Below are 228,166 nucleotides of genomic sequence, written 5' to 3'. Positions count from 1 at the left end.
AGCGGCGACCAGACCCCGCCGCAGGTCCGCCGCGGTGACCGCCGGGCCGGCCGGCAGCGACGGCCGGGCGCCGTTGACGATCACCTTCCCGATGCCGAAGCCGAGGGAGGTCAGGTCGGCGATGGCGTCGACCGTCTCCTGCACCGGCATCTCCTCCAGGAGGGTGACCACGTGCACGGCGGTCATCGGGGAGCGCAGCAGCGCGGAGACCCCCTCGCTCTGGGTCTTGATCGGGCCGACCTTGGCGAGCCGGGCCGTCTCGGCCGTCACGTTGAGGAAACGACCGATCCGGCCGGTGGGCGGCGCGTCCAGCACCACGGCGTCGTACGCGCGCCGCTGCCCCGAGGTGCGGGTGGTGGCCTCCTTCACCTTGCCGGTGAGCAGCACGTCCCGCAGGCCCGGGGCGATGGTGGTGGCGAAGTCGATGGCCCCCAGCTTGCGCAGCGCCCGCCCCGCCGCGCCCAGCTTGTAGAACATGTCGAGGTATTCGAGCAGGGCCTCCTCGGCGTCCACCGCGAGCGCGCGCACCTCGCCGCCGTCCGGCGCGTCGGCGAGGTGTCGCTCCTCGTACGGCAGCGGGTCGAGGCCGAAGAGTTGGGCGATGCCCTGTCGGCCCTCGACCTCCACCAGCAGGGTGCGCCGGCCACCGGCGGCCAGCGCCAGGGCCAGCGCCGCCGCCACGCTGGTCTTGCCGGTGCCGCCCTTGCCGGTCACGACGTGGAGGCGGGCCGACCATCCGCTACCGGCCGGGTCGGACGGCCGCTCAGGTGCACGCACCTGTCGAGCCTATCCAGGGTGACGGGTCACGCGACCTCGCAGACCCACCAACCCGTCTTCTGCACCACGGTGAAGCGCAGGTCCTGGTCGGCCACCTTCTCGTCGGCCGTGGTCATGGTGATCCGGGTGGAGACGGTGGCCCGGTCGCCGGTCTGGTTGTCGACCTTCGGGGTGGTCCACTTGAACCGGGGGTTCTGGTACGTGGCGGCGTACTTCTCCACCTCGGCCACCTTGGCGGCGATCTTCTTGTCGTCGCGCGAGGCTGCGCAGACGTGCTCGGCGGCCTTGCCGGCGTCCCGATCCTTGTAGACGGCGGTGAGGAACTCGTCGACGGCGACCGCCGGCTCCTTCGCGCCCTCGCCGGACTCGGCGTTACGCAGGGTCAGGAACGTCACGACGCCACCGCCCACGCAGAGCACCATGATCACGGCCAGCGCGATGGCCGCGATCAGCAGCCCGCGCTTCTTCTTCGGCTCGGCGGCGCCGGCGTACGGCGGGTAGCCGGGTGGCGGCGGCGGAATCGCGCCCGGGGAGACGGGCAACGCCGACGTGTCAGCCGGGCCCCCGCTCTGCGGGACGCCACCGGGCGGAGCGGGCGTTGCCGCCGCTCCGGGCTGCGCGGGAAACGTCCCTGCCCCGAGCTGAGCAGGAGAGACGGGCTGCCCGGAGACGGGCTGGGCGGGGAGGGCGAGCTGCCCACCGGGGGCGGTTTGGCCGGACCCGGTGCTCTGCGCGGGGAGCGTCGGCTGGCTGGCCCCGGTGGGCTGGCCGGGCTGCGGCGACGGACCGGGCTGGGCCGGGATGACCGGCTGGCCCGGTGTGGTCGGCGAGCCGGACTCCGCAGCGGCGGTCGTCGGGTCGGACTGCCCGGGGCTGGCCGCTACCTCGGGCGGGCCGGCGGGGTCCGGGTGGGCCGGCGGAAGAGCGCGCGGTCCGGCCTGGTCGCCGCTGGGCGGTTGGGTCATCTCGTTCCCCCGGGGGTGCGGCGCCCGGCCGCCATCCCGGGCGCCGAGCGAGATCGAGCGGGCGGCCGGGCGCTGCGCGACCGTCCGACCGAGAGGGTAGCGGCCGACCGCCGGTTCGGTGTCGCCCCTACCGCGCCGTACGTCACTTCTCGACCCGGAGAAGCGGATGGTGACATCCGACGCAGTCGGGATTCCTGCCCCCGGTCTGTCACATATGTGACTCAGGGTGACTGATCGTGCGCGTCCTGTTGGCGGGACCGCCCCCGTGGACCTACCTTCGTCCCGGTGCGGGGGACCGGAACGGTTGGTTGAACCCGACCGTAAGCGTGATCCGAGAGGTACGACCGGAGGCAGTTCATGCGCGACGCGGACAACATCCCTCGCATCCAGTTCCCGACGAACGACCGGCAACGGCGGCTCGGGTCCGCGGCTGAGGTGGCCGGCGGGCTGGTCGGCAACCTGCCCATCAACGAGCGGTCGTACCGTCGGGTTTCGGAGCCGCCGGAGAACGCCCGGGCGTCGAACCGGCCGGTCGAGCGGTTGCGGGACGACGAGGAGCCGGGTTTCGTCATCCACCTGCCGATCCGGGTACCCGACCTGGCGTCGGCGACCGCGCTGGCCGGGCGGGTCGCGGTGTCGTTGGGCTTCCTGCCGGAGCTGGACGCGGGCGAGACGACCGTCTCGAACGCCGATGACCAGAACAACCGGCACCGGGTCTTCTGCGACCTGTTGCTGCCGGACCGCTCGCGCTGCCCGCAGGGGTACGGCCACGAGGGGCCCTGCGGCGAGGTGCCGGCCACGCCGGAGCAACGTCCCGCGCCTCGCCCGGCCAGCGGACCGTAGGCTGTGCCTCGACGAAGTCCGCACCACGAGGGAGCCCTCCAGCGATGCAGAAGTGGGAATACTCCACGGTCCCTCTGCTGGTCCACGCGACCAAGCAGATCCTCGACAACTGGGGTGAGGACGGGTGGGAACTCGTCGCCGTGGTCCCCGGCCCGAACCCGGATCAGCTGGTGGCGTACCTGAAGCGGCCCAAGGCGTGAGCGCCGGGACTTCGGCACGGCGACGTCCCGCGGTCGCGGACGACGAGGTGACCCGATGAGCAACGGTCCCCACGCGAAGCTCGCCGAGCTGGGCTTCGAACTGCCCGACGTGGTGCCGCCGGTGGCCAGCTACGTGCCGGCGGTGCAGTCCGGGCAGCACGTGTACGTCTCCGGCCAGCTGCCCGTCGCCGAGGGCAAGCTCCTGGCGACCGGCAAGGTCGGCGCCGGGATCTCGGCCGAGCAGGCCAAGGATCTCGCCCAGCGGTGCGCGCTCAACGCGCTCGCGGCGGTCGACTCGCTGGTCGGCCTGGAGAACGTGGTCAAGGTGGTCAAGGTGACCGGTTTCGTGGCTTCGGCCCCCGGTTTCGTCGGCCAGCCCGCCGTGGTCAACGGCGCCTCCGACCTGTTCGGCACCGTCTTCGGCGAGGCCGGCCGCCACGCACGAAGCGCGGTAGGCGTGGCGGAACTCCCCCTGGACGCCCCGGTGGAGATCGAACTGATCGTCGAGGTCGCCTGACCCCACCGCGATCTTGCACTTTCTGCTCCGGCGAATGCCGTGAACAGGTACGAAGCAACAGCAGGAAGTGCAAGATCGCGGGGAGTGGCGGGCGGGGTCGTACGATCGCAGCCATGAGCGGGCACGTGACGGGGGCCGTGGCGGCACTTGCCGGCGAACTGCCGGCGTGGGTTTCGCTGCTGCGTGCGCCCAACCCGGGGCCGATGACCCTCGACGGCACCAACACCTGGGTGCTGCGCGCGCCCGACGCCGAGCACGCCGTCGTGGTCGACCCGGGGCCGGCCGACGAGGGGCACCTGAAGCGGATCGCGGAGCACGGCCCGATCGGCCTGATCCTCATCACCCACGGCCACGCCGACCACACCGAGGGCGCCGCCCGGCTGCGTGAGCTGGTCGGTGCGCCGGTCCTCGCCGCCGACCCGGCGCACACCATCGGCGGTACGCCACTGAGCGTCGAGACGACGCTCGACGAGACCCTCGACATCCGCCTGCTGAACACCCCGGGCCACACCGCCGACTCCGTCTGCTTCCTCGTCGAGTGCGGCGACGAGCGGGTGGTGCTCACCGGTGACACCATCCTGGGTCGGGGCACCACCGTGGTCGCCCACCCGGACGGGCACCTCGGCGACTACCTGAACAGCCTTGAGCTGCTGTCCGCGTACACCGGGATCGCGGCGCTGCCGGGCCACGGCCCGGCGCTGGCCGACTGCGCCGCCGCCGCCGAGTTCTACCTCGCCCACCGGCGGGCCCGGCTCGACCAGGTCCGGTCGGCGGTCGACGCGGGCGCCCGGACGCCCGCCGACGTGGTCGCGGCGGTCTACGCGGACGTGGACCGCTCGCTCTGGTGGGCGGCGGAATGGTCGGTCCGTGCCCAGTTGGAGTATCTGGGCGTCGACACCGGGGAATCTGCGCCGGGGGTCAGTGGGTTGGAGCACATGTGACCTGCCCGGTGTGCGGAACCGTCGCCGTCCCCGGCGCACGGTTCTGCCACAACTGCGGTGCCGCGCTCCCGGCGGCCGCCACGTTGCCGGCGGCCGAGCGCCGGGTCGTCACCGTTCTCTTCGGTGACCTTTCGGAATTCACCTCCTGGTCGGAGGACCTCGACCCGGAGCGCGTCGGCGCGGTCACCGACCGCGTGCTCGCCGCCCTGGCCGGTGCGGTCAAGACCTTCGGCGGGCACGTCGACAAGCTGACCGGCGACGGGATCATGGCGGTCTTCGGTGCCCCGGTGGCGCACGAGGACGACGCCGAACGGGCCGTGCGGGCCGCCCTGTCGATGCAGCGGGCGGTGCGCCGGGTGCTCGACGACGAGCGGGGCGGTGGCGCGCCGCTCGGTCTGCGGGTCGGCCTGAACACCGGCGACGTCATCGCGGGCATCCAGGCCGCCATCGAGTACACGGTCATCGGCGACACGGTGAACACCGCCGCCCGGCTGGCCGACGCCGCCGCCGTCGGTGCGGTCTACGCCGGCGCGCGCACCGCCGCCGCCACCCGGCACGTCGCCTCCTGGCGGGCGCTGCGCCCGCTGCGACTCAAGGGCAAGCGGGAGCCGGTCGAGGCGTACGAGCTGCTGGGCCTGCTGGACGCGCCGGGCACCCGCTCGGGTCTCGGTGACGAGGCGCCCTACGTGGGCCGGGAGACCGAGATCGGGCGGGTCGCCGGCCGGCTCGCCGAGGTGATCGACCAGGGTGACCCGCGGGTGCTGCTGATGACCGCCGAGGCGGGCATCGGCAAGTCCCGGTTCGCCGCCGAGGTCGAACGCCTCGCGGCCGGGTACGACGTGGGCGCCGGCCGGTACGCGGCGCACACCGGCGCGCGGGTGCTGTCGGTGCGCTGCGCCGCCTTCGGTGAGCGGCGTCGGCTCGCGCCCCTGGCCGACCTGGTCCGTGCCGCCGTCGGTCTCCCCACCGACGCGGCCACCGCGCTGACTCGGCCGGCAGTCGAGGAGCGGCTACGTCGACTCGCCCAGCGGCTCGCCCGCTCGGGTGAGACGGCCCCGATCGCCAACGACCAGCTGCTCGCCCTGCTCGGGTACGCCGAACTGCCCGCGCACGCCGGCACCGACAACGGCGAGTGGGGTGCTGCGGGCACGGCCGCCGCCGACGCCGAGGCGGTGCCGAACGCCGTGGCCGACCTGCTGAGTGGGCTGGCCTCGGAAGCGCCGCTGGTGATCGTGGTGGACGACCTGCACGACGCGACCGCCGAGACGATCAGCGCGCTCGGGTCGACCCTCTCCCGACTCACCGGACCGGTGCTCGTCCTGCTGCTCGGCCGCCCCGAACTGGTCCGTACCGCCGGTGCGTTGACCCGTGTCGCGGACGCCGAGGTGCACTCCCTGCCGCCGCTGCGGGGCGCCGACGCGGCCCGCCTGCTCACCAGCTATCTCGGCGGCGGGAAGCTGCCGCCGGCCGACGCCGACCGGCTGCTCGCCACCGCCCAGGGCAACCCGTTCTACCTGGCCGAGTTGGTCACCCTGCTGATCGAGCGCGGCGCGCTGACCACCGCCGCCGGCACCCGGGACCAGGACTCGTCCGGCTGGCGGTTGGTGCCCGGCTCGCTGGGCAGCCGGCTGCTCTCCCGGGACCTCGCGGCCGTCCTCGCCGCCCGGATCGACGCGCTGCCCCCGGACGCCCGTTCCGTGCTGCGCGACGCCGCCGTCGTCGGCGACACCGTGCCGACGGGTGCGCTGGAAGCGCTCCGCGAGCAGCGGGCCGGCCGGGACGGGAGACCGTCGGCGGTGGTCGCCGTCGAGTTCGACCGGGCCGTCGAGGAGCTGCTGCAACGTCGCATGCTGCACCGCACCCGCTCCGGGTACGCGTTCGCCACCCCGCTCATGCGGGAGGCCGCGTACGCCGGGGTCAGCAAGGCGGAGTTGGCCGAGCGGCATGCCGCGCTGGCCCGCTGGGCCGCGCCGGCCGAGAGTGTCACGGCGGGCGGCTTCTCCGAGGAGGCCCGGGACGACTTCGTCGCCGCACACGTGCAGCGGGCGGCCACGCTCGCCGACGCGGTGAAACTGCGACCGGACGCGCCGGCCCGCGCCGTGGTCCCGCTCGGGATCGCCGCACTCGGCCGGGCCGCCCGCCGGTCGCTCTCCGCCGGGGAGCCCGCACTCGCCGTCGAGTACGCCGAACGCGCCAGCGAACTGGCCCGCGACGGGGTGCCGGCGACCGACCGGGTGGTGCACGCCCGCGCGCTGTTGCAGATCGGTCGGGTCGTGGACGCGCTCGCCTTCGCCGAGAAGATCGCCGCGAACGCGGGGGACGACGCCACCCGGGCCAGCGCCCTGCTGCTCGCCGGGCAGGCCCAGCAGACCCTCGGTGACCAGGGCCGGGCGGAGGCCGCCTGGCAGGAGGCGTTGCAGGTGGCCACCGCCGAAGGGCTGCCCACGCTGCGCGCGTCCGCCATGCGCCGGCTCGGCATGGGTGACTTCGTGGCCGGTCGGCTGAGCCAGGCGAGCAGCCGGTTGGCCGCCGCGTACCAGGTCAGCCTCGCCGCGCAGGATCGGCGCGGGCAGGCCTGGTCGCTACAGAACCTGGCGTGGGTGACCACCACCCGGGGTGACTTCGCCGGCACCGACGCGGTGCTCGGTCGGGCCGCACGGCTCTTCGCCGAACTCAAGGACCCGTACGGTCGGGCGTGGCTGCGGGGTACCACCGCGTTCGCCCGGCTGCTCGCTGGTCGGCTGCGGGAGGCGTGCCGCCTGGCGCAGGTCTTCCTGCCCTTCGGCGAGCGGGTGGGCGAGGCGTGGGCGGTGGGCACGCTGCGTGCGGTCGTGGCGTTCGCCACCGCGGAGCTGGGTGACCTGGCCGAGGCGGACCGGGAGGCCCGCCGGGCGTACCGCGAGTTCGCCGCCGCCTCCGACGACTGGGGGCGCGGGTTCGCGCTGGTGGTCCGGGCCGTCGTGGCGCGCGGGCTGGGCGAGCCGGAACACGCTGCCGACCTGCTCACCGACGCCCTGGTGTACGCCGAACAGACCTCGCACCCGCTGCTCACCGGGATGGCCGGCACGTTGCGTGGCTTCGTGGCGCTGGACATGGGCGACCACGAGACCGCCGAGCGGGCTGCCCGGGCGGTGTTGACGGCCGTCGAGCCGCACAATCCGCAGGCGCCGGCGCAGGTCGCGCCCCGGGTGCTGCTGGCCACCGCCCGACTGGCGGCCGGCGATCCGGCGACCGCGGTGGGGCTGCTCGCCCCCGTGGCGACGGCCGCCGCCACCACGCCCTCCCTGCTGCTGTCCCGCCGTCAGACCATGGCCCGGTACGCGTCGGCGCTGCTCGCCCACGGCCAGCGGGAACAGGCGCTGGACTGGGCCCGGCGGGCGGTCGCCGCACCCGCCGAGGACGTACGCAGTCAGGTGATCGCGGCGAGCGTGCTGGCCGAGGCGTTGGCGGCCTGCGGCCATCCGGCCGAGGCCCGGTCCTGCGCCGACGAGGCGGTCCGCCTGGCGTACGCGACGGAACAACGCAGCGAACGAGCGGCCGCCAAAGCCCTCCAGAAACGCCTGGCCCCCGCGGGGTCCCACCCCGCTCCTGCCCGTTGATCATGAAGTTATTGCGCCGACACGCCGATATCGGTGGCAATAACTTCATGATCGACGCAGTGGGGGGATGTGGTTGTCCCGGGGGGCGGCGTAGCGTGTCACCACCGCGCGGTGGTCCACAGTGGTGACCGTCGCCGTGCCTGGGGGAGGCCCATCATGAAGCTGCCGCGTTCCGTCGCCGGCTGGACCATCGCGGTCTTCGGCGTCCTGGCGCTCGTGATGGGCGCCGTCGGTCTGCTCTGGCCGGAGGCGCAGTTGCGCATGCTCGGGTTCGAGGTGCCGGCGACGCGTTCTCCCGGCGACTACACCGGCACCTTCCTGTTGGCGTCCTCGATGGCGGCGTTCAACATGGGCGTCTACTACCTGCTCGCGACGGTCACCGAGTGGCGGTCGTTCTACCGCTTCACGGTGGTGTTCCGGTTGGTCACCTTCACCGTGTTCACCATCGCCGTGCTGGCCGACATCGCTCCCGACAGGTTCTTCGGCGTGGCCGCGTGGGAGGGGCTCGGTGCGGTGGCCACCGCGGTCGGCCTGCGGGTGGACGCCCGCCGGGGCACGCCGTCCGTCGCCGCCGTCCCAGCGCCGGCCGCTTCGGCGGACGCGGCGCGCTGAGCCGCCGACAGGGTTGGGTATTTTCGAGCGGTGACCGACACTCGGAACGGCGGCCTACCGGTGCCGATCGTGCCCGGTCTGACTGATTTGCGGGTCTTTGCCCGAGGTGGTTACGCCACCGTCTACCAAGCCACCCAGATCTCCGTCGACCGCGAGGTCGCCGTCAAGGTCGAGAACCGCACGCTGGACAGCGAACGCGACCAGGCCCGCTTCCTGCGCGAAGCGCGGGCGGCCGGACGGATGTCGTCGCACCCGCACGTCGTGGACCTCTTCGACGTCGGCGTCACCGTCGACCAGCACCCTTACCTGATCATGGAACTCTGCGACGGGTCGTACGCCGAGCGGATGCGCACCTCGCCGCTCGGTCCGGTGGAGGCCCGCGACCTCGGCATCAAGATCGCAGACGCGTTGGCCCACTCGCACGGCGCCGGGGTGCTGCACCGGGACGTCAAGCCCGCGAACATCCTCTACTCGCACTTCAACTCGGCGGTGCTGGCCGACTTCGGGCTGGCCGTACTGGCCGAGGCCCGGGACGCCTCGGTCACCCTGGAGGTGCTCACCCCGGCGTACGCGCCACCGGAGATGTTCAGCCACAGCCCGCCATCGCCGGCCGTCGACGTGTACGCGCTCTGCGCCACCCTCTACGCGGTGATGCACGGCCGACCGCCGCGCTGGCAGTCTGAGCGCAACCCCAGTCTGGTGACCGTGCTGGAGATGTTCAACCAGCCGATTCCCGCCCTGCCCGGCGTACCGGACGAGTTGATCGACGTGCTGCGGCTCGGCATGGCCAACGATCCGGGCGAGCGGCCGTCCGCCCTGGAACTGCACGACCTGCTCACCACCCTGCCGTTCGGTGGGCCGGCCGCCCCGGTGAGCGGTGCCCCCACCGGCGGCGGCGCCTCGATCGGCGGTGGGTCGCCAAGGTCCGGCCTGTACGGCACGGGCCAGCCCGGCCCCCGTCCACCGGTCGAGGACACCCGCTCCGGCGTGCCCGGTGGTCGGCGCTGGCGGCGGCGCTGGTTCCTCGGGGGTGCCGGCGTGCTGGCGCTCGCCGCCTCGGCCACCACCGGCGCCTGGGTGGCCAGCAGCGGCGGGCCGCCCAGCCCGTCCCCCTCGGTGACCCGGGTCGCGGCCCCGGCAACGGGACCACTGCCCGGTTGTGCCGGCGCGCCGACCGTACTGCCCAGCGGTGCCCGCTGTCTGGCCGAGTTGGAGTGCTTCGGCCCGGTACGCATCCGCGGCGAACGTGCGGAGGCGGCCCGGGTCCCCTGCGACGGCCGGCACACCTGGGAGGCGTACGCCGAGGGCATCCTGCCGGTGCCGCTGATCGGCGCGGATCACGACGCGGTGGTCGCCGCCGAGCAGGTACGACAGGTGTGCAGCGCCACGACGTTCCAGCTGACCACCGAGATCGCCGAACCGGCCGGCTGGCACCTGGAGGTGTTGCCGCCCGTCGACGGCAACATCGACCGGGTCTACCGCTGTCTGGCCGGCCGGGGCGTCGACGCGCTGACCGCCCCCACTCTCACCGGTCGCTGAACCCGCCGCGCGTACGTCCCCGGTCACGCACCGCACGCAACGCGTCCCGACTGTCGAGCGCGTCGAGGGTGTCCGCGTCGATGCCATACGGCATCAGGTCCGGTGGGCCGGTGGGGTGCGGCTGCTCGGCCGGCTCCGGTTCGTCACGCTGGCGGGCGGCCGACACGGCGACCGTGGCAACCGTCGCCAGCAGCACGCACAACAGCGCGAGAGCGACCCCGACAAGGTCCTGCCGACGGAGGACGACCAGCAGGACCAGCAGCGCGAGGGCGCCCGGTGCCGCGACTGCCGCCACCATCCGCGCATCGATCCTGGAGAGTCGCTTCACCCTTCCAGCATGTCGTGACCCGGCGCGCTGTCAACCGCTGGGGCGATCCGCCACGCCGATCGGCGTCGATCGAACGGTTGGGGCAACCCGACCGAACGGCACGCGTACGCAGTGGACTCGTCTCGCTACTCTCGGTGTTCCGCAGGCTGGTCCGTCAGCGAGGTCGCCCATGAACGTCCCCAGTACCCGGTCCCGGCTCCGCTCGGTCGCGACGACCCTGGCGGTCGCCCTGACCCTCACCCTGGCCGCAGCCGCCGGCTGCGACAGCCGCAAGGAGCCCGACCTGCAGTCCGTGCAGGAGAAGATGCGCGAGTCGCACATCTACGGCCAGTCCAAGCTGCGTATCGGCGTCGCCACCAACGAGCCGCTGATGGGCGACCTTCGTAACGGCCAGCACATCGGCTTCGACGTCGAGATCGGCCGGTACATCGCCGCCTCCCTCGGCTACCAGGGCGAGCAGCAGTTGGAGTTCGTGTCGGTGGCCACCGAGGATCGGATTCCGTACCTGCAGGGCGGCACAGTCGACCTGGTGGTGTCCAGCTTCTCGATGACGGAGGAACGCAAGAAGCTGGTCAGCTTCGCGGGGCCGTACTTCGTCACCACCCAGGAGGTGCTGGTGCCGGTCCGGCTCAAGGACGAGATCCGCACCATCGAGGACCTGCGGAACCCGAAGTACAAGATCTGCACCAGCGGCGGCTCCACCACCGAGGCCGAGCTGGAGAAGCGGCAGGTCAAGGCGTTGGTGGTGAAGGACGTCTGGGACTGCGTGGACGGCATTCGGGCCGGCCGGTACGACGCGGTCAGCTCGGACGAGACGATCCTCGCGGGCTTCCTCGCCACGTACCCGAAGGAGTTCGAGATCGTCGACCTGCCCTTCGGTACGAGCGAGCTGTTGGGCATCGGCGTGCCGATCGGCGACCCGGCGCTGCGTGACCTGGTCGCGTTCTTCCTTCAGAAGAGCTATGAGCAGGGCCGCGACGGGGAGGCGAGCCCCTGGCAGACCGCGTACAACCGGACCCTGGGTCCGTGGCTGAAGGCCGAGAAGCGTCAGCCGCAACCGCTGGAGGTACCGAAGCTCGTCGACTTCGACGACAAGGCGCCCCGGCGGTGAGCGCGGCGCGGACGGCGACGGGTGACGCGGGCGCCGACGGCCCGGTGCCGACGCCACGCGCGTCCGTACCGACGGATCACCTCGATCGGGGCGTCGACGATGTTCCGCGCGCCGCATCCGCCGTCGAGACGGAGCAGGCCGCCGACGCCGTGCCGGTGCGGTGGGACCCGGCGGAGCGGCGGGCGCGGGCCAGCCAGTCGTTCTGGACCGCCGTCGTGGGCGTACCGGCGATCTTCTCGGTGCTCCGGCTCGGCGTGGAGGCGGGCGGCGAGCTACAGACCACGCTGTTGCTGGTCGCCAACGTCGGGACGGTCAACCTGCTCGCGGGTTTCCTGACCACCGCGGCCCGACTGCTCTCCACCGGACTGGTCGCCGTCTTCGCGCTCGGCGCGGTGCTGGCGGTGAGCGTGGAGCGCCTGCCGCCCGGCACCCGACGTCGCCCACTCTTCGCCCGCTGGGCGGACCTCACCCCGGCCTGGTTCGTGCTGGCCAGCTTCCTGCTCGCCCTGCTCACCTGGCCGCTGCTCTACCTGCCGCTGCTGCTGCCGGCGTTCGCGGCCGCATTCCAGCTCCGGCCGGAACGGTTGCACGAATGGGTCGTACCCCGGGTGCTGGCGATCGTGGCGCTGTTCGCCGGGTACGGATGGCTGATGGTGCCCACGCTGCGCGCCGCCGCTGCGGAGGGCGAGCTGCTGGTGCTCGCGCTGCTGGTGGTCCCGCCGGTGCTGGCGCTGTTCATCGCCGGGCCGCTGCCCGGCCTGGTCATCCGTCCGCTCGCGTCGGTGACCGAGGTGGCGGTGCTGGTCATGCTGGTCTGGGCCGCGCTGCCGGTGATCAGCACACCGGTGCTGCCGCTCACCGTCACCACGGTGGGCGCCGAGAACGGCCCGACCGAGGACGTACGCGGGCACGTGGTGACCACCGACGACGTCAACATGGTGATCCTGCAGGAACGGGGTGGGGTCCGGTACGTGCCCGTCGGCCTCGTCCGGGCGCAGGTGCTCTGCCCGAGCGAGGAGGAGCTCCCCCGGCACCGGCTGCGCATCCACGACTTCCACGTCGAGGACTCGCTGCTGGAAGGGCTGGGCCGCCGCGTCCGCCCGGTACACCGCATCGACGCCGCCTGCCGCGCGCCCGGCGGACCCCGCGACACCACTCAGTAGGACTTCTCCTGGCCCAGGACGTGCTGGGCGACGAAGTTGAGGATCATCTCCCGGCTCACCGGGGCGATCCGGCCGGCCCGTACCGCGCCCAACAGCGTCGCCACCCCGTACTCGGTGGTCATGCCGGCCCCGCCGAGGGCCTGCACGGCGGTGTCCACGGCGAGCGCGGCGGCCTCGCCGGCCGCGTACTTGGCCATGTTGCCGGCCACCCCGGCCTCCAGGTCGCGACCGGCGTCGTAGAGCGTGGCCGCCTTCTGGATCATCAGCCGGGCCAGCTCGACCTGGACGGCCGCGTGCGCCAGCGGATGCGACACCCCCTGGTGCGAGCCGATGCTCCGGCCACCCCAGACCTTGCGGGTGGCGGTGTACTCGCTGGCGCGCTCGATGGCGTACCGGCCGGTGCCGGCGCCCATCGCCGCCACCGTGATCCGCTCCGGGTTGAGCCCGCTGAACAGCGCCGGTAGCCCGGCGTCGAGGGACTCGCCGACCAGCGCGTCGGCGGGCACCCGCACGTCGTCCAGGTAGAGCAGGAACTGGTTCTCCGGGGAGACGATCTCCATGTCCAGCTTGGACCGGGTGAGCCCGGTCGCGTCGGTCGGCACGATGAAGAGCGCGGGCTTCAGCTTTCCGGTGGAGGAGTCCTCGGTCCGCGCTACGACGAGCACGTGACCGGCCTCGTCGACCCCGGAGATGTAGCACTTGCGGCCGTTGAGCACCCAGTCCTCGCCGTCGCAGCGGGCCACCGTGCCGAGTCGGTGGAAGTTGGAACCCGCCTCCGGCTCGGTGATCGCGAAGACGATCTTCGCCGACCCGTCGGCGAGACCGGGCAGGTGCCGTTTGCGCTGCTCCTCGGTGCCGTGCCGGGCGATCACGGTGGCCGCGATGGCGGGAGACACCACCAACAGCAGCAGCGGGCAGCCGGCCGCCGCCAACTCCTCACAGACGATGGCCAACTCGGTGATGCCGCCGCCCCCGCCGCCGTACTCGGTGGGGATGTTGACCCCCAGGTAGCCGAGCCGGCCCGCCTCGGCCCACAGCTCGGTGGTGTGTTCCCCGGCCTTCGCCTTCTCGACGAAGTAGCCGTGCCCGTACCGGCGGCCGAGCGCCCGTACCGCGTCGCGCAACTGGTCCTGTTCGGAGGTGAGGTCGAAGGTCATCAGTGGTCCTTTCCGATAACGGCCAGCACGACGCCCGTGCGCACCTGACCACCGGCGGGCACCGGTAGCTCGGCGACCACGCCGTCGGTCGGGGCGAGCACGGGATGTTCCAGCTTCATCGCTTCGAGGGTGAGCAGGAGGTCGCCGGCCGCGACGCGCTGGCCGACCTCGACGTGCACCCGGGTCACCGCGCCGGGCAGTGGCGCGAGCAGCGACCCGGCGGCCAGCTCCGCGGTCGGCAGGGGCAGACGCGGCAACTCCACCAGGCTCGCCGCCCCGTCCGGGCCGTCCACGAAGACCTCCGACCCCACCCGGTGTACGCGGTACGACCGCCGTACCCCGTCGACGTCGAGCACCACCCGGTCGGGTGTTGCCTCGACCAGCTCGACGGTGGACGGATCCGCGACGCCCTCGTCGGTGTCGCGTTCGACGGACCACTCGGCGAGCCCGCCGGTGCGGTCGAACCGGTAGCGGACCTCGACCTCGCCGTCCGGACCGGTGAAGCGGCTGACCTGTCCGACGGCCGGCACGTTGCGCCAGCCGGAGGGGAGAACGGCGAGGACCGGCGCGGTCGATCGGCGGCGTGCGGCGCCGGCCAACGCGGCGGCGAGCGCAGTGACCGGGAGCTGGTCGGCGGGGAGCAGCGGCGCGAAGACCTCCGGGTGCCGGTCGAGGAAGCCGGTGTCGATCTCGCCGGCCGCGAACTCCGGGCTGCGCAGCACCCGCACCAGCAGGTCCCGGTTGGTGGCGACGCCGTGCAGCTCGGCCCGCGCCAGCCCGCCCGCGAGCGCGCGGATGGCCTCGGACCGGGTCGGCGCCAGGGCGATCACCTTGGCGAGCAGCGAGTCGTAGTGCACGCCCACCACCGAGCCCGCCGCCACGCCGGAGTCGAGTCGCAGGCCCGCCGGCTGGATCGGACCGAACTCACGGTCGACACCCGGCAGGTGGAAGCGGTGCAGGGTACCGGTGGCGGGCCGCCAACCCTGCGCCGGCTCCTCGGCGCAGAGTCGCACCTCGATGGCGTGGCCACGGGTGGGGGCGTGGTGCTGCGCGGGCAGCGGCTCGCCCTCGGCCACCCGCATCTGCATCCGGACCAGGTCCAACCCGTCCGGGGTGGTCAGTTCGGTGACCGGGTGCTCCACCTGGAGTCGGGTGTTCATCTCCAGGAAGTGGACCGCCCCGTCGGGGGTCAGCAGGAACTCGACGGTGCCCGCGCCCACGTAGTCGACAGCCCGCCCGGCGGCCTCGGCCGCCTCGTGCAGCCGCTCCCGCACGTCGGTCGGCACGAGACCGGGCGCCTCTTCGATGATCTTCTGGTGCCGGCGCTGGATCGAGCACTCCCGCACGCCGAGCACCTGCACGGTGCCGTGGGTGTCGCCGAGGATCTGCACCTCGACGTGCCGACCGCGCTCGACGTACCGCTCGATGAAGACCGTGCCGTCACCGAACGCCGAAGCCGCCTCGCGGCGCGCGGAGGCGACGGCCTCGGCCAGCTCGGCGGCGTCCCGGACGATCCGCATGCCCCGGCCACCGCCACCGGCGGACGCCTTCACCAGCACCGGGAAGTCGGTGACCTGGTCGGGGTCGGTCCAACTCGGCAGCATCGGCACGCCCGCCTCGGCGAGCAACGCCTTCGCCGCCAGCTTGTCACCCATCGCGGCGATCACCTTGGCCGGCGGGCCGACCCAGGTCAGGCCCGCGTCGGTCACCGCCGCCGCGAAATCGGCGCTCTCGGCGAGGAACCCGTAACCCGGGTGGACGGCGTCCGCGCCGCTGCGCCGGGCCGCGTCCAGGATGAGATCCACCCGCAGGTACGTCTCGGCCGGCGTGTTTCCGGGCAGCCGCACCGCCTGGTCGGCCTCGGCGACGAAGGGCGCGTCGGCGTCCGCGTCCGAGTGCACGGCGACGGTCTGCACGCCCATCGCCCGGCAACTGGCGAAGACCCGGCGGGCGATCTCGCCCCGGTTGGCCACGAGCAGTCTGGTGATCATTTGGCGACCCTCTCTACATCCGGAAGACGCCGAAGCCGTCGGCGCCCTGCACCGGTCCGTTGTGGATCGCCGACAGGCAGAGGCCGAGGACGGTACGGGTGTCCCGAGGGTCGATCACCCCGTCGTCGTAGAGCCGGCCGGAGAGGAACAGCGCGCCCGACTGCGACTCGATCTGCTGCTCGACCATCATCCGCATCGCCGCGTCGGACTCCTCGTCGTAGTCCCGTCCACGGGCGGCGGCAGCCTGCCGGGCCACGATCGACAGCACGCCGGCAAGCTGTGCCGGGCCCATCACCGCCGACTTGGCGTTCGGCCAGGTGAACAGGAACCTCGGCTCGTACGCCCGACCGCACATGCCGTAGTTGCCGGCCCCGTACGAGGCACCGAGGTTCACCGTGAGGTGCGGCACCGTCGAGTTGGACACGGCATTGATCATCAGGGCGCCGTGCTTGATGATCCCGCGCTGCTCGTACTCGGTGCCGACCATGTAGCCGGTGGTGTTCTGTAGGAAGATCAACGGGGTGTCGGAGGCGTTGGCGAGCTGGATGAACTGGGCCGCCTTCTGCGCCTCCGCGCTGAACAGCACCCCTCGCGCGTTGGCCAGCACACCCACCGGATAACCGTGCAGCTCGCCCCAGCCGGTGACCAGTGAGTCCCCGTACGCCGGCTTGAACTCGTCGAAGTCACTGCCGTCCAGGATCCGGGCCAGCACCTCACGCGGGTCGAACGGCACCTTCAGATCGGAGCTGACGACGCCCAGCAGCTCCTCCGGGTCGTACTTCGGTGGCTGCGGCACCGCCGTCCGTGGCGCGGGACCCCGCTTGCGCCAGTTCAGCCGGCGTACGCACTGGCGGGCCAGGCGGATGCCGTCGCGCTCGTCCTCGGCCAGGTAGTCGGCCAACCCGGACGTCCCGGCGTGCATCGCCGCGCCACCCAGCGACTCGTCGTCGGTGACCTCGCCGGTCGCCATCTTCACCAGCGGCGGCCCGGCCAGGTAGACCTGCGACCGGTCCCGAATCATGATCACGTGATCGGACATCCCCGGCACGTACGCGCCGCCGGCCGTCGCGTTGCCGAAGACCACGCTGACCGTGGGGATGCCCGCGGCCGAGAGGCGGGTCAGGTCCCGGAACACCCGGCCGCCGGGGATGAAGATCTCCGCCTGGGTGGGCAGGTCCGCCCCGGCCGACTCGACCAGATTGACCATGGGCAGCCGATTGGCGAGAGCGATCTCGCCGGCCCGCCGGGTCTTGGCCAGGGACCACGGGTTGACCGCGCCGCCGCGTACCGTCGGGTCGTTGGCGACGATCAGGCACTCCACGCCCTCGACGACCCCGATGCCGGTGACCACGCTGGCCCCCACCGGGAAGTCCGTGCCGTAGGCGGCGACCGGCGACAGTTCGAGGAACGGGCTGTCGGCGTCGACCAGCAACTCGATCCGCTCCCGGGGCAGCAGCTTGCCGCGCGCGTGGTGCCGCGAGACGTACTTCTCGCCGCCGCCCGCCCGCGCCTGGTCGAGCGCGGCGTCCAACTCGGCCAGCCGCTCCAGCAGGGCCGACCGGTTCGCCGCGTACCCGGGCGCGGTCGGGTCGATCGCGCTGTCCAAGACGGTCATAGGCCCATGCCCTTCGCGATGATCTCGTTCATGATCTCGGTGGTGCCGCCGCCGATGCCGAGGATCCGCGCGTCGCGGTAGTGCCGCTCCACCTCGGCGTCACGCAGGTAACCGAAGCCACCGTGCAGTTGCAGCGCCTGGTCGACGACGTGGTCGCAGGCGGCCACCGCCACGTTCTTCGCCATCGCCACCTCGGTCACCACCGGCTCGCCCGCCGCTACCCGGGCGGCCACCTCGTGCACGTACGACCGGGCCGCCTCGGCCCGAGTGTGCATCTCGGCCAACCGGTGCCGGACGACCTGCCGGCCGACCAGCGGACGCCCGAAGGTCTGCCGGTCCCGGCACCAGCGCACGGCCAGTTCCACACAGCGTTGCGCGGTCGCGTACGCCTGGGTCGCCAGCGAGAGTCGCTCCGCCGCGAAGTGCTGCATGATCGCCAGGAAGCCGGTGTTCTCGGCGCCGATCCGGTTGGTCACCGGCACCCGCACGTCCACGAAGGACAGCTCGGCGGTGTCCGAGCAGTGCCAGCCCAACTTCTCCAACCGGCGTCCCACGGTGAACCCGGGCGAATCCTTGTCGATCACGAGCAGGGTCAGCGCGCCGCTGCCGGGGAAGTCGGTGCACACCGCGGTGGTCACGAAGTCGGCCCGGTGACCGCTGGTGATGTAGGTCTTCGAACCGTTTACCACGTAGTGGTCGCCGTCCCGGATGGCGGTCGTGCGGATGCCGGCGACGTCCGAACCACCGTCCGGCTCGGTGATGGCCAGGGCGCCGATCATCGTGCCGGCCAGGGTGGGTCGGACGTACCGCTCGATCAGGCCGTCGTCACCCGGGGACGGGACGCCGGTGAGTCGACCGCCCAGCGATCCACCGGTACGGGCACCGGCGGCGGCGACCATGTGCGGCAGCGCAATGCCGTGCGTGAACAGGGCCGCGACCAGCCCGGACGACCCGCCCGCACGGATCAGCTCCTCGGTCACGATGATCGAGTCGAGCAGGTCGCCGCCGCTGCCGCCGACCGACTCGGGAAAGCCGATACCGAGCAGGCCCAGCTTCGCGGCCGTGGCGTGCAGGGCCCGGGGGACCTCGCCGGCCCGCTCCCAGTCGTCCAGGTGCGGCAGCACCTCCCGGGTGACGAACGCCCGGGTCAACTCGCGGAGCTGTCGACGCTCCGGGGTGTCCACGATGCTCATCGGGCAACCACCGCCGGCAGGTCGACGATCCGTGCGCGGAGCAGCTCGCCCAGCGCCTTGGCCTGCGGATCGAACCGGGTGGACGCGGCGACCCCGGCCCCGAGCAGGCCCTCGATAACGAAGTTCACCGCGCGCAGGTTCGGCAGCTCGTAGCGCCGGACGGTCAGCGCCGCCGTCTCCGGCAGCAGCTCGGCCAGCCGCTCGACGGTCAGCCAGCCGCGCAGCCACGCGTACCCGGCATCGGAGCGCGCCCAGACGCCGAGGTTGGCGTCGCCGCCCTTGTCGCCCGAGCGCGCGCCGACCAGCTCACCGAGCGCTCCGCGCCGAGTCGTGCCGGTGACCGCCGCGTCGCCACCCGACGCCGTTTCGTCCGGGCGGATCGGGGCCGTGCGGACCGGTGGGGCGATCGGCACCCGCTCGCCACCGGGCAGGACCGCCACCTGCGCGACCTCGTCCTGCGGCAGGGTGTCGGCGGTGAAGACGCCGTACGGGGTGGCGTCGCCCGGCAGGGTGGTCAGCGTGCAGCCCGGGTACGAGGCCAGCGCCAGCTCCACGGCGGCGGCCGAGAAGGCCCGCCCGGCCCGCGTCCGGTCGCTGTCCCGCAGGTGTACGTGCAGAAGGGCGCTGGCCGCCTCGGTGTCGACGGCGTCCGGGTGATCGGTACGGGCGAGGGTGAACTCCAGCCCGTCCGTGCCCACCGCCTCCTCGATCTGCCCGCGCACCAGGGCCGCCTTCGCCTCGATGTCGAGGCCGCACAGGACGAACGTCATCGAGTTCCGGAAGCCGCCGAGGTTGTTGACGCCCACCTTGAGCGTGGGCGGCGGCAGGGTGCCCCGCACGCCGGTGACGCGCACCCGGTCCGGTCCGTCGGGGTGCAGGGTCACCGTGTCCAGCCGGGTGACCACGTCCGGCCCCAGGTACGCCGGGCCGCCGACCTCGTACAACAGTTGGGCGGTAACGGTCTCCACGGTGACCGCGCCACCGGTGCCCGGATGTTTGGTGAGTACGGCGGAGCCGTCGGGGTGCACCTCGGCGATCGGGAAGCCGGGCCGGTGCCCGCCGTCGGGCAGTTCGGTGAAGAAGCTGAAGTTGCCGCCGGTGACCTGTGCGCCGCACTCGACGAGGTGCCCCGCGACGGTCGCTCCGGCCAGCTCGTCGAGGTCGTCGTGGCGCCACCCGTACCGGGCGATGGCCGGGCCCACCACCAGCGACGCGTCGGTGACCCGACCGGTCACGACCACGTCGGCCCCGGCGTCGAGGCACGCGGCGATCCCGAACGCGCCCAGGTACGCGTTCGCGGTGAGCGCGTCGGCCCGTGGGAGCACGTCGCCCTCGACGTACCCGACCTTCGCCGGCAGGCCCAGTCGGCCGGCGAGCGCCTCGATGGCGGCGGCCAGGCCGGCCGGGTTCAGCCCGCCGGCGTTCGTCACGAGCCGTACCCCCCGGTCGAGGGCCGTGCCGAGGCACGTCTCCGCCTGGCGCAGGAACGTCTTCGCGTAGCCGAGGTCGGGGTCGCGCAGTCGGTCCCGACCGAGGATCAGCATGGTCAACTCGGCCAGGTAGTCACCGGTCAGCACGTCCAACTCGCCGCCGTCGAGCATCTCCCGCCAGGCGGTGAACCGGTCACCGTAGAAGCCGGAGGCGTTCCCGATACGGATCATGGGCGTACCCCGTCTCCGCTGGCCGGCGTCCGGCCGTCGCCCGGCGGTCCGGCGAATGCCTGGGCCACGTCGAGCCATTCGTCGGCGACCGGGCCGGTGGGCCGCAGGGCGAGATCCGCCCGATGCCGGCGCTGGGTGACCAGGAGACAGAAGTCCAGGGCCGGGCCGCTCACCCGGTCGACGGCGTCCGCCGGCCCCCAGACCCAGGTGTCGCCGCCGGGCGCGGCCAGCTCGACCCGGACCGGCGACGCCGGTGCGGCACGGCCGTGGGCGATGAACCCGTGCCCGAGGGTACGCACACCGAGGTGCGCCACGTGGCGGAGGCGGTCGGTGGCCGGCCGGACGACATCGAGGGCGTCGGCCACGTCCGCACCGTGCGCCCACGTCTCCATCATCCGGGCGGTCGCCATCGAGCTGGCCGACATCCGGGTGCCGTACCAGGGCAGTTTCTCGCCGGCCGGAACGGCGGCCAGTGCGTCGACGAGCGCGGCCCGGCCGGCCCGCCAGCGGGCCAGCAGGTCGGCGGGGGGTGCCAGGAACTCGTCGACCCCGGCGTCCACCAGCCGGGTCACGTCCGGCGCTCCGGTCACCGTCGCGTAGAACGCCTCGGCGTCGGTGGCGGCCAGCAGCGCCACGTGGTCGGTCCAGGCCAGGTGGGCGATCTGGTGCGCGATGGTCCAGCCTGCGGCCGGGGTCGGGCGGGCCCAGTCGGCCACGGAGAGCGGCGCGACCAGCGCGTCCAGGTCGGCGCACTCGTCGGTCAGATCCGCGAGCAGGTTACTGAGGTCGACCATGGTGCCTCCGATCGGTGCGCGCCCCGGCGGCCGGGTCAGGGCGTGAGCAGGGTGGCGAGCTGACGTTTCCAGGTGACGAGCAGGGCGGTACGACGGGCCGAGTCGTCGCTGAGCAGGTTGGCCACCCCGAGCCCGCGCATCAGGTCGAGGGTGGCCTGCACCGCCTCGCGGACGCCGGGTCGGCGCTCGTCGACCCCGAGCAGCGAGACGGTGAGCCGGTGCATCTCCCGGCCGACCGTCGCCTCCAACGGCACCAGGGCGTCGCGAAGCTCGCGGTCGGTGCGGGCGGCCACCCACAGTTCGAGCGCGGCGACGAAGAGCGGCCCGGTGAAGGCCACCCCGAGCAGGTCGATCACCCGGTCCAGCCGCTGCGGGCCGGCCGGCAGCGCCTCGGCCTCGGTGCGCAGCTCCTCGGCCCGGCGTTCGGCCAGGTGGGCCACGGCGGCCGTGACCAGTGCGGCCTTCGTGGGGTAGTGGTGCAGCTGGGCACCCCGCGAGACGCCGGCCCGGGCGGCCACCACGGTGGTCGTGGTGCCGGACCAGCCGTGCTCGATGAGGCAGTCGACGGTGGCCTCCAGCAGGCGGGCCCGGGTGGCGCGACTGCGCTCCTGTTGGGGGACGCGCGTCGATGCGGGAGGCATGCGAACAGCCTGTGGCCTGAGAAACAAACAGTCAAGACTGACTTTTTATGGCTCCAAGACGGCGCGCACTGGACCGGGGTCGTCCCACCCGGTGTTCGCGGGGATCTGTCGGGCCGCTCCCACCCGGTGTTCGCGGGCTTTGCCGGGTCGCCCCACCCGCTCTACTCAGGCCCTGTCGAGCTGCCCCAGGAATGGGGCGGCGAGTCGTCTCTCGAATCGCCTGCCCCAGATCCGGGGCAGCTCGACAGGAACCGACCACCTACTCCGCCGTCCTGCTCGCCACCATCGCTCGGCCGTGCCCGGGGCGCGGGCTGGCGGGTCGAACGTGTTCGCGTCGGGCGTATCTGTGCGGTTCAGCGGCCGTCGCCGGGGCCGAACACGGCGAGCGCGTCGGTGTCGCTGTGCCGGGAGCGTAGGTACTCGTCGGCCCAGGCCGCGGCGTCGGGGAAGGTCGACTCCGCCGCCACCCGGGCGCAGGCCGCGTCCACGTCGAAGGCGGTACGACGTAGCTGGACGCCCGGCCCGAGCAGGGCCCACCACGCGCCCGTGCCCCCGTACGGCATGCCGACGCTGCCCGGGTTGACGACCAGCCGTCGGTCGACCAGCCGGGTGAAGGGCATGTGGGTGTGGCCGCAGACGACCGTGGAGACCTCGGCCGGCAGGCCGGCGAACACCTCCGCCCAGCGTGCCAGCCGCGAATCGACGAGCACCATCTCCTCGTCGTCGCGGGGCGTCGCGTGGCAGAACAGTGTCTGGCCCAGGCCGTCGATCTCCAGTGTCACGGTCGCGGGCAGCGCGGCCAGCCGGGCGACCTGATCGTCCCGGAGCTGGCCGGCGGCCCAGTTCGACACCTCGATCGAGGCGGGTCGGCCCGCGCGGGCCTCGACCAGCTCACGTTCGCAGTTGCCGCCCACCCAGCAGGCCCGGTCACCGAGGTCGGCGAGCACGTCCAGCACCTCGACCGGCTGTGGACCGGCCGCGATGTCGCCGGTAAGCACGATGAGGTCGGCGGCGGCGACGTCCGGCTCGGCCAGCACCGCCTCCAGCGCGGGCAGTACGCCATGGATGTCGGAGAGCACGGCGACCCGGTTCGGCATGGCCCCACACTTCACCCGGCCAGCCGTCCCGAACCAGCGATTCTGCGCTGGGCAGACAAACGGGCAGACGAAGACGTCCCCGCCTTGCCGGCGATGCCGGAAGGCGGGGACGTACCGATGTCTCAGACGCGGGCGCGGCGGGCCAGACGCTCCGGGTCCAGGATGATGATGCTCTTGCCGTCCAGCCGCAGCCAGCCGCGCGAGGCGAAGTCGGCCAGCGCCTTGTTGACCGTCTCCCGGGAGGCGCCGACGAGCTGGGCGATCTCCTCCTGGGTGAGGTCGTGGGTCACCCGCAGGACGCCGCCGTCGCGGGTGCCGAAGCGGCCGGCCATCTGGAGCAGGTTCTTCGCCACCCGGCCCGGCACGTCCGTGAAGATCAGGTCGGCGAGCGAGTCGTTGGTCCGGCGCAGCCGCCGGGCGAGCACCCGGAGCAGCTGCTCGGCGATCTCCGGGCGGTTGTTGAGCCACGGACGCAGCGCCTGCTTGCGCAGCCGTACGAGTCGGGTGTCGGTCACCGCGGTGGCGGTCGCCGTACGCGGACCCGGGTCGAAGAGCGACAGCTCGCCGACCATGTCCGACGGGCCCATCACCGCGATCAGGTTCTGCCGGCCGTCCGCCGCCCGGCGGCCGACCTTGATCTTCCCGGACAGCAGGATGTAGAGGCTGTCACCGGGCTCGCCCTCATTGAAGACGACCTCGCCCTTGCGGACCTCGATCGTCTCCATCTCCTTGGCGAGCGCCTCGGCAGCTTCCGGGTCGACACCCTGGAAGATCCCGCTGCGGGCCAGTACCTCGTCCATTGCGCACCTCCGGTTGCGCGTGCCGTCCGTCGGCCGGGGCCGCCGTCCGCTGATCCCCTCGCGCGCCGCCAAGTCTAGGCGCACGTGAGCACGAATCAGAGGTCGCCCCTGGAATCTTGATCGGTGGGCGTAACCTGCCCGACGTGCTGAGGGACCCGATTCTGACCAGCCGCGTCGAGGGCGGGCGAAACGTACCGCTGCTCGTCTGGCGGACCGACGGGCCCCTGCGGGCGGCCAGCAGCGGCCCTCTCGGTGGTGGCGTGGGCGTACGCCGGTGGGTGCTGAACGCGACCGTGCCCATGTCGTACGACCGGGACGACCCCGCCGCCCACCTGGCCGCGCTCGCCGCGGACCTGGCCCTGGACGGGCCCGGGGTGGGTCTGCTGACCGGCGTGGACGTGACCGAGGTGGTGGCCCGGACGGACACCGGGGTGCGGGCGTGGGCGACCGTCGGGCTCGGCACGCCGGTGCCCGCCGCCGCGCCGGCCGCGGGAGGGCTCACCCAGCGGGTGGGCACGGTCAACATCGTGGTGTACGTGCCGGCCCGGCTCGCCGATTCGGCGCTCGTCAACGCCGTCGCCACCGCCACCGAGGCGAAGACCCAGGCGATCGGGGAGCTGGGACTGCCGGGGACGGGCACCCCCACCGACGCGGTCACCGTGCTCTGCCCGGTCGACGGGCCGGAGGCCGCGTACGGCGGGCCACGCTCGACGTGGGGTGCCCCGTTGGCCCGAGCCGTCCATTCCGCCGTGCGCGCGGGTGGCGAACGACCGGTCGTGCCCTGGTCAGACCGCCTGACCGGCTGAACTTCCGACCGATCGGCCCTCGTCGGCGCGTTGCGGCGTCGGTAGGGTCGCGGGCAATGTACGCTGCCGCCCCTTCCGCGTCCCGCCCGTTCCGCCGCGTCGCCGTCGGTCTCGCGGCGCTGCTGGCCGCCCTGCTCGTCGCCGGCTGCGCCGACAGCGGCAAGGCCCCGGTGTGGCAGCCCGGCGCCGGTGGTGGTGGCACGGGCGCGCCACTGAACACGGCCGGCCCGAAGGCCAGCGGCGACGCGACGGCCTCCGGCGGGGGCGACACCATCTCGCTCTCCGCGACCGGCGACATCATCATGGGCAACGCGCCGAGCCGCCTGCCGGCCGCCGGTGGGAAGGGCTTCTTCGACTCGGTCGCCGGGGCACTCAAGGCCGACCTGGTCATGGGCAACCTGGAGGAGCCGCTGACGGTGGACACCGGCACCGGCAAGTGCGGGGCCAACTCCACCCGCTGCTTCCAGTTCCGCGCCCCGCCCGAGTACGCGGCGCACCTGCGCGACGCCGGCTTCCGGGTGCTCAACCAGGCCAACAACCACGGCTACGACTACGGGCCGAAGGGCTACCAGAACACGCAGAAGGCGCTCAAGAAGTACGACCTGGAGCACACCGGCGCGCCGGGCGAGATCACCGTGGTCGACGTCAAGGGCGTCAAGGTCGCGATCGCCGGCTTCTCCTCGTACGTCTGGTCCAACAGCCTGGTCGACATCGCCAAGGCCAAGACGGTGATCGCGAAGGCGGCCACCCTGGCCGATCTGGTCGTGGTGCAGGTGCACATGGGTGGCGAGGGAGCGGACAAGACCCGGGTGAAGCCGGGCACCGAGTTGTTCCTGGGCGAGAACCGGGGCGATCCGGTCAAGTTCTCCCACGCCATGATCGACGCGGGCGCGGACCTGATCGTCGGGCACGGGCCGCACGTGCTGCGGGGCATGGAGTTCTACAAGGGGCGGCTGATCGCGTACAGCCTGGGCAACTTCGCGGGCGGCGGCAACTCGTTGAGCAACGCCGGCCGGTTGGGCTGGGGCGGTGTGCTGAAGGTGTCGCTCAAGCCCGACGGGAGCTGGGGCGGCGGCTCGTTCACCTCGACGTACATGAACTCGACCGGCAAGCCGACGATGGATCCGGACGACCGGGGCCTGGGTCTCGTCACCGAGCTGAGCCGCACCGACTTCCCCAAGGCCGGGGCCCGGTTCGACGGTCAGGGCAGGATCACCGCGCCGACCGGCGGTTGACCCACGAGGAAGGTCCGGGGTGCGACGTAGGCTGACCGTCGTGACCAGTAGCCCTCCCGGCGCCAGCGAGACCGACCTCGGGCGCACCCGCCGCGCTCGCAAGATCGGCCGGGTGCTGACCGAGACGCACCCCGACGCGCACTGCGAGCTGGACCACTCCAACGCGCTGGAGCTGTCCGTCGCCACCATCCTGTCCGCCCAGTGCACCGACAAGAAGGTCAACGAGGTCACCCCGAAGCTCTTCGCCCGCTACCCGGACGCCGCCGCGTACGCGGGTGCCGACCGGGGCGAGATGGAGGAGCTGATCCGGCCCACCGGCTTCTACCGCAACAAGACGGACTCGCTGCTCAAACTCGGGCAGGCCCTCGTCGACAGGTACGACGGCCAGGTTCCCGGCCGGCTCGCCGACCTGGTGACGCTCCCCGGGATCGGCCGTAAGACCGCGAACGTCATCCTCGGCAACGCCTTCGACGTGCCCGGTATCACCGTCGACACGCACTTCCAGCGGCTGGTGCACCGGTGGCGGCTGACCACCGAGACCGACCCGGTCAAGATCGAGCACGCGATCGGCGCGCTGTATCCCAAGCGCGACTGGACGATGCTGTCGCACCGGATCATCTTCCACGGCCGACGGGTCTGCCATGCCCGCAAACCGGCCTGTGGAGCGTGCACGCTCGCGAAGCTCTGCCCCTCGTACGGCACCGGACCGACCGAGCCGGCCGCAGCCGCCAAGCTGCTCAAGGGCCCCCGGGCGCGTGACCTGGCCGTGGCGGCCGGGGTCGACCCGGAGCTGGTGCCGCCGCAGGCGGTCGCCGCGGAGGTGCCGTGAACCGCCTGAGTGCCGTCACCCGGCGGCTCGCCCTGTTCGCCGTGCCGCTGACGCTGTTCGTCGGCGGTTGCACCGACAGCCCGGCCGACGACCCCGCACCGAAGCCGGCCGCCGCCGAGCGACCGTCGCCCTTCAGGGACTGCGCCGCCTTGGGCACGGCACCGACGCCCAGCCCCGGGGCTGTCTCCGCCACGCCCGACGCGGGCGCGACCGCTGCCGCTGCCGGTGGGCAGGAGCTGCCCGCGTTGACCCTGCCCTGCTTCACCGGCGGCGCGCCGGTCGCGCTGCGGGACGTGGCCGGGCCAGCCGTGATCAACGTGTGGGCCTCCTGGTGCGGGCCGTGCCGCAAGGAACTACCGGCCTTCCAACGGCTCAGCGAGCGGACCTCCGGTCGGCTCCAGGTGGTCGGGGTCAACACCCGCGACAGCCGCGGCGGTGCCCAGGCCATCGGCGAGGACTTCGGCGTACGGTTTCCGGTCCTCGTCGACCAGGGGGACGCGCTGCAACGGGAGCTGCGGCGCAACGCCTTCCCGCTGACCCTCTTCGTCGACGCGGCGGGCCGGATCCGGCACATCGACGCCACCGGGGCCCTCGACGACGCCCAGCTCGGCACGCTGGTCCGCGAGCACCTGGGCGTGGCGGTGCCGGCGTGACCCGTCGACCTCCCGGCTGGATCGACCCGCTGCTGAGCCGGCTGGGCACGGCCCGCGTCGAGGACTTCACCCGGCTCAGCACCCCCGCCGAGGGTGGCCGGGAGAGCGCCGTGCTGGTACTGCTCGGCGAGCAGCCCGACACCGGGCCGGACGTGCTGATCCTGCAACGGGCCGCCACCCTGCGTAACCACGCCGGTCAGCCGGCCTTTCCCGGTGGGGCGGCCGATCCGGAGGACGCCGACGCCCGCGCTACCGCGCTCCGCGAGGCCAACGAGGAGGTCGGCCTCGACCCGGCCAGCGTGACCGTCCTGGCCGAGCTGCCGAAGCTGTGGATCCCGGTCAGCGACTTCGTGGTCACCCCGGTGCTGGCCTGGTGGCACGACCCGCATCCGGTGCACCCCCGGGAGCCCGCCGAGGTGGCCCACGTGGCACGCCTGCCGATCCGCGAACTTGTCGACCCGGCCAACCGGCTGCGGGTCCGCCACCCCAGCGGCTGGGTCGGTCCGGCGTTCTCGTCGCGCGGCATGCTCGTCTGGGGCTTCACCGCCGGGGTGCTGGCGGCCCTGCTGGAGATGGGCGGCTGGTCCCGCCCGTGGTCGCCCGGCCGGCTCGTCGACCTGCCGCCCACGGGCGCCACCCCCGCTCCCTCGGCCGGCACCGACGAGGTCGACGAGACCGCCCTGCGCTGACGGCGCGGTCACCTTCCGCAAGCGATGGTCATCCGCTGGGCGCGGTGCCCGTACGCTGGAGGCGTGTCCGTCGTGGATCTCGTCCTGCTGCTGCTCATGCTCGTGTTCGCGATCAGCGGATACCGCCAGGGTTTTGTCATCGGCGTCACCTCGCTGTCCGGCTTCTTCCTGGGTCTCCTGCTCGGCCTGCAACTCGGGCCGCTGTTCGCCCGACAGTTCGTCGACGCCGGCACCCGGGTGCTGATCTCCCTGGTGGCGATCTTCGGTTTGGCGGTGATCGGGCAGGCGCTCGCCGGCTGGCTCGGGTCGCACCTGCGCAAGACGATCACCAGCGACGTGGGCCGGCGGGTCGACGACATCGGTGGTGCCTTCGTCTCCCTGTTCGCGGTGCTCCTGCTGGCCTGGCTGGTCGCCGTACCGCTCGGGTCGTCGTCGGTGCCCTGGCTCGCCGCCTCGGTACGCAACAGCGCGTTGATCAGCGTGGTGAACGGGATCCTGCCGGAGGAGGCGCACCGGCTCTCGACCGCCTTGGAGGACACCGTCGACACCGACGGTTTCCCGGACGTCTTCGGTGGCCTCGCGCCCACCCGGGCCCGGCAGGTCGAGCCGCCCGACCCGGCGCTGGCCGGCTCGCAGGTGGTGGTCAACGGTCAGCGTTCGGTGGTCAAGGTGCTCGGTTCCGCGCCGAGCTGCTCGCGCCGCATCGAGGGCTCCGGCTTCGTGTACGCCGACGACCGGGTCATGACCAACGCCCACGTGGTGGCCGGTACCCGTACGGTGGCCGTGGAGCTGGGCGGCGAGCGGTACGACGGCCAGGTGGTGGTCTATGACCCCAACCGGGACCTGGCCGTGCTGCTGGTGCCGGGGCTCCCCGGCCCGTCGCTGCGGTTCGCCGCCGGCAACGCGGGCAGTGGCTCGGACGCCATCGTGCTCGGCTTCCCGCTCGACGGCCCGTACAACGCGCAGTCGGCCCGGGTCCGGGACGTCGACCGGATCAAGGGGCCGGACATCTACTCGTCCGGTGACGTCACTCGGGAGATCTACACGATCCGGGCGCTGGTGCGCAGCGGTAACTCCGGGGGTCCGCTACTGTCGGCCAACGGCCTGGTGCTCGGCGTCATCTTCGCGGCGGCGGCCGACGACCCCAACACCGGCTTCGCGGTGACCGCCGCCGAGGCCCGGCCGGTGGCGTTGGCCGGTGCCGAACGCAACCGGGCCGTCGCCACCGGCGAGTGCACCTGAGCCCCGTACCGGATCAGGTCCGGGCCGTGGCCGCGACCGGCAGCTTCGTGCGTCCCCAGCGCAGTCCCCGGTCCAGGACCGCCCGCGCCATGATCGCGACGCAGGTGCCGCCGTTGAGGAAGGACGCCGCCACGTCGCTCGGGTGGTGCATCCCCCGGTACATCCGGGTCAACGCCACGCCCACCGGCACCAGCAGCAGCGTCCACCAGGCGACCTTCGCGCCGGTGCTGCGCGCCCGCAGTGCCATCAGCACCGCGATGCGACGTAGAGGGCCACCGCGGCCGAGGTGTGCCCGGACGGAAAACTCGACGTGGGCGGCGACGTGTCCATGTGCTCCACCGCCGGCCGCTGCCGGTCGATCACCATCGTGGTGAACAGGAACACCAGCGCCTGGGCGGTCACCGCCGCGCACAGGAACAGAGGCTCCCGCCAGCGCTTCAACCAGAGTCGCAGCGCCAACGCCACCAGCACGGTGACCACGACGATCATCTGGGTGCTGGCCAACGTGCTGAACACCAGCGAGACGTCGTTCCAGCCGGCGGTGCGGTCACCGGCGAACTCCCGGTTGACCGCGTCCTCGACGGTGAACGGCCAGGTATGGGCGAACACCCGGGTGACCAGTACCCCGAGCAGCACCATGACGCCGAACAGGAGGGACACCGGCAACAGCACCCGCCGGAGAATCTGGACCACGGTGTCGGACATGAGCCGGCCAGTACCCCGTCGACGTCGTCGTCACGCCTCAGGTCGCGTCGGGCCGCCGCTCGACCTCGGGCGCGACACCTTCGCGGACCGGTCGGACCGGTCGCAGACCGGTGTGCGCCCGCCAACTGGTGAACGCGGCGGTGGTCGCCGCCACCACCGCCACGCCCAGCAGCCAACCGCCCACCACGTCGCTGGTGAAGTGCACGCCGAGCACCACCCTGCTCAGCCCGGTGACCAGCGTGATCAGCACCGCGGCGACCCAGAGCGCGACCCGCGAGGGTCCGCGCCGGACGTACGGCAGGAACACCAGCAGCAGCACGCCGGCGGCCAGGGTGGCGTTCAGCGCGTGCCCGGACGGGAACGAGTAGCCGGCGGCCCGCGCCACCGGGTCGAGCAGTTCCGGCCGGTCCCGGCCCACGAGCAGCTTGAGCAGCGGTCCCAGCAATCCGCCGACGACCATGGTGGTGGTCGCCCAGAGGGCCAGCCGGCGGGCCTGGCGACGCACCAGCCAGATCACCACCAGCAGCACGACGACCCGCAGCGGCATCGGCGCGAACACCTCGCTCCACACCCGCATCAGCACGACCCAGGCCGGGTGGTCCACCGCGTGCTCGTGCAGCGCGTCGGTGATCGTCGTGTCCAGCCGGTGCAGCGGCGCCCACGCTCCGAGCACCAGCAGCGCGAGCAGGGCGAACGGCACCAGCACCAGGAACGCCGCTGTCGAGGCCAGGGTCAGTCGCAGCCCCAACGAGTGGTCCGGGTCGAGGCGACGTCGCCGCCAGGACGGTGGTCGGCCGGTGTCGAGGGTACGGGTGGCGGACGTACTCATGCGGTCGGTTCTACCCCACCCGCCGGGCAATCAGGCCTGTCCCGTGCGTCGTTCAGCGCGCGCGCTGGCGGAACCGGCGCACCATCAGCGCCGCGCCCGTGACCAGAGCGGCGAAGAGCACCGCGCCTGTCCACAGTCGCTCCGGCGCGGATTCGGCCGGCACGCCCGCCGGTCGTGCCGTCCACCCCGTCTGCTGCCGGGGAGCGGTGAAACCGAGCGGGTCGCTACCGGCGCCGCTCACCGTCTCGTCGTCGCCCGAACCGGGGGCCGGACCGAAGCCGACCACGCCGGGCGAGGTCTGATCGTCCAGCGGGTTGGCGGCGACGGGCGGAACATCCGCCGTGAGCGCGGCCACCGGGTCGACCACCCCGTACCCGAATCGGTCGTCCCGGCCGGTCGGGCCGATGTCCCGGGCGGTGACCAGGAGCCGGTTGACCACCTGGCCGGCGGGCATGTCCGGGTAGCGTGACCGGACCAGCGCGGCGGTGGCGGCCACCAGCGGCGCGGCGAAGCTGGTGCCCTGCACCCGCCAGTACCCGTCGGTCGGACGTGCGCCGACCAGGCCGCTGGCCGGAGCGGTGAGCACGGTCGCCCGACCGGTGATCGACCCGGACCACAGGTTGTCGCTGTTGCGCTCCAACCCGGCTACCGCGACGACGCCCGGCTCGCGAGCCGGGTACCAGGGCTTGGAGTCGGTCGACGTGGCCAGGTTGCCGGTGCAGGCCACCACCACCACGTCGCGGGCGAACGCGTAGTCCAGAGCCGCGGCCAGAGCCGGGCTGTCGCCGCTGCCGCCCAGCGACAGGTTGATCACCCGGGCGCCGTGGTCGACCGCCCACCGGACGCCCTTGGCGACGATCAGGGCGTCGTCGTACTTGTTGCGTTCGTCCAGCACGCGTACCGGAAGGATCCGGGCATCCGGTGCCAGGCCGACCACGCCCCGCTTGTCGTCGTTGCGCCCGGCGATCAGGCCGGCGACCGTGGTGCCGTGGCCCACCGGATCCGGGCCGGCGCCGCCGGCCGGTCCGACCAGGTCGAGCCCGGGCAGCACCTGACCGGACAGGTCGGGATGGTTGGGGTCCACACCGGAGTCGACCACGGCGACGGTCACGCCCCGGCCGGTCGAGGTGCGCCAGGCCGTGTCGGCCCGCAGTTCGTCGAGCTGCCACTGCTCGTCACGCACCTGGTCGGTGCGGGAGACGCTGTCGCCGGGGGCGAACGCGGCCGGCGCGCCGGCGAGTTGTCCACCGCCGCTCGGCGCGGCGACGGGAGCGGCGCTCGGCACCGCGACAGCAGCCAGCGCCGCCACGCCGAGCAGCGCCCGACCGGCCCGCCGGGCCACTGCCGGAGCGCTGTGCCGAACCCCAGTCACATCCACTGCCATTCATCCCGACGGAACCATGACGATCGGAGATTACCGGTTTCCCCACGCGTCACGGGGGGAACCGCGAAGACAGGTCACGGTGGCGGCAAATGTGCCAGCTGGACGAGGCGTACGCCCTCCCGCCGGGTGACCAACCGACCACGGCCCGGCGGCAGCGGCCCGGGGCGTACCGACCCGACGAGCGCGCCCTCCTCCGGGCTGCCCGCCATCACCAGTCCGGCGGTGGACAGCTCCCGCAGCCGCTGCACGATCGGCTCGTACTGGGCGCGGCCCGCGCCGCCGGAACGGCGGGCCAGCACCAGGTGCAGGCCGACGTCGCGGGCGTGCGGCAGATGCTCCTCCAGGGCCCGCAACGGGTTCGCCGGCCCGGTCGCCACCAGGTCGTAGTCGTCGACCAGCACGAACAGTTCCGGCCCCGACCACCACGAGCGGTCACGTAACTGCTGCGGGGTGACCTCCGGCCCGGGCGCCCGCCGCTGAAGGTAGCCGGCGGCCGACTCGACCAGGTCCGCAGTGTGCGCGGCCGCGGTGCCGTAGCCGATCAGGTGCGGCGTCTCGATGGCACCGAGCAGGCTGCGCCGGTAGTCCACCAGGATGACCCGGGCCTCCTCCGGCGTGAACCGCGCGGTGATCGACGCGGCCAGCGCCCGCAGGAACGACGACTTGCCGCACTCGGCGTCCCCGAAGACCACGAAGTGCGGCTCGGCCGCGAAGTCGAGCTGCGCCGGCCGCAGGTCGGCCTCGGCGACACCGATCGGCAGCCGCAGTCCGGTGGTGGCGGTGAGATCCAGATCGGCGTACGGCAGCACCGGCGGGAGAAGTCGGACCGGAGGCGCCACCGGCCCGGACCAGCTGTCGGTGATCCGCTCGACCAGCTCGGCGGTGCCACCGCTCGGGCCCGCCAGTCGCGGGAGCGCGGTCAGGAAGTGGAGGCTCTGGGCCGTCACCCCCCGGCCGGGACGCTCCGGCACGTTCGCCGCGGCCCGCCGGGCGACCAGCGAGTCGGCCGGGTCGCCGAGGCGCAGCTCCAGCCGGGAGCCGAACAGGTCCCGGATCGCCGGGCGGAAGTCCAGCCAGCGCAGGGCCGTGGCCACCACGTGGAGCCCGTACGACAGACCACGGGTCGCCAGGTCGGTGACCAGCGGTTCGAGGTCGTCGTACTCGCTGCGCAGCGTGCTCCATCCGTCCACCACCAGGAAGACGTCGCCGAACGGGTCGGCATCCGGCTGACCGGTCGTCGCCGTGGCGGCCCGACGTTGCCGGTACGCGGCCGTCGACTCCACGCCCAACTCGGCGAAGCGGCGCTCCCGGTCGGCCAGGAGGGTGGTCAGTTCGCCGACGGTGCGTCGTACGGCGGTCGGGTCGGCCCGACCGGTCACCCCGCCCACGTGCGGCAGGTCACGCAGCGCGGTGAGGCCCCCACCGCCGAAGTCGAGACAGTAGACCTGCGCCTCGGCCGGGGTGTGGGTGAGCGCCAACGCGCAGATCAGCGTTCGCAGCGCCGTGGACTTGCCGCTCTGTGGAGCGCCGACCACCGCCACGTGCCCGGCCGCACCGTCCAGGGCCAGCCAGAGCAGGTCCCGGCGCTGCTCCAACGGCCGGTCCACCACGGCCACCGGCACGCTCAGCGCCCCGTGCAGCTCGGGGTTGGCCACGGTGAGCCCGCGCGCCGGGTCCACCTCGACCGTGCCGACCAGCTCGTCCAGGGCCGGCGGGTCACCGAGCGGCGCGAGCCACACCTGGTGCGCGGGCGGGCCCTGCCCGACGAGCCGGTCGACAAGCAGGTCGAGCAGGGTCTCCCGGCCGGGCTCGTCCTCGGCCACCATGGGCAGGGCCGGTGTCGCCGGCTCGGGCAGCGGCACGGCGTGGGTGGTGAACGTGAGCAGGCGGGCCTCGCCGTCGCCCGTGCCGCCGGCCGTGGCGGTCCGGCGACGTACGGTGCCGGAGACGTACGCCGCCTTGAACCGGGCCAGCGGATCGGTGCCGGCGCGCAGGTAGCCGTGGCCCGGCGAGCGGGGCAGCTCGTGGGCGTCCGGCACGCCGAGCACCGTGCGGGACTCCAGCGCGGAGAAGGTGCGCAAGCCGATGCGGTACGACAGGTGCGTGTCCAGCCCGCGCAGCCGACCCTCCTCCAGGCGCTGGCTGGCGAGCAGCAGGTGCACTCCGAGCGACCGACCCAGCCGACCGATCTGCACGAACAGATCGATGAAGTCGGGCTTGGCGGAGAGCAGCTCAGAGAACTCGTCGCAGATCAGCAGCAACGACGGCAGTGGGGCGAGCGGGCTGCCGGCCGCGCGGGCCCGCTCGTAGTCGCGCACGCTGGCGAAGTTGCCGGCGCGGCGCAGCAACTCCTGCCGGCGGACCAGCTCCCCGTTGATCGCGTCGACCATCCGGTCCACCAGCGGCAACGCGTCGGCCAGGTTGGTGATCACCGCGGCGGTGTGCGGCAGCCGGTCGAACGGCGCGAAGGTGGCGCCGCCCTTGAAGTCGACCAGGACGAAGTTGAGCTGCTCGGAACTGTGCGTCGCGGCCAGCCCCAGCACGAGCGTGCGGAGCAGCTCGGACTTGCCCGACCCGGTGGCCCCGATGAGCAGACCGTGCGGGCCCATCCCGTCCTGGGCGGACTCCTTGAGGTCCAGTTCGATGGCGCCACCGTCGACGCCCACCCCGATCGGCACCCGCAGTCGGTCCCGGGGCGAACGCGGCGTCCAACCCTGCTCGGCGGTGAAGCTCTCCGGGTCGCCGAGGCCGAGCAGCTCCGGTAGGCCCAGCTCGACCTCCAGCGGGGCGTCCGGGCCGCGGGCCGTGCCGGCCAGCCGCAGTGGCGCCAGTCGCCGGGCGACGGCCTCGGCGTCGGCGAGGTCGAGGTGGTCGGCGCTGCCCACCTCGGCGTGCCCGTCCACCGACCACGAGTGCAGCCGCCGGCCGCGCAGCTCGAGCAGCAGCGCGTACCGGTCGAGCAGGCGCGGCGGTGGCGTGTCCAGGTCCAGCACGGTGACCGCGTCGATGCCGCCGTCGCCGGTCAGGTCGGTGGCCTCGGTCAGGTCGCCGCCGTCGAGGATCACCACCACGTGCGGGCCGTCGGTGGCCGGACCGGCCGGGCTGAACCGGGAGCGGCTGGCCACCACGTCGGCGAGCAGCCGTTCCAGCTCCGCGCCCGACGAGGTCACCAGCCGGGCGGGTCCGAGCGCGTCTGTCTGCCCGGGGTGGTGCGCGTGCGGGAGCCACTTCACCCACTCCCAGGCGGCGCGGCGTTCGGGGCCGGCGCAGACCGCGATCAGCAGCTCGTCGGGCGCGTGGAACACGGCCAGCTGGATCAGCACGGCTCGGGCCAGGGCCCGCGCCGCCGGGTCACCGGTCGGCGTGCGCGGTCCGCCGGTGGTCGGGCCGCTGCCGGCGGCGCTGCGCACGTGCACCCGGGCGAAGCTGCGCAGGGACAGGGCCACCGGCAGCTCCGGCACCACCGAGTACGCGTCGAGGAACCGGCGCAGCGCGCCGGCTGTCATCGGCTCCAGCTCCTCGAGCGGCCGGGTGACCGGCGGCACCAGCGGGGTGGCCAGCGTCTGCGGACCGACGGCGACGCGTACCACCGCGAAGTCCGGGTCGCCGGGGCGGCGTTCCCAGAGCCGGCGACTGTCCACGGTCGACCACAGCCGGGCCGGGTCGGGGTGTCGGTAGTAGAGGCCCGCGCGCTGTTGTCCGGCGGTCTGCCGGACCCGACGGCGCAGTGTCGCCAGGTGGCGCAGGTACTCGCGGCGGGCCGCCATCATCTCGGACTTCTTCGGGGTGCCGGAGGCGCTGCCCCACGTGGTGACGAGCATCGCGAGCGACGAGAGCCCGAACATGCCGCCCACGACGTACGAGTACGCGCCGCCACCCCGCCCGAACATCATCGCCATCGCCACCGTGCCGCCCAGCATCGGCAGGATCATCAGCGCCTGCTGCCACCGGCCGCCGGCCACCGCCGGGATCTCCGGTGGCGCCTCGACGGGCAGCTCGCCGACGGGGATCTCCGGTGCCGGCCGACGCGGTGGGCGCTTGATGACGACGGTGGACACTCGGCCTCCTGACTGCGCTGGGTAACCCGAGCCTGGCTCATGGTAGGTAAAGTCCTGTCGTCCCCGCAGCCTCCGATGCCGTTCGATATGGAGACCGGTCGATGACAACCGGACTGGCACGCGTCACCATCAGCGCCCCCCAGCGGCGGGTGGACGTCGCACTGCCGGAGCAGGTCCCCCTGGCCGAGCTGCTGCCCGACGTGCTCCGGCACGCCGGGGAGGGACTGGCCGACGACGGGGAACGGCACGGCGGCTGGGTGCTGCGCCGCACCGACGGCGCGCTGCTGGCGACCGCGCAGGCGCTGCTGCCGCAGGGTGTCCGCGACGGCGAGGTGCTGCACCTGGTGCCGGCCCGCGCCCACTGGCCCGAGCTGGAGTACGACGACGTCGTGGAGGCGATCGCCGACGGCGCCCGTCGACGTGGCGGAGCCTGGTCGCCCACCGCCACCCGGGTCGCCGGTCTGGCCGGTGCCGCCGTACCGCTCGCCGTGGGGTTGCTCGCCCTGCTCGCCAGCGGCCCGACGTCGAGCAGCGGCTGGGTCGCGGCGGCCGTGGTGGCACTGCTGCTCACCGTGGCCGGCACGATCGCCAGCCGCGCCAACGGCGACGGTGCGGCCGGCGCGACGCTCGGCGGGTACGCGCTCCCGTACGCCTTCGTGGCCGGCGCCCTCGCCGTCGGCTCGGGTGACCCGGTCGGCCCGCTCGTGCCGGTGCGCTGGGTCGGCGCGGCCGAACTGCTGGCCGGCTCGGTGGCGCTACTGCTCGTGGCGCTGCTCGGGCTGCTCGGGGTGGCGAGCCGACAGCGGATCTTCGTGGCCGGCGTCACGATCGGCCTGCTCGGTGCCGGCGCGGCCCTCGGCGCGCTGCCGCTGACCCCCGCCGGCACGGCGGCGGTGCTCCTCAGCGCACTGGTCTTCGCCGTCGGGGCGATCCCGCTGCTGGCCATCCGGCTCGGCAAGCTGCCGCTGCCGCCGATCACCCTGCCGGCCACCCCACCCACCGCCGAGCCGGAACGGCCCAGGGACCTACCGGACTCCGGCCGGGTGCAGGCGGCGGTCACCCGCACCGAGGAGATGCTCACCGGGATGCTGCTCGGGCACGCGGTGCTGGCCGTCGGGGCCGCCGTCGTACTCGGGGCGGCCGGTGGTACGGCCGGACCGGCGCTGGTGGCGGTGGTCTCGGCCGTGCTGCTGCTGCGGTCCCGGCTGTTCGTGGCGCTACGGCACCGGGTCCCGACGGTGCTCGCCGGGCTCGCCGGCTACGCGGTACTGGGCGCGGTGCTGGTCGACCGGGCCGACGACACCGGCCGCCTGGCGCTGGTCCTCGGCGGGACGGCGGTGGGTCTGGTGACCGTGGCCGCGGGTGCCGGGTACGCGCGACGGCCGGTCTCGCCGTACCTCGCAAGGGTGGCGGATCTCACCGACACGGCCCTGGTGGTCGCCGTGGTGCCGGTCGCCTGCGCGGTGCTCGACCTGTACGACAAGGCCCGGGGGCTGCTCGGGTGAGCAACCCCCGGGCCCGGCCGGAGGTCGTACGTCAGTGCGAGGACTCGCCACGCGCCTCGGCGTCGCGCGCCCGCTGGTAGGAGGCGCGGATCTCGGCCTCGGCCTCGGTGCGGCCGACCCAGGTCGCGCCCTCGACCGACTTGCCGGGCTCCAGGTCCTTGTACACCTCGAAGAAGTGCTGGATCTCCAGGCGGTCGAACTCGCCTAGGTGGTGGATGTCGCGCAGGTGCTCCTGGCGCGGATCCTCGTAGGGCACGCAGAGGACCTTGTCGTCGCCGCCCTTCTCGTCCGTCATCCGGAACATGCCGATGGTCCGGCAGCGGATGAGGCAGCCCGGGAAGGTCGGCTCGGGGACCAGCACGAGCGCGTCCAGCGGGTCGCCGTCCTCGCCCAGCGTGTCCTCGATGAAGCCGTAGTCGGCCGGGTACTGGGTGGACGTGAACAGGGTGCGGTCCAGCCGGATCCGGCCGGTCTTGTGGTCCACCTCGTACTTGTTGCGGTGACCTTTGGGGATCTCAACCGTCACGTCGAAATCCATCTGCACGCTCCCTCGTCTGCCCACGCTGGCTAACGGAACCACTGGCGGCCCTCCGGACAGGTGAATGCCCACCCGCCGACTCCGGCCGCCGCATAGTCTTCGGACCGAAGTAGTGTCACCCAAGCCGATTTTCGTTGGGGGAGGAGGGGGTCGTGGGGAGGGAAGATTCACACTACCGTCCGGACAGGGGCGTCGTAGGCGGTACCGGGCGATCCGGCCCCGGTGGGGCGACCGGAAGGGTCCCGGTCCCGGACGCACACTTCCCCCGGCCGGACGAATCGGTTCCCGAGCGGCCACCACCCCTGCCGTGGCGTCCGTCCGGCGCGGCCCCGGCAGGACCGAACAACGGTCGCTTCCCGGTCGTCGGCCCGGACCGCCCGGCGGGCGGCGCGCACCCCCCGGGCCGCGCGTCGGTCCGACCCGCCCCCAGCGGCCCGACCTGGGGTGGCCCGATGCCCGGCGAGCGGCCGGCTGTCGGCACTCCGTACGGCGAACCGCCGCTGGGCCCGCCGATCTCCGCGCTGCCCTCGACGGCCGACGTCGAACCGCCGGCCACGCCACGCCGTCGCGGGCGACTGGTGACCGTGCTCGCCGTCGTGGTGCTGCTGGTGCTGGCCGGAGTGGGTGTCGTGGTGACCCGTCCCGGCCCGGTCGCCGGCTGGCTGGGCGACGACGGGGCGTCCGCGCCGACCGCCGCCGGCGCCAGCGCTGAACCCGACCCGTCGGACGTGCTGAACGGACCCGATCCGAACGCTCCGCTGCCCAGCGCCGACGCGGTACGGGCCGCGCTCGACCCGTTGGTCGACGTACCCGCCCTGGGCGACCGGGTGAACGTCTCGGTGGCCGACGTGACCACCGGAAAGACGCTGTACGGCAAGGGTGCGGACGACGGAACGGTGCCCGCCTCGGTGACCAAACTGGCGACCGCGGTGACCGTGCTGGCCGCCCGTGGCCCCGGATTCCGCATCCCGACCCGGGCGGTGGCCGGCACCAAGCCGGGCGAGGTGGTGATCATCGGTGGCGGTGACCCCACGCTCGCGGTGAACAAGAAGGGCTACTACCCCGGCGCGGCACGCCTGGACGACCTGGCCGCGCAGGTGCGTACCGCCCTCGGCGGCACCGCCCCGACCAGCGTCACCGTCGACGGCACGGTCTACTCCGGCCCGCTGTACGGCCCCGGCTGGGACGACGACATCCCGACCGGCGGGTACGGCGGCGCGGTGACCGCGCTGATGACCGACGGGGCGCGCAAGGACCCGGGCGCCGAGCCCGGAGGAGCCGAGCGGGTCTCCGAGCCCGACCTGGCCGCCGGTCGGTCGTTCGCCCGGCTGCTGGGCGTTGCGACCAGCGCCGTCAAGCGGGGTAAGGCCCCGGCACTGGCGACCGCCGCCGGTGGCACCCCGCCAGCCGGTACGGAGTTGGGCGTGGTGCAGTCGCCACCGCTGATCCGGCTGGTCGACATCATGATCAGCGAGAGCGACAACCTGCTGGCCGAGGCGCTGGCCCGCCAGGTGGCCCTGGCGCGCAACCAGAAGGCGTCGTTCGACGGCGGCGCCGCCGCGATGGACGCCGAGGTGGCGGAGCTGGGCCTGCCCGCCGAGGAGATCACCCTCTCCGACGGCAGTGGGCTGTCGCGCAACAACCGGATCAGCCCGTCCCTGCTCACCGACCTGATCCGGCTGGCCGCGAGTCCGGACCATCCGGAACTGGCCGGCGTCTTCGGGGGCCTGCCGGTGGGCGGCTGGTCCGGCACGCTGGGCGAGCGCTACCGGGGGGCCCCGGGTACCGCTGCCGGTGCCGGCGCCGTCCGCGCGAAGACCGGCACCCTGACCGGGGTGCACGCCATCGCGGGCCTGGTCACCACGGCCGACGGCCGACTGCTCACGTTCGCGGTGCTCACCGACCGGGTGCCCGGCGGGACGGACACCGCCCAACCGGCGCTGGACCGCATCGCTTCCGCACTGGCCGGGTGCGGCTGCCGCTGACCAGTTTCTCGGCCCGGTCCGGGTCGGCGCGCGGGGCCGCGATCGGCGTCGATCGCCGACGCGAGGCCGGGCCGGGGTGTCGCGACGCGGGTACGGTGGGTTCATGGCGCAGTTCGTGGACTGGGATCTGGCCGCCGCCACCGCGGGGGCGTTGAGCAAGTCGGGCCCCCGGGTGTCGTACGCCGAGGCCACCGACGTGGTCGGCGACCTGCGTCGGCTGACCGACGAGGCGGCCGGGCACGTGGCCGACTACACCGGCCTGCGGGCGCAGGTGGCGCACCCGCCGGTGCGGGTGGTCGACCGACGGGACTGGGCGGCCACCAACATCGCCGGGCTGCGCGAGGTGATCACCCCACTGGTCAGCCGGCTGTCCGGCGACAAACAGCCCGGCGCGCTCACCGAGGCGATCGGGTCGCGGTTGACCGGGGTGCAGGCCGGCACCGTCCTGGCCTACCTGTCCGGCCGGGTCCTCGGCCAGTACGAGGTCTTCTCGGCCGACCCGGGGCAGCTGCTCCTGGTGGCGCCGAACATCGTCGAGGTGGAGCGCAAGCTCGAAGCCGACTCCCGGGACTTCCGGCTGTGGGTCTGCCTGCACGAGGTCACCCACCGCACCCAGTTCACCGCCGTGCCCTGGATGCGGGCCTACTTCCTCGGCGAGGTCCAGGCGTTCGTCGACGCGTCCTCCAGCGGCGGCGAACATCTCGTCGAGCGGCTGCGGCGCGGTGTCGCGACGCTGTCCGAGGCGGTCCGCGACCCGGAGAGCCGGACGAGCGTGCTGGACATCGTGCAGACCCCGGCGCAGCGGGCCGTCCTCGACCGCCTCACCGCGCTGATGACCCTGTTGGAGGGGCACGCCGAGTTCGTGATGGACGGCGTCGGCCCGCAGGTGATCCCGAGCGTGGAGCGGATCCGGGCCTCGTTCAACCGTCGTCGCGAGGCGGGCAACCCGTTGGAGAAGGCGATCCGCCGGCTGCTCGGGGTGGAGGTCAAGATGCGCCAGTACGCCGAGGGGCGCAAGTTCGTGCACGGCGTGGTCGAGCGCGTCGGCATGGACGGCTTCAACCAGATCTTCAACTCACCGCTCACCCTGCCCCGGCTGTCGGAGCTGGGCGACCCGGACGCCTGGGTGGCACGCGTGCACGGCCCGGCCGGCACCGTCCCGTCCGCCGGCTGACCGGCCGCCGGTGGCCGCGCTCGCCCCACCGGTGGCCGCGATCCGGGTGGCCGTCCGTCGCGCGCTGACCCACCTGCCGACCGACGGGCCGGTGCTGGTCGCCTGCTCCGGTGGGGCCGACTCGCTGGCCCTGGCCGCGGCGACCGTGTTCGTGGCACCCCGGCTGGGTCTTCCCGCCGGCCTGGTGACCGTCGACCACGGCCTGCAGGACGGTTCGGCGCGGCGCGCGGAGGCGGTGGCCGCCTGGGCCCGGGAGGCCGGGTTGACGCCGGTCGTGGCGGTGCGGGTGGCCGTGGGCGGGCGTCCGGGCGGGCCGGAGGCGGCGGCCCGCGAGGCCCGCTACGAGGCGTTGGCCGAGGCTGCTCGGCAGCACGAGGCGGTCGCGGTGCTCACCGGCCATACGCGCGACGACCAGGCGGAGACGGTGCTGCTCGCGCTCGCCCGGGGTGCCGGCCCACGCGGGCTGGCCGGGATGCCCGATCGGCGGGAGTTGGCCGGGGTGCCGCTGCTGCGTCCGCTGCTCGGGATCGGCCGGGAGCAGACCCGTGCCGCCTGCGCCGTCCTCGGGCTCAGCCCCTGGCAGGACCCGCACAACACCGATCCTTCGTACGCCCGCTCGCGGGTGCGGGCCGACGTGCTGCCGGCGTTGGTGCGGGCGCTCGGGCCGGGGGTGGTGGACAACCTGGCGCGTACCGCCCGGCTGGTGGCGGCGGACAACGACGCCCTGGACGGGATCGCGGCGGCGGCGCTGGTGGCGGCCCGGCATCCCGCCGGTGGGCTCGCGGTGGCGGAGCTGGCCGGCCTGACCGCCGCCGTACGCTCTCGGGTGCTGCACGCCTGGGCCCGGGAGCTGGGCGCGGTCGGGGGCGCGCTGTCGCACCGGCACGTGGACGCGCTGGACGCCCTGGTCAGCGGCTGGCACGGGCAGGGTCCGACCGACCTGCCCGGAGGCATTCGCGTACTCCGTCGCGGCGACCGACTGACGGTCCTCAGCTCGGGCTGAGGGCCGCCGCGCCGTCGGTCCGGTCCCGGAAGGTGGTCCGGTAGCTGTGCGGGGTGGCCCCGACCCGGCGGCTGAAGTGGTGGCGCAGCGCCGCGGCGTCACCGAAACCGGCCTGGTCGGCGACCGCCTCCACGCTCAGCGGCGTCTCCTCGAGCAGGCGTCGGGCGAGGAGCACCCGCTGGTTGGTGAGCCAGTCGTGCGGGGTGGTGCCGGTCTCGGCACGGAACCGCCGGGCGAACGTCCGCGCGGCCATGCCGGCGCGGGCGGCCAACTCCTCCACCGTGATCGTCCGGTCCAGGTGCCCCATCAGCCACTCCAGCACCGGTTCGAGGGTGGGCGCCTCGGGGGCCTTCGGGATCGGCGCCTCGACGTACTGCGACTGGCCGCCGTCGCGGTGCGGCGGAACCACCATCCGCCGGGCCAGTCGGGTCGCGGTGGCCGAGCCGTGCACCTGGCGGACCAGGTGCAGGCAGGCGTCGATGCCGGCCGCGGTTCCGGCGCTGGTGAGCAGCCGACCGTCCTGGACGTACAGGGAGTTGCAGCGCACCCGGGCGCGGGGATGCCGGCGTTGCAGCTCGTCCACGTACCGCCAGTGGGTGGTGCACTCCCGGTCGTCGAGGAGTCCGGCCTCGCCGAGCAGGAACGCGCCGGAGCAGACGCTGATGAGGTGGGCTCCGCGCGCGTCGGCACGGCGCAGGGCGTCGAGCACACAGTCGGGTACGACGGTGCCCTGGCCGTGTGCCGGAACGGCCACCAGGTCGGCCTCCTCGAGCGGGGCCAGGTCGGCGTTCGGTGTGAGGTGGAAGCCGGCGGAGGTGCGTACGGCAGCGCCGTCGGGACTGCACACGTCGAAGCGGTACGCGGGGAAGCCGTCGGCCGTCCGGTCGGTGCCGAAGACCTCCGCGAGCACCCCGAGCTCGAAGGGAGCGACCTGGTCCAGGGCGAGGACGGCGATGGATCGGAGCATGTGACGAGGGTAACCCGCCAGGTGGCAGTAAATCGATGCCCAGTGGCATCTCTGCCACTGGGCGGGCGGTGCGCGGCGGCGCAGACTGGTCTCAGTCCGGTGCGCACCGGCGGCGAAACCGACAGCAATCATGCGAAAGTGAGCGCCGCCATGGAGTTCCTGTTCTTCCTCCTGTTCCTCGTCCTCCTCGTCGCCGCCTCCGCGGCGAACCTCACCGTGGACAGCCACGACTCGGCCGACTGGAAGCCCAGCGAGGAGGGCCGCCGCTGGCGGTCCCGTACCAGCTGATGCCTTTAGCGCCGTTTGCGGCAAAAATCCTGGGCGGGACCGTGCCGAAAGGTGCGGCCCCGCCGACGGAGGCCATCCGACGTACGGCAGGCTAGGAGTCATGGCTGACGGCTCCTGGTACGACGCCGACATCGACCACGTGATCATCTCCGAGGCGCAGATCCGCGAGAAGACAGCGGAACTGGCCAAGCAGGTCTCCGCCGACTACGCCCACGTGGGCGACGGACTGCTGCTGGTCTGCGTGCTCAAGGGCGCGGTGATGTTCATGGCGGACTTCGCCCGGGCTCTGGGTCGTAACGGCCCCCCGGCCGAACTCGACTTCATGGCCATCTCCTCGTACGGCCAGGGCACGACCTCCTCCGGCGTGGTCCGCATCCTCAAGGACCTCGACCGCGACATCGCCGGTCGGCACGTCGTGGTCGTCGAGGACATCGTCGACTCCGGGCTGACGCTCTCCTGGCTGCTGCGCTACCTGGAGTCGCGCTCGGCGGCGAGCGTCGAGGTGGTCGCCCTCTTCCGTAAGCCGGAGGCGGTCAAGGTGCCGGTGCCGGTGAAGTACGTCGGCTTCGACATCCCCACCGAGTTCGTGGTCGGCTACGGCCTCGACTTCGGCGAGCGCTACCGGGAGCTGCCCTACGTCGGGGTGCTCAAGCCCGAGGTCTACGCCCGCTCCTGAGCCCGGCCGCCGGCCCGCCGCCGGCCCGGATGAGGACGATTCGTATCGGCGTTCGTCAAGCCGACGTTCAGCGGGCTCTCAGCTCTTGCGGTTACGGTGGACCCCGGTGGCGTGGAGGTACCTCCGCGTCCGACCCCTCGACCGCGTGACCGGGCGTTCGGGTGGCCGGGCCGGACTCCCCGCCACGCCGGTTCCTTCCCGGACCCGATTCGATGGTGCACGACTGCGGGGCTCGCACGCTCACTCCTCGCGTACACGGCTGTGATTGTGTACGACTGCGGGGCTCGCAAGCTCACTCCTCGCGTACACGGTGTACCGTCGAATGACCGCGGCGCGGCAGTTTCGGCGCCGCGGGGTCGAGGCCGGCCCGCACGGCGGCTCCGGCCGCCGCTCACCGCGGCGACACCATCAGACGGTCAGGACGTCGATCAGGAGGATGCGGGCGCTCCGGCGCTCGACAACAGTATGGAACGTACGCGTTTCTTCCGCCGACCGGTGGTCTGGATCATCCTGGTCATCCTCGGCGCCGTTGTGCTCAGTCAGCTGTTCACCGCTGGTCCCAGCTACCACCGCGTGGACACTTCCGTTGCGCTCGACCAGCTCCACACCGCACAGATCAACAAGGTCATCTTCCAGGACAAGGAGCAGACGCTCCAGCTCGACCTGAAGAACAAGACCAAGTTCGGTGAGACCACCACCGACCGGATCGAAGCCCAGTTCCCGTACCAGGTGGGCGACGAGATCTGGAACGAGGTGCTGGCCGCCAAGGCGGCCAACCGGGTCACCGGCCCGGCCGACGCCAAGGTCTCCTCGGACAGCATCTGGGTGAGCCTGCTGGTCAACCTGCTGCCGATCGCGCTGCTCGTGCTCCTGCTGCTGTTCTTCATGTCGCAGATGCAGGGCGGCGGCTCCCGGGTGCTCAACTTCGGCAAGTCCAAGGCGAAGATGATCACCAAGGACACCCCGAAGACGACCTTCGCGGACGTCGCGGGTGCCGAGGAGGCCGTCGAGGAACTGCACGAGATCAAGGACTTCCTGCAGAACCCCGCCAAGTACCAGGCTCTCGGTGCCAAGATCCCGAAGGGCGTGCTGCTCTTCGGCCCGCCCGGAACCGGTAAGACGCTGCTGGCCCGCGCGGTCGCCGGTGAGGCTGGAGTGCCCTTCTACTCCATCTCCGGCTCGGACTTCGTGGAGATGTTCGTCGGTGTCGGCGCGAGCCGGGTCCGCGACCTGTTCGAGCAGGCCAAGACCAACGCTCCGGCGATCGTCTTCGTCGACGAGATCGACGCCGTCGGGCGGCACCGTGGCGCCGGCATGGGCGGCGGCCACGACGAGCGCGAGCAGACGCTCAACCAGCTGCTCGTCGAGATGGACGGCTTCGACACCAAGGGCGGCGTCATCCTGATCGCCGCCACCAACCGGCCGGACATCCTCGACCCGGCGCTGCTGCGCCCGGGCCGGTTCGACCGCCAGATCCCGGTGGACGCCCCCGACATGGAGGGCCGCAAGGCCATCCTGCGGGTGCACGCCAAGGGCAAGCCGTTCACGCCGGACGTCGACCTCGACTCGGTGGCCCGGCGTACCCCCGGCTTCAGTGGCGCCGACCTGGCCAACGTCATCAACGAGTCGGCACTGCTCACCGCCCGCAAGGACCAGCGGGCGATCACCAACGACTCCCTGGAGGAGTCGATCGACCGCGTGATCGCCGGTCCGCAGCGCCGGACCCGGGTGATGAGCGACCAGGAGAAGAAGATCACCGCGTATCACGAGGGTGGGCACGCGCTGGTCGCCTGGGCGCTGCCGCACGCCGCGCCGGTGCACAAGGTGACGATCCTGTCCCGTGGCCGCTCGCTGGGCCACACCCTGGTGCTGCCGACCGAGGACAAGTACACCCAGACCCGCGCCGAGATGATCGACACCCTGGCGTACGCGCTGGGCGGCCGGGCCGCCGAGGAACTGGTCTTCCACGAGCCGACCACCGGTGCCGGCAACGACATCGAGAAGGCCACCCAGCTGGCCCGCGCGATGATCACCCAGTACGGCATGAGCTCCAAGCTCGGCGCGATCAAGTACGGCACCAGCGGGGACGAGCCGTTCCTCGGCCGCAACATGGGCCACGAGCGGGACTACTCGGACTCGGTGGCCGCCGAGATCGACGGCGAGATGCGCGCCCTGATCGAGCTCGCGCACGACGAGGCATGGGAGATCCTGGTCGAGTACCGGGACGTCCTGGACAACATCGTGCTCGAGCTGATGGAGAAGGAGACCCTCTCCACGGCCGACATGGCGCGGATCTGCTCCCGGGTGGTCAAGCGCCCGCCGCTCGCCCCGTACAACGGGTTCGGCAAGCGTCAGCCGTCCACCGAGCCGCCCGTGCTCACCCCTGCGGAGAAGGACAAGCTCAAGGCGCAGGCCCAGGCCGACGGCGCGCAGGCGTCCGTCGGCGGCGGGTCGTCGCCGTCCAGCAACAACTCGGACGGTACGCACTGAGCAACGACCCGACGGCCAGCTCCCCCCACCGGGAGCTGGCCGTTTCCGCGACCGAACCCGACGGGGACGACGAGTTGGACTACGTCGCCGCCCGGTTGATCAGCGGCAAGCTGACCGGCCGTCCCGTCGAGGACGCCGTCGACCTCGGCCGGATCGAGAGAGCCGTCCGCGAGATCCTGATCGCGGTCGGCGAGGACCCGGACCGGGACGGCCTCCAACAGACCCCGGCCCGGGTCGCCCGCGCGTACGCCGAACTCTTCGCCGGTCTGCGCGTCGACCCCGCGCAGGTGCTCAGCACCACCTTCGAGGCCAACCACGAAGAGCTGGTGATCGTCCGCGACATCGACGTGATGAGCCTCTGCGAGCACCACCTGCTGCCGTTCCGGGGCAGCGCGCACATCGGCTACATCCCCGGCCCGGACGGGCGGATCACCGGCCTGTCCAAGCTGGCCCGCCTCGTCGAGGTGTTCGCCCGCCGACCTCAGGTGCAGGAGCGGCTCACCTCGCAGGTGGCCGACCTGCTGATGGACAAGCTGGCCCCGCGCGGCGTCGTGGTCGTGCTGGAATGCGAGCACATGTGCATGGCGATGCGCGGGATCCAGAAGTCCGGCGCGAAGACCATCACCTCGGCGGTGCGCGGCATCCTGCAGACGGACTCGAAGTCGCGGGCCGAGGCGATGGCCCTGATCATTCCCCGCTGACCCACCGCTCGACCTGGCCGTGCCCGCCCTCGGCGGGTCAGCCGGCCAGCAGAGCCAGCAGCAGGCCGGTCGTGACCAGCACCGCCGGCACCAGGCAGACCAGCACGCCGAAGCGCACCGTGCGGTCGACCTGGTCGTCCGGGGCGGCACGGAACACCCGGCCGACACACACCCAGCCGACCACGAAGGCGGCCGCCGGCATCGGCAGCCCGCAGACCAGGGCCGTCACGCTGGCCGGGCCCGACCCGGTCGTCGCGTACACGATGATCTGGATCAGCGGCGCCAGCAGCGCCAGCGGCCCGTACACCAGGAGGTTGCGGGCCCGCGCGGGCCAGGAGGTCGGTCGGAGGCCGTGGCGTGCGGCCAACGCCGCGTCCGCCGCCTCGGCCCGACCCCGCGCGGTCCGCAGCGCCGCCAGGACGGCGGCCGGGCCGCCGGCCATCGACCGGGCGGCCTCCGTCAGCTCCGGGGGCGACGGCACCAGCGAGATCGGCGGTACGCCCCGCTCCCGCAACCGATCCTGCTGGCTCGCCAGCCCGGCGCGCACCACCGTCAGCTCCTCCCGGGCGGCCTCCGCCGAGCGGGCCTGTTCACCCGCGGCGGTCGCCGCGCTGCGACGAACCGCGTCGAGCTGACGGGCCGCCGCCAGGTACTCGGCCCAGGCGTCGACAGGGGCCGTGTCGGCGTCCCGACCGGCGATCCGCTGCGGGCCCGGACCGGTCGCCGTCGCCGTCACCTCGGCACCTCGGGTACGCATCGCCGCCTCACCCCGCATCGCCGGTTCGGTCCGTCTCGTCGGCTCGGTTGATCTCGTCCACTCGGCCCGTCTTGTCCGCTCGGCCCGTCTCGTCCGCTCGGTCCGTCTCGTCGGCTCGTTCCGTCTCGTCCGCTCGGTCCGTCTCGTCCGCGAACGGCACCAGGATCGTCGCCCGCTCGTCGGGACCGTCCCACAGCGCCGCCCGGTCCGGGTGCGCCCGCCACTGGACCGGCCTGCCGAACACCGCAGCGAGCTGCGCGGCCGGCACGTCCAGCGCCACGACGGCAGCCAGTTTGTCGACCTCGCCGTCCGGCTCCAGCAGCGCTGCGAACGGCGGTACCGCCCGCCACCAACCCAGCAGGTGCCGGCCCGCCGGTGGCCCGTCCCGCAGCAGCGCCCGCAGCCGATCCGCCGGCAGATCCCGGGGCCCGGGGCGATCCAACCCGAAGACCACCAGGTACGTCGGCAGCCCGTCGTCGGCGTCCTGCAACAGCGTCGGCAGGTCCACCAGTCGGGCCGGATGGCGGGCGGCCAACTCGGCGGTCAACGCCTCCGCCAGCGGGCGAGCCCCCTGGTCGGGCACGGCCACCACGAACCGGGCAGTGCCCGGCGCATGATGGGCCGCCGTGCTCCGGGCCGCCGTCGCCAGCAGACCGCCCGCCGCCGCGCCCGAGCCCAGCACCGCGAGGTTACGTCCGGGTGCCGGGCCCAACGGAACGGCGACCGTCGTCCGGGCCACGTCCACGGCACGGCCCAGCAGGGCAGCCGGGCCGCCTGCCTGCCCCGCCAGGGCCGCCCGGTGACGCGGATCGTTGCCCAGCAGCGGACGCGCGTACCCGGCGAACACCACGGGCGGCACCGCATCCGACGGCCGGGCCGCCCACAGCTCGTGCCGCAGCCGTTCGACCACCGCCGGATCGTCGAGCGGATCGGGGTGGCGGATCAACCGCTCGTGACCACGGATCGCACCACGTGGGCCGCCCAACCCTCCGGCGGTGTTCACCACCGCACTGCCCACCGGCAGGCCGGCGGCCGAATCGTTCGTCGGCTCCAACACCGGGCCGCCGCCCGGCAACGCCACCCGCACCGGGAACTGCCCAAGCACCGAATCCCGGTGCCCGGCGTCCGTGCGGGCACTCAACCCCAGCTCACCCGCGCCGGCCAGCACCAGGTGCACGCCGTACGCCCGACCGGACCGGGCCAGCCCGTCCACCCGCGCGGCCAGCTCGACGGCCAGCCGATCCCGTTCGGCGAAGAGCAGCGGCACATTGTCCACCACACAGACGATGCGCGGCAGCGGACGGTGCTGGCGCAGCTCCGCGAAGCGCTGTCCGCCGGCCCGCTCCGCCGCCTCCGCGCGGCGCTGCACCTCGGCCGTCAACTGGTCGAACAGGTCCCGGACGTACTCCCGGTCGGCCGCCATGGCCGCCGCCCGCACCTGCGGAACCCAGGAGCGGTCCCGCTCGGTCTGCAGAAACTCCACGAACGACTCGCCGTCGCCCAGGTCCGCCAGGTAGAGCGCCAGGTCGTCCGGACCGTACCGGGCGACCAGTCCCAGCAGGGCGGTGGTCAGGAACGCGGCACGACCCGCGCCGGACCGGCCACTCACCAGCCAGTGCGGCGTCAGCTCGGTGAAACCCAGCGGCACCGGCCGACCGCCCGCGTCACCCACCATCGTGGTGAGGCTGTCCGAGGAATCCGCCGTCCACAGGCTGTCGCCCGTCTCCGGCAACAGATCCGCCAACGCCAACCGGGAGCCCGCCTCCACCTGCGCGGCGAGCCGCCGACAGACCGCCTCGACGAGATCCGCCGGTGGGTCCGTCTCCACGAAGACCGGCGAGTTCATCCCACCCGGCGCCTCCGCCCCGGGGCTCGCGAACGATGCGCCGGGCGGATCGCCGAGCAGCGCGTACGCGTTGCGCAACACCAGCGAGGTGGCCCGTGGCAACGGCGCCCGGGACGCGTACGGGCCGGGTGGCGGCCACCCCGCCACCACCAGGTGCAGCCCCGCCGCCGGCCCCTGCTCGGCCAGCGCCTCGATCCGCGCCAGGTCGGTCGGGCCGGTCAACTCCGGCAGCGCGGCGACCACCAGCAGCAGCGTACGGTCGTGACGACGCCGACCGCTCGCCCCCGGCGAAACCCACTGCTCCGCCTCCGTCAACACCGCGCGCAGGCCCGCCACGTCGACCGCCGGCGGGGGCAACAGCCCGGCATCGGCCAGCGCAGCGAACGGCGTCAGCACGGCACCCGTGGCGTCCACCGCGCGTACCAGCAGCGCACCCGCGGGCGCGGCGCCCAGCAGCCGCAGCACCATGGCCCGGAGCAGCCCCGCCACCCGAGGCTCCCGGCCGTCGACATCCACACTCAGATGGCCCGTACCGACCAGTGGCACCAGAGCGGGAAACCGGGCGTCGTCCAACGGCGCCGCCGTGCCGACCCGCACGAACGGTGGTGGGCCGTCACCCGCCGGAGAACCCGCGTCGAGTGAATCCAGAGCGGCCCCCGACCAGCCCGGGGCCAGCCGCGCGGCAACCACCTGAAGCCGCTCGGCCAACTCGTACTGGCGGCGCTGGTCCGCAGGGGCCGGCCGCACCTCGTCGAGGATCCCGGCGGCGGCGGTGACGACAGCGGCAGCCCGGCGGTGCAGCGCCGCAGCGCGGTTCGTGCGTGCCTTCGGACCGGCCACCGTGTCCACCCCCTCACCCGAGGTCGGCAACCCCTCCCCGAGCAGTGACGGTATCCCAGCCAGCGCCCCACCTACGGGAGGTACTGCGGCGGTGCGCCGGTGTTGTCGCGGATGTCACCGGTGGGGAGGGGTCCGTCACGATCCGCTGGATCTGAGGCATTGGCTCCGGGCCGTCCAGCCGTTAACGTCAGGAGGTGGAATCAGTGCAGCCCCCCGCCGGTTCCCAGGTCTCCCGCGTACCGGCCCAGCGGACACCGTCCGAACAGCTGCCGCCGGCCCCGCCAACGCCGGCACCACAGCCACGGCGCCGCCGGCTGCGCACCGTGCTCATCGTTGTCGGTGGGGTGCTCGCGCTGCTCATGCTCGGTGGGGTGGTGACAGGTTTCGTGTTGTACAACCGCGCCGCTGCCCCGGACCGCAGCGCCCCCGACGTGGTCGTCGACAACTACCTGCGCGCCTTCCTCGTGGACCGCAACGATGCTCGGGCCGATTTATATACCTGCGAAGGTTCAACGCAACTGGATTCAGTTCGCTCGCTACGAACAGATCTCGTCGCTCGTGAGCAGCGATTTGGAGTCACCATTTCGGTCAGTTGGGGCAGCCTTGGTCTTCAGAAGCAGGGTGACAATGCGGCAGATGTGCAAGTCACCTTAATCATCTCCGCATTGGTAGATGGCATCAGGCAGAGTGATCGACAGGCCTGGCAGTTCAACACTCAGTTGGCGGACGGGTGGCGCGTGTGCGGCGGTAGATCTGTTGCTTGATTACTCGATCCACAGCAGATGGACCGGTACCTCCAGAGTGGTCGGTGACTGGCCGCGCCAGGCCCAGCGGTACCACTCCACCTCGGGTGTGATGCGCACGCAGATGTCACCCTCTGCTCCCGAGTAGGTCTCGGTCACCGCCCGCATGTCCCGGTGCTCGCGTCCGTCCTCGACGTGCACCACCCGGCGTCCGGTGACCGCATCCGCTTCGAACACCGGGGTGGGGGCGCGATGGGAGGGGCCGTCCAACGAGACCAACCGGATGCCGGTGTCCCGTACGCCCTCCGATGTGGGTCGTTCTCCGACCGTCTCCACCCACACCCGCTCCACCGGCACCAGCGGCGCGAACACCTCGACCTGGTCGGTCTCGGCCCGGTACCACTCGTGTTCCGGGATGACCGGCACGTAGGTCCGGGCACCCTGTACGACCCGGTCGTCCGCGCGCAGGTCTCCGCGCCAGCCCAGTCCGGGCAGTCCCACGAGCACCCGCTGCCCGCGCAACTCCACACGCCCGGTGGCGGGCACGATGGTCAGGGGGCGGGGTGGTCGGGGCGCCCAGTCGGGTTGGTCGGCGAACGGGTCCGGCAGTGGTCCGGTCATGCCAGAGAAGGCCTCACTCCGCAGCGCGCAGCGGAGCGCCCCGCTCGCGCATGAAGGGGATCGGGTCGATCGCGCCCCGGCTGGACCGGTCGCTGCGCAGGTGCACCTCGAAGTGCAGGTGCGGCCCGGAGGAATTGCCGCTGCTGCCGACCTGCCCGATCACCTGGCCGGCCGGGACGATCTGGTCCGGCGAGACCCGGGGCTGGACCACCATGTGGCAGTAACGGGTGATGTAGCCGCCCGCGTGCAGGATGTCGACGAACCAGCCGCAACCACCCTTGCCCGGATACCCGTCCACGTCGCAGCTCCGGCGTCCTTTGTTGTCCGGGTCGCAGCGGGCGACAAGCACGCGGCCGGCGGCTGCGGCGCGGATCTCGGTGCCCTTCGCCGCTCCGATGTCGACACCGTTGTGGCTGGGCCGATCGGCGGTGCGGAAGCCGGAGCCGACGTCGCCGGAGATCGGTGCCGTCCAGCCGGAGGCGGCGATCTCGCCGCGCTCGGCCGCGTCGCACACCGCCTTGCCGTTGATCTGAACGGTGCGGGCCGCACCACCGGCGAGTGCGTCCACGATCTTGCTGGCCAACTCCTCGTGCTTGGCATACGCGTCCGGATAGGCGCTCACCTGGACCTGCTGCGCCACGACGGTCAGCGGCCGGCGCTGCCAGCTGCGCACCTTGACGAGTTTCTCGTAGAACTTCCGGGCCGTGTACGAGGGTGTCATCCGCTCGGCGATCGAGCCCCAACCCGGACGCTGCTGAAAGAGGCCCAACGAGTCGTGGTCGGCACCGACACCCTCGTGCGGCAGCGACAGCGACTCGGGCACGCCACTGTTGGCCAGGTTACGTAGGGCGGACTCCTGCATCGCCGTGGCGAGGGCGATCACCCAACCACGCGAGGGAACTCCCATGTCCTGACCGACCTTGATGACGATCGCCGCGTTGCGGACCTGCGCGTCGCCGTACTCGCTGAACCGGGGCAGCTCTCCGGTGATGTCGACGGGACGCACCGGTCCGCAGCCCCAGCCGGCCAGGGCGTCCCCGTTCTCCGCGTCGCCCCCGAGCCCACTGAGGAAGAATGCGGCCGTCCCTCCGGTGCAGCAGAGCAGGAGCAGTACGCCGGTGAGCACGGAGGCGATCACGCCGGCTCGGATCGGCCGACGAAGAGCGCGGCCTGCTCGGCCGGCGGTCACTGTCGCTCCCAGTCGACCACGTCGACCAGCCAACTCTTGTCCGCCATCACCAACTCCAGCCGGAGACGGCCGCTGTCGAGCGGTAGCAGCACCTCGCAGAACGTCTCGGTGCGCGACCGCACCGTCGGCGGGCCGGTCACCTCCTCGGCCGGCACCCCGCCGGGCTCGGCGCCGGCCATCTTCTCGGTCAGCGCCGACGTCGACATCGGCCGCAGCCCGGCCTGCCACTGGTCGGCTGTCATGCCGGGCCGGCCGACCCAGGCCGAGGCGAACCGGTCCGCGATCTGCTCGGGTGAACGGGCACCGGGTGGAGTGACCGGCGAGGGGGGTGCCTCGCTGGCGATCAGACCATCGTCACCAGCCGTCGGGTCGACCGTGGTGATCGGCCGGTCCGGTCGGTTGCTCAGCCCGTCCGTCGGGTCGGCCGGACCGGACACCAGGCGTGCCGTTCCGATGACTCCGAAGATGAGGACCGCGATCAGCGCGGCCACCCCCAGCCGGGATCGCAGTGCCCGGGTGACGAGGAACTCCAGGGCCCGTCGCATCGCTGTCACCGAGCCTCGGAACGCACCCGCGGTCCGGTGCGATCCGGCGCACGTTCGGTGGAACCCGGCCGGTAGACCACGAATGACGGATTCTCTGCCGGGACGTCCGGCTCGGTCCACGTCGCCGGCTGGCGGCGACGAGGCTGCGGCGGCACGGGACGCTTTCGGCCGCCCGTCTCCTCGGACGGCGCCTCGTCGGCGCGCTCGTGCCCATCCGGTCGAACGTCGTCGGCGCGTCGGCTCCCTGTCGGGGCGGGCGTCGGCGTCGGGGCCGCGTCTTCCCGGCGTGCCTCCGGGCGCAACCGGGTCTGCTCGGCGTCCGGTGACCGGCGGCGCCCGCCCACCGGCTCCACCGTGCCCCCCGGCTCCACGACGTCGAGTCGCGCCGCGACTCGCATGTCACGGAAGAAGCGGCGGTGCCAGGAACCGGCCGAGCTGACCGCCTCGCTGCTGTCCTTCCCGCCGAGCTGGGTGATCCGCCGATACGGCCGCAGCAGTAGCCAACCGACCACTCCGCACAACCACACCAGTACCACCTGGAGCCATCCGGGGAGTGTGGGCGTGCTCATGATCAGATCGACCGCGAACAGGTAGATGGCGGCACCGGTGCCGAAGATCGCGATGTTGAAGATCGCGGCGACGACGGCGTTCGCCAGCCGTCGCAGACCGGCGCTGGCCGGTCGGAGCAGCCCGACGGTACCCAGGATGGGCGCCGCGATCACCGCCCATCTGAAGATGAGGAAGCCCAGCAGGACCAGAAGCGACGCCGTCAGGTCGAACATGGCGAACAGCACCGAGGCCAGCACCGCGATGAACCCCGCCCCGACCCGGTCCATGTCCCGGACGCCCTGGAGGTACTCGTACGCCTCCGGGTCCTCGGTCTGGATCTGCTGGGCCACCCGCGCCCACTGCTGCTGCTTCGCCTTGATCGTCGCCTCCCGGGTGGCCGGGTTGGCGCGCAGCTTCTCCACCTCGTCCCACGACAGCGCCTTGGCGTCGTACAGCGCCGGCCCGTACTTGCGAGCCGTCTCGCTGTCGGCCGACCCGAGGACGCCCCGTAGCCAGTTCCGATACAGCATCGCCTCAGTGGCGGTATCGCTGGCCCTCACCGCTGGTGGGCGCTTATCGACACAAGCATCGGGGTTGGGAAGCGCACATCGCTCGGGCGGAGTGTCTCTGGCGGCTGGGCCCACGGCGTCATGCACCACTCCCAGGGAGGTGACCAGCGTGCCGTCGGCGATGTTTGCCGACTTGACCGGCCAGGCGGCCAGCGCGGTGACCGCGACCATCACGAGGAGGGCCCAGCCCGCCGTGGTCATCGCGTTGCTCATGTCCGACTGGCGGGAGCGCCAGAGCAGGTAGAGCCCCACCACGCACAGCGTGACGATCCCGAAGACGCTGAACACCTTCTCGTAGACGGCCTTCGTGGCCTTCTCTACCAGCGGGTCCGCCCAGCCCCACATGGACCGGGGATCCCAGGCGCGCTCGCGCAACGCGTTGGAAGCGCCGACGATCGCGGTGGCAGCCATAAACTCGCCGTTGGCCACCGTAGTGGTGAACTTGTAGTCGGGGTGCAGTACTGATGACGCGCAGCCGCCCGGAATGTCGTACGTCGGATAGCTGTATCCGGCATAGCCGTAGTCGCTGTAGAGGCCTTTTGGCCCAGGTTCCTTGGCGGAGTCCGGACGGCCCGCGAACCAGCCGGCGAGGCCGGAGTCGGGTGTGCCCGGGGTCGGGGCGTTGCGGCACTTGACCTCGTCCTCGCTGACCTCCTGGAGCTTTCCCACGCAGGCCCGGAAGTCGGCCTGCCACTCGGCGGTGGTGCAGAGGTCGGCCCGGGCCTGGGTGACGGGTGGGGCGGCTGCGGCCGCTTCCGCGCCGAGCAGCGGCCAACTGAGGGTGGCCCCCGCCAGGACGCCGAGCGCGAGCAGGAACGACGCGATCCGAACCCGGGCCCCAGCCATGTCACGCCTCCAGATCGGGCAGGGAGATGCTCGGTAGGACTCCGGCCGCCGCGGCGATCGCGGCGGGCGTCGTGTCGAGGTGGTCCAGCAGGCCGTCGACGTACGAGACGTCGACCCGGACCTTCTGCACCCGGCCGTCGACGTCGCGCATCACGAACTCCCGGAAGCCGAGGCGGGAGGCCGAGTTGCTGTCGGCGGCGGAGAGCGAGGCCAGGGTGGCCTCGTACCCGTCGTTGACCGGCACCCGCAGCAGGCGTAGCGCCTCGGAGGCGATCTCGGCGTCTTCGGCGATCCGGCCGACGAAGACGGTGGAGACCAGGTTCTGCACGTCGAGGCCGAGGATGTCGCGGGGGTTCTGCGAGGCGACCAGCGCGGCGAGGTTCCACTTCCGGGAGTCGCGGGCGAGCCGGACCAGGAACGACCGCCCGGACCGCCAGCCCTCCATGAAGTGCGCCTCGTCGAGGCCGACGAGTTTGCGGGACGACATCGACCCGCCGTAGCAGCGGCGGACGGCGAGCCGGTGCGCGGTGTGCAGCATCGGCAGGGCAAGGGCCTCCTCGGCCGACCAGTACTCGCGTTCGATCTTGAGGTCGGGCAACCGGAGCCCCGCCATGGTGATCACGGTGAGCGCCGCGTCGGCCCCGAGCAGCCCTTCGGGTGGCCGGCCGAAGAACAGCATGGCGAGCGGCATCTCGGCGGTGTCCAGGAGAAGGTTCGCCAGCTCCTTGCCGGCGTCGTCGTCGAGCCGCCCGAGGCAGCTCACCACGTCGTCCAGGGTGGACGTCTCCTCGGCGGGGACCTGCCGGACGGCGTGCCGGAACAGGGTGGCGGTCGACGCCTCCCGGGCCACCTGTGGCGGCACGAGCATCATGCAGATGTCCTGGACCAGCATGCGGCGTTCGGCCCGCGCGTTGGAGACGGCGATCTCGAACTCACGGTCGCCGGCGGCTCCGCTGGCGAACTCGCTGCGCAGGGGCGTGGGGATGAGCGAGTAGGGCGCCAGGGTGCCGTGCTCGGAGCCGGTCAGGTTCAACACCCGGGAGTACGGGCGCAGTTCGGGCATGGCGCAGAGCCGGGCCAGCGGCCCGGACGGGTCGAGGAGCGTCACCTGTACGCCCCGTCGGGCGGCGAGGTAGCCCAGCGCGCCGAGCAGGGTGGACTTGCCACCGCCCGGCTCGGCCACGAACACCGCGAGCCCGGAGCGTTCGCGTACCTCCATGGGGAAGTGCAGGTCGAGGAAGACGGGGCGGCGGCAGGTGCCGGCGGTACGCCCGATCAGGTCGCCTCGGCGGTCGCCGACGGTGGAGGCGGCCTGGGGGAGCGCGGCGGCGAGCAGCGGCACGGGCATGCGGCGGACGTAGCCGGTGTTGGCGATCGGTTCGCCGGGGATGAACTCGCGGGCGAGCCAGTCCTGGTTCTTCGGGTGCTGCAGCGAGATGCGCAGCTCCCGGGAGTAGAGCTGGATGAGCCGGCGGGCCCGCTCCAGGCACTCCTCCCTGGTCCGGCCGCCGACCGCGATGCGGTGCCAGCCGTGTGCGCGCGCCGAGTCGACGGGCAGGCCGGTGGTCATCTCGTCGCCGATCACCAGCGCCCGCTTGGCGAGGCGTTCCAGCTCCGGGGGAGCGTCGATGCCGTGCTCGGCGTAGTCGAGCTGCTGGGAGCGGATCATGCGCAGTCGGTGCTCGAGGTTACGGAACGAGTCGCCGGAGCCGAGGATGTCGACCCGGGTGGAGATCTCCATGGGCCAGGGCAGTCGTTCGTGGAAGTGCAGCCACGGCTCGTGTCGTTCCGGGATCTCCAGCGGTTCCATCCGGCCGACGGCGAGTACGGCCACGTGTCGTTCCTCGCCGGTCATCCGGTTGACCAGTTTGACCGTCGATCCGTACGGGGTGCGGTAGCGCTCGACCTGTTCGGTCAGAGCGAGCAGGTCACCGCGTTCCCAGTGCCCGTCGGTCACCGGCGAGAGCCGACCCGGGGGCGCCATGCACAGCGCGACCGAGCGGTAGAGCAGCCATTCCAGCTCCTGCGCGGTGACCCGTCGGCCGCGCATGCCGAACGCGCCGAGCACCTCGTCGAACTGCTCGACGGTGCGACCCAGCTTGCGGCGTTCACCCTCCGCGGTGCCCCGGCCGAAGGTGCGCAGCAACCGTTCGGTCATGGAGTCGCCGAGGGAACGCCGGGCGAAGGTGACGCCCAGGTAGGTCTGCCCCTCGGCGTGGTTGACCGCCATCAGGTGCCGTTGCGCGGCGACCAGATGGTCCGCCCAGCCGGTCGTGCCAGGGACGTCGGGCAGCGGCGCGGCGGTGTGGGTGTCGATGGTCCGGGCCCACTCGTCGGCCGGGAACGGCCGGGTGGTCCGGCGCAGGTGCAGTCGGAAGCCGGCGAGGCCCGCGTACTGCTCGGAGATCGCCGCCAACAGCGCCTCGCGTTCGGCGTCGGGGCGGAAGGCCCAGCGCACCTCGGGCAGCCAGTACCAGGCGGTCACCGTGTTCGGCGTGAAGGTCAGGTGACCGGCGATCTCGGTGATGGCCAGCTCGACCGACGGGTCTCGGTCACCGAACTTGATTTTCGGGGCGCGGACCCGTACCGGCTTGATGGGCCGGTCCTGACGGTTCGCGCCTCGCTGGCGGGGGGTGCTGACCTCTTTGCCGGCGCCGGTGGGTCGCTCCGCCCGGGTGGGCCGGTGCGGCCCGCGTTCCAGGGCCGGCCGGTCGACCGGTGCGGTCGGCTGCTCGGCCGGGGCGCTCGGACGCTGCACCGGCGCCGCCGTCTGCCCGGCCGACGTGGCGCTGGACGCCCGGCTTGCCGGGCCGGTGGACGTCGGCGCGGGTGCTGGCGCGGCCGTGGCAGTCTGCTCGACCTCGACCTCGGCCGCGGGCTGCGGCATCGGCCGTCGGTCGCCCGTCTGGTGCGGCAACCGGGGCTCGGCGGTCGGACGGGTGTCGGCCCGGTGGCCGACGCTGGAGGGGTCGTCCGGTGTCCACGGTGGCTCGAGTTCGGGAGCCGGCCGGGCTGGTGTCGGTGGTTGCTGCGGGATCGCCGGCTGGCGCCGGCTGGCGGGCGCCGCGGTCACCGCCCGGGGGCCGGCGGGCCGCGTGCCACCGAACAGGTCGAGGAAGGGCGAGTCGATGTCGGCGTTGTCGCCGGCCGAGACCGTGCTCGGCTCGGCGGGAGGCGTTCGGCGGGTGACCGGCCGGGGCGCCTGGAACACGCCGACCGCGCCGTGGCCGGGCGAGGTCACCAGCGCGGGATCGAGCGCGACCTCATCCTCGGTCTCGGGGTAGTCGAACGACTGCGCACGGTGACTGGCCGGCGCGGCCGGGCGGCCGGCCGGGGAACCCGGCGTGGAAGAGCGACTCATGCGACCGCCTCACCCGCGTGAAACAGACCGATCGACGTACCCCCGGTCATGCCAGCTCCTCCCGGATCCTGATCCGGCTGCCGACCAGGCGCGGATCGCGCTGCTCGACCGCCGGCTCCCGGGTGCGTCGCCAGTCGGTCAGCGCGGTGCGGATGACCACCCGCGCCGGCCGGTCCGGATCGACGTGCCGGAAGATGAACGACGTGGTCACGATGGCGAGCGCGATCTCCCAGGCCGGGAAGAGGTCGACCGTCAACGTGAACAGCCAGTGGATGAACATGTAGAGGGGGACGAGCAGGATGAAGAGCCCGTACTGGGCGTAGGGCAGGTGGACCGGAAGGGTGTAGCCGGGCGGCCCGAGGTAGACCAGGCGGGCCCGGTAGATGTCGTCGTCGGTGCGCAGCCGCATCTGGTGACCGCGCCTATTCGAAGATCAGGTCGATCAGGTAATCGCCGACGAAGAAGAGTGTTGCCGCGCCGGCGATGAAGGCCAGCCCGACGATGGCGATCGCCGAACTCGTCAGGACCTTGGAAATCTCACCCCGGCTGGCGCGACCGATGAAGATGACGCCCAGGACCGCGAGCAGGATCGGCGCGATCTTGCTGGCGAAGAAGGTGACCACACCGTTGGTGTCGATCCCCTTCGGTGCCGGCTCGGCGAGCGGAGCCGACGCCAGGGTGGAGAGCGCGTGGGCGACGCCGGAAGACGCCGTCTCCATGAGCTCGAAGGCGATCACTGGAACCTCCCCATATCGCGGCCGGCGGAGCCGCGGCGGTGCAGTAGGCAAGCCTGGCGGGAAATCTGCTGACAGGGCGCAGCGATTTCGACCCTGTGTTCGTTACTCACCACGGAGGGTGGCGAGCTTTGGGCGGTTTTTCCCCGCTTCGGCCCTCCCTCCAGGCTTCGCCATCTCCATGCTGGCCAATTCCAAAGCGTACGGGCCGCCCCGGATTGCGACAAGCCGCGAAGGGGCTGCCCGTTACTGCCCGGACGACCGATCGTACACCTGTTCCAATGCGCACGTCAGCGATGGTAGACCCGGGTCGCCCAGCCCTGTCGTCACGACCGGTACCGTCTAGTCGTGACCGATCTGGTACGGGCTCCGGGCCCGGTGGTGATGGGCGTCCTCAACGTCACGCCGGACTCCTTCTCCGACGGCGGACGGTACGCCGACCTCGACGCGGCCGTCGGACACGGCGTCCGTCTGCGCGAGGACGGGGCGGACCTGGTCGACATCGGCGGCGAGTCGACCCGCCCCGGCGCCGACCGGGTCGACGCGGCCACCGAGGCCGAACGCGTACTGCCGGTCATCCGCGAGCTGAGCGCCGCCGGGGTGCCGGTCAGCATCGACACCAGCCGCGCACGGGTGGCCGAGGCGGCGCTGGACGCCGGTGCCGTGGTGGTCAACGACGTCTCCGGCGGACTGGCCGACCCGGACATGGCCCGCGTCGTGCGGGACGCCGGCTGCCCCTGGGTCCTCATGCACTGGCGTGGCCACTCCCGGCAGATGCGTGACCTGGCCAGCTACACGGACGTGGTGACCGACGTACGCGCGGAACTCGGCCAACGCGTCGACGCGGCGCTGGCCGCCGGGGTGGCCGCCGACCGCATCGTCGTCGACCCCGGCCTCGGGTTCGCCAAGACGGCCGCCCACAACTGGGAACTCAGCGCGCGCCTACCGGAGCTGCTGCACCTCGGATACCCGCTGCTCTTCGGCGCCAGCCGTAAGTCCTACCTCGGTCGCCTGCTCGCCGCCGCCGACGGCACACCGCGACCAACCGCCCAACGTGAGGCCGCCACCGTGGCCACGAGCGTGCTGGCCGTCGCGGCCGGTGCCTGGGGCGTACGCGTGCACGACGTGCGGGCCACCGCGGACGCGCTCGCCGTCTGGACCGCCACCGGTAGGCCGCGCCTCACGCCCGTCCGCCCCGATGGCACGCCCGTCGACCGGGAAGAGGCGATCCGATGAGTGACCGCATCCAGCTGACCGGCCTGCGCGCCCACGGCCGGCACGGGGTGTACGACTTCGAGCGGGAGCAGGGGCAGGATTTCGTGGTCGACGCGGTCCTCGAACTGGACCTCGGCCCGGCCGCCGCCAGCGACGACGTCACCGCCACGGTCCACTACGGCGAACTGGCCGAGCGGCTGGTGGCGGTGGTGACCGGAGAACCGGTCAACCTGATCGAGACCCTGGCCGACCGGCTGCTCGCGGTCTGCCTGGCCGACGAGCGGGTCGTCACCGCGACGGTCACCGTGCACAAGCCGGAGGCGCCGGTGCCGCACACGTTCACCGACGTGGCCGTGACGATGACGCGGACGCGTACCCGATGACCCGGGCCGTGCTGTCGCTCGGCAGCAACCTCGGTGATCGCCTGGACCACCTCCGGACGGCCATCGCGACGCTTGGTGACTCCGTGCTGGTGGTCTCCGGGGTGTACGAGGCTCCACCGTGGGGGGACGCCGACCAGCCCGCGTACCTCAATGCCGTGGTGCTCGCCCAGGACGGGAGCGCGACCCCGCGCGACTGGCTGGCGCGGGCCCACGACGCGGAGCGCGCGGCCGGTCGGGTCCGTGACCCGCAGCGGCGGTTCGGGCCGCGCACCCTCGACGTGGACGTGATCGCGGTGTGGGGCGACGACGACGAGCCGCTGCTCAGCGACGACGAGGAGCTGACCCTGCCGCACCCCCGCGCGCACCTGCGCGCCTTCGTGCTGCGGCCGTGGATCGACATCCAACCGTACGGGCGACTGCCCGGCCATGGCTGGCTGACCGACCTGCTCACCTCCGGTCCGGCCGCCGACGACGCGCTGGAACTGCGTCCCCGGCCGGAACTGACGTTAGAGTCGACGACATGACCCAGTGGAGCCGGCCGGCATGAGCCAGGCGAAGTCCCCACCGCCGGGCCCCGACGGGTCGCGGATGGGCCCGACCCGGATCTCGACGCTGGTCGTGGCGGCCCTGGCTGCGGCGGCGTTGGCCTGGCTGCTGATCAGCGCGTTCTACTACAGCGGCATCCCTCGCCTGCCGTGGCTGCCGGTGGTGACGCTGGCCGCGCTCGCGGTGCTGGAGGCGTACGCGGCCGTCAACACGCGCGGCCGCATCGACCGCAAGCCCGGTCGGGATCCGGTCAACCCGCTGCTGGTCGCCCGGTTCGTGGTGCTGGCCAAGGCGTCGGCGCTGGCCGGGTCCATCTTCGCCGGCTTCTACGCGGGGCTCAGTGGGTGGCTCTTCGTGGAAACCACCCGCGCCGCCACCGAGGACCGGCCGGCCGCCGGGGGCGGGTTGCTGGCGTCGCTGGCGCTGGTGGGCGCCGCGCTGTGGTTGGAACGTTCCTGCCGCGTCCCGGAGCGTCCGGACGACGAGCACGAGCAGGACCAGCGCGAGAGCCGCCCCGGCCAGCGCTGAGCAGGGGGTTACGTCCGGCTCCCACCGCGGGTACGGTGCCTCCGATCGGAGAGCAACGGCCGCCCCGGTCCGTCCGGTGCCGGGACGGAAGCGGCCGGCCACTGGGGAGGCGGTGCCATGGGGTACGAAGACACGGGCCGGGAGCGGTCGGTCGACCCCACGCCTGCGGTTCCCGCCGCCGTCCTGGAGAACGTCTTCGACGATCCCACCCACGGCGAGCCGGGCCGCGACCGCGTCGGCGTGCACGTGTTCTGGGAGTTCCTGCTGTTGGCCGGCCTGGCTGCCCTGGGCTGGCTGCTCTGGCGGGCCGATCCGGACGCGCTGCGCGGCACCGATCTGCGCACGTTGCTGGTCGACGCGGTCGGCCTGGGGCTGCTCGCTCTCGCCGCCGGGCTGAGTCTGCGCACCGCCGCCCCCAACCTGGCCATCGGGCCGGTGGCGGTCGCCGCCGCGCTGCACTACGCGGAGCAGGGCGACCGGGGCCTGGCCACGTCCGTGGGGTCGGCCGTCGTGGTCGCCGCGGTGGGTGGCCTGGTGCTGGCGCTCGCCGTGGTGGCGTTGCAGGTGCCCGCGTGGGCGGCGAGCCTGGCCGGCGCCGCCGGCGTGGTGGTGTACATCGAACGCCGGTCTGCGCCGGTGCTGGTGCAGGGGGACTACGACCCGAGGCGTGCGGCCGGCTACCTCTTCGCCGGGTTCGCGGCCGTCGCGGTCCTCGGTGGTCTGTTCGGCGCGATCCGCGCGATCCGCCGTCTGGTGGGCCGGTACCGGCCGGTCGCCGATCCGGCCCGGCGCCGGGGCGCGCTGGCCGCCGTGGTCACCGCGCTGGCGCTCGTCGGCTCCACCGTGCTGGCCGCGCTCGCCGGGATCCTGCTCGCCGCCAACCCTCCCGGCGTTGTCACACCCACCTCGGGGTTGGACTGGACCGTGCTCGCCATCGGCGTGTCCCTGCTCGGCGGCACCAGCGCGTACGGCCGGCGCGGCGGCGTGTTCGGCACGGTGCTGGCGGTCGGCCTGGTCACCGTCTTCGAGGCGTACGCACCGGAGCGTGACTGGTCGGTGAGCCGCTGGGCGGTGGGCGGGGTGGCGCTCGGTGTCGGGCTGTTGGCAACCCGACTGGTCGAGACGTTCGGGCGGCCCCGACCGGGTGTGGTGGAGAAGCCCGAGCCGCTCGGCGACGGCACGATCAGCTCGGGCTGGAGCGTGCCCCGGCCCCAGTCGGCCGGCAACTGGCCGCCGACGCTGCCGACGCCGCCCGCGCCGGAACCGGCCGACCCGTGGCGGGATCCCCGCTGGGAGGACGGCCCGCGGCGCTGGGATGCCGGCGACCGGTGAGCCGTCCGGCGTCCGCCGAGCCGGCGGTGATTCCGACCGTTAGGCTCGCCGCATGACCGACACACCAGCCGCCGCCCCCGGCGGAACCTCGTTCGAGGAACTCGACGCGCTGTCCACGGAGGAGCTGCGGGAGCGGGCGTTCGCCCTGGCCCGGGAGCGCCGCGACGTGGGCTTCTACTGGTCGGTGCTGCGACACCTGCCGAACGCGGACGAGGCAACGGTGCTGGACGGCGCGCCCAACTCGATCGGGCCGACCATCGACGAGGCGAACGCGTTGTGGCGGGAGTTGACCGGGCACGGCTACGAGGAGTCGGCCCCGCTGCTGCGGGCCGCCTTCATCGACTACCTGATGAAGCACTGAGCCGCCCGACGCAGCCCAGGTCCGCCCGGTCCGCTGGCAGGGGCCCTGGGCGGATCATGGGATTCGTCCGTACGGGCCCGGTCAGCGGCTACGGGACGGCCGCCGGCACCGGCGCGCTCGCCGTACTGCTGCTGGTCGGCATCTGTGGCAGCCCGGCGTACACCGGTTGGGCCGCCGCGACGCTCACCGACCCGGACTCGGCGGGCGGCTTCTACCTGCGCCTGCTCGCCTGGCCGGCCTGGCGACTGGACGCGGACGGGCAGGCCGGTGGTCTGTTCGCCGCCGACTTGCGGGCCGTCGCGCTGGTGCTCCTCGCCGTGGCGCTGCTCTACCTGCTGCCCGCCGCGCAGGTGGCCCGGGTACCCGGGCCGGTCAGCCAGTTCTTCTCCGGCTGGGCCGCGTACGTGCTGGCCGGCGGGCTCGCCGCCGTGCTGGCGGCGCTGCTCGGCCCGGACCCGTCGCTGCTGAAGGCGTTGCAGGACGCGAGCACCGGCGCCGGCTACGGCTTCCTCACCGGCTGGATCATCGGCACCGCGAGCCTCGGCGGCCGAGCCTAGCGATCCCCGGCTGCTAGCGACCCAGGCCGAGCAGGCGCTGGCGGCTGAGCGCGCCCACCGGCCGGCCGTCGTCGGTCACCAGGAGCCGGTCCTGTCCCGAGGTCAGGAGTGCCGCCAGGGCGTCGTACGCCGTGCCGTCGAGCCCCACGGTGGGCAGGTCGGCGGGGGCGTCGCCGGGGACGGGCTCCAGGGACTCCCGGTCGAGCGGGGTGACCGCCAACCGGCGGATGCCCCGGTCGGCGCCGACGAACTCACGGACGAACGCGGTGGCGGGGGTGCCGAGCAGCGCGGCCGGCGTGTCGTACTGCTCGAGGTGCCCGCCCTCGGAGAGCACCGCGATCCGGTCGCCGAGTCGGACGGCCTCGTCGAGGTCGTGGGTGACCAGCACGATCGTCTTGCGCACCTCGGCCTGGAGGCGGAGGAACTCCTCCTGTAGGCGCGCCCGGACGATCGGGTCCACGGCCGAGAACGGCTCGTCCATCAGCAGCACCACCGGGTCGGCGGCGAGCGCGCGGGCCACGCCGACCCGTTGCCGCTGACCGCCCGACAGTTCGTGCGGATAGCGGCTGCCGAACTGGCTCGGGTCCAGGCCCACCAGGTCGAGCAGTTCGTCGACCCGGGCGCGGGTCCGCTGGCGGGACCAGCGGAGCAGGCTCGGGACGGTGGCCACGTTCGCCCGGATCGTCTGGTGCGGGAAGAGACCGACGTTCTGGATCACGTACCCGATCCGGCGGCGTAGCCGCACCGGGTCGGCGTCCGTGACGTCCTCGTCGCCGAGCATGATCCGGCCGGCCGTCGGCTCGATCAGCCGGTTGATCATGCGCAGCACGGTCGACTTGCCGCAGCCGGACGGGCCGATCAGCACCACCAACTCACCGGCCCTGACGTCCAGGCTCAGCCCTCGGACGGCCTCGGTGCCGTTCGGGTAGCGCTTCTGGATGCCCTGTAGGGAGATCGACGCCGCACGAGGGGATTCGGTCGCGCCGGAGGCCTCCGGGGTAACGTCCACGTATGTCCTTCCGCCTGAGCTACCGGGCCGACCCGGGTAACCCCTGGTTTTCCTGGCAGTACGTGCGGGACAACTCTGACACGATCCTCGCCGCCGTGCGCGAACACGCCTCCCTCACCGGACGCGCGGTGCTGATCGCGGCGCTCATCGCCCTGCCGTTGTCCGTGCTCGCGTACTGGGTCCGCCCGTTGGCCGGCCCGATCCTCGGCGTCACCGGAGTGATCTACACCATCCCGTCGTTGGCGTTGTTCGCCTTCATCGCGCCGTACCTGGGGACGGGCGCCACCACCGTACTGGTCGGGCTGGTCCTGTACGCGTTGCTGCTGATCGTCCGCAACGTGGTGGCGGGGCTCAACCAGGTGCCGCCGGAGGTCGGCGAGGCCGCCGAGGGCATGGGCTACGGCCGGTGGCGGCGGTTGTTCCGGATCGACCTTCCGCTGGCCATCCCCGGCATCCTGACCGGGCTGCGACTGGCCACCGTGTCGACCGTCGCGCTGGTCACGGTCGGGGTGCTGGTCGGGCACGGCGGCCTCGGGCAACTGATCTTCGCGGGCTTCCAGAACAACCTCTACAAGGCCGAGATCATGACCGGAACGCTGCTCTGCGTGGCGCTGGCGGTGCTGCTGGACCTGCTGCTGGTCCTCGTGGGCCGGCTGGTCACCCCCTGGGCCGCCCGGGGCGTCCGATGAGTGGCGCCGCGAACCCCCTGCAGCAGGGGGTGCTCTGGCTCAACGACCCGCTGAACTGGACCAACCCCGGCGGCATCCTGGATCGCCTCGGCGAGCACCTGACGATCTCCGCCCTGGCGGTGGCGCTCGGCTGCCTGGTGGCCTGGCCGGTCGGGCTCTGGCTCGGGCACGCCGGTCGGGGCGGCGGCCTGGTGGTGCTGGTGTCCAACGCCACGCTGGCCATCCCCACCCTGGCGCTGCTGACCATCCTGCCGCTGACGTTCCTCGGTTTCGGGCGTACGCCGGTGGTGGTGGCGCTCGCCGTCTTCGCCGTACCGCCGCTGCTGGCCAACGCCTACACCGGCGTACGGCAGGTCGACCCGGAGACGCGCGACGCGGCCCGGGGGATGGGCCTGTCCGGCGGGCAGTTGCTGCGGCGGGTGGAGCTGCCGTTGGCGGTGCCGTACCTGGCCGCCGGTTTCCGGACCGCGGCCGTGCAGGTCATCGCCACCGCCGCGCTGGCCTCGTTCGTCAACGGCGGCGGGCTCGGCGAGATCATCCGCACCGGGTTCGGTCTGAGCATCGCCGTCGGCGGTGGGCAGATCGTGGCCGGCGGTGTGCTGGTGGCCGGGCTGGCGTTGCTGGCCGAGCTGCTGCTCGGGATCGTCGAACGCGTGGTCACCCCGCGTCCGTTGCGCCGGGGCCGGCAGCGTGCGGGCCGTCCGCGACCCGCCGACGCCACCGGCCGGGCCTGACCCGTCACCGGGCGTGGTCCGTCCGGGTGAGTGGACGCCGAACCGGCGACCAGCGGCGGGCCGGTCGGTGACGATGCGGTGACGAAGCCCATCCCGAGTTGTCGGTCGGCCGTGGACCATGTTGGGTGGGAATTGCGGGCGACCGACATCCAGGATCGCCCGTCGGACACGCGGCCGGCCCGGGACGGGTCGCGCCGGGACACGGAAGGCGGGCGGCACATGCGCGCACGTACACGTCTCGCGATCGGCGCCGTCGGCGTCGTGGCCGGGGCAGCACTTCTCACCGGGTGTGGCGACGCCGGCTCGTCCGGCACCGACGCTCCCCAGACCAGCGCCTCCGGCGCCGGGTGCGCACCGGTCGCCGGCAAGCAGCTCATCGCGCTGACCGACGACAAGAAGCTCCAGAACTCCGACAACGTCATTCCGGCGGTCAACAGCAAGGTGGCGAACCCACAGCTGATCGCCGCGCTGGACAAGGTCTCCGCGGCGCTCGACACGCCGAAGCTGATCCAGCTCAACAAGGCCGTCGACGTCGACCGCAAGACCACCAAGGTCGCGGCCGAGGAGTTCGCCAGCGCCAACAACCTCACCGCGGGCATCGCCAAGGGCCCGGGCGGCGAGATCGTGGTGGGCGCCGCCAACTTCACCGAGAGCCAGATCCTGGGCGAGCTGTACCGCATCGCGCTCACCGCCGCCGGCTACCAGGTCAAGGTGCAGCAGATCGGCAACCGGGAGCTGTACGAGCCGGCGCTGGAGAAGGGCGAGGTCCAGGTCGTCCCGGAGTACGCGTCGACGATGGCCGAGTTCCTGAACACCAAGGCCAACGGCCAGAACCCCCCGCCCGTCTCCTCGCCGGACATCAACACCACGGTGACGGCGCTCAAGGCCGAGGGCGACAAGGTGGGCATCACCTTCGGCGCCCCGGCCGCCGCGCAGGACCAGAACGCCTTCGCGGTGACCCAGGAGTTCGCCGACAAGTACGGCGTACGGACCCTTTCCGAGCTGGCCGCGAAGTGCTCCGGCAGCGCCACCGTGCTGGGTGGCCCGCCGGAGTGCCAGCAGCGGCCGTTCTGCAAGCCGGGCCTGGAGAAGACCTACGGTCTGTCGGTGGGCTCGTTCTCCTCGCTGGACCAGGGCGGACCGCTGACCAAGAACGGTCTGCGTGAGGGCAAGATCAGTGTGGGTCTGGTCTTCTCCTCGGACAGCGCGTTCGCCATGAGCTGACGCTCCACTACGGCGTGTCACGGACGCCCTCGCCCCTGCGGGCGGGGGCGTCCGTGCGTCCGCCGGACCCGTTCCCTCCGGTGCGGATCGTCGGTAGGCTGCACTTCCATGCCAGCCCCGGTCACCTCCGACGCCCGGCGTCAACCGCTCCTGCTGACCGTGCTCTTCTGGGGCGGCGTGGCGCTGGCGCCCGTCGCGGCGTTGATCCTCCTGGTGGCCGACGGTAACGGTCCACTGCGTCTCGCGGCGGTGCTCGCCATCGTGGCGGTGGTGCTGATCGGTCTCTCCATCGCGCTGCGCCCGGACGGGGACGGCGGTTCGGCGCGGGCCGACGAGCTGCTGGACGAGATCGAGGAGTTGCGTCGGGAGTTGCGCGCTGAGATCGTGGCCGCCGCGCAGCGCGGCAACCAGGCGCTCGACCAGGCGCAGCGCGCCCAGGAGGGGATCGCCGCCATCCGTCGCCGCCTCGACGCCACCGGTGCGGCCCTCGCTGGCGGCGCCCCGGCGGCCGAGCCGGCGGCAGCCAGCCGGGCCCGCGTGCCGGCCGGCGAGCCGGTGGACGACAGCCCACCCGCCCGCAGCCGGGTGCCGGTCCCCGGAGACATCCCGGCCGCCCGGGTGCGGGTACCGGCTCCGGGCGAGGCCGCCGGTCGGGTTCCGGGGCCGGCCACGGACGAGGACGCCCCTCGGGTGCGGATGCCGGCACCGGACGAGGCGGCCGGTCGGTGGGGGCGCGACGACCGTGCCGACGACGAATCGGCGTACCGCCACCGCGCCGCGGACGCTCCCGCGTCCACCGCCGGCAGCGTGTACGGCGCCGCTGGGCGCCCACCGGAGCACGACCGGGCGCGGGAGTACAACCCGCCGCGCGAGTACGACCGCCCGCGTGAGCGCGACCGTCCGGAGTCGCCGCACCGGCCGGTCGGCGTGGTCCGGCACACCGAGACCGTGCACGTCACGACCCGGCACACCGTCGTCGACGGCGGTCCCGCCGAGTCGGGTGGGCGCTACGGCGCGGGGTACGCCGGCCAGTGGACCCCGCCGGCCCAGGAGTGGACCCGGGGCGGCGACGCCCAGGGGCGTGCCCGTTCCTGGGACGACGCGCAGGAGCCCCGGTCCGCGTACGCCGACGACGATCGCGAGCGGTCCTGGGGTCCGCAGCACACCCCGCGGGGGGAGGCGGGCTCCCGCGACGGTTCGGGATGGGGCGGGGCCGAGCGTGGCGACGAGGGGCCCCGCTGGACGGCTCGCGGCGACGAGCCGGAGTGGACCGACCAGCGCGACGCGTACGCACCGGCCGACGAGTGGGACGGTCGGGCGCAGCGCCGTGGCTCGTCGGAGCAGGTCGAGCCGGAGCGGGCCGGTGCCCCGCAGCCCGGTCCCGCCCTGCGCGCGGACGACACCGGCGAGTACTGGTCCCAGCTGCGGGCCGGCGACCGGTGGGCGGCTGTCCGCGACGACGACAACGGCCGTGAGCTGCACGTCGGGGAACGCCGGGCCGAGGTGCACGCCGACGCCACCGGCACCGAGTACCGGATGGCGGACCGCTGGGCGTCCGTCCGCCACGAGGAACCGCGCCGCCACGAGGACCCACGCCGCCACGAGGAGCCGCGCCGCCACGAGGACCCACGCCGCCACGAGGAGCCGCGCCGCCACGAGGACCCACGCTGGCAGGAGGATCCGCGCCGGCAGGACGAGCGGCGGCCGGCGTTGCCGGTCGGTGGCGTGCCGGTACCGGACGAGTGGCGTCCGCCGCGGCAACGCGGCCACGAGCCGGAACCCGCCCCCGAGCGGGGTGGCCGCCGCCGGGTCGAGGAACGGTACGGCTACCCGCCGCAGGACGACGCGCCCCGCGCCGGCGGCGCCCCGGTCACCGACCGCTGGCGCTGAGCCCACTCACTTGTCGATGTCGCCGACCACGAAGAACATCGAGCCGAGGATGGCGATCAGGTCCGGTACGAGGCAGCCGGGCAGCAGGGTCGCCAGCGCCTGCACGTTCGCGTACGACGCGGTGCGCAACTTCAACCGCCAGGGCGTCTTCTCACCCCGCGACACCAGGTAGTAGCCGTTGATGCCGAGCGGGTTCTCCGTCCAGGCGTAGGTGTGCCCCTCCGGCGCCTTGAGCACCTTCGGCAGCCGGGTGTTGATGGGCCCGGTGAGCCGGTCCACCCGGTCGAGGCACTGCTCGGCGAGGTCCAGCGAGGCGTACACCTGGTCGAGCAGCACCTCGAAGCGGGCGTGGCAGTCCCCGGCGGTCCGGGTGACCACCGGGACGTCCAGCTCCTCGTACGCCAGGTAGGGGTCGTCGCGGCGCAGGTCCAGGTCGAGACCGGAGGCGCGGGCCACCGGACCGGACGCGCCGAACGCGGCCGCGTCGGCGGCGGACAGCACGCCCACCCCGACGGTACGGGCCAGGAAGATCTCGTTGCGCCGGATCAGGTGGTCCAGGTCGGGCAGCCGCCGACGGACCTCGCCGATAGCCGCGCGGGCCCGTCCCGTCCAGCCGTACGGCACCTCCTCCTTGAGGCCGCCCACCCGGTTGAACATGTAGTGGATCCGGCCCCCGGAGACCTCCTCCATCACCGCCTGGATGGTCTCCCGTTCCCGGAACGCGTAGAAGACCGGTGTGATCGCGCCGATCTCCAACGGGTACGAGCCGAGGAACATCAGGTGGTTGAGCACCCGGTTCAGCTCCGCGAGGGCCATCCGCAGCCAGGTCGCCCGCTCGGGCACCTCCATGCCCATCAGGCGTTCCACGGCGAGCACCACGCCCAGCTCGTTGGAGAACGCCGACAGCCAGTCGTGCCGGTTGGCCAGCACGATGATCTGCCGGTAGTCGCGTACCTCGAAGAGCTTCTCCGCGCCGCGGTGCATGTAGCCGACGATCGGTTCGCAGGCGACCACCCGTTCGCCGTCGAGCACGAGCTTGAGCCGCAGCACGCCGTGCGTCGACGGATGCTGCGGGCCGATGTTGAGCACCATGTCGGTGCCGAGTTGCTGACCGCCGCTGCCGGCGACCAGCCCGGCCCCGGTGCCGACGGTCAGTTCGCGGAGGTCCCCGGCATCGGTGCTCATGCCCGTCATCGTGCCACGGCCGGCGGTAGCCCGATGCCGACCGGTTGGCGCAGCCACCAGTGCCCGCCGAGCCCGGCCGGATCGGTCAGCTCGGCCACCGCCGACGCCGCAGCCAGCGCCCGCACGTAGCCGGCCGGGTCGGTACCGGCCAGGCTGAGCGGCGGGCGGCGGCCGTCGGCCCCGAGCGCCCGCAGCGCCTCGGCCTGCAAGCTCAGGGAGTACGGGCACCGGGCGACCGCTGCGCCGGCGGAGGCGACCGAGTCCATGGCGACGTGCGCGGTGACATCGCTCGACCCGTCCGGCACCGGAGGCACCTGCCGCCCACCCCGGTAACCGGTCAACGTCCCGTCCACCGGCCGCCCCTCGCGCAGGTGCCCGTAGTCGACCGCCACCGCCAACCCTCGGCTGATCTTCCGCACGGCGTTGGCCCAGGCGTCGTCCCTCGGCCTTCCGATCTCTGCGCGCTGATCGCTGTAGGGGGTCGGTTGGTCGCGGTGGGGGGTCTCCGGGCAGCCCGGCCGGCTCCGGGCGGTCAGGCTTGATCCCTGCGCCGGCCGGGCTGCCCGGAGACCCGACCCGCTTGCGCTCGTCGCATCCGGCGAGGTCGGACCACCGGGACCGGCACGGTCCGCACTCCGAGGGCTCGCGGGACCGGGCCACCAGGTGGTCAGCCATTCGAGGTCGGCAGCGTCGACCGGCTCACCAACCGTCTCCACACCGGTCGAGGGTTCGACCAGTAGATAGCGCCAACCGTCGCTGGTGTGCACCGCCACGTCCAACGGCACGTTGTCCAACCACTCGGTCGCCAGCAGCACACCCGTGATCCCGTCGGGAATCTCCGACGTCCAGTGGATGTCCTGGGGCAGGTTCTCCGGCCGTTCGGCGTACTCCACTGCGGTGAAGCGGACTCGATCCGCGAGTGACGGACGTCGGGCGACCGACGACGGCTCGTCGGGTGACCGACGGACGGCGGCCGCAGGAGTCAGGGTTTCCGGGGAGCCCGACCACGCAGGGATCAAGCCTGACCGCCCGGAGTGGGCGGGCTCCTCGGAAACCCCGAGCGCAAGCCCGACGGAGTCGGCAGGCTCCCCGGAAACCCGGACCGCAACTGCCAAGGACGTCAGCAGCTCCCCCCGCCCAGCCCCGATGTCGACCACGTCGAGCCGTGGTGGATGGCCGAGGGCGGCGTCCACCTCGGCGACAAGGCGCAGCAGCGCGGCGGCGAAGGCGGGGGAGGCGTGCACGCTGGTCCGGAAGTGGTCGGCCGGGCCGGTGCCGGCCACGAAGAAGCCGTCCGGACCGTAGAGGGCCTGACTCATCGCGTCCCGCCACGGGATCGGCATCAGCTCGTGCGGAGTGCGGAGGGCGTCACCGTGCCGACCCTACGGCCACCGGTCCGGTGCCGGCTTCCGATCCCCGGTCGCGCGCCTCGGGGATTCAGTTCCGGAAGTAGTGCCCCTCGTCGAGGTCGGCGATCAGGCCGGGGTGGGTCGGGGTCCAGCCCAGCAGGTCGCGGGTGACGGCGGACGAGGTCGGGTTGTCCATCTGCGCGAATCGTTCGAGGAAGCCGAAGTACTCGCCCGCCTCGTCGGTGCCGATGCTCCGGACCGGGATGTCGAGGTTGCGGCCGATCGTCTCGGCGAGTTGCCGGAAGGAGACTCCTTCGTCGGCGGCGCCGTGCAGGCGTGCGCCGGCCGGCGCCTTCTCCAGGGCGAGTCGGTACAGCACGGCCGCGTCCAGCGTGTGTACGGCCGGCCACCGGTTGGCCCCGTCGCCGACGTACGCGGCGTACCCGTGCCGTCGGGCGCTCGCGATGATGGCGGCGATGAAGCCGTACCGGTCGAGTGAGCTGTGCACCGTCGGCGCGAGTCGGACGACGCAGGAGCGCACTCCACGGGAGGCGAGGCCGACCACGAAGTTCTCCGCGTCGATCCGGTAGCCGCCGCCCGGGAAGGTGTCCCGTTCGGTGCCGGGGCGACCGACGATGCCGCCCATGACCAGCATGGCGGTGCCACCCGTGCCGACCAGGGGCTTGCCGGAGTCCGCCAGGCCGTCGGCGAGTGCGGTGAGGGCGTCCAGGTCGACCGAGGCCGCGCCGGCGAGGTCGCCGTTGAGCATGAGGTCGTGGCGGAACGCCAGGTGGATCACTCCGTCGGATGCGGCCGCCTCGTCGCGGAGCAGGTCGAGGTCGGACAGGTCGCCCCGGCGGGCCTCGCCACCGAGCTTCTCGATGGCGGCGGCGGAGGCGTCCGAGCGGGCCAGGCCGACGACGTCGTGCCCGGCGGAGAGCAGTTCCGGCACGACTGCCGAGCCGAGGTGGCCGGAGGCGCCGGTGACGAATACGCGCATGGGGGTGTCCTTCGTGAGTGCCGATGTCACCTTGCGACATCACCGTACCGCGCCCGATGTCACTGCGCGACATCGCTGAGCGTGGCAATGTCGCAATGTGACATCGGATACCATCGGTGGCATGGCTCGCTGGCAACCCGACGCGCGTGGCCGCCTGGAGGCGGCCGCCTTCGAGCTGTTCGGGGAGCGTGGCTTCGACCAGACCACCGTCGCCGACATCGCCGAGCGGGCCGGTCTCGACAAGCGCACCTTCTACCGACTCTTCGGCGACAAACGCGAAGCCCTGTTCAGCGGCAGCGGGCACCTGGAAGAGGTGCTGGTCAAGGCGGTGGCAGAGCTGGACGCCGGCCCGTTCGACGCGGTGGTGGCGGCCTTCGGCCGGGTGGCCGAGGAGGTCTTCGCCGACCGCCTGGACCTCGTCCGGGCCCGACAGGCCATCATCGAGAGCAGTCCGGAGCTGCGGGAGCGCGAACTGCGCAAGACGGATTCGCTGGTGGCCGCGCTCACCGCTGCCCTTCGCGCCAAGGGTTTCACCGAGACCACGGCCACCATGGCCACCGAGTCGGGTGCCATGGTCTTCCGGGTCGCGTACGCCCGCTGGATCGCGCCCGGCAGCGACGCCCCGCTCAGCGACCTGATCGCCGAGGTGGCCGCCGAACTGCGCGCGATTACGTCATCCGCGGGCCCGGATCAGTAGATCTCCGGGGCCGGTGCTCGGTCGGTGGTGAAGGTTTTCACACATGCTTGTCCCGGTTCGGCGAGCCGGGCGCATACTTGCGATCGACCGGTACCCCTTCTCGAGGACTGGATCGTCGTCATGAGCGCACCGCTGCGCCCGCGTCCGGCCGCCCCCCACGGGCCTGCCGGATCGTGGGATCGCGCCACCACCGACGCCCGCGCCACCTCCCGTCCGCTCACCATCGGTGTCGTCGGCGCGGGCCGAGTAGGGGCCGTGCTGGGCGCGGCGCTCGCCGCCGCTGGGCACCAGGTGGCCGCCGTCGCCGGTGACTCCGGGGCCAGTCGCGCCCGTCTCGCCCTGTTGCTGCCCGACGTACCCCGCCGCCCGGTCACCTCCGTCGCCCGCGCCGCCGCCGACCTGCTGCTGATCGCCGTGCCGGACGACGCGCTGGCCGAGGTGGTCACCGATCTCGCCCAGCGGGGCGCCCTGCACCCGGGTCAGGTGGTCGCGCACACCTCCGGCGCGCACGGTCTGGCCGTGCTGGCGCCGGTCGCCGCGCTCGGGGCCCGACCGTTGGCCCTGCACCCCGCCATGACCTTCACCGGTACGCCGGACGACCTGGCCCGCCTCGACGGCATCTCGTACGGCGTCACGGCCCCAGCCGACCTGCGTCCGCTGGCCGCCCGGCTCGTCACCGACCTGGGCGGCGTACCCGAGTGGGTGGCCGAGGCGGACCGCCCGCTGTACCACGCCGCGCTCGCGCACGGCGCGAACCATCTGGTGACCCTGGTGAACGAGGCGACCGACCGGCTGCGGGACGCCGGGGTGGCCCGTCCGGAGAAGGTGCTCGCCCCGCTGCTGCGGGCCGCCCTGGAGAACGCGCTACGCCTCGGCGACGACGCGCTGACCGGGCCGGTGTCCCGGGGCGACGCGGGCACGGTCGAGCGGCACCTGGCCCGGTTGGCCGCCACCGCGCCCGAGTCGGTCCCCGCCTACCTGGCGCTGGCCCGGCGTACGGCCGACCGGGCGATCGCCGCCGGACGGCTCCGGCCGGTGGACGCGCAGTCGCTGCTCGGCGTGCTCGCCGGGACGGATCGGGAGGTGGCGGCATGACCCAGGTGGTGCACACCCGTGCCGAGTTGGACGAGGCCCGGGGCGCGTTGAAGGGCACCGTCGGGGTGGTGATGACCATGGGCGCGCTGCACGAGGGGCACGAGACCCTGCTGCGCGCGGCCCGGGAACAGGCCGACCACGTGCTGGTGACGATCTTCGTGAACCCGTTGCAGTTCGGGCCGAACGAGGACTTCGACCGCTATCCGCGCACGCTCGACGCCGACCTGGAGGTGTGCCGACGGGCCGGTGCCGACCTGGTCTTCGCCCCGTCGGTGGCGGACATGTATCCGGACGGCCAGCCCCGGGTGCGCCTGGACCCGGGGCCGCTCGGCGCGGAGCTGGAGGGCGCCAGCCGTCCCGGCTTCTTCCACGGCGTCCTCACGGTGGTCCTGAAGCTGCTCCAGCTCACCCGCCCCCACCTGGCGTTCTTCGGCGAGAAGGACTACCAGCAGCTCACCCTGGTCCGGCGGATGACCCGGGACCTGGACGTCCCGGTCGAGGTGATCGGCGTACCGACGGTCCGGGAGCCGGACGGGCTGGCGCTGTCCAGCCGCAACCGCTACCTGAGCGAGCCCGAGCGTGCGGCGGCGCTCAGCCTCTCCGCCGCGCTGCGGGCGGGGGCCCGAGCCGCCGACGACGGCCGGAACGCGGGCGAGGTGCTCTCCGCCGCGCACGCCGCGTTCGGCGCCGGTACGCCCGGGGCCCAGCTCGACTACCTGGTGCTCACCGATCCCGAGCTGGAGCCGGGGCCGGTGTCCGGACCGGCCCGCCTGGTGATCGCCGCCTGGGTGGGCACCACCCGGTTGATCGACAACGCGGCGATCCAGCTCGCCCCTCGTCCCTGACCCCGGCCGTACCCCCACCACCCTTTCCGAAAGGCCAGTCCGATGCTGCGGACCATGCTCAAGTCGAAGATCCACCGAGCCACGGTGACCCAGGCCGACCTGCACTACGTCGGTTCGGTGACGGTGGACGAGGACCTGCTCGACGCCGCCGACCTGCTGCCCGGTGAGCAGGTCGCGATCGTGGACATCACGAACGGCGCACGACTGGAGACGTACGTCATCCCGGGTGCGCGGGGCAGCGGCGTGATCGGCATCAACGGTGCCGCCGCGCACCTCGTCCACCCCGGTGACCTGGTCATCCTCATCTCGTACGCGCAGATGGACGACGCCGAGGCCCGGTCGTACCGGCCGCGGGTGGTGCACGTGGACGCCGACAACCGGGTGGTCGAGCTGGGGGCCGATCCGGCGACGGCGGCGCCGGGCACGGCCGGTGACCCGGTACCCAACCCGCTCGCGGTGTCCGGAGTCTGATCTCGCGCGCGGCGATTCCGGTCTGTCACCGGAAGGTCATTTCCGGTTACCCTGGGCACGCTGGCGGAAGCCGGTAGGTGGCTGGGGGAGGCCGCGATGCGCCGTGCCATGACGACCCTGTTCGCCACTGCCGTCACGGCAGTGTTGCTGGTGGGCTGTGCCACCTCGGGTGGCCTCGACGGCGACCTGACCGACGACTGGGCGGCGCTGCCGCCGGCCACGGCCTTCACGCCCGAGGCCGGGGTGTGCCAGGCCGCCGACTTCGTCGAGGTGGTCACGCTGGCCGCCTACCAGCCGATCGACTGCGCCGGCCCGCACCGGGTGGAGACCGTGCACGTGGGGGCCTTCCCCGCCGAACGGCCCGCCGCGCCGGCCACCGGCTCGGTGGAGTTGCGCGGCGCGTTCGCCGAGTGCGACACCCGGGCCTCCGCGTACGTGGGTGACGACTGGCGGGCCGGGCGTCTGCGGTTGTCGGTGGCGCTGCCATCCGGGCCGGGTTGGACGGCCGGCGCCCGCTGGTACCGGTGCGACGTGACCGAACTGAACACGGTCGAGACGGCGGCCACGGTGGTGGTCCGCTCGGGCAGCCTGCGGAACGCGTTGAAGGGTCCCAGCGGGCTGCGGTTGGGCTGTCAGCAGACCCGTGGCGGGGCGGGCCGGGACGTGCAGACGCTGGTCCCGGTGGAGTGCGCCGGCCGCCACGACGCCGAGTTCGTCGGGGTGTGGCGCGCGCCGGACAAGCCGTACCCGGCCAAGAACGCCGACTGGGCACCCCTCTACGACGGCTGCCGCAGCCTGCTCGGGCGTTACGTGGGCGTGCCGGACGACTCCGACCTGCGGTTCCGCAGCGGCGTGGTGGTACGCCCGCCCGGCGCGGGACGCTGGCGGGTCGGTGACCGGGGGGTCCGCTGTTACCTGTGGTTGAGCGACCGTACGGTCACCGCGTCGTTGAAGGGCGCGGGCCCGGCCGGCCTGCCGGTGCGGACGAAGTGAGCAGCCGGACGGGGTAGCCCAAACCACTCGTTGAGCCCCCGCCGCCCCGGCCGAGGATCGTTCGGGTTGACTGGTGGGATGGACCTTCCGACCGTCGACCTGCCGGCCCTGCCCAGACTGCTGGCCGCGCCCGAGCCCGGCTGGGTGGAGACCACGGACGTGATCGTGGTGGGGTCCGGGGTGGCAGGACTGACCGCCGCGCTGCACCTGCGGGAGGCGGGCCTGCACGTCACGGTCGTCACGAAGGTCAACATCGACGACGGCTCGACCCGGTGGGCGCAGGGCGGCATCGCCGCCGTGCTCGACCCGGCGGACACTCCGGCGGCGCACGCGCGGGACACCGAGATCGCCGGGGTGGGGCTCTGCGATCCGGCGGCGGTGCGGGTGCTCGTCGAGGAGGGCCCGACCCGGCTGCGGGAGCTGATGCGGATCGGCGCGGAGTTCGACCGCCATCCGGACGGCTCGCTGATGCTGACCCGCGAGGGTGGGCACCGGGCGGACCGGATCGTGCACGCGGGCGGCGACGCGACGGGCGCGGAGGTGCAGCGGGCCCTGCACGCCGCGGTGCAACGCGACCCGTGGATCCGGTTGGTCGAGCACGCCCTCGTGCTGGATCTGCTGCGCGCGCCCGGCGACGGCCCGGACGGCCTCGGCCCGGCCTGCGGGATCACCCTGCACGTGCTCGGTGAGGGCAGCGAGGACGGCGTGGGCGCATTGCTCGCCCGGGCGGTGGTGCTGGCCACCGGCGGGATGGGGCAGGTCTTCGCGGCCACCACCAACCCGGCGGTCTCCACGGGCGACGGGGTGGCGTTGGCGCTGCGGGCCGGCGCGGCGGTCACCGATGTCGAGTTCGTCCAGTTCCATCCGACTGCGCTGATCACCCCCTCCGGTGTCGGGGTGCCCGGCGCGGGCCACGCCCAGCAGCCGCTGGTGAGCGAGGCGCTGCGCGGCGAGGGCGCGTACCTGGTGGACACCGATGGCAAGCGGTTCATGGTGGGCCAGCACGAGCTGGCCGAGCTGGCCCCCCGGGACGTGGTGGCCAAGGGCATCCACCGGGTGCTGCTGGCCAGCGGCGCGGACCACGTGTTCCTCGACGCCCGGCACCTGGGCGGCGATTTCCTGGCCGCGCGTTTCCCGACCATCGTGGCGTCCTGCCTGGCGATCGGCGTGGACCCGGCCACCGACCTCATCCCGGTCGCCCCGGCCGCCCACTACGCCTCCGGCGGCGTCCGTACCGACCTGCGCGGCCGTACGTCGATCCCCGGTTTGTACGCCTGCGGCGAGGTCGCCTGCACGGGCGTGCACGGCGCGAACCGGTTGGCCAGCAACTCGCTGCTGGAAGGGCTGGTGTTCTCCCGGCGGATCGCCGACGACATCGCGGCCGGCCTGCCCGAGCAGGCGCAGCCGGCGGACGTCGGCGCGTGGCGCGGCGGTACCGGCTGGGTGGTGCCGGCCGAGGCGACGTCGACGTTGCAGCGGGCGATGACCCGGGGCGCCGGGGTGCTGCGCTCGGCCGCGACGCTGGCCGGGACGGCGGCGACGCTGACCGAGCTGGGCGCGGCGCGGGGCCGTCCCCGGACCGCCGACTGGGAGGCGACGAACCTGCTCACGGTGGCGTCGACGCTCGTCGCGGCGGCGTACGCGCGCGCCGAGACGCGGGGGTGCCACTGGCGGGAGGACTTCCCGACGGCCGACGAGCGGTGGCAGGGCCATCTCGTCGGGTCGGTCGGGGCGCAGGGCGCGGTGACGCAGCAGTGGGAGGCAAATTCATGATCGAGTCGACGCGGACGGCGCTGCGGGCGGCCGGACTGGACCCGGAGCAGGTACGACGGGTGGTCGAGACGGCGCTGGTCGAGGATCTGGGGCCGGATTTCCTGGACGTCACCAGCGTGGCGACCATTCCGGCCGAGCAGACCGACACCGCCGACCTGGTGGCCCGCGCGGACGGGGTGGTGGCCGGTCTGGCCGTGGCCGCCGCCGTGTTCGAGCTGGTGGGCGAGGTGACGGGCTTCGGTCGTACCGTCGAGGTGTCGGTGTCGGCCCGCGACGGTGAGCGGGTGGCCCGCGGCGACGTGCTGGCGACGGTGGCGGGCCCGACCCGGCTGCTGCTCACGGCCGAGCGGACGGCGCTGAACCTGCTCTGCCGGATGTCCGGCGTGGCCACCCACACCCGGGCCTGGGCGGACGCGCTGGCCGGCACGAAGGCCATGGTGCTGGACACCCGCAAGACGACGCCGGGCCTGCGGGCGTTGGAGAAGTACGCGGTGCGGGCCGGCGGTGGCACCAACAAGCGGATGGGCCTCTACGACGTGGCCATGATCAAGGACAACCACAAGTTGGCGGCCGGGGGGATCACGGCGGCGTACCGGCGGGTCCGGGAGTCGTTCCCGGAGGTGCCGGTGCAGGTCGAGGTGACCACCGTCGCCGAGGCGGTGGAGGCGGTGGAGGCCGGCGCGGACTTCCTGCTCTGCGACAACATGACTCCGGAGGTGCTGGCCGGGGCGGTGGCCGCGGTGGGCGACCGGGCGGAGCTGGAGGCCACCGGCGGGCTGACCCTGGAGGTGGCGGCCCGCTACGCGGCCACCGGCGTGGACTTCCTCTCGGTGGGCGCGTTGACACACTCGTCGCCGATCCTGGACATCGCGCTGGACCTGCGCACGAAGTAGTTGTCTAGGCTTCGAACGTGCTGCTCTGCATCGACATCGGAAACACCAACACCGTGCTGGCGACCTTCGAGGGCGACAAGCTGGTGCACTCCTGGCGGATCAAGACCGATGCCCGTTCGACGGCGGACGAGCTGGGTCTGATGTTCCGGGGCCTGCTCGCCGGGGACAACGTCGAGATCACCGGGGTGGCCGCCTGCTCCACGGTGCCCGCCGCGCTGCGCTCGCTGCGCACCATGCTCGGCCGCTACTACGCCGACCTGCCGAGTGTCATCGTCGAGCCGGGAGTGCGCACCGGGGTGCAGTTGGCGATCGACAACCCGAAGGAGGTGGGCGCCGACCGGGTGGTGAACACCCTGGCCGCGTACACCCTCTACGGCGGGCCGTCGATCGTCGTGGACTTCGGCACCACCACCAACTTCGACGTGATCAGCGGTCGTGGCGAGTTCCTCGGTGGGGCGTTCGCCCCGGGCATCGAGATCTCCTTCGACGCCCTCGCGGCCCGCGCCGCACAGCTGCGCAAGGTCGAGGCCACCAAGCCCCGATCGGTGATCGGCAAGAACACCGTGGAGTGCCTCCAGTCCGGCCTGTACTTCGGCTTCGCCGGGCAGGTGGACCGGATCGTCGAGCGGATGACCGAGGAGCTGGGCGAGGTGCGGGCGGTGATCGCCACCGGCGGCCTCGCCTCGCTGGTGATGAACGAGTGCCGCAGCATCACCCACCACGAGCCGATGATCACGCTGATCGGCCTACGGATGGTCTACGAGCGCAACCTCTGACCGGGTCAGCGGCGTCGGGCGCGCAGGACCAACGTCCGGTACGGCAGCTCGACGGTTTCCCGGCCGGCCAGGGCGGGGTGGGTGTCCAGCAGGTCGGCCAGCTCGCGTTCGACCCGCCGCTGATCGTCGGTCGTCGCGGTGAGCCAGTACGAACGGGTGCGGATCATGCCCAGCACCTCGTCCGGGGTGAGGACGGTGCGGTGCCCGAACTCGCGCGCCTCGACGGCCGTGAACCCGGGACCGAAGTCGGTGTTGTTCTTGACCAGTTCGGCCGACTTGTCGTCGAGGTGGGCGATCCTGCCCAACTCTGCCACCCATTCGACGCTGTCGTCCCGGATGTTCCAGATGGGGGCGAAGATGCCACCGGGGCGCAGCACCCGGGCGATCTCGGCGTGCGCGGGCTCCCGGTCGAACCAGTGGTAGGCCGTCCCGACCAGCACCGCGTCCGCCACGGCGTCGGGCAGCGGCACGGCCTCCGCGCTGCCCGCCAGCGCCGTCGTGCCCGGCGTGGAGACCGCGAGTTGCGTCCGCATCCCCGGATCAGGCTCCACGGGTACGACGTCAAAGCCCAGCGCCTGCACGGCGCGCGTCAGGATGCCGGTGCCGGCGCCCAGGTCGACAACCTGTCCACCGTCGCCCAGGCCGTCGAGTGCCCACCGGAGCGCCTCGATGGGATACGTCGGTCGGAACCGGTCGTAATCGCTCGCTGCGGCACCGAAGGAGAGGGCGTGAGTGTGATCGACCATGACGGGCAGTATCCGGTAACGGTCACCGGAGCGCTTGAGTACGCTCGGGCCTGACCCCTGAATCTCCCGTGACGAGGAAGCGTGCCGTGAGCGAGCAGAACGCCGTGCCAGTGGACCCCGCCGACGACCTTCCCGAGCAGATGAAGGTCCGCCGGGAGAAGCGGGACCGGATGCTCGCCGAGGGCGTCGAGCCCTACCCGGTCGGTTTCCCGCGCACCACCACGCTGGCCGAGATCCGGACCCGCTACGCCGAGCTGCCCACCGACACCGCCACCGGCGACGAGGTCTCGGTCACCGGCCGGGTGATCTTCGTACGCAACACGGGAAAGCTCTGCTTCGCGATCCTGCGGGACGGCGACGGCACCGAGCTGCAGGCCATGCTCTCCCTCGACCGGGTCGGCGCGGAGCGGCTGGAGGCCTGGAAGCGCCTCGTCGACCTGGGTGACCACGTCGGCGTGACCGGCGAGGTGATCACCAGCCGCCGGGGTGAGCTGTCGGTGCTGGCGCAGCGGTGGGAGATGACCGCCAAGGCGCTGCGGCCGTTGCCGGTGGCACACAAGCCGCTCTCCGAGGAGGCGCGGGTCCGGCAGCGCTACGTGGACCTGATCGTCCGCCCGCAGGCCCGGCAGATGGTCCGTACCCGCGCGGCGACGGTACGCAGCCTGCGCGATTCACTGCACGGTCAGGGTTTCATCGAGGTGGAAACTCCGATGCTGCAACTCCTGCATGGTGGCGCGACCGCCCGACCGTTCGTGACCCACAGCAATGCGTTGAGCACCGATCTGTATCTGCGAATCGCTCCGGAACTGTTTTTGAAGCGCGCCGTCGTGGGTGGGGTGGACCGCGTCTTCGAGATCAACCGTAACTTCCGTAATGAGGGTGTCGACTCTTCGCACTCGCCGGAGTTCGCGATGCTGGAGACGTACCAGGCGTACGGGGACTACGACACGATCGGTGAGTTGACCCGTAATCTCGTGCAACAGGCGGCGATCGCGGTGAGCGGCTCGACGGTGGTGACCCACGCCGACGGGCGGGAGTTCGACCTGGGCGGCGAGTGGCGATCGGTACCCCTGTTCGGGGTCCTTTCCGAGGCGCTCGGCGAGGAGGTCACGGTCCGTACCGAACGCTCCCGGCTGGTCGAGTACGCGGACAAGGTGGGATTGGCCGTGGATCCGAAGTGGGGTCCGGGCAAGCTGGCCGAGGAGTTGTTCGAGGAACTGGTCGTGCCCAGCCTCCAGGCGCCCACCTTCGTGCGGGACTACCCGGAGGAGACCAGCCCGCTCACCCGGGCGCACCGCAGCGAGCCGGGGCTCGCCGAGAAGTGGGACCTCTACGTTCTCGGTTTCGAGCTGGGCACCGGGTACTCCGAGCTGATCGACCCCGTGGTGCAGCGGGAACGACTGGTCGCGCAGGCGCAGCTCGGGGCCCGGGGCGACGACGAGGCGATGCGTCTCGACGAGGACTTTCTCCGGGCCATGGAGTACGGAATGCCGCCCGCCGGGGGTATGGGAATGGGAATCGACCGCCTGTTGATGGCCCTGACCGGCCTCGGAATTCGGGAAACGATCCTCTTCCCGTTGGTCCGCCCGGAGTAGTCGTCCGCCGACTCCGAGCGAGTCGTAACGGCATCCTATTGACGGGGCGAGCAGCACGGGGGTTATTGTGCTCTCGTTAGCAGGAGCGCCCTGCTCGAAAGGAATGTGGGACGTGGCCAAGCAGATCATTCACAAGCTGGTCGATGACCTGGACGGCGGGGACGCGGACGAGACCGTCAAGTTCGCGCTCGACGGCGTTCAGTACGAGATCGACCTGTCCGGTGCCAACGCCGCGAAATTGCGCGACGTATTCGCGCCGTACGTCGGAGCCGGCACCAAGGTGGGTCGCGGTGGCGTGGTGATCGGTGGGCGGGCCGCCCGCGGTCGTGGTGGCGCCACCGCCGACCGGGAGCAGAACAAGGCGATCCGGGACTGGGCCAAGAAGGCCGGCAAGGACATCTCGGACCGCGGTCGTATTCCGCAGGAGATCGTCGACGAGTTCCACGCCAAGCGCTGATCTCGTTCAGCGCAGCGGTGGCGACGACCACCGCGGGGCGACACCGACGCCGGGCCGGAGCATTCTCCGGGCCGGCGTCGCCGTCTTTCCACCCCGTCGGGCCGGATGCGGGGGTCGGGTCGCGGGCGGGAATGCCGGGCGCGGCGGGCGACGTTGTCCACAGGCGGTGGAGAAGTTTTCCACAACCTGTGGATGGCCGTCCGGAACCCCCGCTGGACCTCGCCGGGCCTCTCTGGGCCTCTCCGGAGGCGGCTGAGGGCTTCTCCGTGGTCGACCGGATTTCGCTCTACGCGTAGCGACAGGGGTACCGGAACACCTCCTGAGCGCGGACGGTTGTGCAAAACGACGTGGAACCGACCCGGACCGGAGAGACACGACCTCAGCTGAGTCGGTCAGCGACGATAGAGTAAGGAGGCACGGACGCCCGTCCCGGACGTTCGTGCACCGGCCCCGCCAAGATCTTGACCATCAAGGCGCACGGCACGTGAGGAGCACGAGGGCATGTTCGAGCGGTTCACCGACCGAGCGCGACGGGTTGTCGTCCTGGCCCAAGAAGAGGCCCGGATGCTCAACCACAACTACATCGGTACGGAACACATCCTGCTGGGCCTCATCCACGAGGGTGAGGGCGTCGCCGCCAAGGCTCTGGAGAGCCTCGGCATCTCCCTGGAGGGCGTCCGCCAGCAGGTCGAGGAGATCATCGGCCAGGGTCAGCAGGCGCCGAGCGGGCACATCCCGTTCACGCCGCGGGCCAAGAAGGTGCTGGAGCTGTCGCTGCGCGAGGCGCTGCAGCTCGGCCACAACTACATCGGCACCGAGCACATCCTGCTCGGGCTGATCCGTGAGGGCGAGGGCGTCGCCGCCCAGGTGCTGGTCAAGCTCGGCGCCGACCTCAACCGGGTCCGCCAGCAGGTGATCCAGCTGCTCTCCGGCTACCAGGGCAAGGAGCCCGCCGCGGCGGGTGCCGCGCCGGGTGAGGCCGCGCCGTCGACCAGCCTCGTGCTGGACCAGTTCGGCCGCAACCTGACCCAGGCCGCCCGCGAGGGCAAGCTCGACCCGGTCATCGGGCGCGAGAAGGAAATCGAGCGGGTCATGCAGGTGCTCTCCCGCCGTACCAAGAACAACCCGGTCCTGATCGGTGAGCCCGGCGTCGGTAAGACCGCCGTGGTGGAGGGCCTCTCCCAGAAGATCATCAAGGGCGAGGTGCCCGAGACGCTCAAGGACAAGCAGCTCTACACGCTCGACCTGGGTGCGCTCGTGGCCGGTTCCCGCTACCGCGGTGACTTCGAGGAGCGCCTCAAGAAGGTGCTCAAGGAGATCCGCACCCGCGGCGACATCATCCTGTTCATCGACGAGATCCACACCCTGGTGGGTGCGGGTGCCGCCGAGGGCGCGATCGACGCCGCGAGCATCCTCAAGCCGATGCTGGCCCGTGGTGAGCTGCAGACCATCGGCGCCACCACGCTCGACGAATACCGCAAGCACCTGGAGAAGGACGCCGCTCTCGAGCGCCGGTTCCAGCCGATCCAGGTGGGTGAGCCGTCGCTGGCGCACACCATCGAGATCCTCAAGGGCCTGCGGGACCGTTACGAGGCGCACCACCGCGTCAGCATCACCGACGCCGCTCTCGTGGCCGCCGCGACGCTTGCCGACCGGTATATCTCGGACCGCTTCCTGCCGGACAAGGCGATCGACCTGATCGACGAGGCCGGTGCCCGGATGCGCATCCGCCGGATGACCGCGCCGCCAGACCTGCGTGACTTCGACGAGCGCATCGCCCAGGTGCGCCGCGACAAGGAGTCCGCGATCGACGCGCAGGACTTCGAGCGCGCCGCCCAGCTGCGCGACAAGGAGAAGCAGCTCCTCGGTCAGAAGGCGCAGCGGGAGAAGGAGTGGAAGGCCGGTGACCTGGACGTCGTCAGCGAGGTCGACGACGAGCAGATCGCCGAGGTGCTCGGCAACTGGACCGGTATCCCGGTCTACAAGCTGACCGAGGAGGAGACCTCGCGCCTGCTGCGCATGGAGGACGAGCTGCACAAGCGCGTCATCGGCCAGGAGGACGCGGTCAAGGCGGTCTCGAAGGCGATCCGGCGTACCCGGGCCGGCCTGAAGGACCCGAAGCGCCCGTCCGGCTCGTTCATCTTCGCCGGCCCGTCCGGTGTGGGTAAGACCGAGCTGTCCAAGGCGCTCGCCGAGTTCCTCTTCGGCAGCGAGGACGCCCTCATCCAGCTGGACATGTCCGAGTTCCACGACCGGTACACGGTGTCCCGCCTCGTGGGTGCCCCTCCCGGCTACGTCGGTTACGACGAGGGCGGGCAGCTGACCGAGAAGGTGCGTCGTCGCCCGTTCTCGGTGGTCCTCTTCGACGAGATCGAGAAGGCCCACCCGGACGTGTTCAACACGCTCCTGCAGATCCTGGAGGACGGTCGGCTCACCGACGGTCAGGGCCGGATCGTGGACTTCAAGAACACGGTCATCATCCTGACCACCAACCTGGGCACCCGCGACGTCGCCAAGGCGGTGTCGCTGGGCTTCCAGGCCTCGGAGGACTCCGAGTCCAACTACGACCGGATGAAGCAGAAGGTCAACGACGAGCTCAAGCAGCACTTCCGGCCTGAGTTCCTCAACCGGATCGACGACACCATCGTCTTCCACCAGCTGCGCCAGAACGAGATCCTCTCGATCGTGGACATCATGATCCAGCGGATCGAGACGCAGCTGCGCAACAAGGACATGGGTCTGGAGCTGACCGACAACGCCAAGAAGTACCTGGCGGCCAAGGGCTTCGACCCGGTGCTCGGTGCCCGTCCGCTTCGTCGCACGATCCAGCGCGACATCGAGGACAACCTCTCCGAGCGGATCCTGTTCAACGAGCTGACCCCCGGTCAGATCGTCGTGGTGGACTGCGAGGGCGACCCGAACGACATCGACAAGTCCAAGCTCGTCTTCCGGGGCGCGGAGAAGCCGGTCGAGGTTCCGGACGCCGTTCCGGCTGACCTCGGTGGCACCGCCGCCGGCACCGCCGCAGCGGGCGCCGACGAGTAGCACGACCAGCAGTAACCAGGGGCGGGGCCCCGGCGGCGCAAGCCACCGGGGCCCCGCCTCTTTCTGCACGCCCCTCCAACGGGCACCCGCCACCCGGCGCCGCCCGCGGCGCGGTGCGCGCACAGCCCGCCTGGGCGGCCCGCGACGTCGTGTGGCGCACGGCGTGCCTGGGCGGCCCGCGACGTCGTGTGTGCCCATGGGCCGCCTGTGCGGCCCGCGACGTCGTGCGCGCACCCGGCTCGCCTGGGCGGCCCGCAAGGTGGTGCCCGCACACAGGGCTCGCTGGGCGGCCCGCGACGTCGAATCCGCCGGCCCTGTCACGCAGGTTCGGGGAAACTGCTGCCTCCCGGTGTTCGGAGGCAGCAGTTTCCCCGATGTTGCGCGGTGGGCCGGCCCGGAGCGCTGGCAAAATCGCGCAGCATCCTGGATGTAGTGGCATCCGGCGGGGCCGACACCACTACATCCAGGATCGAGCGTGATCTGACGGCCGAGCGTGGGGTGTGGCGGGTCAGGTGGCCAGGTCGGCGGTGGGGATCGACGGGCCGTCGCCGGTGAGCCGGAACTGATCGGCACCGACCGGCTCCACCAGCCCGTCCTGCACCAGGCCGGCCAACGCGCGGGCGCGCTGCACGTCGTCGGTCCACACCTGGTCGAGGCGCTGGTGCGGGACCGGCCCGGTGCTCTCCCGGAGCACCCCGAGAAGCAGCCCGCGTACCTGCCGGTCGGTGCCCGCGTACCGCTGGGGGCGGCGGGTGGGGCCGGTCGGTGGCTCCTGCCCGGAGGCCCGCCAGGCACAGACCGACTCGACCGGGCAGGCCGTGCAGCGCGGTGCGCGGGCCGTGCAGAGCACGGCGCCGAGCTCCATGAAGGCGGCGCTGGCCAGCGCGGCGGCGGCCGGCTCCAAGGGCAGCAGCTCCTCGGTGGCGACCAGGTCGGCCGGGCGGGTGACCGGGCCGGCGTCCGGCTCACCGGCCACGGCGCGACAGACCACCCGTCGGACGTTGGTGTCGACCACCGGGTGGCGCTGCCCGAAGGCGAACGCCGCGACCGCGCGTGCCGTGTAGGTGCCCACGCCGGGCAGCGCCAGCAGCTGTTCCAGCCGGTCGGGCACCTGGCCGCCGTGCCGGTCCACGATGGCCACTGCGCACTCCCGCAGCCGGACCGCGCGACGCGGATAGCCGAGCCGCCCCCACATGCGGATCGCCTCGGCCGGGGTGTCCGCCGCCAACGCCGCCGGGTCGGGCCAGCGGGCCAGCCAGGCGTGCCAGGCCGGCACCACCCGGACCACCGGCGTCTGCTGGAGCATGACCTCACTGACCAGGATGGCCCACGGGGTCACGTCGGGGTCCCGCCACGGCAGGTCACGGGCGTGCTGCTGGAACCAACGGCTGACCAGTGCGGCGAAATCGGGTTGAGTCATGGCATCGTCGATGATGTCACGCGGTGCGGTCCCGCTGGTTGGGCGGCCCGGGCCGGGTGTCACCGTGCTGGTGGGCGGATCGGGCAGAATGCGCGGATGAACGAGCTCGCGATCACCGTCATCGGCCGGGACCGGCCGGGCATCGTGGCCGACGTCGCCGAGGTGCTGGCCCGGCTGGGCGCGAACCTCACCGACAGCACGATGACCCGGTTGCGGGGGCATTTCGCGATGACCCTCATCTGCACCGGCCCGGCCGCCGCCGAGGTGGAGGCGGCGTTGGCGCCGCTGGCGGCCGAGGGGCAACTTCTGGCGACCGTACGCGCGGTGACGCCGGACGGTGCGGTGGCGCCGGCCGGTGAGCCGTACGTGCTGGCGGTGCACGGATCGGATCGGATGGGCATCGTGGCGGCGATGACCCGGGTGCTGGTGGACGCCGGTGGCAACGTCACCGACCTGAGCACCCGACTGGCCGGTTCCCTCTACGTGGTGTTGGCCGAGGTCGAGCTGCCGGCGGGGGTCGTCGAGGCGCTGACCGAACGGCTGCACCGGACGGCCGCCGAGGTGGGGGTCGAGGTCACCCTCCGGCCGGCAGACCCGGATCTGCTGTGAGCGACGGGCGGGGCGGGGCGTACGCCGGTCTGGGGGATTGGACGCCGGAGTCGCTGGCGGTGGCGGGTGAGGTGCGGGCTGTCGTGTCGGCCCCGCACCCGGTGCTGAGCCGCGCCGGAGGCGACGTCGATCCCACCGCCGAGGAGATCGTTCGGTTGGCCGCCGACCTGGTCGCCACGATGCGGGTCTCGCCGGGCTGCGTGGGCCTGGCGGCGCCGCAGGTCGGAGTGGGCGCCCGGGTCTTCGCCGTGGACGTGACCGGCCACCCGAAGGCGGTCACCGTGCACGGCACCTTCGTGCTCTGCAACGCCCGGGTGGTCGAGGCGACCCGATGGAAGCCGGGTCGGGAGGGCTGCATGTCCGTGCCGGACCTGACCGGCGATGTGAAGCGGGCGAGTCGGCTCGTCGTGGAGGGTGACCTGCCGGGCACGGGGGCCGCGGTCCGACTGGTGACGGACGGCTTCGAGGCGCGGGCTCTACAGCATGAGATCGACCACTGCGAGGGTCTGCTCTTTCTGGACCGGGTGGCCGGCGCGCACGCGGTCTACCAGCGCAAGGTCTATCTCTGAGCGGGCGGCCGTCGGTCCTCAGTGGACGTTCGACGCGCTGCCCCGCTGACGCTCCGGCGCGTCGTGACCCGCCGGTGGGTGCGGCGCGACTACGGTGGGGGGCATCATGCGTCTGACGGTCGGCCCCCTGCCACCCGCCGTGTACTGGCGGCGTCGCGCCGTCGTATTCGGAGCGGGGCTTCTTTTCCTGATTGTCCTGCTCTACTCCTGCACCGGCTCGGATCGCTCCGGCGGTCACCCACGGGCCGGCTCGACCTCGACTCCGACGTCGAGCCCGGGGGCGGTGGGGCCGGTGCTGACCCCGCAGTCGGGGGCTCCGTCGGGGTCCGGGTCGCCGGCACCGAGTGCCACGGAGCGGTCCGCGGATCCGAATGCCACGAACGCGAACGGCACGGATCCCGGCTCCGGGGCCACCACCAACGACCTGCCGCCCGACTCGGCCGCCGGGTCGGCCGACGAGGGCATCTGCACCGACGCGGAGATCAGCGTGACGTCGGTGGTGCGCCCCAGTTCGGCACAGCGCGGTGCGGTGGTCGACCTGCAACTGAAGATCAAGAACACGTCGGACCGTACGTGCAGCCGTAACGTCGGCGCCGACCTGCAGGAGATCTTCGTCAAGGCCGGTGCCGAGAAGGTGTGGTCGTCCGACACCTGCGGCAAGGCCCGGGGTTCCGAGGTGCAGTCGTTCACACCCGGGTTCGAGCGCTCTTACCAGGTGGGCTGGAACGGGCGGGACACCAGCCGGTGCGACGGCGTGGGACTGGCCGCGGGGCCGTTCGCGCCAGCGGGGACGTACCAGGTGTTCGCCCGGGTCGGCACCAAGTACAGCGAGCCCGCAAAGCTCACGATCACCGGCTGAGTCGGCACTCCGGCCAGCCGGATCGGCGGCGGATCAGACGTACCGCTCGAGGATGGATGCCTCCGCGAGCCGGGACAGGCCCTCGCGGACGCCCCGGGCACGGGCGTCGCCCACGCCCTCGACGGCCTGCAGGTCCTCCACGGTCGCGCCCAGCAGTCGCTGGAGGCTGCCGAAGTGCAGCACCAGGCGGTCGACCACGGCCACCGGCAGGCGCGGAACCTTGGCCAGCAGCCGGAAGCCGCGCGGGCTGACAGCGGCATCCAGCGCGTCAGATGCGGACGGGTAGCCGATCGCCTTGGCGACCGACACCAGGTCGATCAGCTCGGTGGCGCCCAGCAGATCCAGCTCCACCAGCGCCTCGTCCAGGGTGCGGGACTTACGGCCGACGGGCAGGTAGTCCCGGATGACGAGCGTGCGGTCGGCGTCGACGCCGGCCATCAGCTCGTCGAGTTGAAGAGCGAGCAGTCGACCGTCGGTGCCCAGCTCGACGACGTAACCGGCGATCTCGTCGGCGATCCGGCGGACCATCTCCAGCCGCTGCACCACCGCCACCGCGTCCCGCACCGTGACCAGGTCTTCGATCTCGAGCGCGGAGAGCGTGCCGGAGACCTCGTCCAACCGCAGCTTGTAGCGCTCGAGAGTGGCCAGCGCCTGGTTGGCCCGGGAGAGGATCGCGGCCGAGTCGTCGAGGACGTGCCGCTGACCGTTGACGTAGAGGCTGATGATCCGCATCGACTGGCTCACCGAGATCACCGGGTAGCCGGTCTGCCGGGCGACCCGCTCGGCGGTGCGGTGCCGGGTGCCGGACTCCTCCGTCGGGATGGACGGGTCGGGCATCAGGTGCACGGCGGCCCGGACGATGCGGGTGCCGTCACTGGACAGCACCACGGCGCCGTCCATCTTGCACAGCTCGCGGACCCGGGTCGCGGAGAACTCGACGTCCAGCGGAAAGCCGCCGGTGCAGAGGCCCTCGACGACCTTGTCGTAGCCGAGCACGATGAGCGCGCCGGTGCGACCCCGCAGGATGCGCTCCAACCCGTCGCGCAGCGCGGTGCCGGGCGCCATGAGGGCGAGATTTGCCCGCAGCGGATCGCCGGCGCCCCCGGCAGCGGCGGTCACGCTCACGCTGATCGGGCGGGCCGGCGAGCCCACGTTGCCGGTGCGGGCCTGGGGCGGCGCTCCGGCAGGCTTGGTGGTATCGCGGTCGATCGGCACGGGCACAGTCTACGGACTGCCGTGCGGTGGGTGCTGTCGTGGTTACTGTGATGTGTCACGATGCCGCCCTTCGAACCGTTTCCACTTGCGGCGATGCTGTCCGTTATCGCCGTTGGCGTCGGCACGCTGAGTCACTCGGCGGACGCGCGGGCCGCATGGTGCAGGGCGGAGCGCACGTCAGTGACCTCGGTCACCCGCATCTGTTCGGGGCCCGCGCCGGTGCTGGCGGGGCCACAACCCGGCGGAACCAGCGCCACCCTGAACCCCAGGCGGGCGGCCTCGGCGAGCCGGCGCGGCACCGCACCGACCCGGCGCACCTCGCCGGTCAACCCCACCTCGCCGATCGCCACGAGGTGCGGCGCGATCGCCAGGTTGAGCCCACCCGAGGCGACCGCCAGCGCGACGGCCAGGTCGGCCGCCGGCTCCACCACCCGGATGCCGCCGACGGTGGCCGCGAACACCTCCCGGTCGTGCAGGGTCAACCGCTCGGTACGCCGTTGCAGGACCGCGAGCACCATGGCCAGGCGGGCCGAGTCGAGGCCCGAGACGGTACGGCGGGGAGAGCCGGCCACCGTTGCGCCGATCAGCGCCTGTACCTCCGTGACGAGCGCCCGCCGCCCCTCCATGGCCACGGTCACACAGGTGCCGGGCACTGGTTCGGAGTAGCGGGTGAGGAACAGCCCGGACGGGTCGGCCAGGCTGCTGATGCCGCCCTCGTGCATCTCGAAGCAGCCCACCTCGTCGGCTGCCCCGAACCGGTTCTTGACGCCGCGCACGAGCCGTAGCGAGGAGTGCTTGTCGCCCTCGAAGTGCAGCACCACGTCGACCAGGTGCTCCAGCACGCGGGGGCCGGCCACCTGGCCGTCCTTGGTGACGTGCCCGACCAGCACGGTCGCGATGCCCCGCTCCTTGGCGACCGAGACCAGCGCGGCGGTGACCGCGCGGACCTGGGTCACGCCACCCGGCACACCCTCGGTGCCGGTGGTCGAGATGGTCTGCACCGAGTCGAGCACCAGCAGGCCCGGTTTGACCGCGTCGAGGTGCCCGAGCACCGACGCCAGGTCGCTCTCGGCCGCCAGGTAGAGCTGGTCGTGCAGGGTGCCCATCCGCTCGGCGCGCAGCCGGACCTGACTGACCGACTCTTCCCCGCTGACCACCAGCGACGGGCTGCCGGCGCCCAGCGCCCACTGCTGCGCCACGTCGAGCAGAAGGGTCGACTTGCCCACGCCGGGCTCGCCGGCGAGCAGCACGACCGCCCCGGGCACCAGGCCGCCACCGAGCACCCGGTCCAGCTCGCTCACCCCGGTCGGCCGGGCACGGGCCGGAGCCGCGCTGATGGTGGCGATCGGTCGGGCGGGCTCGGTCGGCATCCGCGAGCTGACCACCCGACCGGAGACGGTCGGCCCGGTCACCGTCGACTCCACCACCGAACCCCACTCGCCGCACTCCGGGCAGCGACCCACCCACTTGGGCGGCTGGTGCCCGCAGGCGTCGCACTCGTACGCCGGGCGCGGCTCGCGGGTGGCGGACCGGGCGCGGGGCGCACCGGCCGCGCCGCCACGGCCGGAGGTCGATCGGGAGGTGGTCACATCAGGACGCTAGCCCCCTCGTACGACGAAAACACCCCGGCGTGGTGGTTCCCACGCCGGGGTGTCCGGTGCTCGATGATCGCGGTCACTCGTGGGTGGTGCCGCCCTCGTTGCCCTCGTAGCCGCCCTCGCGCTCGATGATCGGCGAGGCGGGGGCCGCCGGTGTGAGCGGCACCGCGATCGGCGCGGGACCGGTGACGGTGTTGCCGTTGCCGAAGTCGAAGGTCACCATGACGTTCTGGCCGGAACGCAGCGCCTCGGTCAGGCCGACGAGCCGAAGCTGCGAGGTGGCCTCCGAGTTGAGCTGGAGGTAGCTCAGCGGAGCCAGCTCGATGCGAGCGGGCTGACCCGGCGCGGCGGGGCTGGCGGAGCCCGATGCCCGCGCCGACTCCGGGGCGGACGGGGTCGCCGACGACGAGCCGCTCTCGGACGGGGTCGCGGACGGACTGGCCGAGCCGGACTCACGGGTCGACGGGCTAGCCGAACCCGATGGGCTCGCCGAGCCCGACGGGGTGGCGGAAGCCGACTCCGCGGCGGACGGCGTCGGGCTGGCCGAGCCACCCGAGATCAGCACCTCGCGGGCGCTCTGGGTGGTGACGGTGACCGTCACGGTGCTCTTCGAGTCGTTGTAGATCACCGCGTTGAGCAGGGCGTCCTGGCCGGCCTGGTAACCCTCGGTGCCGGGGTAGACCACCAGCAGGCCGCGCACCGAGTAGGCGCCGTTGGGGGTCGTGAGGTTGACGCCCTGGACCGACGGCTCCTTCAGAGCCGTCTCGGCGATCTGGCCAGCGCCGCAGCCGGACGCGAGCAGGCTGGTGGCCGCCGCGATCCCGGACAGCAGCAGGGCCGCCCGCCGGGATCGGTTGATCGAGCGCGTCACGTCGGTCCTCCTCGTTACGATCCCCACCCGGGCGCACGCCGGGGGAGGTGGCCATACCCGCGCAGACCGCGCTCCAGGGTAGTTGGAGCTGATCGAGGCCCGCACGGGGACCCGGCAATGCCACCCTCCGGGGTGCCCTCACACCACCCGACCGCTCGCCACCAGCAGCGCGACGTCGATGAGGGCCACCAGCATCACCGCTCGGAAGGCAGCCACCGGCCGCCGGCCGGCTTGGGCCGCCGAGCGCCCGGCGTACCAGCTCAGTGGCGGCACGGCCGCGGCCGTGCCGACCGCCGCGAGCCCGAGGATCGACGGCGGCCCGGGCGGTCCCAGGACCAGGACGGCGGTCGCGGCGAGGAGCAGCCCCGCCGCCGCCACCCGGCTGCCCGCCGCGCCGAGGCGGTGCGGCAGGCCGCGTACGCCGGTGCGGGCGTCGTCGGCGAGGTCGGGCAGCACGTTGGCGAAGTGCGCGCCGGCCCCGAGGCAGGCCGCCGCCGTCAGCAGCCAGAGCGGTGGGGGCGGTTCGCCGGGCAGGGCCAGCACGACGAAGCCGGGCAGCGCGCCGAAGGAGACGGCGTACGGCACGACCGAGAAGACGGTGGCCTTGAGCGGCCAGTCGTAGAGCAGCGCGGAGACCAGGGCGACCGTGAGCCAGAGGGCCGCCCGGGGGTTCGTGGTCAGCGCCAGCAGCGGGCAGGCCAGCGCGGCCACCACCGCGGCCCAGGCCGTGACGCGCCGGCCCACCGCGCCGGCGGCGACCGGCTTGTCGGTACGCCCCACCGTGGCGTCCCGCTCGGCGTCCAACGCGTCGTTGGTCCAGCCGACCGCGAGTTGGCTGGCGAGGACGGCGAGCACCACGGAGACGATTCCGGTCAGCCGGTGCCCCACTCCCCAGGCCAGCAGTCCGGACACTGTGGTCACTGCGGCGGCAGGTTCCGGATGGCTCGCCCTGACCAGCCCTAACACCCTCGACGACATAAGGGAAGTCTGGTCGTTACCGAGCAGTCGTGCCACGCTCGGAGCCATGCGAGACGTGGCGTCGACCGCTCAGCGGGTGCTGCCGCGCAACGACCCGCGCCAGTACGACGACCTGGCGGGCGAGTGGTGGCGGCCGGATGGCGCCTTCGCGATGCTGCACTGGCTGGCCGAGGCCCGCGCGGCGCTCGTACCGCCGGCGAGGGGTCCGGGCGCGGTCCTGGTCGATCTGGGCTGCGGCGCCGGTCTGCTCGCGCCGCACCTGGTCGGCAAGGGCTACCGGCACGTCGGGGTGGACCTGACCCGTTCGGCGCTGGTCCAGGCCGCCGGGCACGGCGTGCGCGTCGTGCAGGGCGATGCGACGGCGGTGCCGCTGCCCGACGGCTGCGCCGACGTGGTCTCCGCCGGTGAGCTGCTGGAACATGTGCCGGACTGGCCGCGTGCGGTGGCCGAGGCGTGCCGGCTGCTGCGCCCCGGTGGGCTGCTGGTGCTGGACACGCTCAACGACACGGCGCTGGCCCGACTGGTCGCGGTGCGGATCGCCGAGCGGCTGCCGACGGTGCCGCGCGGCATCCACGATCCACGGTTGTTCGTGGACGCCCGGACGTTGGTGGCCGAGTGCGCCCGGCACGGTGTCGAGCTGCGCCTACGCGGGATCCGACCGCAGGTCGGAGGGCTGCTCGCCTGGCTGGTGCGGCGGGCCCGCGCGGCACGGACGCCGGGTGCGCCGTCGACCGGCCGCGCGCCGCGCATCGTGCCGACCCGGTCCACGGCCGTGCTGTACCAGGGCCAGGGGGTCCGCAGAGGATAGTCGGCTCGTGGCGGGGTATGGGACGCCGAGGAGGGAGCGATATGACGGTGCACGCGCTTGAGGCGGCCCGCAGGTTGACGCCACGGTTCGCCGCGCGGGCGGCTCAGCACGACCGGGACGGCTCCTTCCCGGCCGAGGACTTCCGTGACCTGCGGGAGGCCGGTCTCTTCGGGTTGATGGTCCCGCGCGCGCTCGGTGGCCTGGGGGCGAGTTTCGCGGAGTACACCGCGGTCGCCACCGAGCTGGCCCGGGGCAACGGCGCGACGGCGCTGGTGTTCAACATGCACGCCTCGGTGACCGGCGCGCTGGGTGCGGTCACCGAGGAGCTGGCCGAGGCTCTGGGCGTGTCGGACGAGGCGCTGGCCGCCCGGGACCGGCTGCTCACCGCCGCCGCCCAGGGCGCCTGGTACGGCGTGGCGATGAGCGAGCGGGGCACCGGTGCCCGCCTCTCGCAGTTGAGCACGGTCTACGAGCCGACCGACGGCGGTTGGCACCTCAAGGGCAGCAAGACCTTCTGCTCCGGGGCGGGGCACGCCGACGGCTACCTGGTGGCCGCGCGCAGCGCCACCGACCAGTCGACGGTGTCGCAGTTCCTGGTGCCGGCCGGTGCCGGTCTGAGCGTCGAGCCGACCTGGGACGCCCTCGGCATGCGGGCCACCTCGTCGCACGACCTGCACCTGGACGTCACCGTGCCGGGCGACCGGCTGCTCGGTGGGGTGGAGGGGTTGGCCCTCGTGATCGCCCAGCTCATGCCGCACTGGCTGGTGGCCAGCTACGCGGCCGTCTACGTGGGGGTGGCGCGGGCGGCCATCGACGCGGCGGCCGAGCACCTCAACGCCCGCAACCTGGCCGGCCTGCCGGCGGTGCGCTCGCGGCTGGGTCGGGCGGACGCGGCGACGGCCGCTGCCGAGCTGGCGGTGGCGGAGGCGGCCCGCCGGGTGGACGACGAGCCGGGTGACGCGGAGACCAACCGCTGGGTGTGGCGGGCGAAGCTGCTGGCCGGGACCACGGCCGCCGAGGTGGCGGCGTCGATGCTGGAGGCGGCGGGCACGTCGGCGACCCGGCGTGGCCATCCGTTGGAGCGGCTCTACCGGGATGCCCGCTGCGGCTCGCTGCACCCGGCCACGTCGGACGTCTGCGCCGACTGGCTGGGCATCGCCGCGCTGGGCGGGGATCCGGACCGCGACGGATCGGCACCGCGTTGGTGAGCGGGTGTCGCGGGAAAGGTAAGAGGCCGGCCGAGGTGGCCGGTGGGACGGCCAGGGGGAGGAGCGCGTTTGACGAGAGGTGGGGATCGTGTCCGTACCAGTGATCGCGGGGCTCGGGACAGCGCAGCCGCCGTCCGCTTCGCAGGACGAGCTGTGGGAGGGCTTCTTCTCCCGGCACTTCACCGGCAGCACCCGGGCGTTGGCCGAACGGATCTTCGCGAACTCGGGGGTGACCCGGCGGCAGGCCGCGGTCAACCCGTTGCTCGAGGACGTCTCGGACTGGCCGACCGAGCGCCGCATGCGTCGCTACCAGGTGGAGGCGCTGCCGCTGGGCAAGGAGGCGGTGGGGCGTGCGTTGACCGCCGCCGGCCTGGACGCCGGCGACGTCGGCCTGTTCATCGTCTGCTCCTGCACCGGGTACGCCACTCCGGGGCTGGACATCCTGCTCGCCCGTGACCTGGGCATGGCGGCGGACACGCAGCGCATGTTCGTCGGCCACATGGGCTGCTACGCGGCGCTACCCGGGCTGGGCGCGGCGAGTGACTTCGTCACCGCCCGGGGCCGGCCGGCGCTGCTGCTCTGCGCGGAGCTGACCAGCCTGCACATCCAGCCGTCCACGGCCCGGGTGGACACTCAGCAGATCATCTCGCACGCGCTCTTCTCGGACGCCGCCGTCGCCGCCGTGGTGGTGCCTGGCGGCCGGGGGTACGCGTTGCGCGAGGTCGCCTCGGTGACCGACACCTCGACGGCCGACCACATGACCTGGGACGTCACCGACGCGGGCTTCCGGATGGGGTTGTCGTCGAAGGTCCCGCAGGTCCTCTCCCGGCACGTGCGCGGCCTGGTCGACGACCTGTTGGCCCGGCATGGCGGCACCATCTCCGAGGTGGACGGTTGGGCCGTGCACCCGGGCGGGCCGCGGATCCTCAACGTGGTCGAGCGGGAGTTGGCCCTGCCGCCGGAGGCGTTGGCCGCGTCCCGGGCGACGCTCGACGAGCACGGCAACTGCTCGTCGCCGACGGTGCTGCTGATTCTGGACCGGCTCGCTCGTTCGACGCCGCCGCCCCGACGGGTGGTCATGCTGGCGTTCGGTCCGGGTCTCACCCTGTACGCCGTCCTGCTGGATCGACAGGAGTGAACGAGGACGACCCGGCCGGTACGCTCCCCGTATGAGTGCGGCGGGGGACGACCGGCTGCGGTCGGCGGTGCTGGTCGGTATGGCCCTGGGCGCGCTGGCGGTCGGCGGCTGGTGGTGGCGTGCCGCCGCACCCGCCCCGGTGGCCGGGCCGGTGCGTCCACCCGCCAGCACGCCCAGCGTCAGCACCGAAATGGATCGCGTCCTGGCCCGTGTCGAGCCCGAGGCGCGGGTGACGGTGCGGATCGATGCGGAGACGGGCGAGGCCGTCGAGGTGCGCAGCGATCGGCGGGTCGTTGTCGACCCGGAGACCGGCGAGGTCGCCGACCTCGATGCCGACGTGGGGGTTCTCGTTCCCGGGAGCGATCTGCCCTCGTTCCGCAGCACGATCTGGCGCGAGCAGCGGGAGCTGACGCCCGGCGAGGCGCGGACCCGGCAGGCGTCCGACGACGGCTCCCGCTTCCTGCTCCAGTACCGGTGCACCCGACCGGGCACGCTGGCGGTGACGAGCACCGGGGCCGAGATCGCCGGCCCGCCGCGCATCGACTGCGACGGCACGCTCGCCTCCGCCCGGGTGTTGCCCGGCGGCGGCCCGTTCCGGGTGTCGCTGTCGGCCGTCGGCGACCGGCCGATCGACGTCGAGGCGCAGCTCGTCGCGCTGCCCCCGTCGTAGGGGCTGTCCGCTCAGCGGGCCAGGGCGGTCAGGTCGTCCTGGTACGCGTCGACCGGCCCGACAGCGGGCAGCACCCGGGTCACCACGCCGGCTCGGTCGACCAGCAGCGCGTTGGCGGCGCCCGGGCCCAGGAACGAGCGCAGACCGCCAGCGGGGTCGGCCAGCGCACGGACGCCGTCGACGGGTGGTGCGGTCGTGACGGCTCTGCCTTCGGTGACGGTGACCACCGTGACGCCGACGGGTGCTGCCGTCGCGGCTTCGACGACGACGTCGGGGCAGCCGCAGTCGTCCACGAGGATGATCATGGCGGGCAGCAGGCCGCGGAGCGGCACGGGCGCCTGCTCGGCGTCGACGAGGTCCAGCGCGGGCAGCGCCTGGCCGGTCAGGGACACCGGTGGCGGTGAGGGCGCCGGAGTGGGCCGGTCGGTGCCCCGGCCTGCGCGGGGCCAGGTCACGGCGAGCAGGCCGGTCAGAGTGGTGAGCACCGCCACCAGCAGGACGAGCAGCGGCAGGGCGAGCACCCGGCGTGCGGGTTGCCGGCCGGCGGCCCGGCGTAGCTCACGGCGCACCTGGGCGGCCTCGCTGGCGAGGGCGGAGGCGTCGTCGGGGACGACGATGCGGCCCCACTCGGGTGGTAGGTCGGGCAGGCCGTCGGATGGACCGTGGCCCTCTGCGTCCGGCTTGCCCATCGGACCCCCCAGGAAGCGTCTCGAGAGCGGAGTGTGGCTCGGACTCCAGGGTCCCGCACCGGGGGCACGTCCCGCTACATCTGGGCGCGGTCTCGCACGCCGGGATACCATGGGAGGAGCGCATAGCCCTTGATCTCGACGTTTCGTTCACTCGTATCGGGAAGTCATCCGATCGTCACGGAGCGTGTTTGAACCATCGGTTTGACCGCCTGTCAAGCTGAAGAAAGACCTCTCACAGGGCCCCTGAGCTGCGCCAACGGTCAGGACATCGGTGAGACATCGTTGCCTGAGCGTGTTACCCTAGACACAGCGAAAGGGGTTTCGAACCTATGGTTTTCAGTGTCGGCGAGACCGTTGTTTACCCCCACCACGGGGCCGCACTCATCGAGGCAATCGAGACTCGGGTCATCAAGGGCGAGCCTAAGCAATATCTCGTCCTGAGGGTCGCGCAGGGTGACCTGACGGTCCGGGTGCCGGCTGAGAACGCCGAGATCGTGGGCGTTCGTGAGGTGGTCGGCGAAGAGGGCCTCGGTAAGGTCTTCGACGTTCTCCGGGCTCCGCACACCGAGGAGCCGACCAACTGGTCGCGGCGTTACAAGGCCAACCTGGAAAAGCTGGCCTCCGGCAATCCGCTCAAAGTCGCCGAGGTCGTGCGTGACCTGTGGCGTCGGGAGCGGGAGCGGGGCCTGTCCGCAGGCGAGAAGCGGATGCTGGCCAAGGCCCGCGACATTCTCGTCGGCGAGGTCGCGCTGGCTGAGAAGAGCACCAAGGACGAGGCGGAGACGCTGCTCGACAAGGTCCTCACCGAGGCCTAGTCCGCACAGCATCGTCGTACCCACTTCGTAGCGAAGAAACCACCGAGGACCGCGACGTGACCGCGCAGCTCAACCCGCGCGGTGACGTCGCGGTCCTCGTGCCTGCGGCCGGTGCTGGCGTACGCCTCGGTCCCGGCCGACCCAAGGCGCTGCGCCTGCTCGCCGGAGAACCGCTGCTGGTGCACGCCGTGCGCCGGCTCGCCGCTGCGGCGTCGGTCCACACGATCGTGGTGGCCGCGCCCGCGGCCGAGGTGACGGGCGTCCGTGCGCTGCTGGCACCGGTCGCGCCGGTGACCGTGGTAGCCGGTGGCGCCGAACGACAGGCCTCCGTCGCCGCCGCGCTCGCGGCCGTGCCGGCCGGCCCGACGATCGTCCTGGTGCACGACGCCGCCCGCGCGCTGACCCCACCCGAGTTGGTCGAGTCGGTTGCCGCCGCGGTCCGGGGCGGCCAGGCGGCGGTGATCCCGGTCCTGCCGGTCGTCGACACGATCAAGGAGGTCGACGCCGACGAGGTGGTGCTGGGAACCGTCGACCGATCCGCCCTGCGCGCGGTGCAGACCCCGCAGGGCTTCCGCCGGTCCGTGCTGGCCGCCGCGCACGCCGCCGCGGGTGATCCACTCACCGACGACGCCGGCCTGGTCGAGAAGCAGGGCGTGGCGGTGGCCTGTGTGCCCGGTTCGGAGTACGCGCTGAAGATCACCCGCCCGTTCGACCTGGCCCTGGCGGAGCACCTGCTCGCCGCCGGCGGCTGACGCGTCACGCCGTGGCTCAGATATCAGTCGTCGTGGTGGCCCGTCGGAGTCTGTCGCGCACGACATAACGCTGGCCCTGCGTGAAGGCGCTGCCCCTGCCCCTCGCTAGGTGGGGAACCGGCTGTCGCAGGGTGAGGTGGCCTTGCATCCCAGGCTCGGTCAAACCGAAGACCTGATAACGCCCGTCGGTCCAGCCGAGCTTTCGGCTGGCTTCGATGATGTCGGCGACTCGTGCGTCGCGCGCCTGCCCTGTGGCGCGTAGCCGGTTGATCTCTCCGGCGGACCAATCGACATTGTCGACGCGGAACAAGATTTTCGGTACTTCCGGGTGAATCTGCTGCTGGGAGTAGAAGGCCAGGTATTCCACCGGCTGAAAGGCGCGGCCAGCCTGGCACACATAGGCGCGTACGGACTCGTAGAGCCCCCAGGCATCCCGAGCCGGCACCACGACGGTGTCCTGTCGTGGTAATGGTCGGGCCGCGTGTACGTGGGTGACCCGCTCGTTGTTCGCAAGCCAGTTGGCCGCGTCGGGGTCGGCCCAACCCAGCACATCGATCATCTGCGTGAGGCGGAATGGTACGTCGGCTGCGAGTAGCGAGTCGTGGTGAGCCAGGCGGTTGCGAAAGACGCGCAACCTTTCCAGGGCGGCCACGACGTCGTTCCGCTTGCCGGAGGAGTGTGGAAACGCCTTGTGGATGGCTTCTCGCCACAGCTGCTCGTGCTTGGGACCCAGCAGGTTGACCCAGAACCCGAAGCTCAGGCCGGCGATGACCTGATCGCGCTTCTCCTTGCTGCTGTTCTCGCTGCGCAACCGGTTGCGGACCTGCAGAACGCTCTGGTCGATGCTGTCCTGGACGGCCTTGGTGGCGCTGATCGGCAACAGGAACCAGGGAATCCCGCGCTCGGCCTCGTTGAAGTGCCTCTGCATCGCCGTATCGATGGCATTTCGCACGACGACTTCGACGTAATGGAACGCCTCGAAGGATGCGGCGGACAACGCGACATTCCACTCGTAGAGCTCGCATGCTTTGCTGTGGTCACCGCCGGCCGCGTCGAGGTAGGAGCCGAAGCGGCTGGGGGAGACCCACTGGGGCATGGTCTGCAGGAAGGGGTGCTGCGCCATTCGTCAAATGATAGGGAGAATCACGCCCGCGAGCGGTGGCTGAACGACGTGTCCCGGAAAAGATTAGAGCCCCAGGAGCATGCGATAGGCAGAGGCAACCTGGGGCGTTCGGCCCGAAGGTACCCCCGGGGCAATCGGATGTCAAGACCACTTGAGCGTGGAGTGGGGCGCGATCCGTCCGTGGTGACGCGTAACCTCGGATCATGATCGTTCCTCGGGTGGCCATCGGCACCGACGTGCACGCGTTCGAGCCTGGCCGACCCTGCTGGGTTGCCGGCCTGCTCTGGCCCGACCAGGACGGTCTCGCCGGCCACTCGGATGCCGACGTCGCCGCCCACGCCGCCTGCAACGCGCTGCTCTCCGCCGCCGGTCTCGGTGATCTCGGCTCCGCGTTCGGCGTGGACCAGCCCGAGTGGGCCGGGGCCTCCGGCGTGGCGCTGCTGGCCGAGACGGCCCGCCGGGTCCGGGCCGCCGGCCTGGCGATCGGCAACGTGTCCGTGCAGGTCATCGGCAATCGACCCAAGATCGGTCGCCGTCGGGAGGAGGCTCAGCAGGTGCTCTCCGAGGCCGTCGGCGCCCCCGTGACCGTCTCCGCCGCGACCACCGACGGGCTCGGCTTCGCCGGCCGTGAGGAAGGTCTGACGGGCATCGCCGTGGCTCTGGTGTACGACTCCCCGGCCGCCTAGGATCGCCGCGATGTCCACCGATCCCGCCCCCGACCGGTACGCCGCCGACGGCTACCTCGAACGCGCCCAGCTCCTCGCCGAGCTGGGCCGCCACGACGAGGCGGCCGGCGAGTTGACCGAAGGGCTCGCGCTGAAGCCCGCCGACGCGGACGCCCTCACCATGCTGGCCCGGGTGCATCTCGCCGCCGACCGACCGGTCGAGGCACTCACCGCCGCCGACTCGGCCGTGGCCGCCGCACCGGACGCCCCTCCGGCGCTCGTGGTGCGGGCGATGGCGCTGGCCGACCTGGGGCGGTACGCCGAGGCGGCCGCCATCGCCGACCAGCTGTTGGCGCTCGGGCCGGCCGACGCGTACGCCCAGCGCAGCGCTGCGGCGATCCTGGCCGACGCGCGCAACGGCCAGCCGGCGCTGAACGCGGCCTGGCGTGGGGTCGAGCTGGCCCCCCAGGAGCCGCAGGCGCACCTGGTGCTCGCCCTGGTCGCGGCCCGGCTGGAGCTGTTCGACCTGGCCGAGCGGGCCTACCGGGAGGCGCTGCGGCTCGACCCCCGCCTCACCGAGGTCGGGCACGACGTCGGCGTTCTGCGCCTGGAGCAGCGCCGCTGGTCGACGGCGCTGGAGCAGGTGGCCGAGACGGTGGCGCTCGGCCCCAGCCGGATCGACTCGCCGCGGACCCTCGCGCACGGCGTGCACCGACTGGTGCTCTACGGCGCGGGCTGGTCGCTGGTCGCCGCGGTGGTGGTCGCGTTCGTGGCGTCGACGAACGACGGGCTCTCCCGGGTCGTGGCGGTGCTCGCCGCTTTGATCGGCGGCGTCGTGGTGTGGCAGCTCGTGGCCCGGCTTCCGGGGTTCACCCGGACCGTCCTGCCGACCATGCTGCACGCCGACCGGACGATGGCCCTGGCCATCTACGCCGTGGCGGCCGCGCCGCTGCTGCTACTCGTGTACGCCATGGTCGGCTCGCCGTGGCCGCTGGTGCTCGCCATCGCCGCCACGGCGACAGCCGAGTTCGCCGCCTTCACCAGAACAACCACCCGCTGACCCAACCTCCGGCAACCCAACCCACGGCGCAACCCAGAAGATCAACAAGCGTCACCCAGCGCGCCTAGGTCAGGGTTTTCGCCGGAGCCCGCCCGCGTCGGGATCAAGCCTGACCGCCCAGAGCGGGTGGGCTCCGGCGAAAACCCCAAGGGCGACTAGACGGAACGCGCCCACGTCCAGGCGTACCCCTCGTCTTCGCAGGCGCGGGCCGCGTCGCAGAGGTCGAGGGGGCGGAAGGTGTCGACCATGACGGCCAGCTCGTCGAAGTAGTCCGCGCCGATGGAGCGTTCGGCGGCGCCCGGCTGGGGGCCGTGGGTGAATCCGGACGGGTGCAGCGAGATCGAGCCCTGCTCGATGCCGGAGCCGCGCCGGGCCTCGTAGTTGCCGCCGGTGTAGAAGAGCATCTCGTCGGAGTCGACGTTGTGGTGGTTGTACGGCACCGGGATCGACTGCGGGTGGTAGTCGACCTTGCGGGGCACGAAGGAGCAGATGACGAAGTTGGGCCCCTGGAAGGTCTGGTGCACCGGCGGGGGCTGGTGGATCCGGCCGGTGATCGGCTCGAAGTCGTGGATGGAGAACGCCCACGGGTAGAGGTGCCCGTCCCAGCCGACCACGTCGAACGGGTGGTTCGCGTAGACGTGGCGGGTCCAACCGCGTCGGTGCCGGACCAGCACCTCGACCTCCGCGCCGTCGACGAGCAGCGGCGTGTCGGGGCCGCGGACGTCGCGCTCGCAGTACGGGGAGTGCTCCAGGAACTGCCCGCGTACGGAGAGGTAGCGCTTGGGCGGGCCGATGTGCCCGGACGCCTCGACGGTGAGCAGTCGTACCGGCTGGTCGCCGGTGGGTACCAGTCGGTGGATGGTCGAGGTGGGGATGACGACGTAGTCACCGGCGACCGCGTCCAGGGCCCCGAACGGCGACTCGACCCGCAGGGTGCCGGCCTCGACGTACAGGCAGTGGTCGCCGGTGGCGTCGCGGAACAGCGGGGAGGGCCGGTCGGCCAGGACGTACCCGATGCGGACGTCATCGTTGGCGAGCAGGTACTGCCGGCCGAGGACCGGGTCGGCGGCGCCGGCGTCGAGCTTGTGGGTGCGCAGGTGGCGGGGCTTGAGCGGCAGGTTCGGCGTCCGGGTGAACGTGGGCGGGGTGAACTCGTCGGCGGCGAGGATCGCGGTGGGCGCGTGCCGGTGGTAGAGCAGGGACGAGTCGGAGGAGAAACCCTCCTGCCCCATCAGCTCCTCGGCGTAGAGGGTGCCGTCGGGCTGGCGGAACTGGGTGTGGCGCTTGCGCGGAACCTCGCCGACGCTGCGGTAGTACGGCATCTCGCCTCCCGATATATCCCGTTCACCCGGCCGAGGGCGTCCGATAATCGGACGCTGTTGTCCGTTCCTTGTAGCGTCCCGTAGATTCTTGTTCCGTGTCAACGCAGGTGCCCGCGCTCCTCGACGGCCTGGTGGACGACGCCGCCGTCTTCCCTCCGGGCAGCGCCACGCTGCTCGACGCTCTGAAGGCACACCGTCAGCACCGCGCCGGCTGGTACGCGGACCTGGTCGGCCCGCTGCTCGTCCCCGCCTCGACCGTGGCGTCGGGCGACCTGAATCGTCTCGTCGACCCGGCCGAGGGCTTCGTGATCGGGATGATCGGTGACACCGGGATCACCCAGCTGCCGTTCGCGCTCTCGTTCCTGCCGCCGGACGGCGTCACGGCCCGCCAGGTCGAGGTGGCCGTCGCCAAGCGGGGCGAGGACCCGCTGCCCGGCCTCGCCGACCTGCTGCGGCTGACCGGGACCCTCCCGGGCGTCGAGGCCGTCTACGCCGAGCTGCCGCTGACCTTCGGCCTGATGGGCGCGCTGGACGCGCTCGCCGCCGCCCGGGCCGACGGCGTGCCGATCGCCGCCAAGTTCCGCACCGGCGGCCTCGCCGCAGAGCTGTTCCCCACCCCGGCCGAGCTGGCGGCGGTGCTCTGCGCCTGCCGCGACCGCGACCTGCCGTTCAAGCTCACCGCCGGACTGCACCAGGCGGTGCGGCACCTCGACCCGGAGACCGGGTTCACCCACCACGGTTACGCCAACGTGCTGGCCGCGACGCTCGCCGCCGCCGACGGGGAGAGCGTGCGGGTGGTCGCCGAGTTGCTGGCCGCCCTCGATCCACGTCCGCTGCTCGAACGCGTCGACGGACGGCTGGACGCGCCGCGCCCGCTCTGGGTCGGCTTCGGCTCGTGCAGCATCCTGGAACCACTTACCGATCTGATCCGGCTGGGGCTGGTGAACGGGGGCTACGACGGATGACCTGGGTGAGCGGCGTTGACGGTTCGCCGTACGGCGTGACGAACCTGCCGTACGGGGTGTTCTCCTCGGGCGGGGACGAGCCGCGGATCGGGGTGCGCGTCGCCTCGTGGGTGTTCGACCTGGCCGGGGCGGAGGCCGCCGGACTGGTGCTCGCCGCGGGCGCGCTGGGCCGGCCCACCCTCAACGACTTCATGGCGCTCGGGCGCCCGCAGTGGACGGCGGTCCGCCAGCGGATCGTGGAGCTGCTCACCGACCCGGCGCACCGGCCGGCGGTCGAGCCGCTGCTGGTGCCCCTGGCCGACGTGGAGTTGCTGCTGCCGTTCGAGGTGGCCGACTACGTCGACTTCTACTCCTCGGAGCACCACGCGTCGAACGTCGGGCAGATCTTCCGGCCGGGCCAGCCGCCGCTGCTGCCCAACTGGAAGCACCTGCCGATCGGCTACCACGGCCGCGCCGGGACCGTGGTGGTCTCCGGCACGCCGGTGGTCCGGCCCGTCGGGCAGCGGGCGTCCGCCGATGGTCCGGTGACCGGCCCGTCGGTACGCCTCGACATCGAGGCCGAGGTCGGCTTCGTGGTGGGCGTGCCCAGCGCGCTGGGCGACCGGGTCCCGGTGGACGACTTCGCCGATCACGTCTTCGGGGTGGTGCTGGTCAACGACTGGTCGGCCCGCGACATCCAGGCGTGGGAGTATCAGCCGCTCGGCCCGTTCCTCGGCAAGTCCTTCGCCACCTCGGTCTCGGCCTGGGTGACCCCGCTGGAAGCCTTGGCCGACGCCTTCGTGCCGGCTCCGGACCAGGACCCGCCGGTCGTCGACTACCTGCGCGACGTGCCGCACCTGGGGCTCGACCTGCGGCTGGCGGTCGAGTGGAACGGCGAACGGGTCAGCGAGCCGCCGTTCGCCGGCATGTACTGGACGCCGGCCCAGCAGTTGGCGCACCTGACCGTCAACGGCGCGTCCCTGCGCACCGGCGACCTGTACGCCTCGGGCACCGTCTCCGGCCCGGAGCGCTCCCAGGTCGGCTCGTTCCTGGAACTGACCTGGGGCGGTGCCGAGCCGGCGAAGGTCGGCGCCGAGAGCCGTACCTTCCTCGCCGACGGCGACACCGTCACCATCACCGCCACCGCGCCCGGGCCGGACGGCACCACCATCGCCCTGGGCGAGGTCACCGGAACGGTCCAGCCGGCCCGCTGAGGCGTCCGCCTCCCGGCCGTCCCATCGACGAGACTCTTGGTCGCACCGTCTGTGCGATAACCACCCCCCGGTTACCCCGTTGATCACGCGGATCCGTCGCCCCGCCACTCCTTGCGGAAGTGGTGGGGCGTCCCGACGTACACGGAGGTAACAACGATGCACGATCTCACCGGAGCGCTCTGGCGCACCAGCAGCCGGTCCAACGATCAGGGGCTGTGCGTGGAGGTGGCGGACAACCTGGTCGACGTGATCGGCCTGGTCGCGGTCCGCGACTCCAAGGACCAGAGCGGCCCCACACTGGCTGTCAGCCCGCCGGGATGGACAGCGTTCGTCGGCGCGATCAGGTCTGGTCGCTTCGACCACTGAGCGGTGTCGCACCGCCGAAACGGACAACGTGGCCTCCGGGTGGTGGAAATTCCGTCCGGGGGCCTCGTCCGGCCCGCACCGCGCGTACCGTCGGTGGCACGGGAGGGTGACATGTCGACGGTCGCGGTTACCGGTTTCATCGAGGCGCACGCCGTCGATGTCTGGTGCCTGTTGACCGACCTGTCCGGCCGCGCCGCCCGACTGACCGGGGCCGGCCCGGTCGAGGTGCTGACCCCGGGCCCGTTCGGCCCGGGCACCGCGTGGCGTGCGGAGCGCGCCCAGCCGGGCGGCGGCACTCTCACCGAGGAGTTCCTGGTGGTGGAGGCGGTCGCGCCGCAGCGGCTGGTGCTCTGCTCCTCCGGTGCTGGCGCGGATTACCGGATCACCTGGCGTCTGCGTCCGGCCCGACGACGTCGCCGCCCGTGTACGGCGGTCACCGTCACCCAGGAGGCGGTGCCGACCGATCCGTACGGTCGGGTGGTGGCCCTGCTGCTGGGTGGCCTCGCCGCCCGGGCGGTCGAGGTGGCGCTCCGGCGTGACCTCGCCGACCTGGCCGTCGCGGCCGGCGCAGCCAACTCGCTCGAAGCGGCCTGAGCGCGCGTGCCAGGAGCTTGACCCGTACAACCTGACCGGGCTCCGACCCACTGCGCTGGGTAGGGTGCCGGGCGGAGGTGCGGCATGGGGTTCCCGAGGGGCCGGCGACGGCTCGTGCTGGCGGTGGCGGTGCTACTCGCCGTGGCGGCCGTCGCGGTCGTCGTCCATCGGGTGCTCGCGCCGGCCGAGGTGAGTACGCCGGCCCGTGCGGACTATCCGGCAGCGCCCCAACCTGTGCCCGGTGTGATCGGCCGTCTGCCGGTCGCCCCGTTGATCGTGGACGGGAGGCTGCGGGTGTACGCCGCCCACCGCCAGGTCTACGCGGACCGGCCGGTCGACGGCCGCTACCGGACCACGCCGTTCTGGTCGTACCGGCGTTGGCCGGCGGAGTTGACCGGGGTGGTGGCCAGCGGTCGTACCGTCGTCAGTCGCTGGTCCGACGGTCAGCTCGTCGCCCTCGACGCGGCCACCGGTCGGGTGCGGTGGCGCGCCGAGGGTCCGGCCGAGCCCGGCGCGGTGAACCGACGTACCTGGGCGGCCGTCGTCTGGAACCCGCCGGGGCTCTACCGCGTTGGTTTGCGCGACGGACGGATGGCGCTCGTGGTGACGGGCGACCGGGAGGCGCGCGCCGTCGAGCTGACGGACGGCCGGGAACTGTGGCGGGTCGCGCTGCCCGGTCCCTGCCGCGGTGACGTGGGCACCACGGTGACCGGCCAGCTGGTCGGGCTGGACACCTGCGCGGGGCCGGCCACTGTCGAGTTCCGCGACGGCGCCACCGGCGTGGTGCGGGAGCGCTGGCGACCGGACGAGTCTCCGGACGGGTTGGTGGTGACTCCGCTGGGTTGCCGTAGCGGACGATCGGACTGTGCCGGCCTGCGCACCGCCGGACCTGGCGACGCGGGTGGTCGGGGGTGGCTGGTGGGCGTGGGTGCTCCCGTTGCCGCACCGTCCCTGGACCCGGCCGGCGTGGCCGTGGTCGACGAGGTGGCGGTGACCGTGCGCGACGGGACGGCGGTGGGCCGTTCGACGCGTTCCGACGCCGACCTGTGGCGGATCGGTGGTCTGGGTCCGGGGGCCCGGGTGCTCGCCGGGCAGCCCGGCCGGGTGTACCTGCTCACTCAGGAGAACGATCTGGTGACGCTGAACCCGGTGACCGGCGCGCAGCTGTCCCGCTTCCCAATGAACGTCGGCTCGGACGGTACCGGTTGGGAGCCGGGTGCGGTGTTCGCTGTGGACGGCTACCTGGCGCTGGAGCGGCTCCGGCGGCCGGTCGCGCCCGATGCCGATGATCAGCGGTACTTCCTGTCGTCCGAACCGGTGATCCTGGCGGCGGGCTGAGGTGCGGAGCCGGTAATCACGGCTCGGATTCACGTTCAGCGGTATCGTCCCCTCAATATCACTCTGCGTGACTCGGGGGTTACCGCCATGTCGCACCGACGACTTCCCGCCGTGCTGGTCGCCGGCCGGCTGGGTCTGGTCGCGCTCGCCGCCCTGGCGACGGTGCTCCTCGCGCCCGTTGCCCCGGGCGCCGTCGGTCAGCTCACGGCTCGGGCGGCGGTGGCGCCGAGTGCCGGCACCGGTGTCACCTTCGAGGTGCGTCCCGCGCCAACCACGGCTCCTCCCACGCAGCCGCCCACCCCGTCGGCCCAGCCGGCTCCCACCCGGACCGCCCAGCCGCAGCCGCCGAAGCACGGCGGCGAACTGCCGCGGACCGGGGTGGGGTCGTGGCCTCTTCTGCTGGTCGTGGCGGGCGCGACGCTCGTGGTAGGTGGGTGGCTGCTGCGTCGGCGGCGATCGGTCAATTAGCTAAATAGCGGACAAACAGCACCATACGTCCTTCAGACTGCTAGACGGCGGACAGCAGACTGAAGGGCTGGGCCTCAATGCGGTTTCTACGACGAACGGTGGCCATCGCCGCCGCCCTGTTCGTGTTGCTCGGCGGTCTCGTGGTCCTGCCCGCCCAACCGGCCCAGGCGGCGCTGGTCCGCAGCTTCAGCCCACGCTTCCAGGAGAGTGAGCGCGGGGACGTGGTGTTCGCCGGCAACACCCTGGTGACCTGCTCGACGCCCGCCGGCCCGTGCGCCACCGCCCAGACCGGCACCACCGCGAACAACAACGACTTCACCGCCCGCTACGTGGACGTGGACAGTGTCGCCGCGACGGCCAACTCCAGCAGCGCCACCCTCACCGTGCCGACCGGAGCCACCGTGCTGTGGGCCGGCCTCTGGTGGATGGGCAGTGCCGCGAGCGGCGATCCCGGACGCCCGAGCATCCGGCTCGCGCCGCCCGGTCAGCTCTACACGACCCTGCAAGGCCAGGTCAACACCGGCAAGGTGGCCACCAACGGTGGCGTCGCGTACTCGGCGTTCGCCGAGGTGACCTCGCTCGTCACCGCGAGCGGTAGCTACACGGTCGGCGGCCTGACCACCGCGTTGGGCGCCAACGCGCGTGGTGGGTGGGCCCTGGTGGCGGCGATCCGCGACCCCACCCAGCCGCTGCGCAACCTCGCGGTCTTCGACGGGTACGCCGAGATCAGTTCCGCCGCTGCCGACTCCCGGGTGACCACCACCATCTCCGGCTTCCGTACCCCCAGCTCGGGGGCGGTGACGGCGCGCATCGGGGCGATCGCCTCGGAGGGGGACGCCGGGCTGACCGGAGACGGCATCTCGTTCAACGGGGTGGCATTGAACGACGCGCTGAACCCGGCGACGAACTTCTTCAACAGCTCGATCACCCGGCTCGGCTCCCGGGTGACGGCGAAGAACCCGAACTACGTCAACCAGCTCGGCTTCGACATCGACTACCTGGCCGCGCCGGCCGGGTCGATCGGCAACGCGCAGACCTCCGCCACCGTGGCGTTCAGCACCGGTGGTGAGTCGTACGAGCCGATGGCGCTCTTCACCGCGATCGACATCCTGGAACCGGACGTCATCGCCACGAAGACGGTCGGCCGGGTGGGCGGCGGAAGCCGCGTCGAGCCCGGCGACCAGCTCGAGTACACGGTCTCGGTCACGTCCAGCGGCAACGAGAACGCCACCACGGTCCAGCTCACCGACGCCATCCCGCCGGCCACCACGTACGTGCCGGGATCGTTGAGCGTCAACGGCGTCAGTCGTACCGACGCCGCCGGTGACGACCAGGGCGGCTACGTCCTGGCCGGCAACCGGGTGGTCGCCAACCTCGGTACCGGCGCGACGGCGGCGGCCGGCGGCACGTTGGTCACGGGCGCGGTGAGCACGGTGCGCTTCCGCGCCCGGGTCGTGGACTCGCCGGCACCCGGTGTGACAGTGGCCAACCAGGCGAGCATCAGCTACGGGTCACCGACGTCGAGCACCATCTACACGGATCTCACCGACGACCCGTCGGCGGCCGGGGTCGGGGATCCCACCCGGACCGACATCAACGACAGCCCGCAGGCGCAGGCGGTCCAGGTCGGCACGGCCGAGGACACCGTGCTCACCTTCAGCCTGCGCGACTACGTGGTGGAGCCGGACGGGGACGAGGTCACCTTCACCGTCACGTCGACGTCTCCCGCGCAGGGGACACTGACCTGCACGCCGTCCGGTGCCTGCACCTACGTCCCGGCACCGAACGTCAGCGGGTCGGTGGGCTTCAACTACACCGTCTCCGACCCGTCCGGGCGGTCCGCCTCGGCGGCCGGGACGATCACCGTCGCCGCCGTCAACGACCCGCCGGTGGCGGTGGCCGACCGTGCGACCACCGCGGGCACGGCGCCGGTCGCGGTGAACGTGCTGACCAACGACACCGACGTGGACGGCGACCCGCTCTCCGTCGTGCCGGCGACCGGCGGGACGGGCCGCGGCAGCTTCGTGTGCGACACCGTGCGCTGCACGTACACGGCGGGAGCGGGCTTCGCCGGCGAGGACACCTTCGAGTACACGGTCCGCGACCCGGACGACGGTCGGGCCACGGGACGGGTCACCGTCGTGGTCAGTCCCGCGGCGGGTTCCGGCCTCTCGATCAGCGCGCCGGAGACGGCGGCCCTGCCCACTGTTCGGGTGGGCACCCCGACGGCCAACGGGGAGCTCGGCGCGGTCATGGTCACCGACGATCGCGGCGCGCAGTCCGGCAGTTGGACGGCGACGGTCTCGATCACCAGCTTCACGAGTGGCCGCGGTGGAGTGGTGTCGGGCGCCTCGGTGACGTACGCCTCGGGTCCTGCGGTGCAGACCATCGGCACCGGAACGTTCCTGCCGCAGTCGGGTGCGTCCCTGGGCGCTCCACAGATCGCCGCACGGTGGACCGGGGGCAGCGGACCGAACGAGGTGACGTGGAATCCGAGCCTCACGGTGGCGCTGGATCCGTCGCTGGTGGCCGGCACGTACGAGGCGACGATCGTGCATTCGGTCGCGTAAGAGGTACACAAAGCCCGAAAAAGCACAACCCCGACATAAGCCCATAAAATAGACATGTGGCTGATGTGGCCGCCGCCTACCGGCGTTACCGAACTGGAAGTGAGGAAGTCTATGCGCTCTCTTCGTATGGCGGCCTGCGCCGCCGTAGCCGTCGGGGCGGGCCTGGCGCTGGCCACCCCCGCGGTCGCCGCGCCCAACGACAGCACCGTCGTCACGTTCAACGTGGTCGGCGCCGGCCTCGACATCACCGCTCCCGAGACGGCAAGCCTCGGCAGCGGCCTGCCCGGCACGGTCCTCAGCGGCCCGATCGGCACCGTGCGGGTCACCGACCAGCGCGGCGCTCCCGACGCGTCCTGGACGGCCACCGTGACCTCGACCCACTTCGAGACCGGCGGCGGCAGCCCCAGCGAGCGGATCCTGGCCAGTCAGGTCGACTACTGGTCCGGCCCCGGCGCGGAGCAGCAGGGCAACGGAACCTTCACCCCCGGCCAGCTGACCTCGGCCAACGCCCAGCCGCTGGACACCGTCAACCCGCTCGTCGCCTTCACCCACACCGGCGGCACCGGCACCAACAGCGTCGCCTGGTCGCCGACGCTGAACGTGAACATCCCCGCGTCGGCCATCGTCGGCACCTACACCGGGACGGTGACACATTCGGTGGCCTGACCGGTTCGGGCGTCGTCTGGCGGCGGCGCTGGCCGCGCTGCTCGCCGCCACACCGGCTGCCCCGGCACACGCCGGGGCAGCCGCGCCCGATCCGGAGCGGGACAGGATCGGCATCCAGCTGCTGGAAGCACCCGTCGACCGGCGAGCGGACCCGCGCGCCCACACCTACATCATCGACCACCTCGCCCCCGGCAGCACGATCAGCCGTCAGGTCCGGGTGGTCAACCGCTCCGACACCCGGTACCGCCTGGAGCTGTATCCGGCCTCCGCGACCGTCGACGGCGGACAGTTCCGGTTCGGCGAGGGCCGCAGCGCCAACGAGCTGACCTCCTGGACGTCGCTGGACCGTTCCACCGTCACCCTCGGGCCGGGCGACGAGTCGGACCTGACCGCTACGATCCGGGTGCCGAAGGAGGCGTCGGCCGGCGAGCGGTACGCGGTGATCTGGGCCGCGGTCACCTCGGCGCCCAAGGACGGCGGCAACGTCACCCAGGTGCACCGGGTGGGCATCCGGGTCTACCTCGATGTCGGCGCGGGCGGGGAGCCGCCGTCCAGCTTCGCCATCGGCGACTTCACCGCCGGTCGGAGCGCCGAAGGGCAGGCCACCCTGGCCGTGGCGGTGCGCAACACCGGCGGTCGGGCGTTGGACCTGACCGGCACACTCTCGTTGGCCGAGGGGCCGGCGGGTGTCCGCGCCGGCCCGTTCGACGTCGTCGACGGGACCACGCTGGGCCCGGCGCAGTCCGGGTCGGTCACCGTCGCCCTACCCCCGAAGCTGCCCAACGGCCCGTGGCGTGCGGACCTCACCCTGACCAGCGGACTGGTCAAGGAGACCGCGAGCGCCACGATCACCTTCCCGGACCCGGGCGAGCCGGCCAGCACCTTCGGCCTCGACGACCTGTCGATGTTCGTCGGCGGTTCGCTCGTCGTCGGCCTGCTGCTCCTCGCCGGCCTGCTGCTCGTGGTGCGCCGCCGCCGGCAGACGCCACTGCCCGCCGCCGGCTGAGTTCGCCGCCCGAGCCCGCCGAGCCAACTGCCGTCCACCCGGTTCGCCCGTTGGGGGCGAACCGGGCCGACGGTCAGGTCAGCGCCGCCTCCGCGGCCGCCAGGAACGCGTCGTTCTCCGCCGGGGTGCCGATGGTGACCCGGACGCCGTCCCCGGCGAACGGCCGCACGATCACCCCACGGGCCTCGCACGCCTTGCCGAACGCCAGGGCCTGCTCGCCGAGCGGCAGCCAGACGAAGTTCGCCTGGCTGGTCGGCACGTCGGGCACGAACTTGCGCAGCGCCTCGGTGACCCGCTCCCGCTCGGCGACGACGAGCGCGCACCGGCGCTCCACCTCGTCGGCCTGGGCCAGCGCCGCGAGCGCGCCGGCCTGGGCGGCCGTGCTCGTCGAGAACGGCGTCACCACCTTGCGGACCGCCGCCGCCACCGCGGGCTGCGCGACCAGCCAGCCGATCCGCAGCCCCGCGAGGCCCCACGCCTTGGACAGCGTGCGCAGCACCGCCACGTTCGGCCGGCCGAGGTAGTCCAGGCCGTCCGGCACCTCGGGGTCGGTGACGAACTCCCGGTACGCCTCGTCGATGACCACCAGCACGTCGTCCGGCACCGCGTCGAGGAACCGGTCCAGCTCGGCCCGGCGGACGGCCGTACCGGTGGGGTTGTTCGGGTTGCAGACCAGGATCATCCGGGTCCGGTCGGTCACCGCCGCCGCCATGGCCGCCAGGTCGTGCCCGTGCCCGGCGTCGTTGGCGACCCGCACGCTCGTCGCGCCGCTGGTCGCCGCGATGATCGGGTACGCCTCGAACGACCGCCACGCGTACAGCACCTCGTCACCGGGGAGGCAGGTGGCCCGCACCAGGTGCTCGGCGAGCGCCACCGACCCACAGCCGGTGGCGATCCGGTCCGCGTCTACGCCGTACCGCTGGGCCAACGCGTCGCGCAGCGCGACCACGCCCATGTCCGGGTACCGGTGCGAGCCGCTGACCGCCTCGGTGACCGCCTCGACCACGCCCGGCAGCGGCCCGTACGGCACCTCGTTGCTGGCGAGCTTGATGGCCTCCGGCAGACCCAGCTCGCGGGCCAGGTCGGCGGGGCTGCGTCCGGGCACGTAGCTGGGCAGCGCGTCCAGGTCGACGCGCGTCAGTCGGACGGTCGGCTGGTGGCGTCCGGAGTCGGTCATGGGGTGTCTCCCGAGGGCTGAGGGTGATCGTCGGTGGCGGGGGGACCGGTGGTGGCGGGGACCTCGACGACCAGCGTCAGCGCGCGCCGGTCGTGCAGCGCCCGGCGCAGCGGGTGGTCGACGAGCGGGGACACGGAGTCGATGAGCTGGATCAGCAGGCCGATGCCGAAGCAGGGCCAGAGCAGGGTGGGCATGCCCAGCGTCGTCCATCGGCGCAGCGCCCGGCCGAAGCCCAACGGCTGGTCGGCCTCGATGGGGACGGCGCGGATCCGCATCACCCGCTTGCCGATGGTCTGTCCGTTGGCGGCCATGGCGGGCACCTCGTACGCCAGCCACAGCGCGGTGGCGATCGCCAGGATCGCCAGCTGGAGCAGCCCGGCTTGCTCGCCGATCGGCGGCAGTCCCTCGCTGGAGGTGTTGCCCTCCATGCCGCGCCGGAACGCCTCCCGCCAGTACGGCGTCAGCTCTTGCAGCCACCGCCACACGAACCAGCCGTTCACGAGCACGTTCAGCGCGAGGACCAAGGCGATGTCGATCAGTCGGGCGACGAGCCGTCGGCCGTAACCGGCCAGCCTGAGCCCGTGCGGGCGAGGCTCCGGCGGCCGGCCGGGCCAGCCGGGGGCCCAGCCGGGAGGCAGGCCCGGCGGACCCCAACCGGGCGGGGCGGCCTGCGGGTCGTAACCGGGCTGGGCGCCCTGCGGGCCCCAACCGGCGGGACCGCCCTGCGGGCCCCAGCCCGGGGGCGGGCCGGTGGGCGGGCCCCAGCCTGGGCCCGGACCGTGTCCCGGTTGCGCGGGCTGGCCGGGGTGCGGCGGCCAGCCCGGCGCGGTCTCCGCCGCGGGGGAGCCGGCCGGTGCGGCCGGGGCGACCGGCACGGGTGGCGGCTCGGGCGGGGGCGGTCCGTCGGGCGGGGTCGCGTCGACGGGAATGGGCGCGCCCAGCCAACCCTCGCCGTCCCAGTAGCGACGGGTCTCCTGGTCGGCGGGGTCGACGTACCAGCCGGGCTCCACGCTCACGCCGACGCTCCGCTGCCGTACCTGCTGGTTCGCTCGCTCACGAGGCAACCTTAACGACGACCGTCGCGGCGAACTTGTCGTGGAGGCACTGCTGCCAGGGCTTGTCCCAGAGCTGCCAGAACCCGTCGACGTAGCTCAGGCCGGGGACCAGCGAGCTCGCCAGGTACTGCACGAGCCAACGACGGCCGGCCATTCGCCGGTCCAACGTGCGGTTCGGATCGAGCGGCACCACGCGCAACTTCATGATCTTCTTGCCGAGCGTCTGGCCGCCCCGCTTGAGGTATTCCACGTGGTAGAGCCAGTAGAGCCCGAGCAGCACGACGAAGATGCCGATCTCGAACAGCAGCAGCGGCAGGAAGAAGTCGGTGAGGAAGGTGGCCGGGTCGGGCTCCACGAGCGTGCCGTCCGGGTTGGTCCGGGTCATCTCGCGGAACATCCGCCACCACAGGACCAGGAAGACCGGCATGAACAGCACCATCGACACGACGGTCGCCAGTGCCGTGTCGATGAGCCAGGCCAGCAGCCGGTCACCGAAGCTGGCCAGCGGCTGCCCGGTTGGGCTGAGCGCGGGCGGGGCGGCCGGCCAGTGCGGCGGGGGGTAGCCGGGCGGGGCGTACTGCGGCGGCACGGCGTACCCCGGCGGGGCATGGTGCGGCGGCACCCCGTACCCCTGGGGGTGTGGGCCGGGCGATGGCGCGACGCCGCCGGCGGCGGGCGGAGGCCCACCGACCGGCGGCGTCGGGTACGACGGAGGCTGCGTCACGTTCGACAGTGTTACAGGTTGCCGCGCGCTTCCTGCTCCCGCTCGATGGCCTGGAAGAGGGCCTTGAAGTTGCCCTTGCCGAAGCCCAGCGAGCCGTGCCGCTCGATCAGCTCGAAGAAGACGGTCGGGCGGTCCTGCACCGGCTTGGTGAAGATCTGGAGCAGATAGCCGTCCTCGTCCCGGTCGACCAGGATCTTGCGCTCCTTGAGCTGCTCGATCGGCACCCGCACGTTGCCGATCCGCTCCCGCAGCTCCGGGTCGTCGTAGTACGAGTCGGGCGTGTCCAGGAACTCGACACCGGCGGCGCGCATCGCGTCGACGCTGGCCACGATGTCGTTGGTGGCGACGGCGATGTGCTGCGCGCCCGGACCCTGGTAGAACTCCAGGTACTCGTCGATCTGCGACTTCTTGCGGGCGATGGCCGGCTCGTTGAGCGGGAACTTCACCTTGCGGGTGCCGTTCGCGACGACCTTGCTCATCAGCGCCGAGTAGTCGGTGGCGATGTCGTCGCCGACGAACTCCGCCATGTTGGAGAAGCCCATCACCCGCTTGTAGAACTCCACCCACTCGTCCATGCGGCCCAGCTCCACGTTGCCGACCACGTGGTCGACGGCCTGGAAGAACCGCTTCGGCTGGATGCCGGCGTCGATCATCGGCTGCCGGTCGACGATCGGGCCGCGGGCCACGAAGCCGGGCAGGAACGGGCCGGTGTAGCGGGACCGGTCGACGAGGGTGTGCCGGGTGTCGCCGTACGCGGCGATGGAGGCCATCCGGACGGTGCCGTGCTCGTCGGTCACGTCGTGCGGCTCGACGACGCCGGTGGCGCCCTGGCCGACCGCGTGCGCGTACGCGGCGTCGACGTTCGGCACCTCGAGGGCGATGTCGCTGATGCCGTCGCTGTGCTTCGCCACGTGCTCCGCGCCGTCGGCGTCCGGGCGCACCGCGCCGGTCAGCACGAACCGGGCCGAGCCGCTGGTCAGCACGTACTGGGCGTGGTCGCGGTAACCCTGCTCCGGGCCCCGGTACGCCACACAGGTCATGCCGAACGCGGTGGAGTAGTAGTGCGCGGCCTGCTTGGCGTTGCCGACCAGGAAGTGCACGTGGTCGAGCCCACGGACGGGGAACGGGTCGTGGCTGATGTCGTGGTCGACAGCGCCGACGAGCCGGTCGATGTCGACGTCCTCGGTCGACTGGGGTCGGTCGATCGCCTGGGTCATGGTGGCCTCCCTCGCGTACCGGCCGGCCTCGTGGGCCGGTTCTTGACCGAAGGATCGCGGTGCGGGCATCGAGTGGGCAACTGTCGACGTAAATGCTGGTCAGGTTGCGCATTCGGTATGGTCTGAACCCGTGAGAGGTGAGCAGGGTGTACAGCTCGACGCGCTCGATGTCCGCTTGGTCGAACTGCTCGCCGAGGAGCCGCGGATCGGGGTGCTGGAGTGCTCCCGGCGGCTCGGCGTGGCCCGGGGCACCGTGCAGGCACGGCTGGACAAGCTTGTCGAGCGGGGTGTCATCCGGGGCTTCGGTCCGGAGATCTCGCCGGGCGCGATCGGCTTCGGGGTGACCAGCTTCGTCACGCTGGAGATCAGCCAACGGCAGGGCCACGACCCGGTCACCGACCACCTCGCGGCGATCCCCGAGGTGTTGGAAGCGCACACCATCACCGGCTCCAGCGACCTGCTCTGCCGCATCGTGGCCCGCTCCAACACGGACCTGCAACGGGTCATCGACCAGATCGTCTCGTTCGCCGGCATCACCCGCGCGTCGACGATCATCGCGCTGGCGGAGCAGATCCCCTACCGCACCCTGCCACTGATCCGCAGTGCCGTAACACCTTCCGGCGCAGAAAGCGCGGCGACACGGCGGCGCGGGCGTACGGAAGATCCGTGATCGTGGCTACGGTGTGCGGGTGGCGAAGGGGAGCGTGCGCGTCGGGCTGCTGGCCGGCCTCGCCGTGGTCGTCGCACTCGCCGCCACCGGCGTCTGGAATCCGTTCCCCGGCATCTGGGACTGGGTGGACCGCAGCGAACCCATCTCCGAGCCGGACGTGGTCTGGCAGCAGCGGGTCGGTGGCACCCCGCGCAGCGTGACCATCGCCGGCGACACCGTCGTGGTCGAGCAGCGCACCCGGGTGGAGGCCCGCAGCCTGGCCACCGGCGCCCAGCTCTGGGAACGCAAGGCGGACTGGTCGGCGGTCGCGGGCGGCGACCGCGACCCGGTCGTCGCCGTGGGCAAGCTCCTGGTCAAGGGGTACGAGCTGCTCGACCCGACCACCGGGGCGACCCGGCGGCGCGACGAGGACGCCGTGGCCGTGTGGACGTACCGGAACCTGCTGCTCGACGCCCGCTGCACGGACGCCACCGACTGCACGCTGAGCGCGTGGGACCCGCGCGGCACCACGCCACTGTGGACGGCCTTCCTGCCCGGGGTGCACAGCGGCCTGCTCGCCGACAACCCCGGCCTGCGCGGCACCCGCCGGCTCACCGCCACCCGCATCGACGACGGGGTGGCCGGGCCCGAGGCGGCGCCTCCGCTGCTCGGCTTCCCGGTCGACGGCCGGGTGCACGTCGTGGACACCGCCACGGGCCGGGTGTTGCAGAACGTCGAGCCCGGCCGGGACGAGCGGCTGTCGGTGGTGGGCGGCCGGATGCTTCGGATCGCCGCCCGCTCCCAGGACGGCACCTGCTACTTCGCCATCTCGGCGCGGGACCCGGCGACCGGTCAGGAGGCGTGGCAGCGGGCCGGGGTCAACCTGCGCACCGCCGACACCGCCGGCTGCGTCCAGCGCGAGGACCCGCAGGGCGCGCGGAACGTGCTGATCGGCGTGGGCCCGGACGGCCGCGAGGCGGTCATCGACGGGTACGACGGACGGCTGCTCTGGGTGGGCGAGTCGAGCACCAAGCTCGTCGCCGTCGACGACCGCTACGCGGTGTTCCGCTCCGCCGACAAGCGTTCGGTGGTGTCCCGTGAACTCGGCGTCGACAAGGTGCGCTGGACCAGGCAGGCCAGCGCCAAGGCGGGCGCGGCGCTCACCCCGTACGCGGCGGTGCTCGCCGACGAGAAGCCGTCGCGGCTTGTCGCCCTCGACCCGCGCACCGGGCGGGAGCTGGCCGTGCTGCGTACCTCGGCGAACGCCCTCGCCGTCGGCCCGCAGGGCATGATCATCGGTGAGGGTCGGGAGATCGGGTACGTCCGTTTCGGCGGCACGTCCGGCGCTCCCGTCCCGCAGCCCGGCGACGGTGGCAACCCCGGCCCGGGCGGCACCCGCCCCGGGTCGGGCGACGGCAACGGCGACTGCGGGCCCAAGGGTGAGCTGTGCACCGAACCGGACGGCGGCAAGGACGGCTGAGCGGGTGGGATTCCGGCGCGCTGAGCGCTGTCGACCTCGGCGGATGAGAGCGGCGTCCCAGACCCAGCCCGGCGGGTGGGAATGATCGACCGGTCTGCCCTAGGCTTGCCGCTCATGAGCAGTGCCGCCGCATTCTCGTACGCCCCCCTGCTGCCGACCGGCCCCGACCAGACGGAATATCGCCTGGTCACCGACGAGGGCGTGGACGTCGTACACGGCCCGGGGGGTCGTCGTTTCCTCACCGTGGAGCCGGCCGCGCTGACCGCGCTGACCGCCGAGGCGATGCACGACATCGCGCACTTCCTGCGCCCCGCGCACCTGGCGCAGCTCCGGGCGATCATCGACGACCCGGCCGCGTCGCCGAACGACCGGTTCGTGGCGCTGGACCTGCTGCGCAACGCCAACATCGCGGCCGGTGGGGTGCTGCCGATGTGCCAGGACACCGGCACGGCGATCGTGATGGGCAAGCGTGGCCGGCACGTGCTGACCGACGGCGCGGACGCCGAGGCCATCTCCCGGGGCGTCTACCAGGCGTACACCCGGCTCAACCTGCGCTACTCCCAGCTCGCCCCGCTGACCATGTGGGACGAGCGGAACACCGGCAGCAACCTGCCGGCCCAGGTGGAGTTGTACGCCGAGGACCCGGACGGGCACCCGGACGCGTACAAGTTCCTCTTCATGGCCAAGGGCGGCGGCTCGGCCAACAAGTCGTACCTCTACCAGGAGACCAAGGCGCTGCTGAACCCGACGCGGATGATGCAGTTCCTGGAGGAGAAGCTGCGGCTGATCGGCACCTCCGCCTGCCCGCCGTACCACCTGGCGATCGTCATCGGCGGCACCTCCGCCGAGTACGCGTTGAAGACCGCGAAGTACGCCTCCGCGAAGTACCTGGACGCCCTTCCGACGCAGGGCTCGATGAGCGCGCACGGCTTCCGCGACCTGGAGCTGGAGGCGCAGGTGCTGGAGCTGACCCGCAACTTCGGCATCGGGGCGCAGTTCGGCGGGCGCTACTTCTGCCACGACGTACGGGTGGTGCGGCTGCCCCGGCACGGTGCCTCGTGTCCGGTGGCGATCGCCGTCTCCTGCTCGGCGGACCGGCAGGCGGTCGCCAAGATCACCCCGTCGGGCGTGTGGCTGGAGCGCCTCGAAACCGACCCGGCGCGCTTCCTGCCCGAGGTCACCGACGATGCGCTCGACGCCGAGATGGTCGTCCGGGTCGACCTCAACCGGCCGATGGACGAGATCCGCGCCGAGTTGTCCAAGTACCCGGTGAAGACCCGCCTGTCGTTGTCCGGCCCGCTCGTCGTGGCCCGGGACATCGCCCACGCCAAGATCGCCGAGCGGCTGGACGCCGGTGAGCCGATGCCGCAGTACCTGCGCGACCACGCCGTCTACTACGCCGGCCCGGCGAAGACTCCCGAGGGGTACGCGTCGGGCTCGTTCGGCCCGACCACGGCCGGCCGGATGGACGCGTACGTGGAGAAGTTCCAGGCCGCCGGTGGCTCGCAGGTGATGCTGGCCAAGGGCAACCGGTCGGGTCAGGTGACCCGCTCCTGCCAGCAGTACGGCGGCTTCTACCTCGGCTCGATCGGCGGCCCGGCGGCCCGCCTCGCCCAGGACTGCATCAAGCACGTCGAGGTGCTCGAATACCCCGAGCTGGGCATGGAGGCGGTCTGGAAGATCGAGGTGGAGGACTTCCCCGCCTTCATCGTGGTCGACGACAAGGGCAACGACTTCTTCGCCGAGGTCACCAAGCCGGTACTCACCATCGGCCGCCGCTGACCCCTCCGTCCGGTGACCGTCGGACTACTCTGCTGGTTGGTGTCTGATCGACGCGGGGGAGTAGATGCGGTTCGGGATCCTGGGGCCTCTGCGTGTCGGTGGTGGGTCCACCGTCACGGCAGGTCGGGACCGGGTCGTGCTCGCGATGCTGCTGCTGCGTGCCGGTCGGTTGGTGCCGGTCGACGAGCTGGTCGACGCGGTGTGGGAGGAGAATCCGCCGGCCACCGCCCGTGCCCAGTTGCAGACGTGCGTGTCGCGGCTGCGGCGTCGCCTCACCGAGCTGGGGTTCACCGCGGGGACCATCGTCACCGATCCTGCCGGCTACGGCGTACGCATCGATCCCGCCGACCTGGACGCGAACCTGTTCGCCCGGGGGGTGGAGGTGGCTCGGGCGGCGGGCGCGGCCGGTCGTCTGGTGGATGCCCGTACGCACTTCCGGGCGGCCCTGGCCCTGTGGCGGGGCCCGGCGCTGGCCGGTATCGCCAGCCGTAGTGTCCGTCGTCGGGCGCAGACGCTCGACGAACAGCGCCTCACGGTGCTGGAGGAGTGCGTCGACGTCGAGCTGCGCCTCGGGCAGGCCGCCGAGCTGATCGAGGAGTTGACCGAGAGCGTCGACGTGTACCCCTCGCGGGATCGGCTGCGGGGGCAACTGATGCTCGCGCTGTCGGCGGTGGGTCGGCAGGCCGACGCGCTGGCGGTCTACCGGGAGGGCCGTCGGTTCTACGCCGACGAGCTGGGTCTCGAACCGGGCAGCGCCTTGCAGGAGTTGCACCAGCGGGTGCTCGCCGGTGACCTGGCCCTGGCCGGCCGGGAGGTCCGGTCGGCGGCCCCGGTGCGCTCGCTGCCCCGCGCGATCGGCGACTTCACCGGCCGGCAGCAGACGCTCGCGCGCCTGGTGAAGGACGTGGAGGCCGGCGCGCGGATCCAGCTCATCGACGGCATGGCCGGCAGCGGCAAGACCACGCTGGCGGTGCACGTCGCGACCGTCCTCGCGGAGAGCTATCCGGACGCCCAGCTCTACATCGACCTGCACGGGCACAGCGAGCGCACCCCGTTGACGCCGTCGGCGGCGGTGGCGACGCTGCTGCGGCAGCTCGGTGTCCCCGCCGACCGGGTGCCGACGACCGAGGACGACCGGTTGGCGCTCTGGCGCACGGAGCTGGCCGGTCGGCGGGCCCTGCTGGTGCTGGACAACGCCGCCACGGCTGGCCAGGTGACACCGCTGCTACCCAACGGCTCGCACTGCCTGGTCCTGGTCACCAGCCGTCGCCGGCTGGTCGGCGTGGACGAGGGACGGCCCTTCTCCCTGCCGGTGCTCGACCGGGACGAGGCGATCGAACTGCTCGGGCACGTGGTCGGCCCCGACCGGGTCGCCGCCGAGCCGGAGGCGGCAGTCGAGATGGTGCGGCGCTGCGGCCACCTGCCGCTCGCGATCCGGCTGGCCGGCGCTCGCCTGGCCCATCGGCCCCGCTGGCGCATCGCCGACCTCGCGGAGCGTCTGACGAGCCGACCCGATCCGTTGGCCGAGTTCGAGGCGGGCGACCGGTCCGTCGGCCGGGCCTTCGCCCTGTCGTACGCCCAGGTGTCGCCGTCGGCGCAGCGTGCGTTCCGGCTGCTGGGCCTGCACCCGGGGGTGCGGTTCGACACCTCGGTCGTCGCCGCCCTCGCCGAGCTGCCCCTTCCCGGCGCGCAGGACCTGCTGGACGAGCTGGTCGACGCGCACCTGGTGGAGGAGGTGCAGCCTGGTCGGTACCGGTTGCACGACCTGGTCCGCGAGTACGCGCGGACCCTGACAGCCGACCCGGACCGGGCGGCGGAGCGCCGCGACGGCGTCGAGCGTCTCCTCGATCATCACCTGCAGGTCGCCATCGCGATCGCCCGCAAGCGGGAACTTTCCGCCTCTCGTCCGCAGCTCGTGGTGGCCGAGCCGCGCCGCGCCGATCTGGTCGCGAGCGTCGCCGAGCAGGGCGGAGCCTGGGTCGACGAGAACGTGGCCCTGTGGCCCGCCCTGGTCCGCCTCGCCGAGACGGAGGGGTTCCTGCACTACTGCTGGCAGTTGACCAGGGCGTGCTGGTACGCCCAGTTCGAGAGCGGCCGCCTCGACGAGCTGATCGAGACGCATTCCATCGGACTGCGCGCCGCAGAGGCGGTGGGTGACGAGAAGGCGATGGCGACGCTGCTCAACTATCTCGCCTCCGCCCACTATCGGCTGGGTGACTTTCCCGAGGCGATCCGGGTGACGGAGGTGTCGCTCGACATCTTCCGCCGGCTCGACCTGCGTCGCGAAATCCGCAACACCCTCGTCAACCTGGGTACCTCGTACGCCGCCAACTTCGAGTTCCAGCGGGCCCGGGATGCCTACGAGGCTTCCCGGGCGATGGCGACCCGGATGCCTGACAACGACGCGCTGGCGAACGAACTCAACAACCTGTCGATGAGCCTGCTGCTGTGGGGTCGGCTCGACGAGGCGGTGTCCACGGCCCGTAAGCACCTGATCGTCGCCCGCGAGATCGGCGATCCGCGCCGCATCGCCAACGCCCTCGGGCACCTCGGAATGGCCCGGCACCGGATGGGTGACGTGGGGCCGGCCGGCCGCCTGCTGCGGGCCGCACTGCGCCTGAAACGGCAGGCGGGTGCCCGGTTCGGTGAGGGCGAGGTGTTGAACGAGATCGGAATGATGGAACGCGAGGCCGGTCGTCCGGAGCGGGCCGCCGACCTGCACCGTGCGGCGCTCGTCGCGATGACCGACGTGGGCGACCGGGTCGCCCAGTGCGGCTCGCGGAACCTCCTGGCCCGGGCCATCCTGGCCCAGGGCGATGTGACGAGTGCCCTCGACCTGTACCGCCGGGTGCTCGCCGACGCGACCCGGTTGGGCGCCCGCTACGAGCAGAGCCGGGCGTTGGAGGGCATCGGCCGGTGCCTGCTGACGACCGACCCGGTGGCGGCCCGCGCACACCTGACCCGGGCGCTGTCCCTGTACCGCCAGGTCGACGTGCCCGACCAGCACGAGGTGGAGCGACTGCTCGCGGACCTTCGCTGATCGGTCGGTGACGCGACGAGGCGCCAGGCTTTCGCCTGGCGCCTCGCCCGTCGGTAGCACCTCCACCGACATCGGTACGCCCGCCCGCTGGGGGGTGGGACGGTCGCACCGCCCCCGTCGGATGTCGTCACCGCCAACCTGGAACAAGTCTGCGGTGCACCCCACTCGATCCACTCTCAGATCACTATCACCGGACCGCGTCGACCTGTGACCGCCGGACTACGCTGCTGGATGTTGGGCCGTGAACACGGGGGAGCAGATGCGGTTCGGAATCCTGGGCCCGCTGCGCGTCGGCGGTGGCGAGTCCACCGTCACCGCCGGTCGGGACCGGGTCGTGCTCGCGATGCTGCTGCTGCGGGCCGGCCGGCTGGTGCCGATCGACGAGCTGGTCGACGCGGTCTGGGAGGAGAACCCGCCGGCCACCGCCCGTGCCCAGTTACAGACGTGTGTGTCGCGGCTGCGGCGCCGGTTCGTCGACCTGGGACTGTCGCCCGACATCATCGTGACCGACCCGGTCGGGTACGGCGTGCGCATTCCGCCGACCGATCTCGACGCCGAGGTCTTCGCTCGGGCGGTGGAGGAGGCCCGGTCCGCCGTCGCCGCCGGCAGGCCGAGTGAGGCGCGTGAGCGTTACCGCGCCGCGCTGGCGCTCTGGCGGGGAACGGCCCTCAGTGGCATACCCAGCCGCAGCGTCCGTCGGCGCGCGCAGACGCTGGACGAGCAACGCCTCACCGTGCTGGAGGAGTGCGTCGAGGTCGAGTTGCGCCTCGGACAGGCCGCCGATCTGCTCGACGAACTGAGCGAGAGCGTCGACCGGCATCCGTTGCGCGAGCGGTTACGTGGCCAGCTGATGCTCGCCCTGTCCGCGGTGGGCCGGCAGGCTGACGCACTCGCCGTCTACCGGGAGGGTCGGCGGATTCACGCCGACGAGCTGGGCATCGAGCCCGGCGCCGCATTGCACGAGCTGCACCAGCGAATACTCGCCGGAGACCTGGCGCTGACCGGCCCGCAGGAGCGGTCCTTCACTCAGGTCCGAGCGCTACCCCGGGCCATCAGCGATTTCACCGGACGGCAGGAGACGGTCGCCCGGCTGGTGAAGGAGATCGAGGAGGACGACGCCCGGATCCAGCTCGTCGACGGCATGGCAGGCAGCGGGAAGACCACGCTGGCCGTGCACGTCGCCAACGCGCTCGCGGACCGCTACCCCGACGCGCACCTCTTCATCGACCTGCACGGGCACAGCGAACGTGAACCGGTGTCGCCCACCACTGCCCTGGCCGCACTGCTGCGCCAGCTCGGTGTCCGTGGCGACCGCATCCCGGCCGACATCGACGAACGCGCGGCCCTCTGGCGCAGTGAGCTGTCCGGACGGCGGGCGATCGTGGTGCTCGACAACGCCGCCAGCGCAGCCCAGGTCTCCCCACTACTGCCCAACGGCCGGGACACCCTCACCCTGATCACGAGCCGCCGCCGGCTGGTCGGCCTGGACGGTGGCAAGCCGTCGTCGCTGGCCGTGTTGGACCCCGACGAGGCCGTGGAGTTGCTCGGCCGGGTGGCGGGCGTCGAGCGGGTCGCCGCGGAGCCGGAGGCGGCGGCCGAGGTCACCGGCCGCTGCGGGTACCTGCCCCTGGCGATCCGACTGGCCGGGGCCCGGCTCGCCCACCGGCCCCGGTGGCGGGTCCGCGACCTGGCCGACCGGCTCGGCACCGGACGCGACGCACTGACCGAGCTGGCGGCCGGCGAACGCTCCGTCGGGCAGGCCTTCGCCCTGTCGTACGCACAGCTCGACCTCGAACAGCAGCGGATGTTCCGGCTGCTGGCGCTGCACCCCGGAGTGGTCTTCGACGATCGGCTGGCGGCGGCGGTCGTGGACCTGCCGCTGCCGGCCGCCCAGGACGTGCTGGACGGTCTCGTCGACGCGCACCTCGTCAACGAGCCGGAACCCGGCCGTTTCCGCTTCCACGACCTGATGCGCGAGTACGCCCGGCAGTTGCTGGAAACGGGTGAGACCGCAGCACAACGGAAAGCCGTCCTGGTGCGGATCCTTGATCATCACCTGCATGTGGGCCACGCCATCGCGAGCCGGATGGAGCCGGTGGCCAGCCGGTCCGCCCTGGTGCTGCCGCCCCCTCCCCGAGCTGATCTGGTGCGAGCATCAGCTTCGGATGGCATCGGTTGGTTCGACGCCAATCGGGCCGCACTGCCGGCACTGGTGCGGCTGGCCGCCACCGAGGGGCATCTCGAACGGTGCTGGCAGCTGGCCCGCACGTCCTGGTTCTACCTGTTCATGCAGGGCCACCTGGACGAGTTGGTGGACACGCACACGGTGGCCCTGCGCGCCGCCGAGCAGCTCGGTGACGCGGGGGCGATGGCCACCGTGCAGAACTATCTCGCCTCCGGGTACTTCAGGCTGGGAAGGCTTCCGGAGGCCATCGAGTTGATGGAGCTCGCGCTCCGGTTGCGTCAGCGGCTCGGCGACCGGCGTGGTGAGACGACGGTCCGGCGGAACCTGACCGTGGCGTACGGAGCCAACTGGCAACTGGCTTCCGCGATGACTCATGCCAGTGCGGCTCTGGCGCTCGTTTCCGCCGGTGATCAGCCGGTGGAGGTCATCGCGATCCTCAACAACCAGGCGCTGTTGCTGTTGGCATGGGGTCGCTACCCGGAGTCACGGGAGGTTTCGCGGCGACAGTTGCACCTGGCCCGTGAGATCGGGGACATGAACAACGTGTTCAACGCCCTCGGTCACCTGGGCGCGGTGCGGGCCCGACTCGGCGACTACCCGGGTGCACGCCGGTTCCTTCGGCTTGCGTTGCAGTTCAAGCGTCGGGAGGGCAATCGCTTCGGTGAGGGCGAGGTCCTCAACGAACTCGGCACCATCGAACGGATCCTGGGCCGGCCGGAGGCAGCCGCGATGCTGCACCGGGAGGCGCTCGCCGCCGTGACGAGGTCCGGCGACCGCATCGGCGCCAGCCTGTCGCGCAACCTGCTGGCCCGTGCGCTCCTCGACCAGGGCGACGTCGCCAGCGCACTGGACCTGCACCGGCGGGTGCTCGCCGACGCAATCCGGATGGACGCCCGGCACGAACAGGCCGGGGCGTTGGACGGTATCGCCCGCTGCCTACGGGACACCGACCCGGCCGCGGCCCGGTCGCACTGGTCCCGGGCCCTGTCCCTGTTCCGCCAGATCGACTCGCCGGAGCAGCACGAGGTGGAGCGGCTGCTGGCCGAGTTGGGCTGACGGATCATCTGCGGTTCGGCCGTGAGCGCGGCAGGATGGTACGCGTGACGACTCCAGAGGCGACCGGTTACCGGATCGAACGCGACTCGATGGGCGAGGTGGAGGTGCCCGCCGAGGCGCTGTGGCGGGCGCAGACCCAGCGCGCGGTGCAGAACTTTCCGATCTCCGGACGCGGCATCGAACCCGCCCAGATCAAGGCCCTGGCCCAGATCAAGGGCGCGGCGGCCGAGGTGAACGGCGAGCTTGGCGTGATCGACGCCAACGTGGCCGCTGCGATAGCCGCTGCCGCCGCGCACGTCGCCGACGGTGGGTACGACGACCAGTTTCCCGTCGACGTCTTCCAGACCGGGTCGGGGACGTCGTCCAACATGAACGCCAACGAGGTGATCGCGACCCTGGCGAGCCGGGAGCTGGGCTCGCCGGTGCACCCGAACGACCACGTCAACGCCTCCCAGTCCAGCAACGACGTGTTCCCGTCCTCGATCCACCTGGCGGCCACCCAGTTCATCGCGGAGGACCTGCTGCCGTCGCTGACCCACCTCGCCGAGGCGCTGGAGGGCAAGGCGGCCGAGTTCGAGACGGTGGTGAAGGCGGGGCGTACGCACCTGATGGACGCCACGCCGGTCACCCTCGGGCAGGAGTTCGGCGGGTACGCCGCCCAGGTCCGGTACGGCATCGAGCGGTTGCAGGGCTCGCTGCCCCGGCTCGCCGAACTGCCCCTGGGCGGCACCGCCGTGGGCACCGGGATCAACACGCCGCTCGGCTTCGCCGCCGCCGTGATCGGCAAGCTGCGCGAGTCGACCGGGCTGCCGCTGTCGGAGGCCCGTAACCACTTCGAGGCGCAGGGCGCCCGCGACGCCCTCGTGGAGACCTCCGGGCAGCTCCGGACCATCGCGGTGGGCCTCTACAAGGTCGCGAACGACATCCGCTGGATGGGCTCCGGCCCCCGGGCCGGCCTGCGGGAGCTGCGCATCCCCGACCTTCAGCCCGGCTCGTCGATCATGCCGGGCAAGGTCAACCCGGTGGTCGCCGAGGCGATGCGGCAGGTCTGCGCCCAGGTCATCGGCAACGACGCGACCGTCGGGTTCGCCGGCTCGCAGGGCGACTTCGAGCTGAACGTCATGCTCCCGGTGATGGGCCGCAACCTGCTGGAGTCGATCCGGCTGCTGGCCGCCGCGAGTCGGCTGTTCGCCGACCGCCTGGTGGCCGGCCTGGTCGCGGACGCCGAGGTCTGCCTGGCGTACGCCGAGGGCTCACCGTCGATCGTCACCCCGCTGAACCGCTACCTCGGGTACGACGAGGCCGCTTCCATCGCCAAGGAGGCGCTGGCGAAGCAGGCGTCCATCCGGGAGGTCGTCATCTCCCGGGGTCACGTCGACTCCGGCAAGCTCACCGAGACCCAGCTCGACGAGACTCTGGACCTGCTCCGGATGACCCACCCCTGAGCCGCGCCGCGTGCCGCTCACGCCCGGCGCAGCGCGGAGCGCCCCGCGAAGCGCGCCGATTCACCCAGCTCCTTTTCGATCCGGATCAGCTGGTTGTACTTCGCCGTCCGGTCGGAGCGGGAGAGCGAGCCGGTCTTGATCTGGCCGCAGCCGGTGGCCACGGCCAGATCCGCGATCGTGGTGTCCTCCGTCTCGCCGGAGCGGTGCGACATGACGACTGTCCAACCCGCCCGCTGGGCCGTGGCCACCGTGGCCAGCGCCTCGGTCAGGGTGCCGATCTGATTGACCTTGACCAGGACCGAGTTGCCGACGCCGGTGCGGATGCCCTCGCTCAGCAGCGTCTCGTTGGTGCAGAACACGTCGTCACCGGTGAGCTGGCAGCGGTCACCGACACGGGCGGTCAGCTCGCGCCAGCCGTCCAGGTCGTTCTCGGCCATCGGGTCCTCGATGGAGACGACCGGGTAGGCGTCGATGAGCCTGGCGAGATAGTCGGCGTGCTCGGCGGGCGTGCGGCGTACTCCCTCGCCCGTGTAGTCGTACACGCCGTGGCGGTAGAACTCGGATGACGCCGGGTCCATGACGAGGCCGATGTCCGTGCCGGGGCGGTAGCCGGCGCCCTCGACGGCAGTCAGCACGAAGTCGAGCGCCTCTTCGGCGGTGCGCAGCTCGGGCGCGAAGCCACCCTCGTCGCCCACGCCCGTGGAGTGCCCGGCGGCCAGCAGGTCACGGCGCAGGGTGTGGAAGACCTCGCTGCCCATGCGGACGGCTTCGGCGAAGGTGTCCGCGCCCACGGGCACGATCATGAACTCCTGGAAGTCGAGCGGGTTGTCGGCGTGGGCGCCGCCGTTGACGATGTTCATCATCGGCAGCGGCAGGAGATGGGCGTCGGCGCCGCCCAGGTAGCGGTAGAGGGGCTGACGGTGGGCTGCCGCAGCGGCCTTGGCGACGGCGAGGGAGACGCCGAGAATCGCGTTGGCGCCGAGCCGGGACTTCGTGGCGGTGCCGTCGAGGGCGATCAGGGCGGCGTCCAGACCTGCCTGGTCTGCCGCGTCCCTGCCGCGCACCGCCGCCGCGATCTCCCCGTTGACGTTGGCCACCGCGCGGTCGACGCCCTTGCCGTGCCACCGCGTCAGGTCTCCGTCGCGCAGCTCCACGGCCTCCCGGGCCCCGGTGGAGGCGCCGGAGGGGACGGCGGCCCGGCCGAGAGATCCGTCCGCCACCGTGACGTCGACCTCGACCGTGGGGTTGCCCCGGCTGTCGATGATGCGGCGGGCGGTGACGGTCTCGATGGTGGTGGTGACGGTTACGGCTGCCGGTGCGGACATGGGAGTCCCTTTCGTTTTCGCCTGCCGTGGCCCCAGCTGCGACAACGCTGGCGCGGAGCCCGACAGCGGCAAACCCTACAGCAATGCTGATCAGTTATGCTGAACAGCCCCGCTGAACAGCATTGCTGCGCAGGTCAGCTGCCCAGTAGCGCCGACGAACGGGGTAAAGTGCCCTGTGCCCACCTCGGAAGCCGCCGCCATCGCCGCCGAACTACGCACCGCGATGGGCAAGCTCACCCGGCGCGTCAAGCACGAGGACCGCATTCCGCTGGGTCAGATCGCCGTGCTGGGCGCGCTGGACCGCGACGGCGCCATGACCACCAGCGACCTCGCCGCCGACCAGCGCGTACGCCCCCAGTCGATGGCGCGGGCGGTGGGTCTGCTCATGGAGCAGAAGCTGATCACGCGACGGGCGCACCCCACGGACGGCCGCAAGTCGCTCGTCGAGCTGTCGGACGCGGGTCGGGCCGCCCTGGAAGCGGAGCGCAGCCGCAGAGCCGGTTGGCTCGCCCAGGCCATCGAGGCGGAACTCACGGCTGAGGAGCGGGCCTTGCTGGCGCGCAGCGCCGCCCTGCTGGAACGGCTCGCCATGCGCTAGACGCTCCCGTCGACGGCAGGGCCGCCGTCGACAAGCGTCAGGGCCCGGGCAGTGCCGCCCAGCCGAGGAAGCGGACGTAGAGCGCCGCCGGGTCCGGCCCGTCGTGCGGGTTGAGTCGGTACAGGTCGGCCGCCGCGTCGTGCAGGACCGTGCACAGGTAGATGCTCAGCGCGATCCGGTCGTGCGCGTACTCCTGGCGGAGGGCGAGCCGGGCCACCGGGCATGGCCACGGCGCGGCACAGACCCGGCAGAGCCACAACGGCCGCAACGGCAGGTGCGGTCGACGGGATGCGGTCGTGCGGTCGTGCGGAACGGTCCGGGACATGGTGTGGGAGTCCTTTCGAGCTGACTCGTCTGTGACATCACCCCGCGCCCGCCCCCATCGCCGAGATCTTGGACAGTTTCCGTTAGCAGCTAACGGAAACTGTCCAAGATCTCGAAGAACGCGGCGTGATTGGTGGGGGGTGGGACCGCCCGGCACGGGGGTTCGGGCGGTCCCGGGCGATGCCGCTGACCCGGGGGACGGGGAACGGCGTCGCACTTCACAGTCTGGTGATCGGACGACTACGGTCGGAAGGGTTCGGCCGACCTGTCGGGGCTGCCCTGTTCCGGGGCGGTGCCGGCTCTGTTGGCCGTCTGGAGTTGATCGCCGGCGGGTTGGAGAGTGGTCGGGCATGGCCGATGGGCAGATGACGGCGGCGGCGTTCCTGGTCGCGGAGCTACGCCGGGCGCGGGCCCGCCGCGGCTGGAGCCAGGACGAGCTGGCCAAGGCGGTCAACTACTCGCCGTCGATGGTGAGCGCGGTCGAGCTGGGCCAGCAGCCGCCCACCGCCAAGTACCTCGAACTCGTCGACCGGGCCCTGGACACCGGCGGCCTCTTCAGCCGCATGTCCACCGAACTGGTCAGCCTGGACCGGGCGCAACCCTGGCTGCGCGGCTGGCAGACGATCTTCGCGCAGGCGCGCACTGTCCGGTGGTACGAACCCTGCTACGTGCCGGGGCTCTTCCAGACGGAGGCCTACGCGCGGGCAGTATTCGAGGCGGGCAACCTGCTCGACTCCGACGAGGTGGATCGACGGCTGGCCGACCGGATGAGCCGCCAGGATGTGCTGCGCAGTGAGAGCGCGCCGCAGATGGTGGTGGTGCTGGACGAAGCGGTGCTGCGGCGACGGGTCGGCGGGCGGAAGGCGATGCGCGACCAAGCCCTGCACCTGGCGAGCATCGCCACCGGGCACCCGCGGGTCCGGCTGCACATCGTGCCGCGTTCCGCCGAGGAGTATCCGGGGCTCGGTGGGCAGTTCGCGCTCGCGACCCTGCCCGACGGCACGGAAGTGGCCTACCTGGAGTGCCAGGTCCGCGGCCAGGAGCTGGATCAGCCAAAGGATCTGCTGCGGTTGCAGCGGGTCTGGGAGGCTACCCTGGGCGAAGCCCTGCCCCCGCAGGCGTCCATCGAGTTCATGAGCGAGGTGGCCGAGTCGTGGAGCTGACCGACGCGCGGTGGCGCAAGAGCAGCCGCAGCAACCAGGACAACTGGTGCGTCGAAGTGGCTACGAATCTGGGGGGCGTGGTCGGGGTGCGGGACAGTAAGGACCCGGACGGACCCGTGCTGGTGGTCGACGCGTACTCCTGGCGGCTCTTCGTGGTCGCGCCCCCGCGCTGACGCGACCCTCCTGCCCGCGACGGTGGTCGCGGGGTTTCCTGCGCGGATCTTGCGGGTAAGCGGATCTTGCGGGTAATCGGCTCGACGGTCGGTGCGGGCCGGCGGGATGATGCGGGCGTGTGGGATGGCGAGAGCGTGTCGACCGAGCGGCTGCGGATGCGCCGGTTGACGATGGCCGACGTGGACGCGTTCGTCGAGTTGGACGGCGATCCCGAGGTGATGCGGTTCCTCACCGGCGGGGTCGGCACGCCGCGCGCCACCGTGCGGGACGAGCAGTTGCCGAGGCTGCTGGCGCAGTACGAGCGGCATCCCGGCCTGGGGCGGTGGGCGGCGCTCGACCGGGCGTCCGGTGATTTCCTGGGGTGGTTCGCGCTCGACCCGTCGGAGGACGGCACGGAGGCCGAGTTGGGCTACCGGCTGCGCCGCGCGGCGTGGGGGCGCGGCCTGGCGACGGAGGGGTCCCGGGCGCTGGTCCGCTACGCGCTCGACGTCGTGGGCGTGCGTCGGGTGTGGGCGCAGACGATGGCGGTCAACGAGCGGTCCCGGCGGGTGATGGAGAAGGCCGGATTGCGGTACGTGCGCACGTTCCACCTGGACTTCGACGACCCGATCCCGGGGACCGAGCACGGCGAGGTGGAGTACGAGCTGCGGGCCGCGGACGTCGCTCAGGACCGGCCGGCGGCCTTGCGCGCCCGGTAGGCGGTCACGGCGGCGCGGTTGCCGCAGCCGGCCTCGCAGAACCGTCGCGACCGGTTGCGGGACAGGTCGACGACGACGTTGTCGCAGTCCGGGTGGGCGCAGATGCGCAGCCGGCTCAGCTCGCCCGTCCGGACCAGGTCGGCGATCGCCATGGCCGCCTCCACCGCCATGCGGGTGGCCAGCGGCGCGTCGCGGGGCACGGCGTGCAGGTGGTACGGCTCGTCGTCGTGCTCGATGAGCTGCGGTAGCGCCCGGTGTTCGCGGAGCAGGCCGTTGATGATGTCGACGACCTCGGGCGGTTCGGCGTCCCAGATGCGGCGCAGGCGGGGGCGCAACTGTCGTACGGCGCGCAGTTCGGCGTCGGTGTGCTCGTGCCGCCCGCTGTAGGCGTGCCGGGTGAAGAACGCGTCCAGCGCGGCGACGTCGGGTAGCAGCTCGCCGTCGCGGCCTCCGGTGTTGACCAGCGCGGTGACGGCGATCAACGAGCATTCGGTGTCATGAGCGAACAGCAACTTGACTCCTGTCACGATGGCCACCTAGCGTCATGGGCACAAGGGTAGTTTGCCCATGACACCGTGTCGCAGCGAGGAGCGCGAGATGCCGCAACGACCCGCCGTCGGCGCCGCGCTGGCGCTGCTCTCCGCCGTCACGTTCGCGACCTCGGGCACCTTCGCGCGCTCGCTCATCGAGGCCGGGTGGTCGGCCGAGGCCGCGGTCATCGCCCGGGTCGGGGTGGCCGCCCTGGTGCTCGCGATCCCCGCTCTGCTGGCGCTGCGCGGCAGGTGGCACGTGCTGCGCGACAACCGCTCCGCGGTCCTGATGTTCGGGCTGCTCGGGGTGGCCCTCGCGCAGGTGTGCTTCTTCAACGCCGTGCGCTACCTGCCGGTCGGCATCGCGCTCCTGCTGGAATACCTGGGCATCATCCTCGTCGTCGGCTGGATGTGGCTGCGGCACGGCCAACGCCCCCGGCGGCTCACCGTGGCCGGCTCCGCCGCCGCGCTCTGCGGACTGGTGTTCGTCTTGGACCTCACCGGTAACGCCGCCTTCGACCCGGTCGGCGTGCTCTGGGGGCTGGGTGCCGCGTTCGGCCTGGCCGGCTACTTCGTACTCGCCGGCCGGGTCGACCCCCGCCTGCCCTCGGTCGCGATGGCCAGCGGCGGGATGGCCGTCGGCGCGGCCGTGCTGCTGCTCGTCGGGCTGACCGGGCTGCTGCCGCTGCGCGCCACGTTCGGCGAGGTCACCTTCGCCGGACACCGCACCACCTGGCTGCTGCCCATCGTCGGGCTCACCCTCGTCGCCGCCGTGATCGCGTACCTGGCCGGTATCGCCGGCAACCGGATCCTCGGTCCCCGACTGTCGTCGTTCGTCGGGCTGACCGAGGTGCTGTTCGCCGTACTCATCGCCTGGCTGTTCCTCGACGAACTTCCGACCGCCTGGCAACTCCTCGGCGGCCTGTTGATCGTCGCCGGGGTCGCCCTGGTACGCCTCGACGAGCTGCGCGGCGGGCCCGCGCCGGCCGCGCCCGAGCCCGCGCTGGCGGCCGGCGCCCGGTGAGGTCGCCGCTCGGTGCCCGCACCGTGCCGTGCGGTCGCCGCTCGGTGAGACAGTGGTCGCCGTGCTGACCACTGTGGTGTTCGACGCCGACGAGACCCTGCTCGACCTGCGGCCCGCGGTGACCGGCGGGCTGGCGGCCGTCCTCGACGAGATGCGGCGTCGCACACCCCGCGCGGCCGACGTGACGCTCGCCGAGTTGGAGTCCGACTGGGGAGCGGTCTTCGGTGAGCTGAGCGCCGCCCCGGTCATGGAGATCCGCCGTGCCGCGCTGGCCCGGTCGCTGGGCCGCGCCGGCCTCGACGACCACCTCGACGAGATCGCCGACCTCTTCTTCGCCCGCCGGTTCGCCCTCACCCGGCCGTTCCCGGACGTCCCGCCGGCACTGGTGGCGCTGCGTCGCCGGTACACCCTGGGCTTCGCCACGAACGGCAACAGCCGCGCCGAACGCTGCGGGCTCGCCGGCGAGTTCGCCTTCGAGGTGTACGCGCACGAGAACGGCCTGCCCAAGAAGCCCGCCCCGGAGTTCTACGCGGCGGTGGTCGAGGTTGCCGGGGTGCCCGCCGAGCAGATCGTGTACGTCGGCGACTCGTGGGAGCACGACGTGGTGGCGCCCCGGCGGTCCGGCCTGCGCTCGGTGTGGCTGAACCGGCGCGGGCTGCCCCGACCGGCCGGTCTCGTCCCCGACGCGGAGGTGGCCACCCTGGCCGAACTGCCGGTGGTCCTGTCGGATCTGCCAGCGGCATCGTCCGACCGGATCGACCTGTGCGTCGACCTGGGCGGCCGAAGGAGAGATTCACCGGCATAACGGACGTTCACCTGGCGGAAACCCGTCGGGTGTTGTGTGATGACGCCACGTCCCTCAACGAGAGGATTCGATGTGGTGAGCAAGCGCTTCACCGTCGGTGCCGTCGCGACCGCGGCGGTACTGGCACTTACGGCCGCGAGCCTGGGTGTACCGGCCAGCGCCGCGCCGAGCACGTCCCGCACCTTCACGGTGGTCGCCGAGGACGGGGTCGCCGCCGAGACGGCGGTCGCCGCCATCCGGGCCGCCGGCGGCACCGTGGTGTCCTCGTCCGACGAGGTCGGCATGTTCCAGGTCACCAGTGACCGGGCCGACTTCGCGGCCCGGGCCGCCGCTGCGCCGACCCTGATCGGCGCCGCCGAGCAGAAGGCCATCGGCCGCAAGCCGAAGCTGGACCGGGTCGAGCAGGAGCACCTGACGGCCGCCACTAAGGCCGCTGCCGGCGCTGCCGCCCGGCGCGGGGCCAAGATGGACCCGCTCGACGACAAGCTCTGGGGCCTGGAGATGATCCGGGCCGACAAGGCCCGCAAGGTCGAGCCCGGTGACCGTCGGGTGACCGTCGGCGTGCTGGACACCGGCGTCGACGCCAGCAACCCGGACATCGCGCCCAACTTCAACTGGGCGTTGTCGCGCAACTTCGCTCCCGACCTGACCGACGTGGACGGCCCCTGCGAGGTGCCGAGCTGCCTCGACCCGGTCGGCACCGACGACGGCGGGCACGGCACCCACGTGGCCGGCACCATCGGCGCCGCCGCCAACGGCTTCGGCCTCTCCGGTGTCGCCCCGAACGTGTCGCTGGTCGAGCTCAAGGGCGGCCAGGACTCCGGCTACTTCTTCCTCGACCCTGTCGTCAACGCCCTGGTCTACGCCGGACGCAACGGGATCGACGTGGTCAACATGTCGTTCTACGTCGACCCGTGGCTCTACAACTGCACCGCGAACCCGGCCGACTCGCCGGAGGCGCAGGCCGAGCAGCGGGCCATCATCAAGGCCATGAAGCGGGCGCTGGTCTTCGCCCACAACAAGGGCGTCACCCTGGTCGGCGCACTCGGCAACAACAACGAGGACCTGGGCGCGCCGCGTACCGACACGTCCAGCCCGGACTACGGCGCCGACCCGTACCCGCGCCCGATCGACAACAACAGCTGCTGGGACCTGCCCACCGAGGGCCCACACGTGATCGGTGTGTCGTCGATCGGCCCGTCCGGCAAGAAGTCCGACTTCTCCAACTACGGCACCGAGCAGATCTCGGTCGCCGCGCCGGGCGGCTGGTTCCGCGACGGCTTCGGCACGGACACCTTCCGCACCGACGCCAACATGATCCTGTCGTCCTACCCGAAGCACGTGCTCCAGGAGGAGGGCTCGGTCGACGCCGACGGCAACATCGTCGCCGGCTTCGAGGAGTCCGTCTTCAAGCAGTGCAAGCGCAACGGTGAGTGCGGCTACTACACCTACCTCCAGGGCACCTCGATGGCGTCGCCGCACGCCGCCGGTGTGGCCGCGCTGATCGTCAGCCGGTACGGCAAGCCGCAGGGGCGGGGTGGCTTCGGCATGTCCCCGGACCAGGTGGAGCAGCACCTCTACCGCACGGCGGCCGAGCACGCCTGCCCGGAGCCGCGCCTCCAGCAGTACCGCAACGAGGGCCGTGACGCGACCTACGACGCGTACTGCGCCGGTGGGCTCAACTTCAACGGCTTCTACGGGTACGGGATCGTCGACGCGTACGCGGCGGTGAAGACCCCGCTCAAGCTCAACGCCCGCCCGTAACGCACCGTCCGCAGGGCCCGGTCGACACCCGTCGGCCGGGCCCTGCCGCACGCGCACCTGCGGCGGTTGCATGATCGACTCGGTTTCTTGGAAAGCGGGGTGTCGCGGTGCCCCGGACACCCCGGCTTCCGGGAACCCGAGTGGATCATCCGACCGCTCGTCGCCAGCCACGGGCGTTCAGGGCGGCGCGCACTTCGCGCAGCACCGCCGGGAACTCGGCGTGCATCCGTCGACTGGTCACGTGGAGCACCATCCAACCCGCGCCCACGAGCAGGTTGAGTCGTCGTCGGTCACGGTGCAGCTGGTCGATGTCGGAGTGCCAGTGCCCGTCGTACTCCACCGCCACCCGGTAGGCGGGCCACGCCAGGTCGGGGTGCAGGACCATGCCGTTGGATAGCCGCACCGGATGTTGGACGACGGGGCGTGGCAGGCCGCCCAGCACCAACCGCGCCCGTAAGTGGGACTCCGGCGGAGACTGAGCCCGACCGTCGGCCAGCTCGAAGAGCCAACCTGCCCGGCGACTCCCGGGTCGGTCCGTGTTGCGGGCAGCCTCCTCGGCCAACGCGACGCCATCGGTCAGGCCCCGCCCGAGCATCGTGTCGATGATGGCGAGCGCGCGGACCGGGTCGAGCCAGACCGCCGTCTCCCAGGCGGACCGCGCGGGGCCCGAGCGGGGCAGCGGGCTGCGCGTCGAGCGGTCCGGTCCCGGTGGGCGGGTCGCGCCGGTCGGGCATCTCGCTTTCGAGGGACCGCTCGTCGGCGGATGGGCGGCCGTCCGTTCAGACGACGACTCGTCGATGCGCGGGCTGGCGGCGGCGTGCTCGGACGCGATGTGGACGTGCACCCGGAGGCCGCGTTGCGCGCCGACCCGCAACGGTCGGGGCGCGACGATGTGCACGTCGTCGGTGAAGGCGGCGGCGTGCTCGACGCCGTGCAGGAAGGCGGCCGACGGACCACCGACGACCACCCCGGGCGGCAACCGCAGGACGGCGGCGCGGCAGGCCAGGGCGTGGTCCCTGTCCAGCCTGGCGTCGGCGTAGATGTCGTGGCGAAGTCGCACCCAGGCGCTGCTGCGTAGCTGGTGCTCGGTGAGCAGGCGATCGCGGACGACGTCGGAGCCGCGGAAGACCTGCCAGGTCAGGGCGTCGGGTCGGTACGGACGTGGTGGCATGCCGAGCAGCGTGCTGCCCGTCGCCACCCGCCCGAAACCCCTGTGGACAACCTCGCCGAGGGCCTCGCCGGTGCCTGTGGACAACTGCGAACGCCGCCGTCGATCTTGGTATGGCGGGCGAGATCCTGGAAGTCGGGGCTTCGCGGCGACCCGGACAGCCCGACTTCCAGGAACCCGAGTGGATCAAGCGAGCCGCGCGGTCAGCGGAGGGTCGCCGCCACCGCCGTCGCGGCAGCCTGCACCTGAGGGCCCACCAGGGCGACGTCCAGCGGGGCGAGCGCTACCACGCCGACGCTGGCCTCCAGGCCCGGTACGCCGAGCACCGGCGCGGCCACCCCGTACGCCCCGGACTCCAACTCGCCACTGCTGCTCACCGGGTCGGCCGCGCCGCTCCGGCCGGCCAGGATGGCCCGACCCGCCGCGCCCCGGTCCAAAGGGTGTCGCGCCCCGGTCCGGTACGCGACGTGGAACGACGTCCAACTCGGCTCGACCACCGCCAGGGCGACACCCTCACCGCCGTCCACCACGGTCAGGTGGGCGGTCGCGCCGGCCTGTTCGGCGAGGCGACGCAGCGCCGGCATCGCTCCCTCGGCGAGCAGCGGCTGTGCGCGGCGGGCCAGGTGCAGCACGCCCGCGCCGATCCGGAGTCGGCCATCGCCGCCCCGGCGCAGCATGCCGTGCCCGGTCAGCGGGCCGACCAGCCGGTAGACGGCGGCCCGGCCGACGCCGAGTTGGTGCGCCGCCTCGCTGACGGTCAGCCCCGCCGGCGTATCGGCGACCAGATGCAAAAGCCGTAGACCCCGGTCGAGCGTCTGGGACGTCTCCCCGGTCCGGTTGGACCCTGCCGTCGCATCCACAGCACGCAGCGTACGACCCGGCACCGGCGGACCCCGACAGGCGCGGACGGCTACCCTTGTACGGTGACGCTACGCCTGTATGACACCGCCACCCGATCGGTGCGGGACTTCGTCCCGCGGGAAGCCGGCAAGGTGGGGGTCTACCTGTGTGGTCTCACTCTCCAGGCGCCGCCGCACATCGGTCACCTTCGCTCCGGCGTCAACTACGACGTGCTGCGCCGCTGGTTGCTGGCTGCCGGCTACGAGGTCACGTTCATCCGTAACCTGACCGACATCGACGACAAGATCCTCGTCAAGGCGGGTGAGCAGGGTCGGCCGTTCTGGTCGATCGCGTACGCCAACGAGTTGATCCTTGCCGAGTCGTACCGGGCGTTGAACGTGCTGTCGCCCACCTACGAGCCGCGCGCCACCGGGCACATCCCGGAGATGCACGAGCTGATCACCAAGCTGATCGCGGACGGGCACGCGTACCCGGCCACCGACGGCTCCGGTGACGTCTACTTCGATGTGGCGTCGTGGCCGGCGTACGGGTCGCTGTCGGGTCAGTCGCCGGACGCGATGCAGCCGGCTGGCGACGCGCCGGACCGGGGTAAGCGCGATCCGCGCGACTTCGCCCTCTGGAAGGGCGCCAAGCCGGACGAGCCGGCGGACGCGTACTGGCCGTCACCGTGGGGGCTGGGGCGTCCGGGCTGGCACATCGAGTGCTCGGCGATGTGCTGGCGCTACCTGGGCCCCGAGTTCGACATCCACGGCGGTGGTCTGGACCTGACGTTCCCGCACCACGAGAACGAGATCGCCCAGTCCCAGGCGGCCGGGCTGCCGTTCGCCCGTTACTGGGTGCACCACGGCCTGCTCAACATCGGCGGGGCCAAGATGGGCAAGTCGGCGGGGAACGCGCTGGGCCTCGCGTACGTCGACTCGCTCGGGGTGCGGCCGGTCGAGCTGCGGTACTACTACGCCGCCGCGCACTACCGCTCGGTGATCGACTACTCGGAGGACTCGCTGCGCGAGGCCGCCACCGCGTACCGCCGGATCGAGGGTTTCGTGCAGCGGGCCGTCGAGCGGGTGGGCGTCGGTCAGCTCGGCGAGCTGCCGGCCGGGTTCGTCGCGGCGATGGACGACGACCTCAACACGTCCGCCGCCCTGGCCGTGCTGCAACAGCACCTCCGGGACGGCAACACCGCGCTGAGCGCGGGCGACGATGTGACCGTCCGCACCACCCTGGCCGTCGTACGCGCGATGCTGGATATCCTCGGCATCGACCCCCTCGACGAGGCGTGGACCGGCGGCGATCGCTCGGACGATTTGCGTGCCGTGGTGGACTCCCTGATCGCGCTGGCCCTGGAGCAGCGCGCGCAGGCCCGGGGCCGCAAGGACTGGGCTGCCGCCGACGCGGTACGTGACCAGCTCAAGCTGGCCGGCGTGGTGGTCGAGGACACCCCCCAGGGCCCCCGTTGGACTATTGGAGAGCAGGACTGATGCCCGGCAACTCGCAGCGCCGTGGCCGGCGACTGACGTCGAAGGCGACCGCCCCCAAGGGCTCCGGCGGCAAGAACAAGGACTCGCTGGCCGGTCGGGGGCGCACCCTGCCCGCCGACGAGCGACCCTGGCACAAGGGTTACTCGGGCACCGAGAAGCTGCCGCAGCGCACCGCCTGGAAGCAGGACAAGGAGCGCCGCGCGGCGGCCGAGGAGGGGCGCGCCCCGAAGATCGGCCAGCCCGGCACCAAGGACACCACCTGGGGCAAGGGTGGCGGTCGGGGCGTACCGGGCGGGCGGGGCCCCACCACCGGACGGGGTGGCAAGCCCACCGGCCGGAGCGGCCCCCGGGTCGCGCCGGGCCGCAAGTCCAACCCGTCGAAGGAATCCCCGGAGCTGCTGGTCGGGCGCAACCCGGTGCTGGAGGCGCTGCGCGCCCAGGTGCCGGCGACGGCGCTCTACACCGCCCAGGGCATCGACATGGATGAGCGGATCAAGGAGATCATCCGGACCGCCGCCGACCGGGGCATCGCCAACCTGGAGATCAGCCGCGCCGAGCTGGACCGGATGACCGGCGGGGTACTCCACCAGGGTGTCGGGTTGCAGGTGCCGCCGTTCGCGTACCAGCCCTTCGAGGACATGGTCGCCGCGTCGCTGGAGCAGCAGGCCCCGCTGCTGGTCGCGCTGGACGGGGTCACCGACCCGCGCAACCTGGGCGCGGTGATCCGTTCGGCCGCCGCGTTCGGCGCGCAGGGTGTCTTCGTACCCGAGCGGCGTGCTGCCGGGATCACCGCGACCGCCTGGCGGACCAGCGCCGGCGCGGCCGCGCGGGTGCCGGTGGCCCAGGTCACCAACCTGACCCGGTCGCTGAAGGCGTGCCGGGACGCCGGCTTCATGGTGGTCGGCCTGGACGCCGACGGCGACACCGACCTGTACGACCTGGAGGCCGCCGTCGGCCCGCTGGTGGTGGTCGTCGGCTCCGAGGGGCGCGGGCTTTCCCGGCTGGTCGGGGAGACCTGCGACCTGACCGTCAGCATCCCGATGATCTCCGAGGTCGAGTCGCTCAACGCGAGCGTGGCCGCCGCGGTCACCCTGGCCGAGGTCGCCCGCCGCCGCTCGGTCGAGCTGTAACGACGTCGACGAGGCCCCCTACGCACCTGGCGGTAGGGGGCCTCGCCGTCAGATCTGGTGGAGCCAGGCGACGAAGAACACCGCCCCGGCCACCGCCATCAGCAGCGTGGTCGGCAGCAGCCAGGCCGGACCCCGCTCCCCGTCGAGGCGTCGGGTCAGTCGTTGGTGCACGGCGGCGATGCCGATCAACGCGGCCAGCCCGGCGGCTGCCATCGGCAGGCCGACGAGGAAGTGCGCCAGCCAGGCGCCGGCCCGGCTCGGACCACCCCAGGAATGGTCGTACGGGCCGGGATCGACCACCCCGTACAGGACGCCGCGTAGCACCATCAGCACCTCGACGCCGATGGGTAGCAGCGCCACGAGGCCGAGCAGCAGGCTGAGCAGCGCGTGACCGAGCACCGCGAGCGTGCCGGGTCGCCGGCCGGGCACGGGCGTCGGGGGTGCGGCGAGCAGGCCGGTGCGCAGGCCCCGCCAGCGTGCGGCGGCGGCGTCGGCCCCACCCACCGGGGTGGTGGCCAGCGTGAACAGGGCGACCGGCACCAGCGTCGCGCAGTAGGCGAGGCTGCGGCCGGCCCGGCGGGCGATCTGGTTGCGGTGCGCGGTGGCGGTGGCGGACACGGCGTCTCCTCGGGCTCGGTGTGCCGCGAACGCTAGGCGCGCGCAACACCCCGCCGCGTCACCCCGGGGAGCCACGCTCGCGCTGGCTCCCGGGGATGACAACCCCTCAGGAGTACGACGAAAGGGGCGGCCCGCCGCAGCGGACCGCCCCTTTCCGGTGGTGCGTTACGTCAGATCCGGCTGCCCGTGGCGGCGTGGAAGACGTGGCTACGGCCGGCGCGCGGCTTGACGAACACGGTGTCGCCCATGTTCGGCATGCTGCGGCGGTCGGTACGGACGACGAAGCGCTCCGAGTTGCCACCCAGGGCGGCGTGGCCGTACACGTTCGCGTCCGAGCCGAGGTCCTCGACCAGCTCGACGACGACCGGCATGCCACCCTCGGTCGGGCTGACCAGGTCGCAGTCCTCCGGACGGAAGCCGACGGTGACCTTGCCGTTGCCACCCTCGGCGCGGGCCGCCTCGACCTGCTCGCGGGTCAGCGGGATACGCAGCTCGGCGAACTCGGCGCCCTGCTCGTGCAGCGGGACGGTCTTGATGTTCATGGCGGGAGAGCCCATGAAGCCGGCGACGAACACGTTCGCCGGGGTGTCGTAGAGCGCCCGCGGGGTGTCGACCTGCTGGAGCACACCGTCGAGCAGCACGGCGACCCGGTGACCCATCGTCATGGCCTCGACCTGGTCGTGCGTCACGTACACGGTGGTGACGCCCAGCTTGGCCTGGAGCGACGCGATCTGCGTACGGGTCTGCACACGGAGCTTGGCGTCGAGGTTCGACAGCGGCTCGTCCATGAGGAAGACCTGCGGCTCGCGGACGATCGCCCGGCCCATGGCCACACGCTGACGCTGACCACCGGAGAGCGCCTTCGGCTTGCGGCTGAGGAACTCCTCGAGCTGGAGCAGCCCGGCCGCCTCCTTGACCCGCCGGTCGATCTCCGACTTGGAGGTCTTACGCAGCTTCAGGGCGAACGCCATGTTCTCGTACACCGTCATGTGCGGGTAGAGGGCGTAGTTCTGGAAGACCATCGCGATGTCGCGGGCCTTCGGCGGCAGGTGGGTGACGTCACGCTGGTCGATGTAGATGGAGCCGGCGTCGACGTCCTCCAGGCCGGCGAGCATCCGCAGGCTGGTGGACTTGCCGCAACCCGACGGGCCGACGAGGACCAGGAACTCACCGTCGCCGATCTCGAGGTTCAGCTCGTTGACGGCGGGACGCTCGGTGCCCGGGTAGATCCGGGACGCCTTGGAATAGGTGACCGTAGCCATGGTGGTGCGCTTCCTTTCACCGGCAGGAACGTGCCGGACGATCCGAGTGAAGGAGCGACCGGCACGAGCCCGTGCCGGTCAGCGGACGGCGGTCGGTCGCGGGGGCGGCCGGCTCGTCGTCCGTGTCACTGCACCGTAATTGGCTTTGCTCGCGCTGCCAAGGCGAGGGACCCTCGGAAGTGACCCACTGCCTACGCATTACGGGCAGTCGGGCACGGGCAGGCATCAATCGACGTCGCGGCGGAGCGTCGGGCGTCAGGTTGCTGACGTTTCCCGTGCTCGGGAGCACTCGCGAGCGGGATATCCGGACGTCAGTCGCTATGCTGGCGTCGACACACGCGCCCCTGTAGCTCAGCTGGCCAGAGCACTCGCCTTGTAAGCGAGATGTCGCCGGTTCGATCCCGGCCGGGGGCTCCATATCCAGAAGGCGCTTTCCCGGATCGCAGGACCGGGAGCGCGGCGATCGACAGGTTTCCGCAGCCGTCCGCGCCCGGCGCGGTCGGTCACCCCCGCCAATCGTAGCGATCACACACCTTGGGGCCGCCCGTCTCCAGGCCCACCGCCAGCCGCACGACGCCGGTCGTTTCGTCGGGGTAGGCCAGGGTGACCGGGAAGGTCAGGTAGGTGCCGTCGATGCCGGTGGACATCGTCGGCTCGCCGAGGGAGAACGACACGAACTGTCGCTGCTCGCGAAGGAACGCGGCGTGGTCCGACTCGGTGTACTCCGGTAGCACGTCCAAGCAGAGCTGCTGGTAGGCCGCGTTGTAATCGGTGGCCTGAACCCGCTCCAGGTCTGGGCTCTTGCCGACGGAGGGTCAGGTAGCCGCCTTGTCGTATTCGGCTCCGAACTCTGCGGTTCGTCGTACCAGGTACGCCGGCCAGTCGGCGGGTGCGGCGTTGACGTCGTCGAGGGAGAGCTTGATGACGCCGCAGTGTTTGAGATCGCACGTTCGTGGTGTGGTGGCGTCGATCAGGGAGATGCCCATGAGCACTTCGCCGTCGTTGTGGGTGCATAGGACGGGGTGAAAGGAGCAGTCCTCGTAGATATCCCCTGGGTTGATGTCCCCGGGTTGGTCGATCGTCACGGCTGTCATTGTGCCGGTCACGGCTGAGGCGGGTGATCCGGCGGCTGGCGGTTTCGGCGGGGGTTCGGCCCGGAGGGATGTAATCCCGGTACTCAGACGATGCCTCGTCTGACCGGCGAAACCTACTTTCCGCCGGTGCCTTGCAGGCGTCCATGACTCGCACTCCGGGCCGCGCCACAACAACGATATTCCGTTCAGGCCGAGTGCGCGACGGGCGAAGCTGGACGAGTTTGCGCGAGCCCGGGCAGGCGTTCGATTCTGGGCCGTCGTCTCAGCTGACCGTCGCGGCGGTGAGGAAGAACGTGACCGCGTTGGTCCACCGCTACCACGCTGAACCCGTGCACGATCGGCAACCTAGTCGCCGGTTCGATCGCGGCCGGGGGCTCAGGATCTCCGGCGCACCCTGGCTGCGCGGCCGGTACGGGCAGTCGATGGGCGGCCACTCCTATAGTTCGGGTATCACCGACGTCGAGGAGTCGCATGAGCCCGCTCGTCGCGATCGCCGGCAGCGCCCAGGTCAGCCGCTCCTACTCGCCGCCCGTACGCGATCCGGAGGCCGTGCCCGACGCGGCGGCCGAGTTGGGTGCGGAGCTGGCGAGGCAGGGTTGCCGCATCGTCGTGTACTCGAACGATCCCGACTTCCTGGAACGGCACGTGGTGCGCGGTTACGTGGATTCCGGCCGGGCGACGCCCGGGTCGATCCTGGTCCGTGGCCGGTACCAGCAGGACGTGGACTTCGACCAGGCGCAGCGGCATCCGGAGGTGTTCAGTGTCGTGCCCGAGTCGACGGACGACTGGGAGGTCAGCTTCTACCGGTCGCTGCTGACGGTCGACGCGCTGCTGCTGGTGGGTGGTGGGCGCTCCACGTTCATCGCCGGGCTCATCGGTCTGTCCCGTCGTATTCCGGTCGCTGCGGTCGCGGCGTTCGGCGGTGGCGCGGAGAAGACGTGGCAGCGACTGACCAACGAGCGTGGCGTCGCCACCGAGGAGGAGGTGGCGGTGCTGGCCCGACCCTGGCGGCCGGGTACGGCCGGCTTGATCGTCACCGCGCTCCGCGCCCAGGTGCGGCGCCGCGCGGACGAGGAACGCGCTGCGGGTGCTGCCGGTCGGCGTACGGTGGCGGGTCTGGTGACCGCGCTGGTCCTACTGCTGCTCGCCGTGGCGACGATCCCGTTGGCGTACGCCGCGCCGACCGGTGGTTGGCAGAACGTGGCGGTCCTGGTGGCCGCGCCGATGGTCGCGTCGGTGTGGGGCGCGATCGTGCGCAACGCGTACGACGGCAGCGGCAACTGGCTGCGGGCGGCGGCGTTGGGGTCGGCCGCCGGTGTCATCGCGTTCCTGCTGTTCGTGGCGGCGCAGCTCAGCACCAACCCGGATCTGCTCGATGGTGACGCGGCGCGGAGGTTGGTCTTCTTCGTGCTGGCGATCGGGTTCATCGGCGGGTTCACGTCCGAGGTCGTCTACGCCAAGCTGCGCGATCAGGACGTGACGCAGACGCCGGTCCTGCCGCCCGGGGGTCCGCGGTGAGCCGGGCCGTGGAGGAGTCCAACCGGGCGATGCTGCGGGCCCGTGACGCGATGGACCGGGCGTACGCCGAGCCGCTGGACATCCCGGCGCTGGCCCGGATCGCGCACGTCTCCGAGGCGCACTTCATCCGGACGTTCCGGGCGACCTTCGGTGAGACGCCGCACCGCTACCTGCAACGCCGCCGGGTGGAGCGGGCCATGACGCTGCTGGTGGAGACCCACCGGGACGTGACGGACATCTGCTACGCGGTCGGGTTCGGGAGTCTGGGCACGTTCAGTCGGACCTTCCGGCAGATCGTGGGGGAGTCGCCCTCGGAGTTCCGGCGTCGCCGCGTCGCTGCCGGCAACGTGCCGTCCTGCTTCACCAAGGCCTGGACGCGACCCAGCAGTTTTGGATAAGCAGCAGGTCAGGGCCACCCTTTACGGTCGTGGCATGACGATGAACGCGATCAGCCGCTCCCAGATCTTCGTCCTCGACCAGGACGAGGCGCTCGACTTCTACGTGAACAAGCTCGGCATGGAGGTCAACACCGATCAGGATCTCGGCTTCATGCGCTGGCTGACGGTCAACCTGCCCGGCGACCCGGAGCGCGAGATCCTGTTGGAGAAGCCCGGCCCGCCGGCGTTGGACCCGGCGACGGCCGAGCAGGTGCGGGAGCTGCTCACCAAGGGTGCCCTGGGCGGGTACCTCTTCATGACCACCGACGACGCCCGCAAGACCCACGAGGAGCTGGTGGCGAAGGGTGTCGAGATCACCGACGAGCCGACCGAGCGCCCGTACGGGATCGACTTCGGCATCCGGGACCCGTTCGGCAACAAGATCCGGATCGGCCAGATGTTCCCCAAGGCGTAGTCACAAGATCAAGAAGCCGGAGGGCGCGGGCCAGCACCGCGCCTTCCGGTGTGTTGGGGTGTACGGCATGCGAACGCGGCTGCTGTACCTGACCCGACACGGCGAGCAGGACCTCACCGGGCACGCCGACACAGGCTCGACCGAGCCGGACACCGGCCTGTCCGAGCGCGGCCGGCGGCAGGCGGCCCTGCTCGGCGAGCGCCTGCGCGGTCGGTCGTTCGCGGCCGTCCACCACGGGCCGCTGCGCCGGGCCGCGCAGACGGCCGAGGTGGTCGCCGCGGCACTGCCCGGGGTTCCGGTGTACGCCACCGAGCTGGCCGGGGACCACCTCCCGCACGACACCGACCCGGCCGGCCTGCCGTCGGCGTACGCCGAGTTCCTGACCGGATTCTCGGCGGCCGAGCGGGCCGACGGGCCGCGCGTGACGGCGGAGGCCGTGCGGCACTTCACCGGGCCGGCGGAGGTCGACGACGCGGCCGTGGGCGAGCCGGTACGCGAGCTGGTGGTGACGCACACCTTCCTGATCGCCTGGCTGGTCCGGCACGCCCTCGACGCGCCGGAGCGGCGGTGGCTGGGTTCGAACCACCACAACACGGGGTTGACCGTCATCCGGTACGGCCCGGCCGGGCCACCGAACCTGATCGCCGTCAACGACGTGGCGCACCTGCCGGTCGAGCTGCGCGGCACCGGTCTTCCCCCGGACTACCTGGTGTGACTCGCCGTCAGGCGGTGACCTTCAGCAGCAGCTCGACAAGTGCCCTGGTGGCGGGCGGCGGTGCGGGATCGGCGGGGCAGTCGACGTACCCGGTCTCGACGCTTCCGACGGTGAGGCGGTAGCTGAAGGCGTCGGCGCAGCTCGACGTGGTGGCCGTGCGACGGGCCTCGGCGCTCAGCCGTGGGTCGGCGGCCAGTCCGCGCAGCCGACCCAGGTCGGCGGTGTCGAGCTTACCGGTACGACGGCCGCCGGCCCGGTCCACCACGGTCCACCGGCCGTCCGGCTCGACGGTGATGGCGTCGCCGCGCCCGGCGAAACCACCGGAGCGGAACAGCGCGATCCGGGCCCGGTCGTCCGCTTCCGGGCCGTTCGGGACGGCAACGCTCGGGGCCGGGCCGCCCGGGACGGCACCGCTCGGCGCGAGGCCGCTCGGCGCGGGGATGTTCGAGAGGTCCGGCGCCGCGGGTGTGCTGGCGATCGGTGGCAGGTCGGTGGGGGTGGCGGCCCGGTCGGTGCCGGTGCAGCCGGCCAGGAGGACGGCCAGGAGCGCGATCGTGACGCCGGTCGTGGAGGCGGGTCTCATATCCGTCGGACGTGCCGATGCGTGCGTTGGTTCCCTTGTCAAGGCCCTCATCCGTTCGGCCAGTCTCAATGTCTGGGAGCGGTCCAAGGCTTCTCTTTTCGTCAACGCATCGCTATATCTACATGCGTGACTACCCCCGTCACACCCTTTCTCCTTCCAGGAGGGCACGTGAAACGACCCCTCGCGGCCGTCAGCGCAGCGCTGCTCACCAGCGGCCTGTTGACCTGCGTCGCCACCGCGGCGCACGCCGCCGCACCTCCCGCTCCCGCGCCGGACGCCTCCGCCGCGGCCCGAGCGGCGACCGTCCTGCGAACGAACCCCGGCGCGGTCCAGGGTTCCAGCGCCGAGTCCTACCAGGTGCAGAGCACCCGGGTGGACGCCTCCGGCGCGGCGCACACCCGCTACACCCGCACCTACCAGGGCCTGCGGGTGTACGGCGGTGACTTCGTCATCCACACCGCGCCGAACGGCACCTACGCCGGCAGTTCGGTCGGACTCGCCGCACCGCTGACCCTCCTCACCACGGCCAAGGTCAGCGCCGACGCGGCGAAGAAGACGGCCCGCGCCGGATTCACCGGCAAGGCCGAGACCGTGGGCGCACCGGAACTGTTCGTCGACGCCAGCTCGGGCAAGGGTCGACTGGCCTGGGAGACCGTGGTCAGCGGCTGGCAGCCGGACGGGCAGACGCCGTCACGGCTGCACGTCGTCACCGACGCCACCTCCGGCGCGACCATCGGGTCGTACGACGAGATCGAATCGGTCACCGGCAGCGGCCAGGGCCTCTACACCGGCTCGGTGAGCATCGACACGACGCTCTCCGGCAGCACGTACCAGATGATCGACCCGGTGCGCGGCAACGGCCGTACCTGCGACATGAACAACGGCACGTCGTCCTGCACCACGTTCACCGACGCGGACAACGCGTGGGGCACCGGCACCACCTCCAGCCGGCAGTCCGCCGCCGTGGACGCCCACTTCGGCGCCGCCAAGACGTTCGACTACTTCAAGAACGTCCACGGCCGCAACGGGATCTTCGGCAACGGCCAGGGCGTGCCGAGCCGGGTCCACTACGGCAACAACTACGTCAACGCCTTCTGGGACGGTGCCCAGATGACCTACGGCGACGGGTCGGGCAACTCCCGCCCGCTGGTCGCGCTGGACGTGGCCGGGCACGAGATGAGCCACGGCGTCACCGAGGCGCTGGCCGGCCTGGTCTACTCCGGTGAGTCCGGTGGCCTCAACGAGTCCACCAGCGACATCTTCGGCAACATGGTGGAGTTCTACGCCGCCGCCCCGAGCGACCCGGGTGACTACCAGGTCGGTGAGAAGATCAACATCAATGGCAACGGTACGCCGCTGCGCTACATGTACAACCCGTCGCTGGACGGCGCGTCCGACTCCTGCTGGTCCACCAGCACGAAGAACAAGGACGTGCACTACTCCTCCGGCGTCGGCAACCACTTCTTCTTCAACCTCGCCGAGGGCACCGGCGCGACGTCGTACGGCACCTCGCCGGTCTGCGGCTCCGCCCCGGCGGTGACCGGCATCGGCCGGGCCAAGGCGGAGAAGATCTGGTACCGGGCCCTGGACGTGTACTTCACCTCCAACACGTCGTACGTCAACACCAGCAACCCGGCGAACACGGCCCGGGCCTACAGCCTGCGGGCGGCCACCGACCTGTACGGCAGCTGCTCGGCCGAGTACAAGGCCGTGCAGGCCGCCTGGACGGCGGTCAACGTGGCCGGCAACGACGCGACCTGCTCCACCGGCAACGACTTCTCCGTGTCGCTGTCGCCGACCGCAGGCTCGGTGAACCCGGGCAGCGCGGTCTCCACCACCGTGTCGACCGCCACCACGAGCGGCTCGGCGCAGACCGTGACGTTCTCCGCGTCCGGCCTGCCCAGCGGCGCGAGCGCCGCGTTCAGCCCCGCCTCGGTGACCTCGGGCGGCTCGTCCACCCTCACCATCAGCACCTCCGCGAGCACCCCACCCGGCACCTACTCGGTCACCGTGAGCGGTGCCGGTTCGGTCACCCGCACCGCCACCTACACGTTGACCGTGAACGGCTCCGGCGGCGGCTGCACCTCGCCGGGCCAGAAGCTGGCCAACCCGGGCTTCGAGTCCGGCTCGACCGGCTGGACGGCCAGCTCCGGGGTGATCACCAGCTCCAGCGGTCAGGCGGCCCACGGTGGGTCGTACAAGGCCTGGCTGGACGGGTACGGCAGCACCCACACCGACACGCTCGCCCAGTCGGTGGCCCTGCCGGCGGGCTGCTCCTCGTACACGCTGAGCTTCTGGCTGCACATCGACTCGGCCGAGACCACCAGCAGCACGGCGTACGACAAGCTCTCCGTGCAGGTGCTCAACTCGGGCGGGACGGTGCTGGCCACGCTGGCGACCTACTCCAACCTGAACAAGGCCTCCGGCTACAGTCAGAAGTCCTTCTCCCTGGCCGGGTACGCCGGCCAGACCGTCACCCTGAAGTTCACCGGCACCGAGGACTCCTCGCTCCAGACGTCCTTCGTGGTCGACGACACGGCGGTCAACGTCTCCTGACCTGACCGACACCCCGGACCCGGCGGCCACCGCGACGGTGGTCGCCGGGTTCGCGTCCGGGCCGTTCTGGCAATCTTGGGTCGCCTCGGATGGCGTGGGGAGGGGTTTGCGTGTCGGACGCGGAGTTGACCGTCGCGGTGGCCGGACCGGTGGCGACCGTCGTGATCCACAACCCGGCCCGCCGGAACGCGATGACGGCCGCCATGTGGCGGCAGCTCCCCGAACTGCTCGACCGGCTGGAACCCGACCCCGACGTACGGGCTCTGGTGCTCACCGGCGCGGGCGACGCCTTCTGTGCGGGCGCGGACCTGGGTGATCTCGCCGAGTTGCTGGACGCCGGTGACACCAGCATCGCGGTCGCCGCCGAGGAGCGGCTGGCAGGCTTCGCCAAGCCGACGATCGCCGCGATCCGGGGTGCCTGCGTCGGGGGCGGCGCGCAGCTCGCGGTCGCCTGTGACCTGCGGATAGCGTCGGACGATGCCCGGTTCGGCGTACCTCCGGCCCGGCTCGGGCTGGTCTACCCGGCGCCGACGACCCGCCGGCTGGCCCGGCTGGTCGGCCCATCGGCGGCGAAGCACCTGCTCTTCACCGCCGAGCTGATCGACGCCGAACGGGCCCTGCGGATCGGCCTGGTCGACGAGGTGCTGCCGGGCGACCGCCTCGCCGGGCGGGTGGACGACCTCACCGCGACGATCGCCAAGCGGTCACCGCTGAGCGTCACCGCCGCCAAGGAGATCGTCGACGACCGCGCCGGACCGGCCCGGATCGCCTGGTGGCACCGGAAGGTCGCGGACAGCGGCGAGGCCCGCGAGGGCGTGGCCGCCATGGCCGAGCGCCGGGCTCCCCGCTTTGCCTGGCGGGCGCCGACCGAGCGCTGACGCTCGTCCCTCTCGGCTTCCTTGATCCACTCGGCTTCCAGGAAAGCGCGGTGTCCCGTGCGCTGGGACACGCCGATTTCCTGGAACCCGAGTCGATCTAACTGCTGGATACCGGTGCCGGCTCGGCCCGGTAGCATCCACCACCTTTCCTCCCTTTGCTTTGCTTCAGCGGAGGCAACAGCGATGGACCGTGAGTGTCGCCTCCGTTGAAGCAGAGCAAAGGACGTGTCCGGGTATCTGGGGACCCCGCGAACCGGGTCGGCCACGCCTCGGGTGGGGTTCCACCCATTGCGAAACCTCGATCCCGGGTGGTGCTGATCCTGAGTCGTACGGCAGTCTGTCGGTCGTGCAGCGTGATCAGTTGCTCGCGGGCCGCTACCGGCTCCTGGAGCGTCTCGGCAGCGGTGGCATGTCGGCGGTCTACCGGGCGTACGACGAGGTGCTCGAACGGGACGTGGCGGTGAAGGTGCTCGTCGCCTCGGACCCGAACGCCCGGCAGCGGATCCGGGCCGAGGCCAAGGCGGCGGCCCGGTTGTCGCACCCGCACGTCACCAATGTCTACGACTTCGGCGAGTCGCGTCTCGACGGTGTCCAGGTGCCGTTCGTCGTGCTGGAACTGCTCAACGGCGACACGCTCGAAAGACGGCTGGTCGCCGGGCCGTTGCCACCACGCGCCGCGCTGCGGGTCTGTGCCGAGGTGGCGTCGGCCATCTCGGCAGCGCACGCCCAGGGGTTGGTGCACCGGGACGTGAAGCCGGGCAACGTGATGCTCACTCCCACCGGCGCGAAGGTGCTCGACTTCGGTATCGCGGCGGCCGCCGGTGACTCCGAGATCGACTTCGACGGCAAGCTGCTCGGCACGCCCGCGTACCTCGCCCCCGAGCGACTGGCGGCCGGCGAGGTCCTGCCGGCCTCCGACGTGTACGCGCTCGGCCTGCTCCTGCACCGGACGCTCACCGGTCGGCTGCCGTGGGCCGCCGAGACGCAGACCGGGATGCTCCGCGCCCACGTGCACGTCGATCCGGACCCGCTACCCGAGATCGACCGGGTGCCCGCCGAGGTCCACCGGCTCTACCACTGGTGTCTGGCCCGCAACCCCGACGACCGGCCCCCGGCAGCCGAGGTGGCCCGCATCCTGCTCACGGTCGTCTCTGGGCTGGCCGACGCAACCGCCGCTGCCGGGTCGGCCGCCGCCGACCGGGCGGCCGCCGCCGGCTCGCCCGCTGCCCGCCCGGTGGAGGCTGGTGCGGGCCGGGCGGCGGAGGCGGAAGCGGGTGCGGCCGCAGCGGGTGCGACCGGAGCGGCTGAGGCCGGGGCGGGCGAAACCGCGGGTGCGGCCTCGGAGCGTAAGGCCGCAGCGGGCAAGGTCCCCGACGTGGGGGACGGCGCGTCGGCCCCGCGTCGTACGGCTCCACCTGCTTCCGGCGTACCCCGGCGACCGTCCTGGCGTCGCCGACGGGTGGCGTTGGTGGTCGGCGGCGCGGTGATCGCGGCGCTGGCGGTGGCCGGATCGCTCGGCGACTACGGCACCCGGCGAGACGACGAGACGAACCCGCGAACCGGAATCGGGACGGGTGGCACCACCACGGTGGGTATGCCGGAGACCGTCGCCCAGCCCGAGCCGTCCACTGTGCGCCCGCCCGCCGAACCGTCGGCCGGGGCCACGTCGGCCGCTCCCCGCCCCGGTCCCGGTTCCGGCCCGGGTCGTCCGTCGGCCCCGGGTCAGCCGCCGCCGACCCTCGCGCCGACGGCCGCGCCCACGGCCGGGTCCCCGACCGCCGAACCCACGGGGGTGACGGTGCGCGCCCAGGGCGGCACGGCCAGCGTCCGCTGTGTCGGCGGATCGGCCGAACTGCTCACGGTCACCCCGGCCGCCGGTTACCAGGTGGCGCCGTACGACGCGGGGCCGGCCAAGCAGGTCACGGTCGAGTTGACCGCACCCGAGCACAGCAGTGAGATCCGGGTCCACTGTGCCGCCGGGCGGCCGAAGCCGAAGGTCACCGAGCGGCCCGCCTGACCGGGGCCGACGGGTGCCGCGCCGGGGCGTACCCGGACGCGGCCCCCCGTTCCCGCCGGCCGGTCGGTCACCGCCCGGCGAGCGCCGACCAGCCGGGGTTGACCGGCTCGCGGCACAGCGGCATGCCCGCCTCCGCCGGGGTCCGGTCACCCTTGCGCTGGTTGCAGCCGTAGCAGGCGGCGGTGGTGTTTCGCCACGTGTTCCGGCCACCCCGGGAACGCGGCAGGATGTGGTCGATGGTCGACGCCGGGCCACCGCAGTACGCGCAGCAGCGGTCGTCGCGGCGCAGCACCCCGGCCCGCGACCAGGCCGGTCCGGAGTTGAACCGCCACCGGGTGACCACGTAGCGGACCAGCCGCACCACCCGGGGCAGCGGAAAGACGCCGATCACCCGATCGGGCTCCGCCTCGTGGATCTCGGCCACCCGTCGGCAGAGCATCCGGACGGCGTGTTGGAGGGTGACCCGGTGCAACGGGCCGAGGTCGGCGTTGACGACGAGGACGGCGTCCACCGGGACTCCTTTCGACAGTGGCGACGGACAGCGAAGAGCCGCCCGGTCCGGCGTACCGGACGGGCGGCTCGACGTGTACGGGTACGCGTCAGTCGGGCCGGCCCGCCCGGGGGTGTTCCGCAGGCCAACCGTGGCCGACGAGCAGCAGACAACCATCGCCGGACAGCGGCGACGACGGCACGGTGGTGGCGTGCGACATCGTCATGAGCTGCTCCCGCGGTGGTGGTTGACCTTGCGTGATCACGGTAGGTCCGCACGGGAGAGAGGGGCAACGTATTTCGATCGGCCGCCCGGCTCCTCGGGAGCACGCTGACGGCGGGTGCGGGGAGTGCTGCCCACCGTGCGGCGGGCGGTCGTCAGTGGCCGGTCCAGCCGCAGTGCCATCCGTACGGTGAGTTCGCTGTCCAGCAGCGGTCGGTTGACCTCGCCCGCGACCGCCAACGCCGGTCCCGAGACGGAGCGCCAGATGGCGGCCAGCCCGGCGCCCAGACCGAGGAGGGCCACGGCGGCTCGCGCGGTCGGTGAACCGGCGGCCGCTGCCGCGCTCAGGCCGACAAGCGCGAAGAGCACCATCAGCAGTGGCACCAGCACCGGCCAGAAGATGCCCCGGGCGGCCTGGGCCACCAGCCGCCGGTCCCGGATGATCAGGTTCCGGGCCACCACCGCGTAGTCCTCCTCGTCGAGCAGGTCACGCGGGTGCAGCCCGCCGGTGAGGACGCCGCGCCACAGGTCGCCCTGGTTGCGCAGCTCGCGGCTCAACTCGGCGGGCTCCGGTTCGGTCGGGTCACCGCGCCCGGCCCGTTCCACGGCCACCGCCCAGGCGGCCAGCGAGCGGCGCACCACCGCGGCCGAGTACGGCGGCAGCACGCTGGCCAACTCGTCCAACCACCGGCTGATCTGGATCTGTCGGCCGTCGAAGCGGCGCAGGAGTTGGGCGGCGTCGCCGGGCCGGACCGTGTCGGCCAGGGACCGGCCCAGCCGGTAGGCGAGCCCGACCCGGAGGTTGGTGGCCATCGCCCAGCGCAGCACGTCCACGTTGAGGTCGTCGAGGGCGAGCAGCAGCGGTTCGGTGTCGACCGTGTCCGACCGGTCCAGATCGGACAGGCGGTCCAGGTCGGGCAGGCGGTCCAGGTCGGGTAGCCGCGTGCGGGCGGCGGACGTGTCGGGCAGCGACCCGGTGTGCCGGGTGAGCGCCGAGATCTGGGCCAGCGCGACGTCGACGCCGTCGAGGTACATCCGCATCCGGCGGGGGAGTGACATCTCGGTCAGGTTGGAGAGCTTGGCCGGCGGGTGGACCGGCGTGGTCGGCCCCGGCTCGGCGTGCTGCCCGTGGTGGTAGGCGTCCGCCATCCACCAGCCCAGCCGCAGGGCGGTGACGACGCAGGCGCGCTCGTCGCGGATCAGCGGGTACGCGTCGTCCCGGACGGCCTCCTCGGCCGGTCGTACGTCCGCTGCGCCGGCGCGGTGCAGTGGTGACATCGCCGCTGCCCTCCCGCCCGGTCGATCGAGGAGATGATCAACCGAGCGTACGGCAGCGTACCGTCGGTTATGTCGCTTTTTGTCTGTTTGGGGTGGCCCGCCCGGCCAGCAGCCCACGCGGGCGGACCGAGCGCACCGGCTCGGTCGCGACGCCCTGCGTCCGCAGGATGTGGTTCGCCGCGAGGATCCCGGTGGCCGCGGAGCGTTCCATCAGGGCGCTCGGGAAGTCCGTCGCGATCCCGTCACCCGCCAGGTAGACACCGGCGGCCTCGGTGCGGACCCCCGGACGCCAGGCACGACTGCCCGGCGTGAAGGCCGGGGCCTGCGCCTCCACCCGGGCGCGCAGTTCCCGGACCCGCAGGTCAGCTGCCTCCGGCCAGAGCGCCACCAGCTCGCGGCGCATCCGCTCGGCCAACTCCTCGGCCGGCACGCCGGGCTCGCAGGCGTACGCGTGCAACTCGACGACCGAACCGCCGACGCTGCGCGCCCAGCGCCGCGACTCGTTCTCCAACCGGTGGTACAGCGTCACCGAGTCCAGGGTGGGCTGCCGGGACACCCCGCTGAACACCGCCCGGTCGGCGGCCACGTCGCCGTCGCACCAGTACCGCGCCACCGCGTAGGGCGGGCCGGGCCTGCCGAAGCGGGGCATCCGCTCCGCCAGCTCCGGTGCCCGCGCGACCAGGTCGGGGGAGGCCGCCACCAGCGCGGCGAGCGCGGGCGGGTCCACGGCCAGCACCACGTGGGCCGCCCGGTGGTCGCCGCCGTCGGTGGTCGTCACCCGCCAGCCGTCGCCGTCGCGGTGCACCCCCGTCGCGCCCGAGCGGGTGAGCACCCGACCGCCGTGCTTCTCCACGTGCCGGGTCAACGGCTGCCAGATCGCCGTCGCGTAGTCCTCGTCCGGGCAGTCGAAGGCCAACCCCTCCGGATTGCCCAGCAGGTAGAAGTGGAACTGGGCGACCATCTCGGCCGCCGACATCTCCGCCTCGTGGTTGAAGAACGAGTGGGAGAAGACCTCGAACAGCATCGCCCGCGCCCGGTCCGGCAGCCGCAGCGACGCCAACAGCTCGTCGGCCGTGGTGTCGTCCAGGTCGGCGTAGGTGCGGACCGGATCGTAGGTGAGCAGCGGCAACGCCGCGTCCCGGTCCATCGACCGCAGGTCAGCCAGGCGCAGGCTGGGACTGCGCAGCAGCAGCGCCAACAGGTTCGCCGGAGGCGCGGGAGGCAGCCTGCCGAACTCCTCGGTCGGCCACTTCGCGCTCAGGATCGGATAGCCCGGGATCGGTTTGAGGAAGCCCAGGTCCGGCTCGACCCGACGGAGGATGGACCGCCAGTTGTAGTACTGCCGGAAGAACGCGTGGAAGCCGTGCTCGTTCTGCTGCTCCCCGTCGGGCAGGACCTCCGGCCAGGCGCCCAGCCGTCCACCGATGGTCGGCGCCGCCTCCAGCACGGTCACGTCCACGCCGCGCTCGGCGAGCACCACCGCCGCCGACATGCCAGCGATGCCACCGCCCACCACGACCGCCGCGACCGGTCGCGGCACGCGGTCGGCGCCACCACCGCCCGGGTCCACCTCATGCTGGTGTACGCCGATGAGCCGACCCACCACACGCGACAGCGCCACGCGGCACCTCCCTCGTCTGCCGCCAGTCTGCTACGGCAGGCAGCGCCGCGCCCGGTCGGAGGCGGGCCAGACGTACTCCAGGTCGTCCGGCGTCCCAGCGCCGAAGATCGGGCCGTAGTGCGTCGGGTCCTTGCGCAACAGGGAGGAGCGGTGGCTCAGGTGCAGGTCGTCGCGGCCCAGCCAGGGCGGCAGGTCGCCGGCGCGGGCCAGCTCGTCCTGGGTCCGTACGACACCGCCCCCGCAGGCGGCGGCGAGGTCGACGGTCAGCGTGGCGGCGCAGGTGTCCGCGCGGCCCGGCTCGGTCCAGACCGCGCACATGTCCAGCCCGTACCGGGTCAGCGCCTCCTCGTACCCGGCCCACATCTTCACGGCCGGGTGGTTGCGCCACCCGTACCCCGGCCAGGTGAGCCCGCGCAACACCTGGATGGCCTCCACCCGCTGCTTGCCCAGCCGCTTCTGATCCAGCACGCGGGCGCTGGCCAGAAAGTCCGGGTACGGGAGGAAGGTCTGCATGGCCCTGCTCTACCCACGGCCCGGGTCGGCATGCCTGCGGTGGGGACGATCCGGATGGGCTCGCCCAGGGTGATCGTCCTGGTTACGATCCGGGCATGGCGGAGCCGTGGCGGGACCGGGCGCGACGGGCGGTCGAGTGGAACTGGCGGCTTCGCTCCGCCGGCGACCCGCGTCCGCACTACGTGATCTGCGGCCGGGACGCCCTCGCCTACTACGTGGCCCGCGCGCTGCTCGAATCCGACCTTCCCGCGGGTGACGCACGGGTGACCGTCGTGGTGCCGGAGCGCTACCGCAGCACCGGTCCCGACGTGGCGAGCCTGCGCGGCGTCCGCGTGATCCGCTCGGAACGCCTGGACGTGGCGACCTTCGAGGCCGCCGGTCTAGCCGGGGCGACCGGACTGGCCCTGCTGCACCAGGACGACGTGGGCAACCTGCACGCGGCGCTCTGCGCGCAGGCCGTCGACCAGCGCGTCCGGCAGGTGCTGCGCATGTTCAACGGCACCCTCGCCGACGGCGTCCGCAAGCTGATCAAGGCGCCCGTCGAGGTGCTCTCCGACGCCGAGATGGCCGCCCCGGCGTTCGTGGCCGCCGCGCTGGGCGAGGTCGACCCCAGCTCCTTCCAACACCGGGACAAGACGTTGCGGGTGGCGCGGCGCGTCGACGTCCGGACGCAGGACGTGGTGTGCGCGCTGGCCCGCCCCGACGGGCGGCAGGGGATGGAGTTGCTGCCCGCCGAGCAGGCCGGCGCCGATCTGGTGCTCGCCGAGGCGACCGGTCAGCCGCCGGGCACCGAGGTCGCCGCGCGCCGGCTGGTCCGGGCCAGACGCCGACGCCGTCCGGTCGCGGTGCTGGTGCGTGCCGTACGCGGCTTCGCCACCCGCAAGATCGGCATCGCGGTGATGCTGGTGCTGGCCGTGATCGCGGTGCTGGGCGCGCTGATCTCCCGCGCCGAGAACGTCTCGCCGTTGGAGGCGCTCTACCTGACGCTGGTCACCACGCTCAGCGGCGCCGATCCGGACACCGACAAGGCCGCCGACGCCCAGGTCATGCAGGTGGTGCTCAACCTGGCCGGGCTCGCGCTGATCCCGTTGATCACCGCCGTGGTCGTGGACGGCATCGTCAACGCCCGTCTCGCCCTGCACACCGGTCTGCTGCAACCGGCCCGCTCCGGGCACGTCGTGGTGATCGGCCTCGGCAACGTCGGCACGCGGGTGATGGCCCAACTCCGCGAGTACGACGTCGAGGTCGTGGCGATCGACAAGGACCCGGCGCCGCGTGGCGCGACCCTGGCCCGCCAGTTGGAGGTGCCGCTGGTCGTCGGCGACGCCGCGCTGCCCGAGACCCTGGCCGCCGCGTCCGTGGCGAACTGTCAGGCGCTGGTGGTGGCGTCCACCGACGACGTCGCCAACCTGGAGGCGGCGTTGGCCGCCCGTGACCTGCGCGACGACCTGCGGGTGGTGCTGCGGCTCTTCGACGGTGACTTCGCCGAACGGGTCGAGGAGACCTTCGCGCTCGGGGTGTCCCGATCGGTCTCCTACCTGGCCGCGCCGGCCTTCACCGGCGCGCTCACCGAACGCGCGGTCATCACCACCATCCCGGTCGACCGGCACGCGCTGCCGGTCGCCGAGGTGCCGGTCGCCGCCGGCTCCGAGCTGGACGGTCGTCCGCTGGACACCGTCAACCGGGACGGGCAGGTCCGGCTGATCGCCCGGACCCCGGCCGGCGCGGCGAAGACGATCTGGTGGAAGGACCTCGACCCCCGCCAGGTGATCTTCGCGGGCGACCGGCTGACGGTTGTCGCCCGCCGACGCGGCCTGGACTGGCTGACCCGCCAGTGCGCACCGCCCCTTCCCGGCCGGACGCCGACGCCGACCGGCCAGGTCGGATCGGTGCCCCGACCCGTGCCCGCCGCACCGGGTGCCGCCCGATCCGCGGGGTCGCCCGCCCCTGCCGAGCAGACCGCTCCGGCCGGGCCGAGCGATCAGGAGATAGCGGCCGCCGCCCCCGGCGCGGCCCACCCGGTGTCACCCTCCCGCTCGCCGACAGTCGGGGCCGCGCCGCCGACCCAGGGCACGGGCACCGACCTGTGGACCAGCGGATCGGCGGACCACCCCCGTCCCCGGGACGAACCTGAGCCCCGGGCGACGCGGTCGGGCTGATCGTCCGCCTTCGAAGGCCTAGTTGTCGCAGCCTGGCGTACGTTGTGCGTACAATCGTCCGGTGAGTGCGAAGGCGGAGCGGCTGCATCTACGGATAGACGAGCAGCAGAAGGCGTTGTTGGAGGCGGCGAGTGAAGCCGCCGGGGACAGCGTGTCGACGTTCGTGTTGAAGGCGGCGACCGAAGCGGCGGCCGACGTGTTAGCTGACCGGCGGGCATTCCTGCTGGACGAGGAAGCCTGGCAGGTCTTCGACGAGGCGTTGCAAGGGCCGGCGCAGGACGTCGCTGGGCTGCGCGAACTGTTGACCGGCCCGACGGTGCTCGACCCGCCGAACGACGGTGTGTTTCGGTGAGTTCCCGCTTCTCGACGGTCGAGCCGCTGTCGGCGGGGTGCGTGGTGAACGGATTCGACTGCGGATCCCGTGCGCAGTCGACGTGGCTTGTCGACCACGCCCTGCAAGCCCACCGGGCGGGTTTGTCGCGGGTGTACGTGGTGCGGGACAACGAGCACCCGGATCAGCGAGTGGTCGGCTATTACGCCCTGGCTGCCGGTAGCGTCGCCCCGGCAGACGCCTCGCCGCGGCTGCAACAGGGCGCCGGGCGCTATCACCAGCCGGTGGTGATCCTGACCAGGCTCGGGGTCGACCGCAGCGCCCAGGGCGTCGGGCTCGGTCGGGCGTTGGTGGTCGACGCCCTGCGGCGAATCGCCGCCGCCGGCGAGGTCATCGGCGTGCGCGCGGTGCTCATCCACTGCGAGACAGACGCCGCCCGTGACTTCTACCAGCGGTTGGCAAAGTTCGAGGTCAGTCCCACCGACCCCATGCATCTGCTGCTTCTGATGAAGGATCTCCGCCGCGCGCTCAGCGGCTGACCCTGTCGAACGGCGCAGTCGGCAGATCGGGCCGTAGGCGCAGACAGGTGCTGCGCGACAATCCATGCCATGCGTTTCCGCATCCTGGGGTCGACCCGGGTGCTGCTGGCCGACGGGCGCGAGATACCCGTGGGCGGCCCCCGTCTGCGCGCACTGCTGACGCTCCTTCTGCTCGACGCGGGACACGTCGTCCCCGCCGACCGGCTGATCGACGGCCTGTACGGCGACAACCCGCCCCGAGGTGCCGCCAACGCGCTCCAGTCCCAGGTGTCGCGCCTACGTCAGGCGCTGCCCGCCGAGGAGAACCTCGTCGAGTTCCACCCGGCCGGTTACCGGCTCGCCGTGGATCGCGAAGATGTCGACGCGTACCGGTTCGAGCGACTGGCCGAGGCCGGGCGGCGCGCGCTCGCCCGTGGTGACTGGCCCCGAGCGGCGACCGTGTTGCGGGAGGCGTCGGAGCTGTGGCGTGGCCCCGCCCTGGCCGACGTGCCGGGCGCACCCGCGCAGGCGGCCCGGCTGGACGAGCTGCGGTTGGCCGCGATCGAAGACCGGGTCGACGCGGACCTGGCGTTGGGTGCGTCCGCCGCGCTGGTCGCCGAGCTGCGGGAGTTCGTCGTCGGGCATCCGCTGCGGGAGCGGTCACGGGGGCAACTCATGCGTGCCCTGTCCGCACTGGGCCGGCCGGCGGAGGCGCTGGCCGAGTTCGAGGACGCCCGGCGGACGCTGGCCGACCAACTGGGCACCGACCCGTCGGCCGAGCTGGCCGCGATCCACCTCGCGGTGCTGCGGGGTGCGGAGGGCGGGTCGACCCGGAAGACGCTGCCGAGCCAGCTCACCACGTTCGTCGGGCGGGACGAGGAACTCACCCGCGTCGGCGCTCTGCTCGGCGAGCGCCGGCTGGTCACCCTCATCGGTCCCGGGGGAGCGGGCAAGACCCGGTTGGCGATCGAGGCAGCTGGCCGCCTGGACGGGGAGGTCCGCTTCGTCGAGCTGGCCGGGTTGACCGACGGTTCCGACGTACCGCAGGCGGTGTTGACCGCGCTCGGCCTGCGCGACGCCGGCCTGCGCGCCCCGGCCGAACCGGGTCGGCAACCCACCGACCGGCTGGTCGAGGCGCTCGCCGAGCGTCGATTGCTGGTGGTCCTCGACAACTGCGAGCACGTCATCGCCGACACCGCCCGGCTGGCCGCCCGGTTGCTGGGCGCGTGCCCGGCGCTGCGTGTCCTGGCCACGAGCCGTGAGCCGCTCGGGTTGGCCGGCGAGGCCTTGTGCCCGCTGTCCGGGCTCACCCTGCCGCCGGTCGGCACGCCGGAGCCGGACGTCCACGACTACGCCGCCGTCCGTCTCTTCGCCCAGCGGGCCGAGGACGTCGCACCCGACTTCACCGTCACGCCGGCCAACCTCGCCACGGTACTGCGGATCTGCCGCACCCTCGACGGCCTGCCGTTGGCGATCGAGCTGGCCGCCGCGCGGGTGCGCGCGTTGCCCGTCACCGAGGTGGCCGCCCGCCTCGACGACCGGTTCCGGTTGTTGTCGATGGGCAGCCGGGCCGCGTCGCCGCGCCACCGCACCCTCCGGGCCGTGGTGGAGTGGAGTTGGGACCTGCTCGACGAAGCCGAACGCCAATTGGCCCGGCGACTGACCGTCTTCGCCGGCGGTACGACGCTGGAAGCCGCCGAGCGGGTCTGCGACCTGCCGGGCGGGGACTTCGTGGCGGCGCTGACGAGCCTGGTCGACAAGTCCTTCGTGGAGCTGGCCGGTGGTCGGTACCGGATGTTGGAGACGGTCCGTGCCTTCTGCGCCGAGCGTCTCGCCGAAGCGGGTGAGGCCGACGACCTGCGTCGTGCGCACACCGCGTACTTCCTGGAGTTCGCCTGGACCGCCAGCGACCACCTTCGACGCCCGGAGCAGCTGCACTGGCTGCGACGGCTCGACGCCGAACGGGACAATCTCCACGCCGCGCTGCGCCGTGCCACCGCGGCCGGTGACGCGGCCGACGCGGCCGGCATGGTCGCGGCCCTGTCGTTCTACTGGTGGCTGCGGGGCATGCGCGGGGAAGGGGCCCGGCTGGCCGCGGACGTCCTCGGACTACTCGGCACCGAAGCACCTCCGGGGCTGCGCGAGGAGTACGCGCTCTGCGTCTACAACGCCTCGCTCGGCGGGTTCGGCCCGCTCGACTCGCTGGGTACGCAGCGGTCCGTCATCCCCAGTCTCGACCGGCCGCCACGCCAACCCTTCCTGCTGTACCTGTCGGGAATCTCGGCCGGACCGCCGTCCGGTGGATCCGAGCACGTCGAGGAGCTGATGCGGGAGTTGCGACGGCTCGTCGGCCCGGACGAGTGGATCAACGCGCTGGGCGCGATGGGGAGCGGCTCGGCGCAGATGTTCAGTGGTAGGTGGGACCAGGCCGAGACGGACCTGGAGATCGCGCTCGACGGTTTCCGGCAGGCCGGGGACCGCTGGGGATCCATGATCACTCTGGGCGCGCTCGGCGAACTCGCCGCCCGGCGTGACGATCCGGCAGCGGCGGCCACCTCCATGGACCAGGCCATGACGTTGGCCGAAGAACTCGAATCGGTGGTCGACCAGGCCGACATGCTGCGGACCCGGGGCGAGATCAGGCTGCGCGCCGGTGACCTCGCTGCGGCCCGCGACGACTTCGCCGCCGCCCTGCTCCTCGCGCAACGCAGCGGCGCACCGGAGTTCGTCGCCGCCGCCCGGCTAGGCCTCGCCCAGGCGGCACGGCTGAGCGGCGATCTGGTCGAGGCGCGGCGGTTCTGCGAGGCGGCGTCGACCGGCGGCCTCACCGGCTGGTACGTCGGCGAAGCCACCCGGGCGGAGATCACGTTCGTGCTGCAACAGATCACCGAGGCGGAGAAGGCGGGGCCCGGTGCGCCGCCGTCAGCGGACCGTGCGTGACCCGTCAGCGGACCACCGCACCGTGGGGGCATGACGACATTCGAAGTGGTCGCCGAAGGGCTGGGCAAGCGGTACGGCCCGACCCGGGCGCTGGACTCGTTCGACCTGGCCGTCCCGACCGGCACGGTGTACGGGCTGCTCGGCCCGAACGGCGCGGGCAAGACGACGGCGGTACGGATCCTTGCCACGCTGCTGCGTTTCGACACCGGCCGGGCCAGCGTGGCCGGGTACGACGTGCTGCGCCAGCCGGACGAGGTGCGTGCCCGGATCGGGCTGACCGGGCAGTACGCGGCGGTCGACGAGACCCTGAGCGGCCGGCAGAACCTGGAGTTGTTCGGCCGGCTCTTCCGGCTCGGCCGCCGCGCGGCCCGGCAACGCGCCGACGAGCTGCTGGAACGGTTCGGGCTACCGGACGCGGCGGGTCGCTCCGCCGGTGAGTACTCGGGCGGGATGCGCCGACGGCTGGACCTCGCCGCCAGTCTGATCCGTACCCCGCGGGTGCTCTTCCTCGACGAACCCACGACCGGCCTGGACCCGCGCAGCCGCAACCAGGTGTGGGACCTGGTTCGCACCCTGGTCGCGGACGGGACCACGGTGCTGCTCACCACGCAGTACCTGGAGGAGGCCGATCAGCTCGCCGACCGCGTCTCGGTGATCGACGCCGGGCGGGTGGTGGCCGAGGGTTCGCCGGACGAGCTGAAGACGATGACCGGCGGCGACCGGGTCGAGGTGGTGGTCCGCGACGCCGGCACCCTCACCCGGGCGGCCCGCGTCGTCGCGTCGATCTGCGGCGCTGAACCCGAGGTCGACCCGGAGATCCGTCGACTCAGCGTCCCGGTGGCCGACCGGGTCGCCGGGCTGGTCGACGTGGTGCGCGCGTTGGACGAAGGAGGGATCGCGGTCGAGGACATCGGTCTGCGGCGCGCGACGCTGGACGAGGCGTTCCTGTACCTGACCGGGCACCGGCCCGACGAGGCTCGCGAGCCCGTCGGCGTGGGACGAGAGGCGGACCTGGCATGACGGCAGCGGTGGTCGACGGTTGGACGATGACCAGGCGGAACATGATCCACGTGATTCGCGCGCCGGAGGAGCTGATCCTCTACTTCTCGCTGCCGATCATGTTCGTGCTGGTCTTCGGGTACGTGTTCGGCAGCGGTATGCAGGTGGCCGGCGGCGGCAACTACCGCGAGTTCCTGCTGCCCGGTGTCTTCGTGATGACGATGCTGTACGGCCTCGGCGCGACCGCGACCGGCGTGGCACTGGACCTCAGTCGAGGTGTCGTCGACCGGTTCCGGTCGATGCCGATGGCCCGGTCCGCCCTGATGACCGGTCGCAGTGCGGCCGACCTGCTCCGCGCGCTGCTGGAGATGTCCACCCTGCTGGTCTGTGGCCTGCTCGTCGGGTGGCAGTGGCGGCAGGGCGTCGGCAAGGCCCTGCTCGCCGTCGGGCTCCTGCTCCTGCTGCGCGTCGCGATCACCTGGGCCGGGATCTATCTGGCGCTGCTGGTCCGTAACCCGGACACGGTCGGCGTGATCGTCTTCCCGGCCGCGTTTCCGCTCAGCGCCATCTCCAACGTCTTCGTGTCACCCGAGCTGATGCCGCCGGTCATCGGGACGATCTCGGAGTGGAACCCGTTGTCGGCCACCGTCGCGGCGACGCGTGAACTGTTCGGCAACCCGGGACTGGGTGGCGACTCGTGGCCGGCGGAGCACGCCCTGCTGTTGGCGGTGCTGTGGCCGGTGCTCCTGATCGCGATCTTCGCCCCGCTGGCGGTACGTCGTTACCGGCGCTTGAGCCGCTGACCGGGCCACCGGTGGCCCGCCCGTAGCGCGTACCAGGCGATGCCGACGGCGAGCACGCCGAACCCGGCGACGACACTGCCGAGCGGCAGGTTGACCGCCAGCAGCAGGCAGCCGACCAGCCCCAGCGCGGCGAGCACCCGGACCGGCGTCCGCCGGTCCGGGTCGCGGCCCAACGTGAGCGCCGCCGCGTTCGTGATCGCGTAGTAGACCAGCACCGTGCAGCTGGAGAAGCCGATCGCCTGCCGGACGTCGCCGAACAGCACCACCACGATCACCACGGCGGCGACGGCCAACTCGGCGCGGTGCGGCACCCGGCGTACGGGGTGCACGGCGGCCAGCGCGCCGGGCAGGTCGCGTCGGCGGGCCATCGCGAGCGTGGTCCGGCCGACCCCGGCGACCAGGGAGAGCAGCACGCCGACGACGGCGATGGTCGCCCCGGCGCGGACCACCCAGGCCAGGCCGGGGAGCCCGGCGGCGGTCACCACGTCGACCAGGGGCGCTGCGGACCCGGCCAGCCGGTCGGCGCCCAGCACGCCGAGCGTGATCACGGCCAGCACCAGGTAGATCGCCAGCACCGCCCCGAGCGCCAGCGGCACCGCCCGGGGGATGGTCCGCTCCGGGTCGCGCACCTCCTCGCCCAGCGTGGCGATCCGCGCGTACCCGGCGAAGGCGAAGAACAGCAGCCCGGCGGCCGTGAGCACACCCCGCGCGGAGCCGCCGGCATCGGTCAGCCGGTCCAGGTGCACCGGCCCGCCCAGCAGGCCGACGACCGCGACAAGGGTCAGCACGGCGAGCACCAGCGCGACCAGAGCCTTCGTGGCGGTGGCCGTCTTACCGATGCCGCGCAGGTTGACGGCGGTCACCGCGAGGACCGCGGCGACGGCGACCAGCCGGGTCTGCCCCGGCCACAGGTACGCCCCGATGGTCAGCGCCATCGCCGCGCAGCTCGCCGTCTTGCCGACGACGAACCCCCAACCGGCCACGAACCCGGCGAACGGCCCGAGGCGTTCCCGGCCGTAGACGTAGGTGCCGCCGGACTCCGGGTAACGGGCCGCCAGCCGCGCCGAACTGGTCGCGTTGCAGAAGGCGATGAAACCGGCGAGCACCAGCGCGGGCAGCAGGCCGGTGCCGCCGGCCGCCGCCGCAGCCGGACCGAAGACCACGAAGACGCCCGCGCCGAGCATCGAGCCCAGACCGATGAGGACCGCATCGGGTACGCCGAGGCGCCGCGCCAGTTGATCCACGGACGAAACCCTAGGGGTACGACGTGAACGGCCGGTCCCACTCACGTAACCGGCCGGGTAGCGGCAGGTCGTCCCAGGGCACCCGGTGCAGCAGCCGGTCCAGGAACAGGCCGACCAGCAGTGCCGCGACGCCGTCGGTGAGCCAGTGGAAGTTCAGGTATGTCGTGGTGACCAGCAGGATCGCCGGCGGTGCGAAACGGATCAGGCGGTAGACGCTCGGGTGCAGTCGCCCGGCAGTCAGCGCGGTCAGCAGCACGGCTATCACCCCGTACCAGACGATTGCGTTGGCGACGTGCCCCGACGGGTAGGAGAGGTCGTACTCGGTGGGCGGCAGGTCGTTGAAGATCCGGACGGACTCGCCCGGCGGCAGGTCCGAGCTGGGCGCTGCCCGATCGGTCACGATCTTGAGTGGGCCGACCGTCAGGTAGAGCAGCACGAACGCCGCCGCCAGCAGCAGCAGTGGCCGCACCGTGCGGGAGCGCCACGCGACGGCCAGGCCGAGCGCCCCCGCGACCGGCATCAGAAGCCAGCCGCCCTGCCCGAGGAAGTTCAACACCCGCGCCGTCCAGTAGATCGGCGCCGGGTGGTGGGCGTAGGCCCACTCCCGGACCGCGAGGTCCAGCCCGAGCAGCGCCCCGTTGGCCAGCGCCAGAGTCACCGCCCCGAAAGCGGCCAGCAGCAGGACGTCGAACCACCAGCCGGCCGGGCGGACGGGCCGAAGCCGCAGGTCACGTCGTACACCCGTGGGTTTGAGCACGCGACCACGCTACCGGCCCGGCGCGCGGCCGGGCTGTGCGGCGCTGTGGGCCCAACCACGATGTGCGGCGGATGCGGGGGATGACCCGTCATGCTTGTCCCCGTGCGGATCACGTCTGCCCTCGTCGACCCGGCGCTGCTCGACCTGCCCTGGTCGACTCCGCTGGAAGAGTGGCCTGCCCAACATCTGGTGGCTCTGCCGCAGGGCATCTCCCGACACATCGTCCGGTTCGTCCGGTTGGGCGACTACGTGTACGCCTTCAAGGAGACCCGCGAGCGGATCGCCGAGCGCGAGTACGACCTGCTCCGGGCCCTGGAGCGGATCGACTTCCCCTCGGTCGAGGCGGTGGCGGTCGTCGCCGACCGGCAGACCGACGACGGGGAGCCCCTGGAATCGGTGCTGATCACCCGGCACCTCCAGTTCTCGCTGCCGTACCGGGCGCTCTTCTCGCACACCCTGCGGCCGGAGACGATGAGCCGGCTGCTCGACGCGCTCGCCGCCCTGATCGTGCGGATGCACCTGACCGGCTTCTTCTGGGGCGACTGCTCGCTGTCGAACACGCTGTTCCGCCGGGACGCGGGCGCGTTCGCCGCCTACCTGGTGGACGCGGAGACCGGCGCGTTGCACAACTCGCTCTCCAACGGTCAGCGCGGTGAGGACCTGGAGATCGCCCGGGTGAACATCTTCGGGGAGGCGCTGGACCTCCAGGCCGCCGGCCTGCTGCACGAGTCCATCGACCCGGAGGTGGTCTGCGAGGAGGTCGTGCAGCGGTACGAACGGCTGTGGCACGAGATCACCTACGAGCAGGCGATCGAGCGACAGGCGCGGCACGACATCGAGGGACGGATCCGTCGCCTCAACGACCTGGGGTTCGACGTGGCCGAGGTGGCCATGTCGAGCGCCGCGGACGGGCGTTACCTGGTCCGGCCGAAGGTCGTCGACGCCGGCTACCACACGCGACGGCTGCTGCGGCTGACCGGCCTGGACGCCGAGGAAAACCAGGCCCGCAAGCTGCTCAACGACCTGGACGCCTACCGCGCCGAGAGCGACCTGATCGACGAGCAGCAGGCTGCGCACCGCTGGCTCACCGAGGTCTTCGAGCCGGTGGTCCGGGCCGTGCCCACCCACCTGCGGCGCAAGCTGGAGCCGCAGGAGCTGTTCGCGCAGATCATCGAGCACAAGTGGCTGCTCTCCGAGCAGGCCGGCCGGGACGTGGGGATGCGCCACGCGGTCCAGTCGTACCTGACCGACGTGCTGGTGCACCGCCCCGACGAGCAGGCGGTCCTCGGCGTCGACGTCCCCGCCCTCGGCTGACGGGCGGGTGCCCAGGGGCTGACGTCCCGCCCGGTGGCTGCGCCGCGAGAGGTACCGCCTTCCTCCTGCCCTGGCTGCGCCGCGAGAGGTACCGAGGTCTCTCCTAATGCCCTGTCGAGCTGCCCCAGATGTGGGGCGGGGTGGCGCGGCTGTGGCGGGATGGTGCGGGCTGGGGCGGGATGGCGCGGCAGGGGCGGGATGGTGCGGGCTGGGGCGGGAAGTGCTGGGGCGGGGCGGGATGTGCTGGGCCGAGTTGGCTGCTGGTGCCTGTGTGCCCCATATCCGGGGCAGCTCGACAGGCTGTCTGGCAGGCGGGCTTGTCCGGCAGGTAGGGCAGCCGCCTGCCCGAGGCGAGATCCGCGGGGCAGGCGACCGACCGGTAGCAGCCCGCGTCACTCCACCCAGGAACCGCTGCGCAGCACCCGTACCACGTTGAGGTCGTCGTCGAGCACGACCAGGTCGGCGCGCAGGCCCGCCTGGAGGGCGCCGACCCGGTCGCCCAGGCCGATCGCGCGGGCCGGGGTGGTCGCCGCCATCCGGGCGGCGTCGGCCATCGGGATGCCGGCGTGCACGGCGTGCCGCAGTGCCGCGTCCATGGTCAGCGTGCTGCCGGCGATCGCGCCGTCGCGGGCGAGCCGGGCCACGCCGTCGGTGACCGTGACGTCCTGACCACCCAACTCGTACGCACCGTCGGCCATTCCGGCGGCGGCCATCGCGTCGGTGATCAGCGCGGCCCGGTCGGGGCCGGCGGTCGTCGCGGTGAAGGCAAGCATGCCGTCGTGCAGGTGCACCCCGTCGGCGACCAGTTCGCAGACCACGGTGGACGCGTCGAGCAGGGCCACCACCGGGCCCGGTTCGCGGTGGTGCACCGGACGCATGCCGTTGAACAGGTGGGTACCCACGCTCGCCCCGGCGGCGATCGCGGCCCGGGTCTGCTCGAAGGTGGCGTCGGTGTGACCCACGGCGGCCACCACGCGCTGCGCGGTGAGCAGCTTGATCGCCTCCAGCGCGCCGTCGCGCTCCGGGGCGAGGGTGACCATCCGGACCGCGCCGCGGCCCAGCTCGATCAGCTCGGCCAGCTCGTCCGTGGAAGGGTCCCGCAGGTACTCGGGGTTCTGCGCGCCGCAGCGGGCGGCGGAGAGGTAGGGGCCCTCGAAGTGGACCCCCGCCAGCACACCCTCGTCCACCAGCGGCGCGAACGCCTCGGTGGCCGAGCGCATCACCGCGAAGGGCGCGCTGACCAGACTGGCCAGCAGCGTGGTGGTGCCGTGTCCGAGGTGGAAGGCGGCCGCCGCGCGGGCCTGGTCGGCGTCTCCTGTGGTGAAGGTGTGTCCACCACCGCCGTGCGTGTGCATGTCGACGAAGCCCGGCAGGATCCAGTGCCCGTCGCGGACCGACGGATACTCGGCCACCGCGGTGATCCGTTCACCGTCCCACTCGACGCAGCCCTGCCGGATGACACCGGTCGGGGTCACCACTCGGCCGTTCACCCGTTCGGTCATCGTTCCTCCTGTTGGTCAAGCACGGTCGGCGGTCAGGGTGTCCAGCGCGAGCAGGGCCGCCCCCAGGCAGCCGGCCTCGTCGCCGAGGGCGGCCGCGACGAGCTGCGGCTCACGGTGGAAGGTCATCCGCTCGTGCAGGGCCGCCCGGAGGGGGACGAGCAGCAGGTCGCCCGCCTGGGCGAGACCGCCGCCGAGCACGATCGTCGTCACGTCGAACAGGGCCTGCCCGGTGGCCAGGCCGTCGGCGAGCGCCTCGACGGCCGACCGCCACACCTGGGCGGCGAGCGGTTCGCCGGCCGCCGCCCGTTCGGCCACCGCCGCAGCCGTCACGGGAGTGTCGGGCCGGCCGTCGGCCAGCTCCGCGTAGCGCCGGCCGATCGCGGACGCCGACGCGACCGCCTCCAGGCAGCCGGGCCGCCCGCAGCCGCAACGCGGACCGTCGGGTCTGACCATGATGTGGCCGATCTCGCCGGCCGCGCCGTGCGCCCCGACGGCGGCCACGCCGTCGACGACGTGCGCGGCGGCGATGCCGGTGCCGATCGCCACGAAGAGCACGTGGTCGGCGCCGCGTCCGGCCCCGAGCCGGGCCTCGGCGAGACCACCGACGCGCACGTCGTGGCCGAGCGCGGTGGGCAGCCCGAGCCGTCGCACCGCCAGGTCCCGCAGCGGTACGTCCCGGAAGCCCACGTTCGCCGACCAGACCGCGACCCCGCGCGCCTCGTCGACCACCCCCGGGACCGCGATGCCGGTGGCGACCGGGGTGAGGCCGTCGGCGCGGGCCTTGGCGGCCAGCCCTTCGGCGATGCCGAGGATGGTGTCGACCACGGCGGCCGGTCCGCGCGCGGCCTCGGTGGGGTGTCGTTCGGCGTGTACGACGACGCCGTCCGGCCGGACCAGGGCGCACTTCATGCCGGTGCCGCCGACGTCCAGGGCGACGACCACCCGGTCGCTCACGCCAGTACCACTGACCGGGACAGGTGTCGGGGCGCGTCCGGGTCGAGGCCACGGCTGGTCGCCAGGGCGACCGCGAACCGCTGGGCCAGGATCAGGTCGGCCATCGGGTCGACCGGGGTACGACCGGCCGACCAGCTCCCGAGCACCGTGCGCCAACCGTGTGTGCGGCTGTGTACGAAGGCGGCGCCGGTGGCGGCGACGTCCTCGGGCAGCCCGTCGGGCAACTCGCCGAACGCCCAGACCAGCCGGCCCGGCGCGGCGACCGAGATGGGACCGTGCCGGTAGTCCATCGCCGGGTACGCCTCGGCCCAGAAGGTGGCCGCCTCCCGGCACTTGAGCGCGGCCTCCTGGGCGAGACCGACCGTCCAGCCGCGACCGAGGAAGGTGGCCTGCTCGATGGTGGCCGGGTCGATCGGCAGCGGGGAACGCACCGCCACCTCGGCGTCGGCGGCGAGCGCGGTCATCGGGTCGCCGAGGTTCGTCCGGAGCAGGGCCAGCGCGGTCGTCGCGAAACGGGTCTGCATCACCGACCGCTCGTCGGCGAAGGCCATCGTCACCGCGGCGGTGGCCAGCTCGGCGGCGGGTGCCGCCGGATCACCGACGATGACGGTGGTGGGCGTACGTCCGCGCAGCGCGGCGAGCAGTTCCAGTACCTCGGTCGTCGTACCGGAGCGGGTGATCGCGATGAGCCGGTCGTAGTGGCGGCCGGCGGGAAACTCGGACGCCTGGAACGCGTCGGTCTCGCCCTGGCCGGCCTGCTCGCGGCGGGCGGCGTACGCCATGGCCATGAACCACGACGTACCGCAACCGACGACGGCGACCCGTTCGCCGGGGCGCGGAAGGTCGTCGCGTACGGCGTCGGACAGCGACGCGGCCTCCCGCCAACAGTCGGGTTGGCTCGCGATCTCCGCGTCCACGTACGCCATGGGTAACTCCTCGCAGGGCCGACCTGTCTGCGCAATACGGCTCGTAAGGGCCGCATTTCGCGCGTTATTCTGCGCGAACCGGGGTGGTCGTGGCAACCGACCGGCCGATCGCGCAGGCCAGCCTTTTGCGCCAGCCCAGTTTCGCGCACTAGTGTGCACGCAATCAATCACCGACCGTGCAGTTACTGGGAGGGCCCCCGAGGTGGACCGGTACGCCAGATGGAACGCCCTGCTGGAGATGCTCACCGACAACGGTCGGGTCAGCGTCGAGGCGGCCGCCGAGCGGCTGGACGTCTCCCAGGCGACCATCCGGCGTGACTTCGACCAGCTCGCCCAGCAGCAGATGATCACCAGAACCCGCGGTGGCGCGGTCGCCAACGGTGTCTCGTACGACCTGCCGCTGCGTTACAAGACGGCCAAGCACTCGGCCGAGAAGCAGCGGATCGGCGCCGCCGCCGCGGCGCTCGTCACGCCCGGCACCGTGGTCGGCCTCAACGGTGGCACCACGAGCACGGAGGTTGCCCGGGCGCTGGCCGTTCGGCCGGACCTCAACACCAGTGCCGAGGGTGCCCAGCTCACCGTCGTGACCAACGCGCTGAACATCGCCAACGAGCTGCTCGTGCGGTCCCGGATGAAGGTGGTCGTGGCCGGCGGGGTGGTGCGCCCGAAGTCGTTCGAGTTGGTCGGGCCGCTCGGCGGCGCGTTGCTGCGGGAGGTCACCCTGGACGTCGCCCTGCTCGGCGTGGACGCCATCGACCCGCAGCTCGGTGCCGCCGCCCACCACGAGGGGGAGGCGGCCATGAACAACCTGATGGTCGCCCGCGCCAAGCGGGTCGTGATCATCGCGGACTCCTCCAAGTTGGGCGGTCACGCCTTCGCCCGGATCTGCCCGGTCGAGCGGGTCGAGACGCTGGTGACCGACTCCGGGGCCGCGCCCGAGGTGGTGGACGCCTTCCGGGCGGCCGGCGTGCAGGTGGTCTGCGCCTGAACCGTCACGCTCCGTCGATGAAACGCATCGATCGGCGTGTCATTGCATACCGCGTATTGCGCACCGCTGCATACCGCGTATGGTGTCGGCTGTCACGCCCACCATCGGGGGAGGTGCAGCTTGCCAGCTGTCCTGGAGATCGAAGGTCTACGTAAGACGTACAAGAGTCGTCGACGCGGCACCCGCAACGCGCTCGACGGCTTCGACATGCGGGTCGACGCGGGGCAGGTGCATGGCTTCCTGGGCCCCAACGGGTCCGGCAAGACCACCACGCTGCGTACGCTTCTCGGCCTGATCCGGCCCGACGGCGGACGGATGACGCTGCTCGGGCACGAGGTGCCCGCCGCGCTGCCCACCGTCGCCGGTCAGGTCGGCGCGATCGTCGAGAGCCCGCAGTTCTTCCCGCACTTCACCGCACGGGACACGCTCTCCCTGCTGGCCGGTGCGGGCGAGGTGCCCACCACCCGCGTCGACGAGGTGCTGGAGCTGGTCGGGCTGCGCGACCGTGCCGGCGAGCGGGTCAAGACGTACTCGCTGGGCATGAAGCAGCGGCTCGCCGTGGCGTCCGCCCTGCTGAAGAACCCGCAGCTGCTCATCCTCGACGAGCCGGCCAACGGCCTGGACCCGGGCGGCATCCGGGAGATGCGCACGCTGATGCGCACGCTCGCCGAATCCGGGATGACCGTGGTGCTGTCCAGCCACATCCTCGGCGAGATCCAGCTCATCTGCGACTCCGTCACCATCATCTCGCTCGGTCGACGGGTCGCCTTCGGCCCGGTCGACGAGGTGCTCGCGCAGCACTCGTCCGGCGCGGTCCGGGTACGCCTGGAGGCAGTCAGCGACCTGCCGGCGGCCACCGAGGCCCTCACCCGGGCCGGCATCCGGGTCACCGGGCACCCCGACCACCTCATGCTGGCCGGTGTCGACAAGCCGGCGTCGGTGACCCGGCTGCTCGCCGAGCAGAACCTGTACGTCAGCGAGTTGGCCCCGATCGCGGTCGACCTGGAGAGTGTCTTCCTCGAACTGACCGCCACCGCACCGGTCCCCGGCCAGCACCGGCAGGTCGACGAGTCCACGAAGGTCGGTGGGACGGGTCAGCCCGGCACCGCCGCGGGAGGGTGGGGCGCGTGAGCCTCTATCGGACGGAGCTGCGCCGGCTGGCCAAGCGGCGCTTCACCCGCTACATGACGCTGCTCGGCGTGCTGGTGCTGGCCGCTGTGGTCGTCGGTGTCTTCTTCACCAACCAGAAGATCGACGCCAGCCAGCTCGCCAAGGCCGAGCGGCAGGCCGACCAGCAGTACCAGGAGCAGGTCCGCTGGAGCGAGCAGGAGCGGGTCAACTGCGAGGAGGCCAAGCGGACCGGCGCGTCGAACGACGGCCGCTACCCGGACGACTGCTCCGTGATCACGCCTCCGGCGCGCGAGCAGATCGAGGCGGAGTGGTTCCTGCCCTCGACGTTCAACTTCCGCAAGACGTTCGACGAGACACTGGTCCCGTTCGCGGCGATCCTCGCCCTGGTCGGGTTCGTGATCGGCGCGTCCTTCGTCGGGGCCGAGTGGAGCACCGGCGGGATGATGAACCTGCTGCTCTGGCGGCCGAAGCGGCTCACCGTACTGCTCACCAAGCTGGCCGCGCTGCTCACCGGCATCCTGGCGGTGACGCTGCCCGCCGCGGTGCTCTGGTTCGCCGGCTTCTGGGCCGTCGCCAGCTTCCGGGGCAGCACCGAGAAGATGACCTCGGGGGCGTGGCAGTCGTTCGCCCTGACCGGGCTGCGCGGCGTGGCGCTGGTGGTGGTCATCACCACCATCGGCTTCGCGCTGGCCTCGCTGGGTCGGCACACCGCGATGGCCCTCGGTGGTGTGGTGGCGCTCATGGTGGTCGGCCAGTTCGGCCTCGGCATCCTGCTGTCGATGGCGAACGTCAAGTTCGCCGAGGCCTGGCTGCTGCCCACCTACGCGCTGGCCTGGATGACGAAGACGGTCAAGTTGGAGAACTGGCAGTCCTGCAACGCGACCTACTACGGCGAGTGCAAACCGGAGACGATGGACATCACCTGGCAGCAGTCCTCCGTCATCTTCTCGGTCGGGCTCGTGGTGATCCTCGGCGCGGCGATCTGGGCGATGCGTCGCCGCGACATCTCCTGACCGACACGTCGACGGCCCGACGCGGCCGGCTCCCACCGTCGGCTGTCCCGACGGGCGGGGCCGGCCGCGTCGGCTGCTGCGACCATGGCCCGCCCTGACTAGGCTGAACGCCATGCCCGCCGACGCCACCCCGGCCGCCCCCGAGCCGTCCACCGACGCTCGTCCGGCCGAGGCGGCCGCCGGTGGCACGCCCACTGTGCCGACCCCGCGACCCGCGCCGCCGGTCGAGAGCACCGACGACGGCGAGCTGGACGACGCGGCGGTGCCGGCCGACGCTCCCCCCACCCCGGCGGCGGGCCTGACCGCACGCGAACAGGCGATTCTCGCCTTCGAGCAGCAGTGGTGGCGGCACGCCGGCGCCAAGGAGCAGGCCGTACGGGACACCTTCGGCGTCTCCTCGACCCGGTACTACCAGCTGCTCAACGGCCTGCTCGACAATCCTGCGGCGCTCGCCGCCGACCCCGTGCTGATCGGCCGGCTCCGCCGGCTGCGCTCGTCGCGGGCCCGCAACCGCCGCCGCTGACCCCCGGCCGCTGGCACGCTGCCGCCGGTGGCCGCCCGACGAGCCCGGGTTGCCGCGATACCGGGCGGCGCAGGAATGTGGCCAGGATCGACGGGTAAGCGGGGCTGCCGTCGGACGACCGAGGGAGTGGGCGATGAGGGGTGCCGACCCGAGTGGGCCGTGCCGATGATGCGGGTGTGTTCCGCGTCCGCGCCGGCCCCGGGCCGCCCGGTCAACGAGGACGTGGTCTTCCAGTTCGGTCCGCTGGTCGGTGTGCTGGACGGCGCCACCGTGCCGGACGGCTTCGACACGGGCTGCGTCCACGGCCCGGAGTGGTACGTCCGCCACCTCGCCGCCCGGCTCGCGGTGGCGGAGGCGGCCCGCCCGGCGGCCCGCCTGACCAGCAACCTGGCCGCGGCCATCCTCGCCGTCCGCGCGGACCACGGCGGGCAGTGCGACCTCGACCACCCCGGTACCCCGTCCAGCACCGTCTGCCTGTTGCGCGACTGCGGCGACCAGGTCGACTACCTGGTGCTCTGCGACAGCCCGCTGGTGCTCGATGTGGACGGCCAGGTCAGTGTGGTGACCGACGACCGGCTGGACACGGCGATGGCCGAGCTGCGGCAGACCCTCGCCACCGTGCCGACGGGCACGTCGGACCCGGTGGCGCGCTTCCGGCACGCGGTGGGCGTCCAGCGGGAGCGGATGAACCGTACGCACGGGTACTGGGTCGCGGCGGCCGACCCGGACGCGGCCTTTCACGCGGTGACCGGGACGGCGTCCCGGCGCGGTCCGGCGGCCCTGCGCCGGGCGGCGCTGCTCAGTGACGGCGCGTCCAGCGCGGTCGAGCAGTTCGGGTTGACCGACTGGGCCGGACTGCTGGACCTGCTGAGCGCCGAAGGTCCCGGCGCGCTGCTCGGCCGGGTGCGGGACGCCGAGCGGGATCATCCCGACCGGCTCCGTCGGCACAAGTCGACCGATGACGCCTCGGTGGTGTTCTGCGAGTTCGACCCATAGGCCAAATGACGACGGAGCGTGAGGAGAAACACGCGAACCGCCCGACCGGCCGGTACCCGTGGCCGGACCGCCATCCGCTGCTCAATGGGGTGGACTTCGGCCGATGGGGCCGGCAGACTGCGGCACGTGGCGAGTGCGGTCCGGCTGGAGCCGGTGGACGAGCGGAATCTGGAGCCGTTGCTCTCCGTAGCGGCTGCCGAGGCCGAGCCGGGTGAGGTGATGCCTCCGGTGGAGGCCCCCGCCGGCTGGTCGCTCGCCCGCCGGGAGGCGTTCCGCGAGTTCCACCGGGCCAGCTTCGCCGGCCTGGACGGCCCGACCGGCTCCCAGATGTACGCGATCCTCGTCGGCGGCGAGGTGGTGGGCATGATCCGGATGACCCGCTGTGACGAGCCGGGCACGGTCGAGACCGGCATGTGGCTCGGTCTCTCGGCGCGGGGCCAGGGCATCGGCGCGGCCGCCCTGCGTGAGCTGCTCAACGTCGCCGCCCGCGCCGGAATGCGTGCCGTCGTCGCGGATACCACGCCCGACAATGCCGGCGCGCTCGCCATCCTCGAGAAATGCGGTGCGAAACTGCGCGAGGACAACGGCAAGGTGCACGCCGAAATCAGCCTGGATTCGACGCCGCCGGCGCTCTGACGGTCGGCGGCGACCCCCCCGGTGCCGCCGCCGACCGTCCGATCAGGCCGGAAGTCGTACGACGTCGTAGTCGACGGTCGGGCCGGGCTCGACGTCGAACCGGCCGTTCACCACGTAGAGCGCCGAACCGAGCAGGTCCCCGGTGGCCGGCGACCGCAGCGTGGGGCCGGTGATCTCCCGCCGGACCACTCCGGCGGTCCGGTCGGCGTTCAGCTCGACGACCGCGACGACGTTGCTCAGGTTCCGGATCACGTAGAGGGTGCGACCGCGCAGCACCAGCCCGTCGGCCCGGTCCACCGAGTAGCCGCCGAGATCGACGACCCGGCTGGCGCCGGTGCGCGGGTCGACGCGTACCAGCCGGCCGGTCAACATCTGGGCGACCAGCAGGTCCCCGTCGGGCAGCGCCACGATCCCGTTGTTGAACGCGTCGGGCGTGGCGGCCGGGCCGGTGAGCGGCAGCACCCGGGCAGCGGTGGCAGCGGGCAGCCGACCACCCGGAAGCAGCGGTACGACGTACAGCACCGGGCGGGCCGAGTCGGTGAGGTAGACGGCGTGCCGGGTGACCACGAGGTCGTTGACGATGCTGCCCGGCTCGTCGGTGAACCGGTAGCGGGCCAGTTGTCCGCCGGTCGCACCGTCGTAGACGCTCGCCGTGCCGGCGGAGAAGTCGGCGGTCCACAGCCGACCCTGCGGGTCGAGCTTGAGACCGGCCTTCTGCTGCCCCGGAGCGCCCGCGATGAACACCGAGCCGCGTCCGGTGCGGAGATCGCCCCGCCAGACGGCCCCGTTGCCGACCGACCCGACGTAGACGGTGGTGCCCCGGCCGATCGTCAGTCCTTCGGGGGCGTACCCGTCGGGTAGGGCGATCCGGGACGGGAACGACCTGCCCGGGTGGGCGTACGTGGGCGAGCCGACCGTGGCGAGTGTGGCCGCCGCGACCAGCGGGACGGCGAGAAGAGAGAGCAGCCTGCGCAAGAGGGTCACCGCCTGTCGTCGAGTGGATCACTCCACTGAAGCAATGTGTCGCCCTGGTAACGCAGCGCATACGGCAAAAGGTTGGACCCGGCGCTCAGTCCCGCTCGGCGGCGTACCCGGCCAGCCAGGCGACCTGGGCCGGGTCCAGCGACGGGCGGACACGCTCGCGGGCGGTGGCGACGTGCGCGGCGGTGACGGTTGCCGCGGCCAGGGACTCCCGCATCGCGGCGAGCGCCGCCTCCCGGATCACCGCGGCGCAGTCCGCGGCCGAGAAGCCGGTCAGTTCCGCGCCGAGGGCGGCCAGGTCCACGTCGGACGCCAGCGGCACGTTCCGGGACGCGGCCCGCAGGATCTCCGCGCGCGCCGGACCGTCCGGTGGCGGCACGTAGACCAGCCGCCCCAGCCGACCGGGCCGCAGCAGCGCCGGGTCGACCAGGTCCGGCCGGTTCGTGGCACCGACGACCACCACGTTGCGCAGCGCCTCCACCCCGTCCAGCTCGGTGAGCAGGGCGGCGACCACCCGATCCGTGGTGCCGCCGTCGGTGGCCTGCCCGCGTACCGGAGCCAACGCGTCGACCTCGTCCAGGAAGATCAGTGTCGGTGCGGCCTCCCGGGCCCGGCGGAACAGCTCGCGGACGGCGCGTTCGCTCTCGCCCACCCACTTCGAGAGCAGTTCCGCGCCCTTCACCGAGAGCACGTTCGCCCGGCCCGAGCCCGCGAGCGCGGTGACCAGGTACGTCTTGCCGCAGCCGGGCGGTCCGTAGAGCAGCACGCCGCGCGGTGGCTGTACGCCCAGGCGGGCGAAGGTGTCCGGGTAGGTCAACGGCCAGAGCACCGACTCGGTCAACGTCTGCTTGACCTCGTCCAGGCCACCGACGTCGTCGAGCGTCACCGACGCCAACTCCAGCGTCGAAGCGGCCATCGTCGTCGGCCGGACCACCTCCAGGGCGGCGGTGAAGTCGGCCATCGACACCGTGGGCGTCGACGCGGACTTCTGCCGCAGCGCCGCGCGTACCCCGGCCTCCCGGACCAGCGCCGCCAGGTCCGCCGCGACGAACCCGGGGGTACGTCCGGCCACCTCGTCCAGCCGCACGTCGTCGGCGAGCGGAACCTGCCGGGTCAGCACGGTGAGCTGTTCGCGGCGCAGCGCCGCATCGGGCAGCGGCACGCTGATCCGCAGCGACAGCAGGTCCGGCGCGCGCAGCGCCACGTCGACGGCCTCCGGCCGGCTGCTGGTGCAGACCACGGCGACCCCCGCCCGGACGACCTCCGCGAGCACCTGCCGGAACACCGTGGCCAGCGGGCCGGGCTCGTCCGCCGGGGCCAGTGCCTCCACGTCGGTGACCAGCAGCACCGCCGGCCCGCCGGCCCGGGCCGCCGTCGCGGCGGCGCGCAGCCGGTCGGCGGCGGCCTGGTCGGCCAGCGCGACCACCTCGGGCGCCCACAGCGGGTGTACGCGGGCACCCACCCGGGCCGCGACCGCCCGGACCAGCGCCGACTTCCCGGAGCCGGCCGGCCCGGAGAGCAGCACGCCCAGCGAGATGGTGGTGCCGAGGCGGCCCAGCACCTCCCGGTGGTGGAAGCCGAGGTCGAGGAGTTCGGTCAACTCCTCGGCCTGGGCGCGCAGCCCCGGCAGCTCGTCCACGTCGGGCGCGTCCGTCTCGGCGACGGCGTCGACCGTCCCGGGCCGCCCGGCCGTTGGCGGTGCGCCGTGGGTGGCCGGCCCGTGCTGCCAGGCGACCACCGTGTCCATGGTGACCAGCGACCCGGGGGACTCCTCGACGGCGACCACGGTGAGCAGGGTGCTCGTCCAGGCGAAGCCGACGCTGGTGGCGAGGCTGCGCCGGGCCGCCTCGACGAGTCCGCGTGTCGACGCGTCCGGCAGGACGTCCTGCGGCAGCAGCGACACGTCGTCGCCGACGGTGACCACCTTGCCGAGCAGGGCGAGCCGGAGCATCTCCGGGCTGACCGCCGCGATCACCTCCACCGGCCCGGTCAGGGTGACCCGGGCCGCCGGGGTCAGCGGCAGCGGCGAGACGCGCACGGACGCGCCGTCCCGCACGCCCAGGTTGCCGAGGGTGAGATCGTCGGCGTAGAGCAGGGCGCTGCTCGCGCCGGCCCCGGCCGCCGCCACGATCCCGGCGGTCTCCCGGCGGCCCGCCAGCCGTACGGGGTCGCCCGGGCGCAGGCCCAGCGCGGTCAGCGCCTCCGGGTGCAGCCGCACGATGCCCCGCCGGGCGTCCAGCGCGGCCGGTCGCAGGCTCGCCGTCAGGGTCAGGTCGGGTGGGGCCACCGCCCGACCGTAGTACCCGTCAGCCGGTCCCGCCGTTCAGCGCCGCGGATCCAACTCGTCCAGCAGCGACGGGTCGCGTCGGATCAACTCCGCCAGGCGGGCCGCCGGGTCCGGCGTCAGCCCGTCCGGTCCGGGCGCCCATGCCGGCACCGTCCGCCCGGAGAGCGGCCAGGACGGCGGGGGTTCCACCGGGGTCGTCGCCGGCTCCGGGCCGACCGTCACGTCCGGGCCGTCCCAGGAGACCCGCAGCGGGTACGTCCGACCGGCGTGCTCCACCCGGACGGTCACCGCCAGCCCGGGGTACGCGCCGACGACCTGGCGTACCGCCTCGGTCACCTCCTCGACCGGCCCCCACCCGGCGGTGTCGGCAGGGTCGTCCCGTTCGGCGTGCCGGGCCGGCCCGGCGTTGCGGGCCGGCGTGGTGCCGCCCGGCGCGGCGGTCGGTCCCGGCGGTGGCGTGGTGTCGGCACGGTCGTCGGCCCGCCGACGCCGCGCCTCCTCGCGCCGGGCCAGCCGGGCCAGCGTCTCGTCCAGGTCGCCCCTCACCAGATCACCCCTTCCGCCACGGCCGGAGCCGGTCGCTCAGGCCTTCCTGTCCCGGGTGGCCCGGTCCAACGCGCGGTCCAGGACGACCAGCAGGGCGTCCCGCACCGAAAGCCGGTCCCGGGCGTCGAACTGCACCAGGGGTACGTGGTCGCCGATGGCCAGCGCCCAGCGGATCTCGCCGAGTTCCAGCGCCAGTCGCCCGTCGAACGCGTTGACCCCCACCACGAACGGCAACCCGGCCCGCTCGAAGAAGTCGATCGCCGGGAAGCAGTCGTCAAGTCGGGCGCTGTCGACGACCACGAGCGCGCCGAGCGCGCCCCGGGCGAGGTCGTCCCACATGAAGCCGAAGCGGGACTGCCCCGGGGTGCCGAACAGGTAGAGCTTCAGGCTGCGGTCGATGGTCACACAACCGAAGTCCATCGCCACCGTGGTGGTGGTCTTGGTCGACCGGATGCCCGGGTCGTCCACGCCGATGCCGGCGCTGGTCATCTCGGCCTCGGTGGTCAGCGGCGCGATCTCGGAGATCGCGCCGACCGTGGTGGTCTTGCCCACCCCGAACCCACCCGCGACGAGGATCTTGACCGGTACGGGCGGCGCGGCCGACGGACGCCCGGTCGGTCCCGTGTCGGCCGGCGGCCGGTACGGCGGTGGCGGCGGCGGCCCGGTCGGCGACGGCGCGCTGGCCCGCCCGGACGCTCCAGGAGTGCCCGGAGCCGCGCCGTAGCGGGCGGTGGCGCTGTTGCCGGCGAGACCCCCGATCGGGACGACCGGCCATTCAGGAGATCGCACGAAGTCCATCAATCACTCGCAGGATGAGGTCGGGGTCGTAGGCGTCGTTGGCGTCGGTGACGTGCACGTCCAGGTGCCCGGCGGCCCGCAGGTCGCCGACCAGCACCCGGGTCACGCCGAACTGCAGCCGGGCCCGGGCGGAGATTTCGGCCACCGAGATCGGTTCGGCGCAGAGCGCGATGATCGCCTGAAGCTCCGGCGCCAGCAGGCTGACCGGTGTGCCCGTCCACCGGCCGACGTCGGAGCGGGTCACCTGCGTCTCGAGTCCGATCGCCGGGTCGGCGCCGGCCACCCGGCCGGCGGTGAGCACGAACGGCCGTAGCCCGGCCGGGCCGCCGTCGTCCGGTGCCGGCTCCGGTGCCGCCGGCGTGCCGCCCCCAGCCGGGGGCGGCGTGCGCAGGTAGGGGCGGATCCGTACCCCGGGCTCCGGGTCCGGATCGTCGCCGGCGACGTCGGGAGTCACTGCTGAACGGCGTTCTTCAGCTCGGCGATCAGGCGCGGGGTGAGCGCACCGCCGGCCCGGCCGGCGAAGAGCGTCATCTCGTACGCGACGGTGCCCAGGTTAGCCGAGCGGTCGGCGACGACACCCAACACGGAACCGCTGCTGATGGCGCTGATCAACAGGTATCCGTCGGCCATGTCGACGATCACGCGGTTGAGGCCGCCGAGCGCGTACCAGCTGGCCGCGCCCCCGGCGAGGCTGGTCATGCCGGAGACGACGGCGGCCAGGCGCTCCGCGTTGGAGCGGTCCTTGATGGCCGACATGGCCATCAGCAGCCCGTCCGAGGAGACCGCGATCGCCTCCAACACCCCGGCGGTGCTGGAGGTGAAGGAGTCCAGCAACCAGTTGAACGTGCGGGCCTCGGGGCTGAGGTCCCCGGCGGTGGCCGGTGGGGTCTGGTGGTCGACGTTGTCGTGCAGGAAGGGGCTGGTCACCGTGATGATCCTTCTTCGTTCCGACGATCTGGGCTGACTTCGCGGAGAGCGCGGGCGACGCCCGCCTCGAACTCGGTGATGAGGCTGCGCACCTCGGCCGGGTCGCCGAGCTGCGGGCTGGCTGGTTGGTTGGGCGGTGAGACCGTCAGGTTCGCGCCGGGCACGCGCCGGCTCAGCCGGGGACGGCCCCGGTTGGTGCCGCCGGTGTCCGCCACGGTCGGGCCGAAGCCGCCCGGGGTGGTGGGCAGGTCGACGGTAGCGCCGGAATCCGTCACCGTGGGCCCCGTGCTGGCGGATGGGTCGGTGACCGTCCGCATCGACCAGTTCCCGCCGGGGCCGTCGGCGGGCGGGGCGCTCGACTCGGCCCGGCGTACGCCGGACTGGAACGCCTCGACCAGCGCGCGGGCCGCGTCCGGATCGGCGCTGGTGGCGTCGACCGGCCGGGTGGGTGCGGCGGCTGCGGCGAGGCTGGCGCCGGGCACCCGCTGCCGGATCCGGGGGACGGTGGACGTCCCCGCCGTGGTGGCGCTCTGCGCGGCGGCGGGTTGCGGGGTGGTACGGGCGGTCGCGGCGGCGTCCGCCGCCTCCCGAGCGCCGAAGGCGTCCCAGGACTCACCGGATTCGAGGCTGCGGGTGGCCCGGCTGAGCAGGTCCGTGTCGAGACCGGTTGGTGTCACAGCGGCGGCTGCGGCGACGGCCGGTGCGGCGGTGGCGGGCGCGGCAGCGGCGCCTCGGGCACGGCCGCCCCGGGCGGGGTCGAGAGCAAGCCGTCGTCCCCGGTCCGGTACGGCGGCCCGGGCGACCGTCGCCCCGGCCCGGTCGGCGCGGCGCAGCACCAGTGACGCCTGGGGAATCTCCACCTGGGCGGTCACGCCGCCGCCAACGGTGGCGGCGAGACGCACCTCCCAGCCGTGCCGGCGGGCCAGCCGTCCCACCACGAAGAGGCCGAGCACCTCGGTCGGCGCGAGGTCGAGACGTTCCCGGCGGGTGAGCCGGGCGTTCTCCTCGGCGAGCCGCTGCTCGCTCATGCCGATGCCGTGGTCCACCACGGTGATCCGGGCGCCCGGCCCGGACGCCTCGCCGGTCACCACGACCCGGGTGTGCGGCGGGGAGAAGACCGTCGCGTTCTCCATCAGCTCGGCCAGTGCCAGGACGAGGTCGCCGATGACGGCCGGCGCGGCGGCGACACCGGCCGGCACCTGCACGTCGACGCGGGTGTAGTCCTCGATCTCACCGAGCGCCAACCGGACCACGTCGGCAAGTGGAACGGGCGCGGTGTGCGCGTCGGCGCCGGCCGAGCCGGAGAGCACGACGAGGCTGCCGGCGTTGCGGCGCAGCCGGCTGGAGATGTGGTCGAGCCGGTACAGGTGCTCCAACCGGCCCGCGTCGGCCTCCTGCTGTTCCAGCCGGTCGATCAGCGCGAGCTGCCGGCTCACCAGGTTCTGGGTACGCCGCCCGACGTGCCCGAACATCTGCGCCACGTTGCGCCGGCCGGCGATCTGCCGCTCGACCAACTGGGCGGCGGTGTTCTGCACCCGGTCGAACGCCCGGGCCAGGTCACCGATCTCGTCGCTGGAGGAGATGACCACCGGCTCCAACCGGACGGACTGGGCGCTCTCCGCCTCGTCGTCGGTGACCCGGACCAGCTCTGCCTCCGCGACCCGGGCGACCCGGTCGGCGGATCGGGTGAGCTGGGTCAGCGGTCGGGCCACCGTACGCGCCACCGCCGCGCTGAGCAGCACCACCAGCGCCAGGATCAGCGCCGCCGCGCCAGCCACCAGGTAGGCGGCGGTCAGCGCGCGCTGCTGGTCGGCCTTCACCTCGGCGAGAACGTCGGCGACGATCTTCTTCTCGACGAACTGGCCGAGCCGGATCATCGTGCGGACGGCCGGGAACAGCGCCTCCAACGGCACGTCGCGGACCGCCCCGGCCGGGTCCCGGGCGCTGGTGATCAGGAAGTCGGGGCTGGTACGCGCGGCCACGGCGGCGTCGTTGAGCTGGGCCACCTTGAGCTGTTCGGGGGTGATCAGGCTGCGGAAGCGCGCGTTGTCGACCTGGAGAGCGGCGATGCACGCCACGTAGCCGGCGGTGGTGTCCGGAGTGCCGATCGCCTTGACCAGGATGCTCAGGGTGGCGCAGGCGCCGATGCCCTCGTCGGCGCGGAGCAGCCCGTCCAGGGCGAGCACCTGGCGGCCGGGCAACGTCTCGGTGTCCACACTGAAGACCAGCCGGAGCGATCCGATCAGCTCCCGGTTGACCGGCCCGAAGGCGTCCATCACCTGGCCGGGGTTCGCGGTCCGGGCCAGCACCCCCCGGCGCAGGTCGCCGAGCCGGGACACGCCACCTAGCGCGTGGTCGACCTGCTCGGTCAGCGCGTCGCCGCCGTCGGCCCGCAGGTCGGCCACCCGGTCGTCCACGTCGGCCGCCTTGCGGATCACCTGTGAGCGGTCGACCTGGCCGAGGAGGTAACCGATCGACAGGATGCGCTCCTGTTGGAGGTCCTGGACGAGGCTGCCGACCCGACTGGCGAGCCGTACCTGGTCGGTGATGTCGGCGGCACGCTGGGCGGCGGCCACCCGGTCGAGCACCACGGGCACCGCGAGACCGACCATGCTCAGCAGGGGAATGACCACGAGCAGCGCGAGCTTCCCGCGGATCCGGAGCCTAGCGAGCAGCATCGAACGGCCCCCACTGCTCGGCCACCGGCTCGTGGGCCGCGCCCACCGGTTGCAGCGGTCGGATGTCGGTCGCGGCCGGTGGCTGCCAGCGGTCGCCGGGCGGCGGGGTGGCCGAGGTCGTGGCTTCCGGTGTGGCGGCCCGCCGACGTGTCCGCCGGTCGGCGGCGATCAGCAGCCCGGCGAGCCAGATCAGCACCAGCGCGGCCACCGTGGCCGCCCCGACGGCCAGCCACCGGTCCCGGGCCAACCCGTCGATCCGTTCGGTGAGCAAGGTGTCCAGCTCGCCGAGGATGACGGGCTGAAGCTGCCGGGCGGCGTTGCGCGAGTTGAGCGCGGTGGCGGCCAGTTGGCCCTGGTCCACCGTTCCGGAGGCGCTGGGCGTCGAGTAGAGGGCCAACGCCTCCACCGACCGCTGGTAGGCGTCGAGGGGGGTCAGCACGTTGGCGCCCAGGTCGGTGCTCTCCGAGTTGTCCACGGCGGAGCGCAGGTTGTCGACCACGTCGGTCGCGGGCGACAGGGCGGCCACCCGCAGGCCGGCCAGCTCCATCAGGCTCCGGGGCCGTTCGGCGGCCGGTCGTCGGCTGGCGAGCACACCCAGGTCGGCGAGCCGGCCGGCGGCCACCACCGCCTCGGGCAGCTCCTGGCCGGCGCTGTCCTGGAGGAAGAAGGAGTCGGCGCCCGGGTCACGACCCAGCCCGGAGCTCTCCCGGACCTTGTGGTGCAGGGCGAGCAGCAGGTCGGTGACCTCGCCGTACGCGGTGAAGGCGGCCTCCGGGTCGGCGGGGCTGCGGTCACGCAGCGCCTCCAGCTTGGCCCGCAACCCGGCCCACCGTTCCTGCGTGCGGAGTTCCCCGCCGATGCGGGCGTCGACCGCGGCGGCCTGTTCGACAGCGCGGGTCAGGGGCTCGCCGGGGACGGGACGGCCGGCGACGGCGGTGGTCTGGGCCTCCACCAGTGTCTCGGTGACCGGGGCCAGCGCGCGGAGGTACTCCACGCCGAGTCGTTCCCGGTCGGCCAGGCTCCGATCGTCGTCGGTGTGTCGCCAGGTCGACGTGAAGAGCATGCCGACCGGCGCGAGCAGCGCGACGATGAGCAGCAACGGCAGCGAACGGCCGAGCATGGACGTTCGTCGACGGGCCCGCGGCGCGGGGACTGTCATGGTGTGTCTCCTCCGGCGTCGGGCGGGGGATCGGCGCGGTGTCGGGTTCGCCGACAAGTCCCGTCCACCGGACCGGAAAACTAACCGAACCCCAGGCAAGCCGGTCGGTTGCGACGAGTCAGGTTTGCGTCAGTTCGAGTGATGTCACCGTTCGTCAGGGTTCCGGGCACGCTCTGTCCCATTCGCTGGTGTGACATGAAGGCATCGAGGGTGATATCCGCGAAAGATCGGAATTCACGGGATCCGAACTCAACTCACTGGCCCGCCATGCCGGCTGCTCGGACGCACCGGGCCGGATCACCGATCGGGGCAACCGGACGGACGTACGGCGGATCTCAGCCAACGCTCAGGCTGCGCGCCGTAGCGTGTGCCGCATGAGATCACCGTCGCCGGCCGCGTGGGTCCGGCGTGCCCTGCCCACCCGCCGCCGTGTGATCGCCGCGGCGGTGGTCGTCGTGCTGGTGGCGGTCGCCGTCGGCTGGGCGGTGTGGCCACAGGGATCGGACGTCCGCACCCGGAGCGCGATGCTCACCGTCCGCTCCGGACCGTCCGGCGACGTGCCCGTGGACCTGGACACCACCTTCTACCTTCCGCCCGGCGCGTCGTCCGGTCGGAAGGTGCCCGCGGTCCTGCTGGCGCACGGCTTCGGCGGCACGAAGGAGTCGGTGCGCTCGGATGCCGAGGAGTTCGCCGGACGCGGCTACGCGGTGCTGACCTGGACGGCGCGGGGCTTCGGCCGCAGCGGCGGCGAGATCCACCTGGACAACCCGGACTACGAGGTGCGCGACGCCCAGCGGCTGCTGGACTGGCTGGCCGCCCGGCCCGAGGTGCGGACCGACGCACCCGGCGACCCGAAGGTCGGAGTGGTCGGCGGCTCGTACGGCGGCGGCCTGGCGCTGCTGCTGGCCGCCCAGGACCGTCGGGTGGACGCGATCGTCCCCATGATCACCTGGAACGACCTGTCCCGCGCGTTCCTGCCGGAGAGCACCGGCGCGGCGCCGACCGAGGGCGTGTTCAAGAAGGGGTGGGCCGGCCTCTTCTTCGGCGGCGGCGGCAACGTGGGCAGCGGCCCGGCCGGGCTCTCCGGCACGACCGCCGCCCAGCCCGAGGGAGCGCCAGCGTCCGCCGGCCCACCGAGCCCCGGGCCGGGCGCGGGCCCCGGAACCGCGCCCGGTGGCCTGCCGGCCGGCGCCGCCGACCCGTCCTGCGGGCGGTTCGCGGCCGACGTCTGCGCCGCGTACCTGCGGATCGCCACCACGGGCCGGGCCGACCAGGCGGCCGTCGACCTGCTGCGCCGGTCCAGCCCGGCCGCCGTGCTGGACCGGATCAAGGCGCCGACCCTGCTGGTGCAGGGCGAGGCGGACACGCTCTTTCCGCTCGGCGAGGCGGACGCGAACGCGCGCGGCATCGCCGCCGCCGGCACCCCGGTGCGGGTCGCCTGGTTCACCGGCGGACACGACGGTGGCACTGGACCGCGCTCGGACTCCGACCGCGTGAAGTTCCTGACCGTCCAGTGGCTCGACCACTACGTCAAGGGCGAGGGCGACGCGCCCGGCGACGACTTCACCTGGTCCCGGATCGCCGGGTTCGACGCGCTCGACCGGGGCCTGGTCGCCACCGGTTTCCGCCGCGCCGACTACCCGGGCCTGGCCGGCAACGCCCGTCGGGAGGTGGCGGTCGTCGGCCCGGCGCAGCCGATCGCGAACCCGCCGAGCGGCAACCCGGCCGCCATCTCCTCGGTCCCGTTCGCCGGTGGCCTCGCCTCGCTGCTCGACGGGGTGGCCGGCGACGTGCCCGGCCAGCACGCGCGCTTCGAGTCGGCGCCGCTGACCGAGGCGGTCGACGTGGCCGGCGCGCCCACCGTGACCGTGCGGGCCGCCTCGCCGACCGGGGAGGCGGTGCTCTTCGTCAAGCTCTACGACGTCGACAAGGACGGCGCGGCGACCCTGCCGAACGGGCTGGTCGCACCCATCCGCCTCACCGGCCTGCCGCAGCGGGTGCAGGACGCCCGCCCGGTCACCGTGACCCTGCCCGGGATCGTCCGCCGGATCGAGGCGGGACACCGGCTGCGCCTGGTGGTCGCCAGCTCCGACCAGGCGTACACCACGCCCGCCGCGCCCACCGTCTACACGGTGGCCGCGGACGGCGCGGTCAGCCTGCCCACGGTCGACGGCGAGCCGATCCCCACCGCGGCGACCGTCTGGCGCTGGGTGCTCGCCGGGCTGCTCGCCGCCATCCTGATCGGGCTCGTCGTGGTCGTCGCCGTGGTCCGCCGCCGGCACCGCCGCCAGGACCGCTCGGTGCATCCGGAGTACGCGGACACGCCGCTGGCCGTGCGCGCGCTGCGCAAGGAGTACGCGGACGGCTTCGTGGCCGTGTCGAACGTGGACTTCGAGGTACACCCGGGCCAGGTGGTGGGCCTGCTGGGGCCCAACGGCGCGGGCAAGACCACCACCCTGCGGGTGCTGATGGGACTGACCCAGCCGACCGCCGGCGAGATCTACGTGTTCGGTCGTCGGCTGGTGCCCGGCTCGCCGGTGCTGTCCCGGATCGGCGCGCTGGTGGAGGGGCCGGGATTCCTGCCACACCTCTCCGGCCTGGCGAACCTGCGGGCGTACTGGCGGGCCACCGGACGACCGGCCGAGGACGCGCACTTCGACGAGGCGTTGGAGATCGCCGGGCTGGGCGACTCGGTGCACCGGAAGATCAAGAACTACAGCCACGGCATGCGGCAGCGGCTCGCCATCGCCCAGGCCATGCTCGGCCTGCCCGAGCTGCTGGTGCTGGACGAGCCGACCGACGGGCTCGACCCGCCGCAGATCGCCGAGATGCGCCGGGTGCTCCAGCGGTACGCCACCGACGGCCGGGCGGTGCTGGTCTCCAGTCACCTGCTGGCCGAGGTGGAGCAGACCTGCACGCACGCGGTGGTGGTGAACAAGGGCCGGATCGTCGCCTCCGGACCGGTCCAGGAGATCGTGGGCGAGTCGCCGAGCGTGCTGTTCGACGTCACCGATCCGGCGGCGGCGCGCGCCGTGCTGGACCGGCTGCACGGCGTACGGGTGCTGCCGGAGAGCGACGGGCAGTTGGTGGTGGACACCAACGGCACGGCCCGCAGCGAGGTGGTGGCCGAGCTGGTGCGCGCCGGCATCGGGGTGGACCGGGTGGTGCCCCGGCGACGCCTGGAAGACGCGTTCCTCGCCCTGGTGGGCGAGAACTCTCGGGGAAGCGGTGACCGGTGATGTCAGTTGTCGACGCGGGCGAGGCCCGGGGCTACCGGCCGTCGGCCACCATGCCCTTCGCGGCGGAGTTCCGCCGGCAGGCGTCCCGGCGGCGGACCCAGCTCGCGCTCGGGTTCATGGTGCTGCTGCCGCTGATCATCCTGATCGCCTTCCAGTTCAACTCCGGCGGCGACGACGACAACGGCAACAACGAGTTCGCCAGCCTCGTCGACCTGGCCACCTCGGGAGGGCTCAACTTCACCCTCTTCTCCATCTTCGTGTCGGCGTCGTTCCTGCTGGTGGTGGTCGTCGCGCTGTTCTGCGGCGACACGGTGGCGAGCGAGGCGAGCTGGGGGAGCCTGCGCTATCTGCTGGCCATCCCGGTGCCCCGGGCGCGGCTGTTGACGGTGAAGCTGGTGGTCGCGCTCGCGTACTCGGGGCTGGCCCTGGCGTTGTTGGCCGGTACCGCCCTGCTCGCGGGCACCCTGCGCTACGGCTGGTCGCCGCTGCGCAGCACGGTTGCCGCCGAGCTGGAGCCGGGCGAGGGGCTGCTGCGGTTGCTGGCGGTGCTCGGCTACCTGGCGGTCGTACTCCTGGTGGTGGCCGGCCTGGCGTTCCTGCTGTCGGTGACGACGGACGCCGCGCTCGGCGCGGTCGGCGGCGCGGTTCTGCTGTGGATCCTGTCCAGCATCCTGGACCAGATCACCGCACTGGGCGTGCTGCGGGACTTCCTGCCCACCCACTTCAGCACCGCCTGGCTCGGGTTGCTGTCCACGCCGGTGCAGACCGACGACGTGGTACGCGGCACCATCTCGGCGATCAGCTACGCGACGCTGTTCTGGGGATTGGCGTTCTGGCGCTTCACCCGCAAGGACATCACGTCGTAGGCGTCCGCCAGGCGCTGACGCCGATCCGCCCGGTGTTGCCCACGTCGACCGGGCCGTGCGGGTCGACCTCCTCGGCCGGCTGACCAGCGGCGGGCGCCACCGACAGGTACGCCCCGTCGGTGGCCACCACCGTCGAGTCGGTGACCAGGTTGCGCCACAGGACGGTGGCGACGGCCCGTTCGCCTTCTTGCAGCGTGATCGGCTGCGGCGGCTGGTCGAAGCCCGACGTGATGCCCTGCGCCCCGTTCACCACGCTCAGGATGATCGGCTTGCGCCGCTCGTCGAGGACCCACACCGTCGGGTAGCCGTCGAGCCGGTAGGGGCGGTCGCCGCAGTTGACCAGCTCCAGGCCGAGGGCGCGCAGCCCCATCGCGGCGTCCCCACCGGTCGAGCGGATCCGGACGCCGGACGCCGGGCACGTGGGTACGGGCTCGGCGCTCGCCGACGGGGCGGGGCTCGACGGTTTCGGCGGCGGGCCGGTCGGGTCGCCGCCCTGCCCCGCGTGATCGCGCGGCACACACGCGCTGAGCGTGACCAGCAGAGCGGCTGCCACGCCGACCCGTCGCCCGCTGACGTTGCGAAAGATCATTCCTCGATCCTCGCCGACGGCCGTGGTCCGCCGCTGCCCGGGCGGTCGTCGTTCGCTCTGGGTTCGACCTGCCGTCCCCTGTTCAGACGCTGTCGAGCTGCCCCAGATATGGGGCAGCTCTGCCTCCGGCCGGCGTCCGCATCGGGGATGTGTCCGGCCGTGAGTCGCACAACCCGCCACCATGGTCGATGGGCAGGGCACAGCGCGCGCCGCCGGGTAGTCGGTGGTCGCACCAGACGCGGGTACGCACGAACTGGCGGTCCTCCTCGCTCAGCGTCGTCTCACCGAAGTCGATCGCGGTGACGTGCCCGAGCGAGTCGCGCAGCGCCTCGGCCAGCGCCCGTGCGCCGTCGATGCTGGTCAGGGTGGTCGGTAGGTGCACGATCCAGCGTGCTGGAACCTCGTACTCCGTCATGCTGCTCCCTCCGGCTTGGGCTTACGCGGTCGACCCGGACAACCCTTCGGTGTACGACGTGAGCGCCTCCACTGCCGCCGTCAGGCTCTCGGCCATCAGGTCGAGCTGCTCGGCGGCCCGGGACCACTGCCCACTCGCCGTCTCGGCGGCCAGGTCGGGCTGACCGGCATCGGCGAGCTGCTGCCGAGCTGCGCTGATCCGGGCCGGAAGCTGACCGACCCGCGCGGCGGCGGCACCGAACTGCTCGCGGGCGGTGTCCAGTACCTCGACCAGGTCTCCGATGCTGGGCTGGCCGGCTGCCGTGCGCAGCCGGCTCACGCCGTCGCTGAGTTGCCGTTCGGCATCAGCGGCCAGGTCGAGCGCGTCGTCTCCGCGACGCCGCGCGTGCCGGATCGCCGGATGGGCGCAGCCGGCGCTGGTCCGCTCCAACAGGACGGTCGCGGCGGCCACCGCGAGGTACGTCTCGCGCAGCTCGCCGGTCACCTGCTCGACCTCCCAGGCGGCGCTCGCCTCGGTCACGGTCACGGTGGGCCTCCTCTCGGTTGTGGGGTGCCGGGGCAGCGCGACAACCAGCTCGAATGGGGGACATTCGAGCCGCCCTGTGCGCTGCCCCGGCGTGGGTCCGGGGCTTCCCGGAGTGATGAACCAGCCCTGGTGCCAACCCGGGAGGCTCATCCTCACGCTATTTCACCTAGTGACATAGGTCAACCATGTTCTTGAGGGTGGATCGCGTGTCGTGATCAGATGGGATTGCCAACCCGGGAGGACCGCCCATGCCCGCGATCCCACTGAGCTATGTCGACATCGCTGCGGACGTCGCCGCTCGTATCAAGGCCGGCGAGTATGAGCCGGGTGCCAAGCTGCCCTCCTACACGCAGCTCGCCGACCTCTACTCGGTGTCGTTCTCGACTGCAGCGCGTGCCGTTGCGCTCCTGCGTGACCGGGGTGTCGTTGTCGGCGCACCGGGGCGCGGAGTCTTCGTCAAGGAGCTGGATCCCGGCAAGTCATAACGGGTGGACCGGGCGCAGGTCGGCCCGACGGCGGTCGGTACGTCAGGTGCCCACCTCGACCGAGTCGTCGCATCGGAGGCGGACGCTTGCCCCATATTCGGGGCAGCTCGACAGGGTGTACGGGCACCACGCCAGCCGGTACGTTGAGGACTCGGGAGCGCTCCCAGTGCGCGAGAGCTACTGCCGCGTGTGGATCAAATTAGGGCAAAGCTGTAGATCCCGCACTGCGCCCTGGGTGCTACCGACGGGGATTTTCCCACTAGCAAGGAATTTATTAACATCGATGGCTTGAGGCCCCACCATGGAAGAGATCTGTTCCCTTCGATGGAGGTCTCCATGAACGTCTCTCGGCTCGGCGGGCCGACCCTGTCCCTGTTCCGCATCGTGATCGGCCTGCTGTTCACGCTGCACGGACTCTCCTCGGTCTTCGGGTTGTTCGGCGGCAACCCGATGACCGGCAAGGCCATCCCGCTCGGCACCTGGCCGGGCTGGTGGGCCGCCCTGATCCAGCTCATCTGCGGCGCGCTGGTGCTGGCCGGGCTCTTCACCCGGCCCGCCGCGCTGCTCGCGTCCGGCTCGATGGCGTACGCCTACTTCGTCGTGCACCAGCCGGACGACCTGCTGCCGCTGCGCAACGGCGGTGAGCTGGCAGCCCTCTTCTGCTGGTCGTTCCTGCTGGTCGCGACGCTGGGCTCGGGCCCGTGGGCGCTCGACTCGCTGCTCTTCAAGCGTCGCGCCGACGAGTCTGCGCCGGCGATGGCCGAGCCCAGCCCGGTGAACGCCTGACCGCACCCGTGACGCGCGTCGCCGGAGCCATGGCGTGTCGGCTCCGGCGACGCGTGCGTGTCGGCCGTCAGGCCGGCGGGCGGGGGGCGAGGACCGCGTCCAGCAGGCCCGGGTAGCGCGCGTCAACCTCGTCGCGGCGCAGTCGGACCAGGCGGCTCGTGCCGGCGGCCCGGGTGCGGGTCAGGCCGGCCTCGCGCAGCACCTTCAGGTGGTGGCTGCGGGTCGCCTTGGAGACGCCGAAGTCGAAGCTGCCGCAGGCCGCCTCGCCGCCCTCGGCGAGCGCCCGGACGATCTGCAACCGCACGTCGTCGGCGAGCGCGGCCAGTACGGCGGTTACCGGTACGGCGGTCAGGTCGGGTTCGTGCGGCTCCATGTGACCAGTCTAACCCTTGTTCGACAACGATCGAACAACACCCTATGGTCGGTGTCGTTGGTTCGAAGATACTCGAACATTGGAGCTGACGATGCGATCCCGCGCCGCCGCCTACCCACTGCTCGCCGCGCTCGCCTGGGGTGCGATGTTCCCGATCCTGGCCACCGCGCTCGCGAGGGTCGACCCGCTCAACCTGACCACCGCCCGCTACCTGTTCGCCGCCGTCATCCTGGTCGGCATCCTGCTGATCCGGGAGGGCTCGGCCGCGCTGCGGCTCGGCGGTCGGGGAGTCGAGGTGGTGGTGCTCGGCGTGGTCGGCTTCGCCGGCTTCAACCTGCTCACCAACCTGGCGCTGGAGCACGCCGCCCCGCAGCAGATCTCCCTGTTCGTGGCGACCACCCCGATCATCACCCAGCTGGTCCGGTGGGCCCGGGACGGCGTACGGCCGAAGCCCGCCCTGCTGGCCCTCTCCCTGGTGGCGCTCCTCGGCGTCGGCCTGGTGATCACCCGCGGGAGCCTGGCCGGGCTCGGTCAGTTCGGTCTCGGCGGCCTCATGATGATCGGGGCGGTGCTCGGCTGGGCTATCTACACCCACGGCGCGACCCGGTTCGGCACCTGGTCACCGCTGCGCTTCACCACCCTGACCGCGCTCGCCGGCACGGCCGCCATGCTGGCCGCGAGCATCGGCGCCGACGCCGTCGGGTGGCAGCACGCGCCGGCCGCCGCCGACCTCGTGGCGGTCACCCCACAAGTGGCGTACGCCGTGCTCGTCGCCGCCGTCGTCGCGGTGCTGGCCTGGAACACCGGCGTGCAGCGGCTGGGCGCGGCAAACGCCGCCCTGTTCATGAACCTCGTCCCGGTGACCACGTTCGTCGTGCAGATCGCCCGTGGCTACCGGCCGGAGGGGATCGAACTGGTCGGCGCGGCAATCACCATCGCCGCCCTGGTCGCCGCGAACCTCGCCGCGCGTACCCGCCCCCGGCCCTCGTCGTCGCCTCGGCCGACGGCGGTCACCGATCCCGTCGCGGTGGTCGACCCGGTGGCGGTGGCCGCCCGCTGACCCACTGGCTGGGATGCCCGGTGGAGGCGCCGGGCAACGTTGCCTAGACTCGACGGCACAACTGCATACCTCATCCAGAGGGGCTGAGGGATACGGCCCGACGACGCCCCGGCAACCACCCCGCGCGCTCACCGCTGAGCGACCGGCGGGGCAGGTGCCAATTCCGTCCCCGCCGCACCGTGCGATGCGGGGAAAGATGAGAGGACTCTCGACATGACGTCGACGCTCGCCGCCTCCGGCATCGACACCTCCGCCAGCCCCGCCCGCGCCCTCGTCTGCCGCGCCTGTTCGGCCCGCTACCCGCTCGCCGCCCAGCACGCCTGCTACGAGTGTTTCGGTCCGCTGGAGGTCGACTACGACACCGCGGCCCTCGCCACGGTCACCCGCGAGCAGATCGAGGCCGGCCCGGACAACATCTGGCGGTACGCCGCACTGCTGCCCGCCGGCCAGGACCCGACCACCCGGGTCACCCTCGACCCGGGCCTGACCCCGCTGGTGGCGGCCCCGCACCTCGCCGCCGAGCTGGGCATAACCGCGCCGCTCTGGGTCAAGGACGACAGCGCCAACCCGACCCACTCGTTCAAGGACCGGGTCGTCTCGGTGGCGCTGACCGCCGCGAAGGCGCTCGGGTTCAGCCGGTTCGCCTGCGCCTCCACCGGCAACCTGGCCAACTCGGTGGCCGCGCACGCCGCCCGCGCCGGTGTGCCCTCGATCGTCTTCATCCCCAGCGACCTGGAGCAGGGCAAAATCATCACCACCGCCGTGTACGGCGGCGAGCTGGTCGCCATCGACGGGTCGTACGACGACGTCAACCGGCTCTGCGGCGAACTGGTGGAGACCGACGAGTTCGAGGACACGGCGTTCGTCAACGTGAACGTCCGGCCGTACTACGCGGAAGGCTCCAAGACCCTCGGGTACGAGGTGGCCGAGCAGCTCGGCTGGCGGATCCCCGCCCAGGTGGTCATCCCGATGGCCAGCGGAGAACTGCTCACCAAGATTGACAAGGCCTTCTCCGAGCTGGTCGAGATCGGCCTGGTCGAGGCCCCGGCGGGCGGCTGGAAGGTCTTCGGGGCGCAGTCGGCCGGCTGCAACCCGATCGCCGCCGCGCTGCACGCCGACACCGACACGATCACCCCGGTCAAGCCCACCGGCATCGCCAAGTCGCTCAACATCGGCGACCCGGCCGCCGGCCTCTACGCCCTGGAAGCGGTGCGCCGCACCGGCGGGTGGATGGAGTACGCCGACGACGACGAGATCCGCGCCGGCATCCGCGACCTGGCCCGTACCACCGGGGTGTTCGCCGAGACGGCGGGCGGCGTCACGGCGGCGGTGCTGCGCAAGCTGGTCGAGTCCGGCCGGCTCGACCCGACGGCGGAGACGGTCATCTTCAACACCGGCGAAGGTCTGAAGACGATCGACGCGGTGGCCGCCCAGGTCGGCCCGACCCACCAGATCAAGCCGTCCTTGCGTGCCGCCCGGGACGCCGGTCTGCTCGGCTGAATCCACCGGGTGACTGGATTTTCGCTGTGAGTGTGGAAAACCCGCCGCCCAGGACTTGACGGCAGGAACCGGACGGCGCAAGATGCTCCGTGCGGGAGGGCATTTCGCCGAAGACTTTTGAAGTTCTTGCGACCCAACGCCGGAGGCGTTGTGCGAGTGTCCCTCCCGACCACGTTCGACAGGGCCAGCGAATAATCGCTGGCCCTGTCGCTTTTGCTCCTGCCAGGCTCGCCCGCATGAGCATCACGATCGTGCCGTTCGACGGCGCCGACCGGGCAGCGGTCGACGAGGCGTACCGGATCGGCGCGGCGGCCACCGAGGCCGACCTGCCCGACTTCCCGCCGTCCTGCCGGCAACGCTTCGACGCCCTCTTCCACACCCCGATGCCCGGCACCCGATCCCTCTGGGCGCTGGCCCGGCTGGACGGGGTGCCCGCCGGCTACCTCCAGCTCGACCTGCCGCAGCTCGACAACACCGACAACGCCACCGCCGAGCTGACGGTCCGCCCGGACCTGCGCCGCCGGGGCGTCGGCCGGGCCCTGCACGAGTACGGGGTACGCCTGCTGCGTCAACACGACCGCAAGCGGGTCGTCGCCATGGCCGTCGCCGCGCTACCCGGCGGCCCGACGCGACCGGTGGCGGGCGCGGCGTTCGCCACCGCGATGGGCGCGCAGTCCGCGCTGGTCGAGGTGCGTCGCCGCCTGGAGATCGAGCGGATCGACCGGCTCGCGCTGCGGGCGGCCCTGGCCGAGGCCCAGCCCCGCGCCGAGGGCTACCGGTCCGTCTCCTGGCAGGGTGCCACCCCGGCGCAGTACGTGGCGGACGTCGCCTACCTGGACGGCCGGCTGTTGATGGACGCGCCCATGGGCGACGTGCAGTGGGAACCGGAGCAGGTCGACGCCGAGCGCATCCGGGGCAACGAGCGCGCCCTGGACGCCCGGGGTCGGCGGCGCTACCACCTCGCCATGCGACACGAGGCGTCCGGCCGGCTGGTCGCCTGGACCCTGCTCGACGTGGGTGCCTCCACCGACTGGCACGCGTACCAGCAGATCACCCTCGTCGACCCGGCCCACCGTGGTCGCCGGCTGGGCCTCATCGCCAAGGCGGAGAACCTGCACCACCTGCTCACCCACGAACCCGCCGTACGCGTCATCGACACCTGGAACGCGGCCAGCAACAGCCACATGGTGGCGATCAACGAGGAGCTCGGGTTCCGCCCGGTGGACGCCTGGGACAACTGGCAGCTCACCCTCTGACGCCCGGCGGCTCACCCGCTTCCAGCCGACGGGTCAGCTCGCTGACCGCGCTGTGTAGATCCTGGTCCGAGGTGAAGTGGTGTTTGCGCACCGGTGGCGGCACGGTGTCGGTCGGCGCGACAGTCAACCCGGCCGGATCGCGCACCCGGCGGTCCACCTCCGTGGCCCGGCCGCCCACCCGCGCAGTGGGATGGCCGGGCCGAGCCACCGGATCCCCGGCGAAGATCCACCCACCGATCGGGTCGGTGTAGCGCCAGAGGTTGATCCACCGCCAGTCGATCCGTTCTCCCGCCTCGTACAGCACCGAGTCGTTCACGTATCCCGGAAAGAACCGCCGGTACAGCGTGCCCAGCGGGCTCGCGTAGGTCAGCAGCGCGACCCGCCGTTGGCAGGTCGCCGGCAACTGGAGCACCGCGGCCAAGGCCAGCACGCTGCCGTGACTCTGCCCGGACAGGACCACCTGGTCACAGCCCGCGACGAGTTGCCCGATCCGGCGGGTCAGCTCCGGCACCGCCCGCTCCGCGTAGCAGGGCGGCGCGAGCGGGTGCGCTCCACGTGGCCAAAACGTCGCCAGGTCCCAGAGCACCCCGACCGACCGGACGCCGGCTGACCGATAGGCGAACAGTCCGGCTACCGCCAACACCAGGGCGAACACGCCGGTCAGTGCCCCACCGAGGTCGGTCACGAAGATCACCGGCCGGGCGAGCGTCTGCCCGCCCAGCCGCAGCGCGAGCGCCCCCGGCCCCTGGTGCACCAGGGAGAGCCCGGCCGCGCCGAGGGTGAGCAACGCCAACACCGCGTACGCGATCGGCAGGAGTGGACCGAGCCGGTCCGCCAGGCGCGCCTTGACGACCGCGTCCCGCACCGCCTCGACTCGCTCCCGCGGCACCCGGGACGCCTCCGGAAACTCCCGGTGGACCAGTTCCTCTGCCTGCCTGCGGTAGCGGGCCTGTCGGGTTCGCGCCCCGATCACCGCCACCCCCCACACCACGACGAGCGCCACCGAGAAACCCAGCGCCGCCCAGCGGTACGCGACCGGTGGGGACAGCGGCGGCGCGCCCGGAGGCAATGGTCGGGCCGGGGTGGGGCTGGAGCCACGGTCCAGGTACTCGGCGACCGCGTAGGTGACGGCGGAGGAGAAAGCCACGGCCAACCCGATCGCCACCGACGCCAGCACCGGCGCGCCGAGGCGGGCGACGAAGGTCCGCTCGGTCGGCGGGTGGCGGCTGAGCACCAGCACCCCCAGCGCCAGCAGCAGCAGCACCCGGCCCGCCGTGCCGCTCGATGGCCGGTCGGCAGAGCAGCACGGCGGTCCCGGCGAGCAGGGCCGCGTCGAGGCCGAGCAACACATAACCGGTCAGGGCGGCGTCGTGGCGGGACAGCGGCAGCAGCAGCGCCGCGTCCAGCGTGCCGAGCGCCACGGCGACGTGCACCGACCGTAGCCGCCGCAGGAGTGCGCGGTTGTCCCAGAACGCCGCCGTGTCCAGACGGTCCGCGCCCACCCCCTGCGGCACCGTCGCGCTGTCCTCGGGGAGTTGCCAGGTGCGCGCCCCGAGCCGCCAGATCAGGGCGATCGCCAGGAGCGGCAGGATGGCGAGGATGGCCAGCCGCAGACCTGGGGTCACGCCGCCCAGCCAGGAGATCTCCCGGCGGTCCTGGAGGCAGCGTGGGTACGCCGCGCACTGCCAGGCGATCAGGTCGATCGCGACGCCCACCGTCGAGAGGACGTACATGGCGGTCAACGACGCCGCCAACAGTCGACAGACCGCCCGGCCGGCGGTACCCGAACGGCCGACGACCGGGAGCATCCAGATCACGATGTTGCTGAGCATGAACGGCAGCAGCAGGACGAGCGAAAAGGTCCGGGCGTCGTCGTCCCCCGCGACCCGCATCACCACCGGCCGATCGAGGATCGCCTCCGGACCCTTGTCGGCGACGCCGTGCACCCGGATCTCGGTGATGCCCACGCCGCCGTCCCTCCCTGGCCCGAGAGCGGCGGTTACCCGTCCCGCGCCGGATCAATCGCCGGCCGGTACCGGCCCTACTGCTCACGAGCCTGGTTGTTGCATGATGGCGGGCATGACGGAGACCCCGCATCCCCTGTACGACAGGCACGCCGACACCCTCAACCGTGCGCTGACCGCGATCACGGAGCGGGGCTACTGGTCCGCCTATCCCGAGTCCCCCAGCCCTCGCGTGTACGGCGAGACCGCCGCCGCCGACGGCAAGGCCGCCTTCGAGGCGTACCTCGGTGCCGACTTTCCGCTTGACCAGCCCGGCGCTGGCGAGCGGATCGCCACCGAGGCGAGCCCGTTCGGTGTCGACCTGGCGGTGCGGTACCCGCACGCCGGCACGGACGAGCTGGTCGCCGCCGCGTCCGCCGCGCTGCCGGCCTGGCGCGATGCCGGCCCACAGGCCCGGGTGGGCGTCTGCCTGGAGATCCTCGACCGGCTGCACAAGCACATCTTCGAACTGGCCAACGCGGTGCAGTTCACCAGCGGGCAGGCGTTCGTGATGGCCTTCCAGGCCGGTGGCGCGCACGCGCTCGACCGGGCGCTGGAGGCGCTGGCGTACGCGTACGCCGAGATGACCCGGCACCCGGGCACAGCCGGCTGGGAGAAGGCCGCCGGCAAGGGCGACCCGCTGCGGATGACCAAGACGTTCCACGTGGTCCCGCGTGGCGTGGCGCTGGTCATCGGCTGCAACACCTTCCCGACCTGGAACTCGTACCCCGGTCTGTTCGCCTCGCTTGTCACCGGCAACCCGGTGATCGTGAAGCCGCACCCGCGCGCGGTGCTGCCGCTGGCGATCACCGTGCGGTACGCCCGGGAGGTGCTGGCCGAGGCCGGCTACGACCCGAACCTGATCCTGCTGGCGGCCGAGGCTCCCGGTGAGAAGCTCGCCAGCGACCTGGCCCTGCACCGGGCCGTCAAGATCGTCGACTTCACCGGCTCCACCGAGTACGGCGACTGGCTGGAGACGCACGCCCGGCAGGCGTCGGTCTACACCGAGAAGGCCGGCCTCAACACGGTCGTCATCGACTCCACCGACGACTTCGCCGGCATGTGCCGCAACCTCGGGTTCACGCTGACCCTCTACAGCGGGCAGATGTGCACCACCTCGCAGAACATCCTCATCCCGGCCGGCGGCATCGAGACCGACCAGGGGCACAAGAGCTTCGACGAGGTGGCCGGCGGGATCGCGGCGGCGATCGGCAAGCTGACCGCCGACCCGGCCCGGGGTGTCGAGCTGACCGGCGCGATCGTGAACGACGGGGTGCTGGAGCGGCTGGCCGAGGTGACCAAGGTCGGCGAGCCGGTGCTGGAGTCGCGGACCGTGGCCCACCCGTCGTACGCCGACGCGGTGGTGCGTACCCCGACGATCGTGAAGCTGACCGTGGACGACGCCCAGACGTACGGCCGGGAGTGGTTCGGGCCGATCTCGTTCGCCATCGCGACCGACTCCACCGCGCACAGCCTGGAGCTGATGCGCCGGACCGTCGGCGAGAAGGGCGCGCTGACCGCCGCGGTCTACTCGACCGACGAGGCGGTGCTCGACGCCGTCGAGGCGGTCGCGGTCGAGGTCGGGGTGCACCTGTCCGCCAACCTCACCGGCGGTGTCTTCGTGAACCAGTCGGCGGCCTTCTCCGACTTCCACGGCACTGGCGCGAACGCGGCGGCCAACTCGGCGCTGACCGACGGGGCTTACGTGGCTAACCGGTTCCGGATCGTGCAGTCTCGGCGGCCTGCCTGATCGTTGGTTGCGGTTGGGGTTTCCGGGGCAGCCCGACCCGCTCCGGGCGGTCAGGCTTGATCCCTGCGCGGGTCGGGCTGCCCCGGAAACCCTTCGCCGGGCACGGTTATCGCTTATCGTCCGGCTCTTAAGACATCACCGGGGTCTTGCCCTGGGAAGGGTTGTCTGTTTACGCGGTTCGGCGCATCTGGAGTTCGGTGAGGGCGGGGATCGTGGGGTGGGGGACCCGTACGCCCGTGTCCTTGAAGCCCAACCGTTGGTAGGCCCGGTAGGCGCGGTCGTTGCCGACCACCACCTCCAGCAGCAGCTCCGGCCGGCCGCACTCCCGTGACCAGGCGGCCACCCCGTCGATCAGCTCGCCGAGCAGCCCGCTGCCCCGCCAGGCCGGCGTGACGTACACGGCGTAGATCACGGTGAGGCCCGGCTCGTTCGGGGCGACCGTTCCACCGGCGTGCCCGACGAGCCGGCCGCCCGGATCCGCGACGAACTGCGCGTTGTGCGGGCCGGTCGAGGTGAACGCCACCCGGGCGGCGAACTCGTTGTGTGGGCGGGCCGCGGCGTCCGCCAGGGTCTCCAGGAAGGCCAACGGCGCGTCGGCGAGCATCTCCAGGCGCAGCGCCCGCATCCGGGCGGCGTCCTGCGGTCGTACGCGGTGGATCCGCGCCTGCCGCAGGGCCGCGGCGCCCGGGACGGTAGTCATGTCCGCATGCCTACCACAGCCCCCCGCGCCCGCGCCCGGTGCGGCCGGAACTCCGCCATCCGCCTCGAACACAACCATCGTCGTGAATCCGACGGACCCTCGGATTGCCACGAATTATGCCCGGTTTGTGGTCGTGCGCTCCCGTCACTCCTCGTGTAGCGTGCGATTTCGATCACCTCTTTCAGCGGTCGCCGTCGATTGCTGAAGGGGTGGTTCGCGGGTGTCCGGCCGTGCCGGACGTCCGGGCAGGCAACGCCGCGCGACGTGAGGGAAGTGCACCGTGGCACAGGGTTCCGTGAAGTGGTTCAACGCCGAGAAGGGTTACGGCTTCATCGCCGTCGACGGCGGTCAGGACGTGTTCGTCCACTTCTCCGCGATCGAGATGGACGGTTACAAGGCGCTCGACGACGGTCAGCGGGTCGAGTTCGAGATCGCCCAGGGTCAGAAGGGCCCGCAGGCGGAGCACGTCCGCGTCATCGGCTGACCGATCCCGATCTGCTCGCCGCCGGTTCACCTGATCGGCTGGCGAGTCGGGGCTGCGGCGCGGACGCCGGCCCGGGAAGATCGTGAACCGTTCCAGCCGATGCTGAGGAGGGTTCATGACCGACCAATGGCCGCCACCCGCCACGCCCTCCGGGTCGGGTGAGCCGGGCCCGTCCGCCGAAGGGTCCGGCGGGTCACCCGTCCCGGGTACGCCGCCCGTGTCCGGCGCAGGGCTGCCGCCTGCCGGGGCCGCTGGGATGCCGGCTGGTGGGTTGCCGCCCGTCTGGGACCCCGCGCGCGGTGCCTGGGTCCCGGCCGGCCCGCCACCGCAGGGCTGGACCGCGCCTCCTGTCGGCGGCTACCCGCCCGGGGGCGGCCCCTACGGCGGGCAGCCGTGGTATCCGGGAGCGCCGGTCGGCTGGTACCCGCCGGGTTACGGCCTCGACCCGAACGACGCCCTGGTCACTCCGCCCGGCGCCGGCATCGGCGGCTGGTTCGACCGGTTCTGGGGCGTGCTGGGCCGAAGCTGGCGGCAGTTGGTGCCGATCATGCTGCTTACGCAGGTCCTGCCGGCGGCGGTGCTGTCGGTCATCTCGTTCGGTCTGGACCCGTCGCCCGGCTGGGAGGCGCAGGCCGAGACGGACCCGTCGACCGGGTTGCCGGACAACTTCGCCACCGGCCTGTTGACCCTCGTCGGCGTGCTGATCGGCGGCAGCCTGCTGATCGGTCTGGTGCAGGCGCTGGGCTGGGCCGCAGGCAGTTGGGTGATCACCCAGCAGGCCACCGGTCGGCCCGCCCGCCTCGACGAGGCGCTGCGGTACGGGCTGCGCCGGGCCCTCGGCCTGTGGGGCTGGACGCTGGCGGTCAGTCTGCTCATCGGGATCGGAGCCTGCTTCTGCGTGCTGCCGGGCATCTACCTGGCGTTCGCGTTGAGCATGGCCGGCCCGGTCTACCTTTTCGAGCGGGACAACCCGATCGGCCGGTCGTTCCGGATGTTCCACGACCGGCTCGGGATGCTGCTCGGCCGGGTGGCCCTGGTGGGCGCGGCGGTGATCATCGGAACCGTGGTGCCCAGCCTGCTGGAGTCGGCCGGCACCGTCGCGTTCGGCGAGGACCCGTTCGCGTCCCCGGGCGCGGCGGTCGGGGTGGTGGCGGTCATCGGCGTCACGGCGGTGTTGGCCCTGCCGGCCCATCTCGTCCAGTTGGTCGGTCTGCTGATCACGTACGCCGAGCAACGTGCTCATGAGGGGCCCGTGAACGGGGCCACACTGGCCGCCGAACTCGGCTGACCGGGCTCATCGTGCTTGCACTCGGCAGGTGAGAGTGCTAAACAAGTCATTGGCACTCGCATACCGTGAGTGCCAATGGTCGGGACGGTGGGGCCTGGTTGCGCCGGTGTGGAGACGCCGGGGCAGCACATGGCCGGTCGTCGCGGGCTATCCGGCCCGGCCGAAGGACGTCGTCGTCGCCAGGTGGCGACGTCCCAAGGTGCGTACACCAGGCGGCCCATCCGGGGCACACATCTCGGGTGGCCCGTGAGTGTCCAGGAGGACAACGCCGTATGGCCAAGATGATCGCGTTCGACGAAGAGGCGCGCCGCGGCCTCGAGCGGGGCATGAACCAGCTCGCCGACGCCGTGAAGGTGACCCTCGGCCCCAAGGGCCGCAACGTCGTGCTCGAGAAGAAGTGGGGTGCCCCCACCATCACCAACGATGGTGTGAGCATCGCCAAGGAGATCGAGCTCGAGGACCCGTACGAGAAGATCGGCGCCGAGCTGGTCAAGGAGGTCGCCAAGAAGACCGACGACGTCGCCGGTGACGGCACGACGACGGCGACCGTCCTGGCCCAGGCCCTGGTTCGCGAGGGCCTGCGCAACGTGGCTGCCGGTGCCAACCCGATGGCCCTGAAGCGGGGCATCGAGGCTGCGGTCGCGAGCGTCTCGGAGGGGCTGTCCAAGCTCGCCAAGGACGTCGAGACCAAGGAGCAGATCGCCTCCACCGCCTCCATCTCCGCTGGTGACACCAGCGTCGGCGAGATCATCGCCGAGGCGATGGACAAGGTCGGCAAGGAAGGCGTCATCACCGTCGAGGAGAGCAACACCTTCGGGCTGGAGCTGGAGCTCACCGAGGGTATGCGCTTCGACAAGGGCTACATCTCGGCCTACTTCATGACCGACCCGGAGCGTATGGAGGCCGTCTTCGACGACCCGTACATCCTGATCGTCAACAGCAAGATCTCGTCGGTGAAGGACCTGCTCCCGATCCTGGAGAAGGTCATGCAGGGCGGCAAGCCGCTGCTGATCATCGCCGAGGACATCGAGGGCGAGGCTCTGGCCACCCTCGTCGTCAACAAGGTCCGGGGCACCTTCAAGTCGGTCGCCGTCAAGGCGCCGGGCTTCGGTGACCGCCGCAAGGCCATGCTGGGCGACATCGCCATCCTCACCGGTGGCCAGGTCATCAGCGAGGAGGTCGGCCTCAAGCTCGACGCCGTCAGCGTCGACATGCTGGGCCGCGCCCGCAAGGTCGTCGTGACCAAGGACGAGACCACCATCGTCGACGGTGCCGGTGACGCCGAGCAGATCCAGGGCCGGGTCAACCAGATCCGGGCCGAGATCGACAAGAGCGACTCCGACTACGACCGCGAGAAGCTGCAGGAGCGGCTGGCCAAGCTGGCCGGTGGCGTTGCGGTCATCAAGGTCGGCGCGGCCACCGAGGTCGAGCTGAAGGAGCGCAAGCACCGCATCGAGGACGCCGTTCGCAACGCGAAGGCGGCCGTCGAGGAGGGCATCGTCCCCGGTGGTGGCGTCGCGCTGGTGCAGGCCGGCAAGACCGCCTTCGACAAGCTGGACCTGGTCGGCGACGAGGCGACCGGTGCCAACATCGTCAAGGTCGCGCTGGACGCCCCGCTGCGGCAGATCGCCGTCAACGCCGGTCTCGAGGGCGGCGTCGTGGTGGAGAAGGTCCGTAACCTCGAAGCGGGTCACGGCCTCAACGCCGCCAACGGCGAGTACGTCGACCTGCTGGCCGCGGGCATCATCGACCCGGCCAAGGTGACCCGTTCGGCGCTGCAGAACGCGTCGTCGATCGCCGCGCTGTTCCTCACCACCGAGGCCGTCGTCGCGGACAAGCCGGAGAAGACCCCGGCTGCCCCGGCTGGCCCGGGTGGCGGGGACATGGACTTCTGAGTCCAGTTCCGACACACCGAACGGGGTGGGCCGCTGACGCGGTCCGCCCCGTTCGTCGTCAGGTGGGCAGTGGGCGCTGGTTACGGCGCTTCTGCGCCCGGTCGTACGGCGGCAGCAACTGGATCGGCGCGTCCACCATCTCCTGCGGTTCCTCGGTCGCCGGTCGACCGTCGGTGCTCATCTCGGCCAGCTGTTCGGCGTCGCCGTAGTCCAACCGGTCGAACGGCAGTTGGCCGGGCAGTTCGTCGGCCGGTTTCCAGGTGATCGGCGGGCCGTCCTCGGTCTGGTCGTCATCCGTGGTCATGGCTGCCTCCTCTACCGAAACGGTAGGGGGCGTCGATGCGCGACGCGGACGAATGGATCAATGTCCCATTTGACCGCTATTAGACCGTGAGGCGTCGCCGGTACAGGAAGAAGACCCGCTCGATCCGCGCACCCGCGCTGCCCGCGTAGAACGGCACCGGCCCCACCCAGCCGATCTCCGCCCGGTCCAGCCCTGCCGCACGCTGGTCCCGCAGGCAGCGTCGCAGCAGCACCCCGCCGATGCCCGAGCCCTCGGCGGCCGGGGCCGTACCCATTGGCCCGAACCAACTCGGCCGGGACGACCCGTAGGCGGCGAAGCCCAGCACCTCGCCGTCCCGCTCCGCCAGGTGGCAACCGGCGCCCTCGCGGCCCACCGATCCGACCAGCTCACCGTCCCAGGTGCCGCCGAAGGTGGACCGGGCGAACGCGGTCAACGCCGGCAGGTCCGCAGGCTCGGCCCGCCGTACCGTGACGCCCTGCCCGGCCAGCCGGCGCTCGCCGGCCTCCGTCGACCGCAGCGCCGGGGACTCGTCGTACGACAGGTCCGCCGTCATGTTCCAGGCGGTCCGGTCCTGTTGGTAGCCGAGCGCCAGGGCCGCGCACACGGCCGGCGTGTACCGCACGTCGATGCCCGGCCAGGCGTAGTACGGCGGGTTCCCGGCCAGCAGCACCTCGGTCACGCCGTGCCCGGCGAGTGCCTGCTCGGCCCTGGTGAGCAGCGCGCGACCCACGCCCCGGCGACGCTGCTGCGGCAGTACGGCGACCAGGTCCACGTGCCCGATGCCGGGCTCGGCCGGCGACACCGAGCAGAGCAGCACCCCGACCAACTCGCCCGCCCGGTACGCCCCCAGCGCGATCACCGGCCGGTCGACGGCGGCCCGGGGCCAGAGCACGTCCACGATGGCGTCCGCCTCCGCGGCGTCCTCGGGCAGGTCGAGTGCCCGCGCGCAGAGCCGCGCCACGGCGGGCGCACGGTCGAGGGACAGCTCGGTGAGGGTGATCTCGGCGTCCATGGGTGCCGACCCTAGATCACCCGCCGCCTTCCCGCCCTGCTCACCCCCGCGCGGCGCGGACGGCGGCGTACGCGTCGACCTGACCGGCGCCGGTGACGTTCGCCGGGCTGCCGCAGGCGTCGCTGGGATTGCGTGAGCGGTACGTCGGCTCGGCCGGCGTGGCGGTGTCCCGCAGGATCTGCCGGGTCCGGGCCAGATCCCCGACCAGGGCCGGGTTCGCCGACCACATGAGCGCGACCACTCCGGCCACCTGCGGGGTCGCCATCGACGTGCCGTCCAGCGCCGCGTACCCGCCGCCGGGCATGGCCGACACCACGCCCACCCCGGGGGCCAGCACGTCCGGCTTGCCCACGCCGCCCGGCACGGGTCCGCGTGAGGAGAACTCCGCCACCCGCCGCTGCGCGTCCACCGCGCCCACGCTCAGCACGCTCGCGTACGGCGCGGGCGGATCGTCGATCGACGCGCACCACGGACCGGTGTTGCCGGCGGCGACGACCACGAAGATCCCGGCGGCGTCCAGCGCAGTGGCCGCCGGCAGCAACGCGTCCCGGTCGCAGCCCTCGATCGTCGGGCAGCCCCACGAGTTGGTCAGCACCTGGGGTGCGCGCTCGGGCCGACCGTCGGTGAACGGGTCGCCGCCAGCGGGGAAGGGCGCCAGCATGAACTGGAGGCAGTCCAGGTAGTGCCCCGGGCTGCCCAGGTTGCGATCCAGGTTGACGCAGCCCACCCACTGCGCGTTCGGGGCCACGCCGATGCCGTTGCGCCCGACCGCGCTGCCGACCGTGTGGGTGCCGTGCCCGCCCTGGTCGTTCGGTGCCCGGGTGCCGTCCCACGGGTCGTACCAGGAGTCGTCGCCGCCCCGGAACCCGGACCGCAGCGCCGGATGGGCACCGTCCACGCCGGAGTCGGAGCTGCCGACGACGATCCCGGCGCCGGTCACCCCGAGTTCGGACCAGACCCGATCCGCGCCGAGTTGGCGGATGTTCCACTCCGGACCGGTCGGTGCCGGCGCGGTGCCCCGGCTCTGCCCCGCCGCGGCGGGCAGTGGCCGCAGTCGCTGGCTGACCAGCACCCGGGCCACCTCGGGCCGACGGGCGAGCCAGGCGCGCACGGCCGGACCACCATCCACCTCGACCGCGTTGACCAGGTAGTACGGCACCGGGTCGAGTCGTAGCCGCTTCGCCGTGCGGCGTAGGTCGGCCTGCGTACGGTCGGCGGTCGCCACCAGCCGCCGGTAGACCTCCGTCGCCCGGGCGTCCCGCCCGGACTGTCCCGGAACCCCGGCCGGGATGCCGCTCAGGTCGGCCTGTTCACGCAGCACCACCAGCAGCCGCTCGCCGTACAGGCCCGGCTGACCGGGCCCGACGTCGACCACGCCGAGCGTAACCAGCAGGACCGCTGCCGCCAGCGCGGCGACCCGGCGACCCGGGGTACGTGCCGTTGGGCGGGCCAGCAGCACTCCGTACCCGATGGCGAGGACGACCGCGACGGCGAGGCCGACGCCGGCGGCGGCCGCCACCCAGAACGGCACGTCCCGGGTCCCGACCAGCAGCAGGGTGATCTCCTCGGGGTCGGTGAACGCCAGCGGCCCGAGCGCGGCCAGACCCACCAGCCAGCCGGTCGCGGCCCGGCCGGCGCGGACCGGATCGGCCGGGTCGACGCCGGGACGCGAGGCCGCGACCGGCCTCCCGGCGGTCGGCCGCCAGGTCGCCGCCCAGAGCGCGGCGAGCACGAAGCCGGTCGGCGGCAGCGTCAGCAGGGCGGGCAACTGCGCGCCGGACTGGCCGGTCCCGGCCGCGAGCAGCAGCAGCGCCACCCCGGCGACGAGGCCACCGACCAGCACCAGGCGGGCCGGCCGGGGTGGCCGGCCGACCGCGAACCGGGACCAGAGGCCGGCGTCCAGCAGCGTGGCGGCCAGCACGCCCAGCGAGGCGGCCGCCAGGACCGCGAGGACGGTCTCCAGCAGACCGCCGAGCGCGCCCAGCCAGGCCCACGGCAGCAACAGGGCCAGCCCGGCGGCGACCGCGAGCAGCGGCACCGCGCCGCGCCACGCCGGCTCGGCCTTACCGGTGGCCGCCGTCCGCCCGGCGTCGGCCCGCGCGGGGTCGGAGTCGGATCGCCCGGCGTCGGTCGGCGTGGTGTCGGTCCGCGTGCCGGTGGCCGGCATGGCGTCGGTTCGTGCGACGTCGCCTGCGTCGTCGGGTGCCGGGTGCGCGGGCGGGCCAGCCGGCCCCGGGTACGACCGCCAGCCCGTCGACCGGCCTACGACGAGCGCGGCGACGAGCGCCGTGGCGGCCAGCGCGGCGAGGTACGCCTCGTGGTGCACGGGCGGCACGGCGCGCAGCAGCGTGAGCACCCCGACGGTGAGCGCAGCGATCGACCAGACCCGCCCGGTGGCCCGGACCGTCGCCGATCGTGGCAGGGCGGCCAGCAGCAGGGCGGGCGTGCCCACCAAGACGACGGTGACCAGGGCAAGCGCCGGCCACAGCCAGCCGACCCGGTCCCGTCCGAAGCTGAGCAGCACCTGATCGGTGAGCCAGCCACCGGTCTGGGCGGCGACCGTGACCGCGACGGTCCAGCAGCCGACCACCACGGCCGCGACCACCGGCCACGGGGAGCTGCGGCCGCCGACTCCGAAATGCCCAGGCTCACCATGCATCCGAAAACCCTACGACCAGGTGTCGGGGGAGACCGATGGGCCTGCGCAGATCTTGGACACTTTCCGTCATCCGTTGACGGGAACTGTCCAAGATCTGCGGCTGGCCGGCGGGAACGAGGGCGAGGCGGGCGGGCGGCGCATGTCGACCGGCTCGGGCGGCGGTTACCGTGGATGAGTGCGTGATCCCAATGTCTCCCGGTCCGTCGCCGGGCAGCTCTCGCCGATCCGTCGTGCGGCAGACCTGCGCCGACTCCGCGCCGAACGCTTCGACGTACTTGTCATCGGGGGCGGGGTGACCGGTGCCGGCGCCGCCCTGGACGCGGCGTCCCGGGGCCTGAAGGTGGCCCTGGTCGAGGCGCGCGACCTCGCCTCGGGCACGTCGAGCCGATCCAGCAAGCTGATCCACGGTGGGCTGCGGTACCTGGAGCAGTTGGAGTTCCACCTGGTCCACGAGGCGCTGACCGAGCGCGGTCTGCTGGCGACCCGGCTCGCGCCGCACCTGGTCCGCCCGGTGCCGTTCCTCGTGCCGCTGCCCGCCGGCCGGGGTCTGCGCGACCTGCCGGCGCGCGTCTTCCGCCGTTCGTACTACGGCGCGGGCGTGGCCGCGTACGACGCCTTCGCCGGTCTCTTCGGCGGCGGTCGGGGCATGCCGCTGCACCGGCACCTCACCCGGGAGAGCGCCCGGCGGATCTTCCCGAGCCTGCGCGCCGACGCCCTGGCGGGTGCGATCCGCTACTACGACGGGCAGGTCGACGACGCCCGACTGGTCGTCACCCTGGCCCGCACCGCCGCCAGCCTCGGCGCCACGGTGGTGAGCAGCGCGCGTGCCGTCGGGTTGATCCGTCAGGCGCGGGAGGTCACCGGCGTCTGGGTCCGCGACCTGGAGGCACCGCCCGGCTCGCCGGACGCGGAGTTCGAGGTGCAGGCCCGCACCGTCATCGCGGCCACCGGCGTGTGGAGCGATGACATGTCCCGGATGCTCAACGACGTGGGCCTGCGGCCCGGCATCCGGGTGCGTGCCTCGAAGGGGGTGCACCTGGTGGTGCCCCGCTCGGCGATCACCGGGGAGACGGGGCTCATCCTGCGTACGGCGACGTCGGTGCTCTTCGTGATCCCGTGGGGCGGGCACTGGATCATCGGTACGACCGACACCGACTGGCAGCTGGACCGGTCCCACCCGGCGGCTTCGGCACGCGACATCGACTACCTGTTGCAGCAGGTCAACACCGTGTTGGACCGGCCGCTGACCACCGCCGACATCGAGGGCGTCTACGCCGGGCTGCGCCCGCTGCTGGCCGGGGAGGCCGACTCCACCTCGAAGCTGTCCCGGGAACACGCGGTGTTCGAGCCGATGCTCGGGCTGCTGCTGGTGGCCGGTGGCAAGTACACGACGTACCGGGTGATGGCGTCCGACGTGGTCGACCGGGCCGTACGCCGGTTGGGGGGTGGTCGGGCGTCGCGGACGGCCGACCTGCCGCTGCTGGGCGCGGACGGGTACGCGGCGCTCTGGCGGGACCGGGCCGACCTGGCCCGGCGGCACGGCGTTCCGGTGGGCGTGGTGGAGCACCTGCTGGAGCGGTACGGCAACCTCACCCTCGACGTGCTGGCGCTGGTCGACGCCGACCCGCTGCTCGGGTCGCCGCTGGCCGGCGCCCCGGAGTACCTGGCGGCCGAGGTCGCCTACGCGGCGCGGGCCGAGGGGGCGCTGCACCTGGAGGACGTGTTGACGCGGCGTACCCGGATCTCGTTCGAGACGAGTCACCGTGGCCTGGAGTCGGCGGAACACGCGGCCGAGTTGATGGGCTCGGTGCTGGGGTGGGACGCGGCCACCCGGGCCGGTGAGGTCGAGCACTACCGTGCGCGGGTCGAGGCGGAGCGCCAGTCCCAGCTCATGCCGGACGACGTCGGGGCGGACGCCGCCCGACTCGGCGTGCCGGACGCGCGCGGGTACGCCGCGGACCGGGGCGGCGACGATCAGGCGGAGCTGCGACCCACGGCGAGATGACCGGTATGTAACGCTACCGATGGGTAACTAGCTATAGCGGCCCGGATGGTGGTTTCGAACGCTACCTACGGTGGGGTAGGTTTCCGCCGTGCCGTACCGCGCGCATCCCCGTCTGCTCGCCCCCGCTCTCGCCGTGGTGCTCGTCGGTGCCCTGGCCGGGTGCTCGCTGCTCGGTCGCGACGACGCCGAGACGCCGGCCGCCCCTCCGCCGGCCGGCGCGGCAGCCGGCCAACCGACCCCCGAGATCCCCACGACGGTCGCCAAGGGGCAGGTGAGTCTGCTCCAACGCCTCGGAGCCGACGCACCGCTGCGCACCCTGAGCGTCGAGCGGGACGGCTCGTGGCAGTGCCTCGACTGTGCCGGCGACGGGGTCACCTCCCGGGGCCGGCTGGCCCCGGAGCAGACCGAGCGGCTCCAGGTGCTGCTCGCCGACCCCCGGCTCGCCGAGGAGACCGACCAGGCCCGGCGGTACCGCACCACCTGCATCGACGCGCTGACGTCGAGCCTGCTCACCTCGTCCGGGCTGATCTCCTCGCAGGACTGTCCGGGTGAGGAACGTCCGCCGGTGGCCGGCGAGATCCTGCTGCTGCTCACCCAGGCCACGCCCGCCGAGGTCAAGGGCTGAGGGCAGCCCGTCAGAGCACCTTGCCGGGGTTGAGCAGGCCGGCCGGGTCCAGCGCCGACTTGATCGCCTGGTGCACCCGGACGCCGACCGGGCCGATCTCCCGCGCCAACCAGTCCCGCTTGAGCAGGCCCACGCCGTGCTCACCGGTGCAGGTGCCGCCCAGGTCCAGGCCGAGGCGCATGATCTCGTCGAACGCCCGCCGACCTCGCTCCACGCTCGCCGGGTCGGCCCGGTCGACGACGATGTTCGGATGCATGTTGCCGTCCCCGGCGTGCCCCACCACGCCGATCGGCACCTCGCACTCCGCCGCGATCCGGGCTACCCCGTCGAGCAGCGCGGCGAGCGCACCGCGCGGCACCGCGACGTCGTCGATAACCAGGCCGCCGCTTCCACCGGGGTGGGTGTCGGCCGCGAACTTCTCCATCGCCGGATGGGCCAGCCGGCGGGCCTGCAACAACGCCGCCGCCTCCAGCGCGTCGGTGGCCGCGTAGACCTCCTCGGCGCCGGCCGTCTCGCACACCTGCGCCACGGCGGCCAGGTCGTCGGCCGCCCGGTCACCGGTGTCGGCGGCGGCCAGCAGCAGGGCCTGGGCGTCGGTCCGCAGACCCATCGGCCGGTACGCCTCGATCGCCCGCAGGTGGGTCTGGTCCAGCAACTCCAACAGGCTGGGGGTGAGGCCCCGCGCGGCGATCTGGGCCACCGCCGCACCCGCCGCCGCGGTGGATCCGAAGACCGCCACCAGGGTCAACGAGTCGGCCGGTGCGGGCCGCAGCGCCACCGTCACCTCGGTGATCACGCCGAGGGTGCCCTCCGAGCCGACGAAGAGCCGCGTCAGGTCGTAGCCCGCCACCCCCTTCGCGGTACGCCGGCCGGTGCGCAGCACCTCACCGGAGGCGAGCACCACCTCCAGGCCCAGCACGTACTCGGTGGTCACGCCGTACTTCACGCAGCACATGCCGCCCGCATTGGTGGCCACGTTGCCGCCGATCGTCGACGACTCCCAGGAGCCGGGATCCGGCGGGTACCAGAGTCCCTGCTTGGCGACCGCCTGCGCCAGCGCGGCGTTGACCACGCCCGGCTGGACTACCGCGATCCGGCTCACCGGGTCGATCTCCCGGATCTCGTCCATCGCGACGGTGCTGAGCACCACCGAACCGTCCACCGCGTTCGCCGCGCCGGCCAGCCCGGTCCGCGCGCCCTGCGGCACGACCGGTACGCCGTGCCGGGCCGCCGCCCGGACCACCGCGACCACCTGCTCGGTCGTCCGGGGACGGGTCACCACGAGGGGTACGCCGGCAGCGCAGAGGTCGGCCTCGTCGCGCTGGTGCACGCGCAGCAGGTCCGGGTCGGTGAGCACGGCGTTCTCGCCCAGGGCGGCGCGCAGGTCGTCGAGGAGTCCGGTGGGGGCCATGCCGCCGAGGCTAAGCCGTGTGTCAGCGGTCATCAACGCGGGTTAGCTTTGGCGACATGCTCTACCTGGACCGGCCTGCCTGGCCGTGGCGCGGTCGGCTCTGGTCGCACCTGATCAGCGACGTCTCCTACGCCGAGTTGCACGCCTTCGCCGAGACGTTGGGCGCACCCCGACGCGGCTTCGACCGGGACCACTACGACATCCCGGCCGATCGCTTCGCGGCGGCGGTGTGGCTCGGCGCGCGGGTGGTGCCGAGCCGGGAACTGGTCCGGCTGCTGCGCGACGCCGGTCTGCGCCGCCCGAAGCACCTCAACGATTCGCCGACCCGGTGAGAGTGGCCAGCTCACGACGGAGATTGTCGCGGGCCGGCACCTCCCACCGCTGCGCCAGCGGCGGCAGCCGGAACAGCGCGGGCAGCTCCAGCAGCCCGGTGAGGACGCCGGCCCGGCCGCTGCGGAAGGCCGGGTCGGGCACGTGCGCGTACTCCCGTCGGACGGCCGCCGCGTAGCGGTCGTAGACGGCCGGCGGGGCCGCCAGCACGGCGAGGTCGGCGTCGCAGAGCAGCGCGCCGTCGGAGTCCTCCGCCGACACCCGGTGCCCGGCCGTGAGCAGGACCAGTCGGCGGACCTCGGTCACCGCGGGCTCCGGCACCCCGAGCCCGGTGAGCAGGTTCCCGGCCAGTTCCGCGCTGTCCCGTTCGTTGGCTTCACCGGCGGCCCGGGGGTCGTAGACCGCGTCGTGGCACCAGGCCGCCAACCGGACCAGGTCGGGCCGCTCGGCCAGCCCGGCATGGCGGTCCACCACGTCGAGTACGGCGGTCAGGTGGGTGACGGTGTGGTAGTGCCGGTGCGGCTCCCGCCAGCGGGCGAGCAGCCGCTCACCGGTCACGGTCGCGTGCTCGTCCGGTCGTGCGCCGGCGCCGTGCGCCGCCGCCCGCCACCGCTCCAGCAGATCGGCCACCGCCCGAGTCTGCCGCATCCGCGCACACCGAACGCCTGCGGGAGGATTCAGCGGGTCTGCCACGGGTAGTCGCGCCCATGGCGGCGGCCCGGGACAAGAGACCTCCGGTGGTGCGGCGTGCGCCACTGCGCGACGGACTGGTGGACGTCGACGGGGCGCGCATCGCCGAGGCCACCGAGCAGCTCAAGCACCGCGGCCGGGCCACCCTGCACGACCGGCTGCACCGGGTGCGGATGGCCGGTGGGCTGGCGGTCCAGGCCGGCTTGGCGGCCGGCCTGGCGTACCTCGTCTCCCACAAGGTGCTCGGCAACCCGCAACCGGTCTTCGCGCCGATCTCCGCGGTCGGCACCCTGGCCGCCTCGGTGGGCCAGCGGTTCCGCCGGACCGTGGAGCTGATCGTCGGGGTGGGCGTCGGGGTGGCCGTCGGCGATCTGCTGATCTACTTCCTCGGCACCGGCGCCTGGCAGCTCGGGCTGGTGGTCACGGTGGCGATCCTGCTCACCATCTTCGCCGGGGCCAGCGTGGCCATCGTCATCCAGGCGGCGGCCACGGCGGTGCTGATCGTGACGCTGAGCCCGTCCACCCAGAACCTGGAGATCCCCCGCTTCGTCGACGCGTTCCTGGGCGGCGGCGTCGCGTTGCTGGTCACGGCGGTGCTGCTGCCGCTGAACCCGCTCCGGGTGATCAACCGGGCCGCCCGGCCCGCGTTGGACCTGCTCGCGGCGCAGCTCGACGCCACCGCCGACGGGTTACGCGGCCGGGACCGCGCCACCATCCAGCGGGCGCTGGAACGGCTGCGGGACAACAAGAACGAGCTGGCCACCCTGACCGAGGCGATCGAGGGCGCGAAGGAGACGGCCACCCTGTCACCGGCCCGTTGGCACCGCCGCGACGAACTCGTCCACTACGCGGAGGCCGCCGACCCGATCGACCGCGCGATGCGCAACTCCGGCACGCTGATCCGCCGGTCCGTCACCCTGATCGAGGACGACGAGCCGGTGCCCGACACCATGCCGGACGCGATCGGCCACCTCGCCGAGTCGGTCCGGCTGCTCAAACACGAGTTCGCGGCGGGGGAGGAGCCACAGAAGGCGCGGGAGCGGTCGCTGCGGGCCGTCAGCGAGGCCGGCCGCGCGTACGGGGCCGGCGTCGGCTTCTCCGGCAGCGTCGTGGTCGCCCAGATCCGTACCACGGCCAGCGACCTGCTGGTGGCCTCCGGCATCGAACAGGAGGAGGCGAACCGCTGCATCCGCACCTCCTTCGGGGACCAGGAGCGGCCGGTGGGTGAACCCGCCGAGCCGGGCGACGCGCCGAAGCCACCCACCGCCCCGCCGGTCGGCTGAACGCGGGGCTCAGGCCAACCCGGCGAGCGCCGTGAGCAGCCGGTCGACCTGGGCGGCGGTGCTGCCCAGACCGATGCTGGCACGCAGCGCGGTCGGCGGAAGGTCCTTCCGGCCGGTACGCGTGGCGGCCTCGTCGAGCAGCCGCCGGGCCAGCGGGTGGGCGCAGAACAACCCGTCCCGTACGCCGATGTGGTGCTCGGCGGCGAGCCGGGCGGCCACCGTGGCCGAGTCCTGACCGGCGACCACGAACGACACGATGCCGACCCGGGGCGCGTCCGGACCGAAGGTCCGCAACTCCACCACGTGCGGCAGGGCCGCGAGTCCGGCGCGTAGCCGGGCCAGCAACGCCTCCTCGCGGGCAGCGAGCGCGACCCGGTCGGCGTCGGTCAACGCCGCGCACACCGCCGCCAACGCCACCGCGCCGAGCAGGTTGGGGGTGCCGCCCTCGTGTCGGGCCGGGCCGGTCGCCCAGGTCACGTCGTGGGTGGCCGGCCCGACGTGGCTGGTCGCCCCGCCGCCGGCCAGGTAGGGCGGGGCGGCGTCCAGCCAGTCCGCCCGGCCGACGAGCACACCCGCGCCGAACGGGGCGTACAGCTTGTGGCCCGAGACGGCCAGGTAGTCCACGTCGAGCGCGTGCTTGTCGACCGGGGCGTGCGGGGCGAGCTGCGCCGCGTCGAGGACGATCCGGGCGCCGTGCCGGTGGGCCACCCGGGCCAGCTCGGCGACCGGCCACAGCTCACCGGTCACGTTGCTCGCCCCGGTCACCGCGACCAGCACCGGCAGCGCGGGGTTGCTGTCGCGGCGCAGTTCGGTCAGTGCGGCGGCGAGAGCGCGTACCGCCCCGGCCGGGTTGGCGGGCACCGGCAGGCGTACCGAGCCGCGCGGCCAGGGCAGCAGGTTCGCGTGGTGCTCACCGGCGAAGGTCACCACCGTCGTGCCGACCGGCAACGAGCGGGCCAGTAGGTTGAGCGCGTCCGTGGTGTTGCGGGTGAAGACCACGTGATCGTCCGCGCTCGCGCCGAAGAAGTCCCCGATCGTCTGCCGGGCCCGCTCGTACGCCAGCGTGCAGCGCCGCGACAGCGCTCCGGCGCCCCGGTGCACGCTGGCGTACCAGGGCAGCAGTTCGGTGACCGCGTCGGCCGCGGCCCGCGCGCACGGCGCGGTGGCCGCGTAGTCGAGGTTGATCTCGCCGGGTACGCCCAGCACGTCGAGCGCCGCCGACCGCGGCGACGCGACGGCGGGCAGGCTGGGCAGCGAGGGTACGAGGGTGACGGACACGCCGGAACCTCCGGGGTCAGGGACCCCGGGTGTGCTGTCGGGACGGGGTCCGCGCTTGCCCAGCACGCCGATCGGGCTGGGCCCGGTCATCACCCGGGGCACCCCACCGCGAACTCGACGAGGGTTGCCGGCCAGCAAGCCGGGGCTTGACGCTGGCGCTCGTGACCTGCGGGCAGCATAGCGGCTGTGGATGCGGCCGGACCAGCCGGCGGGGGATGGCTACGCTGACCGCATGGCCGACACCCCGCCCGGTGCCCCCCTGCCGTCGCCGCCGCACCCGCCGGCGGCCCCGCCCGTCGGCGGGTCACCCGGGATCCCGCCGCGCCGCTTCGGCTGGCTGCGGTTCGTGGTGCTGGCCGCGGTGGTGCTGCTCATCGCCGCGTGCGCGGTCTTCATGGTCATCACGCTCGGTCAGTCGCTGGGGCTCAACGCGCTGCTCATCGGGGTGGGCGCCGCGATCCTGCCGGTGCCGGTGCTGGTCGCCTGCTTCCTCTGGCTCGACCGGTACGAACCGGAACCCCTGAAATACCTGATCTTCTGCTTCGCCTGGGGTGCGTTCGTCTCCACCGCCGCCTCGCTGAACGTGAACGAGTTCGCCGCCGGGCGGTTCGCCGACTGGGGGCTGCCGGAGGCGCTCACCGCCGTGCTGGTGGCGCCGTTCATCGAGGAGTTGACCAAGGCGCTCGGCCCGATCCTGCTGCTGCTGTTCCGGCGGCGGGAGTGGTCCGGGATCACCGACGGCCTGGTCTACTGCGGGCTCTCCGCGGTCGGTTTCGCCATGGTGGAGAACATCCTCTACCTGGGCGGGTACGGCTACGCGGCCGGCGCCGACCGGTACGGCCCGGCGACCGGCACCCAGCAGGTGATCGCCATCTTCATCGTGCGGATCCTGCTGTTCGGGTTCGCCCATCCCCTCTTCACCTCGATGACCGGTCTGGGGCTCGGCGTGGCCTCCCGGAGCGCCGACCGGCGGGTGCGGGTGCTGGCCCCGATCGCCGGCCTGCTGCTCGCGATGATGCTGCACGGCACGTGGAACCTGCTGCCCACGCTCACCCAGGCCACCGGCGAGGCGGTGATCATGCTGTACGGCTTCCTGGGCCTGATGGTGCCGGTCTTCTTCGGCACCGTCGGGCTGGCCGTGTGGCTGCGCGCCTGGGAGGGGCGGCTCACCGAGCGGACGCTGCCGGACTACGTACGCGCCGGCTGGTTGAGCCCGCCCGAGGTGGCCGCCCTCAGCAGCCTGGGTCGTCGGCACGCCGCCCGGACCTGGGCACGGCGGGTCGCGGGCGATGCCGGGGTGCGGGCGATGCGCGGTTACCAGCTCGCGGCGACCCGGCTGGCCCTGCTGCGCGACGGGTCGCTGCGTGGTCTGGACCGTAAGCCGGCCGACCGGGACCGGACCGCCGTCGAGGAGCGGCAGCTCCTGGAGGCGATCACCGCGTACCGGTCGTACTTCGTGGGCCGTGACCCGCAGGCCCCGGCCGGTGTCTGGGACGGCAGCCAGTACCACCTGCGCTTTCCCGACGGCACGCAGCGATCGGTGTCCGCGCCCGACGAGCCGGTGGTGCCCATCCCGGTGGTGCTCGCGCCGCCGCCCTCGGTCGGCTATCCGCCGGCCGGCTGGCAGGGTCTGCGCCCCGCCGCGCCGTGGCCGCCCGGTAACGCCTGAGCGCGGCGGGCGTTACCGGCGCGGCCGACGGGGTCAGGTCATCAGGGTGGTGAGGAAGTCGCCGAGTCCTTGGGCCATGGCGACCAACGCCGCGCCGATCGCCTTGAACATCTGCGCCGCGCCGTCCGGCCGGAACGCCATGAAGTAGATCAGAAAAGCGACGCTGCCCCAGGTCAGCAGTTTCTTTACGAATACCGGCATCGTCCCTCCCCAGGGCCACGGTCGCCGGCTGGCTTCCCGTCGTACGGTCCGACAAACGGCGCGGCCGGGCCCGGGGAGGTCTACAGGTAGAGGCCGGTGGAGTCGTTCTCCACCCGTTCGGCGGCGACGGCGTGCACGTCGCGCTCGCGCAGCAGCACGTACCCGCGGCCGTGCAACTCGACCTCGGAGCGGTCGTCGGGGTCGAAGAGCACCCGGTCGCCGGAGACGATGGCGCGGACGTTCGGCCCCACACCCACGGCGGTGGCCCACGCGAGGCGCTTGCCGACCGCTGCGGTCGCCGGGATGACGATGCCAGCGGTGGAACGACGCTCGCCCTCGCTGCCCTCCATCCGCACCAGCACGCGGTCGTGCAGCAGGCGGATCGGCAGGCCGGAGTCGAGATCCTGGTCGGCGGTCACGGGGCAGACGCTACCGTGTCGCAGGTGACCGGCCGCCGGTGGTTACGCCCATGGTCGTGCGGGCATTGTGTGGCGGAACTGCCCTACCGTGTCGGGAACGGACGTATGCTGTCCGACCTGTCGCCGTGGGCGGACGATTCTTTCGCCAGGAGGTGCGCTTGAGCCGCTTCGAGCGGGTACGCGGGCGGCTGCGCCGCGCCTACCAGTCAGGACAGCAGTCGGTTCGCGCCGCCCAGGAGACGCCGAGCGACGCCCCGGAGTCGCCTGGAATCGCCTCGCCGGCCGTCCCCGGTCCCGCCGCCCCGGCGAAGGCCACGGTCGTCGGCGCGGAGCCGCCGGTGGACCTGCACACCTCGACGTCCAGCCGGGACGACGCCGACGTGCCACACGGCCTGCGGATCGCCGCCGCCTGGTGCTGGCGGTTGATCGTGATCGGCGTGGTGGCCTGGGCGTTGCTCCGGATCGTCGGCACGGTCCGGATCGTGATCATCCCGTTGGCCATCGCGTTGCTGCTCTCGGCCCTGCTCGCCCCGGCCGTGGGGTGGCTGCTGCGGGCCCGGCTGCCCCGTTCGATGGCGACGGCCGTGGTGCTGGTCGGCGGCCTGGCGGCCGTCATCGGCACGCTGACCCTGGTGGTCAACGAGTTCATCCAGGGTGTGCCGGAGCTGAGCGAAAAGTCGTCGCAGGGCGTGCGGCAGATTCAGAACTGGCTGAAGACGGGTCCGTTGCACCTGTCCGACACGCAGCTCGACCGCTACATCGACGAGGCGCAGGGCTGGATCAACGACAACACCTCGAAGTTCACCAGCGGCGCGCTGAGCACCGCGGCGACGCTGGCGGAGGTGCTGACCGGCACGCTGCTGGTGCTGTTCGCGACGTTCTTCTTCCTGCGTGACGGCAACCGGATCTGGCGGTTCCTCGTCCGGCTGCTGCCGGTGGCCGCCCGCTGGAAGGTCGACGACGCCGGGCGGGCCGCCTGGCAGACCCTCGTCGCGTACGTCCGCGCGACCGTGCTCGTGGCCTTCATCGACGCCGTCGGCATCGGCATCTTCCTGGTCATCTTCGACGTGCCGTTCGCCTTCCCGCTGGCCGCCCTGGTGTTCCTCGGCGCGTTCATCCCGATCGTCGGCGCGGCGCTCTCCGGCGGTGTCGCCGTGTTGGTGGCACTCGTCGACAGCGGCCCGGTCACGGCGCTGATCATCCTGGGCGCGGTGATCGGTGTGCAGCAGGTCGAGGGGCACGTGCTCCAGCCCCTCATCATGGGTCGGGCGGTGGCCATCCACCCGCTCGCGGTGATCATCGGGATCGCGGCCGGCGTGGTGCTCGCGGGCATCACCGGCGCGTTGGTCTCCGTGCCACTGATCGCGGTGCTGAACACCGCGGTACGCCGACTGGCCGCCCGCACGGTCCCCGACACCCCACCCGACGCCGTGGTAGTAGCCTCCCAAGCCCCCTGACCCTCCCACCCCCACCCCGGCCCCCGGCCCCCGCCCCCGCTCCTGATCCCGCGATCTTGCACTTTCGGTGGCGACAAATGGTGCCGAACCGCCCAAGTCGGCAACCGAAACTGCAAGATCGGCGCGGGCGCGGGCGCGGGCGCGGGGGTGCTGGGGTGGGTTAGGTCTTGGCTAGGCGTTCCAGGGCGCCTCGGGCTACCTCGGGGCGGGTCGTGTACCAGAACGGGGGGAGGGACCGGCGTAGGAACGGGCCGTAGCCCCGGGCCGTTTCCAGGCGCGAGTCGAGCACCGCGACGACCCCCTTGTCGCCGGTGGCCCGGATCAGCCGGCCCACGCCCTGCGCCAGCCGTACCGCGGCGATCGGCACGCTGACCGCCGCGAAGCCGGAGCCGCCGCCCGCGTCCACGGCGGCCGCGCGGGCCGCCGCCAGCGGCTCGTCGGGCCGGGGGAAGGGCAGCCGGTCGATGACCACGAGCTGGCAGGCGTCGCCGGGCACGTCCACCCCCTGCCAGAGCGACATCACTCCGAAGAGGCAGCTCGACCGCTCCTCACGGAACCGGCGGACCAGCAGCGGCAGCGCCTCCTCGCCCTGCAACAACACCGGCAGGTCGGTCCGCGCGCGCAGCAGCTCCGCCGCCTGCGTCGCGGCCCGTCGGGAGGAGAAGAGCCCGAGGGTACGACCACCGAGCGCCTCGACGAGCCCGAGCAGCTCCGCACCGGCGGCGTCGGGCAGCCCGGACACGCTGGGCCGGGGCAGGTGCGCGGCGACGTACAGGATGCCCTGTCGTGCGTAGTCGAACGGCGAGCCCACGTCGAGCGACCGCCAGCCCGGGCCCTCGGTGGCCGGGACGGTGGCGGCGTCGGCCAGCCGGCGACCCGGTGTCTCGGCGGCCGGGCGGCCCGCGCCCGTGCGGGCGGCCAGCGAGGCGGCGGCCGGCGATGCGGGGACCGGTGGCGCGTCCAGGCCGAGGGCGCGGGCCACGGTGTCGAACCGGCCACCGAGCGCCAGGGTTGCCGAGGTGGCGACCACGGTGCGTTCGTCGTACAGGTGGGCGGCGAGGGTGCCGGCGACCGACAGTGGCGCGACCACGAGGGCCCGCCGGTTGCCGCTGTCGTTCTTCTCCACCCAGGCCACGTCGTGGTCGGCCTCTTCGAGGAGCCGCTGGGCGGTGGTGGAGAGGTCGTCCATCGCGGCCTTGGCCTGCTGCTTACGGACCGGGTCGGGGTCGTCGGACTTGATGTCGCCGATGGCGTCCAGGGCGGCGCGGGTGGCCGAGTCGAGCAGGGTGCACGCCTCGCGCAGCGGTGTCGGCAGACCGGCGGTGAGGCGACCGGCCGGCGCCTCGGCCAGCCCGACGGCGAGGGCGTCACCGGCGGCGGTGAGCGCGTCGGCCGTCTCCGGCCGGAGCAGCGTGCGGGCACGTTTGGTGGACCGGTCGATCATCTCCGGCACCAGCTCGGCCTGGGCGGCGGAGGAGACCCGGTCGGCCAGCTCGTGCGCCTCGTCGACGATCAGCAGCTTGTGCGGCGGGACGATGTGCCGGTCGGCCAGCATGTCCACCGCGAGGAGGCTGTGGTTTGTCACCACGATGTCGGCCTCGCGGGCGCGGGCCCGGGACGCCTCGGCGAAGCACTCCGCCCCGAACGGGCAGCGGGTCGCGCCGACGCACTCCCGCGACGGCATGGAGACCAGTCGCCACGCCTGGTCGTCGACGCCCGGGTCCAGCTCGTCGCGGTCGCCGGTGTCGGTCTTCTCGGCCCAGTCACGCAGGCGCTCGATCTGCTTGCCGATCCGGCCGGCCTCGCCGAGCCACTTCGTGCCGCCGCCGGGGCGGGCGGCCGGGGCGTCGAAGAGGGTGTCCTCCGGTTCGTCGGCCGTGGAGTTGTCCAGTCGGGCCAGGCAGAGATAGTGGTGGCGACCCTTGAGCACCGCGAACGTGGGCCGGCGACCGAGCAGCGGCTCGACCGCGTCGGCCAGTCGGGGCAGGTCGTGGTCGACGAGTTGGGACTGCAACGCCAGCGTGGCCGTGGAGACCACCACCGGACCGTCCACGGTGAGGGCGGGCGCGAGGTAGGCCAGGGACTTTCCGGTGCCGGTGCCCGCCTGCACGAGCAGGTGCTCGCCGCTGGTCACGCACTCCTCGATGGCGGTGGTCATCTGCTGCTGGCCGGGGCGTGCCGTGCCACCGGGGACCGCGCCGACCGCCGCCGCGAGCAGCTCCGTGCCGCTGGGACGGGCGCCCCGCCGCCGGCCCGCGCCACGGGCCGAGGGGGTGGCGGAACCGGTGGCGGTGCGGGGCGGAGTCACCGTGCGACGGTACCCGCCGCCGCCGACACCGCCCGCGCCCATCCGCCCGCGTGGCGGATACCCATCCGTCGACCTCGCTGGCCGGTGCCGTCCGGTTACGGCGGCACTACGACGTGTGGGCGCTATCGGTTAGGGTGCGAATCATGCCGAGCGACGTAGTCCGAGTGATCTACCGCAAGTACGACGGCAGCGCGCACCGCGACTACCCGGCCCGCCGTCTCACCGAGGACGATCTCGGCGTCTGGCTCGGCGTTCCGTTCGGCACCGAGTCGGTCTACCACGGCCGGCCGTCGGTGGAGAAGATCCCCTTCGTCCTGCTGGTGCCGCACCACGCGTGGTGGACGTGCATGTTCAACCCCCCGCCGCGCACCAGCGAGGTCTACTGCGACATCGCCACCCCGGCCCGTTGGGAGTCCGACGACACCGTCCATCTGATCGATCTCGACCTGGACGTGGTCCGTCGGCGTGCTACCGGCCTGGTGGAGTTGCTGGACGAGGACGAGTTCGCCGAGCACCGGGCCCGCTTCGGCTACCCGGACGACGTGGTGGTCGAGGCCGAGGCGGCGGCCCGGTGGTTGTACGGCGCGCTCGGCGACGGCACGGAGCCGTTCGCCACCTCGTACCGCAAGTGGTTGGCCCTGGTGGTCTGAGCCGGCGTCGCGCCTCGCCGGGCGGATGGCGCGCGGGTGGGCGATGATCCTCGGATGAGCGAACCCCGGCAAGAGCAGGACGGCCAGATCGTGGCGCCGCAGGGTGGGTCCGTGCGGGACCTGTTGCGGGTCACCGCGCCGGTTGATCTCGCCGCGATCGATCCCCGGTCCACGCCCGGCCTGCCGGCCGCCGAGGAGATGGGCGAACGCCGCAAGAGCTGGGCCCGGGCGCAGGTGGAACTGATCGGCGAGGAGTTGGGCCGTCAGCAGGAGATGCTGTTCGCCATGGCGAAGGCCGGGTCGACGCACCCGGCGCGGCGGGTGCTGCTGGTGCTCCAGGCCATGGACTGCGGCGGCAAGGACGGCACGATCAAGCGGGTGGCGGGCGCGATGAACCCGCTGGGCCTGCACATCCGCTCGTTCGGGCCGCCGACCGAGGAGGAATTGCGACACGACTTCCTCTGGCGGATCCGCCGGGAGCTGCCGCCGGCCGGGTACGTGGGCATGTTCAACCGGTCGCACTACGAGGACGTGCTGATCGCCCGGGTCGGCGCGCTGGTGCCGGAGGCGATCTGGCGGGCCCGCTACGACGAGATCAACTCCTTCGAGCGGGAGCTGACCGACGATGGGGTGACCCTGATCAAGGTGATGCTGCACATCTCGTACGCCGAGCAGGGCGAGCGGCTGCTGGAACGGCTCACGGACCCGCGTAAGCACTGGAAGTACAACCCGTCGGACGTCGACTCCCGGTCGCACTGGGACGACTACCAGGCCGCGTACGCCGAGGCTCTGAGCCGGTGCGGCACGGACGCCGCGCCGTGGTTCGTGGTGCCGGCGGACCGCAAGTGGTACCGGGACTGGGCGGTGGCCCATCTGCTCCGGGAGACGTTCGACACGCTGCGTCTGGGGTATCCGCCTGCGGATTTCGACGTGGCGCACGAGCGCGATCGGTTGGCCGCTGGGGGAGCGGGGACGGTTGGGACGCCGGAGGTGAACACTAGGTGAACGGCCGGTGAATGTGGTCCGACCAGGGGTGGGCCGGCGAATTCGCGGTTCCGGCGTTTCCTAGCATTCACCGAGCGGACGCCCACGGACGCCGCCACCCTTCCACCGACGCGACGAGGTCTGTGCTGTGAAGTTTTCCTTCCGCCCCACCGAGGGCGCCTTCTACGAGCTCTTCACCAGGGCCGCGCAGAACCTGGTCCGGGGCACCACGCTGCTGAACGAACTGGCCCTGCCCGGCGTCGACGTGCAGTCGGTCAGCGAGCGGCTGACCGAGGTCGAGCACGACAGCGACCAGATCACGCACGACCTCTACAAGAAGATCAACTCGACCTTCATCACGCCGTTCGACCGGGAGGACATCTACCGGCTCGGCTCGCTGCTCGACGACGTGATGGACCACCTGGAGGCGGTCGGCGACCTGCTCTACCTGTACGGGCTGACCGAGCTGCCGGCGCTGCCCCGCGAGCTGCACGAGATGGTCAACGTGCTCGACCAGCAGGCCAAGCTGACGGCCGAGGCGATGCCCAGGCTCCAGTCGATGAAGGACCTCGAGGACTACTGGATCGAGTGCAACCGGCTGGAGAACGAGGGCGACCGGATCAACCGGCAGCTCCTCGTCCGACTCTTCTCCGGCGAGTACGAC

207 protein-coding genes, 1 tRNA gene, 1 pseudogene and 2 riboswitches (2 of these 211 cut by a window edge) are annotated in these 228,166 nt (G+C 72.6%); of the genes and pseudogenes, 122 read left to right on the top strand and 87 right to left on the bottom strand.

Features of this window, described 5'->3' with window-relative positions:
* Together ACN269_RS18430 and ACN269_RS18425 are read right to left on the bottom strand one after the other, a co-directional pair.
* Window positions 1-777, bottom strand: the 5' portion of a protein-coding gene (locus ACN269_RS18430) for an ArsA-related P-loop ATPase (protein ID WP_421473602.1). It extends 201 nt beyond the left edge of the window; only the first 777 of its 978 coding nucleotides appear in the window; its start codon is at window positions 775-777; its stop codon lies beyond the left edge, outside the window.
* 26 nt (window positions 778-803) lie between these two features.
* The gene (locus ACN269_RS18425) at window positions 804-1,319 is read right to left on the bottom strand and encodes a hypothetical protein (RefSeq protein WP_421476404.1); all 516 of its coding nucleotides are present in this window, start codon (window positions 1,317-1,319) and stop codon (window positions 804-806) included.
* Between the two features lie 780 nt (window positions 1,320-2,099).
* On the opposite strand from ACN269_RS18425, the gene ACN269_RS18420 reads away from it, so the two are divergent.
* The 7 genes from ACN269_RS18420 (at window position 2,100) to ACN269_RS18390 (ending at window position 9,993) form a co-directional block, all read left to right on the top strand.
* Complete coding sequence (locus ACN269_RS18420) at window positions 2,100-2,585, top strand: hypothetical protein (protein WP_421473601.1); 486 nt, start codon at window positions 2,100-2,102, stop codon at window positions 2,583-2,585.
* Between the two features lie 44 nt (window positions 2,586-2,629).
* Window positions 2,630-2,785, top strand: a complete 156-nt coding sequence (locus tag ACN269_RS18415) for a DUF4177 domain-containing protein (RefSeq protein WP_007466198.1) — start codon at window positions 2,630-2,632, stop codon at window positions 2,783-2,785.
* Between the two features lie 55 nt (window positions 2,786-2,840).
* Window positions 2,841-3,302: a RidA family protein gene (locus tag ACN269_RS18410; protein ID WP_421473600.1), complete on the top strand. Its 462-nt coding sequence runs from the start codon at window positions 2,841-2,843 to the stop codon at window positions 3,300-3,302.
* Between the two features lie 113 nt (window positions 3,303-3,415).
* Entirely contained in the window at window positions 3,416-4,243 is an 828-nt protein-coding gene (locus ACN269_RS18405; protein WP_421473599.1) for an MBL fold metallo-hydrolase, read from the top strand.
* Complete coding sequence (locus ACN269_RS18400) at window positions 4,240-7,842, top strand: adenylate/guanylate cyclase domain-containing protein (protein ID WP_421473598.1); 3,603 nt, start codon at window positions 4,240-4,242, stop codon at window positions 7,840-7,842. The genes ACN269_RS18405 and ACN269_RS18400 overlap by 4 nt, the downstream gene beginning before the upstream one ends.
* Before the next feature lie 156 nt (window positions 7,843-7,998).
* The gene (locus tag ACN269_RS18395) at window positions 7,999-8,454 is read left to right on the top strand and encodes a hypothetical protein (protein ID WP_421473597.1); all 456 of its coding nucleotides are present in this window, start codon (window positions 7,999-8,001) and stop codon (window positions 8,452-8,454) included.
* Between the two features lie 30 nt (window positions 8,455-8,484).
* A complete protein-coding gene (locus tag ACN269_RS18390; protein ID WP_421473596.1) occupies window positions 8,485-9,993 on the top strand; it encodes a serine/threonine-protein kinase in 1,509 nt (502 codons plus the stop codon).
* On the opposite strand, the gene ACN269_RS18385 is transcribed toward ACN269_RS18390, so the two are convergent.
* On the bottom strand, window positions 9,980-10,321 hold the full coding sequence (locus ACN269_RS18385; protein WP_421473595.1) for a hypothetical protein: 342 nt from the start codon (window positions 10,319-10,321) through the stop codon (window positions 9,980-9,982). The genes ACN269_RS18390 and ACN269_RS18385 overlap by 14 nt on opposite strands.
* A 169-nt stretch (window positions 10,322-10,490) precedes the next feature.
* Here ACN269_RS18385 and ACN269_RS18380 point away from each other — a divergent pair, with 169 nt between their 5' ends.
* On the top strand, window positions 10,491-11,432 hold the full coding sequence (locus tag ACN269_RS18380; RefSeq protein WP_421473594.1) for a transporter substrate-binding domain-containing protein: 942 nt from the start codon (window positions 10,491-10,493) through the stop codon (window positions 11,430-11,432).
* Window positions 11,429-12,595, top strand: a complete 1,167-nt coding sequence (locus tag ACN269_RS18375) for a hypothetical protein (RefSeq protein ID WP_421473593.1) — start codon at window positions 11,429-11,431, stop codon at window positions 12,593-12,595. Before ACN269_RS18380 ends, ACN269_RS18375 begins: the two co-directional genes overlap by 4 nt.
* Here the strand turns inward: ACN269_RS18375 and ACN269_RS18370 are convergent.
* The 9 genes from ACN269_RS18370 to ACN269_RS18330 all read right to left on the bottom strand — a co-directional run bounded on the left by ACN269_RS18370 (window position 12,589) and on the right by ACN269_RS18330 (window position 23,544).
* Entirely contained in the window at window positions 12,589-13,752 is a 1,164-nt protein-coding gene (locus ACN269_RS18370) for an acyl-CoA dehydrogenase family protein (RefSeq protein WP_421473592.1), read from the bottom strand. The two genes, ACN269_RS18375 and ACN269_RS18370, sit on opposite strands and share 7 nt — an antisense overlap.
* The gene (locus ACN269_RS18365) at window positions 13,752-15,743 is read right to left on the bottom strand and encodes a biotin carboxylase N-terminal domain-containing protein (protein ID WP_421473591.1); all 1,992 of its coding nucleotides are present in this window, start codon (window positions 15,741-15,743) and stop codon (window positions 13,752-13,754) included. The genes ACN269_RS18370 and ACN269_RS18365 overlap by 1 nt, the downstream gene beginning before the upstream one ends.
* A gap of 13 nt (window positions 15,744-15,756) precedes the next feature.
* On the bottom strand, window positions 15,757-17,358 hold the full coding sequence (locus tag ACN269_RS18360) for an acyl-CoA carboxylase subunit beta (protein WP_421473590.1): 1,602 nt from the start codon (window positions 17,356-17,358) through the stop codon (window positions 15,757-15,759).
* Window positions 17,355-18,551, bottom strand: coding sequence for an acyl-CoA dehydrogenase family protein (locus ACN269_RS18355; protein WP_421473589.1), 1,197 nt, complete (start codon window positions 18,549-18,551; stop codon window positions 17,355-17,357). The genes ACN269_RS18360 and ACN269_RS18355 overlap by 4 nt, the downstream gene beginning before the upstream one ends.
* The gene (locus tag ACN269_RS18350) at window positions 18,548-20,212 is read right to left on the bottom strand and encodes an acyclic terpene utilization AtuA family protein (RefSeq protein WP_421473588.1); all 1,665 of its coding nucleotides are present in this window, start codon (window positions 20,210-20,212) and stop codon (window positions 18,548-18,550) included. The genes ACN269_RS18355 and ACN269_RS18350 overlap by 4 nt, the downstream gene beginning before the upstream one ends.
* Window positions 20,209-21,006, bottom strand: coding sequence for a TIGR03084 family metal-binding protein (locus ACN269_RS18345; RefSeq protein ID WP_421473587.1), 798 nt, complete (start codon window positions 21,004-21,006; stop codon window positions 20,209-20,211). Before ACN269_RS18345 ends, ACN269_RS18350 begins: the two co-directional genes overlap by 4 nt.
* 35 nt (window positions 21,007-21,041) lie before the next feature.
* On the bottom strand, window positions 21,042-21,647 hold the full coding sequence (locus ACN269_RS18340) for a TetR/AcrR family transcriptional regulator (protein ID WP_421473586.1): 606 nt from the start codon (window positions 21,645-21,647) through the stop codon (window positions 21,042-21,044).
* A 353-nt stretch (window positions 21,648-22,000) separates the two neighbouring features.
* On the bottom strand, window positions 22,001-22,744 hold the full coding sequence (locus ACN269_RS18335) for a metallophosphoesterase family protein (RefSeq protein ID WP_421473585.1): 744 nt from the start codon (window positions 22,742-22,744) through the stop codon (window positions 22,001-22,003).
* Window positions 22,745-22,866: 122 nt separating this feature from the next.
* On the bottom strand, window positions 22,867-23,544 hold the full coding sequence (locus ACN269_RS18330) for a Crp/Fnr family transcriptional regulator (RefSeq protein WP_007073398.1): 678 nt from the start codon (window positions 23,542-23,544) through the stop codon (window positions 22,867-22,869).
* A 143-nt stretch (window positions 23,545-23,687) separates the two neighbouring features.
* On the opposite strand from ACN269_RS18330, the gene ACN269_RS18325 reads away from it, so the two are divergent.
* The 6 genes from ACN269_RS18325 to ACN269_RS18300 all read left to right on the top strand — a co-directional run bounded on the left by ACN269_RS18325 (window position 23,688) and on the right by ACN269_RS18300 (window position 28,998).
* Complete coding sequence (locus ACN269_RS18325) at window positions 23,688-24,350, top strand: adenosylcobinamide amidohydrolase (protein WP_421473584.1); 663 nt, start codon at window positions 23,688-23,690, stop codon at window positions 24,348-24,350.
* Between the two features lie 56 nt (window positions 24,351-24,406).
* Window positions 24,407-25,585, top strand: a complete 1,179-nt coding sequence (locus ACN269_RS18320) for a CapA family protein (RefSeq protein ID WP_421473583.1) — start codon at window positions 24,407-24,409, stop codon at window positions 25,583-25,585.
* A gap of 40 nt (window positions 25,586-25,625) precedes the next feature.
* A complete protein-coding gene (gene nth, locus ACN269_RS18315) occupies window positions 25,626-26,414 on the top strand; it encodes an endonuclease III (protein ID WP_421473582.1) in 789 nt (262 codons plus the stop codon).
* Entirely contained in the window at window positions 26,411-27,067 is a 657-nt protein-coding gene (locus tag ACN269_RS18310) for a TlpA family protein disulfide reductase (protein ID WP_421473581.1), read from the top strand. Before nth ends, ACN269_RS18310 begins: the two co-directional genes overlap by 4 nt.
* Window positions 27,064-27,756, top strand: a complete 693-nt coding sequence (locus ACN269_RS18305; protein WP_421473580.1) for an NUDIX hydrolase — start codon at window positions 27,064-27,066, stop codon at window positions 27,754-27,756. Before ACN269_RS18310 ends, ACN269_RS18305 begins: the two co-directional genes overlap by 4 nt.
* A 63-nt stretch (window positions 27,757-27,819) precedes the next feature.
* Window positions 27,820-28,998, top strand: coding sequence for a MarP family serine protease (locus tag ACN269_RS18300; protein WP_421473579.1), 1,179 nt, complete (start codon window positions 27,820-27,822; stop codon window positions 28,996-28,998).
* Window positions 28,999-29,011: 13 nt separating this feature from the next.
* Here the strand turns inward: ACN269_RS18300 and ACN269_RS18295 are convergent, their stop codons facing one another.
* From ACN269_RS18295 to eccCa, 5 genes are all read right to left on the bottom strand, one after another.
* Complete coding sequence (locus tag ACN269_RS18295) at window positions 29,012-29,245, bottom strand: phosphatase PAP2 family protein (protein ID WP_421473578.1); 234 nt, start codon at window positions 29,243-29,245, stop codon at window positions 29,012-29,014.
* The gene (locus tag ACN269_RS18290; protein WP_421473577.1) at window positions 29,245-29,703 is read right to left on the bottom strand and encodes a hypothetical protein; all 459 of its coding nucleotides are present in this window, start codon (window positions 29,701-29,703) and stop codon (window positions 29,245-29,247) included. The genes ACN269_RS18295 and ACN269_RS18290 overlap by 1 nt, the downstream gene beginning before the upstream one ends.
* Before the next feature lie 37 nt (window positions 29,704-29,740).
* The gene (locus ACN269_RS18285; protein ID WP_421473576.1) at window positions 29,741-30,532 is read right to left on the bottom strand and encodes a phosphatase PAP2 family protein; all 792 of its coding nucleotides are present in this window, start codon (window positions 30,530-30,532) and stop codon (window positions 29,741-29,743) included.
* A 52-nt stretch (window positions 30,533-30,584) separates the two neighbouring features.
* A complete protein-coding gene (gene mycP, locus ACN269_RS18280; protein ID WP_421473575.1) occupies window positions 30,585-31,916 on the bottom strand; it encodes a type VII secretion-associated serine protease mycosin in 1,332 nt (443 codons plus the stop codon).
* Window positions 31,917-31,990: 74 nt separating this feature from the next.
* Window positions 31,991-35,974 (bottom strand): type VII secretion protein EccCa, encoded by a 3,984-nt coding sequence (gene eccCa / locus ACN269_RS18275; RefSeq protein WP_421473574.1) that lies wholly within the window; start codon window positions 35,972-35,974, stop codon window positions 31,991-31,993.
* Between the two features lie 101 nt (window positions 35,975-36,075).
* Here eccCa and eccD point away from each other — a divergent pair, with 101 nt between their 5' ends.
* Entirely contained in the window at window positions 36,076-37,479 is a 1,404-nt protein-coding gene (gene eccD / locus ACN269_RS18270; RefSeq protein WP_421473573.1) for a type VII secretion integral membrane protein EccD, read from the top strand.
* 31 nt (window positions 37,480-37,510) lie between these two features.
* Here the strand turns inward: eccD and ACN269_RS18265 are convergent, their stop codons facing one another.
* Entirely contained in the window at window positions 37,511-38,017 is a 507-nt protein-coding gene (locus tag ACN269_RS18265; RefSeq protein ID WP_393052500.1) for an inorganic diphosphatase, read from the bottom strand.
* 452 nt (window positions 38,018-38,469) lie between these two features.
* On the opposite strand from ACN269_RS18265, the gene dacB reads away from it, so the two are divergent.
* From dacB to tilS, 3 genes are all read left to right on the top strand, one after another.
* On the top strand, window positions 38,470-40,002 hold the full coding sequence (dacB, locus tag ACN269_RS18260) for a D-alanyl-D-alanine carboxypeptidase/D-alanyl-D-alanine endopeptidase (RefSeq protein ID WP_421473572.1): 1,533 nt from the start codon (window positions 38,470-38,472) through the stop codon (window positions 40,000-40,002).
* A gap of 103 nt (window positions 40,003-40,105) precedes the next feature.
* On the top strand, window positions 40,106-41,176 hold the full coding sequence (locus ACN269_RS18255) for a zinc-dependent metalloprotease (RefSeq protein ID WP_421473571.1): 1,071 nt from the start codon (window positions 40,106-40,108) through the stop codon (window positions 41,174-41,176).
* A gap of 10 nt (window positions 41,177-41,186) precedes the next feature.
* Window positions 41,187-42,179 carry a tRNA lysidine(34) synthetase TilS gene (gene tilS, locus ACN269_RS18250; protein WP_421473570.1) on the top strand — a complete coding sequence of 331 codons (993 nt, stop codon included), beginning with the start codon at window positions 41,187-41,189 and terminating at the stop codon, window positions 42,177-42,179.
* On the opposite strand, the gene ACN269_RS18245 is transcribed toward tilS, so the two are convergent.
* Complete coding sequence (locus ACN269_RS18245; protein WP_421473569.1) at window positions 42,166-43,146, bottom strand: GlxA family transcriptional regulator; 981 nt, start codon at window positions 43,144-43,146, stop codon at window positions 42,166-42,168. The genes tilS and ACN269_RS18245 overlap by 14 nt on opposite strands.
* 138 nt (window positions 43,147-43,284) lie before the next feature.
* Between ACN269_RS18245 and ACN269_RS18240 the strand changes: the two genes are divergently transcribed.
* From ACN269_RS18240 to folE, 4 genes are all read left to right on the top strand, one after another.
* Entirely contained in the window at window positions 43,285-43,434 is a 150-nt protein-coding gene (locus tag ACN269_RS18240) for a hypothetical protein (protein WP_421476699.1), read from the top strand.
* 100 nt (window positions 43,435-43,534) lie between these two features.
* Window positions 43,535-44,110, top strand: coding sequence for a hypoxanthine phosphoribosyltransferase (gene hpt / locus ACN269_RS18235; RefSeq protein ID WP_421473568.1), 576 nt, complete (start codon window positions 43,535-43,537; stop codon window positions 44,108-44,110).
* A 465-nt stretch (window positions 44,111-44,575) separates the two neighbouring features.
* Window positions 44,576-46,600 (top strand): ATP-dependent zinc metalloprotease FtsH, encoded by a 2,025-nt coding sequence (gene ftsH, locus ACN269_RS18230; protein WP_421473567.1) that lies wholly within the window; start codon window positions 44,576-44,578, stop codon window positions 46,598-46,600.
* Between the two features lie 35 nt (window positions 46,601-46,635).
* On the top strand, window positions 46,636-47,301 hold the full coding sequence (folE, locus tag ACN269_RS18225) for a GTP cyclohydrolase I FolE (RefSeq protein WP_421476402.1): 666 nt from the start codon (window positions 46,636-46,638) through the stop codon (window positions 47,299-47,301).
* Between the two features lie 37 nt (window positions 47,302-47,338).
* Here folE and ACN269_RS18220 read toward each other — a convergent pair whose 3' ends face one another.
* Both ACN269_RS18220 and ACN269_RS18215 read right to left on the bottom strand, forming a co-directional pair.
* Window positions 47,339-48,058, bottom strand: a complete 720-nt coding sequence (locus ACN269_RS18220) for a hypothetical protein (protein ID WP_421473566.1) — start codon at window positions 48,056-48,058, stop codon at window positions 47,339-47,341.
* 142 nt (window positions 48,059-48,200) lie between these two features.
* Window positions 48,201-50,753, bottom strand: a pseudogene (locus ACN269_RS18215) (FtsK/SpoIIIE domain-containing protein); the annotation flags it as partial.
* Window positions 50,754-50,947: 194 nt separating this feature from the next.
* Between ACN269_RS18215 and ACN269_RS18210 the strand changes: the two are divergent.
* Complete coding sequence (locus ACN269_RS18210) at window positions 50,948-51,508, top strand: hypothetical protein (protein WP_421476400.1); 561 nt, start codon at window positions 50,948-50,950, stop codon at window positions 51,506-51,508.
* Here the strand turns inward: ACN269_RS18210 and ACN269_RS18205 are convergent, their stop codons facing one another.
* The 7 genes from ACN269_RS18205 to ACN269_RS18175 are packed head-to-tail and all read right to left on the bottom strand — an operon-like array spanning window position 51,509 to window position 59,904.
* Window positions 51,509-52,108, bottom strand: coding sequence for a hypothetical protein (locus ACN269_RS18205; protein WP_421473565.1), 600 nt, complete (start codon window positions 52,106-52,108; stop codon window positions 51,509-51,511).
* 13 nt (window positions 52,109-52,121) lie between these two features.
* Window positions 52,122-53,297: a M23 family metallopeptidase gene (locus ACN269_RS18200; protein WP_421473564.1), complete on the bottom strand. Its 1,176-nt coding sequence runs from the start codon at window positions 53,295-53,297 to the stop codon at window positions 52,122-52,124.
* Entirely contained in the window at window positions 53,294-53,851 is a 558-nt protein-coding gene (locus ACN269_RS18195; RefSeq protein WP_421473563.1) for a hypothetical protein, read from the bottom strand. The genes ACN269_RS18200 and ACN269_RS18195 overlap by 4 nt, the downstream gene beginning before the upstream one ends.
* Window positions 53,848-55,806, bottom strand: a complete 1,959-nt coding sequence (locus tag ACN269_RS18190) for an MFS transporter (protein WP_421473562.1) — start codon at window positions 55,804-55,806, stop codon at window positions 53,848-53,850. The genes ACN269_RS18195 and ACN269_RS18190 overlap by 4 nt, the downstream gene beginning before the upstream one ends.
* 1 nt (window position 55,807) lies before the next feature.
* Entirely contained in the window at window positions 55,808-59,167 is a 3,360-nt protein-coding gene (locus tag ACN269_RS18185) for an ATP-binding protein (RefSeq protein ID WP_421473561.1), read from the bottom strand.
* Between the two features lie 46 nt (window positions 59,168-59,213).
* Window positions 59,214-59,576 carry a hypothetical protein gene (locus ACN269_RS18180; protein WP_393221499.1) on the bottom strand — a complete coding sequence of 121 codons (363 nt, stop codon included), beginning with the start codon at window positions 59,574-59,576 and terminating at the stop codon, window positions 59,214-59,216.
* A 13-nt stretch (window positions 59,577-59,589) separates the two neighbouring features.
* A complete protein-coding gene (locus ACN269_RS18175) occupies window positions 59,590-59,904 on the bottom strand; it encodes a hypothetical protein (RefSeq protein WP_053654780.1) in 315 nt (104 codons plus the stop codon).
* Window positions 59,905-60,249: 345 nt separating this feature from the next.
* Between ACN269_RS18175 and folP the strand changes: the two genes are divergently transcribed.
* From folP to ACN269_RS18140, 7 genes are all read left to right on the top strand, one after another.
* Window positions 60,250-61,137, top strand: coding sequence for a dihydropteroate synthase (gene folP, locus ACN269_RS18170; protein WP_421473560.1), 888 nt, complete (start codon window positions 60,250-60,252; stop codon window positions 61,135-61,137).
* The gene (folB, locus tag ACN269_RS18165) at window positions 61,134-61,499 is read left to right on the top strand and encodes a dihydroneopterin aldolase (protein WP_396800157.1); all 366 of its coding nucleotides are present in this window, start codon (window positions 61,134-61,136) and stop codon (window positions 61,497-61,499) included. The genes folP and folB overlap by 4 nt, the downstream gene beginning before the upstream one ends.
* On the top strand, window positions 61,496-62,023 hold the full coding sequence (gene folK, locus ACN269_RS18160) for a 2-amino-4-hydroxy-6-hydroxymethyldihydropteridine diphosphokinase (protein WP_421473559.1): 528 nt from the start codon (window positions 61,496-61,498) through the stop codon (window positions 62,021-62,023). The genes folB and folK overlap by 4 nt, the downstream gene beginning before the upstream one ends.
* Before the next feature lie 19 nt (window positions 62,024-62,042).
* A complete protein-coding gene (locus tag ACN269_RS18155; protein WP_421473558.1) occupies window positions 62,043-62,573 on the top strand; it encodes a DUF3180 domain-containing protein in 531 nt (176 codons plus the stop codon).
* A gap of 117 nt (window positions 62,574-62,690) precedes the next feature.
* On the top strand, window positions 62,691-63,905 hold the full coding sequence (locus ACN269_RS18150; RefSeq protein ID WP_421473557.1) for an ABC transporter permease: 1,215 nt from the start codon (window positions 62,691-62,693) through the stop codon (window positions 63,903-63,905).
* A 52-nt stretch (window positions 63,906-63,957) separates the two neighbouring features.
* The gene (locus ACN269_RS18145) at window positions 63,958-64,266 is read left to right on the top strand and encodes a hypothetical protein (RefSeq protein ID WP_421473556.1); all 309 of its coding nucleotides are present in this window, start codon (window positions 63,958-63,960) and stop codon (window positions 64,264-64,266) included.
* A gap of 56 nt (window positions 64,267-64,322) precedes the next feature.
* Window positions 64,323-64,823 carry a hypothetical protein gene (locus tag ACN269_RS18140; protein ID WP_421473555.1) on the top strand — a complete coding sequence of 167 codons (501 nt, stop codon included), beginning with the start codon at window positions 64,323-64,325 and terminating at the stop codon, window positions 64,821-64,823.
* 13 nt (window positions 64,824-64,836) lie between these two features.
* On the opposite strand, the gene ACN269_RS18135 is transcribed toward ACN269_RS18140, so the two are convergent.
* The gene (locus tag ACN269_RS18135; protein ID WP_421473554.1) at window positions 64,837-65,832 is read right to left on the bottom strand and encodes an ABC transporter ATP-binding protein; all 996 of its coding nucleotides are present in this window, start codon (window positions 65,830-65,832) and stop codon (window positions 64,837-64,839) included.
* Window positions 65,833-65,834: 2 nt separating this feature from the next.
* On the opposite strand from ACN269_RS18135, the gene ACN269_RS18130 reads away from it, so the two are divergent.
* The 4 genes from ACN269_RS18130 to ACN269_RS18115 all read left to right on the top strand — a co-directional run bounded on the left by ACN269_RS18130 (window position 65,835) and on the right by ACN269_RS18115 (window position 70,369).
* A complete protein-coding gene (locus ACN269_RS18130; RefSeq protein WP_421473553.1) occupies window positions 65,835-66,521 on the top strand; it encodes an ABC transporter permease in 687 nt (228 codons plus the stop codon).
* The gene (locus ACN269_RS18125) at window positions 66,518-67,255 is read left to right on the top strand and encodes an ABC transporter permease (RefSeq protein ID WP_421473552.1); all 738 of its coding nucleotides are present in this window, start codon (window positions 66,518-66,520) and stop codon (window positions 67,253-67,255) included. Before ACN269_RS18130 ends, ACN269_RS18125 begins: the two co-directional genes overlap by 4 nt.
* Window positions 67,256-67,474: 219 nt before the next feature.
* Window positions 67,475-68,479: a glycine betaine ABC transporter substrate-binding protein gene (locus ACN269_RS18120; protein ID WP_421473551.1), complete on the top strand. Its 1,005-nt coding sequence runs from the start codon at window positions 67,475-67,477 to the stop codon at window positions 68,477-68,479.
* Window positions 68,480-68,587: 108 nt separating this feature from the next.
* Window positions 68,588-70,369, top strand: a complete 1,782-nt coding sequence (locus ACN269_RS18115) for a hypothetical protein (protein ID WP_421473550.1) — start codon at window positions 68,588-68,590, stop codon at window positions 70,367-70,369.
* Between the two features lie 6 nt (window positions 70,370-70,375).
* On the opposite strand, the gene ACN269_RS18110 is transcribed toward ACN269_RS18115, so the two are convergent.
* The 3 genes from ACN269_RS18110 to ACN269_RS18100 form a co-directional block, all read right to left on the bottom strand.
* Window positions 70,376-71,563 (bottom strand): NADH-quinone oxidoreductase subunit D, encoded by a 1,188-nt coding sequence (locus tag ACN269_RS18110; RefSeq protein ID WP_421473549.1) that lies wholly within the window; start codon window positions 71,561-71,563, stop codon window positions 70,376-70,378.
* Entirely contained in the window at window positions 71,560-72,897 is a 1,338-nt protein-coding gene (locus ACN269_RS18105; protein ID WP_421473548.1) for an SAM-dependent methyltransferase, read from the bottom strand. The genes ACN269_RS18110 and ACN269_RS18105 overlap by 4 nt, the downstream gene beginning before the upstream one ends.
* A gap of 94 nt (window positions 72,898-72,991) precedes the next feature.
* Entirely contained in the window at window positions 72,992-73,903 is a 912-nt protein-coding gene (locus ACN269_RS18100; RefSeq protein WP_421473547.1) for an SDR family oxidoreductase, read from the bottom strand.
* A 121-nt stretch (window positions 73,904-74,024) separates the two neighbouring features.
* Between ACN269_RS18100 and ACN269_RS18095 the strand changes: the two genes are divergently transcribed.
* From ACN269_RS18095 to ACN269_RS18060, 8 genes are all read left to right on the top strand, one after another.
* On the top strand, window positions 74,025-74,600 hold the full coding sequence (locus ACN269_RS18095) for a TetR/AcrR family transcriptional regulator (protein WP_421473546.1): 576 nt from the start codon (window positions 74,025-74,027) through the stop codon (window positions 74,598-74,600).
* 120 nt (window positions 74,601-74,720) lie between these two features.
* A complete protein-coding gene (locus ACN269_RS18090; protein ID WP_421473545.1) occupies window positions 74,721-75,695 on the top strand; it encodes a Rossmann-like and DUF2520 domain-containing protein in 975 nt (324 codons plus the stop codon).
* Entirely contained in the window at window positions 75,692-76,540 is an 849-nt protein-coding gene (gene panC / locus ACN269_RS18085) for a pantoate--beta-alanine ligase (RefSeq protein ID WP_421473544.1), read from the top strand. Before ACN269_RS18090 ends, panC begins: the two co-directional genes overlap by 4 nt.
* Window positions 76,541-76,582: 42 nt before the next feature.
* Window positions 76,583-77,011, top strand: coding sequence for an aspartate 1-decarboxylase (panD, locus tag ACN269_RS18080; protein ID WP_421473543.1), 429 nt, complete (start codon window positions 76,583-76,585; stop codon window positions 77,009-77,011).
* A 96-nt stretch (window positions 77,012-77,107) separates the two neighbouring features.
* The gene (locus ACN269_RS18075; protein ID WP_421473542.1) at window positions 77,108-78,004 is read left to right on the top strand and encodes a septum formation family protein; all 897 of its coding nucleotides are present in this window, start codon (window positions 77,108-77,110) and stop codon (window positions 78,002-78,004) included.
* A gap of 78 nt (window positions 78,005-78,082) precedes the next feature.
* Window positions 78,083-79,777 (top strand): L-aspartate oxidase, encoded by a 1,695-nt coding sequence (locus ACN269_RS18070; protein WP_421473541.1) that lies wholly within the window; start codon window positions 78,083-78,085, stop codon window positions 79,775-79,777.
* Entirely contained in the window at window positions 79,774-80,670 is an 897-nt protein-coding gene (nadC, locus tag ACN269_RS18065) for a carboxylating nicotinate-nucleotide diphosphorylase (protein WP_421473540.1), read from the top strand. The genes ACN269_RS18070 and nadC overlap by 4 nt, the downstream gene beginning before the upstream one ends.
* A 17-nt stretch (window positions 80,671-80,687) precedes the next feature.
* A complete protein-coding gene (locus ACN269_RS18060) occupies window positions 80,688-81,446 on the top strand; it encodes a type III pantothenate kinase (RefSeq protein ID WP_421473539.1) in 759 nt (252 codons plus the stop codon).
* A 5-nt stretch (window positions 81,447-81,451) separates the two neighbouring features.
* Here ACN269_RS18060 and ACN269_RS18055 read toward each other — a convergent pair whose 3' ends face one another.
* Entirely contained in the window at window positions 81,452-82,192 is a 741-nt protein-coding gene (locus tag ACN269_RS18055; RefSeq protein WP_421473538.1) for a class I SAM-dependent methyltransferase, read from the bottom strand.
* Window positions 82,193-82,278: 86 nt separating this feature from the next.
* Between ACN269_RS18055 and lysS the strand changes: the two genes are divergently transcribed.
* From lysS to ACN269_RS18040, 3 genes are all read left to right on the top strand, one after another.
* Window positions 82,279-83,787 (top strand): lysine--tRNA ligase, encoded by a 1,509-nt coding sequence (gene lysS / locus ACN269_RS18050; protein WP_421473537.1) that lies wholly within the window; start codon window positions 82,279-82,281, stop codon window positions 83,785-83,787.
* Between the two features lie 112 nt (window positions 83,788-83,899).
* Complete coding sequence (locus ACN269_RS18045) at window positions 83,900-84,244, top strand: histone-like nucleoid-structuring protein Lsr2 (protein ID WP_355051005.1); 345 nt, start codon at window positions 83,900-83,902, stop codon at window positions 84,242-84,244.
* A 501-nt stretch (window positions 84,245-84,745) separates the two neighbouring features.
* Window positions 84,746-87,289 (top strand): ATP-dependent Clp protease ATP-binding subunit, encoded by a 2,544-nt coding sequence (locus ACN269_RS18040; RefSeq protein WP_421473536.1) that lies wholly within the window; start codon window positions 84,746-84,748, stop codon window positions 87,287-87,289.
* A gap of 508 nt (window positions 87,290-87,797) precedes the next feature.
* Here the strand turns inward: ACN269_RS18040 and ACN269_RS18035 are convergent.
* Window positions 87,798-88,709: an A/G-specific adenine glycosylase gene (locus tag ACN269_RS18035; RefSeq protein ID WP_421473535.1), complete on the bottom strand. Its 912-nt coding sequence runs from the start codon at window positions 88,707-88,709 to the stop codon at window positions 87,798-87,800.
* Between the two features lie 96 nt (window positions 88,710-88,805).
* Between ACN269_RS18035 and ACN269_RS18030 the strand changes: the two genes are divergently transcribed.
* From ACN269_RS18030 to ACN269_RS18020, 3 genes are all read left to right on the top strand, one after another.
* Window positions 88,806-89,318 carry a glycine cleavage system protein R gene (locus tag ACN269_RS18030; RefSeq protein WP_421473534.1) on the top strand — a complete coding sequence of 171 codons (513 nt, stop codon included), beginning with the start codon at window positions 88,806-88,808 and terminating at the stop codon, window positions 89,316-89,318.
* On the top strand, window positions 89,315-89,887 hold the full coding sequence (locus ACN269_RS18025) for a peptide deformylase (protein ID WP_421473533.1): 573 nt from the start codon (window positions 89,315-89,317) through the stop codon (window positions 89,885-89,887). The genes ACN269_RS18030 and ACN269_RS18025 overlap by 4 nt, the downstream gene beginning before the upstream one ends.
* Before the next feature lie 106 nt (window positions 89,888-89,993).
* Complete coding sequence (locus ACN269_RS18020) at window positions 89,994-90,746, top strand: hypothetical protein (protein WP_421473532.1); 753 nt, start codon at window positions 89,994-89,996, stop codon at window positions 90,744-90,746.
* A 33-nt stretch (window positions 90,747-90,779) separates the two neighbouring features.
* On the opposite strand, the gene disA is transcribed toward ACN269_RS18020, so the two are convergent.
* From disA to ACN269_RS18000, 4 genes are all read right to left on the bottom strand, one after another.
* On the bottom strand, window positions 90,780-91,961 hold the full coding sequence (gene disA, locus ACN269_RS18015; protein ID WP_421473531.1) for a DNA integrity scanning diadenylate cyclase DisA: 1,182 nt from the start codon (window positions 91,959-91,961) through the stop codon (window positions 90,780-90,782).
* A gap of 131 nt (window positions 91,962-92,092) precedes the next feature.
* On the bottom strand, window positions 92,093-93,550 hold the full coding sequence (gene radA, locus ACN269_RS18010) for a DNA repair protein RadA (RefSeq protein WP_421473530.1): 1,458 nt from the start codon (window positions 93,548-93,550) through the stop codon (window positions 92,093-92,095).
* 85 nt (window positions 93,551-93,635) lie between these two features.
* Window positions 93,636-94,430 (bottom strand): hypothetical protein, encoded by a 795-nt coding sequence (locus ACN269_RS18005; protein WP_421473529.1) that lies wholly within the window; start codon window positions 94,428-94,430, stop codon window positions 93,636-93,638.
* A 138-nt stretch (window positions 94,431-94,568) separates the two neighbouring features.
* Entirely contained in the window at window positions 94,569-95,408 is an 840-nt protein-coding gene (locus ACN269_RS18000) for a UbiA family prenyltransferase (RefSeq protein WP_421473528.1), read from the bottom strand.
* 46 nt (window positions 95,409-95,454) lie between these two features.
* Here ACN269_RS18000 and ACN269_RS17995 point away from each other — a divergent pair, with 46 nt between their 5' ends.
* The 4 genes from ACN269_RS17995 to ACN269_RS17980 all read left to right on the top strand — a co-directional run bounded on the left by ACN269_RS17995 (window position 95,455) and on the right by ACN269_RS17980 (window position 99,232).
* Window positions 95,455-96,216 (top strand): class I SAM-dependent methyltransferase, encoded by a 762-nt coding sequence (locus ACN269_RS17995; protein ID WP_421473527.1) that lies wholly within the window; start codon window positions 95,455-95,457, stop codon window positions 96,214-96,216.
* Window positions 96,217-96,257: 41 nt separating this feature from the next.
* Window positions 96,258-97,424 carry an acyl-CoA dehydrogenase family protein gene (locus tag ACN269_RS17990; protein WP_421473526.1) on the top strand — a complete coding sequence of 389 codons (1,167 nt, stop codon included), beginning with the start codon at window positions 96,258-96,260 and terminating at the stop codon, window positions 97,422-97,424.
* Between the two features lie 79 nt (window positions 97,425-97,503).
* Window positions 97,504-98,562: a type III polyketide synthase gene (locus ACN269_RS17985; RefSeq protein ID WP_421473525.1), complete on the top strand. Its 1,059-nt coding sequence runs from the start codon at window positions 97,504-97,506 to the stop codon at window positions 98,560-98,562.
* A gap of 31 nt (window positions 98,563-98,593) precedes the next feature.
* A complete protein-coding gene (locus ACN269_RS17980) occupies window positions 98,594-99,232 on the top strand; it encodes a hypothetical protein (protein ID WP_421473524.1) in 639 nt (212 codons plus the stop codon).
* Window positions 99,233-99,243: 11 nt separating this feature from the next.
* On the opposite strand, the gene ACN269_RS17975 is transcribed toward ACN269_RS17980, so the two are convergent.
* Entirely contained in the window at window positions 99,244-99,921 is a 678-nt protein-coding gene (locus ACN269_RS17975) for a hypothetical protein (RefSeq protein WP_421473523.1), read from the bottom strand.
* Between the two features lie 329 nt (window positions 99,922-100,250).
* Between ACN269_RS17975 and ACN269_RS17970 the strand changes: the two genes are divergently transcribed.
* The gene (locus tag ACN269_RS17970) at window positions 100,251-100,736 is read left to right on the top strand and encodes a CarD family transcriptional regulator (protein ID WP_007073334.1); all 486 of its coding nucleotides are present in this window, start codon (window positions 100,251-100,253) and stop codon (window positions 100,734-100,736) included.
* Window positions 100,737-100,792: 56 nt separating this feature from the next.
* Window positions 100,793-101,488, top strand: a complete 696-nt coding sequence (gene ispD, locus ACN269_RS17965; RefSeq protein ID WP_421473522.1) for a 2-C-methyl-D-erythritol 4-phosphate cytidylyltransferase — start codon at window positions 100,793-100,795, stop codon at window positions 101,486-101,488.
* A gap of 16 nt (window positions 101,489-101,504) precedes the next feature.
* On the opposite strand, the gene ACN269_RS17960 is transcribed toward ispD, so the two are convergent.
* Entirely contained in the window at window positions 101,505-102,611 is a 1,107-nt protein-coding gene (locus ACN269_RS17960; RefSeq protein ID WP_421473521.1) for a hypothetical protein, read from the bottom strand.
* A gap of 200 nt (window positions 102,612-102,811) precedes the next feature.
* Here ACN269_RS17960 and ispF point away from each other — a divergent pair, with 200 nt between their 5' ends.
* Window positions 102,812-103,297 carry a 2-C-methyl-D-erythritol 2,4-cyclodiphosphate synthase gene (ispF, locus tag ACN269_RS17955; RefSeq protein WP_421476398.1) on the top strand — a complete coding sequence of 162 codons (486 nt, stop codon included), beginning with the start codon at window positions 102,812-102,814 and terminating at the stop codon, window positions 103,295-103,297.
* A gap of 10 nt (window positions 103,298-103,307) precedes the next feature.
* A complete protein-coding gene (locus tag ACN269_RS17950; protein ID WP_421473520.1) occupies window positions 103,308-104,336 on the top strand; it encodes a tetratricopeptide repeat protein in 1,029 nt (342 codons plus the stop codon).
* Window positions 104,337-104,491: 155 nt separating this feature from the next.
* Here the strand turns inward: ACN269_RS17950 and ACN269_RS17945 are convergent, their stop codons facing one another.
* A complete protein-coding gene (locus tag ACN269_RS17945) occupies window positions 104,492-105,658 on the bottom strand; it encodes a homogentisate 1,2-dioxygenase (RefSeq protein WP_421473519.1) in 1,167 nt (388 codons plus the stop codon).
* 95 nt (window positions 105,659-105,753) lie between these two features.
* Here ACN269_RS17945 and ACN269_RS17940 point away from each other — a divergent pair, with 95 nt between their 5' ends.
* The 9 genes from ACN269_RS17940 to ACN269_RS17900 all read left to right on the top strand — a co-directional run bounded on the left by ACN269_RS17940 (window position 105,754) and on the right by ACN269_RS17900 (window position 114,824).
* The gene (locus tag ACN269_RS17940) at window positions 105,754-106,623 is read left to right on the top strand and encodes a hypothetical protein (RefSeq protein WP_421473518.1); all 870 of its coding nucleotides are present in this window, start codon (window positions 105,754-105,756) and stop codon (window positions 106,621-106,623) included.
* Entirely contained in the window at window positions 106,620-107,816 is a 1,197-nt protein-coding gene (gene fahA, locus ACN269_RS17935; RefSeq protein WP_421473517.1) for a fumarylacetoacetase, read from the top strand. Before ACN269_RS17940 ends, fahA begins: the two co-directional genes overlap by 4 nt.
* 156 nt (window positions 107,817-107,972) lie before the next feature.
* On the top strand, window positions 107,973-108,182 hold the full coding sequence (locus ACN269_RS17930; protein ID WP_421473516.1) for a DUF397 domain-containing protein: 210 nt from the start codon (window positions 107,973-107,975) through the stop codon (window positions 108,180-108,182).
* A 111-nt stretch (window positions 108,183-108,293) separates the two neighbouring features.
* Complete coding sequence (locus ACN269_RS17925) at window positions 108,294-108,776, top strand: SRPBCC family protein (RefSeq protein WP_421473515.1); 483 nt, start codon at window positions 108,294-108,296, stop codon at window positions 108,774-108,776.
* A gap of 84 nt (window positions 108,777-108,860) precedes the next feature.
* Complete coding sequence (locus ACN269_RS17920) at window positions 108,861-110,114, top strand: PQQ-binding-like beta-propeller repeat protein (RefSeq protein WP_421473514.1); 1,254 nt, start codon at window positions 108,861-108,863, stop codon at window positions 110,112-110,114.
* An 87-nt stretch (window positions 110,115-110,201) separates the two neighbouring features.
* On the top strand, window positions 110,202-110,582 hold the full coding sequence (locus ACN269_RS17915) for an LPXTG cell wall anchor domain-containing protein (protein ID WP_421473513.1): 381 nt from the start codon (window positions 110,202-110,204) through the stop codon (window positions 110,580-110,582).
* A gap of 77 nt (window positions 110,583-110,659) precedes the next feature.
* Window positions 110,660-113,152: an Ig-like domain-containing protein gene (locus tag ACN269_RS17910; protein ID WP_421473512.1), complete on the top strand. Its 2,493-nt coding sequence runs from the start codon at window positions 110,660-110,662 to the stop codon at window positions 113,150-113,152.
* Between the two features lie 111 nt (window positions 113,153-113,263).
* Window positions 113,264-113,818 (top strand): hypothetical protein, encoded by a 555-nt coding sequence (locus tag ACN269_RS17905; protein WP_421473511.1) that lies wholly within the window; start codon window positions 113,264-113,266, stop codon window positions 113,816-113,818.
* A 217-nt stretch (window positions 113,819-114,035) separates the two neighbouring features.
* Window positions 114,036-114,824: a hypothetical protein gene (locus ACN269_RS17900; protein WP_421473510.1), complete on the top strand. Its 789-nt coding sequence runs from the start codon at window positions 114,036-114,038 to the stop codon at window positions 114,822-114,824.
* Between the two features lie 73 nt (window positions 114,825-114,897).
* Here ACN269_RS17900 and hisC read toward each other — a convergent pair whose 3' ends face one another.
* Genes hisC through hppD form a run of 4 tightly spaced genes read right to left on the bottom strand, consistent with a single transcriptional unit; the run spans window position 114,898 to window position 118,997 of the window.
* Window positions 114,898-116,001, bottom strand: a complete 1,104-nt coding sequence (hisC, locus tag ACN269_RS17895; RefSeq protein ID WP_421473509.1) for a histidinol-phosphate transaminase — start codon at window positions 115,999-116,001, stop codon at window positions 114,898-114,900.
* Window positions 115,998-117,017: an RDD family protein gene (locus ACN269_RS17890; protein ID WP_421473508.1), complete on the bottom strand. Its 1,020-nt coding sequence runs from the start codon at window positions 117,015-117,017 to the stop codon at window positions 115,998-116,000. Before ACN269_RS17890 ends, hisC begins: the two co-directional genes overlap by 4 nt.
* 37 nt (window positions 117,018-117,054) lie before the next feature.
* Complete coding sequence (locus ACN269_RS17885; protein WP_421473507.1) at window positions 117,055-117,780, bottom strand: RDD family protein; 726 nt, start codon at window positions 117,778-117,780, stop codon at window positions 117,055-117,057.
* A gap of 11 nt (window positions 117,781-117,791) precedes the next feature.
* Complete coding sequence (hppD, locus tag ACN269_RS17880) at window positions 117,792-118,997, bottom strand: 4-hydroxyphenylpyruvate dioxygenase (RefSeq protein WP_421473506.1); 1,206 nt, start codon at window positions 118,995-118,997, stop codon at window positions 117,792-117,794.
* Between the two features lie 130 nt (window positions 118,998-119,127).
* Between hppD and ACN269_RS17875 the strand changes: the two genes are divergently transcribed.
* The 6 genes from ACN269_RS17875 to ACN269_RS17850 all read left to right on the top strand — a co-directional run bounded on the left by ACN269_RS17875 (window position 119,128) and on the right by ACN269_RS17850 (window position 130,634).
* Entirely contained in the window at window positions 119,128-119,667 is a 540-nt protein-coding gene (locus ACN269_RS17875) for an Lrp/AsnC family transcriptional regulator (RefSeq protein ID WP_421473505.1), read from the top strand.
* Between the two features lie 13 nt (window positions 119,668-119,680).
* Window positions 119,681-121,126 (top strand): PQQ-binding-like beta-propeller repeat protein, encoded by a 1,446-nt coding sequence (locus tag ACN269_RS17870; protein ID WP_421473504.1) that lies wholly within the window; start codon window positions 119,681-119,683, stop codon window positions 121,124-121,126.
* 114 nt (window positions 121,127-121,240) lie between these two features.
* Window positions 121,241-122,908 carry a fumarate hydratase gene (locus ACN269_RS17865; protein WP_421473503.1) on the top strand — a complete coding sequence of 556 codons (1,668 nt, stop codon included), beginning with the start codon at window positions 121,241-121,243 and terminating at the stop codon, window positions 122,906-122,908.
* A gap of 64 nt (window positions 122,909-122,972) precedes the next feature.
* The gene (locus ACN269_RS17860; RefSeq protein ID WP_421473502.1) at window positions 122,973-125,948 is read left to right on the top strand and encodes a BTAD domain-containing putative transcriptional regulator; all 2,976 of its coding nucleotides are present in this window, start codon (window positions 122,973-122,975) and stop codon (window positions 125,946-125,948) included.
* 259 nt (window positions 125,949-126,207) lie between these two features.
* Window positions 126,208-129,189, top strand: a complete 2,982-nt coding sequence (locus ACN269_RS17855) for a BTAD domain-containing putative transcriptional regulator (RefSeq protein ID WP_421473501.1) — start codon at window positions 126,208-126,210, stop codon at window positions 129,187-129,189.
* 35 nt (window positions 129,190-129,224) lie between these two features.
* Entirely contained in the window at window positions 129,225-130,634 is a 1,410-nt protein-coding gene (locus ACN269_RS17850; RefSeq protein ID WP_421473500.1) for a class II fumarate hydratase, read from the top strand.
* 17 nt (window positions 130,635-130,651) lie between these two features.
* Here the strand turns inward: ACN269_RS17850 and eno are convergent, their stop codons facing one another.
* A complete protein-coding gene (gene eno, locus ACN269_RS17845; RefSeq protein WP_421473499.1) occupies window positions 130,652-131,959 on the bottom strand; it encodes a phosphopyruvate hydratase in 1,308 nt (435 codons plus the stop codon).
* Window positions 131,960-132,134: 175 nt separating this feature from the next.
* Here eno and ACN269_RS17840 point away from each other — a divergent pair, with 175 nt between their 5' ends.
* Window positions 132,135-132,557 (top strand): MarR family winged helix-turn-helix transcriptional regulator, encoded by a 423-nt coding sequence (locus ACN269_RS17840; RefSeq protein ID WP_421473498.1) that lies wholly within the window; start codon window positions 132,135-132,137, stop codon window positions 132,555-132,557.
* A gap of 37 nt (window positions 132,558-132,594) precedes the next feature.
* On the opposite strand, the gene ACN269_RS17835 is transcribed toward ACN269_RS17840, so the two are convergent.
* Window positions 132,595-132,882, bottom strand: a complete 288-nt coding sequence (locus ACN269_RS17835) for a hypothetical protein (RefSeq protein ID WP_421473497.1) — start codon at window positions 132,880-132,882, stop codon at window positions 132,595-132,597.
* A 349-nt stretch (window positions 132,883-133,231) separates the two neighbouring features.
* On the opposite strand from ACN269_RS17835, the gene ACN269_RS17830 reads away from it, so the two are divergent.
* The 3 genes from ACN269_RS17830 to ACN269_RS17820 all read left to right on the top strand — a co-directional run bounded on the left by ACN269_RS17830 (window position 133,232) and on the right by ACN269_RS17820 (window position 134,916).
* Window positions 133,232-134,044, top strand: coding sequence for a helix-turn-helix domain-containing protein (locus ACN269_RS17830; protein WP_421473496.1), 813 nt, complete (start codon window positions 133,232-133,234; stop codon window positions 134,042-134,044).
* On the top strand, window positions 134,035-134,217 hold the full coding sequence (locus tag ACN269_RS17825; RefSeq protein ID WP_421473495.1) for a DUF397 domain-containing protein: 183 nt from the start codon (window positions 134,035-134,037) through the stop codon (window positions 134,215-134,217). The genes ACN269_RS17830 and ACN269_RS17825 overlap by 10 nt, the downstream gene beginning before the upstream one ends.
* A 156-nt stretch (window positions 134,218-134,373) precedes the next feature.
* Window positions 134,374-134,916, top strand: coding sequence for a GNAT family N-acetyltransferase (locus ACN269_RS17820; protein ID WP_421476396.1), 543 nt, complete (start codon window positions 134,374-134,376; stop codon window positions 134,914-134,916).
* Here the strand turns inward: ACN269_RS17820 and ACN269_RS17815 are convergent.
* Entirely contained in the window at window positions 134,883-135,428 is a 546-nt protein-coding gene (locus ACN269_RS17815) for a CGNR zinc finger domain-containing protein (protein ID WP_421476394.1), read from the bottom strand. The genes ACN269_RS17820 and ACN269_RS17815 overlap by 34 nt on opposite strands.
* A gap of 85 nt (window positions 135,429-135,513) precedes the next feature.
* On the opposite strand from ACN269_RS17815, the gene ACN269_RS17810 reads away from it, so the two are divergent.
* The 3 genes from ACN269_RS17810 to ACN269_RS17800 all read left to right on the top strand — a co-directional run bounded on the left by ACN269_RS17810 (window position 135,514) and on the right by ACN269_RS17800 (window position 139,039).
* Window positions 135,514-136,470 carry an EamA family transporter gene (locus ACN269_RS17810; RefSeq protein ID WP_421473494.1) on the top strand — a complete coding sequence of 319 codons (957 nt, stop codon included), beginning with the start codon at window positions 135,514-135,516 and terminating at the stop codon, window positions 136,468-136,470.
* Window positions 136,471-136,531: 61 nt separating this feature from the next.
* Entirely contained in the window at window positions 136,532-137,275 is a 744-nt protein-coding gene (locus ACN269_RS17805; protein ID WP_421473493.1) for an HAD family hydrolase, read from the top strand.
* 75 nt (window positions 137,276-137,350) lie between these two features.
* A complete protein-coding gene (locus tag ACN269_RS17800; protein WP_421473492.1) occupies window positions 137,351-139,039 on the top strand; it encodes a S8 family serine peptidase in 1,689 nt (562 codons plus the stop codon).
* A gap of 145 nt (window positions 139,040-139,184) precedes the next feature.
* Here ACN269_RS17800 and ACN269_RS17795 read toward each other — a convergent pair whose 3' ends face one another.
* Together ACN269_RS17795 and ACN269_RS17790 are read right to left on the bottom strand one after the other, a co-directional pair.
* The gene (locus ACN269_RS17795) at window positions 139,185-140,210 is read right to left on the bottom strand and encodes a hypothetical protein (protein ID WP_421473491.1); all 1,026 of its coding nucleotides are present in this window, start codon (window positions 140,208-140,210) and stop codon (window positions 139,185-139,187) included.
* A 200-nt stretch (window positions 140,211-140,410) separates the two neighbouring features.
* Complete coding sequence (locus tag ACN269_RS17790; RefSeq protein WP_421476392.1) at window positions 140,411-141,076, bottom strand: IclR family transcriptional regulator; 666 nt, start codon at window positions 141,074-141,076, stop codon at window positions 140,411-140,413.
* A gap of 54 nt (window positions 141,077-141,130) precedes the next feature.
* On the opposite strand from ACN269_RS17790, the gene cysS reads away from it, so the two are divergent.
* Complete coding sequence (gene cysS, locus ACN269_RS17785; protein WP_421473490.1) at window positions 141,131-142,546, top strand: cysteine--tRNA ligase; 1,416 nt, start codon at window positions 141,131-141,133, stop codon at window positions 142,544-142,546.
* A complete protein-coding gene (rlmB, locus tag ACN269_RS17780) occupies window positions 142,546-143,676 on the top strand; it encodes a 23S rRNA (guanosine(2251)-2'-O)-methyltransferase RlmB (protein WP_421473489.1) in 1,131 nt (376 codons plus the stop codon). Before cysS ends, rlmB begins: the two co-directional genes overlap by 1 nt.
* A gap of 48 nt (window positions 143,677-143,724) precedes the next feature.
* Here the strand turns inward: rlmB and ACN269_RS17775 are convergent, their stop codons facing one another.
* The gene (locus tag ACN269_RS17775; RefSeq protein ID WP_421473488.1) at window positions 143,725-144,294 is read right to left on the bottom strand and encodes a hypothetical protein; all 570 of its coding nucleotides are present in this window, start codon (window positions 144,292-144,294) and stop codon (window positions 143,725-143,727) included.
* 170 nt (window positions 144,295-144,464) lie between these two features.
* Window positions 144,465-145,556: an ABC transporter ATP-binding protein gene (locus ACN269_RS17770; RefSeq protein WP_421473487.1), complete on the bottom strand. Its 1,092-nt coding sequence runs from the start codon at window positions 145,554-145,556 to the stop codon at window positions 144,465-144,467.
* A 340-nt stretch (window positions 145,557-145,896) separates the two neighbouring features.
* Between ACN269_RS17770 and ACN269_RS17765 the strand changes: the two genes are divergently transcribed.
* A tRNA-Thr gene (locus ACN269_RS17765) sits at window positions 145,897-145,973 on the top strand.
* Window positions 145,974-146,059: 86 nt separating this feature from the next.
* Here ACN269_RS17765 and ACN269_RS17760 read toward each other — a convergent pair.
* Together ACN269_RS17760 and ACN269_RS17755 are read right to left on the bottom strand one after the other, a co-directional pair.
* Window positions 146,060-146,296 carry a hypothetical protein gene (locus ACN269_RS17760; protein ID WP_421473486.1) on the bottom strand — a complete coding sequence of 79 codons (237 nt, stop codon included), beginning with the start codon at window positions 146,294-146,296 and terminating at the stop codon, window positions 146,060-146,062.
* 75 nt (window positions 146,297-146,371) lie between these two features.
* On the bottom strand, window positions 146,372-146,641 hold the full coding sequence (locus tag ACN269_RS17755; protein ID WP_421473485.1) for a hypothetical protein: 270 nt from the start codon (window positions 146,639-146,641) through the stop codon (window positions 146,372-146,374).
* Window positions 146,642-147,121: 480 nt separating this feature from the next.
* On the opposite strand from ACN269_RS17755, the gene ACN269_RS17750 reads away from it, so the two are divergent.
* The 4 genes from ACN269_RS17750 (at window position 147,122) to ACN269_RS17735 (ending at window position 149,735) form a co-directional block, all read left to right on the top strand.
* Window positions 147,122-148,168, top strand: coding sequence for a hypothetical protein (locus ACN269_RS17750; RefSeq protein WP_421473484.1), 1,047 nt, complete (start codon window positions 147,122-147,124; stop codon window positions 148,166-148,168).
* On the top strand, window positions 148,165-148,566 hold the full coding sequence (locus ACN269_RS17745) for a helix-turn-helix domain-containing protein (RefSeq protein ID WP_421473483.1): 402 nt from the start codon (window positions 148,165-148,167) through the stop codon (window positions 148,564-148,566). The genes ACN269_RS17750 and ACN269_RS17745 overlap by 4 nt, the downstream gene beginning before the upstream one ends.
* A 34-nt stretch (window positions 148,567-148,600) precedes the next feature.
* Window positions 148,601-149,020 carry a VOC family protein gene (locus ACN269_RS17740; RefSeq protein WP_421473482.1) on the top strand — a complete coding sequence of 140 codons (420 nt, stop codon included), beginning with the start codon at window positions 148,601-148,603 and terminating at the stop codon, window positions 149,018-149,020.
* A 67-nt stretch (window positions 149,021-149,087) separates the two neighbouring features.
* Entirely contained in the window at window positions 149,088-149,735 is a 648-nt protein-coding gene (locus ACN269_RS17735; protein ID WP_421473481.1) for a histidine phosphatase family protein, read from the top strand.
* A 7-nt stretch (window positions 149,736-149,742) separates the two neighbouring features.
* Here the strand turns inward: ACN269_RS17735 and ACN269_RS17730 are convergent, their stop codons facing one another.
* Window positions 149,743-150,318: a hypothetical protein gene (locus ACN269_RS17730; RefSeq protein ID WP_421473480.1), complete on the bottom strand. Its 576-nt coding sequence runs from the start codon at window positions 150,316-150,318 to the stop codon at window positions 149,743-149,745.
* A 168-nt stretch (window positions 150,319-150,486) separates the two neighbouring features.
* On the opposite strand from ACN269_RS17730, the gene ACN269_RS17725 reads away from it, so the two are divergent.
* From ACN269_RS17725 to ACN269_RS17715, 3 genes are all read left to right on the top strand, one after another.
* Complete coding sequence (locus tag ACN269_RS17725; RefSeq protein WP_421473479.1) at window positions 150,487-152,874, top strand: M4 family metallopeptidase; 2,388 nt, start codon at window positions 150,487-150,489, stop codon at window positions 152,872-152,874.
* An 89-nt stretch (window positions 152,875-152,963) separates the two neighbouring features.
* The gene (locus ACN269_RS17720) at window positions 152,964-153,752 is read left to right on the top strand and encodes an enoyl-CoA hydratase/isomerase family protein (protein WP_421473478.1); all 789 of its coding nucleotides are present in this window, start codon (window positions 152,964-152,966) and stop codon (window positions 153,750-153,752) included.
* Window positions 153,753-154,098: 346 nt separating this feature from the next.
* Entirely contained in the window at window positions 154,099-155,769 is a 1,671-nt protein-coding gene (locus ACN269_RS17715) for a serine/threonine-protein kinase (protein ID WP_421473477.1), read from the top strand.
* 67 nt (window positions 155,770-155,836) lie between these two features.
* Here ACN269_RS17715 and ACN269_RS17710 read toward each other — a convergent pair whose 3' ends face one another.
* The 4 genes from ACN269_RS17710 to ACN269_RS17695 all read right to left on the bottom strand — a co-directional run bounded on the left by ACN269_RS17710 (window position 155,837) and on the right by ACN269_RS17695 (window position 159,893).
* The gene (locus tag ACN269_RS17710) at window positions 155,837-156,280 is read right to left on the bottom strand and encodes an HNH endonuclease (protein ID WP_421473476.1); all 444 of its coding nucleotides are present in this window, start codon (window positions 156,278-156,280) and stop codon (window positions 155,837-155,839) included.
* Window positions 156,281-156,520: 240 nt separating this feature from the next.
* Window positions 156,521-157,759: a hypothetical protein gene (locus ACN269_RS17705; protein WP_421473475.1), complete on the bottom strand. Its 1,239-nt coding sequence runs from the start codon at window positions 157,757-157,759 to the stop codon at window positions 156,521-156,523.
* Between the two features lie 67 nt (window positions 157,760-157,826).
* Complete coding sequence (locus tag ACN269_RS17700) at window positions 157,827-159,380, bottom strand: FAD-dependent oxidoreductase (protein WP_421473474.1); 1,554 nt, start codon at window positions 159,378-159,380, stop codon at window positions 157,827-157,829.
* Window positions 159,381-159,410: 30 nt separating this feature from the next.
* A complete protein-coding gene (locus tag ACN269_RS17695) occupies window positions 159,411-159,893 on the bottom strand; it encodes an MSMEG_6728 family protein (protein ID WP_421473473.1) in 483 nt (160 codons plus the stop codon).
* A 95-nt stretch (window positions 159,894-159,988) separates the two neighbouring features.
* On the opposite strand from ACN269_RS17695, the gene ACN269_RS17690 reads away from it, so the two are divergent.
* The 6 genes from ACN269_RS17690 (at window position 159,989) to ACN269_RS17665 (ending at window position 167,643) form a co-directional block, all read left to right on the top strand.
* On the top strand, window positions 159,989-162,052 hold the full coding sequence (locus tag ACN269_RS17690; protein WP_421473472.1) for an NAD-binding protein: 2,064 nt from the start codon (window positions 159,989-159,991) through the stop codon (window positions 162,050-162,052).
* A 61-nt stretch (window positions 162,053-162,113) separates the two neighbouring features.
* Window positions 162,114-162,404 carry a DUF1778 domain-containing protein gene (locus tag ACN269_RS17685; RefSeq protein ID WP_421473471.1) on the top strand — a complete coding sequence of 97 codons (291 nt, stop codon included), beginning with the start codon at window positions 162,114-162,116 and terminating at the stop codon, window positions 162,402-162,404.
* A 44-nt stretch (window positions 162,405-162,448) separates the two neighbouring features.
* A complete protein-coding gene (locus tag ACN269_RS17680) occupies window positions 162,449-162,922 on the top strand; it encodes a GNAT family N-acetyltransferase (protein ID WP_421473470.1) in 474 nt (157 codons plus the stop codon).
* Window positions 162,923-162,991: 69 nt separating this feature from the next.
* Window positions 162,992-165,841, top strand: a complete 2,850-nt coding sequence (locus tag ACN269_RS17675) for a BTAD domain-containing putative transcriptional regulator (protein WP_421473469.1) — start codon at window positions 162,992-162,994, stop codon at window positions 165,839-165,841.
* Window positions 165,842-165,871: 30 nt separating this feature from the next.
* Window positions 165,872-166,861, top strand: a complete 990-nt coding sequence (locus ACN269_RS17670; protein ID WP_421473468.1) for an ATP-binding cassette domain-containing protein — start codon at window positions 165,872-165,874, stop codon at window positions 166,859-166,861.
* Entirely contained in the window at window positions 166,858-167,643 is a 786-nt protein-coding gene (locus tag ACN269_RS17665) for an ABC transporter permease (protein ID WP_421473467.1), read from the top strand. The genes ACN269_RS17670 and ACN269_RS17665 overlap by 4 nt, the downstream gene beginning before the upstream one ends.
* On the opposite strand, the gene ACN269_RS17660 is transcribed toward ACN269_RS17665, so the two are convergent.
* Window positions 167,622-168,887, bottom strand: a complete 1,266-nt coding sequence (locus tag ACN269_RS17660) for an APC family permease (RefSeq protein ID WP_421473466.1) — start codon at window positions 168,885-168,887, stop codon at window positions 167,622-167,624. The two genes, ACN269_RS17665 and ACN269_RS17660, sit on opposite strands and share 22 nt — an antisense overlap.
* Window positions 168,888-168,897: 10 nt before the next feature.
* Window positions 168,898-169,644 carry a phosphatase PAP2 family protein gene (locus ACN269_RS17655; RefSeq protein WP_421473465.1) on the bottom strand — a complete coding sequence of 249 codons (747 nt, stop codon included), beginning with the start codon at window positions 169,642-169,644 and terminating at the stop codon, window positions 168,898-168,900.
* Window positions 169,645-169,746: 102 nt separating this feature from the next.
* On the opposite strand from ACN269_RS17655, the gene ACN269_RS17650 reads away from it, so the two are divergent.
* Window positions 169,747-170,958, top strand: a complete 1,212-nt coding sequence (locus ACN269_RS17650; protein WP_421473464.1) for a DUF4032 domain-containing protein — start codon at window positions 169,747-169,749, stop codon at window positions 170,956-170,958.
* 392 nt (window positions 170,959-171,350) lie between these two features.
* On the opposite strand, the gene nagA is transcribed toward ACN269_RS17650, so the two are convergent.
* From nagA to ACN269_RS17635, 3 genes are read right to left on the bottom strand one after another with little or no spacing between them, the layout of a single operon-like run.
* A complete protein-coding gene (gene nagA / locus ACN269_RS17645; RefSeq protein WP_421473463.1) occupies window positions 171,351-172,460 on the bottom strand; it encodes an N-acetylglucosamine-6-phosphate deacetylase in 1,110 nt (369 codons plus the stop codon).
* Between the two features lie 15 nt (window positions 172,461-172,475).
* Window positions 172,476-173,414, bottom strand: coding sequence for an ROK family protein (locus ACN269_RS17640; protein WP_421473462.1), 939 nt, complete (start codon window positions 173,412-173,414; stop codon window positions 172,476-172,478).
* Complete coding sequence (locus tag ACN269_RS17635) at window positions 173,411-174,340, bottom strand: SIS domain-containing protein (RefSeq protein WP_421473461.1); 930 nt, start codon at window positions 174,338-174,340, stop codon at window positions 173,411-173,413. Before ACN269_RS17635 ends, ACN269_RS17640 begins: the two co-directional genes overlap by 4 nt.
* A gap of 202 nt (window positions 174,341-174,542) precedes the next feature.
* Here ACN269_RS17635 and ACN269_RS17630 point away from each other — a divergent pair, with 202 nt between their 5' ends.
* The 6 genes from ACN269_RS17630 (at window position 174,543) to ACN269_RS17605 (ending at window position 179,627) form a co-directional block, all read left to right on the top strand.
* The gene (locus ACN269_RS17630; RefSeq protein ID WP_053654382.1) at window positions 174,543-175,328 is read left to right on the top strand and encodes a DeoR/GlpR family DNA-binding transcription regulator; all 786 of its coding nucleotides are present in this window, start codon (window positions 174,543-174,545) and stop codon (window positions 175,326-175,328) included.
* A gap of 120 nt (window positions 175,329-175,448) precedes the next feature.
* The gene (locus ACN269_RS17625) at window positions 175,449-176,459 is read left to right on the top strand and encodes an ATP-binding cassette domain-containing protein (RefSeq protein ID WP_421473460.1); all 1,011 of its coding nucleotides are present in this window, start codon (window positions 175,449-175,451) and stop codon (window positions 176,457-176,459) included.
* Complete coding sequence (locus ACN269_RS17620; protein ID WP_421473459.1) at window positions 176,456-177,472, top strand: ABC transporter permease subunit; 1,017 nt, start codon at window positions 176,456-176,458, stop codon at window positions 177,470-177,472. The genes ACN269_RS17625 and ACN269_RS17620 overlap by 4 nt, the downstream gene beginning before the upstream one ends.
* Before the next feature lie 112 nt (window positions 177,473-177,584).
* Window positions 177,585-177,995, top strand: coding sequence for a DUF3263 domain-containing protein (locus tag ACN269_RS17615; RefSeq protein WP_421473458.1), 411 nt, complete (start codon window positions 177,585-177,587; stop codon window positions 177,993-177,995).
* Between the two features lie 126 nt (window positions 177,996-178,121).
* Complete coding sequence (locus tag ACN269_RS17610) at window positions 178,122-178,991, top strand: hypothetical protein (protein WP_421473457.1); 870 nt, start codon at window positions 178,122-178,124, stop codon at window positions 178,989-178,991.
* Window positions 178,992-179,117: 126 nt separating this feature from the next.
* Window positions 179,118-179,627, top strand: a complete 510-nt coding sequence (locus ACN269_RS17605; protein WP_421473456.1) for a GNAT family N-acetyltransferase — start codon at window positions 179,118-179,120, stop codon at window positions 179,625-179,627.
* Window positions 179,628-179,669: 42 nt separating this feature from the next.
* On the opposite strand, the gene ACN269_RS17600 is transcribed toward ACN269_RS17605, so the two are convergent.
* The 8 genes from ACN269_RS17600 to ACN269_RS17565 form a co-directional block, all read right to left on the bottom strand.
* The gene (locus tag ACN269_RS17600) at window positions 179,670-180,611 is read right to left on the bottom strand and encodes a superoxide dismutase (protein ID WP_421473455.1); all 942 of its coding nucleotides are present in this window, start codon (window positions 180,609-180,611) and stop codon (window positions 179,670-179,672) included.
* Window positions 180,612-180,696: 85 nt separating this feature from the next.
* A complete protein-coding gene (locus ACN269_RS17595; protein ID WP_421473454.1) occupies window positions 180,697-182,895 on the bottom strand; it encodes an AAA family ATPase in 2,199 nt (732 codons plus the stop codon).
* A gap of 36 nt (window positions 182,896-182,931) precedes the next feature.
* Window positions 182,932-183,441 carry a hypothetical protein gene (locus ACN269_RS17590; RefSeq protein ID WP_421473453.1) on the bottom strand — a complete coding sequence of 170 codons (510 nt, stop codon included), beginning with the start codon at window positions 183,439-183,441 and terminating at the stop codon, window positions 182,932-182,934.
* Window positions 183,442-183,477: 36 nt separating this feature from the next.
* The gene (locus tag ACN269_RS17585; RefSeq protein ID WP_421473452.1) at window positions 183,478-184,239 is read right to left on the bottom strand and encodes a GTP-binding protein; all 762 of its coding nucleotides are present in this window, start codon (window positions 184,237-184,239) and stop codon (window positions 183,478-183,480) included.
* A complete protein-coding gene (locus ACN269_RS17580) occupies window positions 184,217-184,693 on the bottom strand; it encodes a DUF742 domain-containing protein (protein ID WP_421473451.1) in 477 nt (158 codons plus the stop codon). The genes ACN269_RS17585 and ACN269_RS17580 overlap by 23 nt, the downstream gene beginning before the upstream one ends.
* Complete coding sequence (locus ACN269_RS17575) at window positions 184,690-185,166, bottom strand: roadblock/LC7 domain-containing protein (protein WP_421473450.1); 477 nt, start codon at window positions 185,164-185,166, stop codon at window positions 184,690-184,692. Before ACN269_RS17575 ends, ACN269_RS17580 begins: the two co-directional genes overlap by 4 nt.
* A complete protein-coding gene (locus ACN269_RS17570; RefSeq protein ID WP_421473449.1) occupies window positions 185,163-187,844 on the bottom strand; it encodes a nitrate- and nitrite sensing domain-containing protein in 2,682 nt (893 codons plus the stop codon). Before ACN269_RS17570 ends, ACN269_RS17575 begins: the two co-directional genes overlap by 4 nt.
* Entirely contained in the window at window positions 187,831-189,003 is a 1,173-nt protein-coding gene (locus ACN269_RS17565; protein WP_421473448.1) for a hypothetical protein, read from the bottom strand. The genes ACN269_RS17570 and ACN269_RS17565 overlap by 14 nt, the downstream gene beginning before the upstream one ends.
* A 374-nt stretch (window positions 189,004-189,377) precedes the next feature.
* Here ACN269_RS17565 and ACN269_RS17560 point away from each other — a divergent pair, with 374 nt between their 5' ends.
* Window positions 189,378-192,242, top strand: a complete 2,865-nt coding sequence (locus ACN269_RS17560) for an alpha/beta fold hydrolase (RefSeq protein ID WP_421473447.1) — start codon at window positions 189,378-189,380, stop codon at window positions 192,240-192,242.
* Window positions 192,242-193,108 (top strand): ABC transporter permease, encoded by an 867-nt coding sequence (locus ACN269_RS17555; RefSeq protein WP_421473446.1) that lies wholly within the window; start codon window positions 192,242-192,244, stop codon window positions 193,106-193,108. Before ACN269_RS17560 ends, ACN269_RS17555 begins: the two co-directional genes overlap by 1 nt.
* Here the strand turns inward: ACN269_RS17555 and ACN269_RS17550 are convergent.
* The 3 genes from ACN269_RS17550 to ACN269_RS17540 form a co-directional block, all read right to left on the bottom strand.
* The gene (locus ACN269_RS17550) at window positions 193,098-193,697 is read right to left on the bottom strand and encodes a DUF4232 domain-containing protein (protein WP_421473445.1); all 600 of its coding nucleotides are present in this window, start codon (window positions 193,695-193,697) and stop codon (window positions 193,098-193,100) included. The genes ACN269_RS17555 and ACN269_RS17550 overlap by 11 nt on opposite strands.
* A gap of 82 nt (window positions 193,698-193,779) precedes the next feature.
* Window positions 193,780-194,112: a hypothetical protein gene (locus ACN269_RS17545; RefSeq protein WP_421473444.1), complete on the bottom strand. Its 333-nt coding sequence runs from the start codon at window positions 194,110-194,112 to the stop codon at window positions 193,780-193,782.
* A gap of 21 nt (window positions 194,113-194,133) precedes the next feature.
* Window positions 194,134-194,637: a hypothetical protein gene (locus ACN269_RS17540; protein WP_421473443.1), complete on the bottom strand. Its 504-nt coding sequence runs from the start codon at window positions 194,635-194,637 to the stop codon at window positions 194,134-194,136.
* Between the two features lie 248 nt (window positions 194,638-194,885).
* On the opposite strand from ACN269_RS17540, the gene ACN269_RS17535 reads away from it, so the two are divergent.
* The gene (locus ACN269_RS17535) at window positions 194,886-195,122 is read left to right on the top strand and encodes a winged helix-turn-helix domain-containing protein (RefSeq protein WP_421473442.1); all 237 of its coding nucleotides are present in this window, start codon (window positions 194,886-194,888) and stop codon (window positions 195,120-195,122) included.
* Between the two features lie 336 nt (window positions 195,123-195,458).
* Window positions 195,459-195,908, top strand: coding sequence for a DoxX family protein (locus ACN269_RS17530; RefSeq protein WP_421473441.1), 450 nt, complete (start codon window positions 195,459-195,461; stop codon window positions 195,906-195,908).
* 67 nt (window positions 195,909-195,975) lie between these two features.
* On the opposite strand, the gene ACN269_RS17525 is transcribed toward ACN269_RS17530, so the two are convergent.
* Window positions 195,976-196,281, bottom strand: a complete 306-nt coding sequence (locus ACN269_RS17525) for an ArsR/SmtB family transcription factor (protein ID WP_421473440.1) — start codon at window positions 196,279-196,281, stop codon at window positions 195,976-195,978.
* A 91-nt stretch (window positions 196,282-196,372) separates the two neighbouring features.
* Between ACN269_RS17525 and ACN269_RS17520 the strand changes: the two genes are divergently transcribed.
* The 3 genes from ACN269_RS17520 to ACN269_RS17510 all read left to right on the top strand — a co-directional run bounded on the left by ACN269_RS17520 (window position 196,373) and on the right by ACN269_RS17510 (window position 200,097).
* Window positions 196,373-197,341: a DMT family transporter gene (locus ACN269_RS17520; RefSeq protein ID WP_421473439.1), complete on the top strand. Its 969-nt coding sequence runs from the start codon at window positions 196,373-196,375 to the stop codon at window positions 197,339-197,341.
* 67 nt (window positions 197,342-197,408) lie between these two features.
* A riboswitch (SAM riboswitch) is annotated at window positions 197,409-197,544 on the top strand.
* A gap of 10 nt (window positions 197,545-197,554) precedes the next feature.
* Window positions 197,555-198,841 (top strand): threonine synthase, encoded by a 1,287-nt coding sequence (gene thrC / locus ACN269_RS17515; protein ID WP_421473438.1) that lies wholly within the window; start codon window positions 197,555-197,557, stop codon window positions 198,839-198,841.
* A gap of 236 nt (window positions 198,842-199,077) precedes the next feature.
* Entirely contained in the window at window positions 199,078-200,097 is a 1,020-nt protein-coding gene (locus ACN269_RS17510) for a GNAT family N-acetyltransferase (protein WP_421473437.1), read from the top strand.
* On the opposite strand, the gene ACN269_RS17505 is transcribed toward ACN269_RS17510, so the two are convergent.
* On the bottom strand, window positions 200,087-201,361 hold the full coding sequence (locus ACN269_RS17505) for a hypothetical protein (RefSeq protein WP_421473436.1): 1,275 nt from the start codon (window positions 201,359-201,361) through the stop codon (window positions 200,087-200,089). The two genes, ACN269_RS17510 and ACN269_RS17505, sit on opposite strands and share 11 nt — an antisense overlap.
* Window positions 201,362-202,176: 815 nt before the next feature.
* Between ACN269_RS17505 and paaN the strand changes: the two genes are divergently transcribed.
* Window positions 202,177-203,850 (top strand): phenylacetic acid degradation protein PaaN, encoded by a 1,674-nt coding sequence (gene paaN, locus ACN269_RS17500; protein WP_421473435.1) that lies wholly within the window; start codon window positions 202,177-202,179, stop codon window positions 203,848-203,850.
* A gap of 169 nt (window positions 203,851-204,019) precedes the next feature.
* Here paaN and ACN269_RS17495 read toward each other — a convergent pair whose 3' ends face one another.
* Window positions 204,020-204,550, bottom strand: coding sequence for a GNAT family N-acetyltransferase (locus tag ACN269_RS17495; RefSeq protein WP_421473434.1), 531 nt, complete (start codon window positions 204,548-204,550; stop codon window positions 204,020-204,022).
* A gap of 280 nt (window positions 204,551-204,830) precedes the next feature.
* Here ACN269_RS17495 and ACN269_RS17490 point away from each other — a divergent pair, with 280 nt between their 5' ends.
* The 3 genes from ACN269_RS17490 (at window position 204,831) to groL (ending at window position 208,217) form a co-directional block, all read left to right on the top strand.
* On the top strand, window positions 204,831-205,034 hold the full coding sequence (locus ACN269_RS17490; protein ID WP_124815530.1) for a cold-shock protein: 204 nt from the start codon (window positions 204,831-204,833) through the stop codon (window positions 205,032-205,034).
* Window positions 205,035-205,149: 115 nt separating this feature from the next.
* Window positions 205,150-206,322, top strand: a complete 1,173-nt coding sequence (locus ACN269_RS17485; protein ID WP_421473433.1) for a hypothetical protein — start codon at window positions 205,150-205,152, stop codon at window positions 206,320-206,322.
* A 272-nt stretch (window positions 206,323-206,594) separates the two neighbouring features.
* Window positions 206,595-208,217 (top strand): chaperonin GroEL, encoded by a 1,623-nt coding sequence (gene groL, locus ACN269_RS17480; protein ID WP_421473431.1) that lies wholly within the window; start codon window positions 206,595-206,597, stop codon window positions 208,215-208,217.
* Window positions 208,218-208,275: 58 nt separating this feature from the next.
* On the opposite strand, the gene ACN269_RS17475 is transcribed toward groL, so the two are convergent.
* From ACN269_RS17475 to ACN269_RS17465, 3 genes are all read right to left on the bottom strand, one after another.
* The gene (locus ACN269_RS17475) at window positions 208,276-208,521 is read right to left on the bottom strand and encodes a hypothetical protein (protein WP_421473430.1); all 246 of its coding nucleotides are present in this window, start codon (window positions 208,519-208,521) and stop codon (window positions 208,276-208,278) included.
* A gap of 79 nt (window positions 208,522-208,600) precedes the next feature.
* Complete coding sequence (locus tag ACN269_RS17470; RefSeq protein WP_421473429.1) at window positions 208,601-209,533, bottom strand: GNAT family N-acetyltransferase; 933 nt, start codon at window positions 209,531-209,533, stop codon at window positions 208,601-208,603.
* Window positions 209,534-209,573: 40 nt separating this feature from the next.
* Window positions 209,574-212,192 carry a S8 family serine peptidase gene (locus tag ACN269_RS17465; RefSeq protein WP_421473428.1) on the bottom strand — a complete coding sequence of 873 codons (2,619 nt, stop codon included), beginning with the start codon at window positions 212,190-212,192 and terminating at the stop codon, window positions 209,574-209,576.
* A gap of 175 nt (window positions 212,193-212,367) precedes the next feature.
* Here ACN269_RS17465 and ACN269_RS17460 point away from each other — a divergent pair, with 175 nt between their 5' ends.
* Together ACN269_RS17460 and ACN269_RS17455 are read left to right on the top strand one after the other, a co-directional pair.
* Window positions 212,368-214,197, top strand: a complete 1,830-nt coding sequence (locus tag ACN269_RS17460) for a glycerol-3-phosphate dehydrogenase/oxidase (protein WP_421473427.1) — start codon at window positions 212,368-212,370, stop codon at window positions 214,195-214,197.
* An 88-nt stretch (window positions 214,198-214,285) separates the two neighbouring features.
* Window positions 214,286-214,822 carry a hypothetical protein gene (locus ACN269_RS17455; RefSeq protein ID WP_421473426.1) on the top strand — a complete coding sequence of 179 codons (537 nt, stop codon included), beginning with the start codon at window positions 214,286-214,288 and terminating at the stop codon, window positions 214,820-214,822.
* A 10-nt stretch (window positions 214,823-214,832) separates the two neighbouring features.
* Here the strand turns inward: ACN269_RS17455 and ACN269_RS17450 are convergent, their stop codons facing one another.
* Window positions 214,833-216,233 carry an FAD-binding oxidoreductase gene (locus tag ACN269_RS17450; RefSeq protein ID WP_421473425.1) on the bottom strand — a complete coding sequence of 467 codons (1,401 nt, stop codon included), beginning with the start codon at window positions 216,231-216,233 and terminating at the stop codon, window positions 214,833-214,835.
* 56 nt (window positions 216,234-216,289) lie between these two features.
* Here ACN269_RS17450 and ACN269_RS17445 point away from each other — a divergent pair, with 56 nt between their 5' ends.
* A complete protein-coding gene (locus tag ACN269_RS17445; RefSeq protein WP_421473424.1) occupies window positions 216,290-216,565 on the top strand; it encodes a DUF4031 domain-containing protein in 276 nt (91 codons plus the stop codon).
* Here ACN269_RS17445 and ACN269_RS17440 read toward each other — a convergent pair.
* Window positions 216,543-217,193 carry a metal-dependent phosphohydrolase gene (locus ACN269_RS17440; protein ID WP_421473423.1) on the bottom strand — a complete coding sequence of 217 codons (651 nt, stop codon included), beginning with the start codon at window positions 217,191-217,193 and terminating at the stop codon, window positions 216,543-216,545. The two genes, ACN269_RS17445 and ACN269_RS17440, sit on opposite strands and share 23 nt — an antisense overlap.
* A 77-nt stretch (window positions 217,194-217,270) precedes the next feature.
* Between ACN269_RS17440 and ACN269_RS17435 the strand changes: the two genes are divergently transcribed.
* Window positions 217,271-218,536 carry an FUSC family protein gene (locus ACN269_RS17435; RefSeq protein ID WP_421473422.1) on the top strand — a complete coding sequence of 422 codons (1,266 nt, stop codon included), beginning with the start codon at window positions 217,271-217,273 and terminating at the stop codon, window positions 218,534-218,536.
* Between the two features lie 9 nt (window positions 218,537-218,545).
* On the opposite strand, the gene ACN269_RS17430 is transcribed toward ACN269_RS17435, so the two are convergent.
* Window positions 218,546-219,781, bottom strand: a complete 1,236-nt coding sequence (locus ACN269_RS17430; RefSeq protein WP_421476390.1) for an aminotransferase class V-fold PLP-dependent enzyme — start codon at window positions 219,779-219,781, stop codon at window positions 218,546-218,548.
* A gap of 79 nt (window positions 219,782-219,860) precedes the next feature.
* Window positions 219,861-219,981, bottom strand: a riboswitch (SAM riboswitch).
* A gap of 23 nt (window positions 219,982-220,004) precedes the next feature.
* Between ACN269_RS17430 and ACN269_RS17425 the strand changes: the two genes are divergently transcribed.
* Entirely contained in the window at window positions 220,005-221,483 is a 1,479-nt protein-coding gene (locus tag ACN269_RS17425) for a PrsW family intramembrane metalloprotease (RefSeq protein ID WP_421473421.1), read from the top strand.
* A 33-nt stretch (window positions 221,484-221,516) separates the two neighbouring features.
* Here the strand turns inward: ACN269_RS17425 and ACN269_RS17420 are convergent, their stop codons facing one another.
* Window positions 221,517-221,684 carry a hypothetical protein gene (locus ACN269_RS17420; RefSeq protein WP_192580151.1) on the bottom strand — a complete coding sequence of 56 codons (168 nt, stop codon included), beginning with the start codon at window positions 221,682-221,684 and terminating at the stop codon, window positions 221,517-221,519.
* A gap of 80 nt (window positions 221,685-221,764) precedes the next feature.
* Window positions 221,765-222,103, bottom strand: a complete 339-nt coding sequence (locus ACN269_RS17415; RefSeq protein WP_421473420.1) for a GroES family chaperonin — start codon at window positions 222,101-222,103, stop codon at window positions 221,765-221,767.
* Between the two features lie 158 nt (window positions 222,104-222,261).
* On the opposite strand from ACN269_RS17415, the gene ACN269_RS17410 reads away from it, so the two are divergent.
* The gene (locus ACN269_RS17410; RefSeq protein ID WP_421473419.1) at window positions 222,262-223,560 is read left to right on the top strand and encodes an AI-2E family transporter; all 1,299 of its coding nucleotides are present in this window, start codon (window positions 222,262-222,264) and stop codon (window positions 223,558-223,560) included.
* A gap of 160 nt (window positions 223,561-223,720) precedes the next feature.
* Here the strand turns inward: ACN269_RS17410 and ACN269_RS17405 are convergent, their stop codons facing one another.
* Complete coding sequence (locus ACN269_RS17405; protein WP_421473418.1) at window positions 223,721-225,910, bottom strand: ATP-dependent DNA helicase; 2,190 nt, start codon at window positions 225,908-225,910, stop codon at window positions 223,721-223,723.
* 101 nt (window positions 225,911-226,011) lie between these two features.
* Here ACN269_RS17405 and ACN269_RS17400 point away from each other — a divergent pair, with 101 nt between their 5' ends.
* From ACN269_RS17400 to ACN269_RS17390, 3 genes are all read left to right on the top strand, one after another.
* The gene (locus ACN269_RS17400) at window positions 226,012-226,518 is read left to right on the top strand and encodes a DUF402 domain-containing protein (RefSeq protein ID WP_421473417.1); all 507 of its coding nucleotides are present in this window, start codon (window positions 226,012-226,014) and stop codon (window positions 226,516-226,518) included.
* 54 nt (window positions 226,519-226,572) lie between these two features.
* Window positions 226,573-227,523, top strand: coding sequence for a PPK2 family polyphosphate kinase (locus ACN269_RS17395; RefSeq protein WP_421473416.1), 951 nt, complete (start codon window positions 226,573-226,575; stop codon window positions 227,521-227,523).
* A 127-nt stretch (window positions 227,524-227,650) separates the two neighbouring features.
* Window positions 227,651-228,166, top strand: the 5' portion of a protein-coding gene (locus ACN269_RS17390; protein WP_355050883.1) for a DUF47 domain-containing protein. 111 nt of this gene lie beyond the right edge of the window; only the first 516 of its 627 coding nucleotides appear in the window; the start codon lies at window positions 227,651-227,653; its stop codon lies beyond the right edge, outside the window.

This window comes from Micromonospora sp. WMMD736 (assembly GCF_049179015.1).
Lineage (GTDB): Bacteria > Actinomycetota > Actinomycetes > Mycobacteriales > Micromonosporaceae > Micromonospora.
This window is presented reverse-complemented; position numbering and strand designations above follow the sequence as displayed.

Bases quoted from the DNA above. Each gene is read 5' to 3' on its own strand.
- ACN269_RS18420 (WP_421473601.1), top strand. From the start codon at position 2,100: ATGCGCGACGCGGACAACATCCCTCGCATCCAGTTCCCGACGAACGAC.
- ACN269_RS18415 (WP_007466198.1), top strand. From the start codon at position 2,630: ATGCAGAAGTGGGAATACTCCACGGTCCCTCTGCTGGTCCACGCGACC.
- ACN269_RS18410 (WP_421473600.1), top strand. From the start codon at position 2,841: ATGAGCAACGGTCCCCACGCGAAGCTCGCCGAGCTGGGCTTCGAACTG.
- ACN269_RS18405 (WP_421473599.1), top strand. From the start codon at position 3,416: ATGAGCGGGCACGTGACGGGGGCCGTGGCGGCACTTGCCGGCGAACTG.
- ACN269_RS18395 (WP_421473597.1), top strand. From the start codon at position 7,999: ATGAAGCTGCCGCGTTCCGTCGCCGGCTGGACCATCGCGGTCTTCGGC.
- ACN269_RS18380 (WP_421473594.1), top strand. From the start codon at position 10,491: ATGAACGTCCCCAGTACCCGGTCCCGGCTCCGCTCGGTCGCGACGACC.
- ACN269_RS18370 (WP_421473592.1), bottom strand. From the start codon at position 13,752: ATGACCTTCGACCTCACCTCCGAACAGGACCAGTTGCGCGACGCGGTA.
- ACN269_RS18365 (WP_421473591.1), bottom strand. From the start codon at position 15,743: ATGATCACCAGACTGCTCGTGGCCAACCGGGGCGAGATCGCCCGCCGG.
- ACN269_RS18360 (WP_421473590.1), bottom strand. From the start codon at position 17,358: ATGACCGTCTTGGACAGCGCGATCGACCCGACCGCGCCCGGGTACGCG.
- ACN269_RS18355 (WP_421473589.1), bottom strand. From the start codon at position 18,551: ATGAGCATCGTGGACACCCCGGAGCGTCGACAGCTCCGCGAGTTGACC.
- ACN269_RS18350 (WP_421473588.1), bottom strand. From the start codon at position 20,212: ATGATCCGTATCGGGAACGCCTCCGGCTTCTACGGTGACCGGTTCACC.
- ACN269_RS18345 (WP_421473587.1), bottom strand. From the start codon at position 21,006: ATGGTCGACCTCAGTAACCTGCTCGCGGATCTGACCGACGAGTGCGCC.
- ACN269_RS18340 (WP_421473586.1), bottom strand. From the start codon at position 21,647: ATGCCTCCCGCATCGACGCGCGTCCCCCAACAGGAGCGCAGTCGCGCC.
- ACN269_RS18335 (WP_421473585.1), bottom strand. From the start codon at position 22,744: ATGCCGAACCGGGTCGCCGTGCTCTCCGACATCCATGGCGTACTGCCC.
- ACN269_RS18330 (WP_007073398.1), bottom strand. From the start codon at position 23,544: ATGGACGAGGTACTGGCCCGCAGCGGGATCTTCCAGGGTGTCGACCCG.
- ACN269_RS18320 (WP_421473583.1), top strand. From the start codon at position 24,407: ATGTACGCTGCCGCCCCTTCCGCGTCCCGCCCGTTCCGCCGCGTCGCC.
- ACN269_RS18295 (WP_421473578.1), bottom strand. From the start codon at position 29,245: ATGGCACTGCGGGCGCGCAGCACCGGCGCGAAGGTCGCCTGGTGGACG.
- ACN269_RS18290 (WP_421473577.1), bottom strand. From the start codon at position 29,703: ATGTCCGACACCGTGGTCCAGATTCTCCGGCGGGTGCTGTTGCCGGTG.
- ACN269_RS18285 (WP_421473576.1), bottom strand. From the start codon at position 30,532: ATGAGTACGTCCGCCACCCGTACCCTCGACACCGGCCGACCACCGTCC.
- mycP (WP_421473575.1), bottom strand. From the start codon at position 31,916: ATGGCAGTGGATGTGACTGGGGTTCGGCACAGCGCTCCGGCAGTGGCC.
- eccD (WP_421473573.1), top strand. From the start codon at position 36,076: ATGACAACCGGACTGGCACGCGTCACCATCAGCGCCCCCCAGCGGCGG.
- ACN269_RS18265 (WP_393052500.1), bottom strand. From the start codon at position 38,017: ATGGATTTCGACGTGACGGTTGAGATCCCCAAAGGTCACCGCAACAAG.
- dacB (WP_421473572.1), top strand. From the start codon at position 38,470: ATGCCCGGCGAGCGGCCGGCTGTCGGCACTCCGTACGGCGAACCGCCG.
- ACN269_RS18255 (WP_421473571.1), top strand. From the start codon at position 40,106: ATGGCGCAGTTCGTGGACTGGGATCTGGCCGCCGCCACCGCGGGGGCG.
- ACN269_RS18245 (WP_421473569.1), bottom strand. From the start codon at position 43,146: ATGCTCCGATCCATCGCCGTCCTCGCCCTGGACCAGGTCGCTCCCTTC.
- hpt (WP_421473568.1), top strand. From the start codon at position 43,535: ATGGCTGACGGCTCCTGGTACGACGCCGACATCGACCACGTGATCATC.
- ftsH (WP_421473567.1), top strand. From the start codon at position 44,576: ATGGAACGTACGCGTTTCTTCCGCCGACCGGTGGTCTGGATCATCCTG.
- ACN269_RS18220 (WP_421473566.1), bottom strand. From the start codon at position 48,058: ATGCGTACCCGAGGTGCCGAGGTGACGGCGACGGCGACCGGTCCGGGC.
- ACN269_RS18205 (WP_421473565.1), bottom strand. From the start codon at position 52,108: ATGACCGGACCACTGCCGGACCCGTTCGCCGACCAACCCGACTGGGCG.
- ACN269_RS18190 (WP_421473562.1), bottom strand. From the start codon at position 55,806: ATGGCTGGGGCCCGGGTTCGGATCGCGTCGTTCCTGCTCGCGCTCGGC.
- ACN269_RS18185 (WP_421473561.1), bottom strand. From the start codon at position 59,167: ATGAGTCGCTCTTCCACGCCGGGTTCCCCGGCCGGCCGCCCGGCCGCG.
- ACN269_RS18180 (WP_393221499.1), bottom strand. From the start codon at position 59,576: ATGCGGCTGCGCACCGACGACGACATCTACCGGGCCCGCCTGGTCTAC.
- folB (WP_396800157.1), top strand. From the start codon at position 61,134: ATGAGTGACCGCATCCAGCTGACCGGCCTGCGCGCCCACGGCCGGCAC.
- folK (WP_421473559.1), top strand. From the start codon at position 61,496: ATGACCCGGGCCGTGCTGTCGCTCGGCAGCAACCTCGGTGATCGCCTG.
- ACN269_RS18155 (WP_421473558.1), top strand. From the start codon at position 62,043: ATGAGCCAGGCGAAGTCCCCACCGCCGGGCCCCGACGGGTCGCGGATG.
- ACN269_RS18150 (WP_421473557.1), top strand. From the start codon at position 62,691: ATGGGGTACGAAGACACGGGCCGGGAGCGGTCGGTCGACCCCACGCCT.
- ACN269_RS18145 (WP_421473556.1), top strand. From the start codon at position 63,958: ATGACCGACACACCAGCCGCCGCCCCCGGCGGAACCTCGTTCGAGGAA.
- ACN269_RS18140 (WP_421473555.1), top strand. From the start codon at position 64,323: ATGGGATTCGTCCGTACGGGCCCGGTCAGCGGCTACGGGACGGCCGCC.
- ACN269_RS18130 (WP_421473553.1), top strand. From the start codon at position 65,835: ATGTCCTTCCGCCTGAGCTACCGGGCCGACCCGGGTAACCCCTGGTTT.
- ACN269_RS18125 (WP_421473552.1), top strand. From the start codon at position 66,518: ATGAGTGGCGCCGCGAACCCCCTGCAGCAGGGGGTGCTCTGGCTCAAC.
- ACN269_RS18120 (WP_421473551.1), top strand. From the start codon at position 67,475: ATGCGCGCACGTACACGTCTCGCGATCGGCGCCGTCGGCGTCGTGGCC.
- ACN269_RS18115 (WP_421473550.1), top strand. From the start codon at position 68,588: ATGCCAGCCCCGGTCACCTCCGACGCCCGGCGTCAACCGCTCCTGCTG.
- ACN269_RS18110 (WP_421473549.1), bottom strand. From the start codon at position 71,563: ATGACGGGCATGAGCACCGATGCCGGGGACCTCCGCGAACTGACCGTC.
- ACN269_RS18105 (WP_421473548.1), bottom strand. From the start codon at position 72,897: ATGCCGATCCCGTGGCGGGACGCGATGAGTCAGGCCCTCTACGGTCCG.
- ACN269_RS18100 (WP_421473547.1), bottom strand. From the start codon at position 73,903: ATGCGCGTATTCGTCACCGGCGCCTCCGGCCACCTCGGCTCGGCAGTC.
- ACN269_RS18095 (WP_421473546.1), top strand. From the start codon at position 74,025: ATGGCTCGCTGGCAACCCGACGCGCGTGGCCGCCTGGAGGCGGCCGCC.
- ACN269_RS18090 (WP_421473545.1), top strand. From the start codon at position 74,721: ATGAGCGCACCGCTGCGCCCGCGTCCGGCCGCCCCCCACGGGCCTGCC.
- panC (WP_421473544.1), top strand. From the start codon at position 75,692: ATGACCCAGGTGGTGCACACCCGTGCCGAGTTGGACGAGGCCCGGGGC.
- panD (WP_421473543.1), top strand. From the start codon at position 76,583: ATGCTGCGGACCATGCTCAAGTCGAAGATCCACCGAGCCACGGTGACC.
- ACN269_RS18075 (WP_421473542.1), top strand. From the start codon at position 77,108: ATGCGCCGTGCCATGACGACCCTGTTCGCCACTGCCGTCACGGCAGTG.
- ACN269_RS18070 (WP_421473541.1), top strand. From the start codon at position 78,083: ATGGACCTTCCGACCGTCGACCTGCCGGCCCTGCCCAGACTGCTGGCC.
- nadC (WP_421473540.1), top strand. From the start codon at position 79,774: ATGATCGAGTCGACGCGGACGGCGCTGCGGGCGGCCGGACTGGACCCG.
- ACN269_RS18055 (WP_421473538.1), bottom strand. From the start codon at position 82,192: ATGGTCGATCACACTCACGCCCTCTCCTTCGGTGCCGCAGCGAGCGAT.
- ACN269_RS18040 (WP_421473536.1), top strand. From the start codon at position 84,746: ATGTTCGAGCGGTTCACCGACCGAGCGCGACGGGTTGTCGTCCTGGCC.
- ACN269_RS18035 (WP_421473535.1), bottom strand. From the start codon at position 88,709: ATGACTCAACCCGATTTCGCCGCACTGGTCAGCCGTTGGTTCCAGCAG.
- ACN269_RS18030 (WP_421473534.1), top strand. From the start codon at position 88,806: ATGAACGAGCTCGCGATCACCGTCATCGGCCGGGACCGGCCGGGCATC.
- ACN269_RS18020 (WP_421473532.1), top strand. From the start codon at position 89,994: ATGCGTCTGACGGTCGGCCCCCTGCCACCCGCCGTGTACTGGCGGCGT.
- ACN269_RS18000 (WP_421473528.1), bottom strand. From the start codon at position 95,408: ATGTCGTCGAGGGTGTTAGGGCTGGTCAGGGCGAGCCATCCGGAACCT.
- ACN269_RS17995 (WP_421473527.1), top strand. From the start codon at position 95,455: ATGCGAGACGTGGCGTCGACCGCTCAGCGGGTGCTGCCGCGCAACGAC.
- ACN269_RS17990 (WP_421473526.1), top strand. From the start codon at position 96,258: ATGACGGTGCACGCGCTTGAGGCGGCCCGCAGGTTGACGCCACGGTTC.
- ACN269_RS17980 (WP_421473524.1), top strand. From the start codon at position 98,594: ATGAGTGCGGCGGGGGACGACCGGCTGCGGTCGGCGGTGCTGGTCGGT.
- ACN269_RS17975 (WP_421473523.1), bottom strand. From the start codon at position 99,921: ATGGGCAAGCCGGACGCAGAGGGCCACGGTCCATCCGACGGCCTGCCC.
- ACN269_RS17970 (WP_007073334.1), top strand. From the start codon at position 100,251: ATGGTTTTCAGTGTCGGCGAGACCGTTGTTTACCCCCACCACGGGGCC.
- ACN269_RS17960 (WP_421473521.1), bottom strand. From the start codon at position 102,611: ATGGCGCAGCACCCCTTCCTGCAGACCATGCCCCAGTGGGTCTCCCCC.
- ACN269_RS17950 (WP_421473520.1), top strand. From the start codon at position 103,308: ATGTCCACCGATCCCGCCCCCGACCGGTACGCCGCCGACGGCTACCTC.
- ACN269_RS17945 (WP_421473519.1), bottom strand. From the start codon at position 105,658: ATGCCGTACTACCGCAGCGTCGGCGAGGTTCCGCGCAAGCGCCACACC.
- fahA (WP_421473517.1), top strand. From the start codon at position 106,620: ATGACCTGGGTGAGCGGCGTTGACGGTTCGCCGTACGGCGTGACGAAC.
- ACN269_RS17930 (WP_421473516.1), top strand. From the start codon at position 107,973: ATGCACGATCTCACCGGAGCGCTCTGGCGCACCAGCAGCCGGTCCAAC.
- ACN269_RS17925 (WP_421473515.1), top strand. From the start codon at position 108,294: ATGTCGACGGTCGCGGTTACCGGTTTCATCGAGGCGCACGCCGTCGAT.
- ACN269_RS17920 (WP_421473514.1), top strand. From the start codon at position 108,861: ATGGGGTTCCCGAGGGGCCGGCGACGGCTCGTGCTGGCGGTGGCGGTG.
- ACN269_RS17915 (WP_421473513.1), top strand. From the start codon at position 110,202: ATGTCGCACCGACGACTTCCCGCCGTGCTGGTCGCCGGCCGGCTGGGT.
- ACN269_RS17910 (WP_421473512.1), top strand. From the start codon at position 110,660: ATGCGGTTTCTACGACGAACGGTGGCCATCGCCGCCGCCCTGTTCGTG.
- ACN269_RS17905 (WP_421473511.1), top strand. From the start codon at position 113,264: ATGCGCTCTCTTCGTATGGCGGCCTGCGCCGCCGTAGCCGTCGGGGCG.
- hisC (WP_421473509.1), bottom strand. From the start codon at position 116,001: ATGACCGACTCCGGACGCCACCAGCCGACCGTCCGACTGACGCGCGTC.
- hppD (WP_421473506.1), bottom strand. From the start codon at position 118,997: ATGACCCAGGCGATCGACCGACCCCAGTCGACCGAGGACGTCGACATC.
- ACN269_RS17865 (WP_421473503.1), top strand. From the start codon at position 121,241: ATGAGCAGTGCCGCCGCATTCTCGTACGCCCCCCTGCTGCCGACCGGC.
- ACN269_RS17860 (WP_421473502.1), top strand. From the start codon at position 122,973: ATGCGGTTCGGGATCCTGGGGCCTCTGCGTGTCGGTGGTGGGTCCACC.
- ACN269_RS17855 (WP_421473501.1), top strand. From the start codon at position 126,208: ATGCGGTTCGGAATCCTGGGCCCGCTGCGCGTCGGCGGTGGCGAGTCC.
- ACN269_RS17850 (WP_421473500.1), top strand. From the start codon at position 129,225: ATGGTACGCGTGACGACTCCAGAGGCGACCGGTTACCGGATCGAACGC.
- eno (WP_421473499.1), bottom strand. From the start codon at position 131,959: ATGTCCGCACCGGCAGCCGTAACCGTCACCACCACCATCGAGACCGTC.
- ACN269_RS17835 (WP_421473497.1), bottom strand. From the start codon at position 132,882: ATGTCCCGGACCGTTCCGCACGACCGCACGACCGCATCCCGTCGACCG.
- ACN269_RS17830 (WP_421473496.1), top strand. From the start codon at position 133,232: ATGGCCGATGGGCAGATGACGGCGGCGGCGTTCCTGGTCGCGGAGCTA.
- ACN269_RS17820 (WP_421476396.1), top strand. From the start codon at position 134,374: ATGCGCCGGTTGACGATGGCCGACGTGGACGCGTTCGTCGAGTTGGAC.
- ACN269_RS17810 (WP_421473494.1), top strand. From the start codon at position 135,514: ATGCCGCAACGACCCGCCGTCGGCGCCGCGCTGGCGCTGCTCTCCGCC.
- ACN269_RS17795 (WP_421473491.1), bottom strand. From the start codon at position 140,210: ATGCCACCACGTCCGTACCGACCCGACGCCCTGACCTGGCAGGTCTTC.
- rlmB (WP_421473489.1), top strand. From the start codon at position 142,546: ATGCCCGGCAACTCGCAGCGCCGTGGCCGGCGACTGACGTCGAAGGCG.
- ACN269_RS17770 (WP_421473487.1), bottom strand. From the start codon at position 145,556: ATGGCTACGGTCACCTATTCCAAGGCGTCCCGGATCTACCCGGGCACC.
- ACN269_RS17750 (WP_421473484.1), top strand. From the start codon at position 147,122: ATGAGCCCGCTCGTCGCGATCGCCGGCAGCGCCCAGGTCAGCCGCTCC.
- ACN269_RS17740 (WP_421473482.1), top strand. From the start codon at position 148,601: ATGACGATGAACGCGATCAGCCGCTCCCAGATCTTCGTCCTCGACCAG.
- ACN269_RS17735 (WP_421473481.1), top strand. From the start codon at position 149,088: ATGCGAACGCGGCTGCTGTACCTGACCCGACACGGCGAGCAGGACCTC.
- ACN269_RS17730 (WP_421473480.1), bottom strand. From the start codon at position 150,318: ATGAGACCCGCCTCCACGACCGGCGTCACGATCGCGCTCCTGGCCGTC.
- ACN269_RS17720 (WP_421473478.1), top strand. From the start codon at position 152,964: ATGGCGTGGGGAGGGGTTTGCGTGTCGGACGCGGAGTTGACCGTCGCG.
- ACN269_RS17705 (WP_421473475.1), bottom strand. From the start codon at position 157,759: ATGTCACCACTGCACCGCGCCGGCGCAGCGGACGTACGACCGGCCGAG.
- ACN269_RS17695 (WP_421473473.1), bottom strand. From the start codon at position 159,893: ATGCAGACCTTCCTCCCGTACCCGGACTTTCTGGCCAGCGCCCGCGTG.
- ACN269_RS17690 (WP_421473472.1), top strand. From the start codon at position 159,989: ATGGCGGAGCCGTGGCGGGACCGGGCGCGACGGGCGGTCGAGTGGAAC.
- ACN269_RS17675 (WP_421473469.1), top strand. From the start codon at position 162,992: ATGCGTTTCCGCATCCTGGGGTCGACCCGGGTGCTGCTGGCCGACGGG.
- ACN269_RS17670 (WP_421473468.1), top strand. From the start codon at position 165,872: ATGACGACATTCGAAGTGGTCGCCGAAGGGCTGGGCAAGCGGTACGGC.
- ACN269_RS17665 (WP_421473467.1), top strand. From the start codon at position 166,858: ATGACGGCAGCGGTGGTCGACGGTTGGACGATGACCAGGCGGAACATG.
- nagA (WP_421473463.1), bottom strand. From the start codon at position 172,460: ATGACCGAACGGGTGAACGGCCGAGTGGTGACCCCGACCGGTGTCATC.
- ACN269_RS17635 (WP_421473461.1), bottom strand. From the start codon at position 174,340: ATGGCGTACGTGGACGCGGAGATCGCGAGCCAACCCGACTGTTGGCGG.
- ACN269_RS17615 (WP_421473458.1), top strand. From the start codon at position 177,585: ATGCCCGCCGACGCCACCCCGGCCGCCCCCGAGCCGTCCACCGACGCT.
- ACN269_RS17585 (WP_421473452.1), bottom strand. From the start codon at position 184,239: ATGGACTTCGTGCGATCTCCTGAATGGCCGGTCGTCCCGATCGGGGGT.
- ACN269_RS17570 (WP_421473449.1), bottom strand. From the start codon at position 187,844: ATGCTGCTCGCTAGGCTCCGGATCCGCGGGAAGCTCGCGCTGCTCGTG.
- ACN269_RS17565 (WP_421473448.1), bottom strand. From the start codon at position 189,003: ATGACAGTCCCCGCGCCGCGGGCCCGTCGACGAACGTCCATGCTCGGC.
- ACN269_RS17560 (WP_421473447.1), top strand. From the start codon at position 189,378: ATGAGATCACCGTCGCCGGCCGCGTGGGTCCGGCGTGCCCTGCCCACC.
- ACN269_RS17555 (WP_421473446.1), top strand. From the start codon at position 192,242: ATGTCAGTTGTCGACGCGGGCGAGGCCCGGGGCTACCGGCCGTCGGCC.
- ACN269_RS17550 (WP_421473445.1), bottom strand. From the start codon at position 193,697: ATGATCTTTCGCAACGTCAGCGGGCGACGGGTCGGCGTGGCAGCCGCT.
- ACN269_RS17545 (WP_421473444.1), bottom strand. From the start codon at position 194,112: ATGACGGAGTACGAGGTTCCAGCACGCTGGATCGTGCACCTACCGACC.
- ACN269_RS17535 (WP_421473442.1), top strand. From the start codon at position 194,886: ATGCCCGCGATCCCACTGAGCTATGTCGACATCGCTGCGGACGTCGCC.
- ACN269_RS17530 (WP_421473441.1), top strand. From the start codon at position 195,459: ATGAACGTCTCTCGGCTCGGCGGGCCGACCCTGTCCCTGTTCCGCATC.
- ACN269_RS17525 (WP_421473440.1), bottom strand. From the start codon at position 196,281: ATGGAGCCGCACGAACCCGACCTGACCGCCGTACCGGTAACCGCCGTA.
- ACN269_RS17520 (WP_421473439.1), top strand. From the start codon at position 196,373: ATGCGATCCCGCGCCGCCGCCTACCCACTGCTCGCCGCGCTCGCCTGG.
- thrC (WP_421473438.1), top strand. From the start codon at position 197,555: ATGACGTCGACGCTCGCCGCCTCCGGCATCGACACCTCCGCCAGCCCC.
- ACN269_RS17510 (WP_421473437.1), top strand. From the start codon at position 199,078: ATGAGCATCACGATCGTGCCGTTCGACGGCGCCGACCGGGCAGCGGTC.
- paaN (WP_421473435.1), top strand. From the start codon at position 202,177: ATGACGGAGACCCCGCATCCCCTGTACGACAGGCACGCCGACACCCTC.
- ACN269_RS17495 (WP_421473434.1), bottom strand. From the start codon at position 204,550: ATGACTACCGTCCCGGGCGCCGCGGCCCTGCGGCAGGCGCGGATCCAC.
- ACN269_RS17485 (WP_421473433.1), top strand. From the start codon at position 205,150: ATGACCGACCAATGGCCGCCACCCGCCACGCCCTCCGGGTCGGGTGAG.
- groL (WP_421473431.1), top strand. From the start codon at position 206,595: ATGGCCAAGATGATCGCGTTCGACGAAGAGGCGCGCCGCGGCCTCGAG.
- ACN269_RS17475 (WP_421473430.1), bottom strand. From the start codon at position 208,521: ATGACCACGGATGACGACCAGACCGAGGACGGCCCGCCGATCACCTGG.
- ACN269_RS17470 (WP_421473429.1), bottom strand. From the start codon at position 209,533: ATGGACGCCGAGATCACCCTCACCGAGCTGTCCCTCGACCGTGCGCCC.
- ACN269_RS17465 (WP_421473428.1), bottom strand. From the start codon at position 212,192: ATGCATGGTGAGCCTGGGCATTTCGGAGTCGGCGGCCGCAGCTCCCCG.
- ACN269_RS17450 (WP_421473425.1), bottom strand. From the start codon at position 216,233: ATGGCCCCCACCGGACTCCTCGACGACCTGCGCGCCGCCCTGGGCGAG.
- ACN269_RS17445 (WP_421473424.1), top strand. From the start codon at position 216,290: ATGCTCTACCTGGACCGGCCTGCCTGGCCGTGGCGCGGTCGGCTCTGG.
- ACN269_RS17435 (WP_421473422.1), top strand. From the start codon at position 217,271: ATGGCGGCGGCCCGGGACAAGAGACCTCCGGTGGTGCGGCGTGCGCCA.
- ACN269_RS17425 (WP_421473421.1), top strand. From the start codon at position 220,005: ATGCGGCCGGACCAGCCGGCGGGGGATGGCTACGCTGACCGCATGGCC.
- ACN269_RS17420 (WP_192580151.1), bottom strand. From the start codon at position 221,684: ATGCCGGTATTCGTAAAGAAACTGCTGACCTGGGGCAGCGTCGCTTTT.
- ACN269_RS17405 (WP_421473418.1), bottom strand. From the start codon at position 225,910: ATGGGCGCGGGCGGTGTCGGCGGCGGCGGGTACCGTCGCACGGTGACT.
- ACN269_RS17400 (WP_421473417.1), top strand. From the start codon at position 226,012: ATGCCGAGCGACGTAGTCCGAGTGATCTACCGCAAGTACGACGGCAGC.
- ACN269_RS17395 (WP_421473416.1), top strand. From the start codon at position 226,573: ATGAGCGAACCCCGGCAAGAGCAGGACGGCCAGATCGTGGCGCCGCAG.